196 protein-coding genes, 3 tRNA genes and 2 pseudogenes (2 of these 201 cut by a window edge) are annotated in these 230,686 nt (G+C 59.8%); 110 read left to right on the plus strand and 91 right to left on the minus strand.

The window, feature by feature from the left end:
* The 6 genes from dnaJ to FBY12_RS07435 all read left to right on the plus strand — a co-directional run.
* On the plus strand, nucleotides 1-553 hold the end of the coding sequence (dnaJ, locus tag FBY12_RS07410; RefSeq protein ID WP_101209835.1) for a molecular chaperone DnaJ. 572 nt of this gene lie to the left of the window's left edge; the window shows 553 of its 1,125 coding nt (coding positions 573-1,125); its start codon lies off the left edge, out of view; it ends in the stop codon at nucleotides 551-553.
* A gap of 9 nt (nucleotides 554-562) precedes the next feature.
* Nucleotides 563-1,369 carry a 4-hydroxy-tetrahydrodipicolinate reductase gene (dapB, locus tag FBY12_RS07415; RefSeq protein ID WP_145252489.1) on the plus strand — a complete coding sequence of 269 codons (807 nt, stop codon included), beginning with the start codon at nucleotides 563-565 and terminating at the stop codon, nucleotides 1,367-1,369.
* 259 nt (nucleotides 1,370-1,628) lie between these two features.
* Nucleotides 1,629-2,765, plus strand: a complete 1,137-nt coding sequence (gene carA / locus FBY12_RS07420) for a glutamine-hydrolyzing carbamoyl-phosphate synthase small subunit (RefSeq protein WP_121731727.1) — start codon at nucleotides 1,629-1,631, stop codon at nucleotides 2,763-2,765.
* Nucleotides 2,766-2,883: 118 nt separating this feature from the next.
* A complete protein-coding gene (gene carB / locus FBY12_RS07425; protein ID WP_121731726.1) occupies nucleotides 2,884-6,105 on the plus strand; it encodes a carbamoyl-phosphate synthase large subunit in 3,222 nt (1,073 codons plus the stop codon).
* On the plus strand, nucleotides 6,102-6,578 hold the full coding sequence (gene greA / locus FBY12_RS07430; protein ID WP_101209832.1) for a transcription elongation factor GreA: 477 nt from the start codon (nucleotides 6,102-6,104) through the stop codon (nucleotides 6,576-6,578). Before carB ends, greA begins: the two co-directional genes overlap by 4 nt.
* Nucleotides 6,579-6,606: 28 nt before the next feature.
* Entirely contained in the window at nucleotides 6,607-7,011 is a 405-nt protein-coding gene (locus FBY12_RS07435; protein WP_145252490.1) for an MFS transporter, read from the plus strand.
* A 9-nt stretch (nucleotides 7,012-7,020) separates the two neighbouring features.
* On the opposite strand, the gene FBY12_RS07440 is transcribed toward FBY12_RS07435, so the two are convergent.
* Nucleotides 7,021-7,329 carry a YhbY family RNA-binding protein gene (locus tag FBY12_RS07440; protein ID WP_008005472.1) on the minus strand — a complete coding sequence of 103 codons (309 nt, stop codon included), beginning with the start codon at nucleotides 7,327-7,329 and terminating at the stop codon, nucleotides 7,021-7,023.
* A 105-nt stretch (nucleotides 7,330-7,434) separates the two neighbouring features.
* On the opposite strand from FBY12_RS07440, the gene rlmE reads away from it, so the two are divergent.
* The 16 genes from rlmE (at nucleotide 7,435) to FBY12_RS07520 (ending at nucleotide 22,959) form a co-directional block, all read left to right on the plus strand.
* A complete protein-coding gene (rlmE, locus tag FBY12_RS07445) occupies nucleotides 7,435-8,064 on the plus strand; it encodes a 23S rRNA (uridine(2552)-2'-O)-methyltransferase RlmE (protein WP_145252491.1) in 630 nt (209 codons plus the stop codon).
* Between the two features lie 202 nt (nucleotides 8,065-8,266).
* Nucleotides 8,267-10,180, plus strand: coding sequence for an ATP-dependent zinc metalloprotease FtsH (gene ftsH / locus FBY12_RS07450; protein ID WP_092273490.1), 1,914 nt, complete (start codon nucleotides 8,267-8,269; stop codon nucleotides 10,178-10,180).
* 8 nt (nucleotides 10,181-10,188) lie between these two features.
* A complete protein-coding gene (gene folP / locus FBY12_RS07455) occupies nucleotides 10,189-11,040 on the plus strand; it encodes a dihydropteroate synthase (RefSeq protein ID WP_145252492.1) in 852 nt (283 codons plus the stop codon).
* A gap of 16 nt (nucleotides 11,041-11,056) precedes the next feature.
* Nucleotides 11,057-12,394, plus strand: a complete 1,338-nt coding sequence (gene glmM / locus FBY12_RS07460) for a phosphoglucosamine mutase (RefSeq protein ID WP_092273484.1) — start codon at nucleotides 11,057-11,059, stop codon at nucleotides 12,392-12,394.
* Nucleotides 12,395-12,460: 66 nt separating this feature from the next.
* Nucleotides 12,461-13,216, plus strand: coding sequence for a triose-phosphate isomerase (tpiA, locus tag FBY12_RS07465; RefSeq protein ID WP_145252493.1), 756 nt, complete (start codon nucleotides 12,461-12,463; stop codon nucleotides 13,214-13,216).
* Nucleotides 13,217-13,220: 4 nt separating this feature from the next.
* Entirely contained in the window at nucleotides 13,221-13,604 is a 384-nt protein-coding gene (gene secG, locus FBY12_RS07470; RefSeq protein ID WP_030128079.1) for a preprotein translocase subunit SecG, read from the plus strand.
* Between the two features lie 24 nt (nucleotides 13,605-13,628).
* Nucleotides 13,629-13,714: transfer RNA gene (locus FBY12_RS07475), tRNA-Leu, on the plus strand.
* Between the two features lie 96 nt (nucleotides 13,715-13,810).
* Nucleotides 13,811-13,887 (plus strand) — tRNA-Met (locus FBY12_RS07480).
* 138 nt (nucleotides 13,888-14,025) lie between these two features.
* Nucleotides 14,026-14,484, plus strand: coding sequence for a ribosome maturation factor RimP (rimP, locus tag FBY12_RS07485; protein WP_010463487.1), 459 nt, complete (start codon nucleotides 14,026-14,028; stop codon nucleotides 14,482-14,484).
* Between the two features lie 47 nt (nucleotides 14,485-14,531).
* Nucleotides 14,532-16,013 (plus strand): transcription termination factor NusA, encoded by a 1,482-nt coding sequence (gene nusA / locus FBY12_RS07490; protein ID WP_092273475.1) that lies wholly within the window; start codon nucleotides 14,532-14,534, stop codon nucleotides 16,011-16,013.
* Nucleotides 16,014-16,040: 27 nt separating this feature from the next.
* Nucleotides 16,041-18,566 (plus strand): translation initiation factor IF-2, encoded by a 2,526-nt coding sequence (infB, locus tag FBY12_RS07495; protein WP_121731721.1) that lies wholly within the window; start codon nucleotides 16,041-16,043, stop codon nucleotides 18,564-18,566.
* A gap of 159 nt (nucleotides 18,567-18,725) precedes the next feature.
* Nucleotides 18,726-19,127, plus strand: coding sequence for a 30S ribosome-binding factor RbfA (gene rbfA / locus FBY12_RS07500; protein ID WP_121731720.1), 402 nt, complete (start codon nucleotides 18,726-18,728; stop codon nucleotides 19,125-19,127).
* A 3-nt stretch (nucleotides 19,128-19,130) separates the two neighbouring features.
* A complete protein-coding gene (gene truB / locus FBY12_RS07505) occupies nucleotides 19,131-20,048 on the plus strand; it encodes a tRNA pseudouridine(55) synthase TruB (protein WP_054616162.1) in 918 nt (305 codons plus the stop codon).
* Between the two features lie 142 nt (nucleotides 20,049-20,190).
* Complete coding sequence (rpsO, locus tag FBY12_RS07510; RefSeq protein WP_003176135.1) at nucleotides 20,191-20,460, plus strand: 30S ribosomal protein S15; 270 nt, start codon at nucleotides 20,191-20,193, stop codon at nucleotides 20,458-20,460.
* Between the two features lie 194 nt (nucleotides 20,461-20,654).
* Entirely contained in the window at nucleotides 20,655-22,760 is a 2,106-nt protein-coding gene (gene pnp, locus FBY12_RS07515; RefSeq protein ID WP_121731719.1) for a polyribonucleotide nucleotidyltransferase, read from the plus strand.
* Between the two features lie 123 nt (nucleotides 22,761-22,883).
* A tRNA-Thr gene (locus FBY12_RS07520) sits at nucleotides 22,884-22,959 on the plus strand.
* 9 nt (nucleotides 22,960-22,968) lie between these two features.
* On the opposite strand, the gene FBY12_RS07525 is transcribed toward FBY12_RS07520, so the two are convergent.
* Nucleotides 22,969-23,634, minus strand: coding sequence for a hypothetical protein (locus tag FBY12_RS07525; protein ID WP_145252494.1), 666 nt, complete (start codon nucleotides 23,632-23,634; stop codon nucleotides 22,969-22,971).
* Between the two features lie 318 nt (nucleotides 23,635-23,952).
* On the opposite strand from FBY12_RS07525, the gene FBY12_RS07530 reads away from it, so the two are divergent.
* Nucleotides 23,953-24,258: a DUF6388 family protein gene (locus tag FBY12_RS07530; protein WP_145252495.1), complete on the plus strand. Its 306-nt coding sequence runs from the start codon at nucleotides 23,953-23,955 to the stop codon at nucleotides 24,256-24,258.
* A gap of 93 nt (nucleotides 24,259-24,351) precedes the next feature.
* On the opposite strand, the gene nadC is transcribed toward FBY12_RS07530, so the two are convergent.
* The gene (nadC, locus tag FBY12_RS07535; protein ID WP_121731717.1) at nucleotides 24,352-25,200 is read right to left on the minus strand and encodes a carboxylating nicotinate-nucleotide diphosphorylase; all 849 of its coding nucleotides are present in this window, start codon (nucleotides 25,198-25,200) and stop codon (nucleotides 24,352-24,354) included.
* A 360-nt stretch (nucleotides 25,201-25,560) separates the two neighbouring features.
* Between nadC and FBY12_RS07540 the strand changes: the two genes are divergently transcribed.
* From FBY12_RS07540 to FBY12_RS28140, 5 genes and pseudogenes are all read left to right on the plus strand, one after another.
* On the plus strand, nucleotides 25,561-27,774 hold the full coding sequence (locus tag FBY12_RS07540; RefSeq protein ID WP_145252496.1) for a DUF1631 domain-containing protein: 2,214 nt from the start codon (nucleotides 25,561-25,563) through the stop codon (nucleotides 27,772-27,774).
* Nucleotides 27,775-27,838: 64 nt separating this feature from the next.
* Complete coding sequence (gene ampD, locus FBY12_RS07545) at nucleotides 27,839-28,399, plus strand: 1,6-anhydro-N-acetylmuramyl-L-alanine amidase AmpD (RefSeq protein WP_121731715.1); 561 nt, start codon at nucleotides 27,839-27,841, stop codon at nucleotides 28,397-28,399.
* Entirely contained in the window at nucleotides 28,396-29,232 is an 837-nt protein-coding gene (gene ampE / locus FBY12_RS07550; RefSeq protein ID WP_145252497.1) for a regulatory signaling modulator protein AmpE, read from the plus strand. Before ampD ends, ampE begins: the two co-directional genes overlap by 4 nt.
* Before the next feature lie 1,263 nt (nucleotides 29,233-30,495).
* Nucleotides 30,496-30,699, plus strand: a pseudogene (locus tag FBY12_RS28135) (HAMP domain-containing protein); the annotation flags it as partial.
* Nucleotides 30,700-30,852: 153 nt separating this feature from the next.
* Nucleotides 30,853-31,557, plus strand: coding sequence for a methyl-accepting chemotaxis protein (locus FBY12_RS28140; protein ID WP_371927427.1), 705 nt, complete (start codon nucleotides 30,853-30,855; stop codon nucleotides 31,555-31,557).
* A gap of 125 nt (nucleotides 31,558-31,682) precedes the next feature.
* On the opposite strand, the gene FBY12_RS07560 is transcribed toward FBY12_RS28140, so the two are convergent.
* Complete coding sequence (locus tag FBY12_RS07560) at nucleotides 31,683-32,459, minus strand: TatD family hydrolase (protein ID WP_145252499.1); 777 nt, start codon at nucleotides 32,457-32,459, stop codon at nucleotides 31,683-31,685.
* Between the two features lie 3 nt (nucleotides 32,460-32,462).
* A complete protein-coding gene (gene cra / locus FBY12_RS07565; protein WP_121733621.1) occupies nucleotides 32,463-33,458 on the minus strand; it encodes a catabolite repressor/activator in 996 nt (331 codons plus the stop codon).
* A gap of 302 nt (nucleotides 33,459-33,760) precedes the next feature.
* On the opposite strand from cra, the gene ptsP reads away from it, so the two are divergent.
* The 4 genes from ptsP (at nucleotide 33,761) to FBY12_RS07585 (ending at nucleotide 41,016) form a co-directional block, all read left to right on the plus strand.
* Complete coding sequence (ptsP, locus tag FBY12_RS07570) at nucleotides 33,761-36,622, plus strand: phosphoenolpyruvate--protein phosphotransferase (RefSeq protein WP_145252500.1); 2,862 nt, start codon at nucleotides 33,761-33,763, stop codon at nucleotides 36,620-36,622.
* A complete protein-coding gene (gene pfkB, locus FBY12_RS07575) occupies nucleotides 36,622-37,563 on the plus strand; it encodes a 1-phosphofructokinase (protein ID WP_092273438.1) in 942 nt (313 codons plus the stop codon). Before ptsP ends, pfkB begins: the two co-directional genes overlap by 1 nt.
* An 11-nt stretch (nucleotides 37,564-37,574) precedes the next feature.
* Entirely contained in the window at nucleotides 37,575-39,302 is a 1,728-nt protein-coding gene (locus FBY12_RS07580; RefSeq protein WP_145252501.1) for a PTS fructose-like transporter subunit IIB, read from the plus strand.
* Between the two features lie 172 nt (nucleotides 39,303-39,474).
* Nucleotides 39,475-41,016 (plus strand): alkaline phosphatase, encoded by a 1,542-nt coding sequence (locus FBY12_RS07585; protein WP_145252502.1) that lies wholly within the window; start codon nucleotides 39,475-39,477, stop codon nucleotides 41,014-41,016.
* A gap of 337 nt (nucleotides 41,017-41,353) precedes the next feature.
* Here the strand turns inward: FBY12_RS07585 and FBY12_RS07590 are convergent, their stop codons facing one another.
* The 3 genes from FBY12_RS07590 to FBY12_RS07600 all read right to left on the minus strand — a co-directional run bounded on the left by FBY12_RS07590 (nucleotide 41,354) and on the right by FBY12_RS07600 (nucleotide 47,399).
* Nucleotides 41,354-41,719 carry an endonuclease domain-containing protein gene (locus tag FBY12_RS07590; RefSeq protein WP_145252503.1) on the minus strand — a complete coding sequence of 122 codons (366 nt, stop codon included), beginning with the start codon at nucleotides 41,717-41,719 and terminating at the stop codon, nucleotides 41,354-41,356.
* Nucleotides 41,720-42,095: 376 nt separating this feature from the next.
* Nucleotides 42,096-44,621 (minus strand): sulfite reductase flavoprotein subunit alpha, encoded by a 2,526-nt coding sequence (locus FBY12_RS07595; protein ID WP_145252504.1) that lies wholly within the window; start codon nucleotides 44,619-44,621, stop codon nucleotides 42,096-42,098.
* A gap of 462 nt (nucleotides 44,622-45,083) precedes the next feature.
* Nucleotides 45,084-47,399, minus strand: a complete 2,316-nt coding sequence (locus FBY12_RS07600; protein ID WP_145252505.1) for a TonB-dependent siderophore receptor — start codon at nucleotides 47,397-47,399, stop codon at nucleotides 45,084-45,086.
* Nucleotides 47,400-47,606: 207 nt separating this feature from the next.
* Between FBY12_RS07600 and FBY12_RS07605 the strand changes: the two genes are divergently transcribed.
* The 4 genes from FBY12_RS07605 to FBY12_RS07620 all read left to right on the plus strand — a co-directional run bounded on the left by FBY12_RS07605 (nucleotide 47,607) and on the right by FBY12_RS07620 (nucleotide 52,456).
* Nucleotides 47,607-48,287 carry a Fe2+-dependent dioxygenase gene (locus FBY12_RS07605; RefSeq protein WP_145252506.1) on the plus strand — a complete coding sequence of 227 codons (681 nt, stop codon included), beginning with the start codon at nucleotides 47,607-47,609 and terminating at the stop codon, nucleotides 48,285-48,287.
* Nucleotides 48,284-49,039 (plus strand): tetratricopeptide repeat protein, encoded by a 756-nt coding sequence (locus FBY12_RS07610; RefSeq protein ID WP_145252507.1) that lies wholly within the window; start codon nucleotides 48,284-48,286, stop codon nucleotides 49,037-49,039. The genes FBY12_RS07605 and FBY12_RS07610 overlap by 4 nt, the downstream gene beginning before the upstream one ends.
* 182 nt (nucleotides 49,040-49,221) lie before the next feature.
* Nucleotides 49,222-51,486, plus strand: coding sequence for an alpha-xenorhabdolysin family binary toxin subunit A (locus FBY12_RS07615; RefSeq protein WP_145252508.1), 2,265 nt, complete (start codon nucleotides 49,222-49,224; stop codon nucleotides 51,484-51,486).
* Nucleotides 51,487-51,562: 76 nt separating this feature from the next.
* Nucleotides 51,563-52,456 carry a hypothetical protein gene (locus tag FBY12_RS07620; protein ID WP_145252509.1) on the plus strand — a complete coding sequence of 298 codons (894 nt, stop codon included), beginning with the start codon at nucleotides 51,563-51,565 and terminating at the stop codon, nucleotides 52,454-52,456.
* A gap of 74 nt (nucleotides 52,457-52,530) precedes the next feature.
* On the opposite strand, the gene FBY12_RS07625 is transcribed toward FBY12_RS07620, so the two are convergent.
* From FBY12_RS07625 to FBY12_RS07645, 5 genes are all read right to left on the minus strand, one after another.
* The gene (locus FBY12_RS07625; protein ID WP_121733609.1) at nucleotides 52,531-53,694 is read right to left on the minus strand and encodes a type III PLP-dependent enzyme; all 1,164 of its coding nucleotides are present in this window, start codon (nucleotides 53,692-53,694) and stop codon (nucleotides 52,531-52,533) included.
* Nucleotides 53,695-54,168: 474 nt separating this feature from the next.
* A complete protein-coding gene (locus tag FBY12_RS07630) occupies nucleotides 54,169-55,326 on the minus strand; it encodes a betaine/proline/choline family ABC transporter ATP-binding protein (RefSeq protein WP_121733608.1) in 1,158 nt (385 codons plus the stop codon).
* Complete coding sequence (locus FBY12_RS07635) at nucleotides 55,323-55,976, minus strand: ABC transporter permease (RefSeq protein WP_121733607.1); 654 nt, start codon at nucleotides 55,974-55,976, stop codon at nucleotides 55,323-55,325. Before FBY12_RS07635 ends, FBY12_RS07630 begins: the two co-directional genes overlap by 4 nt.
* Before the next feature lie 12 nt (nucleotides 55,977-55,988).
* Nucleotides 55,989-56,882, minus strand: coding sequence for a glycine betaine ABC transporter substrate-binding protein (locus tag FBY12_RS07640; RefSeq protein ID WP_121733606.1), 894 nt, complete (start codon nucleotides 56,880-56,882; stop codon nucleotides 55,989-55,991).
* A gap of 20 nt (nucleotides 56,883-56,902) precedes the next feature.
* Nucleotides 56,903-57,619, minus strand: coding sequence for an ABC transporter permease (locus FBY12_RS07645; protein WP_121733605.1), 717 nt, complete (start codon nucleotides 57,617-57,619; stop codon nucleotides 56,903-56,905).
* A gap of 491 nt (nucleotides 57,620-58,110) precedes the next feature.
* Between FBY12_RS07645 and FBY12_RS07650 the strand changes: the two genes are divergently transcribed.
* Both FBY12_RS07650 and FBY12_RS07655 read left to right on the plus strand, forming a co-directional pair.
* Complete coding sequence (locus FBY12_RS07650) at nucleotides 58,111-59,694, plus strand: peptide chain release factor 3 (RefSeq protein ID WP_121733604.1); 1,584 nt, start codon at nucleotides 58,111-58,113, stop codon at nucleotides 59,692-59,694.
* Nucleotides 59,695-60,366: 672 nt separating this feature from the next.
* Nucleotides 60,367-60,609, plus strand: a complete 243-nt coding sequence (locus tag FBY12_RS07655; RefSeq protein ID WP_145252510.1) for a hypothetical protein — start codon at nucleotides 60,367-60,369, stop codon at nucleotides 60,607-60,609.
* Between the two features lie 188 nt (nucleotides 60,610-60,797).
* Here the strand turns inward: FBY12_RS07655 and FBY12_RS07660 are convergent, their stop codons facing one another.
* The 10 genes from FBY12_RS07660 to FBY12_RS07705 form a co-directional block, all read right to left on the minus strand.
* Nucleotides 60,798-61,781 (minus strand): peptide ABC transporter ATP-binding protein, encoded by a 984-nt coding sequence (locus FBY12_RS07660; protein WP_092273389.1) that lies wholly within the window; start codon nucleotides 61,779-61,781, stop codon nucleotides 60,798-60,800.
* Nucleotides 61,781-62,749: an ABC transporter ATP-binding protein gene (locus tag FBY12_RS07665; RefSeq protein WP_121733602.1), complete on the minus strand. Its 969-nt coding sequence runs from the start codon at nucleotides 62,747-62,749 to the stop codon at nucleotides 61,781-61,783. Before FBY12_RS07665 ends, FBY12_RS07660 begins: the two co-directional genes overlap by 1 nt.
* A 10-nt stretch (nucleotides 62,750-62,759) precedes the next feature.
* Complete coding sequence (locus FBY12_RS07670; protein WP_101208689.1) at nucleotides 62,760-63,683, minus strand: ABC transporter permease subunit; 924 nt, start codon at nucleotides 63,681-63,683, stop codon at nucleotides 62,760-62,762.
* 12 nt (nucleotides 63,684-63,695) lie between these two features.
* The gene (locus tag FBY12_RS07675; protein WP_145252511.1) at nucleotides 63,696-64,706 is read right to left on the minus strand and encodes an ABC transporter permease subunit; all 1,011 of its coding nucleotides are present in this window, start codon (nucleotides 64,704-64,706) and stop codon (nucleotides 63,696-63,698) included.
* A gap of 74 nt (nucleotides 64,707-64,780) precedes the next feature.
* Nucleotides 64,781-66,376 (minus strand): ABC transporter substrate-binding protein, encoded by a 1,596-nt coding sequence (locus tag FBY12_RS07680; RefSeq protein WP_092273380.1) that lies wholly within the window; start codon nucleotides 66,374-66,376, stop codon nucleotides 64,781-64,783.
* Between the two features lie 77 nt (nucleotides 66,377-66,453).
* On the minus strand, nucleotides 66,454-67,872 hold the full coding sequence (locus tag FBY12_RS07685) for an OprD family porin (RefSeq protein WP_121733601.1): 1,419 nt from the start codon (nucleotides 67,870-67,872) through the stop codon (nucleotides 66,454-66,456).
* Nucleotides 67,873-68,044: 172 nt separating this feature from the next.
* Entirely contained in the window at nucleotides 68,045-69,646 is a 1,602-nt protein-coding gene (locus FBY12_RS07690; RefSeq protein ID WP_145252512.1) for an ABC transporter substrate-binding protein, read from the minus strand.
* Between the two features lie 297 nt (nucleotides 69,647-69,943).
* Nucleotides 69,944-71,569, minus strand: coding sequence for an ABC transporter substrate-binding protein (locus FBY12_RS07695; protein WP_145252513.1), 1,626 nt, complete (start codon nucleotides 71,567-71,569; stop codon nucleotides 69,944-69,946).
* A 259-nt stretch (nucleotides 71,570-71,828) separates the two neighbouring features.
* On the minus strand, nucleotides 71,829-73,430 hold the full coding sequence (locus FBY12_RS07700; RefSeq protein WP_145252514.1) for an ABC transporter substrate-binding protein: 1,602 nt from the start codon (nucleotides 73,428-73,430) through the stop codon (nucleotides 71,829-71,831).
* A gap of 180 nt (nucleotides 73,431-73,610) precedes the next feature.
* Entirely contained in the window at nucleotides 73,611-74,330 is a 720-nt protein-coding gene (locus FBY12_RS07705) for an SIMPL domain-containing protein (protein WP_145252515.1), read from the minus strand.
* 558 nt (nucleotides 74,331-74,888) lie between these two features.
* Between FBY12_RS07705 and FBY12_RS07710 the strand changes: the two genes are divergently transcribed.
* The 9 genes from FBY12_RS07710 (at nucleotide 74,889) to FBY12_RS07750 (ending at nucleotide 86,421) form a co-directional block, all read left to right on the plus strand.
* Entirely contained in the window at nucleotides 74,889-76,151 is a 1,263-nt protein-coding gene (locus FBY12_RS07710) for an ATP-binding protein (RefSeq protein WP_121733597.1), read from the plus strand.
* Nucleotides 76,144-76,704 carry a response regulator transcription factor gene (locus FBY12_RS07715; RefSeq protein ID WP_092273358.1) on the plus strand — a complete coding sequence of 187 codons (561 nt, stop codon included), beginning with the start codon at nucleotides 76,144-76,146 and terminating at the stop codon, nucleotides 76,702-76,704. Before FBY12_RS07710 ends, FBY12_RS07715 begins: the two co-directional genes overlap by 8 nt.
* Before the next feature lie 97 nt (nucleotides 76,705-76,801).
* Complete coding sequence (locus tag FBY12_RS07720; protein ID WP_145252516.1) at nucleotides 76,802-78,529, plus strand: ABC transporter ATP-binding protein/permease; 1,728 nt, start codon at nucleotides 76,802-76,804, stop codon at nucleotides 78,527-78,529.
* 99 nt (nucleotides 78,530-78,628) lie between these two features.
* On the plus strand, nucleotides 78,629-79,378 hold the full coding sequence (locus FBY12_RS07725) for a FadR/GntR family transcriptional regulator (protein ID WP_178076522.1): 750 nt from the start codon (nucleotides 78,629-78,631) through the stop codon (nucleotides 79,376-79,378).
* A gap of 405 nt (nucleotides 79,379-79,783) precedes the next feature.
* Complete coding sequence (kdgD, locus tag FBY12_RS07730) at nucleotides 79,784-80,695, plus strand: 5-dehydro-4-deoxyglucarate dehydratase (RefSeq protein WP_121733594.1); 912 nt, start codon at nucleotides 79,784-79,786, stop codon at nucleotides 80,693-80,695.
* Nucleotides 80,696-80,767: 72 nt separating this feature from the next.
* Nucleotides 80,768-82,213 carry an aldehyde dehydrogenase family protein gene (locus FBY12_RS07735; RefSeq protein WP_145252517.1) on the plus strand — a complete coding sequence of 482 codons (1,446 nt, stop codon included), beginning with the start codon at nucleotides 80,768-80,770 and terminating at the stop codon, nucleotides 82,211-82,213.
* A gap of 154 nt (nucleotides 82,214-82,367) precedes the next feature.
* The gene (locus tag FBY12_RS07740; protein WP_092273343.1) at nucleotides 82,368-83,732 is read left to right on the plus strand and encodes an MFS transporter; all 1,365 of its coding nucleotides are present in this window, start codon (nucleotides 82,368-82,370) and stop codon (nucleotides 83,730-83,732) included.
* Nucleotides 83,733-83,743: 11 nt separating this feature from the next.
* Complete coding sequence (gene garD / locus FBY12_RS07745) at nucleotides 83,744-85,297, plus strand: galactarate dehydratase (RefSeq protein WP_145252518.1); 1,554 nt, start codon at nucleotides 83,744-83,746, stop codon at nucleotides 85,295-85,297.
* A gap of 182 nt (nucleotides 85,298-85,479) precedes the next feature.
* Nucleotides 85,480-86,421: an AEC family transporter gene (locus FBY12_RS07750; RefSeq protein WP_145252519.1), complete on the plus strand. Its 942-nt coding sequence runs from the start codon at nucleotides 85,480-85,482 to the stop codon at nucleotides 86,419-86,421.
* A 129-nt stretch (nucleotides 86,422-86,550) separates the two neighbouring features.
* Here FBY12_RS07750 and FBY12_RS07755 read toward each other — a convergent pair whose 3' ends face one another.
* The 6 genes from FBY12_RS07755 to gatC form a co-directional block, all read right to left on the minus strand.
* Nucleotides 86,551-86,931: a carboxymuconolactone decarboxylase family protein gene (locus tag FBY12_RS07755; RefSeq protein WP_145252520.1), complete on the minus strand. Its 381-nt coding sequence runs from the start codon at nucleotides 86,929-86,931 to the stop codon at nucleotides 86,551-86,553.
* Nucleotides 86,928-87,989, minus strand: coding sequence for a calcium/sodium antiporter (locus FBY12_RS07760; protein ID WP_145252521.1), 1,062 nt, complete (start codon nucleotides 87,987-87,989; stop codon nucleotides 86,928-86,930). Before FBY12_RS07760 ends, FBY12_RS07755 begins: the two co-directional genes overlap by 4 nt.
* A gap of 46 nt (nucleotides 87,990-88,035) precedes the next feature.
* On the minus strand, nucleotides 88,036-88,419 hold the full coding sequence (locus FBY12_RS07765; protein ID WP_121733589.1) for a septal ring lytic transglycosylase RlpA family protein: 384 nt from the start codon (nucleotides 88,417-88,419) through the stop codon (nucleotides 88,036-88,038).
* 148 nt (nucleotides 88,420-88,567) lie between these two features.
* Nucleotides 88,568-90,013: an Asp-tRNA(Asn)/Glu-tRNA(Gln) amidotransferase subunit GatB gene (gatB, locus tag FBY12_RS07770; RefSeq protein WP_145252522.1), complete on the minus strand. Its 1,446-nt coding sequence runs from the start codon at nucleotides 90,011-90,013 to the stop codon at nucleotides 88,568-88,570.
* A gap of 10 nt (nucleotides 90,014-90,023) precedes the next feature.
* Nucleotides 90,024-91,475, minus strand: coding sequence for an Asp-tRNA(Asn)/Glu-tRNA(Gln) amidotransferase subunit GatA (gatA, locus tag FBY12_RS07775; RefSeq protein ID WP_121733587.1), 1,452 nt, complete (start codon nucleotides 91,473-91,475; stop codon nucleotides 90,024-90,026).
* A gap of 16 nt (nucleotides 91,476-91,491) precedes the next feature.
* The gene (gene gatC, locus FBY12_RS07780) at nucleotides 91,492-91,779 is read right to left on the minus strand and encodes an Asp-tRNA(Asn)/Glu-tRNA(Gln) amidotransferase subunit GatC (RefSeq protein ID WP_007976465.1); all 288 of its coding nucleotides are present in this window, start codon (nucleotides 91,777-91,779) and stop codon (nucleotides 91,492-91,494) included.
* Nucleotides 91,780-91,989: 210 nt separating this feature from the next.
* On the opposite strand from gatC, the gene mreB reads away from it, so the two are divergent.
* From mreB to tldD, 8 genes are all read left to right on the plus strand, one after another.
* Nucleotides 91,990-93,027 carry a rod shape-determining protein MreB gene (mreB, locus tag FBY12_RS07785; RefSeq protein ID WP_002555108.1) on the plus strand — a complete coding sequence of 346 codons (1,038 nt, stop codon included), beginning with the start codon at nucleotides 91,990-91,992 and terminating at the stop codon, nucleotides 93,025-93,027.
* Nucleotides 93,028-93,169: 142 nt separating this feature from the next.
* Entirely contained in the window at nucleotides 93,170-94,312 is a 1,143-nt protein-coding gene (gene mreC / locus FBY12_RS07790) for a rod shape-determining protein MreC (RefSeq protein WP_145252523.1), read from the plus strand.
* Nucleotides 94,312-94,803 carry a rod shape-determining protein MreD gene (gene mreD, locus FBY12_RS07795; protein WP_092273316.1) on the plus strand — a complete coding sequence of 164 codons (492 nt, stop codon included), beginning with the start codon at nucleotides 94,312-94,314 and terminating at the stop codon, nucleotides 94,801-94,803. Before mreC ends, mreD begins: the two co-directional genes overlap by 1 nt.
* A 44-nt stretch (nucleotides 94,804-94,847) precedes the next feature.
* Complete coding sequence (locus FBY12_RS07800; RefSeq protein ID WP_145252524.1) at nucleotides 94,848-95,444, plus strand: nucleoside triphosphate pyrophosphatase; 597 nt, start codon at nucleotides 94,848-94,850, stop codon at nucleotides 95,442-95,444.
* A gap of 57 nt (nucleotides 95,445-95,501) precedes the next feature.
* Nucleotides 95,502-96,959 carry a ribonuclease G gene (gene rng, locus FBY12_RS07805; protein WP_092273311.1) on the plus strand — a complete coding sequence of 486 codons (1,458 nt, stop codon included), beginning with the start codon at nucleotides 95,502-95,504 and terminating at the stop codon, nucleotides 96,957-96,959.
* Nucleotides 96,960-97,034: 75 nt separating this feature from the next.
* Nucleotides 97,035-100,838 (plus strand): YhdP family protein, encoded by a 3,804-nt coding sequence (locus FBY12_RS07810; RefSeq protein ID WP_145252525.1) that lies wholly within the window; start codon nucleotides 97,035-97,037, stop codon nucleotides 100,836-100,838.
* Between the two features lie 77 nt (nucleotides 100,839-100,915).
* Nucleotides 100,916-101,764, plus strand: coding sequence for a carbon-nitrogen hydrolase family protein (locus FBY12_RS07815; RefSeq protein WP_145252526.1), 849 nt, complete (start codon nucleotides 100,916-100,918; stop codon nucleotides 101,762-101,764).
* An 18-nt stretch (nucleotides 101,765-101,782) separates the two neighbouring features.
* A complete protein-coding gene (tldD, locus tag FBY12_RS07820; RefSeq protein ID WP_092273302.1) occupies nucleotides 101,783-103,225 on the plus strand; it encodes a metalloprotease TldD in 1,443 nt (480 codons plus the stop codon).
* Nucleotides 103,226-103,273: 48 nt separating this feature from the next.
* On the opposite strand, the gene yjgA is transcribed toward tldD, so the two are convergent.
* Nucleotides 103,274-103,798 (minus strand): ribosome biogenesis factor YjgA, encoded by a 525-nt coding sequence (gene yjgA / locus FBY12_RS07825; RefSeq protein WP_033058015.1) that lies wholly within the window; start codon nucleotides 103,796-103,798, stop codon nucleotides 103,274-103,276.
* A 108-nt stretch (nucleotides 103,799-103,906) separates the two neighbouring features.
* Between yjgA and pmbA the strand changes: the two genes are divergently transcribed.
* The 6 genes from pmbA (at nucleotide 103,907) to FBY12_RS07855 (ending at nucleotide 109,247) form a co-directional block, all read left to right on the plus strand.
* Nucleotides 103,907-105,253: a metalloprotease PmbA gene (gene pmbA / locus FBY12_RS07830; RefSeq protein ID WP_092273296.1), complete on the plus strand. Its 1,347-nt coding sequence runs from the start codon at nucleotides 103,907-103,909 to the stop codon at nucleotides 105,251-105,253.
* Between the two features lie 223 nt (nucleotides 105,254-105,476).
* Nucleotides 105,477-105,884 carry a FagA protein gene (locus tag FBY12_RS07835; RefSeq protein ID WP_145252527.1) on the plus strand — a complete coding sequence of 136 codons (408 nt, stop codon included), beginning with the start codon at nucleotides 105,477-105,479 and terminating at the stop codon, nucleotides 105,882-105,884.
* Nucleotides 105,865-107,241, plus strand: a complete 1,377-nt coding sequence (locus FBY12_RS07840; RefSeq protein ID WP_145252528.1) for an aspartate ammonia-lyase — start codon at nucleotides 105,865-105,867, stop codon at nucleotides 107,239-107,241. The genes FBY12_RS07835 and FBY12_RS07840 overlap by 20 nt, the downstream gene beginning before the upstream one ends.
* Nucleotides 107,242-107,268: 27 nt before the next feature.
* Nucleotides 107,269-107,709 (plus strand): hypothetical protein, encoded by a 441-nt coding sequence (locus FBY12_RS07845; protein WP_145252529.1) that lies wholly within the window; start codon nucleotides 107,269-107,271, stop codon nucleotides 107,707-107,709.
* 2 nt (nucleotides 107,710-107,711) lie between these two features.
* Entirely contained in the window at nucleotides 107,712-108,323 is a 612-nt protein-coding gene (locus FBY12_RS07850) for a superoxide dismutase (protein WP_121733578.1), read from the plus strand.
* Nucleotides 108,324-108,353: 30 nt separating this feature from the next.
* On the plus strand, nucleotides 108,354-109,247 hold the full coding sequence (locus FBY12_RS07855) for a ZIP family metal transporter (protein WP_101209659.1): 894 nt from the start codon (nucleotides 108,354-108,356) through the stop codon (nucleotides 109,245-109,247).
* 184 nt (nucleotides 109,248-109,431) lie between these two features.
* On the opposite strand, the gene FBY12_RS07860 is transcribed toward FBY12_RS07855, so the two are convergent.
* From FBY12_RS07860 to FBY12_RS07905, 10 genes are all read right to left on the minus strand, one after another.
* On the minus strand, nucleotides 109,432-109,707 hold the full coding sequence (locus tag FBY12_RS07860) for an HPr family phosphocarrier protein (protein ID WP_145252530.1): 276 nt from the start codon (nucleotides 109,705-109,707) through the stop codon (nucleotides 109,432-109,434).
* A gap of 15 nt (nucleotides 109,708-109,722) precedes the next feature.
* The gene (gene rapZ / locus FBY12_RS07865) at nucleotides 109,723-110,580 is read right to left on the minus strand and encodes an RNase adapter RapZ (RefSeq protein WP_145252531.1); all 858 of its coding nucleotides are present in this window, start codon (nucleotides 110,578-110,580) and stop codon (nucleotides 109,723-109,725) included.
* Nucleotides 110,581-110,582: 2 nt separating this feature from the next.
* Nucleotides 110,583-111,047, minus strand: a complete 465-nt coding sequence (gene ptsN / locus FBY12_RS07870; protein ID WP_092273273.1) for a PTS IIA-like nitrogen regulatory protein PtsN — start codon at nucleotides 111,045-111,047, stop codon at nucleotides 110,583-110,585.
* Between the two features lie 12 nt (nucleotides 111,048-111,059).
* Nucleotides 111,060-111,368: a ribosome hibernation-promoting factor, HPF/YfiA family gene (gene hpf, locus FBY12_RS07875; RefSeq protein WP_121733576.1), complete on the minus strand. Its 309-nt coding sequence runs from the start codon at nucleotides 111,366-111,368 to the stop codon at nucleotides 111,060-111,062.
* Between the two features lie 73 nt (nucleotides 111,369-111,441).
* Nucleotides 111,442-112,935: an RNA polymerase factor sigma-54 gene (locus FBY12_RS07880; protein ID WP_092273267.1), complete on the minus strand. Its 1,494-nt coding sequence runs from the start codon at nucleotides 112,933-112,935 to the stop codon at nucleotides 111,442-111,444.
* A gap of 185 nt (nucleotides 112,936-113,120) precedes the next feature.
* The gene (gene lptB, locus FBY12_RS07885) at nucleotides 113,121-113,846 is read right to left on the minus strand and encodes an LPS export ABC transporter ATP-binding protein (RefSeq protein WP_007901537.1); all 726 of its coding nucleotides are present in this window, start codon (nucleotides 113,844-113,846) and stop codon (nucleotides 113,121-113,123) included.
* Entirely contained in the window at nucleotides 113,846-114,394 is a 549-nt protein-coding gene (lptA, locus tag FBY12_RS07890; RefSeq protein ID WP_121733575.1) for a lipopolysaccharide transport periplasmic protein LptA, read from the minus strand. Before lptA ends, lptB begins: the two co-directional genes overlap by 1 nt.
* Nucleotides 114,381-114,953 (minus strand): LPS export ABC transporter periplasmic protein LptC, encoded by a 573-nt coding sequence (gene lptC, locus FBY12_RS07895; RefSeq protein WP_121733625.1) that lies wholly within the window; start codon nucleotides 114,951-114,953, stop codon nucleotides 114,381-114,383. Before lptC ends, lptA begins: the two co-directional genes overlap by 14 nt.
* 8 nt (nucleotides 114,954-114,961) lie before the next feature.
* Complete coding sequence (locus FBY12_RS07900; RefSeq protein ID WP_092273260.1) at nucleotides 114,962-115,486, minus strand: HAD family hydrolase; 525 nt, start codon at nucleotides 115,484-115,486, stop codon at nucleotides 114,962-114,964.
* Nucleotides 115,486-116,460 carry a KpsF/GutQ family sugar-phosphate isomerase gene (locus FBY12_RS07905; RefSeq protein WP_145252532.1) on the minus strand — a complete coding sequence of 325 codons (975 nt, stop codon included), beginning with the start codon at nucleotides 116,458-116,460 and terminating at the stop codon, nucleotides 115,486-115,488. Before FBY12_RS07905 ends, FBY12_RS07900 begins: the two co-directional genes overlap by 1 nt.
* 273 nt (nucleotides 116,461-116,733) lie before the next feature.
* Between FBY12_RS07905 and FBY12_RS07910 the strand changes: the two genes are divergently transcribed.
* The 10 genes from FBY12_RS07910 to hisC all read left to right on the plus strand — a co-directional run bounded on the left by FBY12_RS07910 (nucleotide 116,734) and on the right by hisC (nucleotide 124,724).
* Nucleotides 116,734-117,543 (plus strand): ATP-binding cassette domain-containing protein, encoded by an 810-nt coding sequence (locus FBY12_RS07910; protein WP_145252533.1) that lies wholly within the window; start codon nucleotides 116,734-116,736, stop codon nucleotides 117,541-117,543.
* A complete protein-coding gene (gene mlaE / locus FBY12_RS07915; protein WP_092273250.1) occupies nucleotides 117,543-118,340 on the plus strand; it encodes a lipid asymmetry maintenance ABC transporter permease subunit MlaE in 798 nt (265 codons plus the stop codon). The genes FBY12_RS07910 and mlaE overlap by 1 nt, the downstream gene beginning before the upstream one ends.
* Nucleotides 118,340-118,807, plus strand: a complete 468-nt coding sequence (mlaD, locus tag FBY12_RS07920; protein ID WP_092273248.1) for an outer membrane lipid asymmetry maintenance protein MlaD — start codon at nucleotides 118,340-118,342, stop codon at nucleotides 118,805-118,807. Before mlaE ends, mlaD begins: the two co-directional genes overlap by 1 nt.
* A gap of 11 nt (nucleotides 118,808-118,818) precedes the next feature.
* On the plus strand, nucleotides 118,819-119,472 hold the full coding sequence (locus FBY12_RS07925) for a phospholipid-binding protein MlaC (protein WP_121733572.1): 654 nt from the start codon (nucleotides 118,819-118,821) through the stop codon (nucleotides 119,470-119,472).
* A complete protein-coding gene (locus tag FBY12_RS07930; protein ID WP_121733571.1) occupies nucleotides 119,469-119,774 on the plus strand; it encodes a lipid asymmetry maintenance protein MlaB in 306 nt (101 codons plus the stop codon). The genes FBY12_RS07925 and FBY12_RS07930 overlap by 4 nt, the downstream gene beginning before the upstream one ends.
* Nucleotides 119,775-119,889: 115 nt before the next feature.
* Nucleotides 119,890-120,141 carry a BolA family protein gene (locus FBY12_RS07935; RefSeq protein ID WP_092273239.1) on the plus strand — a complete coding sequence of 84 codons (252 nt, stop codon included), beginning with the start codon at nucleotides 119,890-119,892 and terminating at the stop codon, nucleotides 120,139-120,141.
* Between the two features lie 22 nt (nucleotides 120,142-120,163).
* Nucleotides 120,164-121,429 carry a UDP-N-acetylglucosamine 1-carboxyvinyltransferase gene (gene murA / locus FBY12_RS07940; RefSeq protein WP_092273236.1) on the plus strand — a complete coding sequence of 422 codons (1,266 nt, stop codon included), beginning with the start codon at nucleotides 120,164-120,166 and terminating at the stop codon, nucleotides 121,427-121,429.
* A 141-nt stretch (nucleotides 121,430-121,570) separates the two neighbouring features.
* Nucleotides 121,571-122,206 (plus strand): ATP phosphoribosyltransferase, encoded by a 636-nt coding sequence (gene hisG, locus FBY12_RS07945; protein ID WP_121757288.1) that lies wholly within the window; start codon nucleotides 121,571-121,573, stop codon nucleotides 122,204-122,206.
* Nucleotides 122,207-122,331: 125 nt separating this feature from the next.
* Nucleotides 122,332-123,669, plus strand: a complete 1,338-nt coding sequence (hisD, locus tag FBY12_RS07950) for a histidinol dehydrogenase (RefSeq protein ID WP_092273230.1) — start codon at nucleotides 122,332-122,334, stop codon at nucleotides 123,667-123,669.
* Between the two features lie 2 nt (nucleotides 123,670-123,671).
* A complete protein-coding gene (hisC, locus tag FBY12_RS07955; RefSeq protein WP_145252534.1) occupies nucleotides 123,672-124,724 on the plus strand; it encodes a histidinol-phosphate transaminase in 1,053 nt (350 codons plus the stop codon).
* 129 nt (nucleotides 124,725-124,853) lie between these two features.
* Here the strand turns inward: hisC and FBY12_RS07960 are convergent, their stop codons facing one another.
* The 3 genes from FBY12_RS07960 to algW form a co-directional block, all read right to left on the minus strand.
* On the minus strand, nucleotides 124,854-125,576 hold the full coding sequence (locus FBY12_RS07960) for a DUF4198 domain-containing protein (RefSeq protein WP_092273224.1): 723 nt from the start codon (nucleotides 125,574-125,576) through the stop codon (nucleotides 124,854-124,856).
* A 12-nt stretch (nucleotides 125,577-125,588) separates the two neighbouring features.
* The gene (locus tag FBY12_RS07965; protein ID WP_145252535.1) at nucleotides 125,589-127,694 is read right to left on the minus strand and encodes a TonB-dependent siderophore receptor; all 2,106 of its coding nucleotides are present in this window, start codon (nucleotides 127,692-127,694) and stop codon (nucleotides 125,589-125,591) included.
* 214 nt (nucleotides 127,695-127,908) lie between these two features.
* Nucleotides 127,909-129,069 carry a Do family serine endopeptidase AlgW gene (gene algW, locus FBY12_RS07970; protein ID WP_121733567.1) on the minus strand — a complete coding sequence of 387 codons (1,161 nt, stop codon included), beginning with the start codon at nucleotides 129,067-129,069 and terminating at the stop codon, nucleotides 127,909-127,911.
* A gap of 104 nt (nucleotides 129,070-129,173) precedes the next feature.
* On the opposite strand from algW, the gene FBY12_RS07975 reads away from it, so the two are divergent.
* From FBY12_RS07975 to cysN, 3 genes are all read left to right on the plus strand, one after another.
* Entirely contained in the window at nucleotides 129,174-129,932 is a 759-nt protein-coding gene (locus FBY12_RS07975; protein ID WP_092273215.1) for a Nif3-like dinuclear metal center hexameric protein, read from the plus strand.
* A gap of 266 nt (nucleotides 129,933-130,198) precedes the next feature.
* Nucleotides 130,199-131,116, plus strand: a complete 918-nt coding sequence (gene cysD, locus FBY12_RS07980) for a sulfate adenylyltransferase subunit CysD (protein ID WP_092273212.1) — start codon at nucleotides 130,199-130,201, stop codon at nucleotides 131,114-131,116.
* A gap of 9 nt (nucleotides 131,117-131,125) precedes the next feature.
* Complete coding sequence (cysN, locus tag FBY12_RS07985) at nucleotides 131,126-133,024, plus strand: sulfate adenylyltransferase subunit CysN (RefSeq protein WP_121757289.1); 1,899 nt, start codon at nucleotides 131,126-131,128, stop codon at nucleotides 133,022-133,024.
* Nucleotides 133,025-133,467: 443 nt separating this feature from the next.
* Here cysN and FBY12_RS07995 read toward each other — a convergent pair whose 3' ends face one another.
* From FBY12_RS07995 to FBY12_RS08005, 3 genes are read right to left on the minus strand one after another with little or no spacing between them, the layout of a single operon-like run.
* The gene (locus FBY12_RS07995; RefSeq protein ID WP_109521339.1) at nucleotides 133,468-134,373 is read right to left on the minus strand and encodes an acyltransferase; all 906 of its coding nucleotides are present in this window, start codon (nucleotides 134,371-134,373) and stop codon (nucleotides 133,468-133,470) included.
* Nucleotides 134,374-136,473, minus strand: a complete 2,100-nt coding sequence (gene pta / locus FBY12_RS08000) for a phosphate acetyltransferase (RefSeq protein ID WP_145252537.1) — start codon at nucleotides 136,471-136,473, stop codon at nucleotides 134,374-134,376.
* 59 nt (nucleotides 136,474-136,532) lie between these two features.
* Complete coding sequence (locus FBY12_RS08005) at nucleotides 136,533-136,871, minus strand: DUF3565 domain-containing protein (protein ID WP_092273200.1); 339 nt, start codon at nucleotides 136,869-136,871, stop codon at nucleotides 136,533-136,535.
* Between FBY12_RS08005 and FBY12_RS08010 the strand changes: the two genes are divergently transcribed.
* The 3 genes from FBY12_RS08010 to FBY12_RS08020 all read left to right on the plus strand — a co-directional run bounded on the left by FBY12_RS08010 (nucleotide 136,840) and on the right by FBY12_RS08020 (nucleotide 139,243).
* A complete protein-coding gene (locus tag FBY12_RS08010; RefSeq protein ID WP_145252538.1) occupies nucleotides 136,840-137,325 on the plus strand; it encodes a peptidylprolyl isomerase in 486 nt (161 codons plus the stop codon). The genes FBY12_RS08005 and FBY12_RS08010 overlap by 32 nt on opposite strands.
* A gap of 123 nt (nucleotides 137,326-137,448) precedes the next feature.
* The gene (locus FBY12_RS08015; protein WP_121733562.1) at nucleotides 137,449-137,931 is read left to right on the plus strand and encodes a glutathione peroxidase; all 483 of its coding nucleotides are present in this window, start codon (nucleotides 137,449-137,451) and stop codon (nucleotides 137,929-137,931) included.
* A 208-nt stretch (nucleotides 137,932-138,139) separates the two neighbouring features.
* On the plus strand, nucleotides 138,140-139,243 hold the full coding sequence (locus FBY12_RS08020) for an NADH:flavin oxidoreductase (RefSeq protein ID WP_145252539.1): 1,104 nt from the start codon (nucleotides 138,140-138,142) through the stop codon (nucleotides 139,241-139,243).
* 97 nt (nucleotides 139,244-139,340) lie between these two features.
* On the opposite strand, the gene FBY12_RS08025 is transcribed toward FBY12_RS08020, so the two are convergent.
* Both FBY12_RS08025 and cysZ read right to left on the minus strand, forming a co-directional pair.
* Entirely contained in the window at nucleotides 139,341-140,540 is a 1,200-nt protein-coding gene (locus tag FBY12_RS08025) for a glycosyltransferase family 1 protein (protein WP_121733560.1), read from the minus strand.
* Nucleotides 140,541-140,580: 40 nt separating this feature from the next.
* Nucleotides 140,581-141,336 (minus strand): sulfate transporter CysZ, encoded by a 756-nt coding sequence (cysZ, locus tag FBY12_RS08030; RefSeq protein WP_092273185.1) that lies wholly within the window; start codon nucleotides 141,334-141,336, stop codon nucleotides 140,581-140,583.
* Between the two features lie 316 nt (nucleotides 141,337-141,652).
* Here cysZ and trxB point away from each other — a divergent pair, with 316 nt between their 5' ends.
* Entirely contained in the window at nucleotides 141,653-142,615 is a 963-nt protein-coding gene (gene trxB, locus FBY12_RS08040; protein WP_092273182.1) for a thioredoxin-disulfide reductase, read from the plus strand.
* 76 nt (nucleotides 142,616-142,691) lie between these two features.
* On the opposite strand, the gene FBY12_RS08045 is transcribed toward trxB, so the two are convergent.
* From FBY12_RS08045 to FBY12_RS08095, 11 genes are all read right to left on the minus strand, one after another.
* Nucleotides 142,692-143,975, minus strand: coding sequence for an FAD-binding oxidoreductase (locus FBY12_RS08045; RefSeq protein ID WP_145252540.1), 1,284 nt, complete (start codon nucleotides 143,973-143,975; stop codon nucleotides 142,692-142,694).
* A 66-nt stretch (nucleotides 143,976-144,041) separates the two neighbouring features.
* The gene (locus FBY12_RS08050; protein WP_101209646.1) at nucleotides 144,042-144,875 is read right to left on the minus strand and encodes a transporter substrate-binding domain-containing protein; all 834 of its coding nucleotides are present in this window, start codon (nucleotides 144,873-144,875) and stop codon (nucleotides 144,042-144,044) included.
* A gap of 75 nt (nucleotides 144,876-144,950) precedes the next feature.
* Entirely contained in the window at nucleotides 144,951-145,742 is a 792-nt protein-coding gene (locus FBY12_RS08055) for an amino acid ABC transporter ATP-binding protein (protein WP_305887398.1), read from the minus strand.
* Between the two features lie 4 nt (nucleotides 145,743-145,746).
* Complete coding sequence (locus tag FBY12_RS08060) at nucleotides 145,747-146,721, minus strand: amino acid ABC transporter permease (RefSeq protein WP_145252541.1); 975 nt, start codon at nucleotides 146,719-146,721, stop codon at nucleotides 145,747-145,749.
* A gap of 142 nt (nucleotides 146,722-146,863) precedes the next feature.
* Nucleotides 146,864-148,114, minus strand: coding sequence for an aspartate aminotransferase family protein (locus tag FBY12_RS08065; RefSeq protein ID WP_145252542.1), 1,251 nt, complete (start codon nucleotides 148,112-148,114; stop codon nucleotides 146,864-146,866).
* A 209-nt stretch (nucleotides 148,115-148,323) separates the two neighbouring features.
* Nucleotides 148,324-148,662, minus strand: a complete 339-nt coding sequence (locus FBY12_RS08070; RefSeq protein ID WP_145252543.1) for a HopJ type III effector protein — start codon at nucleotides 148,660-148,662, stop codon at nucleotides 148,324-148,326.
* The gene (locus tag FBY12_RS08075; RefSeq protein WP_092273166.1) at nucleotides 148,655-148,951 is read right to left on the minus strand and encodes a DUF1244 domain-containing protein; all 297 of its coding nucleotides are present in this window, start codon (nucleotides 148,949-148,951) and stop codon (nucleotides 148,655-148,657) included. The genes FBY12_RS08070 and FBY12_RS08075 overlap by 8 nt, the downstream gene beginning before the upstream one ends.
* A 90-nt stretch (nucleotides 148,952-149,041) precedes the next feature.
* Nucleotides 149,042-149,413: a dihydroneopterin triphosphate 2'-epimerase gene (gene folX / locus FBY12_RS08080; RefSeq protein ID WP_092273163.1), complete on the minus strand. Its 372-nt coding sequence runs from the start codon at nucleotides 149,411-149,413 to the stop codon at nucleotides 149,042-149,044.
* A gap of 2 nt (nucleotides 149,414-149,415) precedes the next feature.
* Entirely contained in the window at nucleotides 149,416-149,985 is a 570-nt protein-coding gene (folE, locus tag FBY12_RS08085; RefSeq protein ID WP_145252544.1) for a GTP cyclohydrolase I FolE, read from the minus strand.
* 22 nt (nucleotides 149,986-150,007) lie between these two features.
* Nucleotides 150,008-150,718 (minus strand): dihydromonapterin reductase, encoded by a 711-nt coding sequence (gene folM, locus FBY12_RS08090; RefSeq protein ID WP_145252545.1) that lies wholly within the window; start codon nucleotides 150,716-150,718, stop codon nucleotides 150,008-150,010.
* A gap of 194 nt (nucleotides 150,719-150,912) precedes the next feature.
* Nucleotides 150,913-151,482: an antibiotic biosynthesis monooxygenase gene (locus FBY12_RS08095; RefSeq protein WP_145252546.1), complete on the minus strand. Its 570-nt coding sequence runs from the start codon at nucleotides 151,480-151,482 to the stop codon at nucleotides 150,913-150,915.
* A gap of 211 nt (nucleotides 151,483-151,693) precedes the next feature.
* Between FBY12_RS08095 and FBY12_RS08100 the strand changes: the two genes are divergently transcribed.
* A complete protein-coding gene (locus FBY12_RS08100) occupies nucleotides 151,694-152,653 on the plus strand; it encodes a MerR family transcriptional regulator (protein WP_145252547.1) in 960 nt (319 codons plus the stop codon).
* Nucleotides 152,654-152,656: 3 nt separating this feature from the next.
* On the opposite strand, the gene FBY12_RS08105 is transcribed toward FBY12_RS08100, so the two are convergent.
* Both FBY12_RS08105 and FBY12_RS08110 read right to left on the minus strand, forming a co-directional pair.
* A complete protein-coding gene (locus tag FBY12_RS08105; protein ID WP_145252548.1) occupies nucleotides 152,657-153,262 on the minus strand; it encodes a hypothetical protein in 606 nt (201 codons plus the stop codon).
* A gap of 54 nt (nucleotides 153,263-153,316) precedes the next feature.
* Nucleotides 153,317-153,793 carry a PAS domain-containing protein gene (locus FBY12_RS08110; RefSeq protein ID WP_121732945.1) on the minus strand — a complete coding sequence of 159 codons (477 nt, stop codon included), beginning with the start codon at nucleotides 153,791-153,793 and terminating at the stop codon, nucleotides 153,317-153,319.
* Nucleotides 153,794-153,943: 150 nt separating this feature from the next.
* On the opposite strand from FBY12_RS08110, the gene FBY12_RS08115 reads away from it, so the two are divergent.
* From FBY12_RS08115 to FBY12_RS08150, 8 genes are all read left to right on the plus strand, one after another.
* Nucleotides 153,944-154,399 carry a flavodoxin gene (locus FBY12_RS08115; RefSeq protein WP_145252549.1) on the plus strand — a complete coding sequence of 152 codons (456 nt, stop codon included), beginning with the start codon at nucleotides 153,944-153,946 and terminating at the stop codon, nucleotides 154,397-154,399.
* Nucleotides 154,400-154,549: 150 nt separating this feature from the next.
* Complete coding sequence (locus FBY12_RS08120; RefSeq protein WP_145252550.1) at nucleotides 154,550-155,332, plus strand: class II aldolase/adducin family protein; 783 nt, start codon at nucleotides 154,550-154,552, stop codon at nucleotides 155,330-155,332.
* Entirely contained in the window at nucleotides 155,332-156,234 is a 903-nt protein-coding gene (locus FBY12_RS08125; protein ID WP_145252551.1) for an alpha/beta fold hydrolase, read from the plus strand. The genes FBY12_RS08120 and FBY12_RS08125 overlap by 1 nt, the downstream gene beginning before the upstream one ends.
* A 262-nt stretch (nucleotides 156,235-156,496) precedes the next feature.
* Nucleotides 156,497-157,408 (plus strand): SDR family oxidoreductase, encoded by a 912-nt coding sequence (locus tag FBY12_RS08130; protein WP_121757292.1) that lies wholly within the window; start codon nucleotides 156,497-156,499, stop codon nucleotides 157,406-157,408.
* 801 nt (nucleotides 157,409-158,209) lie between these two features.
* Nucleotides 158,210-160,003 (plus strand): DUF1302 domain-containing protein, encoded by a 1,794-nt coding sequence (locus tag FBY12_RS08135; RefSeq protein ID WP_121732951.1) that lies wholly within the window; start codon nucleotides 158,210-158,212, stop codon nucleotides 160,001-160,003.
* Nucleotides 160,004-160,026: 23 nt separating this feature from the next.
* Nucleotides 160,027-161,394 (plus strand): DUF1329 domain-containing protein, encoded by a 1,368-nt coding sequence (locus FBY12_RS08140; protein ID WP_145252552.1) that lies wholly within the window; start codon nucleotides 160,027-160,029, stop codon nucleotides 161,392-161,394.
* Between the two features lie 734 nt (nucleotides 161,395-162,128).
* Nucleotides 162,129-164,690, plus strand: coding sequence for a LuxR C-terminal-related transcriptional regulator (locus tag FBY12_RS08145; RefSeq protein WP_145252553.1), 2,562 nt, complete (start codon nucleotides 162,129-162,131; stop codon nucleotides 164,688-164,690).
* A 182-nt stretch (nucleotides 164,691-164,872) separates the two neighbouring features.
* Complete coding sequence (locus FBY12_RS08150; protein WP_145252554.1) at nucleotides 164,873-167,275, plus strand: dermonecrotic toxin domain-containing protein; 2,403 nt, start codon at nucleotides 164,873-164,875, stop codon at nucleotides 167,273-167,275.
* Between the two features lie 33 nt (nucleotides 167,276-167,308).
* On the opposite strand, the gene FBY12_RS08155 is transcribed toward FBY12_RS08150, so the two are convergent.
* Nucleotides 167,309-168,103 carry an IclR family transcriptional regulator gene (locus FBY12_RS08155; protein WP_092273107.1) on the minus strand — a complete coding sequence of 265 codons (795 nt, stop codon included), beginning with the start codon at nucleotides 168,101-168,103 and terminating at the stop codon, nucleotides 167,309-167,311.
* A gap of 165 nt (nucleotides 168,104-168,268) precedes the next feature.
* Between FBY12_RS08155 and hmgA the strand changes: the two genes are divergently transcribed.
* From hmgA to FBY12_RS08175, 4 genes are all read left to right on the plus strand, one after another.
* On the plus strand, nucleotides 168,269-169,573 hold the full coding sequence (gene hmgA / locus FBY12_RS08160; protein ID WP_145252555.1) for a homogentisate 1,2-dioxygenase: 1,305 nt from the start codon (nucleotides 168,269-168,271) through the stop codon (nucleotides 169,571-169,573).
* 3 nt (nucleotides 169,574-169,576) lie between these two features.
* The gene (fahA, locus tag FBY12_RS08165; protein WP_145252556.1) at nucleotides 169,577-170,881 is read left to right on the plus strand and encodes a fumarylacetoacetase; all 1,305 of its coding nucleotides are present in this window, start codon (nucleotides 169,577-169,579) and stop codon (nucleotides 170,879-170,881) included.
* Nucleotides 170,882-170,893: 12 nt separating this feature from the next.
* On the plus strand, nucleotides 170,894-171,529 hold the full coding sequence (maiA, locus tag FBY12_RS08170; protein ID WP_145252557.1) for a maleylacetoacetate isomerase: 636 nt from the start codon (nucleotides 170,894-170,896) through the stop codon (nucleotides 171,527-171,529).
* Nucleotides 171,530-171,687: 158 nt separating this feature from the next.
* Nucleotides 171,688-173,049: an aromatic acid/H+ symport family MFS transporter gene (locus FBY12_RS08175; RefSeq protein WP_145252558.1), complete on the plus strand. Its 1,362-nt coding sequence runs from the start codon at nucleotides 171,688-171,690 to the stop codon at nucleotides 173,047-173,049.
* 86 nt (nucleotides 173,050-173,135) lie between these two features.
* On the opposite strand, the gene FBY12_RS08180 is transcribed toward FBY12_RS08175, so the two are convergent.
* The gene (locus tag FBY12_RS08180) at nucleotides 173,136-173,939 is read right to left on the minus strand and encodes a SirB1 family protein (RefSeq protein WP_145252559.1); all 804 of its coding nucleotides are present in this window, start codon (nucleotides 173,937-173,939) and stop codon (nucleotides 173,136-173,138) included.
* 182 nt (nucleotides 173,940-174,121) lie between these two features.
* On the opposite strand from FBY12_RS08180, the gene FBY12_RS08185 reads away from it, so the two are divergent.
* The gene (locus tag FBY12_RS08185; protein WP_145252560.1) at nucleotides 174,122-175,141 is read left to right on the plus strand and encodes a Glu/Leu/Phe/Val dehydrogenase dimerization domain-containing protein; all 1,020 of its coding nucleotides are present in this window, start codon (nucleotides 174,122-174,124) and stop codon (nucleotides 175,139-175,141) included.
* 200 nt (nucleotides 175,142-175,341) lie between these two features.
* Here the strand turns inward: FBY12_RS08185 and FBY12_RS08190 are convergent.
* A pseudogene (locus tag FBY12_RS08190) lies at nucleotides 175,342-175,581 on the minus strand (YebG family protein); the annotation flags it as partial.
* 307 nt (nucleotides 175,582-175,888) lie between these two features.
* On the opposite strand from FBY12_RS08190, the gene FBY12_RS08195 reads away from it, so the two are divergent.
* The 3 genes from FBY12_RS08195 to FBY12_RS08205 all read left to right on the plus strand — a co-directional run bounded on the left by FBY12_RS08195 (nucleotide 175,889) and on the right by FBY12_RS08205 (nucleotide 178,497).
* Nucleotides 175,889-176,389 carry a phosphate-starvation-inducible protein PsiE gene (locus FBY12_RS08195; RefSeq protein ID WP_092273082.1) on the plus strand — a complete coding sequence of 167 codons (501 nt, stop codon included), beginning with the start codon at nucleotides 175,889-175,891 and terminating at the stop codon, nucleotides 176,387-176,389.
* A gap of 138 nt (nucleotides 176,390-176,527) precedes the next feature.
* A complete protein-coding gene (locus FBY12_RS08200; RefSeq protein ID WP_145252562.1) occupies nucleotides 176,528-177,595 on the plus strand; it encodes a type IV toxin-antitoxin system AbiEi family antitoxin in 1,068 nt (355 codons plus the stop codon).
* Entirely contained in the window at nucleotides 177,595-178,497 is a 903-nt protein-coding gene (locus FBY12_RS08205; protein ID WP_145252563.1) for an antitoxin, read from the plus strand. Before FBY12_RS08200 ends, FBY12_RS08205 begins: the two co-directional genes overlap by 1 nt.
* A 112-nt stretch (nucleotides 178,498-178,609) precedes the next feature.
* Here FBY12_RS08205 and FBY12_RS08210 read toward each other — a convergent pair whose 3' ends face one another.
* The 3 genes from FBY12_RS08210 to FBY12_RS08220 form a co-directional block, all read right to left on the minus strand.
* On the minus strand, nucleotides 178,610-178,927 hold the full coding sequence (locus FBY12_RS08210; protein WP_145252564.1) for a DUF3509 domain-containing protein: 318 nt from the start codon (nucleotides 178,925-178,927) through the stop codon (nucleotides 178,610-178,612).
* A gap of 210 nt (nucleotides 178,928-179,137) precedes the next feature.
* Nucleotides 179,138-180,439: an HAAAP family serine/threonine permease gene (locus FBY12_RS08215; protein ID WP_145252565.1), complete on the minus strand. Its 1,302-nt coding sequence runs from the start codon at nucleotides 180,437-180,439 to the stop codon at nucleotides 179,138-179,140.
* Between the two features lie 62 nt (nucleotides 180,440-180,501).
* Nucleotides 180,502-181,878: an L-serine ammonia-lyase gene (locus FBY12_RS08220; RefSeq protein WP_145252566.1), complete on the minus strand. Its 1,377-nt coding sequence runs from the start codon at nucleotides 181,876-181,878 to the stop codon at nucleotides 180,502-180,504.
* A gap of 135 nt (nucleotides 181,879-182,013) precedes the next feature.
* On the opposite strand from FBY12_RS08220, the gene FBY12_RS08225 reads away from it, so the two are divergent.
* A complete protein-coding gene (locus tag FBY12_RS08225) occupies nucleotides 182,014-182,961 on the plus strand; it encodes a LysR substrate-binding domain-containing protein (RefSeq protein WP_092273066.1) in 948 nt (315 codons plus the stop codon).
* A 213-nt stretch (nucleotides 182,962-183,174) separates the two neighbouring features.
* Entirely contained in the window at nucleotides 183,175-183,582 is a 408-nt protein-coding gene (locus FBY12_RS08230) for an HPF/RaiA family ribosome-associated protein (RefSeq protein WP_145252567.1), read from the plus strand.
* Nucleotides 183,583-183,660: 78 nt separating this feature from the next.
* Here the strand turns inward: FBY12_RS08230 and fecA are convergent, their stop codons facing one another.
* From fecA to FBY12_RS08245, 3 genes are all read right to left on the minus strand, one after another.
* Nucleotides 183,661-185,997: a TonB-dependent Fe(3+) dicitrate receptor FecA gene (gene fecA / locus FBY12_RS08235; protein ID WP_145252568.1), complete on the minus strand. Its 2,337-nt coding sequence runs from the start codon at nucleotides 185,995-185,997 to the stop codon at nucleotides 183,661-183,663.
* A 128-nt stretch (nucleotides 185,998-186,125) separates the two neighbouring features.
* The gene (locus tag FBY12_RS08240) at nucleotides 186,126-187,055 is read right to left on the minus strand and encodes a FecR domain-containing protein (RefSeq protein WP_145252569.1); all 930 of its coding nucleotides are present in this window, start codon (nucleotides 187,053-187,055) and stop codon (nucleotides 186,126-186,128) included.
* The gene (locus FBY12_RS08245) at nucleotides 187,052-187,540 is read right to left on the minus strand and encodes a sigma-70 family RNA polymerase sigma factor (protein WP_145252570.1); all 489 of its coding nucleotides are present in this window, start codon (nucleotides 187,538-187,540) and stop codon (nucleotides 187,052-187,054) included. Before FBY12_RS08245 ends, FBY12_RS08240 begins: the two co-directional genes overlap by 4 nt.
* A gap of 176 nt (nucleotides 187,541-187,716) precedes the next feature.
* On the opposite strand from FBY12_RS08245, the gene FBY12_RS08250 reads away from it, so the two are divergent.
* The 6 genes from FBY12_RS08250 (at nucleotide 187,717) to FBY12_RS08275 (ending at nucleotide 194,139) form a co-directional block, all read left to right on the plus strand.
* On the plus strand, nucleotides 187,717-188,022 hold the full coding sequence (locus FBY12_RS08250) for a DUF3649 domain-containing protein (protein ID WP_145252571.1): 306 nt from the start codon (nucleotides 187,717-187,719) through the stop codon (nucleotides 188,020-188,022).
* On the plus strand, nucleotides 188,019-189,599 hold the full coding sequence (locus tag FBY12_RS08255) for a PepSY domain-containing protein (protein ID WP_145252572.1): 1,581 nt from the start codon (nucleotides 188,019-188,021) through the stop codon (nucleotides 189,597-189,599). Before FBY12_RS08250 ends, FBY12_RS08255 begins: the two co-directional genes overlap by 4 nt.
* On the plus strand, nucleotides 189,599-189,922 hold the full coding sequence (locus tag FBY12_RS08260) for a DUF3325 domain-containing protein (RefSeq protein ID WP_145252573.1): 324 nt from the start codon (nucleotides 189,599-189,601) through the stop codon (nucleotides 189,920-189,922). The genes FBY12_RS08255 and FBY12_RS08260 overlap by 1 nt, the downstream gene beginning before the upstream one ends.
* Nucleotides 189,922-190,485: an RNA polymerase sigma factor gene (locus FBY12_RS08265; RefSeq protein ID WP_145252574.1), complete on the plus strand. Its 564-nt coding sequence runs from the start codon at nucleotides 189,922-189,924 to the stop codon at nucleotides 190,483-190,485. Before FBY12_RS08260 ends, FBY12_RS08265 begins: the two co-directional genes overlap by 1 nt.
* A complete protein-coding gene (locus tag FBY12_RS08270) occupies nucleotides 190,482-191,471 on the plus strand; it encodes a FecR family protein (RefSeq protein ID WP_145252575.1) in 990 nt (329 codons plus the stop codon). The genes FBY12_RS08265 and FBY12_RS08270 overlap by 4 nt, the downstream gene beginning before the upstream one ends.
* Nucleotides 191,472-191,688: 217 nt before the next feature.
* Nucleotides 191,689-194,139: a TonB-dependent receptor gene (locus tag FBY12_RS08275; RefSeq protein WP_145252576.1), complete on the plus strand. Its 2,451-nt coding sequence runs from the start codon at nucleotides 191,689-191,691 to the stop codon at nucleotides 194,137-194,139.
* 433 nt (nucleotides 194,140-194,572) lie between these two features.
* Here FBY12_RS08275 and FBY12_RS08280 read toward each other — a convergent pair whose 3' ends face one another.
* Entirely contained in the window at nucleotides 194,573-195,448 is an 876-nt protein-coding gene (locus tag FBY12_RS08280) for a helix-turn-helix domain-containing protein (RefSeq protein WP_145252577.1), read from the minus strand.
* 395 nt (nucleotides 195,449-195,843) lie between these two features.
* Here FBY12_RS08280 and FBY12_RS08285 point away from each other — a divergent pair, with 395 nt between their 5' ends.
* On the plus strand, nucleotides 195,844-196,764 hold the full coding sequence (locus tag FBY12_RS08285) for a DMT family transporter (RefSeq protein WP_145252578.1): 921 nt from the start codon (nucleotides 195,844-195,846) through the stop codon (nucleotides 196,762-196,764).
* A gap of 29 nt (nucleotides 196,765-196,793) precedes the next feature.
* Here the strand turns inward: FBY12_RS08285 and FBY12_RS08290 are convergent, their stop codons facing one another.
* The 3 genes from FBY12_RS08290 to FBY12_RS08300 all read right to left on the minus strand — a co-directional run bounded on the left by FBY12_RS08290 (nucleotide 196,794) and on the right by FBY12_RS08300 (nucleotide 199,608).
* Complete coding sequence (locus FBY12_RS08290) at nucleotides 196,794-197,303, minus strand: DUF2165 family protein (RefSeq protein WP_145252579.1); 510 nt, start codon at nucleotides 197,301-197,303, stop codon at nucleotides 196,794-196,796.
* 180 nt (nucleotides 197,304-197,483) lie between these two features.
* Nucleotides 197,484-198,458 carry a D-glycerate dehydrogenase gene (locus FBY12_RS08295; protein ID WP_145252580.1) on the minus strand — a complete coding sequence of 325 codons (975 nt, stop codon included), beginning with the start codon at nucleotides 198,456-198,458 and terminating at the stop codon, nucleotides 197,484-197,486.
* Nucleotides 198,459-198,639: 181 nt separating this feature from the next.
* Nucleotides 198,640-199,608: a LysR family transcriptional regulator gene (locus FBY12_RS08300; protein WP_121732979.1), complete on the minus strand. Its 969-nt coding sequence runs from the start codon at nucleotides 199,606-199,608 to the stop codon at nucleotides 198,640-198,642.
* Between the two features lie 325 nt (nucleotides 199,609-199,933).
* Between FBY12_RS08300 and FBY12_RS08305 the strand changes: the two genes are divergently transcribed.
* The 4 genes from FBY12_RS08305 to FBY12_RS08320 all read left to right on the plus strand — a co-directional run bounded on the left by FBY12_RS08305 (nucleotide 199,934) and on the right by FBY12_RS08320 (nucleotide 204,949).
* Entirely contained in the window at nucleotides 199,934-201,433 is a 1,500-nt protein-coding gene (locus FBY12_RS08305) for an efflux transporter outer membrane subunit (protein WP_145252581.1), read from the plus strand.
* A gap of 241 nt (nucleotides 201,434-201,674) precedes the next feature.
* Nucleotides 201,675-203,870: an FUSC family protein gene (locus FBY12_RS08310; protein ID WP_145252582.1), complete on the plus strand. Its 2,196-nt coding sequence runs from the start codon at nucleotides 201,675-201,677 to the stop codon at nucleotides 203,868-203,870.
* Entirely contained in the window at nucleotides 203,860-204,060 is a 201-nt protein-coding gene (locus FBY12_RS08315) for a DUF1656 domain-containing protein (protein WP_092273020.1), read from the plus strand. The genes FBY12_RS08310 and FBY12_RS08315 overlap by 11 nt, the downstream gene beginning before the upstream one ends.
* A gap of 25 nt (nucleotides 204,061-204,085) precedes the next feature.
* A complete protein-coding gene (locus tag FBY12_RS08320; protein WP_145252583.1) occupies nucleotides 204,086-204,949 on the plus strand; it encodes an HlyD family secretion protein in 864 nt (287 codons plus the stop codon).
* A 69-nt stretch (nucleotides 204,950-205,018) separates the two neighbouring features.
* On the opposite strand, the gene FBY12_RS08325 is transcribed toward FBY12_RS08320, so the two are convergent.
* Nucleotides 205,019-205,417, minus strand: coding sequence for a DUF4440 domain-containing protein (locus tag FBY12_RS08325; RefSeq protein ID WP_145252584.1), 399 nt, complete (start codon nucleotides 205,415-205,417; stop codon nucleotides 205,019-205,021).
* Nucleotides 205,414-206,784, minus strand: coding sequence for an MFS transporter (locus FBY12_RS08330; protein WP_145252585.1), 1,371 nt, complete (start codon nucleotides 206,782-206,784; stop codon nucleotides 205,414-205,416). Before FBY12_RS08330 ends, FBY12_RS08325 begins: the two co-directional genes overlap by 4 nt.
* 109 nt (nucleotides 206,785-206,893) lie before the next feature.
* On the opposite strand from FBY12_RS08330, the gene FBY12_RS08335 reads away from it, so the two are divergent.
* A complete protein-coding gene (locus FBY12_RS08335) occupies nucleotides 206,894-207,775 on the plus strand; it encodes a LysR family transcriptional regulator (protein ID WP_145252586.1) in 882 nt (293 codons plus the stop codon).
* A gap of 107 nt (nucleotides 207,776-207,882) precedes the next feature.
* On the opposite strand, the gene FBY12_RS08340 is transcribed toward FBY12_RS08335, so the two are convergent.
* Both FBY12_RS08340 and FBY12_RS08345 read right to left on the minus strand, forming a co-directional pair.
* On the minus strand, nucleotides 207,883-208,707 hold the full coding sequence (locus tag FBY12_RS08340) for an SDR family oxidoreductase (protein ID WP_145252587.1): 825 nt from the start codon (nucleotides 208,705-208,707) through the stop codon (nucleotides 207,883-207,885).
* A gap of 32 nt (nucleotides 208,708-208,739) precedes the next feature.
* Complete coding sequence (locus FBY12_RS08345; protein WP_145252588.1) at nucleotides 208,740-209,204, minus strand: multidrug transporter; 465 nt, start codon at nucleotides 209,202-209,204, stop codon at nucleotides 208,740-208,742.
* Nucleotides 209,205-209,371: 167 nt separating this feature from the next.
* Between FBY12_RS08345 and FBY12_RS08350 the strand changes: the two genes are divergently transcribed.
* Nucleotides 209,372-212,173 (plus strand): RHS repeat-associated core domain-containing protein, encoded by a 2,802-nt coding sequence (locus FBY12_RS08350; protein WP_145252589.1) that lies wholly within the window; start codon nucleotides 209,372-209,374, stop codon nucleotides 212,171-212,173.
* Between the two features lie 129 nt (nucleotides 212,174-212,302).
* Here the strand turns inward: FBY12_RS08350 and FBY12_RS08355 are convergent, their stop codons facing one another.
* From FBY12_RS08355 to yaaA, 13 genes are all read right to left on the minus strand, one after another.
* Nucleotides 212,303-213,754 (minus strand): mannose-1-phosphate guanylyltransferase/mannose-6-phosphate isomerase, encoded by a 1,452-nt coding sequence (locus FBY12_RS08355; protein WP_121732987.1) that lies wholly within the window; start codon nucleotides 213,752-213,754, stop codon nucleotides 212,303-212,305.
* A 189-nt stretch (nucleotides 213,755-213,943) separates the two neighbouring features.
* Nucleotides 213,944-214,597, minus strand: a complete 654-nt coding sequence (locus FBY12_RS08360) for an alginate O-acetyltransferase AlgF (RefSeq protein WP_092272993.1) — start codon at nucleotides 214,595-214,597, stop codon at nucleotides 213,944-213,946.
* Between the two features lie 14 nt (nucleotides 214,598-214,611).
* Nucleotides 214,612-215,787 carry an alginate O-acetyltransferase gene (locus FBY12_RS08365; RefSeq protein ID WP_145252590.1) on the minus strand — a complete coding sequence of 392 codons (1,176 nt, stop codon included), beginning with the start codon at nucleotides 215,785-215,787 and terminating at the stop codon, nucleotides 214,612-214,614.
* An 11-nt stretch (nucleotides 215,788-215,798) separates the two neighbouring features.
* Nucleotides 215,799-217,364, minus strand: coding sequence for an MBOAT family protein (locus FBY12_RS08370; protein WP_145252591.1), 1,566 nt, complete (start codon nucleotides 217,362-217,364; stop codon nucleotides 215,799-215,801).
* Between the two features lie 349 nt (nucleotides 217,365-217,713).
* A complete protein-coding gene (locus FBY12_RS08375) occupies nucleotides 217,714-218,844 on the minus strand; it encodes a mannuronate-specific alginate lyase (RefSeq protein WP_121732990.1) in 1,131 nt (376 codons plus the stop codon).
* Between the two features lie 10 nt (nucleotides 218,845-218,854).
* Complete coding sequence (locus FBY12_RS08380; protein WP_145252592.1) at nucleotides 218,855-220,312, minus strand: alginate O-acetyltransferase; 1,458 nt, start codon at nucleotides 220,310-220,312, stop codon at nucleotides 218,855-218,857.
* Between the two features lie 10 nt (nucleotides 220,313-220,322).
* Nucleotides 220,323-221,912 carry a mannuronan 5-epimerase AlgG gene (gene algG / locus FBY12_RS08385; protein ID WP_145252593.1) on the minus strand — a complete coding sequence of 530 codons (1,590 nt, stop codon included), beginning with the start codon at nucleotides 221,910-221,912 and terminating at the stop codon, nucleotides 220,323-220,325.
* Between the two features lie 26 nt (nucleotides 221,913-221,938).
* Nucleotides 221,939-223,426, minus strand: a complete 1,488-nt coding sequence (locus FBY12_RS08390; RefSeq protein WP_109521994.1) for an alginate export family protein — start codon at nucleotides 223,424-223,426, stop codon at nucleotides 221,939-221,941.
* A complete protein-coding gene (gene algK / locus FBY12_RS08395) occupies nucleotides 223,423-224,928 on the minus strand; it encodes an alginate biosynthesis TPR repeat lipoprotein AlgK (RefSeq protein ID WP_145252594.1) in 1,506 nt (501 codons plus the stop codon). The genes FBY12_RS08390 and algK overlap by 4 nt, the downstream gene beginning before the upstream one ends.
* A gap of 15 nt (nucleotides 224,929-224,943) precedes the next feature.
* A complete protein-coding gene (locus FBY12_RS08400; protein ID WP_145252595.1) occupies nucleotides 224,944-226,116 on the minus strand; it encodes an alginate biosynthesis protein Alg44 in 1,173 nt (390 codons plus the stop codon).
* 36 nt (nucleotides 226,117-226,152) lie between these two features.
* A complete protein-coding gene (alg8, locus tag FBY12_RS08410; RefSeq protein ID WP_371927392.1) occupies nucleotides 226,153-227,634 on the minus strand; it encodes a mannuronan synthase in 1,482 nt (493 codons plus the stop codon).
* 183 nt (nucleotides 227,635-227,817) lie between these two features.
* On the minus strand, nucleotides 227,818-229,134 hold the full coding sequence (locus FBY12_RS08415) for a nucleotide sugar dehydrogenase (protein WP_092272965.1): 1,317 nt from the start codon (nucleotides 229,132-229,134) through the stop codon (nucleotides 227,818-227,820).
* A gap of 803 nt (nucleotides 229,135-229,937) precedes the next feature.
* Nucleotides 229,938-230,686: the 3' portion of a peroxide stress protein YaaA gene (gene yaaA / locus FBY12_RS08420; RefSeq protein ID WP_109503554.1), read on the minus strand. 31 nt of this gene lie beyond the right edge of the window; the window shows 749 of its 780 coding nt (coding positions 32-780); its start codon lies beyond the right edge, outside the window; its stop codon occupies nucleotides 229,938-229,940.

Genomic DNA, 230,686 nt, shown 5'->3' on the forward strand with positions numbered 1-230,686 from the left:
AGGCAAGATCATTTCCGACCCGTGCGATTCCTGCCACGGCGAAGGTCGTGTCGAAGAGTACAAAACCCTTTCCGTGAAAGTCCCGGCCGGTGTTGATACCGGTGACCGTATTCGTCTGTCCGGCGAAGGCGAGGCGGGTGCTCAGGGTGGGCCGACTGGCGACCTGTACGTGGTGATCAATGTGCGCGAGCACGCGATCTTCCAGCGCGACGGCAAGCATTTGTTCTGTGAAGTGCCGATCAGCTTCGTCGATGCAGCGTTGGGCGGCGAGCTGGAGATTCCGACCCTTGATGGTCGAGTCAAACTGAAAATCCCGGAAGGGACGCAGACCGGCAAGCAGTTCCGTGTTCGCGGCAAAGGCGTTGCGCCGGTGCGTGGCGGCGGTGCTGGTGACTTGATGTGTCGGGTGGCGGTGGAAACCCCGGTCAACCTGGGCCGTCGTCAGCGCGAATTGCTCGAGGAGTTCCGCAGTTCGCTGGCGGACGACAACAGCCATTCGCCGAAAACCACCGGTTGGTTCGAAGGCGTGAAGCGCTTCTTCGGCGACTTGTAAGGAGTGAGCATGCGACGTATTGCGGTGATGGGCGCTGCCGGGCGCATGGGCAAGATCCTCGTTGAAGCGGTGCAGCAACGCGCGCCGCTGACCGGTCTGACGGCAGCCATCGTGCGCCCCGGCAGCACGCTGATTGGCGTCGATGCCGGTGAGCTGGCTTCGCTGGGCCGGATCGGTGTGCCGCTGTGCGGGCATGTCGAAGCCGTGGCTGAAGAGTTCGATGTGTTGATCGACTTCACGCTGCCGGAAGTGATGCTGAAAAATCTGGCGTTCTGTCGTAAGGCGGGCAAAGCCATGGTCATCGGCACCACCGGGCTGGACGCTGCGCAGAAGCAGGTGCTGGCCGAGGCGTGCAAGGATATTCCAATCGTGTTCGCGGCTAACTTCAGTGTTGGGGTCAACCTCTCGCTGAAGCTGCTCGACATGGCGGCCCGGGTCTTGGGTGATGAGGCGGATATCGAAATCATCGAGGCGCATCATCGGCACAAGATCGATGCGCCATCCGGCACGGCGCTGCGCATGGGAGAGGTGATCGCCAGTGCGCTGGATCGTGATCTGCAGAAGGTTGCGGTTTACGAGCGCGAAGGTCATACCGGCGCTCGCGAGCGTGAAACCATCGGCTTCGCAACCGTTCGCGGTGGTGATGTGGTGGGTGATCACACCGTGCTGTTTGCCTGCGAAGGCGAGCGACTTGAGATCACGCATAAAGCGTCCAGCCGCATGACATTCGCCAAGGGTGCTGTCCGTGCAGCGCTGTGGCTGGATGGCCGCGCGCCAGGCCTTTATGACATGCAAGACGTGCTCGACCTGCGTTAAGATGCGCCCGAAATCGGGTTCAAACCCAGCGTTTGAACCCGGTTTTACCCCGCCACGCGACGCCCTGTCGCATTCTCCGGCCTTTAAGGCTCATTGGCGGTAGACCGAAAAAGCCTTTTTCTGTAAGCTACAGCTTTAGTGTGTCCACTAAAAGCGCGCAGAATTATTCAGTGAAGAAGCGGGGTGACGTGTCCATACGTCACTCCGCTTTTTTACAACCTGCGATCGCCCTTTCAGGCTTTATTTACGGGAGGTCTTCTTGACTAAGCCAGCCATACTCGCCCTTGCTGATGGCAGCATTTTTCGCGGCGAAGCCATTGGAGCCGACGGTCAGACCGTTGGAGAGGTGGTGTTCAACACCGCCATGACCGGCTATCAGGAAATCCTTACCGATCCTTCCTACGCCCAACAGATCGTTACCCTGACTTATCCGCACATCGGCAACACCGGCACCACGCCGGAAGATGCCGAGTCCGACCGCGTCTGGTCCGCTGGCCTGGTCATTCGTGACCTGCCGCTGGTTGCGAGTAACTGGCGTAACACGATGTCCCTGTCCGATTACCTGAAAGCCAACAACGTTGTGGCAATCGCCGGTATCGACACCCGTCGCCTGACGCGCATCCTGCGTGAGAAAGGCGCGCAGAACGGCTGCATCATGGCCGGCGACAACATCTCCGAAGAAGCCGCGATCGCTGCAGCCCAAGGCTTCCCTGGCCTGAAAGGCATGGACCTGGCGAAAGTCGTCAGCACCAAAGAGAAGTACGAGTGGCGCTCGACTGTCTGGGACCTGAAAACCGACAGCCACGCGACCATCGACGCCTCCGAGCTGCCGTACCACGTGGTTGCCTACGACTACGGCGTCAAGCTGAACATCCTGCGCATGCTGGTCGAACGCGGTTGCCGCGTCACCGTTGTGCCGGCGCAGACGCCAGCCGCTGATGTGCTGGCGATGCAACCGGACGGCGTGTTCCTGTCCAACGGCCCGGGTGATCCGGAGCCTTGCGACTACGCGATCCAGGCGATCAAGGATGTACTGAAAACCGAAATTCCGGTGTTCGGCATCTGCCTCGGTCACCAATTGCTGGCCCTCGCCGCCGGCGCCAAGACCCTGAAAATGGGCCACGGCCACCACGGCGCGAACCACCCGGTCCAGGATCTGGACAGCGGTGTAGTGATGATCACCAGCCAGAACCACGGTTTTGCGGTAGACGAAACGTCGCTGCCGGGCAACGTCCGCGCGATCCACAAATCGCTGTTCGACGGCACCCTGCAAGGCATCGAACTGACCGACAAGAGCGCCTTCAGCTTCCAGGGTCACCCTGAAGCCAGCCCTGGCCCGAACGACGTAGCGCCTCTGTTCGATCGCTTCATCAATGAAATGGCCAAGCGACGTTAATCGCCAGCACTGATGCAGCACAGCTTGAGGGTGGTCCCGACACCGGCGGCCCCCTCAAGGCTTCACAGATTGAACAAGACGGCTTGCCGACTGACCTGCGGATTTGAGTGACAAACCCATGCCAAAACGTACAGACATAAAAAGCATTTTGATTCTCGGCGCTGGCCCGATCGTGATCGGCCAGGCCTGCGAATTCGACTACTCCGGCGCCCAGGCCTGCAAAGCCCTGCGCGAGGAGGGTTACCGCGTCATCCTGGTGAACTCCAACCCGGCGACCATCATGACCGACCCGGACATGGCCGACGCGACCTACATCGAGCCGATCAAATGGCAGACCGTTGCCAAGATCATCGAGAAAGAGCGTCCGGACGCGCTGCTGCCGACCATGGGTGGCCAGACCGCGCTGAACTGCGCGCTGGACCTGGAGCGCGAAGGCGTCCTGGAGAAGTTCGGCGTAGAGATGATCGGCGCCAATGCCGACACCATCGACAAGGCTGAAGACCGTTCGCGCTTCGACAAGGCAATGAAGTCGATCGGCCTCGATTGCCCGCGTTCAGGCATCGCCCACAGCATGGAAGAGGCCAACGCGGTGCTCGAGAAGCTGGGCTTCCCGTGCATCATCCGTCCGTCCTTCACCATGGGCGGCACCGGCGGCGGCATCGCTTACAACCGTGAAGAGTTCGAAGAAATCTGCGCCCGTGGTCTCGACCTGTCGCCGACCAAAGAGCTGCTGATCGACGAATCCCTGATCGGCTGGAAAGAATACGAGATGGAGGTTGTCCGCGATAAAAAGGACAACTGCATCATCGTCTGCTCCATCGAAAACTTTGACCCGATGGGCGTGCACACCGGTGACTCGATCACTGTTGCGCCAGCACAGACCCTGACGGACAAGGAATACCAGATCATGCGTAACGCCTCGTTGGCGGTACTGCGTGAAATCGGCGTGGAAACCGGCGGCTCCAACGTCCAGTTCGGCATCTGCCCGGACACTGGTCGCATGGTCGTCATCGAAATGAACCCGCGTGTTTCGCGCTCTTCGGCACTGGCCTCGAAAGCCACTGGTTTCCCGATTGCGCGTATCGCTGCCAAATTGGCGATCGGCTACACGCTGGACGAATTGCAGAACGAAATCACCGGCGGCGCTACGCCGGCGTCTTTCGAGCCATCAATCGACTACGTCGTCACCAAGCTGCCACGCTTCGCTTTCGAGAAATTCCCGAAAGCCGATGCGCGCCTGACCACGCAAATGAAGTCGGTCGGCGAAGTCATGGCCATCGGCCGGACTTTCCAGGAATCCCTGCAGAAAGCCCTGCGCGGCCTGGAAGTGGGCGTTTGCGGTCTGGACGAGAAGCTCGACCTGAGCAACCCGGAAAGCATGAGCATCCTCAAGCGCGAACTCACCGTGCCGGGTGCCGAACGTATCTGGTACGTGGCCGACGCCTTCCGCGCCGGCCTGTCGGTCGAAGACATCTTCGGCATGAACATGATCGATCCGTGGTTCCTGGTGCAGATCGAAGATCTGATCAAGGAAGAAGAGAAGGTCAAGACCCTCGGTCTGGCCAGCATCGACCGCGACATGATGTTCAAGCTCAAGCGCAAAGGCTTCTCCGACATGCGTCTGGCCAAGCTGCTGGGTGTGACCGAGAAAAACCTGCGTCGCCACCGTCACAAGCTGGAAATCTTCCCGGTCTACAAGCGCGTTGACACCTGCGCGGCCGAGTTCGCCACCGACACCGCCTACATGTACTCGACTTACGAGGAAGAGTGCGAAGCCGCGCCGTCGGGCCGCGACAAGATCATCATCCTCGGCGGCGGTCCAAACCGTATCGGCCAAGGCATCGAGTTCGACTACTGCTGCGTTCACGCGGCACTGGCGCTGCGCGAAGACGGGTACGAGACCATCATGGTCAACTGCAACCCGGAAACCGTTTCGACCGATTACGACACCTCCGATCGCCTGTACTTCGAACCAGTGACCCTGGAAGACGTGCTGGAAATCTGCCGCGTCGAGAAGCCGAAAGGCGTGATCGTCCAGTACGGCGGCCAGACTCCGCTGAAACTGGCTCGCGCTCTGGAAGAGGCCGGCGTGCCAATCATCGGCACCAGCCCTGATGCGATCGACCGTGCCGAAGACCGCGAGCGCTTCCAGCAAATGGTTGAGCGCCTGAACCTGCGTCAGCCGCCAAACGCCACCGTGCGCAGCGAAGACGAAGCGATTCGTGCCGCCAGCAAGATCGGTTACCCGCTGGTGGTTCGTCCGTCCTACGTACTGGGCGGCCGCGCGATGGAAATCGTTTACGAAGAAGAAGAGCTGAAGCGCTACCTGCGTGACGCGGTGAAAGTGTCCAACGACAGCCCGGTGCTGCTCGACCACTTCCTCAACTGCGCCATCGAAATGGACGTGGATGCGGTTTGCGACGGCACTGATGTGGTGATCGGCGCAATCATGCAGCACATCGAGCAGGCCGGCGTTCACTCCGGTGACTCCGCGTGCTCCCTGCCGCCGTACTCGCTGCCTGGGCATATCCAGGACGAGATGCGCGAGCAGGTGAAGAAAATGGCTCTGGAACTGGGTGTTGTCGGCCTGATGAACGTGCAGTTGGCGCTGCAAGGCGAGGACATCTACGTCATCGAAGTCAACCCGCGCGCTTCCCGGACCGTACCGTTTGTGTCCAAGTGCATCGGGGTTTCCCTGGCCATGATCGCGGCTCGCGTGATGGCTGGTAAAACCTTGAAAGAAATCGGCTTCACCAAGGAAATCATTCCGAACTTCTACAGCGTGAAAGAGGCGGTGTTCCCATTCGCCAAATTCCCTGGTGTGGACCCGATCCTGGGCCCAGAGATGAAGTCCACCGGTGAAGTGATGGGCGTCGGCGACACTTTCGGTGAAGCGTTCGCCAAGGCTCAGATGGGCGCCAGCGAAGTGCTGCCGACCGGCGGCACCGCTTTCATCAGCGTCCGCGATGACGACAAGCCACTGGTTGCAGGTGTGGCGCGTGATCTGATCAACTTGGGCTTCGAAGTGGTCGCCACTGCCGGCACTGCCAAGCTGATCGAAGCCGCAGGCCTGAAAGTGCGCCGCGTGAACAAGGTGACCGAGGGTCGTCCGCACGTGGTCGACATGATCAAGAATGACGAAGTCACGCTGATCATCAACACCACCGAAGGTCGTCAGTCGATCGCTGATTCCTACTCCATTCGTCGTAACGCCTTGCAGCACAAGATTTACTGCACCACTACCATCGCTGCTGGCGAAGCTATCTGCGAAGCGTTGAAGTTCGGTCCCGAGAAGACTGTGCGCCGCTTGCAGGACCTACACGCAGGATTGAAGGCATGATCAAGTACCCAATGACTGTCCAGGGCGCGAAAGCCCTGGAAGAAGAACACACCCACCTGACCAAGGTCGTCCGTCCCAAGCTCAGCCAGGACATCGGCACGGCTCGCGAGTTGGGCGACTTAAAGGAAAACGCCGAGTACCACGCTGCCCGCGAGCAGCAGGGTATGGTCGAGGCGCGTATTCGTGACATTGAAGGCCGGATTCAGAATCAGGTCATCATTGATGTCACGACCATTCCTCACACTGGCAAAGTGATTTTCGGCACCACGGTTGAAATCGCCAACGTCGAGACTGACGAGCGCGTGACTTACCACATCGTCGGTGAAGACGAGGCTGACTTCAAAAAGGGCAAGATTTCGGTGGGTTCGCCACTGGCTCGCGCCCTGATCGCCAAGGAAGAAGGTGATGTGGTCGCGGTGAAAACGCCGGGTGGCGTTATCGAGTACGAGATTGTCGAAGTCCGCCACATCTGAAAACAGGCGCCCGCTCCGTGCGGGCGCCATGCTTTGGCAACTGGCCCAGATGTTGTGGGTGGGTGGCCTGTGGCTGCTGCACCTCGGTCTGCAACCGGTGTTGGGCAAAATTGGCCTGGCACCGTTGCTGATCGATGAAATTCGAGGCGCGCTGGATGCGCTGATGGTGGGTTTCGCCACAGCGTGTGTGATATTTCAGGCTTTGGTGCTGATTCAGGCCGAGGGCCTTGTCAGTCTATGGCGGGATATTCGCGGGCAACTGCTGCTGATGGCGCTTTATGCGTGTGCGATGTTTTGTGTCGTGCGCCTGAATTGGCCGGATGCGGTGCGCTGGGAGGCGTTCAGTTTTCTGGTGCTGGGTTTTTCCGGGCTGGTGCTGGTGTTGCAACCCGTGCCTGGATGGAGCGGCAGGGTGCGCGAAGCACACCCTTGACCCTTGCCATCACTTGAAGCGATGGACGTTCGACAGCTGCTTGTTGACGCTGAAGTTCTTGCGGTAAATCAGTGCCATCTTGCCGATGACCTGAACCAGGTCCGCTTTGCCGACCTTGCACAGTTCTGCAATGTTCGCCAGGCGCGACTCGCGATCGAGGATGTTGAGCTTGATTTTAATCAGCTCGTGATCCGCCAATGCGCGTTCGAGTTCGGCTAACACACCTTCAGTCAAACCGTTGTCAGCCACTGTCAAAACTGGTTTCAGATGGTGGCCAATGGATTTGTACTGTTTCTTCTGCTCTTGAGTGAGCGGCATAATCTGACCCCTGCGTCTGATCTTGTAAAAAGCGGCGGCCAGTTTACCCGAGCGAGTCCGGGACCGCCCAGTTAATCACGACCCGTTTTATTTTCGAGGTGGCCCGTGGCCCGTTCCAAGACAAGCCTTAAATGGCTGCAAAGACATGTCAATGATCCCTATGTGAAGCAGGCGCAGAAGGATGGTTACCGTTCGCGTGCGAGTTACAAGCTTCTGGAGGTTCAGGAGAAATACAAACTGATCCGTCCGGGTATGAGCGTTGTCGACCTCGGGGCAGCGCCCGGCGGCTGGTCGCAGGTCACTAGTCGGCTGATCGGTGGTCAGGGGCGTCTGATCGCATCGGACATCCTTGATATGGACAGCATTCCAGACGTGACTTTCATCAAGGGCGATTTTACCCAGGATGAAGTGCTCGCTGAGATTCTGGAGGCCGTGGGTAATTCGCAGGTGGACCTTGTGATTTCCGATATGGCCCCCAATATGAGTGGTACGCCCGAAGTAGATATGCCAAAAGCCATGTTTCTATGTGAACTGGCGCTTGATCTGGCGACTCGGATACTTAAGCCGGGTGGTAATTTCGTGATCAAGGTGTTTCAGGGTGAAGGGTTTGATGCTTACGTGAAGGACGCTCGTCGGAAATTCGACAAGGTCCAGATGATCAAGCCGGACTCCTCGCGTGGCAGTTCCCGCGAGCAATACATGCTGGCTTGGGGCTATCGTGGCCATGCCGAGTAAATCGAGGTTTTTCAGCAGGTCGATAGGTTTTTCGTATTTCGTCCTGTAGGCAATAGCGAATATTGTGTAGAAAGTGTTTCACAAAGGGTTACAGACGGCGCCTGCCAGAGCCGTAGGTAATGTAGTAAGTTAGGCCGGTGAATATCATGCGAAGCGCGCGCCAGTAGCGGAGCTTGCTTCAGAGGGTAGTTAATTGAACGATATGGCAAAGAATCTGATCCTGTGGTTGATCATCGCGGCAGTCCTCGTGACGGTGATGAACAACTTCTCCAGCCCTAACGAGCCGCAGACCCTCAACTATTCCGACTTCATCCAGCAGGTCAAGGATGGCAAGGTCGAGCGCGTAGCGGTTGATGGCTATGTAATTACCGGCAAACGCAATGATGGCGACAGCTTCAAGACCATTCGTCCGGCAATTCAGGACAATGGCCTGATCGGCGACCTCGTGGACAACCACGTTGTAGTCGAAGGCAAGCAGCCAGAACAGCAAAGCATCTGGACTCAGCTCCTGGTTGCAAGCTTCCCGATCCTGGTGATCATCGCCGTCTTCATGTTCTTCATGCGGCAGATGCAGGGCGGTGCTGGTGGCAAGGGCGGGCCGATGAGCTTTGGCAAGAGCAAGGCGCGCCTGCTCTCCGAAGATCAGGTGAAAACTACCTTGGGTGACGTCGCCGGTTGCGACGAAGCCAAAGAAGAAGTTGGCGAACTGGTCGAGTTCCTGCGCGATCCGGGCAAGTTCCAGCGTCTGGGTGGTCGCATTCCTCGCGGTGTGCTGATGGTCGGTCCTCCGGGTACCGGTAAAACCTTGCTCGCCAAGGCAATTGCCGGCGAAGCAAAAGTGCCGTTCTTCACCATCTCCGGTTCTGATTTCGTGGAAATGTTTGTCGGTGTCGGTGCGAGCCGTGTCCGCGACATGTTCGAACAAGCCAAGAAGCACGCACCTTGCATCATCTTCATCGATGAAATCGACGCCGTCGGCCGCCATCGTGGCGCTGGCATGGGCGGTGGTCACGATGAGCGTGAGCAGACTCTCAACCAGCTGCTGGTGGAGATGGACGGCTTCGAAATGAATGACGGCATCATCGTCATCGCTGCAACCAACCGTCCAGACGTACTCGACCCAGCCTTGCTGCGTCCAGGCCGTTTCGACCGTCAGGTTGTAGTAGGGCTGCCGGATATTCGTGGTCGCGAGCAGATCCTCAAGGTTCACATGCGCAAAGTGCCTATGGGTGACGACGTTGCTCCGGCAGTGATCGCTCGTGGTACTCCGGGCTTCTCCGGTGCCGACCTGGCCAACCTGGTCAACGAAGCGTCGTTGTTTGCTGCCCGTACCGGCAAGCGCATCGTTGAAATGAAAGAGTTCGAACTGGCCAAAGACAAGATCATGATGGGCGCCGAGCGCAAATCGATGGTCATGTCCGAGAAAGAGAAGCAGAACACTGCTTACCACGAGGCTGGCCACGCCATTGTTGGTCGTGTCGTGCCTGAGCATGATCCGGTCTATAAGGTTTCGATCATCCCGCGCGGTCGTGCGTTGGGTGTGACCATGTTCCTCCCGGAAGAAGATCGCTACAGCCTGTCCAAACGCGCACTGATCAGCCAGATCTGCTCGTTGTATGGCGGTCGTATCGCAGAAGAAATGACCTTGGGCTTCGACGGTGTCACCACCGGTGCATCGAACGACATCATGCGTGCCAGCCAGATTGCACGGAACATGGTGACCAAGTGGGGCCTGTCGGAAAAGCTCGGTCCGTTGATGTATGCCGAAGAAGAGGGTGAAGTATTCCTCGGTCGCGGCGGTGGTGGTCAGAGTGCAAGCTTCTCCGGTGAGACAGCCAAGCTGATCGACTCCGAAGTGCGCAGCATCATTGACCAATGCTACGGCACGGCCAAACAGATCCTTACGGATAACCGCGACAAGCTCGACGCCATGGCTGATGCGCTGATGAAGTACGAGACGATCGATGCTGATCAGATCGACGACATCATGGCTGGTCGCACGCCGCGCGAGCCGCGTGACTGGTCGGGTGGCGGTGCTGGTCCTACCGGAACGACTCCGGTCGCGCCGGAACCACGTCCGGAAACACCTATCGGCGGCCCAGCTGCTGACGTTTAAGGTTTGAAATGACTTCTGTTCAGTCCCTGACCCGGTTGCCTTGCGGCAACCGGGTTCTTGATTTGGCCCATACGCATGTCATGGGCATTCTCAACGTTACCCCTGATTCTTTTTCCGATGGCGGTCGTTACAGTCAGCTCGATGCCGCGATGCGGCACGCCGAGGCCATGGTGCTGGCCGGCGCGACGCTGATTGATGTCGGTGGCGAATCGACCCGGCCGGGCGCCCGAGCGGTTTCTCCGATCGAAGAGCTTGAGCGCGTAGCGCCGATCGTCGAACGGATCAACCGTGAGCTGGACGTGATCATCTCGGTTGATACGTCTACGCCAGCCGTCATGCGCGAAACTGCACGACTGGGAGCGGGCTTGATCAATGATGTGCGTTCGTTGCGGCGCGACGGTGCCCTGGATGCAGCGGCGGCTACCGGGCTGCCGGTGTGTCTGATGCATATGCTCGGCGAGCCGGGCGACATGCAGGATAATCCCCATTATCACGACGTGACTAAAGAGGTCGGCGATTTCCTCGCCGAGCGCATGGCGCAGTGCGCTTCGGTGGGTATTCCTGCTGAGCGGATCATCCTCGATCCGGGGTTTGGCTTCGCAAAAACCCTGCAACACAATCTAAGCTTGTTCAAACATATGGAAGCCCTGCATGCCTTGGGGCGGCCCCTGTTGGTCGGGGTTTCGCGAAAGAGCATGATAGGTCTGGCGTTGAATCGCCCGGTTGGAGAGCGTCTTTTTGGCGGCTTGGCACTCGCCGCGCTGGCTTCGGTCAAAGGGGCGCGTATATTGCGCGTCCATGATGTCGCCGAAACCGTCGATGTAGTGCGGATGATCGCCGCAGTGGAATCAGCCGAATAAGAATGATGGAGCACTTATGACTAAGAAATATTTTGGTACCGACGGCATTCGTGGTCGGGTCGGCGAGTATCCGATCACCCCGGACTTCATGCTCAAGCTTGGCTGGGCCGCCGGTATGGCGTTCCGCAAGATGGGGGCGTGCAAGGTTCTGGTAGGCAAGGACACGCGCATTTCCGGGTACATGTTTGAATCGGCGCTGGAGGCCGGGCTGACGTCGGCCGGTGCCGATGTGATGCTGCTGGGTCCGATGCCGACCCCGGCCATTGCTTACCTGACCCGGACTTTCCATGCCGAAGCCGGCATCGTGATCAGTGCTTCGCACAATCCGCACGATGACAACGGCATCAAGTTTTTCTCCGGGAAGGGCACCAAGCTTCCTGATGAAGTCGAGCTGATGATCGAAGAGCTGCTCGACACCCCGATGACCGTGGTCGAGTCGAGCAAGATCGGCAAGGTATCGCGCATCAACGACGCATCGGGTCGTTACATTGAATTCTGCAAAAGCAGCGTCCCGACCGGCACCAATTTCGCCGGTCTGAAAATCGTCATCGACTGCGCCCACGGTGCCACCTACAAAGTGGCGCCTAGCGTGTTCCGTGAATTGGGCGCCGAAGTGGTTGTGCTCTCGGCTCAGCCGAATGGCCTGAACATCAATGACAACTGCGGTTCGACCCACATGGGTCAACTGCAAGCGGCGGTGTTGGCCGAGCACGCTGACCTGGGTATTGCCTTCGACGGCGATGGCGATCGGGTGCTGATGGTCGATCACACTGGCGCTATCGTTGATGGTGACGAACTGCTGTTCATCATTGCTCGCGATCTGCATGAGCGTGAAAAATTGCAGGGCGGCGTTGTCGGCACCCTGATGAGCAACCTCGGGCTTGAGCTTGCCCTGGCGGATCTGGCGATTCCTTTCGTGCGCGCCAATGTTGGTGACCGTTATGTGATCGCTGATCTGCTGGAGCGCAACTGGCTGGTCGGTGGCGAGAACTCCGGGCATATCGTTTGCTTCAATCACACAACTACCGGTGACGCGATTATCGCGGCGCTGCAGGTGTTGATGGCGCTCAAGCGTCGTAGCGAAGGACTGGCCCAGGCACGTCAAGCGCTGCGCAAGTGCCCGCAAGTGCTGATCAACGTGCGTTTCGGTGGCGGTGCGAGCCCTCTGGATCACCCGGCGGTCAAGGAAGCCAGCGAGCGCGTTACCCAGGCGATGGCGGGGCGTGGACGCGTGTTGTTGCGCAAGTCCGGGACCGAGCCATTGGTGCGCGTCATGGTCGAAGGCGAGGACGAAACACAGGTTCGTGGTTACGCCGAAGAGCTGGCAAAACTGGTAAGTGAAGTTTCTGCCTGAATTCGGCTTGCCAGCCTTCATTGTGTTGGGTAACATCTGCGCCCACTTTGACCGACGAGGTACAGCATGCGTCGCCCTATGGTAGCTGGTAACTGGAAGATGCACGGTACCCGCGCCAGCGTCGCTGAGCTGATCAACGGGCTGGGTAACCTGGCCTTGCCGAGCGGTGTTGAAGTAGCGGTATTCCCGTCTTTTCTGCATATCAATCAAGTGATTGATGGTGTGGAAGGCAAGTCGATCAAGGTCGGCGCGCAGAACGCTGCGGTGGAATCCAAACAAGGTGCGTTGACCGGTGAAGTTGCACCGAGTCAGCTGGCTGAAGAGGGTTGCTCACTGGTACTTGTGGGCCACTCCGAACGTCGCCAGATCATCGGCGAGAATGATGAAGCACTCATTCGCAAGTTCGCAGCGGCACAGGCATGTGGCTTGATTCCGGTGTTGTGCATAGGGGAAACCCTTGAGCAGCGCGAAGCTGGAAAAACTCTTGAGGTTGTCGGGCGTCAGCTGGGCAGCATCATCGAGGAGCTGGGTGTCGGTGTGTTTGCAAACGCAGTAATTGCTTACGAGCCGGTCTGGGCCATTGGCACCGGGCTGACTGCTTCGCCGCAACAGGCGCAGGATGTGCACGCAGCCATTCGCGCTCAGTTGGCGGCAGAGAATTCTGAAGTCGCGCAAGGTGTGCGGCTTCTATACGGCGGCAGCGTGAAGGCGGCCAATGCGGTCGAACTGTTCGGCATGCCGGATATCGATGGGGGGCTCATTGGTGGAGCTTCCCTGAATGCAGATGAGTTCGGTGCGATCTGTCGCGCCGCGGGAAACTGAAAAAATGCTGGAAACAGTCGTAGTCGTTTTTCATCTGCTGGGTGCATTGGGCGTAGTTGCTCTGGTATTGCTGCAGCAGGGTAAAGGTGCGGACGCTGGCGCGTCTTTCGGAGCAGGTGCTTCAAATACTGTGTTCGGAAGCCAAGGTTCCTCTACCTTTCTTAGTAAGTTTACTGCTATACTTGCCGCCGGTTTCTTCATAACCAGCTTAGGGTTAGGTTACTTTGCTAAAGAGAAAGCTCATGAGCTGACTCAAGTAGGTTTGCCAAACCCGGCAGTGTTGGAAGTTCCAAAGCAGCAACCGGCTTCTGATGATGTCCCGGTGCTTCAAGAGCAAAAGTCGGCTACTCCAGCGACTGACGTACCTCCAGCTCAAGAGCAGAAGTAAGAAGAGGGTTTCAAACGTAGTATTGCCGAGGTGGTGGAATTGGTAGACACGCAACCTTGAGGTGGTTGTGCCCATAGGGTGTAGGGGTTCGAGTCCCCTTCTCGGTACCAATTATCAGGAGAGCCCGCTGTTGCGGGCTTTCTTGTAGGTGGAAGGTTACATTGACCCTGTCAGGGATCGGTCGTATACTTCCGCCCCAGCTTTGTCGCGGGGTGGAGCAGTCTGGTAGCTCGTCGGGCTCATAACCCGAAGGTCGTCGGTTCAAATCCGGCCCCCGCAACCAGTTTCAGGAGCCCCTTTTAAGGGGCTTTTTGTTAGCTGGACACTTTCAACGCCGCTGTTCGACGGCGTTTCAAGGATGGGCGTTTCGCCCATTTTTTTATTTTGCATAGCATGCACATACATGCACGAGGGGGTTCAGGTGTCGAGCAAGCTAGAAGAGTTGCAGGCCTTGCTGGCCCCGGTGGTCGTGGCCCTAGGCTATGAATGCTGGGGTATTGAGTTTTCGGCTCAAGGTCGCCACTCAATGTTGCGCGTTTATATCGATAAAGAAGGCGGCGTGCTGGTGGACGATTGTGCCATCGTCAGCCGCCAGATCAGCGGTGTCCTGGATGTTGAAGATCCGATCGCCGTTGAGTACACCCTTGAAGTTTCCTCGCCTGGCATGGAACGCCCACTGTTCACTATTGAGCAGTTTGCAAAATTTGCCGGTGAACAAGTGAAGATCAAGCTGCGCTCGCCTTTCGAAGGCCGACGCAACTTTCAGGGCCTTCTGCGCGGTGTAGAAGAGCAGGACGTCGTGGTGCAGGTTGAAGACCACGAGTTTCTGTTGCCGATCGATATGATCGACAAGGCCAACATTATTCCCAGTTTTGACTGAGACGCGGATCCCGCGGATCCAATGGCTTGCGAAAGGCGAGGCGTACGATGAGCAAAGAAGTACTGCTGGTTGTTGAGTCGGTATCCAATGAAAAGGGCGTACCGGCAAACGTAATTTTTGAAGCGCTGGAGCTGGCTCTGGCCACTGCTACCAAAAAACGTTTCGAGGACGAAGTCGATCTGCGTGTGGAAATCAATCGCCACACCGGTGCTTACGAGACATTCCGTCGCTGGACGGTCGTCGAAGAAGCAGATCTTGACGATCCGGCCATCGAAACCTGGCCGAGCAAGGTTGCAGAAACGCATCCGGGTGCTCAGGTCGGTGAGGTAGTCGAAGAAAAAATCGAATCCATCGAGTTCGGCCGTATTGCTGCACAGACTGCCAAGCAAGTCATTGTGCAAAAAGTACGCGAAGCCGAGCGCGCACAAGTTGTCGACGCTTACCGCGAACGCCTGGGGGAAATCATCTCCGGCACCGTGAAGAAAGTGACTCGCGACAACGTGATCGTCGATCTGGGCAACAATGCTGAAGCGTTGCTGGCTCGTGAAGACATCATTTCGCGCGAAACCTTCCGTGTCGGCGTGCGTTTGCGTGCGCTGCTCAAGGAAATCCGCACCGAGAACCGCGGCCCGCAGCTGATCCTGTCGCGTACCGCGCCGGAAATGCTGATCGAGTTGTTCCGCATCGAAGTGCCGGAAATCGCTGAAGGCCTGATCGAAGTAATGGCTGCCTCCCGTGACCCGGGTTCGCGTGCCAAGATCGCGGTCCGTTCCAAGGACAAACGCATCGACCCGCAAGGCGCTTGCATTGGTATGCGCGGTTCGCGCGTCCAGGCAGTGTCGGGTGAGTTGGGCGGTGAACGTGTCGACATCGTCCTGTGGGACGATAACCCGGCGCAGTTCGTGATCAACGCAATGTCGCCGGCTGAAGTGGCGGCAATTATCGTTGACGAAGATGCCCATGCAATGGACATCGCCGTTGGCGCAGACAATCTGGCTCAGGCCATCGGTCGCGGTGGTCAGAACGTGCGTCTGGCTAGCCAGTTGACTGGCTGGACCCTGAACGTGATGACCGAATCGGACATCCAGGCTAAGCAGCAAGCAGAAACCGGCGACATCCTGCGCAACTTCATCGACGAGCTGGAAGTCGACGAAGATCTGGCACAGGTGCTGGTAGATGAAGGCTTCACCAGCCTGGAAGAGATTGCCTACGTACCGTTGGAAGAAATGCTCAACATCGACGGCTTTGACGAAGAAACCGTCAACGAGCTTCGCGCTCGCGCCAAGGATCGTTTGTTGACCAAAGCCATCGCTACTGAGGAAAAGCTGGCAGACGCCCATCCGGCCGAAGACCTGCTCTCGCTTGAGGGTATGGACAAGGATTTGGCGATGGAACTGGCGGTGCGCGGCGTAATTACCCGCGAAGACCTGGCCGAGCAGTCTATTGACGACCTGCTCGACATCGACGGCATTGACGATGATCGTGCCGGCAAGTTGATCATGGCCGCCCGAGCCCACTGGTTCGAGTAATTAGGCGCGGCCTGAGGAGAGAAGTGCATGACGCAAGTCACGGTGAAACAACTGGCCGATGAGGTCAAAACACCGGTAGAGCGCCTGTTGCAGCAGATGCGTGAGGCAGGTCTGCCGCACACCGCCGCCGAAGAACATGTGACTGACAGTGAGAAGCAATCTTTGCTGACTCACTTGAAAAGCAGTCACAAGGCGAAAGTGGAAGAACCACGCAAGATTACACTGCAGCGTAAAACCACCAGCACCCTGCGTGTTGCTGGCAGTAAAAGCATCAGCGTTGAAGTCCGTAAGAAGAAAGTTTTCGTACAACGCAGCCCGGAAGAAATCGAAGCCGAGCGCAAACGCGAACTGGATGAACGTCGCGCAGTAGAAAATGCTGCTCGTCAGAAGGCTGAAGAAGAAGCCAAGCGTCGCGCCGAAGAAGAAGCGCGTCGCCAGCCTGCAACTGCGCAAAACGCTACTAACGATGCTGTCGCAGCGCCTGCTGCGGCTGCCGAACCTGTTCGCGAAAGCGCTCCGGTTCCGGCTGCTGCACCGGCTCCTTCGGCCGACCGCAAGCCGAACGATCAGCGTCGTCCGGACAAACCACGCGCTGACGATAACAATCGTCGTAGCGGCGGTGGCGATGGCGAGCGCAAAAACGCTCCGCATCGTGCTTCGGTCAAAGAAAAAGCGCCTGCTCCACGTGTTGCGCCACGCACTACCGACGAAGAAAGCGATGGCTTCCGTCGTGGTGGTCGTGGCAAGGCCAAGCTGAAGAAGCGCAACGCTCACGGTTTCCAGAGCCCAACCGGCCCTGTCGTGCGTGACGTGCAGATCGGCGAGACCATCACTGTTGGCGATCTCGCCCAGCAGATGTCGGTCAAGGCTGCTGAAATCATCAAGTTCATGTTCAAACTGGGTACTCCAGCGACCATCAACCAGGTGCTTGATCAGGAAACTGCTCAACTGGTAGCCGAAGAACTGGGCCACAAAGTGACCCTGGTCAGCGACACCGCCCTGGAAGATTCCCTGGCCGAGTCCCTGAAGTTTGAAGGCGAGACGTTCTCCCGCGCGCCAGTTGTGACCGTAATGGGCCACGTTGACCACGGTAAAACCTCGCTGCTCGACTATATCCGTCGTGCCAAGGTAGCTGCAGGCGAAGCCGGCGGTATCACCCAGCACATCGGTGCATACCACGTTGAAACCGAACGCGGCATGGTCACCTTCCTCGACACCCCGGGTCACGCCGCGTTTACCGCAATGCGTGCCCGTGGTGCCAAGGCGACCGACATCGTGATCCTGGTAGTTGCAGCGGACGACGGCGTAATGCCGCAGACTATTGAAGCTGTCCAGCACGCCAAGGCTGCCGGTGTTCCTCTGGTAGTAGCCGTGAACAAAATCGACAAGCCAGGCGCCGATCTCGATCGCATCCGTAGCGAACTGTCGGTTCACGGCGTGACCTCGGAAGAGTGGGGCGGCGACACCCCGTTCGTATCGGTTTCGGCGAAAGTCGGTACTGGCGTGGACGAGTTGCTCGAAGCTGTTCTGCTGCAAGCCGAAGTTCTGGAATTGAAGGCGACGCCTTCCGCTCCTGGCCGCGGTGTTGTAGTTGAATCGCGTCTCGACAAGGGTCGTGGCCCGGTGGCTACCGTGCTGGTTCAAGACGGTACCCTGCGCCAAGGCGACATGGTTCTGGTCGGTTCGAACTACGGCCGTGTACGTGCCATGCTCGACGAAAACGGCAAGCCAATCAAAGAAGCCGGTCCTTCCATCCCTGTCGAGATCCTCGGCCTGGACGGTACTCCGGACGCTGGCGACGAGATGAGCGTGCTGTCGGACGAGAAGAAAGCCCGTGAAGTGGCTCTGTTCCGTCAAGGCAAGTTCCGCGAAGTCAAACTGGCCCGCGCTCACGCCGGCAAGCTTGAAAACATCTTCGAGAACATGGGCCAGGCAGAGAAGAAGACGCTTAACATCGTCCTCAAATCTGATGTCCGTGGTTCGCTGGAAGCGTTGAACGGCGCCTTGAATGGCCTGGGTAACGACGAAGTGCAAGTGCGTGTTGTCGGTGGCGGTGTCGGTGGTATCACCGAATCCGACGCCAACCTGGCACTGGCTTCCAACGCTGTACTGTTCGGTTTCAACGTGCGTGCCGATGCTGGCGCGCGCAAGATCGTCGAGCAGGAAGGCCTGGATATGCGTTACTACAACGTGATCTACGACATCATCGAAGACGTCAAGAAAGCCCTCACCGGTATGTTGGGCAGCGATGTTCGCGAGAACATCCTGGGTATCGCTGAAGTGCGTGACGTGTTCCGTTCGCCGAAGTTTGGCGCGATCGCCGGTTGCATGGTTATCGAAGGTGTTGTTCACCGTAACCGTCCAATCCGTGTACTGCGTGAAGACATCGTTATCTTCGAAGGCGAGCTGGAATCCCTGCGCCGCTTCAAGGATGACGCTTCCGAAGTACGTGCCGGCATGGAATGCGGTATTGGCGTCAAGAGCTACAACGACGTCAAGCCTGGCGACAAGATCGAAGTTTACGAGAAGGTTCAGGTTGCTCGCAGCCTCTGACTCGCGTACTTCAAGGGCCACGATGAGCCGCTGCATGCAAATGCGCGGCACAGCGTCAGGACTCTAAACGCAACGCCCGGTCTGGCTTTTGTCAGGCCGGGCGTTTGCCGCTTTCAGACCCCACGGGTTTCACCGTGAGGCAGTAACAGGTAACAAGACATGGCAAAAGAATACAGCCGTACCCAACGTATCGGCGATCAGATGCAGCGTGAGCTGGCACAGCTGATCCGTCGTGAAGTCAAAGACCCGCGCGTCGGCCTGGTCACCATTACCGCTGTTGAAGTCAGTCGTGACGTCGGTCACGCCAAGATCTTCATCACCGTGATGGGCCAGGACAGCGCCGAAGATATCGCGCAAAGCATCAAAGTGCTCAACTCCGCCTCCGGTTTCCTGCGTATGCAGTTGGCCCGCGAAATGAAGTTGCGCAGCGTTCCGCAGTTGCACTTCCACTACGACGAAAGCGTCGTGCGTGGCGCGCACCTGTCGGCCCTGATCGAGCGTGCGGTGGCTGAAGACAATCAGCACCCGGTAGCGGCTGAACCCGAAGACGCCAAGGAGTAATCGGTGGCTCAGGTCAAACGTATCCGTCGTAACGTCAGCGGCATCATCCTGCTCGACAAACCGTTGGGGTTCACCTCCAACGCGGCGTTGCAGAAGGTTCGCTGGTTGCTGAACGCCGAGAAAGCCGGGCACACCGGCAGTCTCGATCCGCTGGCCACCGGCGTGCTGCCGTTGTGCTTCGGCGAGGCCACCAAGTTTTCGCAGTACCTGCTCGATTCCGACAAGGCCTATGAAACCCTGGCGCAACTGGGCAAGACCACCACCACGGCGGATGCCGAAGGTGAGGTTTTGCAGGAGCGTCCGGTGACCGTTGGTCGCGCCGATGTCGAAGCTGCCTTGCCCGGTTTTCGTGGGCAAATCAGTCAGATACCGCCGATGTACTCGGCGCTCAAGCGTGATGGCCAGCCGCTGTACAAGCTGGCCCGTGCAGGCGAAGTAGTGGAGCGTGAACCGCGTTCTGTTACTATTGCGCGCTTGGAATTGCTGGCCTTTGAGGGTGATACTGCGCGGCTTGCGGTGGATTGCAGCAAAGGCACCTATATCCGCACTCTGGTGGAGGATATTGGTGAGCAACTCGGTTGTGGCGCTTACGTTGCAGAATTGCGACGTACCCAGGCCGGGCCTTTCACGCTGGCGCAGACGGTCACGCTTGAAGAGTTGGAAGCGGTACATGCCGAAGGCGGCAACGAAGCGGTCGACCGCTTCCTGATGCCATCGGACAGCGGCCTGCTGGATTGGCCGTTGTTGCAGTTCTCGGAGCACAGCTCGTTCTACTGGCTTAACGGCCAGCCGGTACGCGCCCCGGATGCACCGAAGTTCGGCATGGTGCGGGTACAGGATCACAACGGTCGCTTCATCGGTATCGGTGAAGTGAGCGAAGACGGGCGCATCGCGCCGCGTCGACTGATTCGGTCGGAATGACCGAAACCAGCCTGTGTAACAGCAGGTTGGCGAGGGTGGCTGTTAACAGGCATGGTCACTACTCATTTATAGATACAGGGATTTGTCCCTGGCCTGTTGAAGCTGTTTCTCTGAAACAGTTTCCTGATAAAAGGATTGCCTCATGGCTCTCGACGTTCAAGAAAAAGCTCAAATCGTTGCTGACTACCAGCAAGCTGTTGGTGACACTGGTTCGCCAGAAGTGCAAGTTGCACTGCTGACCCACAACATCAACAAGCTGCAAGGTCACTTCAAGGCCAACGGTAAAGATCACCACTCCCGTCGTGGTCTGATCCGCATGGTAAACCAGCGTCGCAAGCTGCTGGATTACCTGAAAGGCAAGGATCTGGGTCGTTATCAGGCTCTGATCGGTCGCCTGGGTCTGCGTCGCTAATAAGCGATTGCGCTAGAGGTTGGTTGTTTGCTGTGTGTCAGCGGGTTTCCCGCAGGCACATGGCAGGCTCCCAGCCTCAAGTTTTATCTGGATACACGTTTTACCCTGGACAGGCGTTGGGCCGATTCCCGACATTGCCCAAGAATTTCGCAAGAAGACAAGTTCCCCAAGAGCCACAAAGAAGGTAGGACACCGTGAACCCGGTAATCAAAAAATTCCAGTTCGGTCAGTCGACCGTTACCCTCGAGACTGGCCGTATCGCCCGTCAGGCCTCCGGCGCAGTATTGGTCACCGTTGACGACGACGTCAGCGTGTTGGTGACTGTCGTTGGTGCCAAGCAAGCCGATCCAGGCAAAGGCTTTTTCCCTCTTTCCGTTCACTACCAGGAAAAGACTTACGCTGCCGGTAAGATCCCTGGCGGTTTCTTCAAGCGTGAAGGCCGTCCTTCCGAGAAAGAAACCCTGACTTCCCGACTGATCGACCGTCCGATCCGTCCGCTGTTCCCAGAAGGTTTCATGAACGAAGTGCAGGTTGTCTGCACCGTCGTTTCCACCAGCAAGAAGACCGATCCGGACATCGCTGCGATGATCGGTACCTCGGCTGCCCTGGCAATCTCCGGTATTCCTTTCGATGGCCCGATCGGCGCTGCTCGCGTTGCGTTCCACGAAAGCACCGGCTACCTGCTGAACCCGACTTACGAACAACAGAAAGCTTCGAGCCTGGACATGGTCGTTGCCGGTACCTCGGAAGCCGTATTGATGGTTGAATCGGAAGCCAAAGAGCTGACCGAAGACCAGATGCTGGGCGCGGTACTGTTTGCTCACGACGAGTTCCAGGTGGTGATCAACGCCGTCAAGGAACTGGCCGCTGAAGCTGCCAAGCCAACCTGGACCTGGGCTCCACAGCCAGAAGCCACCGCGCTGCTGGGTGCTATCCGCGCCGAGTTCGGCGACGCAATCTCCCAGGCTTACACCATCACCATCAAGGCCGACCGTTACGCTCGCCTGGGTGAGTTGAAGGATCAGGTTGTCGCCAAGCTGTCCGGCGAAGAAGGCCAACCGACTTCCGCTGAAGTCAAAGCGGCGTTCGGCGAAATCGAATACCGCACCGTTCGCGAGAACATCGTTAACGGCAAGCCACGTATCGACGGTCGCGACACCAAAACTGTCCGTCCTTTGAACATCGAAGTCGGTGTTCTGCCAAAAACCCACGGTTCGGCGCTGTTCACCCGTGGCGAAACTCAGGCTCTGGTCGTTGCAACACTGGGCACCGCCCGTGACGCACAACTGCTGGACACACTGGAAGGCGAGAAAAAAGACCCGTTCATGCTGCACTACAACTTCCCGCCGTTCTCGGTAGGTGAATGTGGTCGCATGGGTGGCGCTGGTCGTCGCGAAATCGGTCACGGCCGTCTGGCCCGTCGTTCGATCGCTGCCATGCTGCCTGCCGCCGACGTGTTCCCGTACACCATTCGTGTTGTGTCGGAAATCACTGAATCCAACGGTTCGAGCTCGATGGCTTCGGTCTGCGGCGCTTCCCTGGCCCTGATGGATGCCGGCGTTCCAATGAAGGCACCGGTTGCCGGTATCGCCATGGGTCTGGTTAAAGAAGGCGAGAAGTTCGCCATCCTGACCGACATCCTCGGCGACGAAGATCACCTCGGCGACATGGACTTCAAAGTAGCCGGTACCGCCAAAGGTGTTACCGCGCTGCAGATGGACATCAAGATCAAAGGCATCACCGAAGAAATCATGGAAATCGCTCTGGGCCAAGCCCTGGAAGCGCGCCTGAACATCCTCGGTCAGATGAACCAGATCATTGGTCAGTCCCGTACCGAACTGTCGGAAAATGCTCCGACCATGATCGCGATGAAAATCGACACCGACAAAATCCGTGATGTTATCGGTAAAGGTGGCGCAACCATTCGTGCGATCTGCGAAGAAACCAAAGCTTCGATCGACATCGAAGACGACGGTTCGATCAAGATCTTCGGCGAAACCAAGGAAGCGGCTGAAGCAGCACGTCAGCGCGTTCTGGGCATCACCGCAGAAGCTGAAATCGGCAAGATCTACGTCGGTAAGGTTGAGCGCATCGTCGACTTCGGCGCATTCGTCAACATCCTGCCTGGCAAGGACGGTCTGGTTCACATCTCGATGTTGAGCGATGCTCGCGTTGAGAAAGTGACCGACATCCTCAAAGAAGGCCAGGAAGTAGAAGTACTGGTACTGGACGTGGACAACCGCGGCCGTATCAAGCTGTCGATCAAAGACGTAGCAGCAGCCAAGGCATCGGGCGTTTAATCACCCCCGCGCTTGACCGCTGAATAACAAAACGCCCCGACTGGTTCGGGGCGTTTTGCTGTGTGCGGGAAAGTGCCCTGGATATTTGCCGGCCTGCAATCGCGATGCTAGGTTTAGCTCACCGCCCGTGTAGCTCAGCCGGTAGAGCAGCGCACTCGTAACGCGAAGGTCGCAGGTTCGATTCCTGTCTCGGGCACCACTCCTGTGGTTATTTCACCTTGCTTCGCACTTCCTCGATCGAGCGCTTCAGTTGGTCCATCTGACTGTTCTGGTCACTCATTTCCCGCTTCAGACTCGACATATCACTGGAACTTGAGCTGGAGCTAGACCCAGCGCTGCGCTTGAGGTCTTCAACCTGGCTGGCAAGTTTTTTCAGCTCGTTGTCTTGTTCGCTGGTTTTGCGCTTGAGGTCACTGACTTCGCTGGAGCTTGAGCTGGAACTCGAACCGTTGGCTTTCTTCATGTCTTCCAGTTGGCTGTTGAGTTTCTTCAGCTCTTTGTCCTGCTCCTCGACGGTGCGCTTGAGCTTGGTGATTTCATCGCTGTTCGGACCGATGCTTGTCCCGGTAGCGCGCCGCAGGTCTTCGATGAGGGTGGTTTGTTCACCGACGGTCTTCTTCAGCTTGTCGATTTGGTCAGTGTTGGATTTGACGGTGGTGCGCAATTCGGAGAGCGTATCGGCGCCGAAGCGCGTATCGACCAGCACTTTCTTGCCGTTCTTCTCGTGCAGCGCCACGAGGGTGTCGTAATAAGACGTGCTGTCGGAGCTCAGCTCAATCGCCTGCGCCGTATTCGGCAGCGCGACGTTACCGAGGAAAAGGGCAGCCATGCCAGTTGCAAACAGGGTGGACGAAAGCTTGGGGAAATTGCGCATCACCTGAGTTCCTTATGGAGTGCCTGATATGGCACATCGCTATGACTCGGCTTTTTGAAACATGTTCCTGAGCTCCGCACAAAATTAGCTGTCGGCGGGGGAGGCGGGCTTTTTTTTGTGAATTTGATGGAAAGATGCATATAAATCGTCCGCCAAAGGTCCTATATTCGGAACTCGCACGAGCGACCCAAAGCTGTTTTCAGATGATCCCGAATGGTTCTGAAGGCCAGACAAACCGGGCTTTACGCGGTTATTTGCGTCAGAGAGATCCTTGATGATCCAGATCCATCTTCCATTCCCCAGATCAGCGAGAACAACATGACTGTTAAAGAATTGACCCAGGAAGCCAGGCACGAAGAGGCGTTGAAGAAGTACCTGCTGGAGTGTCCGCAGCTAGCTGACGAGATCAAGGACCTGCCCGCCGACGATCAGAAAGACCAGATTCAGTGGGCGTTCGAGGACGAAGCGGAATCCCAGGGCTTGCAGCCGTGGGAACTGACGCTCAAGTACACCTCGACTCCTGAAGAGTTTGAGAGTGCACGGCTGGTCCTGCACAAAGAGGCGGCCGAAGTGCTGGGCGTCGAGTGGGAAGAATACTGCGAGATGAATAATCTGGTGGTCTGACACATTCTTGCGCCGATCACCTTGTAGGAGCATGGCTTGCCCGCGATAGCGATTGCGAAATGGCCATCGCGGGCAAGCCATGCTCCTACAGGTTTACAAACTCAAGCGCATCGACAGATCCACAGCCTTCACATCCTTGGTCATCGCACCAATCGAAATGTAATCCACGCCTGTTTCGGCGATCGGCAGCAACGTGCTTTCGTTGATCCCGCCGCTGGCCTCCAGTTTTGCCTTGCCGGCGTTCAGGCGCACGGCTTCGCGCATGTCATCCAGGCTCAATTCGTCGAGCATGATGATGTCGGCGCCGGCAGCCAGTGCCTCTTTCAATTCCGTAAGGCTCTCCACTTCGATTTCCACCGGTTTGCCCGGCGCAATCTTGTGCGCGGCTTCGATTGCCTGCGCAATGCCACCGCACGCGGCGATATGGTTTTCCTTGATCAGGAACGCGTCGTACAAGCCGATCCGGTGGTTGTGGCAGCCGCCGCAGGTCACCGCGTATTTCTGCGCCAGGCGCAGGCCAGGCAAGGTTTTGCGGGTGTCGAGCAGCTTCACCTGAGTCTGCGCGACGAAATCCGCCAGAAACTGCGCGCGAGTCGCTACGCCGGAAAGCAATTGCAGGAAATTCAACGCGCAGCGTTCACCGGTCAGCAGCGAACGCGCCGGGCCTTCCAGATGAAACAGCGCCTGATTGGCTTTCACCCGTTCGCCGTCGCGCACCTGCCAGTGCACCGCCACGCGCGGGTCCAGTTGCCGAAAAACCGCATCGACCCACGCCGTGCCGCTGATCACGGCCTCGTCGCGGGTGATGATGGTGGCTTTGGCCAGACGTTCGGCCGGGATCAGCTGCGCGGTGATGTCGCCGCTGCCGATGTCTTCGAGCAACGCACGGCGCACGTTGGCTTCGATTTCGGCGGTCAAATCGGCGAGACGTAGATTCGGCATAACGGGCTCCACAAACAAAGTGGCTCGATTATAGGGGCATGACGCGAAGCAACCCAAGGCGTCCACGGCACGTACTTGGTTTTGAAACCTGCATTTGGTCGAATCGCGTGAGCATAAAACCCTAAGTGAGGGTCTGTTACGTACGTCTATTTAAACGTGAGCCAGAGAGTCCGCTGGCACAAGCTTCGCGATTTGCCGATAATCCGACTTGTATTTGACGTCATGCCTTTGACGTCGCTCTGGATTTCCCAATTGATGCAGGGCAACGGGTGCCACTGGTCCCCGTTGAGCGTCGGCTGTGAGGCTTGCGCGGACGAACTTTCTCACCGAACCGAAGAATCACCGTTTCAGGAGGCTTGGATGCACAACGACGGGAATGTAGTGCCTTTGCACAAGGCCGCTACCGAGGCGAATCATTCGCCGCTCGCCCGCCTGCCTGTGATTCTGCTTCAGGTTCGCGACAAGGCTGCGCAGCAACTGCGCCATGGTTTGCAGGAACTGTTCGATAACGCCGACGACACCCTGTTCGAAATGGCCGACCGCGCCCGCAACGACGTCGAGCAGAACATCTTTTTCGAAGCCATGCGCGATTTGCGCCTCAAGCGTAAAAGCATTGAGCGCGGCTTTCTCGAGCTATTCTTCGAAGCCTTCGTCAGCCTCACTCAATACGATGTCAGCCGCTCAGTCCTGCCGCTGACGCACACGTTGACGTTTGATCCCGACGCGCCGCTGCCCAACGACGACCTTGAGCGCAGCGTCGCCGTGGAAGCGATGGTCAGCAAAGTGATGAATCGCGACGGTTTTGCCCTCGATCAACTGACCACGCGGCTGAGCGTGTTGTTGGGCAAAGAGCTGCTCGAACAGCACAATCCGTTGGGCCCGGCGATGCTCTGCGAATACTTTCTGCAAGCCGGGCGCAATCTGGGCGTGGGGATCAAGGTCAAGTTGATCATCCTCAAACTGTTCGAGCGCTACGTGCTCAGCAGCGCCGATCAGCTCTACGCCGAAGCCAATCAACTGTTGATCGCCACAGGCGTGTTGCCCGAACTGAAACCGGCGCCGGCGCGGCGTGTTACTGATCGCGCGATCGCCAGTGCGCAGGCTGAACCGGCCGACGCCAGCGCCAAGCCTGGCCACACGCACATCGACGAAAGCGTGCAGGAAGTGTTCGCCGCGTTGCAGGAATTACTCTTTCACGTGCGCGGCACCGTGGCGCCGACCCTCGAAGCCAGCGTGCCGCCGCAACCGATTTCCACGCGCGACCTGATGCGACTGCTCTCGCACTTGCAGCAATACGTGCCCGACCCGGCGGCGCAGGACGACTTCGATCTGCGCAATCAACTTGAACAATTACTCACCCGAGTCAGCGTCAAAAGCGGCAAGTCGCGGGTGGTTGGCGTTGCCGATGAAGACGTGATCAACCTGATCGCGATGCTGTTTGAATGCATTCTCGATGACCGCAATCTGCCGGACTCGCTCAAAGCGCTGATCGGCCGTTTGCAGATTCCGATGCTCAAAGTCGCAGTGGTCGACAAAAGCTTCTTCAGCCGCAGCAGCCACCCGGCGCGGCGTCTGCTCAATGAAATCGCCGCCGCAGCCATGGGTTGGGGCGAGTGCGATGACCATGAGCGCGACACTCTTTACCTGCGCATCGAGCAAGTGGTGCAGCGGTTGCTGAACGATTTTGTCGATGACCCGGCGATTTTCTCCGAGCTGCTCGCGGACTTCCTCGCGTTCACCAGCGATGAGCGTCGACGCAGCGAGCTGCTGGAGCAACGCACTCGCGACGCCGAAGAGGGCCGAGCGAAAACCGAACTGGCGCGCCAGCGTGTCGAGCAAGCATTGAATGAAGCGCTGCTGGGCAAGCTGTTGCCGCAAGCAGTGGTGGCGTTTGTCCAGGATGCCTGGAGCAAAGTGCTGATGCTGACGTGCCTCAAGCATGGCGACCAGTCCGCAGAATGGCAGGCCGATGTGCAAACCATGGCGCAACTGCTCTGGAGCGTGCAGCGCCACGATGAGCCCGATGCCAATCTGCGCCTGTTGTCGCTGGTCCCGGGTTTGCTCAAAGCGCTGCGCGATGGCCTCAGCAGTTCGGCGTTCGATCCGTTTGCCACCAGCGAATTCTTCGCCGAACTGGAAACCTTGCACGTGCAATTGTTCGAGCGCCCGGCGCAACCGTCGGCGCCTGCGAATGAAACTCCGGTGATGGTCGAAGTGGTGGAAGAAATCGTCCTGCGCACCGCCGATGAAGGTCCGGTTGACCCGACATCGGTGCGCTTGCCGGCCAACGATGCCGGGCTGCTTGAAGTCGAGCGCTTGCGGGTCGGCAGTTGGGTGGAGTTTCAGGAAGACGAGGACAACACGCTGCGCTGCAAACTGGCGGCGATCATCGATGCCACCGGCAAGTACATTTTCGTCAATCGCACCGGCATGAAGGTGCTGGAGCGCAGTCGTAACGGGCTGGCGCTGGAGTTTCGTCGCGGCGCGGTGCGCGCGCTGGACGATACGCTGCTGTTTGATCGGGCGCTGGAATCGGTGATCGGCAACTTGCGCCGGCTCAATCACGCCAAGTGATCGCGCGCGGAGGGTCTATCGCGGCATACTGGGCGCCAACACGATTGTCGTTGAAGGAACCTGTATGCAGTTGGACCCCGCGAGCGGTTGGTGCCAGGGCGTTGATATTTGCCCGTCACCCAACTTCAATGCGCGCCCCTCGGAAGAAATCTCCCTGCTGGTGATCCACAACATCAGCCTGCCGCCCGCACAATTCGCCACCGGCAAGGTTCAGGAGTTTTTCCAGAATCGTCTGGATGTCACCGAGCATCCCTACTTTGAAGGGATTGCCGAGCTGCGCGTTTCTGCGCATTTCCTGATCGAACGTGACGGCACCGTCACTCAGTTTGTCTCCTGTCTTGAGCGCGCCTGGCATGCCGGCGTCTCGAATTTCGAGGGGCGGGAATTCTGTAATGATTTTTCCGTGGGTATCGAACTGGAAGGCACCGATGATCTGCCGTTCACCGATGCGCAATATCAGGCGCTGACGACCCTGACCCGACAGCTGCAAAGCGCTTTCAGCGGGATTACCGCGCAGCGCATTTGCGGGCATAGCGACATCGCTCCGGGGCGCAAGACTGACCCGGGACCTGCGTTCGACTGGGCGCGCTACCGCGCCGCCCTGGCAAAAGAGGAACAACAATGAGTTTTCTGGTGTTGCTGTTGGCGGTCTGGATCGAGAAATTCTCGGCCCTGCGCCATCGTCTCCAACGTGATGGCGGCTGGTTGCGCGAACTGCACAAACTCGAAGCCAGCGCCCGTCTCAAGGACCATCCGTGGCTGGTGTTGATCATTCTGGTATTGCTGCCGGTGGCGCTGCTCGGTTTGCTGTTGATCGTGCTGCAACCAGTGGCTTACGGTTTGCTCGCGCTGCCGGTGCATCTGCTGGTGGTGATTTACAGTTTGGGGCGCGGCGATCTGCTCGGCCAGCTCGGGCCGTTCCGCGATGCCTGGCGTCGCGAAGATCTGCAAGCCGCGACGCACGTGGCCAAACGCGACCTCGACATCTGCGCCGAGAATGGCGAGCAATTGCTGGAGCGGGTGCAGGCGCATCTGTTGTGGCAGGCCTACCAAAGCTTCTTTGCGGTGATTTTCTGGTACTTCCTGTTGGGCCCGGTCGCCGCGCTGAGTTATCGCTTGCTCGCCCTCGCCGAGGAGCATGGGCAGAACCCGGCAGTGGTCGAACGCGCCGCGCAATTGCGGCATGCCTTTGATTGGGTGCCGGTGCGCTTGCTGGCGGCGAGTTTTGCGCTGGTCGGCAACTTCGTCGCGGTTGGACGGGTGATGCTGCACGAGCTGCTGAACTGGAACATCAGCGCCGCGCAGTTGATCGAAAAAGTCGGCCTGGTCGCTGGTGAAATTCCTGCACCGGTGGTCGGACCGGATGGCATCAACAGCCTCGATCGCCTTTGGGAATTGCTGCTGCGCGCGGCAGTGCTCTGGTATGCCGGATTTGCGCTTTGGACAGTCCTCCCGTAACACCACCCTCCCTGTAGCAGCTGGCGCAGCCTGCGTCCGGCTGCGCAGCAGTCGCCGATTCAGGCACTGCGGTGTGTCAGTTTTACCGTGAGCTCAGGGTTTACGACTGCTGCGCAGCCGAACGCAGGCTGCGCCAGCTGCTACATAGGGGCGATGTGGTGTAGCGCTGCCGTTAACCTTAAGTTACAAAAACTCCCGCCGATTTAAGCTATACAGACATGGCGCCCAATAGTGGCTATCTGCTGTGTCTGTGCGCCTGCCAATAAAAATAAGAAATCCAAGGGAGACTTCACAGTGAAGAGCTTGCTCTATCCTGCTGTCGCGCTGATGAACCGCTTGAGCTTCGGCATGAAGTTCAGCCTGATCAGCGTGCTGTTCCTGGTGCCGATGCTGGTGACCAACTTCTACCTGGTGCGCGATTCCTATCGTGAATTCCAGGGCACCCAAATCGAATTGCAAAGCCTCGACCTGCTGGGCAGCAGCCTGACCCTGCGCCGCGACCTGGAAACCCTGAACAATCTGGTGCAGATCGACGTCACCCTCGGGCAATCCGGCAAGGCCGGTGATGTCGAGAGCAAAATCGCCGCGCTGGAACAGAGCGTTCTCACGCGTTTGCAAGGGCTGGCGGCGATGAGCACCGACCCTGAGCAGATCAGCGCATTCGACGCCAAACGCGACGAAATGATCGCCGCGTTCAAGGCCCAGCAAGCGGAAAACTCCCTGCAAAGCAAAAGTGCGCTGATCGGCAAACTGCTCGGCAGCGCGCAGATTTTCAGCCAGATCATCACCAGCCAGGCTGGCCTCAGTCGCGACACGCAAAGCGACATGCGCCAGCTCAGTGAGTTGATCACCAACGTCACCCCGCCGGTCACGCAGATTCTCGGCGAGGGCCGGGCCATGGGCTCGTTGTCGCTGGGGCAGGGCTTTCTCAATTCGGCATCGAGCACGCGTTTTGACGAATTGCTCGCGCAAATCGAAAAGCTCCAGGCTGAATACGGGCTGAAACTGCAAGACGCGCTGGGCTCCAGCAAAGCCGCGAATCAAACCCTCGCCGCCCAGGCCGAAACCAGCAAGGCCTCGCTGAAGAAGGCCAGCGAACTGTTCGAAGAACAAGTGGTGATGGCCGACACGCTCGATGCACCGTGGCCGGCGTTTTACGATCAGGTCAGCGGCCTGATGGAGCAGACCTACCAACTCAACGAAGCGACCCTGAAATTCCTCGGCAGCCAGTTGCAGCAACGGCTGGAGCAAAACCGCACGCACATGGTGTTGCAGGCCGTGGCGTTGTCGGTGGTGTTTGTGCTGATCTTTTACCTCTACGGCGGCTTCTACGCGTCGACCCGCACCACCCTGAAAAACCTCGGGGCGATGATGGACAACGTCGCGGCCGGCGACATGACCGTGACGTTCCACGCCAACAGCCGCGATGAGCTGGGCGAGTTGGGCGAAGTGTTCAACGGCACGGTGAAGAAGATCCATGACTTGATCGAGCGCGTCGGCCGCACCGTCGGCGAAGTCGAGCGTCAGGCCGGGCAAGTGCAGGACGTTTCTGCGCAGAGCAACCAGGCGGTCGCCGGGCAACGCAGCCAGATCGAGCAAGTCGCTACGGCGATGAACCAGATGTCGGCGACTTCACTGGAAGTGGCGCGCAGTGCGGCAGCCGCGGTCAGCAGCGCGCACAGCGTCAATGACGAAACGCTCAGCGGTCGCGGTTTGGTCGAATCGCAGCAGGGCAGCATCGCCGCGCTGGCGACTGAGATTGATCAGTCGGTGCTGGTGATCAATCAATTGGCCAGCGACAGCCAGTCGATCAGCCGGGTGCTCGAGGTGATCAAAAGCATCGCCGAACAAACCAACCTGCTGGCGCTCAACGCGGCCATCGAAGCGGCGCGGGCGGGCGAGCAGGGCCGGGGTTTTGCGGTGGTGGCGGATGAAGTGCGCACGTTGGCCAAGCGCACGCAGCAATCCACTGAAGAAATCGAGCAGATGATCGCCAAGCTTCACAGCGGTGTGGGTGCGGCGGTGAAAGCCATGGGCGTCAGTCACCAGATGGCCAGTGGCACGGTCGGGCAATCGGAGAAGGTCCAGCAAGCGTTGGAAAACATCCTCGGCGCGGTCGGCATGATCGTCGACCAGAACCAGCAAATCGCCGCTGCCGTGGAGCAGCAAACGGCGGTGGCGCACGACATTGACCAGAACATCGTCGAGATCAACCGCGCCGGCGAGCGCACCGCCGAGGGCGCGCATCAGACCGAAAACGCCAGCCGCGCATTGTCGGCGCAAGTACTGGAACTGAAGCAATTGATCAGCGCATTCCGCGTCTGATTACCCCGCAACCCCCTGTGGGAGCGAAGCTTGCTCGCGATGGCGTACTGACCGTCAGCATTGATGATGACTGACACAGCGCCATCGCGAGCAAGCTCACTCCCACAGGGAATGTATGCAACTACCTACCAGTTAAACAATTGGCAGGCATTCGCCGTGCTCGCCGCCGCCAGTTGCTCGGGGCTGATCGCCATGATCTCGGCCAGCGCCGCGCAGATCGCTGGCAAGTGCGCCGGGCTGTTGCGCTGACCGGGGAACATCGCCGGGGCCATGTCCGGCGAGTCGGTTTCCAGCACCACTGCATCCAGCGGCAACTGCGCCAACACCCTGTGCATGCGCAACGCCTGCGGCCAGGTCGCGGCGCCACCGAGCCCGAGTTTGAAACCGAGCTTGAGGTATTCGCGCGCCTCTTCCTGGCTGCCGGCGAACGCGTGGATGATCCCCGCGCGTTTCAGGCGAAAACGCTTGAGCGTGGCAATCACCGCCGCGTGACTGCGACGCACATGAATCAGCGCCGGCAGATTGAAATCCGCCGCCAACTGCAACTGCGCATCGAACAAGGCCTGCTGGCGCTCGCGATCAAGGGTTTCGATGAAGTAATCCAGGCCAATCTCGCCCACCGCGCACAACTGCCGATGACCGGCCAGGCGCGTCAGCCAATCACCGAGCGCGGTCAGGTCTTCGGGTTGATGCTGATCCAGATACACCGGATGCAAACCGAACGCCGCGTGCAAATCGGCATCGCTCAAGACCAGATCCCAGACCCGCTGCCAATTGCCTTGATGAACCCCCAACACCACCATCTGCCGCACCCCGAGGGCGCGGCTTTGTTCCAGCAACGCCGCGCGATCGGCGTCGAAATCCGGAAAATCCAGGTGAGTGTGGGTGTCGATCAGCTGCACGGTTCAGTCCTGCACAATGCGCTGCTTGAAGGTCCGCGCGATGGCCTGCACGCCCGGCTGATAATCCGCTTGTTCGATGGCGGCCAAGGCCAATTCCAACGCTTTATCGGCGATCAACTGGTGCTGCTGGGCCATGGCGTTGACCGGCAACGGCAGGAAATCCAGCAGCTGCGTATCGCCGAAAGTGCCGAGGCGCAGCGGCCGGGTTTTCAACGGGAAGTCATGCAAGGCGTCGAACACGCCTTGCAGCAAAACGTAGGAAGTCGTCACCAGCGCATCCGGCAAATGCCCCAGGCGCTGGAGTAATTCTTCCATCAATTGCTTGCCGCACTCGCGGCTGAACGACTCGCCTTGCTCAATGAAGATTTCACCCTTGAACCCGGCCAGCGCTTGCTTGAACCCGGCGGCCCGTTCCTGGCTGATGCTCAGCTCGGGACGCGCGCCGATCAGCGCGATCTGCTTGGGCAACGGCTGCAGCAGGCTCTGGGTCAGGTGCAGACTGGCCTCGCGGTCGTCGCTGATCACCGAACAAAAATGCTCGGGCTCCATGACCCGGTCGATGGCGATGATCGGCGTGCCTTTGGCCTGCAACTGGCGATAACTGTCGTCATCGGTGGGCAGGCAACTGGCAACGATCAGCGCATCGCAGCGGCGTGCACGGAACAGCTTGAGCAACTGCCGTTCGCTGTCCGGCGCATCGTCGGAACTGGCGATCAGCAATTGATAGCCGCGTGCGCGGGCACCTTGCTCCAGCAGTTTGGCGATGCGCGCGTAACTGGGGTTTTCCAGATCCGGCAGAATAAAACCCAACGTGCGGGTGTGCCGACTGCGCAAACCGGCGGCTTGCGGATTAGGCGTAAAACCATGCTGCTCGACCACCGCGCGCACGCGCTCGACCGTCGCGCTGCTGATGCGTTGCTGGGTAGCTTTGCCATTGATGACATAACTGGCGGTGGTCACGGACACGCCGGCCAACTGTGCGATATCACTGAGTTTCAACTCGGGAATTCCTTGTTTTTTCGAGCTTGCCCCGACATTTTCGCCAATCCTACCCGATTCAGGCAGGCGACCAATGTCGCACCGCATCCGACAAGTTGGACTTCTAGGATGAGTCATAATCGAGTAACGTGCCAAACTTTCTAGATTAAACGTTTCAGCAAGCGTATTTTCTGCGTTAAGGCTGCATTGGCCGGTTCTGCCGTGAAACCGCCAAGTGTGCGCAAAAAGCCTAAGCTGATTCAATTTAAGCTGATTCATTCAGAACAATACCTGGCGTCCCCTGGCGCCAAAAAGGAGAAAGCATGCTCGAGCTCACCATAGAGCAGATATCCATGGCCCAGACGGCTGTGGATAAGTCCGCCGCGCTGCACCTTCTGGCCCAGCATCTGGTCGCCGACGGATTGGTCGCCGAGGGTTATCTCGCCGGTCTGCAGGCGCGCGAAGCGCAGGGCTCGACCTTTCTCGGTCAAGGTATTGCGATCCCCCACGGCACCCCGGAAACCCGCGATCAGGTGTTCACCACCGGCGTGCGCCTGATGCAATTTCCCGAAGGTGTGGATTGGGGGGACGGCCAGATCGTCTACCTGGCGATCGGCATTGCGGCCAAATCCGATGAACACCTGCGCTTGCTGCAACTCCTGACCCGCGCCCTCGGCGAGACCGATCTGGGCGAGGCCTTGCGCCGCGCCAGCAGCGCCGAAGCGTTGCTCAAATTGCTCCAGGGCGCGCCGCAGGAATTGGCCCTCGACGCGCAGATGATCGGCCTCGGCGTGTCGGCCGATGACTTCGAAGAACTGGTCTGGCGCGGCGCGCGTCTGCTGCGTCAGGCCGATTGCGTGAGCAACGGTTTCGCTGCGGTGTTGCAACAAGTCGAAGCGCTGCCGCTGGGCGATGGTTTGTGGTGGCTGCACAGCGAACAAACGGTCAAGCGCCCGGGACTGGCATTCGTCACCCCGGACAAACCGATGCGCTACCTCGGCCAGCCATTGAGCGGCCTGTTCTGCCTCGCCAGCCTCGGCGAAGCGCATCAGGCGTTGCTCGAGCGACTTTGCGCGTTGCTGATTGAAGGTCGCGGCCACGAATTGGGTCGCGCCACCAGCAGTCGCAAAGTCCTCGAAGTGCTCGGCGGCGAAGTGCCGGTCGATTGGCCGAGCGCGCGCATTGCCCTGGCCAACGCCCACGGTTTGCACGCGCGCCCGGCGAAGATCCTCGCGCAATTGGCGAAGAACTTTGACGGCGAGATTCGTGTGCGCATCGTCGATGGCGCGGACAGCGCGGTGTCGGTGAAGAGCCTGAGCAAACTGCTGAGCCTCGGCGCGCGGCGCGGTCAGGTCCTGGAATTTATCGCCGAACCAAGCATTGCCGCAGATGCCTTGCCGGCGCTGTTGGCGGCGATTGAAGAAGGCCTCGGCGAAGAAGTCGAGCCATTGCCGGCCGTCAGTCAGCAACGCGAAGTGTTCGCCGATGTCGCCGAAGTGCTGCTGGCGCCCAAGTCCGGCAGCCTGATCCAGGCCATCGCTGCGGCGCCGGGCATTGCCATCGGCCCGGCGCATATTCAAGTGCTGCAAACCATCGATTACCCGCTGCGCGGCGAGTCTGCGGCGGTCGAACGCGAGCGTCTGCACAGTGCGCTGGCGGAGGTTCGGCGCGACATTCAAGGCTTGATCGAACGCAGCAAATCCAAGGCGATTCGCGAGATCTTCATCACGCACCAGGAAATGCTCGACGACCCGGAATTGACCGATGAAGTCGACACGCGCCTGAAGCAGGGCGAAAGCGCTGAAGCGGCGTGGATGGCGGTGATCGAAGCAGCGGCCAAACAACAGGAATCGCTCAAGGACGCGTTGCTCGCCGAGCGTGCCGCCGATTTGCGTGATATCGGCCGTCGCGTGCTGGCGCAACTGTGTGGCATCGAGACACCGAGCGAACCCGAGCAACCGTACATTCTGGTGATGGACGAGGTCGGTCCGTCCGACGTCGCGCGGCTGGATCCGGCGCGCGTGGCCGGGATTCTCACCGCTCGCGGCGGCGCCACGGCACACAGCGCCATCGTCGCCCGCGCCTTGGGCATTCCGGCCTTGGTCGGCGCCGGCGCAGCGGTGTTGCTGCTGGCGCCGGGCACGCCGTTGCTGATCGACGGCCAGCGCGGTCGCCTGCACGTCGACGCCGATGCCGCAACGCTGCAGCGCGCCACCGAAGAGCGTGATACCCGCGAGCAACGCTTGAAAGCCGCCGCTGAACAACGTCATCAACCGGCGCTGACCCGCGATGGTCACGCGGTCGAAGTGTTCGCCAATATCGGCGAAAGTGCTGGCGTCACTGCGGCGGTCGAGCAGGGCGCCGAGGGCATCGGTTTGCTGCGTACCGAATTGATCTTCATGGCGCATTCGCAAGCGCCAGACGAGGCCACGCAGGAAGTCGAATATCGCCGCGTCCTTGATGGTCTCGCCGGTCGGCCATTGGTGGTGCGCACGCTCGACGTCGGTGGCGATAAACCGCTGCCGTACTGGCCGATTGAAAAGGAAGAAAATCCGTTCCTCGGCGTGCGCGGGATTCGCCTGACCCTGCAACGTCCGCAGATCATGGAAGCGCAATTGCGCGCCTTGCTGCGGGCTGCCGACAACCGTCCGTTGCGGATCATGTTTCCGATGGTCGGCAGCGTCGATGAGTGGCGCCAGGCGCGCGACATGACTGAGCGCTTGCGCCTGGAAATCCCGGTCGCCGATCTGCAACTGGGGATCATGATCGAGGTGCCGTCGGCAGCGTTGCTGGCGCCGGTGCTGGCGAAAGAAGTCGACTTCTTCAGCGTCGGCACCAACGACCTGACCCAATACACCTTGGCCATCGATCGCGGGCACCCGACCTTGTCGGCCCAGGCTGACGGCTTGCACCCGGCGGTGCTGCAACTGATCGACATCACCGTGCGTGCCGCGCATGCCAACGGCAAATGGGTCGGCGTCTGCGGCGAACTGGCGGCAGACCCGCTGGCGGTGCCGGTGCTGGTCGGCCTCGGTGTCGACGAGCTCAGCGTCTCCGGGCGCAGCATCGCCGAGGTCAAGGCGCGCATCCGCGAACTCAGCCTGGCCCAGACGCAAATTCTCGCCCAACAGGCCTTGGCCGTGGGCAGCGCCAATGAAGTGCGCGCATTAGTGGAGGCCCTGTAATGGCCAAGATTCTCACCCTGACCCTCAACCCGGCGCTCGACCTCACCGTCGAATTGCCGGCGCTGGCGCCCGGTCAGGTCAACCGCAGCGACGAGATGCACACCCACGCTGCCGGTAAAGGCGTGAACGTCGCGCAAGTGCTCGCCGACCTCGGGCATCAACTGACGGTCAGCGGTTTTCTCGGTGAAGACAACCTGCAAGCGTTCGAAACCCTGTTCGCCAAACGCGGTTTTGTCGACGCGTTCATTCGCGTGCCCGGCGAAACCCGCAGCAATATCAAACTGGCTGAAAGCGACGGACGCATCACCGACATCAACGGCCCTGGGCCGCAGGTCAGCGCCGCCGCGCAACAGGCGTTGCTTGATCGGCTCGAGCAGATCGCGCCGGGCCACGATGCCGTGGTGGTTGCCGGCAGTTTGCCGCGCGGGGTCACTGCGCAGTGGTTGCAGGGGTTGATCGTGCGTTTGAAAAATCTCGGCTTGAACGTGGCGCTGGACACCAGCGGCGAGGCCTTGCGCGCAGGGTTGGCGGCCGCGCCGTGGCTGATCAAACCGAACACCGAAGAACTCGCCGAAGCGCTCGGTTGCGAAGTGGTTTCGGTGACTGCGCAGGCGCAAGCCGCCAGCCGTTTGCATGCGCAAGGCGTCGAGCATGTAGTGATTTCCCACGGCGCCGATGGCGTCAATTGGTTCAGTGTCGGCGCGGCGATGCACGCTACGCCGCCGAAGGTCAGCGTGGTCAGCACGGTCGGTGCCGGCGACTCGCTGCTGGCCGGCATGCTCCACGGTTTGCTCAGTGCCGACACGCCTGAGCAAACCTTGCGCACGGCCACCGCGATTGCCGCGATGGCGGTCACGCAGATCGGTTTTGGCATCAGCGATGTCGCGCACCTGGCGCAGCTCGAACAGGGCGTGCGCGTGCGCCTCCTGACAGAACAATAAGAGGGGTTGTCATGAAGTTAGCCATCGTTACGGCCTGCCCCAACGGCATGGTCACCAGTGTGCTGTGCGCCCGGTTGCTCGACGCTGCGGCCCAGCGGCAGGGCTGGAGCACCAGCGTCGAAGTGGTCGACGCCGCGCACCCGGAACGCCAGTTGTCGGCCGCCACTCTTGAGTCCGCCGAGTGGGTGTTGCTGGTTACCAGCACGCCGGTCGACATGTCGCGATTCGTCGGCAAACGCGTGTTCCGCAGCACCCCGGCGCAAGCGCTGCAAGATGTTGAAGCGGTGCTGCGGCGTGGCGCTGAAGAAGCTGAAATCTACGTGGCCGACGAAGCGGTTGCAGTCGCCAAAAACGCCCCGCGTCTGGTCGCGATTACTGCGTGCCCGACCGGCGTTGCCCACACGTTCATGGCCGCCGAAGCCTTGCAGCAAGCGGCCAAGCGTCTGGGTTATGACTTGCAGATCGAAACCCAGGGCTCGGTCGGTGCGCGCAATCCACTGAGCGCGGCGGCGATTGCCGACGCCGATGTGGTGCTGCTGGCGTGCGATATCGAAGTCGCCACCGAGCGTTTCGCCGGCAAGAAAATTTACCGCTGCGGCACTGGCATCGCGCTGAAACAGGCCGAAGCCACGCTCAATAAAGCCTTGGCCGAAGGCAAACAGGAAAGCGCTGCGACCGGCGCCAAAGGCCCGGCCAAACAAGAGAAATCCGGCGTCTACAAACACTTGCTGACCGGCGTGTCGTTCATGCTGCCGATGGTCGTGGCGGGCGGCTTGATGATCGCGTTGTCGTTCGTCTTCGGCATCACCGCGTTCAAGGAAGAAGGCACGCTCGCTGCGGCGCTGATGCAGATCGGCGGCGAGACGGCGTTCAAGTTGATGGTGCCGTTGCTCGCAGGCTACATCGCCTATTCGATTGCCGACCGACCGGGCCTCGCGCCGGGAATGATCGGCGGGCTGTTGGCGAGCACCCTGGGCGCCGGTTTTATCGGCGGGATCATTGCCGGTTTCATTGCCGGTTACGCGGCGCAGGCGATCAATCGTTATGCGCGTTTGCCGCAAAGTCTTGAAGCGCTGAAACCGATTCTGATCATCCCGTTGCTGGCGAGTCTGTTCACCGGCCTGGTGATGATTTACGTGGTCGGCAAACCGGTCGCCGGGATGCTCGAAGCGCTGACGCACTTCCTCGACAGCATGGGCACCACCAACGCGATTCTCCTCGGTGTGTTGCTCGGCGGGATGATGTGCGTGGACTTGGGCGGGCCGATCAACAAGGCGGCTTATGCGTTTTCGGTGGGGCTGTTGGCCTCGCAGAGTTATGCGCCGATGGCCGCGACCATGGCCGCCGGCATGGTGCCGCCGATTGGTCTGGGCATCGCCACGTTCATTGCGCGACGCAAGTTCGCCCAGACTGAGCGCGAGGCCGGTAAAGCGGCGTTTGTGCTGGGCCTGTGCTTTATCTCCGAAGGGGCGATTCCGTTTGCGGCGAAAGACCCGTTGCGGGTGATTCCGGCGAGCATCGCCGGTGGCGCGCTGACCGGTGCGTTGTCGATGTATTTCGGCTGCAAATTGATGGCGCCGCACGGCGGTTTGTTCGTGCTGCTGATCCCGAATGCGATCAACCACGCGCTGCTTTATCTGCTGGCGATTGTTGCAGGGAGTCTGCTGACGGCGGTGACGTATGCGCTGCTGAAACGGCCGGAAGTGGTGGAATTGGCGGTAGAACCGGTCAACGCCTGACACCCCTGTCCTGTAGGAGCGAGGCTTGCCCGCGAAGACGGTTTAGCATTCAACACATGTGCTGACGGTTGGATCGCCTTCGCGGGCAAGCCTCGCTCCCACAGGGGATGTGGGGTGTCACAGCGGTTTCATCTGCACATGCTTAAGTTTTCCTTTTGCCAGGGAGAACACCATGAGCGAATTCGATCTCGGTCGCCGTCGCGTCATTCAGGCGGTCGGCGCCGGGTTGTTGTTGCCGGGCCTGGCGCCAGCGGTGATCGCCTCGGTCCAGGATCGCCCGCAACTCACCGACGGCGTGCAGTCCGGCGATTTGCTCGGCGACCGCGCGATGGTCTGGAGCCGCAGCGACCGGCCGGCCCGGATGGTGGTGGAATGGGACACCCGCAGCCTGTTCACCAACCCTCGTCGTTTCGTCTCGCCGCTGGCCGACGCGCGCACCGACTTCACCGCCCGCGTCGAACTCAGCGGCCTGCCCGCCGATCAGGCGATTTTCTACCGTGTGCATTTTGAAGACGCGCAAAGCGGCGTCCCCAGCGAGCCGTGGTTCGGTCATTTGCGCAGCGTGCCGACGGCCCGGCGTGACCTGCGATTTGTCTGGAGCGGCGACACCGTCGGCCAGGGTTTCGGGATCAACCCGGACATTGGCGGCATGCGCATTTACGAAGCGATGCGCCTGCGCCTGCCGGACTTCTTCATCCACAGCGGCGACACCATCTACGCCGACGGCCCGGTGCCGGCGCAACTGACCACCGAAAGTGGCCGAGTGTGGCGCAACATCACCAGCGAAGCGAAAAGCCGTGTCGCCGAAACCCTCGACGACTATCGCGGCAATTATCGCTACAACCTGATGGACGAAAACGTCCGCCGCTTCAACGCCGAAGTGCCGCAGATCTGGCAGTGGGACGACCACGAGGTGGTGAACAATTGGTCGCCGGGCAAGCAACTCGATGAGCGCTACAAGAGCAAAGATATCCACAGCCTGGTCGGCCGTGCGCGCCAAGCCTGGCTCGAATACGCGCCGATGCGTTTGCAGAGCGCCGACAACGGCGGGCGGATCTATCGCAAGCTCGGTTACGGGCCGCTGCTCGATGTGTTTGTGCTGGATATGCGCAGCTATCGCGAGGCGAATGACGACAACCTCGGCGCCGCCAAACCATTCCTCGGACGCGAACAACTCGACTGGCTGAAGACGTCGCTGCAAGCCTCGACCGCGCAGTGGAAAGTCATTGCCGCGGACATGCCGATTGGCCTCGGCGTGCCGGATGGCGAGGTCAGCGCGGGCGTCACGCGCTGGGAAGCGGTGGCCAATGGCGATCCGGGACCGGCGCAGGGCCGCGAGTTGGAGATCGCTGAATTGCTCGGTTATCTGCGTGCGCAGAAGGTACGCAATTTCGTGTTCCTGACGGCCGATGTGCATTACTGCGCCGCGCATCATTACCATCCCGACCGCGCGGCGTTTCAGGACTTTGAGCCGTTCTGGGAATTCGTCGCCGGGCCGTTGAATGCCGGCAGCTTCGGGCCGAATCCACTGGATAAAACTTTTGGCCCGGAAGTGGTGTTCGAGAAAGCCCCACCCGCACAAAACACCTCGCCGTTTGCCGGATTTCAGTTCTTCGGCGAAGTGAACATCGAAGGGCAGAGCGGCGAAATGAGCGTGGTGTTGCGGGATCTGGATGGGGTGAGCGTGTTTGAACAGAGGTTGCAGCCGGTTTGATGTTCTTTGATTTCAAGGGCCACCCCTCACCCCAACCCTCTCCCCAGAGGGGAGAGGGGGAAAGGGGGCCGATCTCTGTAGTCTGCGAGGTCTGGGTTCGGCTCGAAGCCGCTTGTTTTCAAAACCTGAGTTCGGCTTGATCTTTCAGGTCGATGTGTAGCGCAAGACACTTCGGTCGGCTCCCTTTTGCCAGAGGGGAGACGGAGCTGATTGCTATCGTTTTCAAAACCTGAGTTCGGCTCGATCTTTCAGGTCGATGTTTAACGCAAGACACCTCGGTCGGCTCCCTCTCCCCTTTGGGGAGAGGGCTGGGGTGAGGGGCGATTTCAGATCAGAATCACGGCATTCGATTCGCAGCAATCCTGATGATCTGTTCCAGCACCTCACTCATCCGCTCAATCACCTCCAGATTGCTGAACCTGACAACCTCAATCCCTCTCTGCCACAGGTAGTGCGTGCGCCGCTGATCATGAATCCTGCCCGAGGTTTCATAATGCTGCCCACCATCAAGTTCTATCGCCAATTTCAATTCGGCACAGTAGAAATCCAGCACATATGGCGGGCATGGAAACTGCCGACGAAATTTCAGATTGGCGATTTGTCGGGCGCGCAACTTCTGCCAGAGCAGGAGTTCGCAGTCGGTTTGGTTAGCGCGTAATTGACGGGCGAATTGGCGCTGGTCGGGGTTGGGGCGGGTGGGCATGCTTCACGTCCGTGTGAAGGGGAGGGAGGTTTTACTGTAGGCGGAGTTTTGGTGTTTGGCTTGAAATCGACCCCTCACCCCAACCCTCTCCCCAGAGGGGAGAGGGGGAAAGGGGGCCGATCTCTGTCGTGTTCGAGGTCAGTGTTCGGCTCGAAGCCGCATGTTTTCAGAACCTGAGGTCGACTCGATATTTCAGGTCGATGTAGCTCCAAGAACACCTCGGTCAGTCCCCTCGCCCAAGTGGGGAGGAGGAGAGGCAGATTCGCGTTGTTTCAAGACCTGAGGTCGACTCGATATTTCAGGTCGATGTAGCTCCAAGAACACCTCGGTCAGTCCCCTCGCCCCTTTGGGGAGAGGGTTAGGGTGAGGGGGCGCTTTAATAGACGTCGCGACGGTAGCGGCCTTGTTCGATCAAGCGGTCTACCGCTTCAATCCCGAGCAGTTCGTTGAGCACGTGGTCCACGCCGGACGCCATGCCCTGCAAGCTGCCGCAGATGTAGATCACCGCGCCGTCATCCAGCCATTTCAGCAACAGGTCCGCCGATTCACGCAAGCGATCCTGAACGTAAACCTTCTCTTCCTGATCGCGCGAAAACACCAGGTCCAGCCGCTCCAGATCACCCTCGATCAACCAGCCTTCAAGCTCGTCGCGGCACAAAAAGTCATGCTCGCGATTGCGCTCGCCGAACAGCAGCCAATGGCGTTGCTGGCCATCGGCAATCCGCGCCTTGAGCAAACTGCGCAGCCCGGCGAGGCCGGTGCCGTTGCCCAACATAATCATCGGCACGGGTTCGACCGGCAGATGGAAACTGCTGTTGCGCCGCACGCGCAAGCTGATGCTGCCGCCCACGGGCGCGTGTTCGGTCAGCCAGCCAGACCCGATGCCCAGGCTGCCGTCGGGGTGCAGTTCCTGGCGCACGATCAGTTCCAGAATGCCGTCAGCAGCAATCGAGGCGATGGAGTATTCGCGCATCGCCAGCGGCACCAATGCCTGCACCAGGGCCTGTGCGTGCAAACCAACCAGATGCGAGCGGTTCTCGGGCAATTGGCGGGTGGCGAGTGCCTGATCCAGCTGTTGCGCGAGGCCGTCGAGTTCGACCATCGCGCGACCATCAATGCCCAGACCGTCGAGGAAATGCTCGATGGCCCACGGGCAATTGCGCGGCATCACTTCCACCAGATCGCCGGCCAGCCAACTGCTGGTGTTCGGCGCGCTCAGGCCGATCAGGTACACCGGCGCACCGCTGCTGTCCGGGTTCATCAGTTTGCGCCGGGTCAGCGTCCAGTTGTCGTAGCTCGGCGCTTGCCAAGTGTCCACGGGCGCCTGTCCGGTCAGCAGGCCCAATTGCTGCTGCCAGTGACGCAAGGCGTAGGGGTCGCCGCTGTCGACTTCCACCGGCGCGAACAAGGTCTTGCCGCCGTGTTCGCCGAGCCAGTTATGCAAGCGCCGGGCGAAACCACAGAAGTGCTGATACTGCCGATCACCGAGGCCGAGCACTGCGTAGTTCAGGCTGTGCAGGCTCGACGCCCGGCCCAGCACTTTGCGCTCGAAACCACGGGCGCTGTCCGGCGCCTCGCCGTCGCCGAAGGTGCTGACCACAAACAGCGCGTTGCTGGAATCAAGCAGATCCTGCTCGCTGACATTGGCCAGCGGCGCAACCCTCACCGGCAATCCGGCGGCCTGCAACTGGCCGGCGGTCTGCCAGGCCAATTGCTCGGCGAAACCGCTCTGACTGGCGAAACCGATCAGCCACGCCGGCGCATCGCTGCCCGGCTGCACCAGGCCTTGGCGCGCATCCTTGATCTGGCGTTTCTTGCGCCGACGGTCGAGGTACAGCAACCAACCGGTGACGAAAAACAGCGGCATGCTCAGCGCGGTAATCGTCAGGATAATCCGCCCGACGATGCCGAAATAACTGCCGGTGTGCAGCGCGTAAATGCTCGTCAGCAACTGCGCCTTGAGGCTCTTGTCGCTGTAGCGATCATGGCGTTTGACGATGCCGGTGGCCGGGTCGAGGCTGATCTGGTTCAGCGCGCGGTCATGCGGCGAAGTGTTCAGCAGATAGAACACGGTCGCCGGTTGGCCGGCCACGGGCGGCATGCGGATGTTGTAAGCGGACAGTTGCGGGCCGGCGGCGCTGTAGATGCTGCTCCACATCGCCGCGTAATCGGCGGTGGGCGCCGGGCCGCTCGGCGCCGGACCACGGTTGCGCACGCGCTCGTTTTGCGGTGCGTCCGACAACAATTGCGTGACGCCTTTGTTGAACCACTCGTAAGACCAGGTCAACCCGGTCAGCGCCGCCAACAGGTAAAACAGCAGGCACCAGGTGCCCGCCACCGAGTGCAAATCCCAGTTGAAACTGCGGCCCTTTTTCTGCCAGTCGAGGGTCAGCCAGGCGCGCCATTTGTTCCATTGGCGCGGCCAGCGCAGGTACAGCCCGGAGAGGCAGAAGAACACCAGGATCAGCGTGCACGCGCCGGTGATTTGCCGACCGGTGTCGCCGATTGCGAGGAAGCGGTGCAGTTGCAGGACGAAGCCGAAGAAGCCCTGGCCAGTGGCGTCGCCCATGAATTCGGCGGTGTACGGGTTGAAGTAGCGCATCTCGCCGCGACGTTCGCCCGGTGGCGGGGTGAAGAACACGCGGGCGGCGTTGCCGCTGTCGGTCTCGACCCAGAGCATCGAGACTTTCTTGCCGGAGGCGGCTTCGACGCGTTCGACCAGTTCGGCGGGCGGCAGGACCCCGGCGACCTGTTTTTCCACCTGCAGCACAGAAGGATTGAGCGCCCGCAGGATTTCATCCTGAAACGATACCGTTGCCCCGGTGATGCCCATCAGGGCCAGGATCAGTCCGGCGCTGATGCCAAAAAACCAGTGCAACTGGAACAGGGTTTTCTTCAACACGTCGCTCGCCTTGTTCGTTCGAAAATAGTCATCACGGCGCGCATTATGCCGTGGGTTGTCGAGAAACCTTCTTTATTACGCGCGAAAGCCCCGTTCACCTGGATGAACGGGGCCGGCTGCGGTTTCCGCCTCTGCTTCTGTAGGAGCAAAGCTTGCTCGCGAAGAGGCCGGGTCTGTCGACATCGATGTTGCCTGACACGACGCTTTCGCGAGCAAGCTCTGCTCCTACGAAGGGCGGCGCCGGGTCAGTCGACATCGATGTTGTCTGACACGCCGCTTTCGCGAGCAAGCTCTGCTCCTACGAGGGGCGGGGCCGGGTCAGTCGACATCGATGTTGCCTGACACGCCGCTTTCGCGAGCAAGCTCTGCTCCTACGAAGGGCGGCGCCGGGTCTGTCGACATCGATGTTGTCTGACACGACGCTTTCGCGAGCAAGCTTTGCTCCTACAGGGTATTGCGCTGTCAGAAGTGGAAGTTGGTGCTCAGCAATGCGGTGCGCCCGGCGGCCTGGTTGGCGAAGTGGGTCGAGAACGCTTTGTCGTAGTAGGTTTCGTCGGTGAGGTTTTGCACGTTCAATTGCAGATCGACGTTTTTGCTCAGCTTGTAAGCGGCCATCGCGTCGTAGCGAACGTAGGAATCAACCATCGTCGTGTTGGCGACGCTGCCGAAAACCTCATCAACATAGAACGCGCCGCCACCGATGGTCAGCTTCGGCGTGACCTGGTAAGTGGTCCACAGGCTGGCGCTGTTTTTCGGCGTGTTCGGCAGCTGATTGCCATCGTTGGCCTTGCCCAGCGGGCCGCCGTCGACTTGCTCGCTGTCCATGAACGCGTAACCGGCGAACACCTGCCATTTGTCGGTGAGCTTGCCGGTCGCCGACAGTTCGACACCTTGCACGCGGGTGGTGCCGGCGTTTTCATACGACGTGGTGTCGACCTGCACACGAGCGTTGTCCTTCTCGGTGCGGAAGATGTCGGCGGTCAGCGACAGGCGCTCGTCGAGGAAATCCCACTTGGTGCCGACTTCGTAGTTCTTGGTGGTTTCCGGCTCCATGTCGCTGCTCAGCAAGTTGCCGCTGCGATCGGTCGAGCCGCCCAGCGGGTTGCCGTCCATGCCTTCGCCGAGGGTTGCGCCCGGTGGTGTCGCCGAAGTGGCGTAAGACGCGTAGATGCTGCCGTTTTCGGCAGGCTTGTAGACCACGCCGAACTGCCCGGTGACGAACTCGCTGACGTCATCGCCCTTGGCCGTGGTGGTGCCGGCGCCGTTGTAGGTTTTGTACTGGGTGTCGAAATGGTCGTAGCGCAGGCCCATGTTCACCAGCCACTGATCAGACAATTCCAGCGTGTCGAACACATACAACGCGTAGGTATTGGCCTTGGTGTCGGTGCCGGCGTAGTTGCGCGAGATCGCGCCGTTCCACGGATCGTTCGGGTTTGGATTGGCCAGCGAGGTGCAGTTGTAGCCGCTCGGTGCGCCGATCAACGCCGGGTTGCAGTTGGTGGTTGCCGCGGCGGTGCGCGGCGTGGTGTCGGTGTTGACGCTGTACGAGGACTTTTGACTTTCCTCGCGGCTGAACTCGATGCCGGTCGAGAAGCTGTTCTTGAACCCGGCGATGTACACGTCGCCAAACAGATCGGTCTGGTTGGTGGTGGTTTCGGTGTTGCTCACGCGGGTGTTGGCCCGGCGCCAGACGCTGCCGTTATTGACGTTGCCCTTGCTGTCGTCGGGCTGAGTGAGGATGTAATCCTGCATGCTGCTGCCGTGGCGCAGGGTGTTCTTGACGGTCAGCGCGTCGCTCAAATCGTGCTCGATGGCGAACGTCGCGGTGTCGGTGCGACCCTTGCGGAAGTCACGGTCGAGGCCGTAGAAATTGTTGTGGTCGCCGCCGGCATTCGGTTTGTCCGGGTTGGACTTGTTCCGCGCAGCCGACCCAGCGGTCGGGATCGAGTACGGAATGCCCGAGTCTGGCGTGTCGTTGCTTTCCAGATGGTAGTAATCAAGGTTGACGCGGGTGTCGGTGCCCAAGCCGAATGCCAGCGAAGGCGCGATGCCCCAGCGGTCGTAATCGACTTTGTCGCGGCCAGCGACATTGCTTTCGTGGCTCATCAGGTTCAGACGGCCGGCAGCGCTGTCGGAGAACTGATAGTTGCCGTCCATGGTGTAGCGCTGAGTCTGGTCGGAGCCGAAGGTGTAACCACCGTCGAACGAATCGCCCAAGTGCGCTTTTTTGCTCACCAGGTTGATCGTGCCGCCCGCCGCGCCGCGACCGCCGATGGCGGAGTTCGGGCCCTTGCTGACTTCAATCGATTCGACGGCGAAGATTTCGCGGCTCTGCGAACCGGTATCGCGCACGCCATCCAGATAAGTGTCGCCCTGCGCATCAAAACCACGGATGAACGGCCGGTCGCCCTGCGGGTTGCCACCTTCACCGGCACCGAACGTGATGCCCGGCACGGTGCGCAGCGCGTCCTGCATGTTCAGTGCGCCGGTGTCCTTGAGCACTTGTTGCGGAATTACCGTGACCGAGCGCGGCGTGTCCACCAACGGTGCGGTGTACTTGGGCGAGGAGGCTTTTTCGACGTTATAGGCCGTCGCGTCCTGGGCTTCGCCAGTGATCGCGGTCGCGTCGAGGGAAATCGCGTTGTTCGGCGCTTTCTCGTCAGTCTTCTCGGCAGCGAAAACCATGTGGCCAGCAGAGCCGGCAGTGATCGCCACGCCAATTGCAGACGCGAGCAAACGCGGTGAACTGACCGGTAATTGTGGTTGTTGGCGTGACATTGGAATTCCCCTCCCCAAGGATTTGAGGTCGCGGAATATAGGGTAAACAGGTATTTGTATCAATTGCGAAACGTTGCTATTTGAGACGAATTTACATTCTTTACAATTTGTCCTTACGGTTTCTGCTGATTCGTTCGTCTGCGGGGTTTTACACAGTCAATAAGAATCAATACCATTGGCGGCCCTTCGAGTTCTGGTGTCGTTGTCATGTTGCTGCACATTCCCGGCGTGTTCGCGAAAGAAGAAGTGCAGCGCATTCGCGAGGCGCTGGAGCAGGCGGATTGGGCCGACGGCAAAATCACCGCCGGTTTCCAGTCGGCCAAAGCCAAGCACAACTTGCAATTGCCTGAAGGTCATCCGCTGGCCAAGGAAATCGGCGCGGCGCTGCTTGAGCGCTTGTGGGCCAACCCGCAGTTCATGTCGGCGGCGCTGCCGCACAAGGTGTTCCCGCCGCTGCTGAATTGCTATACGGCGGGCGGCAGTTTCGACTTTCATATCGACAACGCCGTGCGTCAGCCCAAGGGCAGCATCGAGCGGGTGCGCACCGACCTGTCGGCGACGCTGTTTTTCAGCGAGCCGGAGGATTACGACGGCGGCGAACTGGAAATCCACGACACCTTCGGCACGCAACGCGTGAAGTTGGCGGCCGGCGACATGGTCCTGTACCCCGGCAGCAGCTTGCACAAGGTCAACGCCGTCACGCGCGGCGCGCGTTATGCCGCGTTTTTCTGGACGCAAAGCCTGGTCCGCGAAGACAGCCAACGCACCTTGCTCTACGAAATGGACGGCGCGATCCAGCAACTGACCCAGGACATGCCCGACCATCCTTCGCTGATCCGCCTCACCGGCACCTATCACAATTTGCTGCGGCGCTGGGTCGAGGTATGACCTTCCAATTGCGCCGCGAGGAAGTCCTCGACGGCGAGCAACTCAAAGCCATGCTCGAAGAGAGCCCGGCGCGCGCCGCCCAGGCAATCCTGATCGCCGCGCGTGAAGGCGTGCTCGACGCCCAGGCCTTGCTCGGGCAAATCCTCCTCGACGGGCAGGGCATCGCGCAGGATCAGCCACTGGCCGTGCGCTGGTTCGCCATCGCCGCCAAGGGTGGTCACCTGATGGCGCGCAACATGCTCGGGCGCTGCCACGAGCATGGCTGGGGTTGCACTGCCGATGCTTCGATTGCCGCCGCGCATTATCGTGTTGCAGCTGAAAGCGGCCTGGATTGGGCGATGTACAACTACGCCAACCTGCTGGCGACCGGGCGCGGCGTTGTTGAAGATCAGGCGCTAGCGTTGAGTCTTTATCGCCGTGCTGCGGAACTGGGCCATGCGAAATCGATGAACTTGCTCGGACGTTATCTGGAAGAGGGTCAGTATTGCCCGGCCGACCCAGTGACCGCGTTTGACTGGTATCGACGTTCGGCGCTGGGCGGCGATTTTCGTGGGCAATTCAGTTACGCCAGCGTTCTGGTGGAACTCTCGGACATCGAAGAAGCCCTGCTGTGGTATCGCCGGGCAATGCTCGCGGGGCATTCGGCATTTCTGGTTAACGCTGCACAAACATTGTCGAGCGCGCCGCACGCGCAAGTGCAAGCCATGGCGGTGGAATATCGCGCACGGGCGGCCAATCAACCGGGCGAGTGACAATTGGCTTCGCTGCCACTAATAGTTAGTTGGAATCTTTTATAAATATATCTTCTTGATTCTGCACTTCTGTGTCGTGCCATGTTGTGTTCTATTCAGATCGCGAAGTTTGGTTTCAGTTGAAACTCTCGCTGCGCATTCAATTGCTTGATAACTCATTTTGACTAATTAAAGGAATAATTATGTCTGCTAATAACTTGTGGGATGGTGCTCTGAAGAACGCGTCTCCCGATCAGATCATGCAGTACGCGGCAGAGGCTCCGGCACGCTTGATCAATGCTTCGGCGTCAGACGCCAACAGCGAAGTCCGCGCCACGGGACTGTTATTGACCAAGAAACATATTATCGACCTGCACAAGTATCAAGCGGCGGCTTTCAGACTCCCGCGCAACTTGAAAGACGTGACCGACTACTTGCGTTTCGGTGTCGGTCAAGATGGCGGGCCGGGGCTGTCGCCTGCGGATTTCCTGACCACCTTCCTCAATACTCACAACCATGCCGCGCGTTGGACGGACTTGCGCGAACGCATCATGATGACCGGTCGTGGACTCAGTAACTTTGCGACAAGCTTGTTGACTTACAGTGCTTCAATTGAAGAGGTTTATGCCGACGTCAGGGCTGGAAAACTGCTGGATGCACGGGATATTAAAACCCTTGAACAACTCAGGCTGGTGGAGCTTGAGTTGGGTGACAAGTTTCCCGGTCTGCAACTGGAGAGCGACACGCTGAGCGACTTGGGTTATTTCCTTGATCGAATCTTCGAAGAGGTCGATAAAAATCTGCAAGTTACCAAAGGTATCAAAACCGACCTCGATGCGTTTGGTTCGGATCTTCAGGAATATATTCTGCCCGGCATCCAGCACAGAGTTGATTTGATCCAGAAAAATACCTTGTCGGCAGAGATCAAACGGCTCCAGACGCAAATTGATGATCGCGCCAAGGAAATCGAACTGAAGAACACCGAGTACAAAGCTGCCGTCCAGGAAGCACTGAAAGCGGCAGCGGGTATGAACATAGTTGGTTTGGCGATGGCCATCTACATGGGGGTAGAGGCGGAAAACATCCGGGCGGCGCGTAATGAGCTGTATGCGGTCCAGGATCAAGACATTCTGCGATTCAATAACATGAATCAGACGCTGGGTTCTTTGGCGCGAGTAAAGCATGACTTGCAAAGTCTGGAAATCGTGGCGATCGATGCCGACATTGCAACGAAAAACCTCATCTATACCTGGAATCTCTTGTACATCGCCGTTGAAAATTCTTCCAGAGCTATTGCCACCATCAATAACGCATTGTCCCTGCGGCAGTTCATTACGCAATTCAGGCTGGTGGTCAATCCATGGAAGAAAATCGAGACCGATGCCGACGCGCTGATTCAGGTGTTCAAGGAAGCTCAGGAAGAATACTCGCGCAATAACCTGAAGGGAGCACGCTCGATGAAAGTTGCAAGTTTGTTCAACGCCGCTTATCCACCGTTGGATCTGGCGACCTTGAGTACCAGTCACGGACAAATGCGTGGTGCCCGCACTCAGGCACACGGCTGGCAGGTAAAACTCGGTTATTTGCCGGATCTGTTTGGTCGCTTCGATAGCATCGTCAAAGAGGTTGGCCAGGGCAGCAGCGCGTTACAGAGCGCTAGCCAAACCAGTCAATACGAACTCGAAACATTGCTGGAGTCACTTGAAAGCCTGGAACAGGAACGCTTGGGCGAAAGCGACCCTCAAGTGATCGAAGAAATTGACGGTGATCGCCGGCAACTTCTGCAGCGCGCAGCCGCGACCATCAAAGTTCATTCGGCCAGGCTTCAGGGATGTCTTGGGAACATCAGTGATTCATTTGATCGGCGTCTGGTCCAGACTTACCTTGCTGATTTCGCTCACGACGAACAAGTCGCGAAAGACCAACTCGCTGAGCTGCAAGTACAGTTGCAGGCTCTGCGAGATGAACGTCAAATCCTTTCCGATGCCGTTGCTACGCTGCAAAAGGCAGGCATCGAAGACCTTGCCAAGGATATTGAACTGACGCTGAGTAAAGTCACTCAGTTGGGCCTTGCGCCTCCGGAGATACAGTTGGTGATGATGGCAATCGAACAATTGAAGAAAACGTTGATCGACGCGAGCAAGTCGATTGCTTTCATCGACATGCTTCGTGAAAGCGACAAGTTGAAACTGAAGATTGATGCCCAAATCGAGAAGATCGATGTCGAGAACTCGATCATTCAGGCCTCGCTAGGCAGGATGAAGTACTTGCAGGCCATTCTTTTGATTGAAGACTCGCGCCAGACATATGCCGATATCTACAGCGGCGCAGTGAACGCCTATCAGCAATTTCTGACCGCCACCGCTCCGGCGCAATTCACCGATATCGAAACTATGACCAACGCATTCAAGGCTCAGGCAGCGTTGTTCATCAGGTTTCTTGCGCCAGTATCGATGCCAATGCGTTGATCCACCATTGATCTCGCGCTGCCGGTGTGGAACTTGACGCTGGCAGTCGAGGTTTTATCAGATCAAGGAGAGACTGATGCTGGATTATTTATTGGCAGAAAAGAATTTTGCCTCGTTAAAGCAATACGTTGTTTTTTTGAATGACTTGCCCACTTCACTTCAAGAGATCAACCGGTTTTCAGATTCAATCGCCCGCTCCGGGTACACATTGCTGCCACGGCCCGACTCTCAGGCATTGACTCAAGTCGCGCGTGAAAACGCCGTGTGTTGGCGCGCAATCGGTATTACCGTGCCTTGCCTGGGCAAAGTATCCGCCCGAACGTTGGAGGAGGTGAGTGGCTTTATTCGCCAGTTTCAGGTGATTGTCAGTGTCAGCGCGAATCGGCGTTCGGCCATTTCGGCGATTGATCCTCTGCAGTTTGCGGTGGTCAGGTCTGCCGGCTGGGGCAATGCACCGCGTGCCAATATTATTGATGTGCTGCGCGAACTCTATGCGCGGCTTGAACGTTGCCAAAATGCGGTGACCGACTTCAAGGTGCAGGTGACTCAACTTGAAGCATCGATCCACAGTATTTTCATTCGGTTCATTGAATCACTGACATTGCCGTTAAGCACCGAGGGGCCGATGTCCAAGATCGAGGCTTATTACACTTTGGGTCGGATCGGATTGCCCGGTATGGACTACGATCCAGGCCAACCGTATCCGCAATGGCAACGGCGGCAAATGGCCGAGGCGCACATGGACCGTTTGAATGATCTTTACCGACAAGTCAGTACTGCCGTCGGCAATCTCAGTGATTTCTGTTATCGCTGGACTTATATGCTTGATGAAGCCAAGCAGTCGCTGGCCACTCATCATCCACATCAAACAATGATGCGCGCCAAGGCATCGATGCCGTTGATCACCGGCTCATTGAATGAAGTCAAATCAATGTCTGACCAACTGTTGAAGATGGCCAGAGTCTTCTGACAAAACCTGGGCAATAAAAAAACCCATGACACTGTCATGGGTTTTTTATCTCGCGCGGTAATCCGAAACGTCAGTTACACGTAAAACGACTTCAGCGGCGGGAAGCCATTGAATTCGACGGCGCTGTAACTGGTGGTGTAGGCACCGGTCGACAACCAGTACATACGATCACCAATCGCCAGGTTCAGCGGCAGACCGTACTTGTAGTTTTCATACATGATGTCGGCGCTGTCGCAGGTCGGTCCGGCGATAACCACTTCTTCCATCTCGCCTTTCTTCTCGGTCCAGATCGGGAACTTGATGGCTTCGTCCATGGTTTCGATCAGGCCGGAGAACTTGCCCACATCGGTATACACCCAACGCTCGACGGCAGTACGCGACTTACGCGCAACCAACACCACTTCGCTGACCAGAATGCCGGCGTTGGCGATCAACGAACGGCCCGGTTCGAGGATGATTTCCGGCAAGTCGTCACCGAAGTCTTCCTTGAGGAAACGGATGATTTCTTCGGCGTAAGTTTCCAGGCTGTTGGTGCGGGTAATGTAGTTGGCCGGGAAGCCGCCGCCCATGTTGATCAACTTGAGGACGATGCCGTCTTCTTCTTTCAGGCGCTCGAAGATCACTTTGACCTTGGCAATCGCCGCGTCCCAGACGCTGATGTCGCGCTGTTGCGAGCCGACGTGGAACGAGATGCCGTAAGGCACCAGGCCCAAGTCGCGGGCGAGGATCAGCAGGTCCATGGCCATGTCGGTCTGGCAGCCGAATTTGCGCGACAGTGGCCAGTCAGCGGTGGTCGAGCCTTCGGTGAGAATGCGCACGTAGACTTTCGCACCCGGTGCAGCCTTGGCGATGTTGCGCAGGTCGGCTTCGGAGTCGGTCGCGTAGAGGCGCACGCCCTTGTCGTAGAAGTAGCGAATGTCTTTGGATTTCTTGATGGTGTTGCCGTAGCTGATGCGCTCCGGGCCAACGCCCTGGGCCATCACTTTGTCGAGCTCGTAGATCGAGGCGATGTCGAAGTTCGAGCCTTTGTCCTTGAGCAGGTCGATGATTTCGACGGCCGGGTTGGCTTTGACCGCGTAGTAGACCTTGGCGAATTCGAAACCGGCGCGCAGGTCGTCGTAGGCCTTGCTGATCATCGCGGTGTCGATCACCACGAAAGGGGTTTCTTGCTTGTCGGCGAACGCCTTCATTTTCTGGAAGGTTTCGCGTTCGAAATAGTCATCGACGTTGATCGACATGCTGGGAACTCCTGATGGCAAACTGATTGATCAATGGGTGCAAATGAACGCCCTCCGTATCCCCACTTTGGTTCGCCTACTTCCCAAGGCATGTCGCCGAAAGCAAAAAGGTCTCCCGGGCGCTGTGCCTCGGGGGACCTTGCTGTCTCGTCGTCAGTACTTGAGCCGGATGGATCGTTTCCAGCATGGACGTTCGGCGCGAACTTTAGGGCGTGAGGGACGCGAGATCAACAAAAAATGTCGCGTTTTTGCACGCTTCCGTCGTGCGGTGCCCGACAGGTACTGATGTAACCGACCTGCGTGACAGTGTGATGTTCCCGCAAATGTTTGTTCTCACGCGAAGCGGGGGAACGATCAAAGTGTTTCAGGCGGGATTTGTGTTGGGTCCAATCGCGAGCAAGCTCGCTCCCACACTGGATCTGTGCATCGACACAAATCCCCTGTGGGAGCGAGCTTGCTCGCGACGGCGTCAGATCAGGCGACAGCGGTCTCGGCGGGCGAAACGATGCTGGTCTTGCCGCCACGCGATTTGCCCGAGCTCAGGTACTCGGCAATCGATTCCTGCGTCACTTCACCGAGGAACACCCGTTCGGCGTCCATCACCGGCAGCCACGAGCGGTTGAACTCGTACATACGCGACAACAGGATGCGCAAATGCTCGTCGAACGCCGCCGTGGCGTTGAACTCGCGCAGGTATTGCGCGCACGTACCGGTCTGGCGGTGCAAGTCGCGACGACGCACGTAACCCAGCGCCTTGTTCTCGCCATCGGTGACCACCACGTAACGACGGTCCAGTTCGTCCATCAGCTCCAGCGCCTCGGCCACCGGGGTTTCCGGGCTCACTGACGGCGCGTTGTCCGCAGCGTCTTCAGCCTTCACCAGCAACAGACGCTTGAGCGTGCTGTCCTGGCCGACGAAGTTGCTGACAAAGTCGTCCGCCGGGTGCGCGAGCAGCGTGTCCGGGTGGTCGATCTGCAACAGCTTGCCGGCACGGAAGATCGCAATCTTGTCGCCGAGCTTGATCGCTTCGTCGATGTCGTGGCTGACCATGATCACGGTCTTGTTCAGCGCGCGTTGCATCTCGAAGAATTCGTTCTGGATCATCTCGCGGTTGATCGGGTCGACCGCGCCGAACGGCTCATCCATCAGCAACAGCGGAGCATCCGCCGCCAGTGCGCGAATCACGCCGATGCGCTGTTGCTGGCCTCCGGACAACTCACGCGGATAGCGATTCAGGTACTGCTTGGGCTCAAGCTTGATCATGCTCATCAACTCGCGGGCGCGGTCGTGGCATTTCTGTTTGTCCCAGCCGAGCAGGCGCGGAACGATGGTGATGTTTTCTTCGATGGTCATGTTCGGGAACAGACCGATCTGCTGGATCACATAACCGATGTTGCGGCGCAGGGTCACGGCGTCGAGGTCGGTGGTGTCTTCGCCGTTGATCAGGATCTTGCCGGAAGTCGGCTTGATCAGGCGGTTGATCATTTTCAGCGTGGTGCTTTTGCCGCAGCCCGATGGCCCGAGGAACACACAGATTTCGCCTTCATTGACGGTCAGGCTTACCGAGTCCACGGCTTTCACATCTTTGCCGTTGCTTTGGAAGGTCTTGCTGAGGTTTTGAAGTTCGATCATTTGAGTAATCCTTTTGGAGTCAGCGTGCGTTGCAGCCATTGCAGAAGCAGGTCGGCGAAGATGGCCAGGAGACTGACCAGCACGGCGCCGACGATGAGCATCGACATGTCGCTGCGGCTGATTGAAGCGAGAATGAGGACACCGAGGCCACCGGCGCCGATGGTCGCGGCGATGGTCATGACACCGATGTTCATGACCACGGCGGTGCGTACGCCAGCGAGAATCACTGGCACCGCAATCGGCAGCTCAACCATGCGCAAGCGCTGGCCGAAGGTCATGCCGATGCCGCGCGCGGCTTCACGAATGCCCGGCTCGACGCCGGTCAGCGCCAAATAGGTGTTGCGCATGATCGGCAGCAGCGAATACAGAAACACCGCAGTGATCGCCGGCATCGGGCCCAGGCCCTGGCCGAACTTGGAGTAGAACGGCAGCAGCAAACCGAACAGCGCGATCGACGGCACGGTCAGCAGCACCGTGGCGCTCGCTTGCAGCGGGCCGGCCAGCGACGGGAAGCGCGTCATCAACACGCCCAGTGGCACGCCGACAACAATGGCCAACGTCACGGCGATGCCGACCAGCGTGATGTGCTGCCAGGTCAGGTGCAAAACCTGCTGCCAGTCGAGATGGGAAAAGGCGTTCAAAAATTCCATGTCTTTTCCTTGTCAGTTGAGTGGATGCTGGCGCAGAAAATCTGCGGCAACCGAGGAAGGACTCTCGTGATCGACATCGACCCGCGCATTCAACGCACGCATGGTCGCGTCGTCGAACAGCTCGGCCAGCGGCTTGAGCTCTTCGGCCAACTTGGGATGCGCGTCGAGGTAGACCTGACGCACCACTGGCGCGGCGGTGTAGTCCGGGAAGTAATGCTTGTCGTCTTCGAGCAACTTGAGTTTGAAAGCGTTCAAGCGACCGTCAGTGGTGTAGACCAGACCGGCAAACACCTGGCCATTACGCAGCGCGGTGTAGACCAGACCCGCGTCCATCTGGCGGGTGTTTTTCCGGGTCAGGTTCATGCCATAGAGCTCGACCATGCCGGCCATGCCGTCGGAACGGTTGGCAAACTCGGTGTCGAGGGCGACGAGGTGGTTGGTCTTCGCCTCAGCCTGCATCACCGTGTTCAGTTCGCTGATGGTGTTGATCTGCGGATAGGCCTTGGCCGTGGTATCCGGCAGTGCCAGGGCGTAGGTATTGCTGAACTTCGACGGGCTGAGCCAGACCAGGCCTTTTTGCGCGTCGAGCTCTTTCACCTTGGCGAAAGACTGCGCGCTGTCGAGCTTTTCCGTGACGTGGTTGTAAGCCACCAGCGACACGCCGGTGTATTCCCAAAGCAGGTCCAGTTGGCCGCTTTCCTGAGCGCTGCGGGCGAGGTTGCTGCCCAGACCGCCGGTCACTTGGGTGTCGTAACCTTTGGTGCGCAGGTATTGCGAGGTGATTTCCGCCAGCAGCGTTTGTTCGGTGAACACCCGGGCGCCGATGCGGATCAGCGGTTTTTCAGCGGCTTGGGCAAATCCTGCGAACAGCAGGGCGCAGCCCAGTAACAAGGTCAATCGTTTCATATCAATTCCTTTGCCGAGGCTTAAGACGGGCGCAAGCCGCGTTCGAGCCAGAGGCGGCTGGTGAGTGTCACCAGACCGTCGAGCAGCAAGGCCAGCAGGGCGGTGCACGCCGCGCCGAGCAACAGTTGCGGCTGATTGTTCAGGGCAATGCCAGGGAAAATCAGGCTGCCGAGGCTGTTGGCGCCAATCAGGAAGGCCAACGGTGCGGTGCCGACGTTGATCGCCAGGGCCACGCGCACGCCACCGATGATGATCGGCACGGCGTTGGGCAATTCGACTCGCCACAACACTTGGTTGGGCGTCATGCCGATGCCGACGGCGGCTTCCTTGAGCGAACCCTGGACGTTTTTCAGGCCTTCATAGGTGTTGCGCACGATCGGCAACAGCGAGGCGAGGAACAGGGCGAAGATCGCAGGACCGCTGCCGATGCCCAGAATCCCCAGGGCGATGGCCAGTACGGCGAGAGGCGGCACGGTGTTGCCGATGTTGAAGATCTGCATGAAGCGTTCAGCGCGGCCCACCATGGTCGGGCGGCTGAGGAAGATACCGGCGGGAATGCCCACTACAAGGGCGGCCAGCATGGAAGCGAGGACGAGAATCAAATGAGCTTGCAGGTAAAACAACAAATCGTCGCGGTAATGTTCGATCGTGTTGATGCCAATCCAATGGACCAGCAGGGCCAGGAGTGCGACGACAACCGCACCTCCAATAAGCCCCTTGCCATAGCGAATAGCCACAGGCGGACTCCTTTTTTTTCTTGGTCGGCGAACGCAGTCCCTTGTGGCAATGCCATTACTGGCTGCCGGGGCAATCAACGTTCGCGAGAAGCAGCTCTTCATGCTGGTAAAACCGCATGAGATCAAGCCATAAGCGCAGCCTCGTCAGGCTAACTTGCTGATTTTTCAGCCCCTGCACGAGTTCTGTAGCAGGGGAGTGGACGTCTTCACCTTTTAAAAGGTTCCATACTTGGCAGCAATTAGCCACCTTAAATCTCGATTACCCGATGTAGCAGCGGCCGAGCCTGCGAGGCTGGGTCCGGTGTCAAAGTTGTCATCAAGTCACCTGTCGCGGTCTGCCTGATACACCGTGCGTCTGGTTTTACGACGACTTCGTCGCCGAACGCAGCCTCGCAGGCTCGGCAGCTGCTACAGGGCGAACGGTGGTTTGGAGGTTGTGTTTTGGGCTATACTCGCCGCCCTTTTTTGAATCACCTGCCAGGCGATTTCCCATGACCAAACAGGCCGCCGAAGTCGCGAAACGCCGCACTTTCGCCATTATTTCCCACCCCGATGCCGGTAAAACCACCATTACCGAGAAGCTCTTGCTGATGGGCAAGGCGATTGCGATTGCGGGCACGGTGAAGTCACGCAAGTCCGACCGCCATGCCACCTCCGACTGGATGGAAATGGAAAAGCAGCGGGGTATTTCCATTACCACGTCGGTCATGCAGTTCCCGTATCGCGACCACATGATCAACCTGCTCGACACCCCGGGCCACGAAGACTTCTCCGAAGATACCTATCGCACCCTGACGGCGGTCGACTCGGCATTGATGGTCCTCGACGGCGGTAAAGGGGTCGAGCCACGCACCATCGCGCTGATGGACGTCTGCCGTCTGCGCGACACGCCGATTGTCAGCTTCATCAACAAACTCGACCGTGACATCCGCGACCCGATCGAACTGCTCGACGAAATCGAAGCGGTGCTCAAGATCAAGGCTGCGCCGATCACCTGGCCGATCGGTTGCTATCGCGATTTCAAAGGCGTTTATCACCTCGCCGACGACTACATCATTGTCTACACCGCTGGTCACGGCCACGAGCGCACCGAAGTCAGAATCATCGAGAAGCTCGATTCCGACGAAGCGCGCGCGCATTTGGGCGACGAGTACGATCGCTTCGTCGATCAGCTGGAACTGGTGCAGGGCGCCTGTCACGAATTCAATCAACAGGAATTCCTCGACGGCCAACTGACCCCGGTGTTCTTCGGTACCGCTTTGGGCAACTTTGGTGTCGATCACGTGCTCGACGCCGTGGTCAATTGGGCGCCGAAGCCTCTGGCCCGTGTCGCCAACGAGCGCACCGTGGAGCCGATTGAAGAGAAATTCGCCGGTTTCGTGTTCAAGATCCAGGCGAACATGGACCCGAAACACCGCGACCGTATCGCGTTCATGCGGATCTGCTCGGGCAAGTACGAAAAAGGCATGAAGATGCGCCACGTGCGCACCGGCAAAGACGTGCGGATCGGCGATGCGCTGACGTTCTTCTCTTCCGAGCGTGAGCAACTGGAAGAAGCGTTTGCCGGCGACATCATCGGTTTGCACAACCACGGCACGATCCAGATTGGCGACACCTTCACCGAAGGCGAAGTCCTCGGTTTCACCGGCATCCCGCACTTCGCCCCGGAACTGTTCCGCCGTGTACGTCTGCGCGATCCGCTGAAATCCAAGCAACTGCGCCAGGGTTTGCAGCAATTGGCCGAAGAGGGCGCAACGCAGGTGTTCTTCCCCGAGCGCAGCAACGACATCATCCTCGGCGCTGTCGGTGTGCTGCAGTTCGATGTGGTCGCCAGCCGCTTGAAAGAGGAATACAAGGTCGAGTGCTCCTACGAGCCGATCACCGTGTACTCCGCGCGCTGGATCGATTGCAGCGATAAGAAGAAGCTCGAAGAATTCAGCGTCAAGGCTGTGGAAAACCTCGCGATCGACGGCGGTGGTCACCTGACCTACCTGGCCCCGACCCGAGTCAACCTGGCGCTGATGGAAGAGCGCTGGCCGGACGTGAAATTCCGTGCGACCCGTGAGCATCACTAAGCGCTGAGCAGTAACCACAAAACCCCGTCGCGAAAGCTTCGGGGTTTTTTATTGCTCACTGTAGGAGCGAGCCTGCTCGCGATAGCGGTTGGTTAGCCAGTAAGTATGTTGAAGCTGCTGGCCCCATCGCGAGCAGGCTCACTCCTACCGGGGGTCGTGTGTTCTGTGAGGTCAACACAAACCCTGTGGCGAGCGAGCTTGCTCGCCACAGGGGGAGTGTCCATGCTCTGAGCGGTAACCACATAACCCCGTCGCGAAAGCCTCGGGGGTTTTTTGCCCAGCCCATTCCCCTGTGGGAGTGAGCCTGCTCGCGATAGCGGTTGCTCAGCCAATGAATATGTTGAAGCCGCAGGCCCCATCGCGAGCAGGCTCACTCCTACAGGGGTTTGTGTGTTCCGTGAGGTCAACACAAACCCTGTGGCGAGCGAGCTTGCTCGCGTTCGGCTGCGCAGCAGTCGTGGAAACCTGTGCATGCGGTGTGTCTGGTAAATCCGGTTGGCTGGGAGCGCGAGCAAGCCACAGTGGGCGACGTAACTGCGAGGCAGAGGAGTTTTTGGCATAAGCGTTATTCCAAACCATTCTGCCGATTCGCCGCACTTCCCGGCGGGCGTTGGCGTCGTACTTGGAGAGTGACTTACACCCACGCTTCACTGTTTAAGGATGGATACGGCTATGAGCATTCTTCAACGTATTGTGCTGCTGTTTAAAGTGTTGGTGATGATGTCCGTCGGTGTGTCGGCGGGGGCGTGGGCGGAGTGTCCGGACCACGACAAGCAAGCGGCGAGCGGGCAGGTGAGCCACGCTGACCTGATGATCGCCAAGTCTGAATCCGAGCCCGGTGATCAAGGCCAGGGCGGTAGCGCTGACGATGACGACACCATGACTGACGAAGACGAAGGCGACAGCCAGACATAAATCGCCGGCAAAAGAAAACCCCTTCCGCCCCGATTGATGCGCAATCGGGGCGGAAGAGGTCGGTAAAACCAAACGCATTACTTGTCAGCGCGAAACCTGTGGGAGCGAGCTTGCTCGCGATGGCAATCTGTCAGTCAGCTGAAAATCGACTGACACACCCACTCACGCACTCCCAGAAAAGAATTTCCTCACGCCGCGCCTTTCTCCAGAAACTGCTCCGCGTAGTGGCAAGCCACCTGACGATTGTCGAGCAGGCGCAACACCGGCTCTTCAGTGCTGCAACGCTCGGTCGCATACGGGCAACGCTTGTGGAACGCGCAACCTGACGGCGGATTCAGCGGATTTGGCAACTCGCCGACAATCTTGATTTTCGGCTTGTTCGGGTCCGGGTGAATGGTCGGGGTGGCCGACAGCAGCGCCTGGGTGTACGGGTGCAGCGGACGCTCGTAGATGTCGTTTTTCGGGCCCATTTCCACCGGGCGGCCGAGGTACATCACCATCACGTCATCGGCAACGTGCTGCACCACCGCCAGGTTGTGCGAGATGAACACGTACGCGGTGTTGAACTCTTGCTGCAAATCCATGAACAGGTTCAGCACCTGCGCCTGAATCGATACGTCCAGCGCCGAAGTCGGTTCGTCCGCCACCAGCACTTTCGGTTGCAGCATCATCGCCCGCGCCAGGGCAATCCGCTGACGCTGGCCGCCGGAGAACATGTGCGGATAACGCTGGTAATGCTCGGGACGCAAGCCGACCTGCTTCATCATCGCCTGGACCTTTTCGCGGCGTTCGGCGGCGGAAAGATTGGTGTTGATCAGCAGTGGCTCGGCCAGTTGGTCACCGACTTTCTGCCGAGGATTGAGCGAGGCGTAGGGGCTCTGGAACACCATCTGCACGTCTTTGCGCAGTTGCTTGCGTTGCGCTTTGTCGGCACCGGCAACTTCCTGGCCGGCGATTTTCAACGAGCCCGAGGAGGGCTCTTCGATCAGCGTCAGCGCGCGAGCCAAGGTCGATTTGCCGCAGCCCGATTCGCCGACGACGGCGAGGGTCTTGCCGGCTTCCAGTTCGAACGACACGCCGTTAAGCGCGCGCACGGTCGCGTGGCCCTTGAACAGGCCACGGGACACTTCGTAGTGACGGGTCAGGTCGCGGGCGGTGAGTACGACGGCCATTACGCCACCTCCTGGTTCAGCGGGTAGAAGCAGCGGGCGAGGCTGTGGCTTTTCGGGTCAAGGGTCGGGCGTTGGGTGCGGCAGTTTTCCTGCACGTACGGGCAGCGCGGCGACAGCAGGCAACCTTGCGGACGGTCATAACGACCGGGGACGATGCCCGGCAACGTCGCCAGACGCGTGGCGCCGAGGCTGTGTTCCGGAATCGCCTTGAGCAGCGCTTCGCTGTACGGGTGCGCCGGAATGTCGAACAGTTGCGGCACTTGCCCGACTTCCACCGCTTGCCCGGCGTACATCACGCACACGCGCTGAGCGGTTTCGGCGACGACCGCGAGGTCGTGAGTGATCAGCACCAGACCCATGTTCTGCTCTTTCTGCAACGCCAGGAGCAGGTCCATGATTTGCGCCTGAATCGTTACGTCGAGCGCGGTGGTCGGTTCGTCGGCGATCAGCAGTTTCGGTTCGCCGGCAATTGCCATGGCGATTGCCACACGCTGGCTCATACCGCCCGACAGTTGGTGCGGGTAGGCATCCATACGGCTGGCGGCGCCGGGGATTTCAACTTTTTCCAACAGCTCGATGGCACGCTTGCGCGCTTGCTTGCCGGACATTTTCAAGTGCAGACGCAGCACTTCTTCGATCTGGAAACCGACGGTGTAGCTCGGGTTCAGCGCCGTCATCGGGTCCTGGAACACCATCGCCAAGTCTTTGCCGACGATTTGCCGACGCTGACGATTGCTCAACTTGAGCATGTTTTTGCCGTCGAAATTCAGCGCGTCGGCAGTGACGATCCCCGGGTGCTCGATCAGGCCCATCAGCGCCATCATGGTCACGGATTTACCCGAGCCCGACTCGCCAACGATGGCCAGGACTTCGCCCTTGTCCACCGTAATGTCGAGGCCATCGACTACCGGCACGGCAGTCGCGTCGCCGAAACGAACGTTGAGATTCTTGATTTCTAACAGTGACATTTGAATCTCCTCAGGCGGCGTTCTTGAGTTTCGGGTCCAGCGCATCGCGCAGGCCGTCACCCATCAAGTTGATTGCCAGCACGCTGAGCAAAATGGTCAAACCAGGCAGACTTACCACCCACCAGGCGCGTTCGATGTAGTCGCGAGCCGAAGCCAGCATCGTGCCCCACTCAGGGGTTGGCGGTTGTACGCCAAGACCGAGAAAGCCCAGTGCCGCGGCATCGAGAATCGCCGAAGAGAAGCTCAAAGTAGCTTGAACGATCAACGGCGCCATGCAGTTCGGCAGCACGGTGATGAACATCAGGCGCGGCAGGCCGGCACCGGCCAGGCGCGCGGCGGTCACGTAGTCGCGGTTCAGTTCGCCCATCACCGCTGCGCGGGTCAGACGTACGTAGGACGGCAGAGAGACCACGGCGATCGCGATCACGGTGTTGATCAGGCCAGGGCCGAGGATGGCGACAATCGCCACGGCCAGCAGCAGCGACGGCAGGGCCAGCATGATGTCCATCAGACGCATGATGGTCGGGCCGAGCAGGCGTGGGAAGAAACCGGCAAACAGACCCAGGAGGATCCCCGGAATCAGCGACATCACCACCGACGACAAGCCGATCAGCAACGACAGGCGCGAACCCTGGATCAGCCGCGAGAGCAAGTCGCGACCCAGTTCATCGGTGCCGAGCAGAAATTGCAGTTGCCCACCTTCCAGCCAGGCTGGCGGGGTCAGCAGGAAATCGCGGTATTGCTCGCTCGGGTCATGCGGCGCAACCCATGGCGCGAACACCGCGCAGAACACGATCAGGATCATGAACAGCAGGCCGGCGACCGCCCCTTTGTTGCGCGAAAAGGCGTGCCAGAATTCTTTGTACGGCGACGGGTACAGCAGGCTTTGATCGACTGTTACCGCTTGATTTGAAGTTGCAGCTGGAGTGGTCATGGTCATGTGATCTCAGCGCTGGTGACGAATGCGTGGGTTGGCAAAACCGTAGAGGATGTCCACTACGAAATTGACCACAATCACCAGGCAGGCGATTAGCAGGATGCCGTTTTGCACGACTGGATAGTCTCGGGCGCCAATGGCTTCGATCAGCCACTTGCCGATGCCCGGCCACGAGAAAATCGTTTCGGTCAGCACCGCACCGGCGAGCAATGCGCCGACTTGCAGGCCGACCACGGTCAGCACCGGAATCAGCGCGTTGCGCAAGCCGTGGACGAATACCACGCGCGACGGCGACAGGCCTTTGGCGCGGGCAGTGCGAATGTAGTCTTCACGCAGCACTTCGAGCATCGACGAACGGGTCATCCGCGCGATCACCGCCAGCGGGATGGTGCCGAGCACGATGGCGGGCAGGATCAAGTGGTGCAACGCATCGAGGAAGGCGCCGACGTCATCCGCCAGCAAGGTGTCGATCAGCATGAAACCGGTGCGCGGCTCGATGTCGTAGAGCAGGTCGATGCGCCCGGACACGGGCGTCCACCCCAGCGACACGGAGAAGAACATGATCAGGATCAGGCCCCACCAGAAGATCGGCATCGAATATCCCGCCAGGGAGATGCCCATCACCCCATGGTCGAACAGGGATCCTCGCTTGAGTGCTGCGATCACCCCGGCCAACAGGCCCAGGATGCCGGCGAACAACAGGGCGGCCATGGACAATTCCAGGGTCGCAGGGAATAGAGAGCTGAACTCGGTCCAGACGCTTTCACGGGTACGCAGCGATTCGCCAAGGTCGCCGTGGGCCAACTTGCCGATGTAGTCCAGGTATTGGGCATACAGCGGTTTGTTCAGACCAAGGCGTTCCATTGCCTGGGCATGCATTTCGGGATCGACCCGACGTTCGCCCATCATCACTTCCACGGGGTCGCCAGGGATCATGCGAATCAACGCGAAAGTCAGCAAGGTGATGCCGAAGAACGTGGGGATCAACAACCCCAGTCGGCGGGCAATAAAACTAAACATCTTGTGTGCTACCTCATCAGCCGGTTAGGCGTGCCCGGTGTTTCTGGGATCAGAGACACCGGGCGTTTTCTTATTTACTTCACCTGAGTGGTGGCGAAGTTATTCGTGGTGAGGGGGCTAATGTGATAGCCCTCTACGTTGTTGCGCATTGCGGTAAACATTCGGGTGTGGGCCATGTTGATCCAAGGTTGGTCCTGGTTAAAGACCACTTGGGCTTCTTCGTACAACCTGGCCCGTTCGGCCGGGTCTACTTTAGCGCGTGCGTCGTCGATCAGCGCCTGGAATTTCTCGTTGCACCAGCGGGCGTAATTTTCGCCATTCTTCGCCGCTTCGCAACTCAGGTTAGGCGTGAGGAAGTTATCCGGGTCGCCGTTGTCACCGGCCCAACCGGCGGAAACCATATCGTGCTCGCCGTTTTTCGCGCGCTTGAGCATTTCGCCCCATTCCATTACGCGGATGTCGAGCTTGATCCCGACCTTGGCCAGGTCAGCCTGCATCATCTGCGCGCCGAGCATCGGGTTCGGGTTGGTCGGGCCGCCGCCGTTACGCGTGAACAGGGTCAGCACGGTGCCGTCCGGCACGCCGGCCTCCTTGAGCAGGGCGCGGGCCTTGTCGAGGTCGCGTGGCGGGTTGCTCAGCGTGTGGTTGTAGCCCAGCAACGTGTCCGGGTACGGGTTGACCGCCACGGTCGCATTGCCTTTGCCGAACAGCGCGTTGACGTAAGCCGCCTTGTCGAACGCGATATCGATAGCTTTGCGCACCCGCACGTCGCTCATGTATTTGTGCTGGGTGTTCATGGCGATGTACGACACGGTCATCGCGTTCATTTCATCGACTTTCAGGTTCGGGTCTTTCTTGATGCTCGGGATGTCATCCGGCTTCGGATACAGCGCGATCTGGCACTCGTTGGCCTTGAGTTTTTGCAGGCGCACGTTGTTGTCGGTGGCGATCGCCAGGATCAGCGCTTCGGCCGGTGGCTTGCCGAGGAAGTAATCCGGGTTGGCCTTGAAGCGCACCTGGGCGTCCTTGGCGTAACGCTGGAAGACAAACGGGCCGGTGCCGATCGGCTTGTTGTTGAGGTCGGCGGTTTTGTTCGCTTTCAACAACTGGTCGGCGTATTCGGCGGAATAGATCGAGGAAAACGCCATGGCGACGTCGGCGAGGAACGGTGCTTCGCGGCGGGTCAAGGTGAAGGTGACGGTGTTGTCGTCGACTTTTTCCACGCTTTTCAGCAGTTCCTTGAAGCCCATGCTTTCAAAGTACGGGAAGCCCACGCTCGACAGTTTGTGCCACGGGTGATTCGGGTCCAACTGACGCTGGAAACTCCAGACCACATCGTCGGCATTCATCTCGCGGGTCGGCTTGAAATAATCGGTGGTGTGAAACTTGACGCCTTTGCGCAGGTGGAACGTGTACGTCAGGCCGTCATCGCTGATGTCCCACGAATCGGCCAGTGCCGGAATCACTTCAGTGGTGCCAGGCTTGAACGCTACCAGACGGTTGAAGATGGTTTCGGAGACTGCGTCGCCCGTGACTGCAGTTGTGTACTGGACCATATCGAAGCCTTCCGGACTGGCTTCGGTGCAGACCACCAAGGGTTTGGCCGAGACGCCAACAGCGACACTCAGCAACGCGGCAGCGATGGCCGCACGTAGGGGAAGCATTTTCATCAAGAACCCTCTGCAATCGGTTGAACAGATAAAAGCCCAACGGCCGACTCTCCATGAGTCGGCCGCCGGGCAGTGTTTTACAAAACGTTGAACGGGATGGTGGTCACGAGACGGAACTCGTTGAGACTGCCATCCGCCTGGTTTTCGCTGGCACGGTGCGCGGTGTAGGTTGCGCGAATAGCGGTGGCCTTGAGTGGGCCGCTCTGCACGGCATAGGCCGCGCCGATCCCGTATTCGTAGTGGTTTTCGCCGTCCATTGCCTGGACGCCATCGTAGCCGCCACCGGCGTAGTGAGTACCGTCGATGCCCCAGCCGCGAGCCTGGTAGATGTTGAACTTGAGGCCTGGAACGCCGTACTCGGCCATGTTCAGGCCGTAGGCGATCTGGAAGGATTTCTCGTTCGGGCCGTTGAAGTCCGACAGCAAGGAGTTGGCCAGGTAGATGCCGTTGGTTTCGTGCAGGTAGTCGAAGTACTCGTTACCGTTCACTTCCTGGTACGAGAAGGTCAGGCTGTGAGCCTGGTGAGTCAGGCCAAGCGACAGCGAGTAGGTGTCGTTGTCGATCTCGCCCAGCAGTTTTTTGCCTTCGTCGACGGTCTTGTAGTAGTTCAGGCCGGTGGTCAGGCTCAGTACCGAGCTGTCGCCCAATACGTGGCTGGCGCCGAAGTAGTACTGGTTCCACAGGTCTTCAGCCTGAGTGCCCCACAGGCTGGTGGTCAGACTGGCGAACGGCTGATAGGTGATACCGGCGGTGTTGACGTGATCCGCTTCAGCGCGGCCGTCACCGTATTCAGAGCGGAACTTGCGCAGGCTCTGTTCGGTACGCGGCGAGTTGCGATCGAAGGTGCCGATGTCGAAGGCCAGGTTTTCCAGCTCTTCGCTGTGCAGGGTGACCCCTTCGAAGCTCGACGGCAGTGGACGGTTGCCGATGACGTCGACTTGCGGGCTGCTGAAGTTCTGGCGACCGGCAGTCAATGTGGTGTTGGAGATGCGTGCCTTGACGTTGGCCAGGCCCAGCTTGCTCCACTGGTCAACCGCGTCACCGCCGTTTTCGGTCAGCGTACGGTTGTTGCCGCGACCGGAACGGCCTGGCTCCGGAGCACCGCCATTACCGGACGCAAGGTCTTTGCGATCACGGTCCAGGGCGATGGCATTGTAAGCCGCCACTTCGGTGCTGAAACCTACAGTGCCCTGGGTGAAACCCGAGTTGTACTTGATGATCGTGCCTTGCACCCAGTTGATCCGGCGATCAGTCTCGCGGGTCTCGCCATGTTTTTGATAGTTGAGCTTGGTGCCCCGCTTGAACTGCTCGTTCGCATACCAGTTACGTGTGGAACCGGTCACGGATTGGCCTTCGACGAAACCAGTGGCTTCGCTTTGGGCGCTTTTTTCTTTGACGGTAACCGGCGTGAACGCCTGGCTCTGGGTTTCTGCATAAGCCGTGGCGGTGATGCTGCTGATGGCCAGGGCTAATATCGCGGTGCTACTCAGTTTCATGGGTGAAGCTCCTTTCTTTCTTTTTTTTAATGCCGGTCTTTTTTGGTGATCCGACTATTTGGTTTGAACTCATTCGAACCATCGCAAACGTTTGCTGTAGGCCTGATCGGCGAATTAAGGCAAAGCGCTTGCGTGAGGGCGGAATCCGCCCTCAGCGTTTCTGGCTAATCGGTTATTTGTCCAGGCTGACGCCCGAGAACACGTTGCGACCGAAAGGGCTGACTTTGAACCCTTCGATTTTCGCGCTTAACGGCTGGTTGACCGTCGAGTGGGCGATTGGCGTGATCGGCACTTGTTGCTTGAGCAACTGCTGCGCCTGTTTGTAGAGTACGGTGCGTTGGTCGCGGTCGGTGACAACCTTGGCCTGCTTGACCAATTTGTCGTAGGCCGGATCGCACCACATCGAGTAGTTGTTGCCGCCAATCGCGTCGCAGCTGTAAAGCGTGCCGAGCCAGTTGTCCGGGTCACCGTTGTCACCGGTCCAGCCAATCAGGCTGACATCGTGCTCGCCATTCTTGGTGCGCTTGATGTACTCGCCCCATTCGTAGCTGACGATCTTCACTTTGAGGCCGATTTTCGCCCAGTCAGCCTGGAGCATTTCGGCCATCAACTTGGCGTTGGGGTTGTATGGGCGCTGCACTGGCATTGCCCACAAAGTGATTTCAGTGCCTTCCTTGACGCCGGCAGCCTTGAGCAATTCCTTGGCTTTTTCCGGGTTGTAGGCGGCGTCCTTGATGGTCTCGTCGTAGGACCATTGGGTCGGCGGCATGGCGTTGACCGCCAGTTGACCGGCGCCCTGATACACGGCGTTGAGGATGCTTTGCTTGTTCACCGCCATGTCCAGCGCCTGACGCACTTCGAGCTGGTCGAACGGTTTGTGGCGCACGTTGTAGGCGATGTAGCCGAGGTTGAAGCCGGGTTTTTCGATCAGTTGCAACTTGGGATCGTTCTTCAGCGCTTCAACGTCGGCCGGGCGCGGGTGCAGGGTGATCTGGCACTCGTTGGCCTTGAGTTTCTGCACGCGCACCGAAGCGTCGGTGTTGATCGCGAAAATCAGGTTGTCGAGTTTGACCCGGCTCGGGTCCCAGTACTGCTTGTTGCCGGTGTAGCGGATGTTGGAATCTTTCTGGTAGCTCTTGAAGACGAACGGCCCAGTGCCGATCGGCTTCTGGTTGATGTCGCTCGGTTTGCCCTCGGCCAGCAGCTTGTCGGCGTATTCGGCGGACAGGATCGCGGCGAAGCTCATGGCGATGTTCTGAATGAACGCGGCGTCGACGCTGTTGAGCGTCATGACCACGGTCAGCGGCCCGGTCCTCTCGACCTTGGCGATGTTCTTGTTCAGGCTCATCCCGTTGAAATAGGGGAATTCGGTCGGGTAAGCCTTACGGAAAGGTTGCTGCGGATCGAGCATGCGGTTGAACGTGAACAGCACGTCATCGGCATTGAAATCGCGGGTCGGCGTGAAGTAAGGCGTGGTGTGAAACTTCACCCCTTCGCGCAAATGAAAGGTGTACGTGAGGCCGTCTTCGGAAATATCCCAGCGTGTCGCCAGGCCCGGTACAACGTTGGTCGCGCCTTTTTCAAACTCTGCCAAGCGGTTGTACAGCGGCTCGGCGGCATCGTTATCGGTCGCAGTGGTGTACTGCGCGGTATCGAAACCGGCCGGGCTGCCTTCGGAGCAGAACACCAGGCTATTGCTGGCGGCCTGGCTCATGGACGTGGCGGCCAACAGGCCGGTGCCCAGTAACGCGGATAAAACCAAGGTATGGCGCATGACGCTCCCTCTTTTTAGTGTTTAACAATGCGCCACCGTCCCGTCCGGGGACGTGGTGGCTGCATTGATCTCTAACCCGTTTCGGCAAACCGAGAGCCCACGCATCAACTGGTCAGATCCCGACGGTAGAAGCCGTGGGTCTGGCAGTAAATACGGAAAGGCCTGAAAAACGCGTAGGAAACAACCCAACATCCTGCAACGCTTGTGCGGTGCGCAGGGGTTGTAACTGTCAGTTGATTCCTACATTCCCGGCAGATAAAGCAGCGGCGACGTTAAACACGTCGCCGCTGCCAAATCTTATTTGCTGACGCTGACGCCGTAGAAGGAATTCAAGCCGAATGGGCTGATCTTGAAATCCTGCACGTTGCTGCGCATGGGTTGGAACACCGTCGAGTGAGCGATAGGTGTCATTGGAACGGCGTCCTTGAGGACGTGTTGCGCCTGTTTGTACAGTTCGGTGCGCTTGCCTTGATCGGTGGTGCGCTTGGCTTCCTTGACGATGCCGTCGAACTTCTTGTCGCACCATTTGGAGAAGTTGTTGCCGCTCAGCGAGTCGCAGCCGAACAGGACGTTGAGCCAGTTGTCCGGATCACCATTGTCGCCGCTCCAGCCAATGATCATTGCCTGGTTCTCGCCGCCCTTGGAGCGCTTGATGTACTCGCCCCACTCGTAGCTGGTGATCTTCACGTTGAGGCCGATTTTCTTCCAGTCGGACTGCAACATTTCAGCCATCAGTTTGGCGTTCGGGTTGTACGGACGCTGTACCGGCATCGCCCACAGGACGATCTCGGTGCCTTCCTTGACGCCGGCTTCCTTGAGCAGCTCTTTGGCTTTCTCAGGGTCGTATTTGGCATCTTTGATGGTGGTGTCGTAGGACCACTGGGTCGGCGGCATGGCGTTGACGGCCAATTGGCCCGCGCCCTGGTAAACCGAATCAATGATTTGCGGTTTGTTCACCGCCATGTCCATGGCCTGACGTACACGGATGTCGGCCAGCGGGTTCGGCTCGTTGCTGCCCTTGACCTTGTCCATCACGTTGTAGGCGATGTAACCGAGGTTGAAACCTGCCTGTTCAGGCATTTTCAGGGTTTTGTCTTCTTTCAACGCTTTCAGGTCGGCTGGACGAGGGAACAGGGTGACCTGGCACTCGTTCTTTTTCAGCTTCTGAATACGTACCGACGGGTCGGTGGTGATGGCGAAGATCAGGTTGTCGATCTTCACGTCATCAGGCTTCCAGTAGTCCTTGTTCCCGGTGTAGCGGATGTTGGAATCTTTCTGGTAGCTCTTGAACACGAACGGGCCAGTGCCGACCGGCTTCTGGTTGATGTCGGCAGCCTTGCCTTCCTTGAGCAGCTGGGCAGCGTACTCGGCGGACTGCACGGAGGCGAAGCTCATTGCCATGTTCTGGATGAACGCGGCATCAACATCTTTGAGCGTGAACTTGACGGTGTGGTCGTCGAGTTTGTCGATCTTGGTGATGTTGGTGTCCATGCCCATGTCGGTGAAGTACGGGAATTCGGTCGGGTACGCTTTGCGGAACGGATCGTCCTTGTTGATCATCCGGTTGAAGGTGAACAGGACGTCGTCGGCGTTGAACTCACGAGTTGGCTTGAAGTACGGCGTGGTGTGGAATTTCACGCCTTCACGCAGGTGAAAGGTGTACGTCAGGCCGTCCGGGGTAATGTCCCAGCTGGTCGCCAGGCCAGGAATCACGGCGGTGCCGCCGCGCTCGAACTGGGTCAGGCGGTTGAACATGGTTTCTGCAGAGGCGTCGAAGTCGGTTCCGGTGGTGTACTGACCAGGATCGAAACCGGCCGGGCTCCCTTCGGAGCAGAACACCAGGTTAGTCGCCGCTTGGGCGAAAGGTGCGCTAGCGAGAATGCTGGCGCCGACTAAAAACGGAATGACCGCGTGTTTGAACATGGTGGCCTCATGATTTGTTGTCATTTTTGGAATTAGAGGACGACCTCGTGAGTCGTGCCTGCGGATACTTATGCAGGGGCCATACCCAATGCAAGATCCAGAGCTGTTACAAGCATTAAACAGTGGCACGAACGTACCTTAATGTCGCATATGTATAAATTTTGACGCATTTGACCGTTTGCGCACGTCTTTTACGGTGCAAACCACGCACCGCAGAAGGGCGACCGGGGCGCTTGGCGCACCCGGTTGGCGCGTGGTGTTACTTATTTATACCCACGCCATAGAAGGGCGTAAGGCCAAACGGACTGATCTTGAAGTCAGTGACTTCCTTGCGCAAAGGCTGGAACACCGTCGAGTTGGCGATCGGTGTAATCGGCACTTGTTGTTTAAGAATCTGCTGCGCTTGTTGATAGAGTTTGACCCGCTCGTCGCGGTCGGTGGAGACCTTGGCTTGCTGCACCAGTTTGTCGTAGGCCGGGTCGCACCACTTGGCGTAGTTGCTGCCCTTCACGGCGGCGCAGCTATAAAGCACTCCGAGCCAGTTGTCCGGGTCACCGTTGTCGCCGGTCCAGCCGTAGATCATCGCGTCGTGCTCGCCGTTCTTGGCGCGCTTGATGTACTCGCCCCATTCATAGCTGACGATGTTGGCTTTGATCCCGACCTTGGCCCAATCCTGCTGGATCATCTGCGCCGACATCCGCGCGTTCGGGTTGGAGGCGCGCTGGACCGTCATCGCCCACAAATTGATGGTGGTGCCGGGCGCAACACCCGCTTCCTTCAGTAGTGCTTTAGCTTTCGTCGGGTCGTGCGGCGCGTCCTGGATGTTCGGGTCGAACGACCATTGCGCGGGCGGCAAAGCGTTTTGCGCCAGTTGCCCGGCACTCTGGTAGACGGCTTTGATGATCGCCGGTTTGTCGATGGCCATGTCCAGCGCCTGGCGGACTTTGAGTTGGTCCAGCGGTGGATGCGTGACGTTGTAGGCGAGGAACCCGAGGTTAAATCCGGCTTGCTTGAGCACGGTCAGGTTCGGGTCTTTTTCCATGACTTCGATGTCGGCCGGGCGCGGGTAGCCGCTGACCTGACATTCGCCGGTCTTGAGTTTCTGCAAACGCACGGCGGCGTCGGGAGTGATCGAGAACACCAAATTATCGATTTTCACGTCTTCGGGTTTCCAGTACGCCTTGTTGGCGACGTAGCGGATCTGCGAATCCTTCTGGTAGCGCTTGAACACGAACGGGCCGGTGCCGATGGGTTTCTGGTTGATGTCGGCGGCTTTGCCTTCCTTTAACAATTGCGCGGCGTATTCGGCGGACTGCACGGAGGCGAAGCTCATGGCGAGGTTCTGGATGAACGCGGCGTCGATGTTGTTGAGGTTGAAGCGGACCGTGTGCTCGTCGATTTTTTCGACACTTTTGATGGTTTTGTTGAGGTCCATGTCGGTGAAGTACGGCGACTCGGCGGGGTAGGCTTTGCGGAAGGCGTTGTCCGGGTCGAGCAGGCGCTGGAAGGTGAAGACCACATCGTCGGCGTTGAAGTCGCGGGTCGGGGTGAAGTAGTCGGTGGTGTGGAATTTGACGTTGTCGCGCAGGTGGAAGGTGTAGCTGAGGCCGTCCTGGCTCACCTCCCAACGGGTCGCCAAACCGGGCTCGACTTCAGTGCCGCCGCGTTTGAATTGGCTGAGGCGGTTGAAGATGGTTTCGGCGGAGGCGTCAAAATCGGTGCCGCTGGTGTATTGGCTCGGGTCGAAACCGGCCGGGCTGGCTTCGGAGCAGTAGACCAAGGTAGTGGCGGCTTGGGCCAGCGGAGCGAATGTGGCCAGGGTCAGTGCGAGCAATAGCGGCTTGATGGTGTTTCTGTGCATGAGGTCCCCGGGGCATTTGGATAGCGGAATGCGTCGGAGAGTAGCGTTGTTGACGGGTCGGGCGGAAATATCGTTTTTTCAGGGGGACCCCTCTATCCGGGCATAGATGGGGGATATGACGCCCATTGATCGTTCCCGCGCTTTGCGTGGGACCGATCAATGGTGCGAAGGGTCAGCGAATCAAGGCGTCATCAGCACTTCAATCGAGCCGTCGGCGGTCATGCTGACCTGGCTGGTGCCAGCCTCAACTTCAGGGCTCACCGGTGCGGAGTCGGCGCCCGCAGCTTTCATCATCATGGGCGCGCGCATGTACGGTTGTGGGTAGCCGTTGCTGTTGAGGTTCAGATTGACGATTTTGTAGCCCTTGCCGCCGAGCGCATCGGTGGCCAATTGAGCGCGAGCCTTGAACGCGGTCACTGCTTCTTTGAGCAGCGCATCTTCGCTGGCCTTGCGGGTTGGCGTGGCGATGGCGAAATCCATGCCGCCCATTTTCAGGTCGGTGAGCAGTTCGCCGGTGAGTTTTGACAGGGCGGCGAAGTCGGAGCTTTCGAGGCGCAGTTCGGCACGTTCGCGCCAACCGGTGATTTTCTGACCTTTGGTGTCGTAGATCGGGTAGCTGTTGCGGCTGCCTTGGCGCAGGGTGATGTCTTTGACCTGTTTGGCCTGGCCGAGGGCTTTGTTCATGGTGGTGCTGACGTCGGCGGCGAGTTTGGCCGGGTCGGTGTTTTGTTCTTCGGTGTAGAGCGTCACGATCATCAGGTCGCGCGCCACTTCCTGGCTGACTTCGGCGCGCAGGGCGATCTGGTTGTAATGCAATTCGTCGGCGGCCAGGGCCGGGAGGCTGGCGACGGTGCCAACGCTGAGGGCGAGGAGGGCGGCGCTGCGGCGCAATGTGTGCATTAAAAGCTCCTTGGAAGTGGCGCAGGAACAATGTCCGAACCTGCGTGAAACCATCAGACTCTAACTTCTATGATCCGGTTCGCCCAGTTACAACTTCTATACAGAATCAACAATCCTGTAGCAGCTGCCGAGGCACGAGGCTGCGTCCGGCTGCGCAGCAGTCGTAAAAACCAAAGCACACGGTCTCACTGAAACACCGCGTCGCCCGATCTCGCGACTGCTGCGCAGCCGAACGCAGCCTTCGGCAGCTGCTACATGGGGCCGGTGGCAGTTCCACTTCATACAGATCACCAAAAACCCCTGTAGCAGCTGCCGAGGCACGAGGCTGCGTCCGGCTGCGCAGCAGTCGTAAAACCCGTAGCCCGGTTTTACTGAAACACCGCGTCGCCCGATCTCACGACTGCTGCGCAGCCGAACGCAGCCTCGCGGGCTCGGTAGCTGCTACAAAGGATTTGTGTGGGGTGTTGACGTGTGGCCGTTTGCCGCACTTTTGCCTGTCGGCCCCCGTGCTTGGTTATACTCCGTGCGATCCGCCTGGAGCGCTCATCAGGAGAGCTCATGCTCGCCGCCGTTCAAATCACTTCCGCGACTCGCCAGAATCTCTGGCGGCTGACGTTCATCCGCACTTTGGTACTGGCCGCACAGGCCGGTTCCGTCGGGCTGGCCTACTGGTTCGATTTGCTGCCATTGCCCTGGTTTCAATTGGCGATGACCCTCGGCTGCTCGATGCTGCTGTGCGCCTTCACGGCGATTCGCCTGCGCACTTCATGGCCGGTGACCGAGCTTGAATACGCCGTGCAACTGGCCTGCGACCTGTTTATCCACAGTGCCTTGCTGTATTTCTCTGGCGGTTCGACCAACCCGTTCGTCTCTTATTACCTGGTGCCGCTGACCATCGCCGCCGTGACCTTGCCGTGGCGGTTTTCGCTGATTCTGTCGGGCATCGCGCTGGCCATGTACACGCTGCTGCTGGCGCGTTTCTATCCGCTGCAAACCTTCCCGATTGCCCGGGAAAACCTGCAGGTCTACGGCATGTGGCTGAGTTTCGCACTCGCGGCGGCCGTCATCACTTTCTTCGCTGCGCGCATGGCCGAAGAGCTGCGGCGTCAGGAAGAGTTACGCGCGATCCGTCGTGAAGAAGGCCTGCGCGACCAGCAATTGCTCGCCGTCGCCACTCAGGCTGCGGGCGCCGCGCATGAATTGGGGACGCCGCTGGCGACCATGAGCGTGTTGCTCAAAGAGATGCAGCAGGACCATCCCGACCCGCTGTTGCAGGATGATCTGAAGGTGCTGCAGGATCAGGTCAAACTCTGCAAAGAGACCTTGCAGCAACTGGTGCGCGCCGCCGAGGCCAATCGCCGCTTGGCCGTGGAGATGCAGGACGTCACCGATTGGCTCGACGAAGCGCTGAACCGCTGGCACCTGATGCGCCCGGAGGCCAGTTATCGCTTCCAGCGTCTGGGTCAGGGCAGCGTGCCGCGTCTGGCGCCGCCGCCGGACCTGACCCAGGCGTTGCTGAATTTGCTCAATAACGCCGCCGACGCTTGCCCCGAAGGGCTGCAAGTGACGCTGGACTGGAATGCCGAAGACTTGACCATCAGCATTCGCGATCACGGCGCCGGTGTTCCGCTGGCGATTGCCGAGCAGATCGGCAAACCGTTTTTTACCACCAAGGGCAAAGGTTTCGGCCTGGGCCTGTTTTTGAGCAAAGCCAGCGTGACACGCGCGGGCGGCTCAGTGAAACTCTACAGTCATGAGGAAGGTGGCACGCTTACCGAGCTGCGCCTGCCCCGTGTCGCCCGAGGAAACGAACATGAGTGAAGAGATCCAAGTAGAAGGCGAAGAGCTGCCGCATTTGCTGCTGGTAGACGATGACGCCACGTTCACCCGCGTAATGGCCCGCGCCATGGCTCGCCGGGGTTTTCGCGTAAGCACCGCCGGTTCCGCCGAAGAAGGCCTGACCATCGCCCAGGCCGACCTGCCGGATTACGCCGCGCTCGACCTGAAAATGGACGGCGATTCGGGCTTGGTGCTGCTGCCGAAACTGCTCGAACTCGACCCGGAAATGCGCGTGGTGATTCTCACCGGTTATTCGAGCATTGCCACCGCCGTCGAAGCGATCAAGCGCGGCGCCTGCAATTACCTGTGCAAACCGGCCGATGCCGACGACGTGCTGGCGGCGCTGCTGTCCGAGCACGCCGACCTCGACACGCTGGTGCCGGAAAACCCGATGTCCGTGGACCGCTTGCAGTGGGAACACATCCAGCGCGTGTTGACCGAGCACGAAGGCAATATCTCCGCCACCGCCCGCGCCTTGGGCATGCACCGCCGGACCCTGCAGCGCAAATTGCAGAAGCGTCCCGTTCGTCGCTGAACCTGCGCTGAACGAATGCCGGCCGTGCCTCGCGACAAACCGCGCCGATCATCTATGATCGGCGCGTGCGTGTACTTTTCCCTATCGAGCCTAATTCATGAAGCAGAACGCTGAATATTCCGCGGTCAATGATGCTGTGCGCGGGCAGTTTTTTCGCAAAGTCTGGGCGATGATCACGCCGTACTGGCGCAGTGAAGAGAAAGGCAAGGCGTGGACGCTGCTGATCGCGGTGATTGTGCTGTCGCTGTTCAGTGTGGCGATTTCGGTGTGGATCAACAGTTGGTACAAGGATTTCTACAACGCCTTGCAGAAAAAGGATGAGGCCGCGTTCTGGCAACTGATCCTGTATTTCTGCGGCATTGCGACGCTGGCGATTCTCGGCGCGGTGTACCGCTTGTACCTGACGCAGATGCTGACCATTCGCTGGCGTGCCTGGCTCACCGAAAAGCATTTCGCCCGTTGGCTCGGGCACAAGAATTACTACCAGTTGGAGCAGGGCGGTTACACCGATAACCCCGACCAGCGGATTTCCGAAGACCTCAATACATTCACCTCAAACACCCTGGAACTGGGCATCGGTTTGCTGCGCAACATTGTCAGCCTGGTGTCCTTCTCGATTATTTTGTGGGGCGTTTCGGGCAGCATTGAAGTGTTTGGCATCACCATTCCTGGCTACATGTTCTGGTGTGTGCTGGTGTATGCGGTGATCGGCAGTTGGCTGACACACCTGATCGGTCGTCGCTTGATCGGTTTGAACAATCAGCAACAACGCTTCGAAGCCGACCTGCGTTTCTCCATGGTGCGGATTCGCGAGAACGCCGAAAGCATCGCCCTGTACAACGGCGAGCCCAACGAGAACCGCCGTTTGAGCGACCGTTTCGGTCTGATCTGGCACAACTTCTGGGACATCATGAAGGTGTCCAAGCGTCTGACTTTCTTCACTTCCGGTTACAGCCAAGCGGCGATCATCTTTCCGTTCATGGTCGCGGCGCCGCGTTATTTCGCGGGCAAGATCGAACTTGGTGAGTTGATGCAGATCAGTTCGGCGTTCGGCAATGTGCAGGAGAGTTTCAGCTGGTTTATCAGCGCGTATCAGAACCTCGCGGCATGGCGCGCGACGTGCGATCGGCTGTTGAGTTTCCGTGAAGCGATGAGCGATAACGAAGAACGTCTGCCGGCCATCGACGTGCAGAATCAGGGTTCGGCGCTGCGGGTCAGTAACCTCGGCCTCGACCTGGCGGACGGTCGTCACTTGCTGACCAGCGCCGACATGACCGTGGAGCAGGGCGAGCGCGTGATGCTCAGCGGCCGTTCCGGCAGCGGTAAATCGACGTTGCTGCGGGCGATGGGGCATTTGTGGCCAGCGGGCCACGGCAGCATCCGGCTGCCGGCGGCGCGTTATCTGTTCTTGCCGCAAAAACCGTATCTGCCGATTGGCACGTTGCGCGAAGTGCTGAATTATCCACAGGCCAGCGACGCCTATGCGCCGCAGCGTTATGCACAGGTGCTGGAAACCTGCCGCTTGCCGCATCTGGTGGCGCGGCTGGACGAGGCCAATCACTGGCAGCGCATGTTGTCGCCGGGTGAGCAGCAACGGCTGGCCTTCGCCCGCGCGCTATTGTTTGCGCCGCAATGGCTGTACATGGACGAAGCCACCTCGGCGATGGATGAAGAGGATGAGGCGACGTTGTATCAGGCATTGATCGATGAAATCCCCGGGTTGAGCATCGTCAGCGTCGGCCATCGCAGCAGTTTGAAGCGTTTCCACCCACGCCATGTTCGTATCGACAACGGGCGATTGGCGGAGCAAGCCGTAATCGCCTAGGCACTGGGATCCCCTGTGGGAGCGGGGGCGGTGGTGATCGTACAACCGCCTTGAGCTATGATGCGGTTTCCGCCGACATTTTCGAGACAGACGTTCACCATGGAAAACCCGATCGACGCACCTCGCCTCCCGCGCAAGCGCCGCAGCCTCGCTCAGGAACTGGTGACGGTGCTGTCCGAGCAGATCCGCGACGGCCAACTCAAACGTGGCGACAAGTTGCCTACCGAGTCGGCGATCATGGACGCGCATGGCGTCAGCCGCACCGTGGTGCGCGAGGCGATTTCCCGTTTGCAGGCCGCCGGGCAGGTTGAAACCCGCCATGGCATCGGCACCTTTGTTCTCGATACGCCGAGCCCGAGCGGCTTTCGCATCGACCCGGCGACCGTCGTCACGTTGCGGGATGTGTTGGCGATTCTCGAATTACGCATCAGCCTGGAAGTGGAATCCGCCGGGCTCGCCGCGCAACGCCGCAGCGCCGAGCAATTGGGCCTGATGCGTGCCGCGCTGGACGCGCTCAACGAAAGCGCCGCGCACGCCAGCGATGCGGTGGCGTCGGACTTCCAGTTTCACTTGCAAATTGCGTTGTCGACTGGCAACCGCTATTTCACCGACATCATGACCCACCTCGGCACCAGCATCATTCCGCGCACCCGGCTGAACTCGGCGCGCCTGGCGCATGACGATCAGCAGCATTACATGAGCCGCCTGAGCCGCGAGCACGAGGAAATCTACGACGCCATCGCCCGTCAGGATTCCGATGCCGCGCGCGCCGCCATGCGCCTGCACCTGACCAACAGCCGCGAACGCCTGCGCCATGCGCACGAAGAAGCCGAGGCGCAACGCGGCTGATAGCGTGTCGTCTGCCAAGACGCCTTCGCGAGCAGGCTCACTCCTACAAGGGAATGCATTTCAACTGTAGGAGCGAGCCTGCTCGCGATGGGGACCGCTGCCTGTCATCTCTCTGGCATTTACCCACTGAGCGCTCGATCGGCACACATCAGCTAGTTGCACTTCAACTCAACCGCAACTCACATTTTATACTCCTCCGACAACCTACGACCCGCGCAAACACACCTCTAGAGCGCGTTATCGCCGCCCGCGCCCTTATTCAATCACCCTCGTCCACCCCTAATTTCCGCACACAGCGATGAAATGCAGTTGACGGTTTTATTTTAGGTTGTACGATGACCTACAACTTCGGCGAAGGCTGAACGGTTTTCTCACACAAACGTTGTTACCCAGGGTGTTCGAATAATGAATCCACAAGAACTGAAGTCCATCCTCTCTTCCGGCCTGCTGTCTTTCCCGGTTACCGATTTCAATGCACAGGGCGATTTCCATCGCGCTGGCTACATCAAACGTCTCGAATGGCTGGCCCCATACGGCGCCTCGGCGCTGTTCGCCGCGGGCGGCACCGGTGAGTTTTTCTCTCTGGCGGCCAGCGAATATTCGGAAATCATCAAGACTGCCGTCGACACCTGCGAAACCAGCGTGCCGATTCTGGCTGGCGTTGGCGGTTCGACTCGTCAAGCCATCGAATACGCACAGGAAGCCGAGCGTCTGGGCGCCAAAGGCTTGTTGCTGCTGCCGCACTACCTGACCGAAGCGAGCCAGGACGGGGTTGCCGCCCACGTTGAAGCCGTGTGCAAATCGGTAAAAATCGGCGTCGTCGTCTACAACCGCAACGTTTGCCGCCTCACCGCACCGCTGCTGGAACAACTGGCCGAGCGCTGCCCGAACCTGATCGGCTACAAGGATGGCCTGGGCGATATCGAGTTGATGGTGTCGATCCGTCGCCGCCTCGGTGATCGCTTCAGCTATCTCGGTGGTTTGCCGACCGCCGAAGTCTACGCCGCCGCTTACAAGGCGCTGGGCGTGCCGGTCTACTCCTCGGCGGTGTTCAACTTCATTCCGAAAACCGCGATGGATTTCTACCACGCCATTGCCCGCGAAGATCACGCCACCGTCGGCAAGATCATCGATGACTTCTTCCTGCCGTACCTCGACATCCGTAACCGCAAATCCGGTTACGCCGTGAGCATCGTCAAGGCTGGGGCAAAAATTGCCGGCTATGACGCAGGCCCGGTTCGGGCGCCTTTGACTGACCTGACCGGCGCAGAGTACGAAATGCTCGCCGCGCTGATCGACAAGCAAGGTGCGCAATAACACATCCGATCAATAAGGCCGCTGAGTGATCAGCGGCCTTTTGGGTCTGGAGTTCTTTTAAGGGGAAAGCCCGTGGCAGATGCAAAACGCTTTGATAACTACATCAACGGTGAATGGGTGGCGGGCAGCGAATACTGCGCCAACATCAACCCGTCCGAACTGACCGACACCATCGGCGAATACGCCAAGGCTGACCTGGCCCAGGTGCACGCCGCCATCGACGCCGCCCGCGCCGCCTTCCCGGCGTGGTCGACTTCCGGCATTCAGGCTCGCCACGACTCGCTGGACAAAGTCGGCAGCGAAATCCTCGCCCGTCGCGAAGAGCTCGGCACGTTGCTGGCCCGTGAAGAGGGCAAGACCCTGCCTGAAGCCATCGGCGAAGTGACCCGCGCCGGTAACATCTTCAAATTCTTCGCCGGTGAAACCCTGCGTCTGTCCGGCGATTACCTGCCGTCGGTGCGTCCGGGCGTCAACGTTGAAGTCACTCGCGAAGCATTGGGCGTGGTTGGCCTGATCACCCCGTGGAACTTCCCGATCGCCATTCCGGCCTGGAAAATCGCCCCGGCCCTCGCTTACGGTAACTGCGTCGTGCTGAAACCGGCGGATCTGGTGCCGGGTTGCGCTTGGGCGCTGGCCGAAATCATCTCCCGCGCAGGCTTCCCGGCCGGCGTGTTCAACCTGGTGATGGGCAGCGGTCGGGTGGTTGGCGATGCGCTGGTGCAGAGCCCGAAAGTCGACGGCATCAGCTTCACCGGTTCGGTCGGCGTCGGTCGTCAGATCGCCGTCAGCTGCGTCTCGCGCCAAGCGAAAGTGCAACTGGAAATGGGTGGCAAAAACCCGCAGATCATTCTCGACGACGCCGACCTCAAGCAAGCGGTCGAGTTGTCGGTGCAGAGTGCGTTCTACTCCACCGGTCAGCGTTGCACGGCGTCGAGCCGCTTCATCGTCACCGCCGGGATTCACGACAAGTTCGTGGAAGCCGTGGCTGAGCGCATGAAGTCGATCAAGGTCGGCCACGCGCTGAAATCCGGCACCGACATTGGTCCAGTGGTTTCGCAAGCGCAGCTTGAACAAGACATGAAGTACATCGACATCGGCCAGTCCGAAGGTGCGCGTCTGGTCAGCGGCGGTGGTCTGGTGACCTGCGACACCGAGGGTTATTACCTGGCGCCAACGCTGTTCGCCGACAGCGAAGCGGCGATGCGCATCAGCCGTGAAGAGATTTTCGGCCCGGTGGCCAACGTGGTCCGCGTGGCGGATTACGAAGCGGCACTGGCCATGGCCAACGACACCGAATTCGGTCTGTCGGCGGGCATCGCCACCATGTCGTTGAAGTACGCCAACCACTTCAAACGCCACTCCCAGGCCGGGATGGTGATGGTCAATCTGCCGACTGCCGGCGTCGATTACCACGTTCCATTCGGTGGCCGTAAAGGCTCGTCGTACGGTTCGCGCGAGCAAGGTCGCTACGCGCAAGAGTTCTACACCGTGGTGAAAACCAGCTACATCGGCTCCTGATACACCGCAATACCTGTGGGAGCTGGCCTGCCAGCGATGGCATCACCTCGGTGTGACTGACATACCGAGGTGCCCGCATCGCCGGCAGGCCAGCTCCCACAGAACACAAAAAGATTCACCCGCGCATAAAAATAATCAGTGGGAGTACATCTACATGCAAGCGACCAAGCCGACTCACGTCCGCTATTTGATTTTGCTCATGCTTTTTCTGGTGACCACGATCAACTACGCCGACCGGGCCACTATCGCCATCGCGGGCTCCAGCCTGCAAAAAGACCTCGGCATCGACGCGGTCACCCTCGGTTACATCTTCTCTGCATTCGGTTGGGCCTACGTGGCCGGGCAAATTCCCGGTGGCTGGCTGCTCGATCGGTTCGGCTCGAAAAAAGTCTACGCGCTAAGCATTTTCACCTGGTCGCTGTTCACCGTGCTGCAGGGCTACGTCGGTGAATTCGGCATGTCCACCGCGATTGTCGCGCTGTTCATGCTGCGCTTTCTGGTGGGCCTGGCCGAAGCGCCATCCTTCCCCGGCAACGCGCGCATCGTTGCGGCGTGGTTCCCGACCGCTGAACGCGGCACCGCCTCGGCGATCTTCAACTCGGCGCAATACTTTGCCACCGTGTTGTTCGCACCGCTGATGGGCTGGATCGTCTACAGCTTCGGCTGGCAGCACGTATTCATCGTCATGGGGCTGATCGGCATCGTCTTCTCGGGGATCTGGCTCAAGGTTATCCACAGCCCGCGCCAACACCCGATGATCAACGAAGCCGAGTTCAAGCACATCGCCGACAACGGCGGCATGGTCGACATGGACCAGGACAAAGGCAAAGGCAAAAAAGTCGACGGGCCGAAGTGGGATTACATTCGCCAGTTGCTGACCAACCGCATGATGCTCGGCGTTTACCTGGGCCAATACTGCATCAACGGCATCACCTATTTCTTCCTGACCTGGTTCCCGGTGTACCTCGTACAAGAACGCGGCATGACCATTCTCAAGGCCGGTTTCATTGCCTCGTTGCCGGCAATCTGCGGGTTTATCGGTGGTGTGCTTGGCGGGGTGATTTCCGATTACCTGCTGCGCAAAGGCCATTCCCTGACCTTCGCCCGCAAGGCGCCGATCATTGCCGGTTTGCTGGTGTCGAGCAGCATCGTCGCGTGCAACTACGTTGATGTGGAATGGATGGTCGTCGGCTTCATGGCCCTCGCTTTCTTCGGCAAAGGCGTTGGCGCACTGGGCTGGGCGGTGGTGTCCGACACCTCGCCGAAACAGATTGCCGGCCTGAGCGGTGGTTTGTTCAACACCTTCGGCAACATCGCCTCGATCACCACGCCGATCGTCATCGGCTACATCATCAGCTCCACCGGTTCGTTCAAATGGGCGCTGGTGTTTGTCGGTTGCAACGCGCTGGTCGCGGTGTTCAGCTACTTGGTGATCGTCGGTCCGATCAAACGTGTGGTGCTCAAAGAGCCGCCAACCACTGGTCCTGAACTGACCAAATTAACCGAAGCGCATTCCTGAGGAGCGGCGTCATGCAGTTGATTGAACATTCCGACTCGCCGCGCTACATCCGCCTGCACCCGCGGGACAACGTAGTGATCGTGGTCAATGACCAAGGCGTACCGGCCGGCACAGAATTCCCCGACGGTCTGGTGACTGTGGATTTCGTGCCGCAGAGCCACAAAGTCACGCTCGAGGACATCCCCGAGGGCGGCCTGGTGATTCGTTACGGCCAGACTATCGGCTACGCGTTGCAGCCGATTCCGCGTGGCAGTTGGGTCAAGGAAGATCAACTGCGCATGCCCACCGCGCCACCGCTGGACAGCCTGCCGCTGTCCACCGATGTGCCGGCGACGCAGGCACCGCTGGAAGGCTTCACGTTCGAGGGTTATCGCAACGCCGACGGCACCGTCGGCACGCGCAATATTCTCGGCATCACCACCACGGTGCAGTGCGTCACCGGCGTGCTCGACCATGCGGTCAAACGCATCAAGGATGAGTTGCTGCCGCACTACCCGAATGTCGATGACGTGGTGGCGCTGACCCACAGTTATGGCTGCGGCGTGGCGATTACCGCCACCGACGCCTACATCCCGATTCGCACCGTGCGCAATCTGGCGCGCAACCCGAACCTGGGCGGCGAAGCTTTGGTGATCAGCCTCGGTTGCGAGAAATTGCAGGCCGGGCAGGTGATGCACGAGAACGACAGCTCGGTGGATTTGAGCGATCCGTGGCTGTATCGCTTGCAGGATTCGAGTCACGGTTTCACCGAAATGATCGAGCAGATCATGGCGCTGGCCGAAACCCGTCTGAAGAAGCTCGATCAACGGCGCCGTGAAACCGTGCCGGCGTCCGAGTTGATCCTCGGCATGCAGTGCGGCGGCAGCGATGCGTTCTCCGGCATCACCGCCAACCCGGCGCTGGGTTATGCCTCGGACCTGCTGCTGCGCGCAGGCGCGACGGTGATGTTTTCCGAAGTCACCGAGGTGCGCGACGCGATTTACCTGCTGACTTCGCGTGCGGAAACAGAAGAGGTCGCTCAGGAACTGGTGCGCGAAATGGACTGGTACGACCGTTACCTGGCCAAGGGCGAAGCGGACCGCAGCGCCAATACCACGCCGGGCAACAAGAAGGGCGGGTTGTCGAACATTGTCGAAAAGTCGCTGGGCTCGATCGTCAAATCCGGCAGCAGCGCAATCAACGGCGTGCTTGGTCCGGGTGAACGCTTCAAGCGCAAAGGGCTGATTTTTTGCGCAACCCCGGCGAGTGATTTTGTCTGCGGCACGTTGCAATTGGCGGCGGGGATGAACCTGCACGTGTTCACCACCGGGCGCGGCACGCCTTACGGTTTGGCGATGGCGCCGGTGGTGAAGGTATCGACGCGGACCGAATTGGCGCAGCGCTGGCCGGACCTGATCGACATCGATGCCGGGCGCATTGCCACCGGGCGCGCGTCAATCGAGGACCTCGGCTGGGAGTTGTTCCACTACTACCTGGACGTCGCCAGCGGCAAGAAACAGACGTGGGCCGAGCAGCACAAGCTGTACAACGACATCACGTTGTTCAATCCGGCGCCGATCACTTAAGACCGCGTTATCGTTCTTCGCGGGCAAGCCTCGCTCCTACAGGTCTGCGTCGTACCCAACGACGTGAACGGCACAAATCTGTAGGAGCCAGGCTTGCCCGCGAAGGCGGCCGACCAGACGCCGAGGGACTTGCTGGCTTATCATTAGCCCCCTAACGACGCCCACCCCCAAGGTCTCCCGGCATGCTGGCTATTTTTCTCGAAACCCTGAACATCACCGCGCCGGTGTTTGCCATGCTGTTTCTCGGTGTGCTGCTCAAGCGCATCAACTGGATCAACGACAATTTCATTCACACAGCGTCGGCCCTGGTGTTCAACGTCACCATGCCGGCGTTGCTGTTTCTCGGCATCTTGCACGCGGACCTGCACGCCGCGCTGCAACCGGCGCTGCTGATCTACTTCTCCGTCGCCACCCTCGTTTGCTTCGCCATCGCCTGGGGCTGGGCGATCTTCAAATGCCCGCGTGAAGATCGCGGCATCTATACCCAAGGCGCGTTTCGCGGCAACAACGGCGTGATCGGTCTGGCGCTGGCGGCGAGCATGTACGGCGACTACGGGATTTCCCTCGGGGCGATTCTCGCGGCGCTGGTCATTCTCTTCTACAACACGCTGTCGACCATCGTGCTCGCGGTGTACAGCCCGGTGATCAAGTCCGATCCGTGGAGCATCTGCAAAAGCGTGATGGCCAACCCGCTGATCGTCAGCGTGTTTGCCGCAGCGCCGTTTGCCTATTTCAAGATCGGTCTGCCGGGCTGGCTGGAAACCTCCGGCCAATACCTGGCGCAAACCACACTGCCGCTGGCGTTGATCTGCATTGGCGGCACCTTGTCGCTGGCGGCGTTGCGCAAAAGCGGCAACATGGCGCTGAGTTCGAGCCTGGTGAAGATGATCGGTTTGCCGGTGCTGGCGACGGTGGGCGCGTGGCTCTGGGGCTTTCGTGGCGCGGAGCTGGGGATTCTGTTTCTGTACTTCGGCAGCCCGACGGCGGCGGCGAGTTTTGTCATGGCGCGTCAGGCCAATGGCAACCATGAACTGGCGGCGGCGATTATCGTGATTACAACGCTGATGGCGGCGGTGACCACCAATATCGGGATCTTTGTGTTGCAGTGGGGTGGGTGGATTTAACCCCAATATTTGCGCAGTTCTTCAGGGCCTCATCGCGAGCAGGCTCACTCCCACATTTGGAATGCATTCCCCTGTGGGAGTGAGCCTGCTCGCGATAGCAATCTTTCTAACGCTGCAAACGCCAAGCTGTTAATCCGGCTTCTGGTAAGTGTCGATCACTTCCTGCGCCGCCCGAAACGCATCCACCGCCGCCGGCACACCCGCGTACACCGCGCAATGCAGCAGTGCTTCGCGGATCTCTTCCACGGTGCAACCGTTGTTCAGCGCACCGCGCACGTGACCTTTCAGCTCTTGCGGGCACTTCAACGCGGTCAGCGCCGCGAGGGTGATCAAACTGCGGGTTTTCAGCGGCAGACCTTCGCGATTCCACACGCTGCCCCACGCGTGCTCATTGACGAAATCCTGCAGCGGCTGGCTGAACTCGGTGGCATTGCCGAGCGCGCGGTCAACGAATGCATCGCCCATCACTTGACGGCGCACTTCAACGCCGGGCTTCTTCTGGTCGGTCATGGCACATCCTTCTTGTGGTGTTGGCGACGCCAGGCGCGCAGCGACGTGAACAGCAAAAACGCCACCAGCGCCGGCAGGACGAAAATCAGCATCAGGTGTTCAAGCTTGCCGGCCAGCGGCATGCCCGTGGTAAACGACACCACGTGCAGCCCGTACGCCAGGTACAAACCGAGAAACAGCAGGCCTTCGGCGCGCGTCACTCGGTAACCGGAATAGAACACCGGCAGGCACAGCACGGCGACGCCGAGCATCACCGGCAAGTCGAAATCCAGCGCGTTCGGCGACACCGACAGCGGCGCGGGCGCCACCAGCGCGGTCAAACCGAGCACGCCGAGAAGATTGAACAAATTGCTGCCGATCACGTTGCCCACGGCAATTTCGCGTTGCCCGCGCAATGCGGCAATCAGCGACGTGGCGAGCACCGGCAATGAAGTGCTGATCGCCACTACGGTCAGGCCGATAATCCGCTCCGACAAACCGAGGTCGGTCGCCACCGACACTGCGGCGCCGAGCAACAAATGCCCGGCATACACCAACATCGCCAGCCCGGCGACGATCATCAGCAGGCTGCTGACCCACGGTGCGCGTGGCGTTGTCGGCTGACTCGAATGCGGGCGCGCGGAATGCTGCGACTGGCGCAGCAACAATCCCAGATACAACACCAGCGCGGCGAGCAGGATGATGCCGTCGGTGCGGCTCAGTTCTTCGTTCCAAGCCAGTAAACACACGAGCAGGCTGGCGCCGATCATCAGCGGAATATCCAGCCGCACCACTTGACGCGACACGCGCAGCGGGATGATCAGCGCCGACAGACCGAGGATCACGAGGATGTTGAAGATGCTGCTGCCGATCACGCTGCCGACGGCGATGTCTTGGTTATGCGCGAGCATGGCTTGCAGGCTGACGGCCATTTGCGGCGCGCTGCTGCCGAGGGCGACGATGGTCAGGCCGATGATCAGCGGCCGCACATGCAGGCGCGCGGCCAGGCGCACGGCGGCGCGCACCATCAGTTCGGCGCCGGCGATCAGTAGGAGCAGGCCGCCGAGCAGTTCGAGCACGCTCAGCAGCGGGATGTCGGTTAATCCGTAGATGATTCGCGCTCCATCAGTCGTCCAGCGCCTGCACGCGAACCTTCGCGGTGCCACTGCGCAACATGCCCAGGCGCTCGGCGGCGGCGTGGGACACGTCGATCAGGCGCCCACGGGTGTGCGGGCCGCGATCATTAATGCGCACCACGCAGGATTTGTCATTGTTCAGGTTGGTGATCTTCACCCGGGTGCCGAAAGGTAATTGGCGATGGGCGGCGGTCAGGGAATTCTTGTTGAAACGCTCGCCGCTGGCGGTGCGTTTGCCTTGATGCCGAGCGCCGTAATAAGACGCGGAGCCGGTTTTGTCGTAACCGTGCGGGTCGATGATGCCGTCACTGGCGCAACCTGGCAGCAGGCCGACCAGAGCGAGCAGGGCGCAGGCGCCGAACAGACGCTTCATTCAGTGGTTTCCCAATACAAATATGGGAGCGAGCTTGCTCGCGATAGCGTCCTGGCAGCCAACTCATTGTTGAATGTCGAATCGCTATCGCGAGCAAGCTCGCTCCCACAGGGGGTGGAGCCAGGCATGACATCTGGCTCCATTTCGATCAGCCTTCGAGCTTGCTTTTCAGCAGTTCGTTGACCTGTTGCGGGTTGGCCTTGCCTTTGGAGGCTTTCATGGCCTGGCCGACGAAGAAGCCGAACATTTTGCCGCGCTTGGCTTCGTCTGCCGCGCGGTATTGTTCAACTTGCTCGGCGTTGGCCGCGAGCATTTCGTCGAGCACCGCCGAGATCGCGCCGCTGTCGGTGACTTGCTTCAAGCCGCGCTTCTCGATGATCTCGTCGGCGCTGCCTTCGCCGTTGGCCATCGCTTCAAACACAACCTTGGCGATCTTGCCGGAGATCGTGTTATCGGTGATGCGCAACAACATGCCGCCCAGTTGCTCGGCGGAAACCGGCGACTGATCAATGTCCAGGCCCTGTTTGTTCAGCAAGCTGCCCAATTCAACCATCACCCAGTTGGCCGCCAGTTTGGCGTCGCCGCCGATGCTCGCGACTTTCTCGAAGTAATCGGCTTGCTCGCGGCTGGTGGCGAGGACGCTGGCGTCATACACCGACAGGCCGAATTGCGCCTGGAAACGCTCGCGTTTTTGCGGCGGCAATTCCGGCAAAGTCGAGCGCACGTCGTCGAGGAACGAATCCTCGATGACCACCGGCAACAGGTCCGGATCGGGGAAGTAACGGTAATCGTTGGCTTCCTCTTTGCTGCGCATCGGACGGGTTTCGTCCTTGTTCGGATCGTACAGACGGGTCTGCTGGATCACTTTGCCGCCGTCTTCGATCAGCTCGATCTGGCGACGCACTTCGCTGTTGATCGCCTTCTCGATGAAGCGGAACGAGTTGACGTTCTTGATCTCGCAGCGCGTGCCGAACTCGACCTGGCCTTTCGGGCGGATCGACACGTTGCAGTCGCAACGCAGCGAACCTTCGGCCATGTTGCCGTCGCAAATGCCCAGGTAACGCACCAGCGCGTGGACGGTTTTGACGTAGGCCACGGCTTCCTTGGCGCTGCGCATGTCCGGCTCGGAAACGATTTCCAGCAGCGGCGTGCCGGCACGGTTCAAGTCGATGCCGGTGGCGCCGTTGAATTCTTCGTGCAGGCTTTTACCGGCGTCTTCTTCCAGGTGCGCACGGGTTACGCCGACACGTTTGATCGTGCCGTCTTCCATGGCGATGTCCAAATGGCCCTTGCCGACGATCGGCAGTTCCATCTGGCTGATCTGATAACCCTTCGGCAGGTCCGGGTAGAAGTAGTTTTTACGCGCGAACACGTTGTGCTGGCCGATCTCGGCGTCAATCGCCAAGCCGAACATCACCGCCATGCGCACCGCTTCCTGGTTCAGCACCGGCAGCACGCCGGGCATGCCCAGGTCGACGAGGCTCGCCTGAGTGTTCGGCTCGGAACCGAAGGTGGTGGAACTACCGGAAAAGATTTTCGACCGGGTGGTGAGCTGGGTATGAATCTCCAGCCCGATCACGACTTCCCATTGCATGTGTTTCTCCTCAGAAGCCGGTTGGGGTGCGGGTGTGCCAGTCAGTGTTCAACTGATACTGGTGCGCAACGTTGAGCAAACGGCCTTCCTGGAAATACGGGGCGAGCAATTGCACGCCGACCGGCAGACCGTCGACAAAACCGGCCGGCATCGACAGACCCGGCAGGCCCGCGAGGTTGGCGGTGATGGTGTAGACGTCTTCCAGATAGGCAGCGACCGGGTCGCTGTTCTTCGCGCCAAGCTTCCAGGCCGGGTTCGGCGTGGTTGGGCCGAGGATGATGTCGACCTCATTAAAAGCCGCCATGAAGTCGTTCTTCACCAGACGACGGATCTTCTGCGCTTTCAGGTAGTAGGCGTCGTAGTAGCCGGCCGACAGCGCGTAGGCGCCGACCATGATCCGGCGCTGCACTTCGGCGCCAAAACCTTCACCACGGGAACGCTTGTACAGGTCTTCGAGGCTTTTCGGGTCTTCGCAGCGATGGCCGAAACGCACGCCGTCGAAACGCGACAGGTTGGAGGAGGCTTCTGCAGGCGCGATCACGTAATACGCAGGAATCGCGTGCTGCATGTTCGGCAGGCTGATTTCCTTGATCACAGCGCCGAGCTTTTCCAGCTCCTTGACGCTGTTGTGGATCAGCTCGGCGATGCGCGGGTCGAGACCGGCGCTGAAGTATTCCTTCGGCACGCCGATGCGCAGGCCTTGCAACGAGGTGCTGAGGCTGGCGCTGTAATCCGGCACCGGTTCGTCAATGCTGGTGGAATCGTTGGCATCAAAACCGGCCATGCCTTGCAGCAGGATTGCGCAGTCTTCGGCAGTGCGCGCCAACGGGCCGCCCTGGTCGAGGCTGGACGCGTAGGCAATCATGCCCCAGCGCGACACACGACCGTAGGTCGGTTTCAGGCCGGTGAGGTTGGTGAACGCTGCCGGTTGGCGGATCGAGCCGCCGGTGTCGGTAGCGGTCGCCGCTGGCAACAGGCGCGCGGCAACCGCGGCCGCCGAACCACCGGACGAACCGCCCGGCACGTGTTCCAGGTTCCACGGGTTTTTCACCGCGCCGTAGTAGCTCGACTCGTTGGCCGAACCCATGGCGAATTCGTCCATGTTGGTCTTGCCCAGCGTCACGGCGCCGGCCGCAGCCAGTTTGGCGACGACGGTGGCGTCGTACGGTGCCTTGAAGTTGTCGAGCATCTTCGAGCCGCAGCTGGTGCGAATGCCCTGAGTGCAGAACAGATCCTTGTGGGCGATCGGCGCACCGAGCAGGGCGCCGCTCTCACCATTGGCGCGGCGCACGTCAGCGGCTTTCGCCTGCTGCAGCGCCAGGTCTTCGGTGAGGCTGATGAAGCTGTTGAGCTGAGGATCGAGCTGGGCGATGCGCGCCAGCAGGACTTTGGTCAGCTCTTCGGAAGAAAACTTTTTATCGGCGAGTCCGCGGGCGATCTCGGCCAGAGTCATTTGATGCATTGCAGGCTCTTTCCCTTTAGTCGATGACTTTCGGAACCAGGTACAGGCCGTTTTCGACCGCTGGTGCGATGGACTGATAGGCCTCGCGATTATTGGTCTCGGTCACCACGTCTGCGCGCAGGCGTTGGCTGGCTTCCAGTGGGTGGGCCAGCGGCTCGATACCGTCGGTATTGACCGCCTGCATTTCGTCGACCAGCCCGAGAATGCTGTTCAGGGCCGAAGTGATGTGTGGAAGATCGGCATCATTCAGGCCAAGGCAGGCCAGATGAGCGATTTTTTCCACGTCGGAGCGTTCAAGCGCCATGGGATTCTCCAGTGGAAAACAGAACGGACGGCGTCCGTGTGTTAGATTGTCGGAACACTACCGCATTTCTACGGTCATAAGGCCGCGATTGTGGGGGTTGGTGCACAGAAAAGCGGCCAATTTAACATATTGGCGCCTTGCCCAAAATCCCTGTCGTTGTTAGAGTTTGCCGCACTTTTTTACCCACGCGTTGCCTAGGGTCCCTTTCCCATGTTCAAGAAACTGCGTGGCATGTTTTCCAGCGATCTTTCCATTGACCTGGGCACTGCCAACACCCTTATTTACGTGCGCGAGCGCGGTATCGTTCTGAATGAGCCATCGGTTGTGGCCATTCGGACACACGGTAATCAGAAAAGTGTCGTTGCTGTCGGCACCGAGGCCAAGCGCATGCTCGGCCGTACGCCGGGCAACATTGCCGCCATTCGTCCGATGAAAGATGGCGTTATCGCCGACTTCAGCGTCTGCGAAAAGATGCTGCAGTACTTTATCAACAAGGTTCACGAAAACAGCTTTCTGCAGCCTAGCCCTCGTGTGCTGATCTGCGTTCCATGCAAATCGACCCAGGTCGAGCGTCGCGCCATCCGCGAATCGGCTCTCGGCGCCGGTGCCCGTGAAGTGTTCCTGATCGAAGAGCCAATGGCTGCTGCGATCGGTGCCGGCCTGCCGGTTGAAGAAGCCCGCGGCTCGATGGTTGTCGATATCGGTGGCGGTACCACTGAAATCGCCCTGATCTCCCTCAACGGTGTGGTTTACGCCGAATCTGTACGGGTTGGCGGCGACCGCTTCGACGAAGCGATCATCACTTATGTGCGTCGCAACTACGGCAGCCTGATTGGCGAATCCACCGCCGAACGCATCAAGCAGGAAATCGGCACAGCCTACCCGGGCGGCGAAGTCCGTGAAGTCGACGTCCGTGGCCGTAACCTGGCCGAAGGCGTGCCGCGCGCATTCACCCTGAACTCCAATGAAGTGCTGGAAGCTCTGCAAGAGTCGCTGGCGACCATCGTTCAGGCAGTGAAAAGCGCGCTGGAGCAATCGCCGCCGGAACTGGCTTCCGATATCGCCGAGCGTGGTCTGGTGCTGACCGGTGGTGGCGCGCTGTTGCGTGACCTCGACAAGTTGCTGGCCCAGGAAACCGGTCTGCCGGTGATCGTTGCCGAAGATCCGCTGACCTGTGTGGCTCGCGGCGGTGGCCGTGCCCTGGAAATGATGGATAAACACACCATGGACCTGCTCTCCAGCGAATAAGTCGTTGGTTTGCCTCTATGCTGTTGGCGCTCAGGCAGCACTTTGCAGTGCTGCCTGTTGGCGTTTATCTTCTGTCAGTCTGCATCCAGGCCGGTTTGATGCCGTATGAATAAAGAGAACATTTGCCTGGGAGGAGCGGCCTATTAAACCGCTCTTCACCAAAGGCCCCTCACTGGGCGTGCGCTTGTTGGTGCTGGTCGTGCTGTCGGTCGCGCTGATGGTGGTCGATGCCCGCTTCACACTGCTCAAGCCAGTGCGTAGCCAAATGTCGCTGGTGCTGATGCAGTCTTACTGGATCACCGACCTGCCGCAGCGGCTATGGCAAGGTGTGGCCAGCCAGTTTGGCAGCCGTACCGAACTGGTCGCCGAGAACGAAAAACTCAAGACCGAAAACCTGCTGCTGCAGGGTCGCATGCAAAAGCTTGCCGCCCTCACCGAGCAGAACGTTCGGCTGCGCGAATTGCTCAATTCCTCCGCGCTGGTCAACGAGAAGGTCGAAGTCGCCGAGTTGATCGGCATGGACCCCAACCCGTTTACCCATCGCATCATCATCAACAAGGGTGAGCGCGACGGTGTGGTCCTCGGTCAGCCGGTGCTCGATGCGCGCGGCCTGATGGGCCAGGTGGTCGAGTTGATGCCGTACACCTCCCGCGTGTTGTTGCTGACCGACACCACTCACAGCATTCCGGTGCAAGTGAACCGCAACGGTCTGCGCGCGATTGCCAGCGGCACCGGCAACCCGGAACGCCTGGAATTGCGTCACGTCGCCGATACTGCCGACATCAAGGAAGGCGATTTGCTGGTCAGCTCCGGCCTCGGTCAGCGTTTCCCGGCGGGTTATCCGGTGGCGACGGTCAAGGAAGTGATCCACGATTCCGGCCAGCCGTTCGCGATCGTCCGCGCCGTGCCGACCGCCGCGTTGAACCGCAGCCGCTACTTGCTGCTGGTGTTCAGCGATGGCCGCACTGCTGAAGAACGCGCCAACGAAGCCGCGCAGGCCCAGGAAACGCTGGACCAGTACGGCGGCGGACCGATGATCCCAAGCACGGTGCCAAGACCTGCGCCGACCGCCGCACCTGCCGCCGCACCCGCAGCCACTGCACCCGCCGCCGCTGCACCTGCAACCGCGACACCAGCAGCCGCCACGCCAGCAGCGGCAACTCCGGCCAAACCGCCGGCGGCCACCCGCGCGACCAAACCACCTGCCTCGCAACCGGCCGTCACCAAGCCGCCAGCTGCCAAACCGCCTGTCTCTGCACCGGCCACCACTTGGGGAAGAGAATAATGGCCGGTGCTACTTCATCGCGTAACGGCTGGATCGTCTGGCTAACCTTCGCCATCGGGCTGCTGCTCAGCGTTTCGCCGCTGCCGCAATTCATGGAAATTCTTCGTCCGCTGTGGCTGGCCCTGCTGCTGGCGTTCTGGGCGCTGGCCTTGCCGCAGAAAGTCGGGATGGTCACCGCATGGTGCCTGGGGCTGGCCGAAGACGTGCTCTACGGCACGTTGCTTGGGCAGAACGCGTTGATCCTGACGCTGATCACGTTCCTCGTGTTGTCGCTGCAACAACGCCTGCGAATGTTCCCGATGTGGCAGCAATGCCTGGTGATCCTGGTGATCTTTGGCCTCGCGCAATTGGTCCAGTTGTGGCTCAGCGCCCTGACCGGCAACCGCCAGCCAACGCTGGCGCTGGTGCTCCCGGCACTGGTCAGCGCGCTGCTCTGGCCATGGATCAGCTTCGGTTTGCGCGGCTTGCGTCGGCGTTACAAAATCAACTAATTCGGTCAGGCATTTGCCCGCACCTCGACAAGGGAGATGTCTTGATGAAAACGTTGTACCTCGCCTCAGGCTCGCCGCGTCGGCGTGAACTGCTCACGCAGATCGGCGTGCCGTTCTCCGTCATCAGCGCGGACATCGATGAAACCCCTCTGAACCACGAAACCCCATCGGCTTATGTCGAGCGTTTGGCGCGCGGCAAAGCCGAGGCCGGGCGTCGCACGCTCGATTCTGCCGCAGCGTGTTGCGTATTGGGCGCCGACACCGCCGTGGTGCTGGACAACAAAATTCTCGGCAAACCAGTGGACGAAGCCGAGGCGTGCGCCATGCTTAAGCTGTTGTCCGGGCGTGAGCATGAAGTGCTGACCGCCGTGGCGGTGCTGGATGGCGAGCGTTGCGAGTCGCTGGTGGTGCGCAGTCTGGTGCGGTTCCGCCCGATCAGCGCCGAGCAGGCTGCTGCCTACTGGGCCAGCGGCGAACCCCGGGACAAGGCCGGCGGTTATGGCATTCAAGGGCTGGGCGCAGTATTTGTCGCCGGGCTCAATGGCAGCTATTCGGCGGTGGTCGGATTGCCGTTGTGCGAAACCGCAGAACTCCTCGGCCATTTCGGCATACCCTGTTGGCAAACCCCTAACGCGCGCTGAGCGTCGTACTGACTAGATGCGGCCATTATCGTGAACATGCCTGAACGAGAACCTGCCATGAGTGAAGAGATTCTGATCAACATCACGCCGATGGAATCGCGCGTGGCGGTGGTCGAAAACGGTGTTCTGCAAGAGGTTCATGTCGAACGCACGCAAAAGCGCGGGATCGTCGGCAACATCTATAAAGGCAAGGTTGTGCGGGTTTTGCCAGGCATGCAGGCAGCCTTCGTTGATATTGGCCTGGACCGCGCCGCGTTCATTCATGCCTCGGAAATCTCCCTGCGCGAAGGGCCGGCGGTCGAAAGCATCAGCAGTCTGGTTCACGAAGGTCAGAGCCTGGTCGTCCAGGTCACCAAAGATCCGATCGGCTCCAAAGGCGCGCGTCTGACCACGCAGTTGTCCATCCCGTCGCGTTATCTGGTGTATATGCCGCGCACCGCGCACGTCGGCATTTCCCTGAAAATTGAAGACGAGGGCGAGCGCGAACGCCTCAAGCAAGTGGTCACCGATTGCGTGGCCAAGGAAGGGATCAAGGAGGCCGGCGGTTTCATCCTGCGCACTGCCGCCGAAGGCGCAGGCGCCGAGGAAATCCTCATGGACATCCGCTACCTGCGGCGTTTGTGGGACCAGATCAACGACCAGATCAAAACCATCGGCGCGCCAAGCGTGATCTACGAAGACCTCGGCTTGGCGTTGCGCACCTTGCGCGATCTGGTCAGCCCGAAGATCGAGAAGATCCGCATCGACTCGCGGGAAACCTTCCAGAAAACCACGCAGTTCGTCGCCGAATTGATGCCGGAAATCGCTGACCGCCTCGAGCATTACCCCGGCGAGCGGCCGATTTTTGACCTGTACGGCGTCGAAGATGAAATCCAGAAAGCCCTGGAGCGCAAAGTCCCGTTGAAGTCCGGTGGCTATCTGGTGGTCGATCCAGCGGAAGCCATGAGCACCATCGACGTCAACACCGGGGCGTTCGTCGGCCATCGCAACCTCGAAGAAACCATCTTCAAGACCAACCTCGAGGCCGCCACCGCGATTGCCCGCCAACTGCGCCTGCGCAACCTCGGCGGAATCATCATCATCGACTTCATCGACATGGAAGACGAAGAGCACCAGCGCCAGGTCTTGCGCACGCTGGAGAAACAGCTGGAGCGCGATCACGCCAAGACCAACATCATCGGCATCACCGAGTTGGGCCTGGTGCAAATGACCCGCAAGCGCACCCGCGAGAGTCTCGAACAAGTGCTGTGCGAGCCGTGCAGCAGTTGCCAGGGGCGCGGCAAGTTGAAAACCCCGGAAACCGTCTGCTACGAGATTTTCCGCGAAATCCTCCGCGAGGCCCGCGCTTATCAGGCTGAAGGCTATCGGGTATTGGCGAATCAGAAAGTCGTCGATCGCTTGCTCGACGAAGAGTCGGGCAACGTCGCCGAGCTCGAAGGATTTATCGGTCGGACCATTCGTTTTCAGGTCGAAACCATGTATTCGCAGGAACAATACGACGTGGTGCTGCTCTGAACCTCCAGGTTTCACCGCGACTAGATCGGCTGGCCTCAGCTTTTTGCAGAACTTTTGCCATGGGAGCCAACTGACATGGACCGTCTGACACGCATTTTGGCTGCACTGACCCGCAGGGGGCTGGGCCTGTGCGCGTTGGTTCTGGTGCTGCTGGCGTTGTATGTCAGCCTCGGCCGCGAACTGACGCCGCTGGTGGCTGAATACCGCGCGGCCATCGAAACCAAAGCCACCGAAGCGCTGGGCATGCCCCTGCAAATCGGTGCGCTCGAAGGAAACTGGAGCGGCTTTGCGCCGATTCTGCTCGCGCATGACGTCACCGTTGGCGCCGGCACCAATGCCTTGCGGCTGGACAATGTGCGCGTGGTGCCCAATCTCTGGGCCAGCCTGTTGGCCCGCGAAGTTCGCATTGCGCACCTTGAGCTGAATGGCCTGAAGATCAGCCTCAAGGAAGGCGCGGACGGCAAATGGGCACTGGAAGGTCTGCCGATAAAAGACGATCAGCCGCTCGACCCGGAGCAACTGCTCAAGCGCATGCAAATGGTCGAACAGCTGTCGGTGCTCGACAGCCAGGTCACGCTGCAACCGCTCGACCATCCGCCGCTGACGTTCACCTATGTCGGCCTGAACCTGAAAACCGGCGCGTCGCGGCAACGTCTCGATGCGCGCCTGACCCTGCCCGATGGTCAACCGGTCGCCATGAGCCTGCGCACCCGCGTGCGCGCCAACGCGTGGAAGGACGGCAAGGCTGATGCCTATGTCAGCCTGCCGCAAAGCGACTGGTCGAAATGGTTGCCCGAGCGCCTGACCCAGCAGTGGAATTTCTCCGAACTGAAGGCGGGCGGTGAGGTGTGGCTGAACTGGGGCGAGGGCACCGTGCAAAGCGCGGCGATTCGTCTGAACGCCCCGCAACTCAAGGGCGCCTACGCCGAACGCAAGCCGATCCAGATCAACAATCTGGCGCTCAACGCTTATTTCCAGCGCAGCAGCGAGGGCGCGTTGCTGACCCTCGATTCGCTGTCGATGAACCTCGGCGACACGCGCTGGGAAACTCATCTGCAAATCAAACAAAGCGTCGCCAGCGGTACAGAGCAGGAGCTTTGGCACCTGCAAGCGGATCGCCTCGATTTGACCCCGCTGACGCCGTTGATCAACGCGCTGGGCCCGCTGCCGCAAGGCGTGGCCACCGCCGTCGAAAAACTCAAAGTGACCGGCGCGTTGCGCAATGTGCTGCTGGATATGCGTCCCTACGCCACCGACGACAGCAAATTCAGTTTCGCCGCGAATCTGGAGCGGGTCGGCTTCGACGCCTACCACGGTGCTCCGGCGGCGCGAAATGTCAGCGGCAGCATCAGCGGCGACCTCGGTCACGGCGAGCTGCGCATGGACAGCAAAGACTTCGTCCTGCACCTGGACCCGATTTTCGCCAAGCCATGGCAATACATTCAGGCCAATGCGCGGCTGACCTGGAAGCTCGATAAAGAAGGTTTCACCCTCGTCGCGCCGTACCTCAAGGTGCTCGGCGAAGAGGGCAAGATTGCTGGCGATTTCCTGATTCGCCTGCACTCCGACCACACTCAGGAAGACTACATGGACCTGCGCGTCGGTCTGGTCGAGGGCGACGGCAAATACACCGCCAAGTACCTGCCCACGGTGCTCAGCCCGGCGCTTGATGAATGGCTGCGCACGGCGATTCTCAAAGGCGCGGTGGATGAAGGTTTCTTCCAGTACCAAGGCTCGCTGAACCACGGGGCGGCGGATACCGCGCGCAGCATCAGCCTGTTTTTCAAGGTCCACGACGCCGAACTGGCCTTCCAGCCAGGCTGGCCGCACGTCAGCAAAGTCAGTGGCGACGTGTTCATCGAAGACAGCGGCGTGCGCATTCTGGCCAGCAAGGGCCAGTTGCTCGACACCCAGGTGCGCGATGTTTACGTCAACATCCCCCACGCGCCGGCCGGGCAAAACGTGCACATGTTCCTCGACGGCGCATTCGCCGGCGGTTTGGGCGATGGTTTGAAAATCCTCCAGCAAGCGCCGATTGGCACCGCCGAGACCTTCGCCGGTTGGGAAGGTGAGGGCGATCTGCAAGGCAAACTGAAGCTGGATATTCCGCTGGCCAAAGGCGATCAACCGAATATTCTGGTCGACTTCAAAACCGCCAAGGCCCGGCTGAAACTGGCTGAGCCGGCGCTGGAACTGACGCAGCTCAAGGGCGATTTCCGGTTCGACAGCAACAAGGGTTTGAGCGGGCAGAACATCAGCGCACGTGCTTTCGACAAACCGGTGACCGCGCAGATTTTCGCCGATGGCAGCCCGGGCAAACTCGATACGCGAGTCGCCGCTTCCGGTCAGGTCGAGGTCAAAAAGCTCACTGACTGGCTCGCCGTGACTCAGCCGTTGCCAGTCTCCGGCACCATTCCCTATCAGCTGCAATTGAACCTGAATGGCGCCGACAGCCAGTTGATCGTCAGCTCTAACCTGCAAGGCGTCGCGGTGGATTTGCCGGCGCCGTTCGGCATGGCCGCCGATGTCGGGCGCGACACAGTATTCCGCATGACCCTGCAAGGGCCGGAGCGGCGTTATTGGGTGACCTACGGCGATCTGGCGAATTTCACTTTCGCTTCGCCGCCGGGCAATTTTGCCGACGGTCGTGGTGAGTTGTTCCTCGGTGCCGGCAATGCCGTGCTGCCCTCCAGCAAAGGCTTGCGCGTCAGCGGCGTGTTGTCCGAATTGGACGTCGGGCCGTGGAAGGCCTTGGCGGATAAATACGCCGGCCAGGATCCGGGTGGCAGCGCCAAGCAGTTGCTCAGCGGCGCGGATTTCAAGGTCGGCAAGCTCAGCGGCATCGGCACCACGCTGAATCAGGCCTCGGTACAACTGAACCGCAAACCGGCGATGTGGGCGTTGCAGCTCGACAGCCAACAGGTGAAGGGCAGCGCGACGATCCCCGACGCGAAAGCCGCGCCGATTGCGATCAATCTGCAATACGTGAAGTTGCCCGCTCCCGACCCGACTGCGCTGGCCGACGAAAACTCGCCGGACCCGCTGGCGGACGTCGACCCGACGAAGATTCCAGCGCTGGATATCACCATCAATCAACTGTTCCAGGGCAATGACCTGGTCGGCGCGTGGTCGCTGAAAGTGCGCCCGACCGCCAAAGGCATCGCCCTCAACACGCTGGACATGGGCCTCAAAGGCATTCTGTTGCAAGGCAGCGGCGGCTGGGAAGGCACGCCGGGCGCGACCAATAGTTGGTACAAGGGGCGGATCAGCGGCAAGAACCTCGCCGATGTATTGAAGGGCTGGGGTTTTGCGCCGAGCGTGACCAGTGAAGAATTTCATATGGACGTCGATGGCCGCTGGCCCGGCTCGCCGGCGTGGGTCGCGACCAAGCGCTTCTCCGGCAGCCTCGACGCCTCGCTGAATAAAGGACAGTTCGTCGAAGTCGAGGGCAGCGCTCAGGCATTGCGCGTGTTCGGCCTGCTCAACTTCAATTCGATTGGCCGCCGTTTGCGCCTGGACTTCTCCGATCTGTTCGGCAAAGGCTTGAGCTACGACCGGGTCAAAGGCCTGCTGGTGGCGAGCAACGGCGTCTATGTGACGCGCGAGCCGATCCTGATGACCGGTCCGTCGAGCAATATCGAACTCAATGGCACGTTGAATCTGGTTGAAGACAAGGTCGATGCCAAGTTGCTGGTGACCTTGCCGGTGACCAATAACCTGCCGATTGCCGCGCTGATCGTCGGCGCCCCGGCCATTGGCGGCGCGCTTTTCCTGATCGACAAGCTGATCGGCGACCGCGTGGCCCGTTTCGCCAGCGTCAAATACACCGTCAAAGGCCCGTGGAAAGAACCGAAAATCACCTTCGAGAAGCCTTTTTGAGAATTTTCCCCCGGGTTTGATGGAGTAGCATGGCGCTGCCCCTACGGGTTCTGTGATGTTTTGGAATGGGAGGCGCCATGTCTGTTGCGGTGATTCAAATGGTCAGCCAGAGCGATGTGCTGGCCAATCTTGCGCAGGCCCGGCGCCTGCTCGAACACGCCGCGAACGGCGGCGCACGGCTGGCGGTGCTGCCAGAAAACTTCGCCGCCATGGGCCGTCGCGACATTGCTGACATCGGTCGCGCCGAGGCCATGGGCGAAGGCCCGATCCTGCCATGGTTGAAAGACACCGCGCGCGCCCTCAAGTTATGGATAGTCGCCGGCACGTTGCCGTTGCCGCCGGTCGATGCACCGCTGGCCAAAGTGCATGCCTGCTCGCTGCTGGTGGATGATCACGGCGAAACCGTTGCTCGATATGACAAGCTGCACCTGTTCGACGTCGATGTGGCGGACAATCGCGGGCGTTATCGTGAATCCGATGACTATGCTTATGGCAGTGGCGTGGTGGTTGCGGACACGCCCGTCGGTCGTGTGGGCCTGAGCGTGTGTTATGACTTGCGTTTCCCGGAGCTGTACAGCGAATTGCGCGCCGCCGGGGCCGAGCTGATCACCGCGCCGTCGGCGTTTACCGCCGTGACCGGCGCGGCGCATTGGGACGTGCTGATCCGTGCCCGCGCCATCGAAACCCAGTGTTATATGCTCGCGGCCGCCCAGGGTGGCGTCCATCCGGGGCCGCGAGAGACTTACGGACATGCCGCCATTGTTGACCCGTGGGGTCGCGTATTGGCGCAACAGGATCAAGGCGAGGCCGTGCTGCTGGCCGAACGCGATAGCAGCGAACAGGCGTCCATCCGGGCGCGGATGCCGGTTTCCAGTCACCGGCGCTTTTTCTCGCAGGGCGCTCAGCGACCTGCCTCAGAACGATGAATTTAAGGCGTAAAGCATATGAGCGAGTTGTTGTCCTCAGTCAGTGACCACCTGTTAGCGCCCGGCGGCGTGACCATCGAGAGCCTGCAAAGTGTGCTCGGTGATCTGGCCGGGCCAGGCATTGATGCCGCCGATCTGTATTTCCAGGGGCAGATTTCCGAGTCCTGGGCGCTGGAAGACGGCATCGTCAAGGAAGGCAGCTTCAACCTCGACCAGGGCGTCGGCGTGCGCGCGCAATCGGGTGAAAAAACCGGTTTCGCCTACAGCAACGCGATCACCCTCGAAGCGTTGGGCGCTGCGGCCCGTGCCGCGCGCTCAATCTCCCGCGCCGGGCAGAACGGCACCGTGCAAGCGTTTACCACGCAGGATGTCGCCCAGTTGTATGGGCCGGACAACCCGCTTGAAGTGCTGACCCGCGCCGAGAAAGTCGACCTGCTCAAGCGCATCGACATCGCTACGCGCGCCCTCGACCCGCGTATTCAGCAAGTCACCGTGAGCATGGCCGGGGTCTGGGAACGCATTCTCGTTGCGTCCACCGACGGCAGCCTGGCGGCGGATGTGCGGCCACTGGTGCGCTTCAACGTCAGCGTGATCGTCGAGCAGAATGGCCGCCGCGAGCGCGGTGGGCATGGCGGCGGCGGTCGTACCGATTACCGTTATTTCCTCGCCGAAGACCGCGCCATGGGTTATGCCCGTGAAGCCTTGCGCCAGGCGCTGGTCAATCTGGAAGCGATTCCGGCGCCGGCCGGCACGTTGCCGGTGGTACTCGGTTCGGGCTGGTCCGGCGTGCTGTTGCACGAAGCGGTCGGCCACGGTCTGGAAGGCGATTTCAACCGCAAGGGCAGCTCGGCTTACAGCGGGCGCATGGGTGAGATGGTTGCGTCGAAACTCTGCACCATCGTCGATGACGGCACGCTGGCCGGGCGTCGCGGCTCGTTGAGCGTCGATGACGAAGGCACCCCGACCGAGTGCACCACGCTGATCGAAAACGGCGTACTCAAGGGTTACATGCAAGACAAGCTCAACGCCCGATTGATGGGCGTGGCGCGCACCGGCAACGGTCGTCGTGAATCCTACGCGCACCTGCCAATGCCGCGCATGACCAACACGTACATGCTGGCCGGCGAAAGCGATCCGGCAGAAATCATTGCTTCGGTGAAACGCGGTATCTACTGCGCCAACCTCGGCGGTGGTCAGGTGGATATCACCAGCGGCAAGTTCGTGTTCTCCACCAGCGAGGCGTATTTGATCGAGGACGGCAAAATCACCGCTCCGGTCAAAGGCGCGACGTTGATCGGCAACGGCCCGGAGGCGATGAGCAAGGTGTCGATGGTCGGTAACGACTTGTCGCTGGACAGCGGCGTCGGGACTTGCGGGAAAGATGGGCAGTCGGTGCCGGTGGGTGTCGGCCAGCCAACGCTGAAAATCGATGCGATCACTGTGGGTGGCACAGGATCCTGATGGATGGAGCTTCGGGTGAGCCGCGTGGCGACTCACCCGATTCGGGACTTAACGCAGACCGCGTTGAGTCTCGTCCAGCTCACGGATGTACTTGAAGATTTTACGGCTCGATGCCGGCGGCTTGTTGGTCGCTAGTTCGTGCTGGGCCTGACGGATCAGGGAGCGCAACTGTTGACGATCAGCTTCCGGGTAATCGACAACGAATTTCTCCAGGACCGCGTCATCGCCTGCGATCAAGCGATCGCGCCAGCGTTCCAGGCCATGGAATCGTTCGTTGTATTGCCGGGTGGAGGCATCGAGTTGATCGAGCAAGGTCAAAATGGCGTCAGTGTCCTGATCGCGCATCAGTTTGCCGATGAACATGAGGTGCCGTTTACGCGCGATATTCGCGGTGTGCTTGGGCGCATCGGCCAGAGCCCGGCGCATGGCGTCGGTCAACGGCAGCTTTGCCAGCAAGTCAGGCTTGAGCGTTGTAAGGCGTTCGCCGAGGTCAACCAGAGCATGCAGCTCGCGTTTGACCTGGGATTTGCTTTTTTCTCCCGTATCGAGGGAGTCGTCGTAAGAATCAACCATGGTGGCCGTCCGCAAAGAAACGCCGCCATGATAACCAGTCGGGGGCCGCTTGTCCGGCCCGGTCGCTCGATGGCCCTAGCCGAAAGCAGAATTTGAGTGGAGAACAGCATGAGTGCAGTTGAAAGCGTCGGCCCACAAGCGTTGCCGGCACTGCAAGAGCAAGTCGAGCAGATCATCGCTGAAGCCAAACGTCAGGGTGCCAGCGCCTGTGAAGTCGCGGTGTCGCTGGAGCAGGGCCTGTCCACGTCGGTACGCCAGCGCGAAGTCGAAACCGTCGAGTTCAATCGCGATCAGGGGTTCGGCATTACCTTGTACGTCGGCCAGCGCAAAGGCTCGGCGAGCACTTCGGCCAGTGGCCCGGAGGCGATTCGCGAAACCGTCGCCGCTGCGCTGGCGATCGCCAAGCACACCTCGGAAGACGAGGCGTCGGGCCTCGCCGATGCGGCGCTGATGGCCAAGGATCTGCAGGATTTCGACCTGTTCCACGAATGGGACATCACCCCGGAGCAAGCCATCGAGATGGCGCTGAGTTGCGAAGCGGCAGCGTTCGATACCGACAGCCGGATCAAGAACGCCGACGGCACTACGCTGAGCACGCATCAGGGCTGCCGCGTTTACGGCAACAGCCACGGTTTTATCGGCGGATATGCGTCGACTCGCCACAGTCTCAGTTGCGTGATGATCGCCGAGGCCGAAGGGCAGATGCAGCGTGATTACTGGTATGACGTCAGCCGTCAGGGCAGTTTGCTCGCAGACCCGGTGAGCATCGGCCAACGTGCCGCGCAACGGGCGGCGAGCCGTCTGGGCGCGCGTCCGGTGCCGACTTGTGAAGTGCCGGTGCTGTTTTCGGCGGAGCTGGCCGGTGGTTTGTTCGGCAGCTTCCTCTCGGCGGTGTCCGGCGGCAGTCTGTACCGCAAGTCGTCGTTTCTCGAAGGCTCGCTCGGGCAGAAGCTGTTCCCGGAATGGCTGACCCTCGATGAGCGTCCGCACTTGATGCGCGCGATGGGCAGCTCGGCGTTCGATGGCGATGGTCTGGCGACTTATGCCAAGCCGTTTGTCGAAAATGGCGTGCTGGTCTCGTACATTCTCGGCACCTATTCCGGGCGCAAACTCGGCATGCCGAGCACCGCCAACGCTGGTGGCGTGCACAACCTGTTCGTCACCCATGGCGACGAAGACCAGGCAGCGCTGCTGCGGCGTATGGGCCGTGGCTTGCTGGTCACCGAGTTGATGGGCCATGGCCTGAACATGGTGACCGGCGATTACTCGCGCGGCGCGGCGGGTTTCTGGGTCGAGAACGGCGAAATCCAGTTCGCAGTGCAGGAAGTGACGATTGCCGGCAACATGCGCGACATGTTCAAGCAGATCGTCGCGGTCGGTAATGACCTGGAACTGCGCAGCAACATCCGCACCGGTTCGGTGTTGATCGAGCGGATGACGGTCGCGGGTAGCTAAAACCACACCGTTACACAGAAAGGCGCGCCATCCCAACGGATGGCGCGCTTTTTTTTGTGCCTCACATGCTGAACTGCAGGAGCAAAGCTTGCTCGCGATGGCGTCCTCGAAATTGTCATCGCGAGCAAGCTTTGCTCCTACAGAGTGGTGACAAACATCGCGGGGTTGTGTTGGTTCTCATTATCATCTAATAATAAATCTCATTACCGAGTGAGCCCGGATTATGAGTTCTGCCTTGCACGAGCAGCCGTACCTCGAAAGCTGGCGCTGGATGAGTCGCCAGATCCGCTGCGCAATGGATCCTGACGAACCGCGCCTGATCGAACATTACCTGGCCGAAGGCCGGTATCTGGCCTGTTGCACGGCAACCTCGCCATGGACCATCGCCGAAACTTCCTTCCGTTTACTCCTCGACACCGCCGCCGACATCGCGCTGCCGTGGCACTGGCGCGCCTATTGTCTCGACCAGGCCTGGCGGCCGTTGCGTGAGTTGGAACGTCTGTCGCTGTGCAAATGCCGCCTCAAGCGCTGGCAAAGCTACACCTGGCAACTGGCGACCTGCGAGTTGCAGCCTTCGATTCCCCTCATTGAACTGCTGCAAGGATTTACTGATGACCAAGACACGTATTGAGCGCGACAGCATGGGCGAGCTTCAGGTCCCGGAAGCCGCACTCTACGGCGCACAAACCCAACGTGCGGTGGATAACTTCCCGATCAGCGGCAAAGCGATGCCGGTGCAGTTCATTCGTGCATTGATCCTGGCGAAAGCTGCGGCGGCGCGGGCCAACGTCGAGCTCAAGCAGATCAGCGAATCTCAGGGCAAAGCCATCGTCGACGCGGCGCAGGGGCTGCTTGAAGGCGATTTCATGCAGCACTTTCCGGTGGATGTCTTCCAGACCGGTTCCGGCACCAGTTCCAACATGAACGCCAACGAAGTGATCGCCACGCTGGCCAGCCGACTGCTGGGCGAGCCGGTGAACCCGAACGATCACGTCAACTGCGGGCAAAGCAGCAACGACATCATCCCGACCACCATCCACGTCAGTGCTGCGCTGGCCTTGCATGAGCAATTGCTGCCGGCGCTGCTGCACCTAGTGCAAGTGATCGAGCGCAAAGCGGTGCAGGTTCACCACCACGTGAAAACCGGGCGCACGCATTTGATGGACGCCATGCCGGTGCGCATGAGCCAGGTGCTCAACGGTTGGGCGCAGCAGCTAAAGGCCAATATCGGCCATCTGCAAGATTTGTTGCCGAGCCTGCAATCGCTGGCGCAGGGCGGCACGGCGGTAGGCACCGGGATCAACGCGCACCCCGAATTTGCCGCGCGGTTCAGCCAGCAGTTAAGTGAACTGACGCAAGTGCAGTTCACACCGGGCAAGGATCTGTTTGCGCTGATCGGCTCGCAGGACACTGCGGTGGCGCTCTCCGGTCAGCTCAAGGCGACCGCCGTGTCGCTGATGAAAATCGCCAATGACCTGCGCTGGATGAACTCCGGACCGTTGGCCGGTCTTGGCGAAATCGAACTCGAAGCCTTGCAGCCGGGTTCGTCGATTATGCCGGGCAAGGTCAACCCGGTGATTCCGGAAGCCACGGCGATGGTCGCGGCGCAGGTGATTGGCAACGATTCGGTGATCACCATCGCCGGGCAATCGGGCAATTTCGAACTCAACGTGATGCTGCCGATCATCGCCCAGAACCTGCTCAGCAGCATCGAATTGCTGGCCAACGCCAGTCGCCTGCTGGGTGACAAGGCGATTGCCAGCTTCAAGGTCAACGAGGCCCGACTCAAGGAAGCGCTGTCGCGCAATCCGATTCTGGTCACCGCACTCAACCCGATCATCGGTTACCAGAAAGCCGCTGAAATCGCCAAGAAGGCGTATCAGCAGGGCCGTCCGGTGATTGATGTCGCCCTGGAACACACCGACTTGTCGCGCAGCCAACTGGAAGAATTGCTCAATCCAGAGAAGCTCACCGCAGGCGGCGTGTAACTCACGCTACCGCTTTGGAGGCTCACCATGGAGCACTGGAAACGCACGATCGAAAGGGCTAACCGCCATTTCATGCAAGGCGAGTTCGTCGATGCCCGCGAGGCTTACTTGCAGGCATTGGCGTTGGCCCAAGTGTTGTTCGAGCGCTGGTCGGATGCCGACGAAGCGGTGGCCGCTTGCGTGATTTCCCATCACAACCTCGCGGACCTGCATTTACGCCTGAACCAGCCGGAGGAGAGCGCCGAGTATTTGTGCGCGATCCATCAACGCCTGTTGCAGACCATGCAGGACGTGCGGCTGGCCCCGGCGCTGCGCGAGGCTGCGCTGCGTCAGAGCAGTAAAACTTATGTCGAACTGCTGAATTTCATCAGTGAACACGGCGAATACCCACGCACCCATCGCTTGTTGCACATGGATGCGGCATCGCCCCGGCATCAGCCTGTCCCTCATCACCATGGAGTCCACTGAACATGGCTTTTACCTTGCCTGCCTTGCCCTACGCCTACGATGCCCTGGAACCGCATATCGATGCGCAGACCATGGAAATCCACTACACCAAACATCACCAGACTTACATCAACAACCTCAACGCCGCTGTCGAAGGCACTGAGTTTGCCGAGTGGTCGGTGGAAAAACTGGTCGCCAGCGTCCAGCAACTGCCGGAAAAACTCCGCGCTGCGGTGATCAATCAGGGCGGCGGTCATGCCAACCATTCGTTGTTCTGGGAAGTCATGGCGCCCAACGCCGGCGGCAAACCCGACGGCGCGCTGGCCAAGGCAATTGATGAGCAATTGGGCGGCCTCGACGCATTCAAGGAAGCGTTCACCAAAGCTGCACTGACGCGTTTTGGCAGTGGCTGGGCGTGGTTGAGCGTTACCCCGCAAAAGACTTTGGTCGTCGAAAGCAGCGGCAATCAGGACAGCCCGTTGATGAATGGCAACACGCCGATCCTCGGCCTCGACGTCTGGGAACACGCCTATTACCTGCGTTACCAGAACCGTCGCCCGGAATACATCAATGCGTTCTACAACGTGATCAATTGGCCCGAAGTTGCAGCGCGCTATCAGGCAGCGCTGGTTTAAGTCTTCTATAAAAACAATCCAAGGCTGATTATGGGCACTGAAACACTGGCGATCGGAAGTGGGCGTATGTTTCGTTACGCATTGGGATCGCTGTTACTGCTGGCGGGTATGACGCTGTTGGTTGCCCAGGGCCTGGAATGGCTCAACCTTGAACCCAAGTTGCTCCGCGCTTTGCAGGGCGGGGCGCTTTGCGCTTTGGGCACGGCGTTGGGCGCGGTGCCGGTGTTGGTGATCCGGCGCATGCCTCAGGCGCTCAGCGATACTTTGCTCGGTTTCGGTGCCGGGGTGATGCTCGCGGCGACGGCGTTTTCGCTGATCGTCCCGGGCATTGCTGCGGCCGAAAGCCTGGGGCTGACGCCTTGGGCCTCCAGCGGCCTGATCAGCTTTGGCATCATGCTCGGCGCTTTGGGGTTGTTTCTGGTGGACCGCAAGGTTTCCGGGGCCAGCCCGCAGTTGCTGGTCGGCACGCTGGAGCGTCCGGTGATCCCGCCGCGCATCTGGCTGTTTGTCTTCGCGATCATTGCGCACAACATTCCCGAAGGCATGGCCGTGGGCGTTTCCGCCGGGGGTGGCATGCCGGATGCTGACAGCCTGGCGATGGGCATCGCGTTGCAGGATGTGCCGGAAGGTCTGGTCATCGCGCTAGTGTTGGCCGGGGCAGGGATGTCGCGGGTCAAGTCGTTCCTGATCGGCGCGGCGTCGGGGCTGGTCGAACCGGTGTTCGCGCTGCTGTGCGCGTGGCTGGTCAGCCTGGCCGAACTGCTATTGCCGTTGGGTCTGGCACTGGCGGCGGGGGCGATGTTGCTGGTGGTGACGCACGAAGTGATCCCGGAGTCGCGACGTCATGGCCACGAGAAACTCGCCAGTCTGGGATTGTTGATCGGGTTTTGTCTGATGATGGTGATGGATACGGCGTTGGCTTAGCGTGGGGAGCGCGGTCGGGTAGTGGCTGCCGGAGGGTGTGTTCGGCTGCGCGGCAGGCGTCAGTTCGGCGTTTGCGGTGTTTCGGGTAGACCGCGTTTGCAGGGATTGCGACTGCTTCGCAGCCGAACGCAGGCTTCGCCAGCTGCTACAGGGACGCAGGTTGCTACAGGGAGGGGGTGGCTTGTTACTCGCCTTCGCCAAAGTAGTTGTTGATTAATTCCTTTAAAGCGTCCAGCGCTTCCTGTTCCTGCTTGCCTTCGGTAATCAGGTGGATTTTGGTGCCTTTGCCGGCCGCGAGCATCATCATCGCCATGATGCTTTTGCCGTCGACCGTGGATTCCGGTGTGCGTCCAACCCTGATCGAGCAATCCTTGAATCCACCGGCAACCCCGACGAATTTCGCAGAAGCGCGGGCGTGCAGGCCCAGTTTGTTGATGATTTCAATTTCCGCAGCAGGCATCGCGATGTGAATCCTTTAGCTGAGGTCGCGGTGGCGGACCTGGACGTTCTTCAGGGAATGTTGCAGAGCCTGACCCAGACGTTCAGTCAGGTAGACGGAGCGGTGATGGCCGCCAGTGCAGCCGATGGCAACCGTCACATAAGCGCGGTTGCTGGCAGCGAAACGCGGCAGCCACTTGAACAGATAATTGTAAATATCCTGGAACATCTCTTCGACGTCCGGCTGGGCCGCCAGGTACTCGGCCACCGGCAGATCGAGCCCGGACTGCGCGCGCAGTTCGGGTTTCCAGTACGGATTGGGCAGGCAACGCACGTCGAATACCAGATCGGCATCGACCGGCATGCCGCGCTTGAAGCCAAACGACTCGACCAGAAACGCGGTGCCCGGCTCAGGCTGATTGAGCAGACGAAGCTTCAGCGTATCGCGCAGCTGGTACAGGTTTAGGTTGGTGGTGTTGAGTTTCAGATCAGCCAGGTCGGCGATCGGCTCAAGCAGTTTGGTCTCGTCAGCTATCGCCTCGGCCAGCGAGCGATTGGCATTGCTCAGTGGGTGGCGGCGGCGGGTTTCGGAGAAGCGCTTGAGCAGGGTTTCTTCGTCAGCGTCCAGATACAGCACGTCGCACTGAATATGCCGACTGCGGACTTCTTCGAGCAGTTCGGGGAATCGCGACAAATGGCTCGGCAGGTTGCGCGCGTCGATGGACACCGCTACCAGCGGTTGCGCCAGTTCGGTATGAATCAACGCGCGTTCAGCCAATTCCGGCAGCAACCCGGCAGGCAGGTTGTCGATGCAATAGAAGCCGCTGTCCTCAAGGACATTGAGCGCGGTACTTTTACCTGAGCCGGAGCGGCCACTGACAATGATCAAGCGCATGATTAGTGACCGTTCTGCTCGTCCAGGACGACCTGATACAAGGCTTCGTTGCTCGGAGCACTGCGCAGTTTTTCGCGGACTTCCTTGCGGTCGAGCATGCTGGCGATCTGGCGCAGCAGCTCCAGGTGCGCATCGGTGGCGGCCTGCGGGACCAGCAATACAAACAGCAAGTCAACCGGGGCGCCGTCGATGGCGTCGAAATCGATGGGTGCATCAAGGTGCATCAGCGCACTGATAGGGGAGGTGCAGCCCTTGAGGCGGCAATGAGGAATCGCGATGCCGTTGCCAAAACCGGTAGAACCGAGTTTTTCACGGGCAATCAATGCCTCGAAGACAACTTGCATCTCCAGATCCGGGACTTCCCGGGCGATCAGGTTGGCAATTTGTTCGAGGGCTTTCTTTTTACTGCCGCCCGGCACGTTCACGAGGGAACGGCCGGGGGTCAGGATACTTTCAAGTCGGATCATAGGTTGGGAGTGTTAACGACCGGTGGCGCCCTGGAGGAGGCTTTGGGTCTTTTCCTTATGCTTTTTGAGTTGGCGATCCAGCTTGTCGGTCAGCAGGTCAATGGCTGCATACATATCGGTATGTTCAGCATTAGCAACTACTTCTCCGCCGGGAATATGCAGGGTGGCTTCGATTTTCTGCTTGAGCTTCTCGACGCACATCGTGACTTGCACGTTGGTGATCTTGTCGAAATGCCTCTCTAATCGTCCGAGTTTCTCGTTGATGTAGTCGCGCAGAGGGTCAGTCACTTCCAGTTGGTGTCCACTGATGTTGACTTGCATACAGCTTCTCCTTCGTTGCCAGTGCATAAAGCGGCAGGCTGGATAGCCTGCCACTGGAACGCTGTAACGTGGCTTACATCAACCGCTTGCGTTCGCTCGAAGGCGCGATTCCCAAGGATTCGCGGTACTTGGCGACGGTGCGGCGAGCCACCTGAATGCCTTGTGCCTCCAGTAAACCAGCGATCTTGCTGTCACTCAACGGCTTTTTCTGATTTTCCGCGGCAACCAGTTTTTTGATGATCGCGCGGATCGCCGTGGACGAGCATTCCCCGCCTTCGGAAGTGCTGACGTGGCTGGAGAAAAAGTATTTCAGCTCATATATGCCCCGTGGGGTATGCATGAACTTCTGCGTGGTCACCCGCGAAATCGTTGATTCGTGCATGCCCACCGCCTCGGCGATGTCGTGCAGCACCAGCGGTTTCATTGCTTCGTCGCCGTATTCCAGAAAACCGCGCTGATGCTCGACGATCTGCGTGGCAACTTTCATCAGGGTTTCGTTGCGGCTTTGCAGGCTCTTGATGAACCAGCGCGCTTCCTGCAACTGATTGCGCATGAAGGTGTTGTCGGCGCTGGTGTCGGCGCGCCGCACAAAGCCTGCATATTGGGCGTTGACCCGCAGGCGCGGTACCGATTCCTGGTTCAGCTCCACTAACCAGCGCTCGTTGTCCTTGCGCACGATCACGTCTGGAACCACGTATTCGGCTTCGCTGGACTCAATCTGCGAGCCCGGACGCGGATTCAGGCTCTGCACCAGTTCGATGACTTGGCGCAGTTCGTCTTCCTTGAGCTTCATGCGGCGCATCAACTGGCTGTAATCGCGGCTGCCGAGCAAGTCGATGTAATCGCTGACCAGGCGCTTGGCCTCGGCCAACCAAGGCGTCTTGGCCGGGAGTTGGCGCAATTGCAGCAGCAGGCATTCGCTCAGGTTGCGAGCGCCGATGCCGGCCGGTTCGAATTGCTGGATGCGGTGCAGAACGGCTTCGATCTCGTCGAGCTCGATGTCCAGTTCCGGATCGAAGGCTTCGAGGATTTCATCGAGGGTTTCATCGAGGTAACCCTGATTGTTGATGCAATCGATCAGGGTCACGGCGATCAGCCGATCGGTGTCGGACATCGGCGCCAGATTCAGTTGCCAGAGCAAATGGCTTTGCAGGCTTTCGCCGGCCGATGTGCGGGTAGTGAAATCCCACTCGTCGTCATCGTTGCTCGGCAGGCTGCTGGCGCTGGTCTGGTAGACGTCTTCCCACGCCGTGTCGACGGGCAGCTCGTTGGGAATGCGCTCGTTCCAGTCGCCTTCCTCAAGGTTGTCCACGGTTGGCGCGGTTTCCTGGTAGGACGGTTCCGAAACATCGGCGTTGGGGAGTTGTTCGGCTTTGTCGGCCAAGGGGTCGGCGTTATCGAAGTCGTCGCCTTCTTCCTGGCGTTCGAGCATCGGATTGGACTCCAGGGCCTCCTGGATTTCCTGTTGCAGGTCCAGGGTCGACAATTGGAGCAGGCGGATGGCCTGTTGCAGCTGAGGTGTCATCGTCAGCTGCTGGCCCATTCTCAAGACTAGCGATGGTTTCATGGCAGGGGCTAAACACCTTATTCGCCGGCGCACATGCGCCATCCACTACAGGGCGCCGGAGCGCCAAACTTAAGCAAATTATATGCCCGAAACTGCAGTCCTTGCCTAGAGCGCTGTAACAATAAAAAACGATTGAGTTTTTATTGCGACCAGCGCCCCGGACGATCCGCCAGACACCTTAGCGCTTACAGGCGGAACTCGTGGCCCAGATACACTTCCTTGACCAGTTCGTTGGCCAGGATAGTAGCGGAGTCACCTTCGGCGATCAGTTGACCATCGTTGACGATGTAGGCGGTTTCGCAGATATCCAGGGTTTCACGAACGTTGTGGTCCGTGATCAGCACACCAATGCCTTTGGCCTTGAGGTGATGGATGATCTGCTTGATGTCGCCGACCGAAATCGGGTCCACGCCGGCGAAAGGTTCGTCGAGCAGGATGAATTTCGGGTTGGTCGCCAGTGCACGAGCGATTTCCACTCGGCGGCGTTCACCGCCCGACAGGCTCATGCCGAGGTTGTCGCGGATGTGATGGATGTGGAATTCCTGCAGCAGGCTTTCCAGTTCCTTGCGGCGACCGGCCTTGTCGAGCTCCTTGCGGGTTTCGAGGATGGCCATGATGTTGTCGGCGACTGACAGTTTGCGGAAGATCGACGCTTCCTGCGGAAGATAGCCGATACCGGCCTTTGCACGACCGTGCATTGGCTGGTGGCTGACGTCCAGATCGTCGATCAGTACGCGACCCTGATCGGCTTGCACCAAGCCAACGATCATGTAGAAGCACGTGGTCTTGCCGGCACCGTTCGGGCCGAGCAGGCCGACGATCTGGCCGCTGTCGATTGACAGGCTGACGTCACGCACAACCTGGCGGCTCTTGTAGCTCTTGGCCAGATGCTGAGCTTTCAGAGTTGCCATCAGTTGGCCTTTTGCCCGTCAGTTTTCTTTTTCGGCTGGATCATCATGTCGATGCGCGGCTGAGGAGTGCTCAGCTTGGTGCCTTTGGCGCGACCGGCGCTCGCCAGTTTTTTCACCGTGTCGTAGACGATTTTCTCGCCCTGAGTGACGTTGTTGTCCTTGTCGATGACTTTCGCACGATCGGTCAGTACTACCCGGTTTGCCTGCGCGTAGTAATCGATGGTGACGCCGTAGCCCTGCACTGGCTTGGTGTCGCCCGCGGTCTGCAACTGCTCGAAATAAGCCAGGTTGCCAACCGAGTTGACGCGGTCGATTTCACCGGCCGCGGTGCGGGTGATGGTCACTTTGTTGCCGGTGACCTTCATCGAACCCTGGGTGATGATCACGTCGCCGGTATAGGTGGCAACGCCATTCTTGTCGTCCAGTTGGGCATCGTCGGCCTGAATGCGAATAGGCTGCTCTTGATCATTCGGCAGAGCCCAGGCGCTCACGCTTCCCAGTGCTGCGCCCAGACTGAGCAAAATAGGGAGGGTTTTAACGAGCCTCATACTGTCCTCTTACGTTAGATTGCAGGTGTATCCTGCTTTCTTTCAAATACGCTTTCATTCCGTTACCAGTCGACACACCACCAGCGCCGTCGATTCTAACGGGTTGATCGGTCTGCGCATATTGCTGCTGCGGGAACACTGTCATTCGGGTGCTGGTGACGATCAGATTGCGGTTCTGCTGGTCGGTGCGAGCGATGCGTACATTGTCGATCAGTTCGACCTGAGTGCCGTCCGCATTCACTTCGCCACGAAGACTGGTGACATGCCACGGAAACTCGGTGCCGCGGTACATGTTCAGGTCCGGATTGGTCAGCAGCGACACATCGGTTGCCTTCAAATGCTCGACCTTGTCGGACGTCAGATCGTATTGCAACGTGCCGTCCGGCAGGAACTGCACGGTATGGGCGTTGATCGCGTAATAGTCGATCGCGCTTTCGTCGACTGCCACTACCGGCTTGTCGAGGAAGCGTTCCGGGCTGATGTTCCAGTAGCCGACCGCCGCAAAAATCGCCGCGATGCAACCGAACACCAGAAATTTGCGAAACTTTTTGCTCAGCATAAATTGGCTCACAGGTACGCGCCATTTGCCGCATCGAGGCGACCCTGGGCGCGCAGGATCAGTTCGCAGAATTCGCGGGCGGCACCTTCGCCGCCACGGGCCACGGTGATGCCGTGAGCGTGTTCGCGCACGAAGCTTGCAGCATTGGCCACTGCCATGCCCAGCCCGACGCGGCGGATCACTGGCAAATCTGGCAGGTCGTCACCCAGATAGGCAACTTGTTCATAGCTTAGGTTGAGTTGGCCGAGAAGCTCGTCCAGCACCACCAGTTTGTCTTCACGCCCCTGATAAAGGTGCGGGATGCCGAGATTCTTCGCTCGCCGCTCGACCACCGGGGTCTTGCGACCGCTGATGATAGCGGTCTGCACGCCGGCTGCCATCAACATCTTGATGCCTTGGCCGTCGAGGGTGTTGAACGTCTTGAATTCACTGCCGTCTTCGAGGAAGTACAGGCGCCCGTCGGTGAGGACGCCGTCGACATCGAAAATCGCCAGTTTGATGTTCTTGCCGCGTTGCAGCAGGTCGTTGCTCATCACATTACTCCTGCACGCAGCAGGTCGGACAGGTTGAAGGCGCCTACCGGGCGGTCTTCCTTGTCGACGACTACCAGTGCGTTGATTCGATGGTCTTCCATGATTTTCAGGGCTTCGGCTGCCAGCATGTCGGCCCGGGCGGTCTTGCCGTGAACAGTCATGACTTCGTCGATGGTGGTGTGGTGGATGTCGATGGTGCGGTCGAGGGTGCGGCGCAAGTCGCCGTCAGTGAAGATCCCCGCCAATTTGCCATCGGCTTCTACTATTGCAGTCATGCCCAGACCTTTGCGGGTCATTTCCATCAAGGCGTCCTTGAGCAGTGTGCCGCGTTGCACCTGTGGCAACTCGGCGCCGGCATGCATCACGGTTTCGACCTTGAGCAACAGGCGTCGGCCCAGAGCACCGCCCGGATGCGAAAAGGCAAAATCTTCGGCGGTAAAACCACGAGCTTCCAGCAGCGCCACGGCCAATGCGTCGCCCATTACCAGTGCGGCGGTCGTCGAGGAGGTCGGCGCCAGGTTCAGCGGGCAGGCTTCGTGCTCGACGTGCACGTTCAGATTGATCTCGGCAGCCTTGGACAGCGGCGAATTCGGATTGCCGGTCATGCTGATCAGCTTGATGCCCTGGCGCTTGATCAGCGGCAGCAGGGTCACGATTTCATTGGTCGAGCCGGAGTTCGAAAGCGCCAGGATGATGTCGTCGCGGGTGATCATGCCCATGTCGCCATGGCTGGCTTCGGCCGGATGGACGAAAAAAGCCGTGGTGCCGGTGCTCGCCAGGGTCGCGGCAATCTTGTTGCCGATGTGCCCGGACTTGCCCATGCCGAGCACGACCACGCGGCCCTTGCTGGCCAGAATCATCTCGCAAGCGCGTACAAAATCAGCGTCGATATGGGGCAGCAAGCCTTGTACGGCTTCCAGTTCGAGGCGGATGGTGCGTTGTGCCGATTGAATCAGGTCGCTGGTTTGGCTCATGTCAGATCGTATAGCCCGATGAAAAGGCGGCGATTATAGCGGTAATGATCGAAACCCTCACGCTAGTTCGTCGCGCTTTGTAAATAGTTGTGAGCAAAACCGCGCAAATGCACGCCGCTGGCGCTTTCCTCGCCGAACATGGCTGGCTTGGGGATTGGGTGCTTGAGCGTTGCAGTGATATAGTTCGCCGCCAGTTCGGCCCGCCCGGGGCGGTATGTGCTTTCGACAGAGAGCCAGGCGTCCGAGTGAGAGGCTGCATCGCAAGGAGTTTAGATGAGTGCCGATAACGCCTACGCGGTCGAGCTGAAGGGACTGTCCTTCAAGCGCGGTGCGCGCAGTATTTTCAACAACATTGATATCCGCATCCCGCGCGGCAAGGTCACCGGCATCATGGGACCTTCCGGGTGTGGCAAGACCACGCTGTTACGGCTGATGGGTGCACAGTTGCGGCCTACCAGTGGCGAAGTCTGGGTCAATGGTCAGAATCTGCCGAAACTGTCACGCAGCGATTTGTTCGATGCGCGCAAGCACATGGGCGTCCTGTTCCAGAGTGGCGCGCTGTTTACCGATCTCGATGTGTTCGAGAACGTCGCTTTTCCGCTGCGCGTGCATACCGAGCTGCCGGAAGAAATGATCCGCGACATCGTCCTGCTGAAATTGCAGGCCGTCGGTCTGCGCGGCGCCATCGACCTGATGCCGGACGAACTGTCCGGCGGCATGAAGCGGCGAGTCGCGCTGGCGCGGGCGATTGCCCTCGATCCGCAGATTCTCATGTACGACGAGCCCTTTGTCGGGCAGGACCCGATCGCCATGGGCGTACTCGTGCGCCTGATCCGTCTGCTCAACGATGCGCTGGGCATCACCAGCATCGTGGTGTCCCACGATCTGGCCGAAACCGCGAGCATCGCCGACTACATCTATGTCGTGGGCGATGAACAAGTGCTGGGGCAGGGCACGCCTGACGAACTGATGAGCTCGGACGATCCGCGTATCCGTCAATTCATGAAAGGCGATCCCGATGGTCCGGTCGCCTATCACTTTCCAGCGACGGATTACCGCGCAGATCTTCTGGGGAAGCGCTGATGCGCAAGATTTCACTGTTGGAAAGAGTGCGCCGGTTCGGCCGGGCGGCGATCGATGCCGTCGGGGTGTTCGGGCGTGCGACGATTTTTCTGTTTCATGCGTTGCTCGGCCGTGGCGGCATTGGCGGCGGCTTCGGCCTGCTGATCAAACAACTGCATTCGATCGGCGTGATGTCCCTGGTGATCATCGTGGTCTCCGGGGTGTTCATCGGCATGGTGTTGGCGCTGCAGGGTTTCAATATCCTTTCCAGCTACGGTTCGGAACAGGCCGTCGGGCAGATGGTTGCCCTGACGTTGCTGCGTGAACTGGGGCCGGTGGTGACTGCCTTGCTGTTCGCCGGGCGAGCCGGTTCGGCACTGACCGCCGAAATCGGCAACATGAAGTCCACCGAGCAGTTGTCCAGTCTGGAAATGATTGGCGTCGACCCGCTCAAATACATCATTGCCCCGCGCCTGTGGGCCGGCTTCATTTCCCTGCCGGTGCTGGCGATGATTTTCAGCGTCGTCGGGATCTGGGGTGGTTCGTGGGTGGCGGTCGATTGGTTGGGAGTCTTTGAAGGTTCCTACTGGTCGAACATGCAGAACAGCGTGACGTTCAGTGGTGATGTGCTTAACGGCATCATCAAAAGTATCGTTTTCGCCTTCGTCGTTACCTGGATTGCCGTATTCCAAGGCTATGACTGCGAGCCCACTTCCGAGGGGATCAGTCGTGCCACAACCAAGACCGTGGTGTATGCCTCTTTGGCAGTGCTCGGCCTGGACTTCATTTTGACTGCCTTGATGTTTGGAGATTTCTGATGCAAAACCGCACCCTGGAAATCGGTGTCGGCCTTTTCTTGCTGGCTGGCATCCTGGCTTTGCTGCTGCTTGCCTTGCGGGTCAGTGGCCTGTCGCCGAGCGCAAACACCGAGTCGTATAAACTTTATGCATATTTTGACAATATCGCCGGTTTGACTGTCAGAGCAAAAGTGACCATGGCCGGTGTGACCATCGGCAAGGTCACAGCGATCGATCTGGACCGCGACAGTTTCACCGGCCGGGTGACCATGCAACTGGAAAAGCGCGTAGATAATCTGCCGACTGACTCCACTGCATCTATCCTGACCGCTGGCCTGTTGGGCGAGAAGTACATCGGTATCAGCGTTGGCGGGGAAGAAGCATTGCTCAAGGATGGCGGCATCATCCATGACACCCAGTCGTCGCTGGTGCTCGAAGACCTGATCGGTAAATTCCTGCTCAATACCGTTAGCAAAGACGCCAAATGAGGAGCTTTTGAATGATCTCTACCTTGCGACGTGGCCTGTTGGTAGTACTCGCGGCCCTGCCGTTGATGGCTAACGCCGTGGCGGCGCCTTCCGCACACGAGCTGATTCAGGACACCACCAACCGGATGCTGGCCGATCTTTCGGCCAACAAAGAGAAGTACAAACAGGATCCACAGGACTTTTACACGGCGCTGAACACCATCGTCGGGCCTGTTGTGGATGCCGAAGGTATTTCCAAAAGCATCATGACGGTCAAATACTCGCGCAAAGCCACGCCTGAGCAGATGCAGAGGTTTCAGGAAAACTTCAAACGCGGTCTGTTCCAGTTTTATGGCAACGCTTTGCTTGAGTACAACAACCAGGGCATTACCGTTGATCCTGCCAAGGATGAGTCGGGCACTCGCACCAGCGTGGGCATGACCGTCAAGGGCAACAACGGCGCGGTGTATCCGGTGCAGTACACGCTCGAGAAGATCAACGGCGAGTGGAAACTGCGCAACGTGATCATCAACGGCATCAACATCGGCAAGCTGTTCCGCGATCAGTTCGCTGACGCGATGCAGCGCAATGGCAACGACCTGGACAAGACCATCAATGGTTGGGCCGGTGAAGTCGCCAAAGCCAAAGCCTCCACTGAAGGCGCCGATCAGAAGTCTGCGCAATGAGTGAGTCGGCCGTTCGCATGAGCGAAACCGGCGAGCTGATGCTCAGCGGTGTGCTGGATTACCGCACCGGGCCTGACTTGCGCAAGCATGGTCAGGCGCTGATCAAGGCCAGTTCGGCGAACGCCGTGGTGGTGGATTGTTCGGCAGTGGTGAAGTCCAGCAGTGTCGGTTTGTCGCTGCTGCTGTGCTTCATGCGTGATGCCCAGGCTGCCGGCAAGGCCCTGAGCATTCGCGCAATGCCCGAAGACATGCGCGAAATCGCTCAGGTCAGCGAATTGACCGAGCTGTTGGCGCATCCCTAAACGGCATCTATAAAGAAGCCCCCCGTCAGAGTCCTGTTAATGCGGGGTTCGCAGGCGCGGGGCTTTTTTGTATGATGTCCGACCCGCGCGCACAGGGCGCCGATTGAGGTTGAGCATGCAGGCCACCGAAGTGAAGAGCTTTCTTGAAGGAAAGCTGTCCGAGACCCTTTCACAAGTGCAGGTAGAAGTTGAAGGCGAAGGCTGCAACTTTCAGCTGAACGTGATTAGCGATGAACTGGCGGCGTTGAGCCCGGTGAAGCGTCAGCAGCAGATCTATGCCCATTTAAACCCATGGATCACCGATGGCAGCATCCATGCGGTCACTATGAAATTTTTCAGCAGCGCGGCCTGGGCCGAGCGCACCTGAGCCCAAGGGCGTCGAGATTCTTATGGATAAATTGATAATTACCGGTGGCGTTCGTCTTGATGGCGAAATCCGCATTTCCGGGGCAAAGAACTCTGCCCTGCCGATTCTGGCTGCAACATTGCTCTGCGATGGCCCGGTTACCGTGGCCAACCTGCCGCACCTGCACGACATCACCACCATGATCGAGTTGTTCGGCCGCATGGGCATCGAGCCGGTTATCGACGAGAAGCTCAGCGTCGAAATCGACCCACGCACCATCAAGACCCTGATCGCGCCGTACGAACTGGTGAAAACCATGCGTGCCTCGATCCTCGTACTGGGCCCGATGGTTGCGCGTTTCGGTGAAGCCGAAGTCGCACTGCCTGGCGGTTGCGCCATCGGTTCGCGTCCGGTTGACCTGCACATCCGTGGCCTCGAAGCCATGGGCGCGATCATCGACGTTGAAGGCGGCTACATCAAAGCCAAGGCGCCGGAAGGCGGTTTGCGCGGTGCGCACTTCTTCTTCGACACCGTCAGCGTGACCGGTACCGAAAACATCATGATGGCGGCCGCTCTGGCCAAGGGCCGCAGCGTACTGGCTAACGCCGCACGCGAGCCTGAAGTCATCGACCTGGCGAACTTCCTGATCGCCATGGGCGCCAAGATCACTGGCGCCGGCACCGACACCATCACCATCGATGGCGTCGAGCGTCTGCACCCGGCCACTTATAAAGTGATGCCGGACCGGATCGAAACCGGTACCTACCTGGTGGCTGCTGCCGTGACCGGCGGCCGCGTCAAGGTCAAGGACACCGATCCGACAATCCTCGAAGCGGTTCTGGAAAAACTCCGTGAGTCGGGTGCCGAAATCACCTGCGGCGAAGACTGGATCGAGCTGAACATGCACGGCAAGCGGCCGAAAGCCGTCAACGTGCGGACCGCTCCGTACCCGGCGTTCCCGACCGACATGCAAGCGCAGTTCATCTCCCTCAACGCCATTGCCGAAGGCACTGGTGCGGTGATCGAGACGATCTTCGAAAACCGTTTCATGCACGTGTACGAGCTGCACCGCATGGGCGCGAAGATCCAGGTCGAGGGCAACACTGCCATCGTCACCGGCACCGAGAAGCTCAAAGGCGCGCCAGTCATGGCTACTGACCTGCGTGCTTCGGCCAGCCTGGTTATCTCGGCGCTGATCGCTGAAGGCGACACCCTGATCGATCGCATCTACCACATAGATCGTGGCTATGAGTGCATCGAAGAAAAACTGCAGATGCTCGGCGCCAAGATCCGCCGCGTACCGGGCTAGTCCCTGCTGCATGGGCGCAGGGACGCGCCCGTTGAATTCGTTTTGAATCGAGGCGTCTTTTGAATACTCAAAGCGCCTCGATGTGTGTCCGGCGCCATTTGCGACCGGGCATGAGTACCTTGATAAGGACTGACGTTTCCCATGTTGACCATCGCACTGTCCAAGGGCCGCATCCTTGACGACACCCTGCCGCTTCTGGCTGAAGCGGGCATCGTGCCGACCGAGAATCCGGACAAGAGCCGCAAGTTGATCATCCCCACGACCCAGCCTGACGTGCGTCTGCTGATCGTGCGCGCCACCGATGTGCCGACTTATGTCGAGCATGGTGCCGCGGACCTGGGCGTCGCCGGTAAAGATGTGCTGATGGAATACGGCGGCCAGGGCCTCTACGAGCCACTGGACCTGCGCATCGCCCTGTGCAAACTGATGACCGCCGGCAAAGTCGGCGCCGTCGAGCCCAAGGGTCGTCTGCGCGTTGCCACCAAATTCGTCAATGTTGCCAAGCGTTACTACGCCGAGCAGGGCCGTCAGGTCGACATCATCAAGCTCTACGGCTCGATGGAACTGGCACCGCTGATTGGCTTGGCCGACAAGATCATCGACGTCGTCGACACCGGCAATACGCTGCGGGCCAACGGCCTGGAGCCGCAGGATTTCATCGCTGACATCAGCTCTCGGCTGATCGTCAACAAAGCTTCGATGAAAATGCAGCACGCCCGTATTCAGGCGTTGATCGACACCCTGCGCAAGGCAGTGGAGTCTCGACACCGCGGCTGATTCACCTGCGCGACCTTGAGTCGCGCCCGTCTATCCGCCTCATAGCCAGAATCTCAGGTGCCCAAGCGGAAACGACTGCTAAGTTAGGGCGCCTGAGTTTTTGCCATTCCTATGAGGCTCTCGCTATGACCGCACCGACTGCAATTCGCCGACTCAACGCTGCTGACCCGGATTTCGCGCATCATCTGGATCATCTGCTGAGCTGGGAAAGTGTGTCTGACGACTCGGTCAATCAGCGCGTGCTCGACATCATCAAAGCCGTGCGCGAGCGGGGCGATGCCGCGCTGGTGGAATTCACCCAGAAGTTCGATGGCCTGCAAGTCGCCTCCATGGCCGACCTGATCCTGCCGCGCGAGCGCCTGGAACTGGCCCTGACGCGCATCACCGTGGCGCAGCGCGAAGCCCTGGAAAAAGCCGCGGCCCGCGTGCGCAGCTACCACGAGAAACAGAAGCAGGATTCCTGGAGTTACACCGAGGCCGATGGCACCGTGCTCGGGCAAAAAGTCACCCCGCTGGATCGCGCCGGCCTGTACGTGCCGGGCGGCAAGGCGTCTTACCCGTCGTCGGTGCTGATGAACGCGATTCCGGCGAAAGTCGCTGGCGTCACAGAAGTGGTGATGGTCGTGCCGACCCCGCGCGGCGAACTCAATGAACTGGTGCTGGCCGCTGCGTGCATTGCCGGCGTCGACCGCGTGTTCACCATCGGTGGCGCGCAAGCCGTTGCGGCGCTGGCCTACGGCACCGAAAGCGTGCCGAAAGTCGATAAAGTCGTCGGCCCGGGCAACATCTATGTCGCCACCGCCAAGCGCCACGTGTTCGGCCAGGTCGGCATCGACATGATCGCCGGGCCATCGGAGATTCTGGTGGTGTGCGACGGTCAGACCGATCCCGACTGGATCGCCATGGACCTGTTCTCGCAAGCCGAGCACGACGAAGACGCGCAAGCGATTCTGGTCAGCCCCGACGCCGAGTTCCTCGACAAGGTCGCCGCGAGCATCGCCAAACTGCTGCCGACCATGGAACGCGCCGAAATCATCGAAACCTCGATCAACGGTCGCGGCGCGCTGATTCTGGTGCGCGACATGGAACAAGCCATCGAAGTGGCCAACCGCATTGCGCCGGAGCACTTGGAATTGTCGGTCGCCGATCCGCAAGCCTGGTTGCCGAAGATCCGCCACGCCGGCGCGATCTTCATGGGCCGTCACACGTCCGAAGCGCTCGGCGATTACTGCGCCGGTCCGAACCACGTCTTGCCGACCTCAGGCACCGCGCGATTTTCCTCGCCGCTGGGCGTGTACGATTTCCAGAAACGCTCATCGATCATCTTCTGCTCCGAGCAGGGCGCTTCGGAACTGGGCAAGACCGCTTCCGTGCTGGCCCGTGGCGAGTCGCTGACCGCCCACGCCCGCAGCGCTGAATACCGCATCGTCGACGAGCTCTTCAATCAAGAGAAGGCTGACTGAACATGAGTAAATTCTGGAGCCCCTTCGTCAAGAACCTGGTGCCATACGTGCCGGGCGAGCAGCCGAAACTGGCGAAACTGGTGAAGCTCAACACCAACGAAAACCCCTACGGCCCATCGCCCAAAGCACTGGCGGCGATGCAAACCGAACTCAACGACAACTTGCGCCTGTACCCGGACCCAAACAGTGATCTGCTGAAAAATGCCGTCGCCACTTATTATGGCGTGCAGACTGGCCAGGTGTTCCTCGGCAACGGTTCCGACGAAGTCCTCGCGCACATTTTTCACGGCTTGTTGCAGCACGACAAACCCGTGCTGTTCCCGGACATCAGTTACAGCTTTTACCCGGTGTATTGCGGCTTGTACGGCATCGATTTCGACGCGGTGCCGCTGGACGCGCAGTTCCAGATCAACCCGGCGGACTACGCCAAACCGAACGGCGGGATCATTTTCCCCAACCCGAACGCACCGACTGGCTGCCTGCTGGCGTTGGACGCGGTCGAGCAGATCCTCAAGGCGAATACCGATTCGGTGGTGGTGGTCGATGAGGCCTACATCGACTTTGGCGGCGTCACTGCGATCAGTCTGGTCGACCGTTACCCGAACCTGCTGGTCACCCAGACCTTGTCCAAATCTCGCTCGCTGGCCGGCTTGCGGGTGGGTTTGGCGGTTGGTCATCCGGATTTGATCGAGGCGCTGGAGCGCATCAAGAACAGCTTCAACTCCTATCCGCTTGACCGTCTGGCGAACGTCGGCGCAGCGGCGGCGTTCGAGGACCGCGAGTATTTCGACCAGACCTGCCGGTGGGTCATCGAGAATCGCGAAAAGGTTGTCGCGCAGTTGCAAGCGAAGGGTTTTGAAGTATTGCCGTCGGCGGCTAACTTCATCTTCGCCCGCCATCCGCAGCACGACGCGGCGGGTCTGGCGGCGAAATTACGCGAGCAAGGGGTGATCGTCCGCCACTTCAAACAGGAACGCATCGCGCAGTTCCTGCGGATCTCGATCGGCACGCCGGAGCAGAATCAGGCACTGATCGACGGCCTCGGCGACCTTTGACCTGAGCTTGAACCGGGCTCAGAAGTGGGCGCTGAGTTGGGCTTTAAACCTGTGGGGGCATGGCTTGCCCGCGATGGCATCAATGAAATCGCCATAGCGGGCAAGCCTTGCTCCCACAGGTTGTGGTGCTCACTCGTGATGCGCTTCGCCGAGGAAGGTCAGCGAGGTGAATAATCCGCGCGTCGCCACGTCCGGGTTGTCCTTGAGCGGCACTTCGATCTGCGCGGCGATCACGTTCAAACCCTCGTTACGCACCAGCACTTGCGCCCGACCGTCCTTGTCGGTTTCCGCACTCAGGGTATTAGGCGCGCTGCGATAATCACCCACCAATTTCACCCCCGCCGCCGGTTGGCCATCCAGCAGCACCCGCACCGGCAGTGACTGGCCGGGGCCGACGGTGAGCGGGTCAACCTCGGGCACAATCACCAACTTCAATTGATTGAGCGCCGGCAACTTCGCCCCCGGCTGATAAATCGCCAGGCTGTATTTGAAGGTCTGCGTCGATTCGATTGCCCCCGGCACTTTGCTGCGCCCGGCGTTGACCCATTTTTTATCTGCCGTTTGCGACCACATGCCGTTGTCCAGCGCCACCGCCATCACGGCGGGCGTCTTCAGCGGTTTCAGACGTGCGTGGTCGGCCAGACGTTCGACGCTCACCGGGATCATTTTGCCGCTGCCGTCATAAGCCCAGGCGCCGCTGATTTTTTGCGCTTTGAACGCGTTGTCTTCGGCGCCGTGGCCGTAAATCACTTCGATGTTGCCGCGCCGTTGCTCGGTCCACAGACCATGCGCCGACGCCTGCGTGGCGACCAACAGAAGACCCAGCAGCGCGAGCGGTTTGAGGTGTTGCATGGTGACGTCCTTTTACAGATTGAGTGTCAGGCTGACGGTGAAATTGCGCGGCTCGCCGGGGTTGACCCAGTAGTTGCTGTACGAGCGCTCGAAGTATTTCTCGTCGAATAAATTGTTCAGGTTGAGACCGACCGTAACGCTGTCGCTGGCCTTGTAATGCGCGAGCAGGTCGACGGTGTGGTAGGCCGGCAGCTCGAAATCGCTGGCCGATTCACCGGAGCGATCGCCGACATAGGTGAACGCCGCGCCGACGTCCGAGCCGCGCAAACGGCCATCCTGAAACTCGTAGACCCCCAGCAGACTGCCGCTGCGCTTGGCCACGCCGAGGATGCGGCTGCCGGTGGGGATGACGGCGTCGCCGTCGGTGACTTTGGCGTCGATGTAGGCAAACGCGCCGATCACCCGCACGGCGTCGCTGACTTGCCCGGTCACTTGCAGGTCGAAACCCTGGCTACGCGCCTTGCCCATGGCCCGGCTGGTGTCGGTACCGGGGTCGAGCGCGAGGACGTTTTCTTTCTCGATGTGAAACGCGGCGAGGGTGCTGCTCAAACGCTCGTCGAACAGCTCGCTTTTGATGCCGATTTCATACCCGACGCCTTCTTCCGGGTCGAAGGATTTGCCGCCGGCATCGAGGCCATTGTTCGGTTTGAACGACGTCGACGCGTTGGCGAACACGCCGACTTGCGGCGTCAGTTGGTAGAGCAGACCGGCGCGTTGCGTGAGTGCGTCCTGGCGCTGGCGCGTGTGGTTGCCGCGCGTGTGATCGTCGATGTTTTGCTCGAAATGCTCAAAGCGTGCGCCGAGCATGCCGCGCAGTTTGTCGGTGAAAACGATCTGATCCTGCAGGTTCAAGGCGTGGCTTTCGACGTGCTCGAAGAAGTCTGTACCAGAGCGCGCGCCGTTGGGTTTCGGCTGGCCGTAGACCGGCTGATAGATGTCGATGGCGTAGGCGGTGCCGGCGGTAGTGGTCACCCGTTCGTTCTTGCGGTAATTCTCGTATTCGCTGCCGATCAGCAATTCATGCTGCCAACTGCCGAGGTCGAACACGCCGCGCAATTCGAGCTGGGTAATGCTGTCGTGCCAGTCGTTGTCGCGTTCGCGCAAACGCCGATTGACCGTGTGGCCGTCGGCGTTCAGTGGCCGCGCTTCCGAGGCGAATCCCCAGAGCTTGCCTTCCTTGTAATGGCTGGCGAGGCGCAGTTTCCAGGTGTCATTCAAGTGATGTTCGAGCGCGGCTTGCAGCATGTTGTTGTGGTTGTCGATGTCGCCGTCGTTGGGTTCGCCGAGGAACGTCGAGCGCGACACGCCGCTCCAGGTGTTGTTCGGCGCGACGATGCCACGGTCGAACGTCGAGCTGTGGCGGACGAATTCGCTTTCCACCAAAAGGTGCGTGTCGGGGTTCAATTGCCAAGCGAAGGAGGGCGCGACGAACACGCGCTGGCTGTCGACGTGATCGCGAAAGCTGTGGTTGTCCTCGACGGCCAGGTTGACCCGCGACAGCAGATTGCCCTCGTCGTCCAGCGGAGCATTGACGTCCAGCGCGGTGCGATAACGGTCCCAACTGCCGGCACTGGTTTGCAGGGTGGTGAAGGCTTCGGCCTGCGGTTTTTTGCTGACGATGTTCACCGTGCCACCGGGGTCGCCACGGCCATAGAGGCTGGCGGCGGGGCCTTTGAGCACTTCGATGCGCTCGATGTTGGCCACGTCCGGGGGGCTTGGGTAACCGCGGTTGGCGCTGAAACCATCCTTGTAGAACTCGGACGTGGTGAAGCCGCGCACGCTGTATTCGTAAAGTGTCAGGCCACCGAAGTTGTTCTGCTTGGACACGCCGCCGGCAAAATCCAGCGCGCGTTCGACGCTGGTGCTGCCCAGATCCTTGAGCACCGTGGCGGGGATGACGCTGATCGATTGCGGGATGTCGCGGATCGCCGTGTCGGTTTTGGTCGCGCTGGCGGAGCGGGTTGCGCGGTAGCCTTGGACCGGGCCGGTTGGCGATTCGTAATCGGAAGTGACGCTGATGGCTTCCAGTTCGAGCGCGCCGGAGTCTTCGGCGAGGACCGGATCGGCCAGCAGGCCGAGGGCTAGACCGGCAGCGGAGACCATTGTTCGAGACGACATGTTATGTTGTTCCAATAGTGATATTGAAACAATATAACATGACTAATGAGAATGTCTGCCGTTGGCGTGATTAGCGGTTGGCGTTTTTTTTGGGTTTTTTTGAGAATGCCTTCGCGGGCAAGCCTCGCTCCTACGCCGGGATGGAGTTCCCGTGGGAGCGAGGCTTGCCCGCGAAGAGGGCAGTAGCGTCAGCAGATCAACCGAGCGCGAACACTCAGTCTTCTTCTTTCTCTTTGATCGGTGCTGGCGGCGGACGCAGGCCGATCTCGGCGCTGAGCTTGATCTCTTTGCCATTGCGCATCACTTGGATGGTGACCTTGTCGGTCGGTTTGATCCGTGCAACCTGGTTCATCGAGCGGCGACCGTCGCCGGCCGGTTCGCCGTCGATGCTGAGGATCACGTCGCCCAGTTGCAGGCCGGCCTTCTGCGCCGGACCGTCGCGGAAAATCCCCGCCACCACAATCCCTGGGCGCCCGGACAAGCCAAACGACTCCGCCAGTTCCTGGGTCAGCGGCTGCACTTCGATGCCCAGCCAGCCACGAATCACCTGGCCGTGCTCGATGATCGACTTCATCACTTCCATCGCCAGTTTGACCGGAATCGCAAAACCGATGCCTTGCGAGCCGCCGGACTTGGAGAAGATCGCGGTGTTGATGCCGGTCAGGTTGCCGACCGCGTCAACCAGCGCGCCGCCGGAGTTGCCGGGGTTGATCGCGGCGTCGGTCTGGATGAAGTCTTCGTAGTTATTCAGACCCAACTGATTGCGCCCGGTGGCGCTGATGATGCCCATGGTCACCGTCTGGCCGACGCCGAACGGGTTGCCGATGGCCAGCGTGACGTCGCCGATGCGGATGTTGTCGGAGCGGCCGATGGTGATCGCCGGCAGGTTTTTCAGGTCGATCTTCAATACCGCGAGGTCGGTTTCCGGGTCACTGCCGATGACTCGCGCGAGCGTCTCGCGGCCATCCTTGAGCGCCACGACAATCTGGTCGGCGCCGCTGGTCACGTGGTTGTTGGTGAGGATGTAGCCTTCCGGGCTCATGATCACACCGGAACCGAGGCTCGATTCCATGCGTTTCTGCTTCGGCGAGTTGTCGCCGAAAAAGCGCCGGAACTGTGGATCTTCGAACAGCGGATGATTGGGTTTGTTGATGACTTTGGTCGTGTACAGGTTGACCACCGCAGGCGCGGCCACGGTCACCGCGTCGGCGTAGGACACCGGGCCCTGTTGCACCGTGGTGCTTTGCGGCGCTTGCTGCATATTGACGTCAAGGCTCGGAAGCCCGACCCACTGCGGGTAACGCTGGATTATCAACAGAGCGATAAGCACGCCGGCCAGTAGCGGCCAGCCGGAAAAACGCAGCGCCTTGAGCATTAAGCAAGTCCTGGAAAGGTTGCAGGTGGTCTGAGACCGCCCATAATGTCGCGCATTATACGAGGCGATTGCGCCTCTGAACCGGCTATTTTCAGGAGTCTTTCATGGCCGTTGCACTGAGCACCCTGGTCGAAGAAGCCGACCGTTACCTTAACAGTTCAAAGATTGCCGATTATTGCCCCAACGGCCTGCAGGTCGAGGGTCGTCCGCAGGTGATGCGCATCGTCAGCGGCGTCACCGCCAGCCAGGCGCTGCTGGATGCGGCGGTGGAAGCCAAGGCTGATCTGGTGCTGGTGCATCACGGCTATTTCTGGAAGGGCGAAAACCCGTGCATCACCGGCATGAAGCAACGTCGCTTGAAAACCCTGCTCAAGCACGACATCAGTTTGCTCTCGTACCACTTGCCGCTGGACCTGCACCCGGACGTCGGCAACAACGTGCAGCTCGCCCGCCAGCTGGACATCACCGTCGAAGGTCCACTCGATCCGGACAACCTGAAAATCGTCGGCCTGGTCGGTTCGTTGAGCGAACCGATGAGCCCGCGCGACTTTGCCCGCCGCGTGCAGGAAGTCATGGGCCGCGAGCCTCTGCTGATTGAAGGCAGCGCGATGATTCGGCGAGTCGGCTGGTGCACCGGCGGTGGTCAGGGTTACATCGATCAGGCCGTTCTGGCCGGCGTCGACCTGTATCTGAGTGGCGAGGCGTCGGAGCAAACCTTCCACAGCGCGCGGGAAAACGACATCAGCTTCATCGCCGCTGGCCATCACGCTACCGAGCGTTATGGCGTGCAAGCGCTCGGTGATTACCTGGCGCGGCGTTTCGCTGTCGAACATATCTTCATCGATTGCCCGAACCCGATTTGATGACCGATCTCACCGTGTAGGAGCATGGCTTGCCCGCGATGGCGTCCTCGAGATTGCCATCGCGGGCAAGCCATGCTCCCACAGGGATTGCCATCGCGGGCAAGCCTTGCTCCCACAGGGATTGTCATTGCCTGGCCCAACCGAGGGGTATATCCATATACCCTTTCGATCTAGCCCGCGGCCTGATTAGAAGAGGTCGCTGTGCTAGGATTCCCCGCTCGAACACGGCCCGCTGGCCGTCCATAAGATCGTTTTCGTGAGTAGCCATGGTCGACAAACTGACGCATCTGAAACAGCTGGAGGCCGAAAGCATCCACATCATCCGCGAGGTCGCCGCCGAGTTCGATAACCCGGTGATGCTGTACTCCGTCGGTAAAGATTCCGCCGTGATGCTGCACCTTGCGCGCAAGGCATTCTTCCCGGGCAAACTGCCGTTCCCGGTGATGCACGTCGACACCCGGTGGAAGTTCCAGGAAATGTACGCGTTCCGCGATCGCATGGTCGAAGAACTGGGCCTGGACCTGATCGTCCACGTCAACCCCGATGGCGTCGCGCAGGGCATCAACCCGCTGACCCACGGCAGCGCCAAACACACCGACATCATGAAAACCGAAGGCCTCAAACAGGCCCTCGACAAGCATGGTTTCGACGCCGCTTTCGGTGGTGCGCGCCGCGACGAAGAGAAATCCCGTGCCAAAGAGCGCGTGTATTCCTTCCGCGACACCAAGCACCGCTGGGACCCGAAAAACCAGCGCCCGGAGCTGTGGAACGTCTACAACGGCAACGTCAACAAGGGCGAATCCATTCGTGTATTCCCGTTGTCGAACTGGACCGAACTGGACATCTGGCAGTACATCTACCTCGAAGGCATCCCGATTGTGCCGCTGTACTTCGCCGCCGAGCGCGACGTCATCGAGATGAATGGCACCTGGATCATGATCGACGACGAACGCCTGCTCAATCACCTGAGCGATGAAGACAAGGCGCGCATCGTCAAGAAAAAGGTGCGCTTCCGCACACTCGGCGACTACCCGTTGACCGGTGCGGTCGAGTCCGAGGCCACCAGCCTGACCGACATCATTCAGGAAATGCTCCTGACGCGAACTTCCGAACGCCAGGGCCGGGTCATCGACCACGATGGCGCAGGCTCGATGGAAGAAAAGAAACGTCAGGGTTATTTCTAAGGGGTTGTCATGTCGCACGCATCTGATTTGATCAGCGAGGACATCCTCGCCTACCTGGGCCAGCACGAACGCAAGGAAATGCTGCGCTTTCTGACCTGTGGCAACGTCGACGACGGCAAGAGCACCCTGATCGGGCGCTTGCTGCACGACTCCAAGATGATCTACGAAGATCACCTGGAAGCCATTACCCGCGACTCGAAAAAAGTCGGCACCACCGGCGAAGACATCGACCTGGCGTTGCTGGTCGACGGCCTGCAGGCCGAGCGCGAGCAGGGCATCACCATTGATGTCGCGTACCGCTATTTCTCCACCGCGAAACGCAAATTCATCATCGCCGATACCCCTGGCCATGAGCAGTACACCCGCAACATGGCCACCGGTGCATCCACCTGTGACCTGGCGATCATTCTGGTTGATGCGCGTTACGGCGTGCAGACCCAGACCCGTCGCCACAGCTTCATTGCCTCGCTGCTGGGGATCAAACACATCGTGGTCGCCATCAACAAAATGGACCTCAATGGGTTTGACGAAAGCGTCTTCGAGTCGATCAAGGCCGATTACCTGAAGTTCGCCGAAGGCATCGCGTTCAAGCCGACCACCATGGCCTTCGTGCCAATGTCGGCGCTCAAAGGCGACAACGTGGTGAACAAGTCCGAGCGCTCGCCGTGGTACACCGGCCAGTCGCTGATGGAGATTCTCGAAACCGTCGAAATCGCCAGTGACCGCAACTACACCGACCTGCGTTTCCCGGTGCAGTACGTCAACCGTCCGAACCTGAACTTCCGTGGTTTCGCCGGCACCCTGGCCAGCGGCATCGTGCACAAGGGCGACGAAGTTGTGGTGTTGCCGTCTGGCAAAAGCAGCCGGGTGAAATCCATCGTCACGTTTGAAGGCGAGCTGGAACACGCCGGTCCGGGTCAGGCTGTAACGCTGACCATGGAAGACGAGATCGACATCTCGCGCGGCGACTTGCTGGTGCACGCCGACAACCTGCCGCAAGTGACTGACGCGTTCGACGCCATGTTGGTGTGGATGGCCGAAGAACCGATGCTGCCGGGCAAGAAATACGACATCAAGCGCGCCACCAGTTACGTGCCGGGTTCGATCACCAGCATCGTCAACCGCGTGGACGTGAATACCCTGGAAGAAGGTCCGGCGAGTTCGCTGAACCTCAACGAGATCGGCCGGGTCAAGGTCAGCCTCGACGCCGCCATCGCGCTGGACGGTTACGCGAGCAACCGCACCACCGGTTCATTCATCGTCATCGATCGCTTGACCAATGGCACCGTCGCCGCCGGGATGATCATCGCCCAGCCTTCGGCGCAGGGCGGCAGCACGCATCACGGCAAACTGGCGCACGTGGCCACCGAAGAACGCGCTCAGCGCTTTGGCCAGCAACCGGCGACCGTGTTGTTCAGCGGCTTGTCCGGCGCGGGCAAAAGTACGCTGGCCTACGCGGTTGAACGCAAGTTGTTCGACATGGGCCGTGCGGTGTTTGTGCTCGATGGACAGAATCTGCGCCATGACCTCAACAAAGGTCTGCCGCAGGATCGCGCCGGGCGTACCGAAAACTGGCGCCGTGCCGCGCACGTTGCGCGTCAGTTCAACGAGGCGGGGCTGCTGACGCTGGCGGCATTCGTGGCGCCGAGTGCTGAAGGGCGTGAGCAGGCCAAGGACCTGATCGGCAAGGAACGTCTGCTGACGGTCTACGTCCAGGCCTCGCCGACCGTGTGTGCCGAGCGTGACCCGCAAGGCTTGTACGCGGCGGGCGGCGATAACATCCCGGGCGATTCCTTCCCGTACGACGTGCCGCTGGACGCCGACCTGGTGGTCGACACCCAGTCGCTGTCGCTGGAAGAAAGCGTCAAGCAAGTGCTGGAATTGCTGCGTCAGCGCGGCGCGATCTAAGCGCCAGCCGCCAATAAAAAACCCGCCGATGAGTGATCATCGGCGGGTTTTTTTTGCCCCTGAGGTCGCCATCGCGAGCAAGCTCGCTCCCACAGGTCCGGTGTTCGCCACAGATCCACTGTGGGAGTGAGCCTGCTCGCGATGGCGGTGGATCAGACGATATGGATTCTGAGTGTGCGATCGCTATCGCGAGCAGGCTCACTCCTACAGGTCTAGTGTTCGCCACAGATCTCCTGTGGGAGCGAGCTTGCTCGCGATGGCGGTGGATCAGACGATACAGATTCTGAATGTGCGATCGCCATCGCGAGCAGGCTCACTCCTACAGGTCTAGTGTTCGCCACAGATCTCCTGTGGGAGCGAGCTTGCTCGCGATGGCGGTGGATCAGGCGATATAAATTCTGAATGTGCGATCGCTATCGCGAGCAGGCTCACTCCTACGGGGGTCAGCGTTTGTCTGGGAATTCGCGATGCATCTGCTCCAGCAGCGCATCCTTGTCTTGCCACAGCTGGTTGATCCAGCCCTGGAACTGCAAGCGGTACTCGCCATCCTGGTCGTAGTTCTTGCCAATGAACTGCGGCGGAATCTTCAGTTCCTGAAAATGCACCACCACATCCGCGACATTGCCGCAAAGCAAATCCCAATACCCCGGACGCCCGCCCGGATAGTGAATGGTCACATTGACGATCGATTCCAACTGCTCGCCCATCGCATCCAGCACAAACGCAATGCCGCCAGCCTTGGGTTTCAGCAGATAGCGAAACGGTGATTGCTGCTGCGCATGTTTGCCTTCGGTAAACCGCGTGCCTTCGACAAAGTTGAAAATCCCCACTGGGTTATTGCGGAATTTCGCGCAGGTCTTGCGTGTGGTTTCGAGGTCTTTGCCTTTCTTCTCCGGGTGTTTTTCCAGGTAAGCCTTGGAGTAGCGCTTCATGAACGGAAACCCCAGCGCCCACCACGCCAGACCGATAACCGGCACCCAGATCAGCTCTTGCTTGAGAAAGAACTTCAACGGCTGGATCCGCCGGTTGAGCACGTATTGCAGGACCATGATGTCGACCCAGCTCTGGTGGTTGCTGGTGATCAGGTACGAGTGTTTATAGTCCAGCCCTTCGAGGCCGCTGAGGTGCCAGCGGGTGCGCCGCACCAGGTTCATCCAGGCCTTGTTGTTGCTGATCCAGGCTTCATGGATGTGGCTCATCAACCACAGCGTGAAACGCTGCGTGAGGGCGAACGGCAGCACTTTGAACAGTGCGACGATGAACAGCGCCGAACACAACAGAATCGTGTTCAGAGCCAACAGCAGTGAGGCGATCACGCCGCGCACGGGTGCAGGTAGGAATTGCAGCATTTAAACATCCATAGGTCGGTTGGCAGCTTGGATCGCGGTCAACGCGATGGTGTAGACGATGTCATCGACTTGCGCGCCGCGCGGCAGGTCGTTCACCGGTTTGCGCAAGCCTTGCAGCATCGGCCCGAGGCTGACGCAATCGGCGCTGCGCTGCACGGCTTTGTGCGTGGTGTTGCCGGTGTTCAGGTCGGGGAACACAAACACCGTTGCGCGACCGGCCACCTGACTGTTCGGCGCCAGTTGCCGGGCGACGTTTTCGTTGGCGGCAGCATCGTACTGCAACGGGCCGTCGATCAGCAGCGAATGCTGTTGTTCGTGGGCAAGCAAGGTCGCTTCGCGGACCTTTTCGACTTCTTCACCGCTGGCCGACTCACCGCTGGAATAGCTGATCATCGCCACGCGCGGAGTGATGCCGAACGCGGCTGCCGAGTCGGCGCTTTGCAAGGCGATTTCCGCCAGTTCGCTGGCGCTCGGGTGCGGGTTCATCACGCAGTCGCCGTAGACCAGCACTTCTTCCGGGAACAGCATGAAAAACACCGACGACACTAGCGTGCAGCCCGGCGCAGTCTTGATCAGTTGCAGTGCCGGGCGGATGGTGTTGGCAGTGGAGTGAATGACCCCGGAAACCAGGCCATCGACCTCATCCAGCGCCAGCATCATCGTGCCGATCACCACGGTGTCTTCCAGTTGCTGCTCGGCCATCGGTGCGTTGAGGCTTTTGCTTTTGCGCAGCGCGACCATCGGTTCGATGTAATTGCCGCGAATCAGGTCCGGATCAAGAATCTCCAGGCCCGGCGGCAACTCGATGCCCTGGGCGCGGGCGACGGCTTCGACGTCCGCCGGTTTCGCCAGCAACACGCAACGGGCGATGCCGCGCGCCTGACAGATCGCCGCCGCTTGCACGGTCAGCGGCTCGCTGCCCTCGGGCAACACGATGCGCTTGTTCGCGGCTTGCGCGCGCTGGATCAATTGATAACGGAACACCGCTGGCGACAGGCGCATTTCCCGTGGCGTGCCGCAGCGTTGGTGCAGCCATTTGGCGTCGAGATGGCTGGCGACGAAATCAGTGATGATCTCCGCGCGCTCGCGGTCGTCGATCGGGATTTCCTTGTTCAGGCCGTTCAACTGGTTGGCGGTTTCGTAAGAGCCGGTGCTGACTGACAACACCGGCAGGCCCGCCTGCAACGCGCCACGACAGAGGTCCATGATGCGTGGGTCGGGCAGGGTGTCGCTGGTCAGCAACAGCCCGGCCAGCGGCACGCCGTTCATGGCGGCGAGGCTGACCGCGAGGATGATGTCGTCACGGTCGCCGGGCGTCACCACCAACACGCCGGGCTTGAGCAGCTCGACGGTGTTGCGCATGGTCCGCGCGCAAATGATGATTTTGCTCATGCGGCGGGTTTCGTAGTCGCCGGCATTGAGGATCTGCGCGCCCATCAAGTCGGCGACGTCGCGGGTGCGCGGGGCGTTGAGTTCGGGTTGGAAAGGAATGCAGCCGAGCAGCTTGAAATCGCCACTGCGCAGCAACGGCGAGTGCTCTTTGAGACGCGAGGCGAAGGCGTCCATGCTCTCGTCGGTTTTGACCTTGTTGAGAATCACCCCGAGGACTTTCGGGTCCTTCGGCCCACCGAACAATTGCGCCTGCAATTCCACGCGTCCCGAGAGCTCGGTCAGCGCTTCGCTTTCCGGCGCTGAGACCAGAATCACGTCGGCGTCCAGGCTCTTGGCCAAGTGCAGGTTGACCCGCGCCGCGTAACTGGCGCTGCGGGTCGGCACCATGCCTTCGACGACCAGCACGTCTTTGCCGATGGCGGCTTGTTGATACAGCGTGATGATTTCTTCGAGCAGTTCATCCAGCTGGCCGTCGCCGAGCATGCGCTCGACATGCGCCAGACCGAGTGGCTGCGGCGGTTTCAAACCGTGGGTGCGCGCCACCAGTTCGGTCGAACGCTCGGGCCCGGTATCGCCCGGATGCGGCTGGGCAATCGGTTTGAAAAATCCGACTTTGAGCCCGGCCCGCTCAAGGGTGCGCACCAGCCCAAGGCTGATCGAGGTCAGACCCACACCAAAATCGGTGGGCGCGATAAAAAAAGTTTGCATGCGAATTCTCTGAGGGAGCAAGCAATGGCGATCATCTATAACTGGCGATCTGCCGAGATTCAGTCGCCAAGGTTATCGCTAACCATGCCCTGAGCGCACCAACCGCACGCAAAGGGCTGAGCTATTTTTTCCAGGCGTTGCGCGGGGTCCGTGACCCAGGCGCGCGATTGCCAGGGCGGCTGATGGCGCAGGTGTTGGGTGTGGCCGCAGGAAAGCTCGACCACCCAATGACCGTCCTCGTCCTGATGGAAACCGGTGACCGTTATGGGTTTGGCGGCAATCCGTCCGTCCGGGTTGTGTTCGCTTTCGGGCGATTGCTTCGCTAAACTCGGTCTTTCTATATTCTTCTGCAAAAGGTCTCGCCCCATGCTGATCGCCGCCAATAAGGCTGTCTCCATCGACTATACCCTGACCAACGACGCTGGTGAGGTCATCGACAGCTCCGCCGGCGGCGCGCCGCTGGTCTACCTGCAAGGCGCAGGTAACATCATCCCGGGCCTGGAAAAAGCTCTGGAAGGCAAAACCGTCGGTGACGAACTGACCGTTGCCGTAGAACCTGAAGATGCCTACGGCGAATACGCGGCCGAACTGGTCAGTACGTTGAGCCGCAGCATGTTCGAAGGCGTTGATGAACTGGAAGTGGGCATGCAGTTCCACGCTTCCGCGCCAGACGGCCAGATGCAAATTGTGACCATCCGTGATCTGGACGGCGACGATGTTACCGTCGACGGCAACCACCCGTTGGCCGGTCAGCGCCTGAATTTCCAGGTCAAGATCGTCGACATCCGTGACGCCAGCCAGGAAGAAATCGCCCACGGTCACGTGCATGGCGAAGGCGGCCATCACCACTGATTTCTGCGCTAAGCTTTCGAGAACTGGAGAGGCGCCCGAGGGCGCCTTTTTCAGTGCGCAGCTATCCCGGGCGACGCCGCCAGGTAGCTGTTTGAAGAAGAACACGGGAATTTGGAGTTCGTCATGAGTGCTTTCCACGACCTTACACTGACAGCCCTGGATGGTCAGGAGCTACCCCTTTTGCCTTTCAAGGGGCAAGTCGTGCTGGTAGTCAACGTCGCTTCCAAATGTGGTTTGACTCCACAGTACAAGGCACTTGAACAGCTCCATCAGCAGTTCAAGGACCGTGGGTTCAGCGTGCTGGGCCTGCCGTGCAACCAGTTTGCCGGACAGGAACCGGGCAGCGAGCAAGAGATTCAGGAGTTCTGCAGCCTCAACTATGGCGTGACGTTTCCGTTGTCCAGCAAGCTGGAAGTCAACGGTCACGAGCGTCACCAGTTGTACCGTCTGCTGGCGGGCGAGGGCGCGGAGTTTCCCGGGGACATTACCTGGAACTTCGAAAAATTCCTCCTCGGCAAGGACGGCCGGGTCCTGGCGCGCTTCTCCCCACGGACGTCGCCGGACGATCCGACGATAGTCAACGCTATCGAAAAAGCCCTCGGCTAACCCGTTCCCTTGTAGGAGCGAGGCTTGCCCGCGAAAGCGTCCTGTCAGTTAATGACGATGTCGACTGGCACGACGCCTTCGCGGGCAAGCCTTGCTCCTACGGTACATCTGTCTTCTGATCCTTAATCACCGCAATCAATAATGCTGTTCAAGCCTTGCGACTCTCCATATTATCGCCGTCATAAAGTTTATCTCCGTGGAGCGTCCCATGCGTGTCAAAGCCCTGTTCAAACCGTTCCACCTCGGCACTCTCGAACTGCCGACCCGCGTCGTCATGGCGCCGATGACCCGCTCCTTTTCCCCCGGCGGCGTGCCTGATTCCAAAGTTATCGAATACTACCGCCGCCGCGCCGCAGCAGGCGTCGGCCTGATCATTACCGAAGGCACCACGGTCGGCCACCAGGCCTCCAACGGTTACCCGAACGTGCCGCATTTCTACGGCGAAGCGGCGCTGGCCGGCTGGAAGAAAGTGGTTGATGCGGTACACGCCGAGGGCGGTAAGATCGTTCCGCAGCTGTGGCACGTCGGCAGCGTGCGCCGCATCGGCACCGAGCCGGACGCCTCCGTGCCGGGTTACGGCCCGACGGAAAAACTCAAGGACGGTCAGGTCGTGGTTCACGGCATGTCTCATCAAGACATTCAGGAAGTGATCGCTGCGTTTGCGCAGGCGGCCAAAGATGCCCAGAGCATCGGCATGGACGGCGTGGAAATCCACGGCGCCCACGGTTATCTGGTCGACCAGTTCTTCTGGGAGGGCAGCAACCAGCGCACCGACGAATACGGCGGCAGCCTCGCCAACCGTTCACGTTTCGCCATCGAACTGGTTCAAGCGGTGCGCGCGGCGGTTGGCGAAGGTTTCCCGATCATCTTCCGTTTCTCGCAATGGAAGCAGCAGGATTACACCGCACGTCTGGTGCAAACCCCGGAAGCGCTCGGCGAATTCCTCAAGCCGCTATCCGACGCTGGCGTGGACATTTTCCACTGCTCGACGCGGCGGTTCTGGGAGCCCGAGTTCGACGGCTCCGACCTCAATCTGGCGGGCTGGACGCGCAAACTCACGGGCAAACCGACCATTACCGTCGGCAGCGTCGGCCTGGATGGCGAGTTTTTGCAGTTCATGGTCAACACCGACAAAGTCGCGCAACCGGCCAGCCTGGAAAATCTGCTGGAACGCTTGAACAAGGAAGAGTTTGATCTGGTGGCGGTCGGGCGTGCGCTGCTGGTTGATCCGGACTGGGCGCAGAAAGTGCGCGATGGCCGCGAGGAAGATATTTTGCCGTTCAGCCGTGAGGCGTTGATGACGCTGGTTTAAGCGCCAGCAGGGAAGGCCTCTTCGCGGGCAAGCCTCGCTCCTACAGGATTTGTGTACAGCGCAAAACCTGTAGGAACGAGGCTTGCCCGCGAAGCTTCTAGGGCAGCAATGCAACATCTGGCAATGTCTGTTCCTGTGCACAAGCCCCACGCAACTGCCTTTCAAACTCCTCGATAATCGCTGCCCAACCCTGCCGGCTCGCATGCTGGCGCGCATTCAAACGCACGCAGCGCAGCGTTTCCCGATGCTCCAGCAACCAACACGCCGCTTCGCAAAACGCCTGCTCATCGCCCGGCATCGCCAGCACGCCGTTGTAGCCGTGGCGGATATGCTGACCCGCCGCCGCCATATCGTAAGCCACCACGCCGAGCCCCGAGGCCAGCGCCTCCAGCACGACATTGCCGAAAGTCTCGGTCAGGCTCGGAAACAGAAACACATCCGCCGACGCGTAGTGACTGGCCAGCGCCTCGCCGCGCTGCGCACCGCAGAAAATCGCCTCGGGCAATTCCTTCTCCAGTGCCAGCCGCTGCGGGCCGTCGCCGACAACAATCAGCTTGAGATTCCGCTGTGGATAAGTGGCTTTCAACGCCTCGAAACTACGCTTGAGCAGCCCGAGGTTCTTCTCCGGCGCCAACCGCCCGACATGGATCACCGCGACATCCCGCTCCGCCAGCCCCCACTGTTCACGCAGCGCATCGAGGCGTTTGGCCGGGTGAAACAGTTGGCTATCGACCCCGCGCGACAGCAACGCCAGCCGCTCGAATTGGCGACGCTCCAGTTCCAGGCGCTGGCTGATACTCGGCACCAGCGTCAGCGTCGAACGGTTGTGAAACCAGCGCAGGTAATGCGTGAGCAATCGGGTCAGCAAACCGAGCCCGTATTGGCGGGTGTACTGCTGGAAATTGGTGTGAAAGCCGCTGACCACCGCAATCCCCAAGCGCCGCGCCGCGCGCAACGCCGATAACCCCAGCGGCCCCTCCGTGGCGATGTACAGCACGTCCGGGCGCTGGCGCTTCCAGCGCCGCAACAATTTGTGCATCGACGACTGACCCCATTGCAACCCCGGATAACCCGGCAGCGGCCAGCCGCGACAGAGCATCAGTGCGTCGTCGCTGGACGATTGGCGATCAGCGCTTTGACGCGGTCGCACCAGTTCGACGCGATGCCCGCGCGCGCGCAAACCGTCGCACAAGCGGCCAAGGGTATTGGCCACGCCGTTGATTTCGGGTGGGAAGGTTTCGGTGATCAGGGTGATATGCAGAATTGTCGTCATGACCTCAGTGTCGGCTGAGGCCATGTCGTCATTGTGGCGATTGCGTGATGGATTTGTGACCGGCTCAGCGCTGCTGCACGACCAGGTTTTCCGCGCCGCGCTCACGCACCCAGAACAGCGTCGCCCCGGCCACGGCTGCCGGCATCATCAAGATGTTGACCACTGGAATCAGCAACACCAGGTACACGCTGCCGCCGAAACTCATGCTCTGCCAGCGCTTCTGCCGCAGCCACGCGAGCATCTCGTTCCAGCCGAGTTTGTGGTTGTCCGCCGGGTAGTCGATGTACTGGATCGCCATCATCCACACGCCGAACAGCAGCCACAACGGCGCCGCGATGATGTTGACCACCGGAATGAACGAGAGGATGAACAGCCCGAGCGCGCGTGGCAGGAAGTAGCCGAGTTTGCGCATTTCGCGGGCGAGGGTGCGCGGGATCATTTCGATCAACTCGCCCCAACTGAAGGCCGGGAAGTCGTCGGTGCCGCGTACAACCACTTCGACTTTCTCCGCGAGGAAACCGTTGAACGGCGCGGCGATCACGTTGGCGAGCATGGTGAAAGTGAAAAACACCATCAGCACCACCAGCACCACAAAGATTGGCCACAGGATGTAACTGAGGAAACTCAGCCAGTCGGGCAGGGACGGCATCAACGTGTCGACCCAAATGCTGAATTGATGGCCGGCGAGGTAAATCAATCCGACGAACAGCACCAGGTTGATTGCCAGCGGCAACAACACGAACAAACGCAGGCCCGGGCTGAGGACCAGTTTGAGGCCTTCGCGCAGGTATTGCGGGCCGGACAGAACAGGGGCGGGCATAGCGTGCTCCGAGCAAAGGGTAAACGCGCCGACCTTACCGACTTTGCCTCACAGGCGAAAGCGCGGTTGTAACATCGACATTCACTGTAACAAAGGCGTCTATAAAATCACCGCATCGGGATAGAGACCGCCTATGAGCTGGATTGTTAAACCGTATTTCCTTAATCTTCGCCCCCTCGATACGCTGCACCCATTCTTTTTACAGGACTGTCGAGCTCAAGCCTTCCCCAAGTGCTTTCAACAGTCCTTTTTTATTGCCGCCGGCCAACCCGGCGTTCCGCGCCAGATGTTTCGGCCCGGTTAACAGGAGCAGGTCATGTCTGAAGTCCGTCATTCGCGAGTGATTATTCTCGGTTCCGGCCCTGCCGGTTACAGCGCTGCGGTATATGCCGCGCGTGCCAACCTCAAGCCTCTGCTGATCACCGGCATGCAGGCTGGCGGTCAACTGACCACCACCACCGAAGTCGACAACTGGCCGGGCGACGTCCACGGCCTGACCGGCCCGGCGCTGATGGAGCGGATGAAAGAGCACGCCGAGCGTTTTGAAACCGAGATCGTTTTCGATCACATCAACGCCGTCGACTTCGCTTCCAAACCTTACTCGCTGACCGGCGACAGCGGCACTTACACCTGTGACGCGCTGATCATCGCCACCGGCGCCAGCGCTCGTTACCTGGGCCTGCCGTCGGAAGAAGCGTTCATGGGCAAAGGCGTTTCGGCCTGCGCAACCTGCGACGGTTTCTTCTATCGCAACAAGCCAGTGGCGGTAGTCGGTGGTGGTAACACTGCTGTTGAAGAAGCGCTGTACCTGGCCAACATCGCCAGCACCGTGACCTTGATCCACCGTCGCGAAACCTTCCGCGCCGAGAAGATTTTGATCGACAAGCTGAATGCACGCGTTGCCGAAGGCAAGATCATCCTCAAGTTGAACTCGACGCTGGACGAAGTTCTCGGCGACAACATGGGCGTGACCGGTGCGCGTCTGAAGAACAACGACGGCAGCTTCGACGAACTGACCGTGGACGGCGTGTTCATCGCCATCGGCCACACCCCGAACACTTCGCTGTTCGAAGGCCAACTGACGTTGAAAGACGGCTACCTGGTAATCCACGGCGGCCGTGAAGGCAACGCCACCGCGACCAGCATCGAAGGCATCTTTGCCGCCGGTGACGTCGCCGACCACGTTTACCGCCAAGCGATCACCTCGGCCGGCGCCGGTTGCATGGCCGCGCTCGACGCCGAGCGCTACCTCGACGACCTGCAGAACGTCGCGTTCTGATAACGCTGAAATGAAAAAACCGGCTCCGGCCGGTTTTTTTGTGCCCAAAGAAAACGTGTATGGTTCGCGTTTACCTTCAGCCCTTTAATCGCTCCTGGACGAAGTCCATCACCTTCAGCGATTGATAGATCGCATTCGCCGCGATCTTGCCGAACGGCCCACCGTTCCAATCCAGCAGATATGGTTTGAACAGCTGATACCGCGCACTCTCGCCGCATACCGCTTCAGCAATTAGCCGACCGCAGATCGACCCGCTGTTCAAGCCGTGGCCACCAAACGAAGTGCACGCCCAAACCCCCGGATCCAGCACGCCAAGATTCGGCATTTTATTGGTCGAATAGCCCATCAACCCCGACCACGCCAGCTCGATTTTCACCGACGCCAGTTGTGGATAAACCGAGACCATGTCGGCTTTCAACATCGTCGCCAGCGCTTTCTCGTTTTGTTCGTTGCGGGTGGTGATGCGTCCGCCCCAGAGCAGGCGATCGCCCTCGACCACGCGGTAATAGTCGGACGCGCGACGGTCGTCGGAGAACGCCGCGCCGGAGTCGAGGACGTTTTTGATCGCGTTGCCCAAGTGTTCGGTCAGCACCACATACGTGGCGATCGGCAAATAGGCGCGGCTGAGTTTCTGCAATTCCGCGCCGCCGTAGCCGCCCGCGCAGAACACCAGATCGCGGCAACACACCGTGCCGTGAGCGGTCCTGACGATTTTGTCGGCGCCCTGGTGCTCCCAGGACAGCATCTTCGACTGTTCGAAAATCCGCCCCCCCGCCGTTTCAATGGCCAGCGCCAGACCCAGGCAATAATTCAGCGGATGAAAGTGCAGCGCGTTTGGGTCTTCGACGCCTTGAAAGTAACGCTGCGTGTGCGCCCGTTGACGAACCTGCGCGGTGTCGAGGTAATTCAATTCATAACCGAAATCGCGGCGCATGGTTTCGATGTGGTTTTTCACTGCGGCGCCATCGTCGTAACGCTTGACGCGAATCGTCCCGGCGGACGGCGCGCAACCGCTCAGCGCGAGTTCGGCGATGTTGCTGCGAACAATCTCGACGCCTTCGACCGACATCTGGAACAGCGCACGCGCCTGCTCCAGACCGAGTTTCTTGCGGATCGCGCCCGAGCCTTCGGCCCAGCCCGGCGAGACCACGCCGCCATTGCGCCCGGACGCGCCCCACGCCACTTGCTGCGCTTCGAGAAGAATCACCCGTTTGCCGCGACGGGTCAGTTCCAGTGCGGCAGTCAGGCCGGCAATACCGGCGCCGATGATGCAGACGTCGCAGCTTTCGTCACTGCGCAATGCGGACCTGCCCGCGCGAGGCAGCGAGGTTTGGGAATACCAGGTCGTCGGGAAGGACATGTTCAATCCTTGAGATCGCTGTAATGGGAGCGAATTTGGTCGCTCCCCCAGGGTGTCGGCGCAGGGTTATTTGATGGTCGAGTAGTCGACGCCGTACCACTTGTCCGACAGCTTGGTCAGCGTGCCGTCCTTGTGCATTTCGCCGATGATTTCGCTGAGTTTGGCTTTCAGTTCCGGGTCACCCTTGTCGGTGGCCACGGCCAGCGGTTCGTAGAACGCCACGTTGTTGTCGACGGCGCGCAGTGGATAGCCTTTTTTCACCGCCGCATCCAGCGTGCTGCGTTGCGTGAGGATCGCGTCGAGGCGCGTGCCGTCGCCCAGGCGCAGGTCGTCGAGCGGGCCGACGGAACCGGCGTAGGTCTTCATTTTTTCGGTTTTCACGTCGTAGACCACCGGCGGCACGTCGCTGGTTTCAATCGCCAGTGCCTGGCTGAAATAGTCCTCGGACGTGGTCCCGCCCTCGACGCCGATGGTTTTGCCATTCAGCGCTTTATGGTCAGTGACTTTGGATTTGTCGTGCACGGCAAACACGTAGGGCACGTAGTAATAAGTGCCGGGGAAATCGAGGATTCGCGCACGACTTTTGGTCGCGGTCATCGAGCCCACGGACACGTCCCAGCGACCGTTCCACTTGCCGGCGGTGATCACATCCCAGTCCGGCGTGATGAACTTGACCTCGACCCCGAGGCGCTTGGCGATTTCCTTGGACACGTCGATATCAAAACCGTCGATTTCATTTTTGTCGTTGATGAAACCCTGCGGTGGCCAGGTCGCCGAAGTGGCGACGGTCAGGGTTTTGCTGCTCTGGATCTTGTCCAGCACTGCCCCGGCATTCGCGGCACCGACGAACAACAGCGACAGGGTGGCGGCGAGGGTGATTGCGGATTTTTTGCTGAGCATGTCTATCTCCACTTTTCGTTATTGTTTTGCGGGGTAAAGCTATGCGCGGGTAACGCTATTAAGGGGAAAGCGTTCTCAGTGACCGATGATTTGCGAGAGGAATTTCTGCGCGCGTTCGGTCTGCGGGTTGTTGAAAAATTCCGCCGGGGTGGCTTGTTCGATGACCTGGCCCTGATCCATGAACAGCACGCGGTCAGCGACTTTGCTGGCGAAGCCCATCTCGTGGGTCACGCAGATCATGGTCATGCCGTCGGTGGCCAGTTCGCCCATCACGTCCAGCACCTCGTGGACCATTTCCGGGTCGAGCGCCGAGGTCGGTTCGTCGAACAGCATCACTTTCGGGTTCATGCACAGCGCCCGGGCAATCGCCACGCGCTGCTGCTGACCGCCGGACAGTTGCGACGGATATTTGTGCGCGTGCTCGGCAATCCGCACACGTTCGAGGTACACCTGCGCGCGTTTTTTCGCCTCGACACTCGACACGCCTTGCACCAGTTGCGGCGCCAGGGTCAGGTTGTCCATTACGCTCAGGTGCGGGAACAGGTTGAAACTCTGGAACACCATGCCGATCTCGCGGCGCACCGCGCTGACACTTTCGGCCTCACTGGTGAGGGTGATGCCGTTGACTTGGATCTGGCCTTTCTGAAAGTTTTCGAGGTGATTGATGCAGCGAATCATCGTCGATTTGCCCGAGCCCGAAGGCCCGCAAACCACCAGGATTTCACCGGCGGCGACGCTCAGATCGACGTCGCGCAAGGCGTGAAAATTGCCGTACCACTTGTTCAGGCCGCTGATCGAAATCATCGTCGGCGCAGGCTGTTGGGCAGCGATCGGGTCGAGGCGTTGGGCGGTTGTAGTCAGCGTCATCGGTTCAACCTCGCACAGTGGATCGGTTGACGCGTTTTTCGATGCGCGCCTGCACCCGTTCGAGGATGAACGACAGCGCCCAGTAAATCATCGCGGCGGTGATGAGCATTTCGAGGTGACGGAAATCCGCGCGGCCCTGGGTCTTGGCCAGGTACATCAGTTCCCAGACGCCGATAACCGACACCAGCGAACTGTCTTTGAGCATGGCGATGAACTGGTTGCCGGTCGGCGGAATAATCACCCGCAAGGCTTGCGGCATGATCACCCGGCTCAAGGTCTTGAACGGGCTGATGCCCAAGGCCCGCGAGGCTTCCCACTGGCCGACCGGAATGCTCTGGATGCCGGCGCGGAAGATCTCGGTCATGTACGCGCCGTAGCACAGCGACAACGCGAGAATGCCCGCCGGCACGGCGTCGACCACGTAACCGAGTTGCGGCAGCCCGAGGTAGATCAGGTAGATCTGGATCAGCAGCGGCACGCCGCGAAAGAACGAGGTGTAGAACGAGGCGAGGGCGTTAGCCAGGCCGTTGTTCGAGAGTTTGGCGACGGCGCCGATCAGCGCCAGCACGAAGGCGATCACGATCGCCACGGCGGAAATGTACAGCGTGGTCGCTGCGCCTTGGACGATGAGGAAACCGACTTTGTCGAGGATGAAGCTGTACGAGAGGTTGAAAGTGTCGAAGAACGCCAGAAACAGAATCAGCAACTCAATCCACACCACGGTGGTTTGCACTTTGAATTTCAGGCGCCCGAGGACGTGGAAATTCAGCGTGCCGAGCACCGCGATCAGCACGCCGATGGCGATGTTGCGCGCGGTCAGGCTGTCGGCGGTATCGCCCAGCAGTGGTTGCAGGAAGTGGCTGAGGGCGCTGTTGCCCAAGTTCATCAGGTAGGCGCCGAGGAACAACACCACGGCGACGCCAAGCAGGAATTGAGGATCATTGGACTTTTTCTTATAAATTATATTGTCGTGATACATGAACGCCTCGGCTTGTAGGTAGTGATCTTCTCGCTAGATAAAAGTGGGTTGCAGGTTGGGTATTGGGCAGTATTGCGACGCCAAATCCGCGACCACAAGCGAACATAATTCGCTACGTCATTCCCGGAACGCAGTTTGCGGTTCAGTCGAGCCGGGCCAGGCACGCGGCAAAAATATCCAACCCTTCCTCCAGCACCGCCGCCTCGGTAGTCAGTGGCGCGAGCAAACGGATGATGTGCCGCGACTTGCCGCTCGGCATCAGCAGCAACCCGGCGTCGCGGGCGAGCGCCAGCAATTGCGTGAGTTGCGCCGCTGCGGGGGTGCCGTCGGCGTGCGCCAACTCGATGCCACGCATGGCGCCGACGCCGGTCAGGCGGCCGAGGTACGGCGAAATCTTGTCGCGGCGCCACGACTGGTAACGGCTGACGATGGCTTCTTCCTGTTGCGCGCCCCACGCCTGCAGGTTCGCGTCGGTCATTTCGTCGAGTGTCGCCAGGGCGGCGGCGCAGGCGATCGGATTGCCCGAATAGGTGCCGCCGAGGCCGCCCTTGGGCAAGGTGTCGAGCAGCGTTTTGCGCCCGACCACCGCACCGAGTGGCATGCCGCCGGCGATGCTTTTGGCGAGCAGGATCAAGTCCGGCTCGATGCCCAATCGCGAGAAGGCAAAACGTTCGCCGGTGCGGCCGAAACCGGACTGGATTTCATCGGCGATCAGCAGGATGTTTTTCTCATCGCAGAAGCGGCGCAAGGCTTGCGCGAATTCGACGTCCAGCGCCAGGAAGCCCGCTTCGCCCTGCACCGGTTCGACGATAAAACAGGCGACATCATTGACGTCGATTTCGACGCTGAACAACCGGTCCAGCGCCTTCAGCGCTTCGGCGCAGGACACGCCGTTGTCCTTGCTCGGAAAGGGCAGGTGGTACACCGGTCCCGGTAACGTGCCGACTTTCTGTTTGTACGGCGCGACTTTGCCATTGAGGTTGAGTGTGGCGAGCGTGCGGCCATGAAACGCGCCGTCGAAGGCGATCACGACGCTGCGGCCAGTGGCGCCACGGACAATTTTCAGGGCGTTTTCCGCCGCTTCCGCGCCGCTGTTGGTGAGCATGCCGCTGACCGGGTAATCCACCGGAATGAACGCTGTGAGGCGCTGCATCAGGTCGATGTAGGGCGAATGCTGCGCGGCGTTGAACGCGTAGTGGGTCAGGCGAGTGGCCTGATCGCGAATGGCTTCGACGATGCGCGGGTGGCAGTGGCCGAGGTTGAGCACGCCGATGCCGCCGACAAAGTCGATGTAGCGTTTGCCCTCGGTGTCCCAGACTTCGGCGTTTTTGCCGTGGCTGAGCGTGATCGGGTGAACGACATTGATCGACTGGCTGATGCTTTCGCTGCTCATGGATACCTGCTCATTAAGTCGGGCCTGGGAAGAAGGGTTGCTTCTTTTTATCTAAGCCGTGAGCAGAGGGGGGCGGCAAACGAAATAAAGTCGCCGGGTCAATCTTAAAAGTCGGGATGTGTTGTGGCGGGCGTTTGGGGCGATGGCTGGCTGCGATGGCGTTGGGGAAATTGCCTTCGCGGGCAAGCCTCGCTCCTACAGGAACGCGTTTAGCGGCGGGTCAGGGGTTGCGCGCTGAATTTGACGCCGGCCAAGCCATGCGCGATCAACGCGCGGATGTTGCCGTGGTCGCTGCCTTCAGGCGTTGCGACTACCGAACGGTAATGTTCGCCGAACGCCAGCAGCGCTTCTGCATCGCTCAGGCCTTCCAGCAGCGCCAGGCCCAGAGTCTTGCACGAGCCTTCGTTCTGCCCGGCCGCGTTTTGCACTTCGCCGTTACTGAAGGCTTGCGGCTGATAATCGTAATGCTCGGCGATGAACGCGAGGGTGTTGGCGAAAACGTGTTCGCCGCTGTTGAGGCTGGCGCGCAGGGTGGTCAAATCACTCATTGGGTTTTCCTTTGGCGAACGCCGCTTGTTGGTCGGCGCTGGCTTCTTGCTGGTATTGGGCTTTCCACTCGGCGTACGGCATGCCGTAGACGACTTCGCGCGCGTCATCGAGGCTGACCTCGATCTGGCGTTCGTCGGCAGCGGCCTTGTACCACTTCGACAGGCAGTTACGGCAGAAACCCGAGAGGTTCATCAGGTCGATGTTCTGCACGTCCTTGCGACTGTCGAGGTGCGCGACCAGTCGGCGGAAGGCTGCGGCTTCAAGTTCCAGGCGTTGTTGATCGTTCATTTGGGTCTCTGCGGGACAGCTTGGAGCGGCAAGCTGCAAGGTGGATTTCGGTGGCCGTTAGCTTACCGCTTGAAGCTTGAAGCTTGAAGCTCAGCGGCTCGCCGCGAGCGTAATCGACACCGACTCGGCAAATCGCAGCGCGTGGGGTTTGTCGACTTCGACTTCGGCGTACTGCACCGACTCATTCACCATCACCAGATCAAGGATTTCCTGGGTCAGGCGTTCGAGCAGAGCAAAGCGATTGCCCTCCACGTGAGCGATGATCGACTTGGTGATGGTGCGGTAATTCAACGCGTGATCAATGTCGTTGTCGCGCACCGCTTCCTGCGCCGCGTAGAGGATGGTGAGGTTGATCAGCACATCCTGCTTGTTGAGGATTTCGTCCTCGTTGATGCCGATAAAGGTGCGCAGGCACAGGTCCTTGACCCGGATGCGCGCCATTCCTGGTTGAAGTTGTGGCATTGCTACTTGCTCCGTCCAATCAATTGCAGGAACTCCTGGCGGGTGTTGCTCGAGTCGCGGAAGGCGCCGAGCATCACCGAGGTGTTCATGGTCGAATTCTGTTTTTCGACGCCGCGCATCATCATGCACATGTGCCGGGCCTCGATCACCACGGCGACACCGGCGGCGCCAGTCACTTGCTGCACGGCGTCGGCGATTTGCCGGGTGAGGTTTTCCTGGATCTGCAGGCGCCGCGCGAACATGTCCACCAGCCGCGCGATTTTCGACAGACCCAGCACTTTACCTGTCGGAATATAAGCCACATGCGCCTTGCCGATGAAGGGCAGCAGGTGATGCTCGCACAGCGAATACAGCTCGATGTCGGCGACGATGATCATCTCGTCGCTGTCGGAGGAAAACAGCGCGCCGTTGACGATCTCGTCGACGCTTTGTTCATAACCATGACACAGGTATTGCATGGCTTTGGCCGCGCGCATCGGTGTGTCTAGCAAACCCTCGCGGTCAGGGTTTTCACCGAGGCCGATGAGAATCTCGCGATAGCTCTCGGCTAAGGCATTACGGGACAGGGGCATGGCGGATCCTCGCGGGGGCGGCTTATTTGACGTGCCGTCCGCCGTTGACGGTCAGGGTCGTGCCGGTGACATAAGGGTTGTCGAGCAGATAACGCAGGCTCTGGTAGATCACTTCGCTGCCCGGTTCGATGCCCAGCGCGGATTTGGCCAGAGCTTTGGCGCGATACGCCGCGTCGTCGTCGGGATTGAACAATAGCAGGGCTGGGGCGATGCCGTTGACCTTGATCGCCGGCGCGTATTTGGCGGCGAAGGACAGGGTCAGGCTGTCGAGCCCGGCCTTGCTGGCGCAGTAGCCGATGTGATTGCTGCTGCCCTTGCGCGTGACGTCGTCGCTGATGTGCACGATGTCGGCAGGGCTGCTGCGTTGCAGCAGGTCGGCGCAATGCAGGTTGATCAGGTACGGCGCGAGCATGTGCACGCTGAACATCCGGGTAAACGCCTGCGCGTCAGTGTCCGGGGTTTCGGCCAGCCATTCGGAGGCGTTGTGGATAATCGCGCGCAAGCTCTTGGTGTGGGTCTTGAGTTCGCTGATGAACGCGAGAATTCCGGCTTCGTTGGAGAAGTCGGCGTACACGCCAATCGCCCCGAGATCGCGCAACGCTTGCACGCCGGGACGTTCGCTGCGGTAGCTGAAAATCAGCCGATGGCCGTCTTCGAGCAAACGCCGCGCGCAGTGCAAACCGACACGCTGGCCGGCACCGGTGATGAGGATTGGAGCTGCGGAAGAAGTCATGAACGGCTCGCGTCGCGGTAAGGGCAAAACTATACCAGCGACCGCAAGCGTTCACCTATGACACCTGTGAAGCTATGAAACCTTTGAAACCTTTGAAACCTGTGGGAGCAAAGCTTGCTCGCGATTGAGCGGGCTCGGTATTGGCCTCAGACCGCGTCATCGATCTTCGCGGGCACGCCTCGCTCCTGCAAGGTTCAGCGGTGTTGGGTGGTCGGTGTCACTGGAACTGGCCGCGTCGGCGTGCTGTGCAGCCAATTGGCAAGCAATCGGGTCGACAGCGGAATGAACAGGTAAACCATCAATGGCGTCAGGCACAACGTGCTGATCATCACCCGAGGCAGCAAACTCAGGTCGTTAAGCAGCGGCCCGAAGACGAAATTGAACAGCAGCGATACCGGGAAAAACGCCAGCCAGATCGCCACAGCCTGTTTCCAGCGCGGCGGGCGATTGCCGGCAGCGCCAAACCAGCCCTCGATGCCGCTGACCCGATGTTCCGTCGGGTGGGCGAACAAGTCGCTGCCACGGTCCAGCCACGCGGTACGCGAGGCGGAATGCTCCCAGGCGTGCAGCGTCTGCTCGTCGGCGAAGCGGAAAATAATCTGGAATTCATCATCGTCGGGCGGCGGAGCCAGCACGCCTGAGCCGAGATAACCGGGGAAGTCGGTGGCCAGTTGTTCGCCTTCACGCAACCAGGCGATCAAGTCCTGATAACGGCCGGCGGCAACACGGCGCGCCACCATCAGCGTGACGGGGGAGGTAGACATTTTGTATCTCCATATGACAGTTGCGTCGCTCCGGGTAGGAGTTTCGCCAGGCGCAGCGCCGGGGTAGTGGGCTGCGCTTGAAAACAAGCAAGGATTATTCCCGAATCTGATCATTACGACAGCGGCGTTCGTCGCTTGTAACAAATTGAATGGTCTCGCGGGATAGGCGCTAGAATGGGATCCAATCTGTCTATGGACGACCGCTACGCTGATGACTGTCCTGAATGACACTGTCTCTAGCTTGCACACCGTTGTTGCCCTGAGTCAGGAAGAATTGTTCCCGATTCGAGAGGTAGCCCGCCTTACCGGTATCAACCCTGTAACGCTTCGCGCCTGGGAGCGTCGATACGGCCTGATCCAACCCAAGCGCACCGAAAGCGGGCATCGTCTATATTCGATGGTCGATATTGCGACAGTGCGCAGCATCGTCGAGTGGATCGATCGTGGCGTCGCGGTGAGCAAGGTTGGCAAGATCCTCGCCAAGACCGAACCGCCCAAGGTGCTCGCGCCCATTATTCCCTACGAACAGATCCTCGCCGACTACACCCAGTGGCAGGAACAAGTTCAGGCGGCTGTCAGCGCTTTTGACGACGTGCAACTGGAACGTATCTACGGGCAGATTTTCTCCAGTTATTCGCTGGCGGTGGTGTTCCAGGACATCCTGCTGCCGCTCTGGAAGCAACTGTTGCAACGCCTGGAAACCTTCGGCCAGACCAGCGAATGGTTATTTCTCGATGGCTTTCTGCGCTCGCGCGTCGCCCAACGCCTGATGCTGCTCCGCGATAGTACGCCGCGCCGTGTGGTCATCTGCGCACTGGTCGGGCATTGCCGCGAGCTCGAATTGCTCATCGCCGCACTGTTCCTGAGTGGCGCAGACACCGGCGTGCGCGTGCTGACGATCGGTCAGCCATTCGATGAGCTGACGCTGGTCTGCGAGCGAATCAAACCGTTGGCGCTGGTGCTGTTTTCCAATCACGCGCCGGCGCCCGAGTTGCCGCGCCGCTTGAACCGCTTGGCGCTGAGCCTGGACTGTCAGGTGCTGCTAGCGGGCGATGCGTCCGACCTGGCGCAGGAAAGCCTGGCCGGGTCTTCCGTCGGATGTCTGGGCAACGAAGGGGTATTGATGCGCCACCGCCTGAAGCAGTTTATGGCGGGAAAATTGGAAAGTTGAGGTTCAGACGTGCAGGGCGGGGTGGGTCAGGCGATGTTGCTGAAGGATGAACTGTCGCAGTCGTTCAGTCTCATCAGTGTCGCTCTGGCTTAACTGATAAGCGAAGAAGCCGTGTTCGGTCTCGCGCTCGAATGTACCGCGCAACGCGATCCGCTCATAACCCGAAGGGCTGAACCACAAGGCAAAATGCTTCGGTGGTTTGGTCTTGTTGCGCACTTCCAGCAAAATCCCTTTGAACGACACTTCATGCACGAACAGCGTGCCGGGCTGCCCTTTGGCATTCTCCAGCGCGACCGGCTCTTCGAGTGTCAGGCGCCAAGGACGGACCATCGGCCCATCTTCAAAAATACTCGGCACGCCCAAACGCAGATGCAATGCGTGGAATTCATCTTCCACGAGGTGCAACGGAAAAGTCATTTGCTGATTTTCGAAGTTGGCCTGGATGGTCACTTGCTCGTGCGCGGCGAGGCGCGTGAGCAAATCGCGGATCTGCGATCCACCGTTGACGAGCAGGCTCGACGTTGCATCCCGCATATTTAGTTGCGGGTTGTGCTGCATGGTCTGGATAAAATCCAGCTCATCCTGAGTCAGGAGGGCGTCGCGCTGCATGGCTTGCTCGTAAATAAAAGTTACAAAGTCATCGGTGATTGTAGTTAATGACAATTAATTCGCATTTTTGTTTGCGCCGTTCGTCGCTTTTAATTCAGCGAGTTCCGCCTGCAATTCAGCGATTTGCGCTTCAAGCCGCGTGACGCTCTGTTGCGCGTTGACTTGCGTGGTGACGTCTTTTTGTACGCCGACGATATAAGTTTGTCCGTCCATCTCATTCTTGACTGTCGAAAGAGACAGCTCGTTCCAGAATGGCGTGCCGTCCTTGCGGTAGTTGCGCAATATTTCCCGACACCCATCGCCGCGAATCAACGCTTCGCGAATTCGCTGCAACGGTTCCTGATCGCGCTCTCCGGCCTGCAGGTAGCGACAATCCTGATAGAGGATTTCGTCGCTGGTGTAGCCAGTCATGCGTTCGAATGCCGGATTCACGTAGATCAGAATGTTGTCTTCATCACCTTCTTTTTCGGCGATTACGATGCCGTCGTTCGAGGCGTTGATGACGAGTTGCAGTAATTGAGCGTTGATCATCAGAAACTCCGTAGCTGCAAAAGCAGCGCTGCATTTTAAAAGAACCGCGCGAGCTGTCTACTAGCCATCACTGGTGGTCGAGAGTCAATCGCAGCTTTTTCGTCGGTGCTGTTAATATCGCGGGTCTTTTACCGCTTCAGGATCAGTTTGATGAAAGTCGCCATCCTTTCCGGCTCGGTGTACGGCACGGCTGAAGAAGTCGCCCGGCACGCCGCGAAAATTCTGCAAGACGCCGGTTTTCAAACCTGGCACAACCCGCGCGCCAGCCTCGCGGATGTCCAGGCATTTGCCCCAGAGGCCTTTCTGGCCGTGACCTCGACCACCGGCATGGGCGAACTGCCGGACAACCTGCAACCGTTGTATTCGATGATTCGCGACCAATTGCCCGCCGCCTGGCGCGGTTTGCCCGGCGCGGTCATTGCCTTGGGCGACGCCAGTTATGGCGACACGTTCTGCGGCGGCGGTGAACAGATGCGCGAACTGTTCGGCGAGTTGGGTTTGCGCGAAGTGCTGCCGATGCTGCGCCTCGATGCGAGCGAAAGCGTGACCCCGGAAACCGACGCCGAGCCTTGGCTGGCTGAGTTGGTCACGGCGCTGCGTGGCTGAACTGATGGGCGCGCAGCAGCGCAAGTGAGGCCGATTGCGCTGCTGACTCGCTCGGCCATCAAGCTGGCTGCCAATGCAACTACACGAATTCCAGAGCCTGACTAGACTGCGGAGACTGAGCAAAATAATAAAAACCAGGAGGTTGTTGCCGTGAGTCTCGCGCCCGTCCAGTCCCCCAACAGTGTCAAAGATCAGGTCAGCGCCGCCGAATGGCAGGCTCGCGTCGATCTCGCAGCCTGCTATCGCCTGGTCGCCGCACATGGCTGGGACGATCTGATCTTCACCCATATTTCGGCCAAAGTGCCGGGCACCGAAGACTTCCTGATCAACCCGTTCGGGCTGATGTTTCACGAGATCACCGCGTCGAGCCTGGTCAAAGTCGATCAGGCCGGCAACAAGCTGATGGACAGCCCTTACGAGATCAACCCCGCCGGTTACACCATCCACAGCGCCGTGCACGAAGTGCGGCACGACGTGGTGTGCGTCCTGCACACGCACACCGCCGCCGGGGTCGCGGTGTCGGCGCAAAAACAAGGCATCTTGCCGATCAGCCAGCAATCCTTGTTTGTGCTGTCGAGCCTGGCCTATCACGCGTATGAAGGCGTGGCGCTGAATCACGAGGAAAAAGCGCGGCTGCAGGCCGACCTCGGTGAAAACAATTTCCTGATGCTGCACAACCACGGTCTGCTGACCTGCGGCGGGACCATCGCCGACACCTTTTTGATGATGTTCACCTTCCAGCGCGCTTGCGATATCCAGGTGCTGGCGCAAACCGGTGGCGCCGAGCTGATCGCCATCGAACCGCAGATTCTCGCCGGCGCCAAAGCGATGATCGCGGGTGTGACCAAAAGCGCCCAAGGCATGGGTGGCGCGCTGGCCTGGCCGGCGTTGCTGCGCAAACTCGATAAACAAGACCCAGGTTATAAACTCTGATGCCACTCGCCGAGATCCCGCTGAGCGTCTGGCGCAAACACGGCCAGACCTTCATTTTCCGTGGCCAGGCTATCCGTTACTGGACGGCCGGGCAGGGTGAGCCGCTGCTGCTCATCCATGGTTTTCCCACCGCCAGTTGGGATTGGCATTACCTGTGGCAGCCGCTCGCGCAGCGTTATCGGGTGATCGCCTGCGACATGCTCGGCTTCGGCGATTCGGCGAAACCGATGAACCACCAATACAGCCTGCTGGAGCAAGCCGACTTGCAGCAGGCGTTGCTCGCGCACCTGAACATCGAGCACTCGGTGCACCTGCTGGCCCACGATTACGGCGACAGCGTCGCTCAGGAATTGCTCGTCCGCCACCAAGAGGCGCGGATTGATGTCGCCAGCTGCGTGTTTCTCAATGGCGGGCTGTTCCCCGAAACTCATCGACCGTTGTTGGCACAAAAACTCTTGCTCAGTCCGCTGGGCTGGATGCTCGGTCGGGCGTTCACCCGCGATGCCTTGGTGAAGAATTTCCGCCAGATCTTCGGCTCGAAGAACCGTCCGACCGAGAGCGAAATGGATGACTTCTGGAGTCTGGTCGAGAGCAATCGCGGGCCGCGAATCATGCACAAGTTGATTGGCTACATTCCGGAACGACGGGTCCAGCGCGACCGCTGGATCGGCGCCATGCAGCGTTGTGACGTGCCATTGCGCGTGATCGATGGCGAGGTCGACCCGATTTCCGGCGCGCACATGGTCGAGCGTTATCGGCAATTGATCCCCAATCCGGACACGGTGCTGCTGCCGGGTATTGGTCACTATCCGCAGATCGAAGCGCCGGTGCAGGTGCTCAAGCACTACGTCGAGTTTCGCGATCGCCTGACACTGGCGCCGCGCCGGATGGTATGTTCTTGAGCTGTATTTTTTGCCCGACCCCGAACGCTGTGGGAGCAAAGCTTGCTCGCGATAGCGGGCCATCCTGCAACATTGATGCTGGCTGACACGACGCCTTCGCGAGCAAGCTCTGCTCCTGCAGGTTTTGCGCTGTCTTGTCTCATCGCGCGCATCATCCCCTAACCTTATCGCGCACCATTCAGCCTCCTCGTCTTGATTGTGACCCGCAGCGCCGTGGCCGACACTCAGGGCCAATGTCCTTTGGCCTGCTGGAGTTTTCCCCATGAGTGAGTCTGTGCGCTTCGAAGATAAAGTCGTGATCATCACTGGCGCCGGCGGCGGTCTGGGCCGGGCGCACGCGCTGCTGTTTGCGCAACAGGGCGCCAAAGTGCTGGTCAACGACCTCGGCGGCAGCGCCCAGGGTGAAGGTGCCAATGCCTCGGCCGCCGACCGCGTGGTCGCCGAAATCCGCGCGGCGGGCGGTATCGCCGAAGCCAACCACGACTCGGTCACCGACGGCGACAAAATCGTCCAGCAAGCGCTCGACGTGTTTGGCCGCGTCGACGTGGTGGTGAACAACGCCGGGATCCTGCGCGATAAGACCTTCCACAAAATGGACGACGCCGATTGGGATCTGGTCTACCGCGTCCACGTCGAAGGCGCCTACAAAGTCACCCGCGCCGCGTGGCCGCACATGCGTGAGCAAAGTTATGGTCGGGTGATTTTCACCGCATCGACCTCGGGCATCTACGGCAATTTCGGCCAGTCCAACTACGGCATGGCCAAGCTGGGTTTGTACGGTTTGACCCGCACGTTGGCCATCGAGGGACGCAAGAACAACATCCTCGTCAACGCCATCGCCCCCACCGGCGGTACGCGCATGACCGAAGGCCTGATCCCGCCGCAAGTATTCGAGCAACTCAAACCGGAACTGGTCAGCCCGCTGGTGGTGTACCTCGCCAGCGAAAATTGCCAGGAAACTTCAGGCTTGTTTGAAGTCGGCGGCGGCTGGATGGGCAAAGTGCGTTGGGAGCGTAGCTTGGGCGCCGGGTTTGATCCGCGCGTGGGCTTCTCGCCGGAAGATGTCGCGGCGCACTGGCAGCAGATTTGTGATTTTGAGGGTGCGGCGCATCCGCAGGACAATATTGAGGCGTTGAAGGAAATGATGGCGAATTTGCAGAAGTATTCGCTCTGATCTCGCTGCATTCGGCAGGGCGTGCCTGAGCCCTGCCATCCCCGCGTCAAATCCCCGCTAAAAACATCGCCCATAAAAAAGGCCGCTGCAAACGCAGCGGCCAAAGTAAGACGATTGATCAAGGAGCAATAAATCAACGTCAGTGAACACAGGGCGATGAATCGAAGAGCGCTTCAATCCATCTGAAATCTGCCGCGACAGGCCTGGGGTTCAGTCAGGTCGATCGCGTCGTGCTTACGGTCGGTTCCCCGTGAAAGCCCGGCAAGAATAGGTGGTTGAACGCAAAGGAAAAATAGCGATTCCAGACATGCACTGTTACGGGGCGTGCAACAGTCGCGGATTCGCGCCGCGCCCGAATTTGTCGCATTGAGAGCCGCATCGGCTTATGTAGCAGCTGCCGAGGTACGAGGCTGCGTTCGGCTGCGAAGCAGTCGTCAAACTTGAGCACGCGTTTACCCTGACACACCGAGTGAACTGATCACGACTGCTTCGCAGCCGAACGCAGCCTCGCAGGCTCGGCAGCTGCTACATGAGCCGAACGCAGCCTCGCAGGCTCGGCAGCTGCTACATGAGCCGAACGCAGCCTCGCAGGCTCGGCAGCTGCTACAGGGGCTCCGGCGATCTGGCGTCATGCGTTCGGTTGATAGTTCTTCATCCAGCTCGTCCATGCGTGGCGCAAAGCCTTGTGCGGTGTGGGCATTCATCCTTTGGAGGTACAACGCGAATACCTCCTTGGTGCGCTTATCGCTCCCGGCGCGGGGCAGTAGGGTGGGGCCTTCTGTCACTCACCGGGGAAGACGCATGACAAAAACAACAATGCGCGCCATCTTCACGCCGCAAGCGCTGGCCGCTGCGGTGGCTTTGGGTTGCTGTGCCCAGGCGCAGGCCGTTGCTTTCAACATTGGCGAAATCGAGGGCACGTTCGATTCTTCATTGTCGGTCGGCGCCAGTTGGGGCATGCGCGATGCGGACAAGGCTTTTGTCGGCACGGTCAACGGCGGCACTGGCCAATCCTCGACCGGTGATGACGGGCGACTGAACTTCAAGAAGGGTGAAACCTTCTCGAAAATCGTCAAGGGCATTCACGATCTCGAACTCAAGTACGGTGACACCGGCGTGTTTGTGCGCGGCAAATACTGGTACGACTTCGAGCTCAAGGATGAAGACCGCGAGTTCAAACAGATCAGCGACAACGGGCGCAAGGAAGGTGCGAAATCGTCCGGCGCGCAGATTCTCGATGCGTTCGTCTATCACAACTATTCCATCGCCAACCTGCCCGGCACTGTGCGCGCGGGCAAACAAGTGGTCAGTTGGGGCGAAAGTACCTTCATCGGCAACTCGATCAACAGCATCAACCCGGTCGACGTCTCGGCATTTCGGCGTCCCGGCGCCGAGATCAAGGAAGGCTTGATCCCGGTGAACATGCTGTTCGGCTCGCAAGGCCTGACCGATCAACTGACCATCGAAGGTTTTTATCAACTGGAGTGGGACCAGACGGTTCTCGACAACTGCGGCACCTTCTTCGGCGTCGATGTGGCGGCGGACGGCTGCAACAACGGCTACACCGTCGGCAACCCGGCGATTGCACCGTTGGCGCCACTGGCCTCGGCGTTCGGCCAGCCGATTCAAGTAACGCGTGAAGGCGTGGTCATCCCCCGTGGCGGCGACCGCGATGCGCGTGATTCCGGGCAGTGGGGCACGGCGTTGCGCTGGCTCGGCGACGACACCGAGTACGGCTTGTACTTCATGAATTACCACAGCCGCACGCCAACGGTCGGCACCGTCACTGCTGGCGCCTCGACCTTGGCCAGCCTGCCGGGCATGGTCGGCATCGCCAACCAACTGGCACCGGGCAGCGGCGCGGGGCTGGCGCAAAGTGTGATGCTCGGTCGCGGCCAGTATTATCTCGATTACCCGGAAGACATTCGCCTGTACGGCGCGAGTTTCTCTACCACGTTGCCTACCGGCACCGCGTGGACCGGCGAGATCAGCTATCGGCCCAACGCGCCGGTGCAAGTCAGCACCAACGACCTGACGCTGGCGCTGATCAACCCGATTGCCGGCGGCGCCGCTTCGCCTATCGCCACCGCGCCGGGCGCCGATAACAAAGGTTATCGGCGCAAGGAAGTGACGCAAATCCAGAGCACGCTTACGCACTTCTTCGATCAGGTGCTCGGCGCCGAACGGCTGACCGTGGTCGGCGAAGCAGCGGTGGTGCGCGTCGGTGGCTTGGAGTCGCGAAGCGATCTGCGTTACGGCCGCGATTCGGTGTTCGGCCAGTATGGTTTCGGCGGCGACACCGAGGGCTTCGTCACCTCGACGTCGTGGGGTTATCGCACTCGGGCCATCCTCGATTACGCCAACGTGATCGGCGGGATCAACCTCAAACCCAACCTCTCGTGGTCCCACGACGTCGCCGGTTATGGCCCCAATGGCCTGTTCAACGAAGGCGCCAAGGCGATCAGCGTCGGCGTCGATGCCGACTACCGCAACACCTATACCGCGAGCTTGAGTTACACCGACTTTTTCGGCGGTGACTACAACGTTCTCGAAGACCGCGACTTCCTGGCGCTGAGCTTCGGCGTGAACTTCTGATCTGGCTGAGAAGGATGATGTTAATGCGCAAAATGATTCTGCAATGCGGCGCCCTGGCCTTGAGCCTGCTGGCCGCCAACGTGATAGCGGCGGTTTCGCCGGACGAAGCCAACAAGCTCGGCACCAGCCTCACGCCGTTGGGCGCGGAGAAGGCTGGCAACGCCGACGGCTCGATTCCGGCGTGGACCGGCGGCATTCCGAAAAACGCTGGTGCGGTGGACAGCAAAGGTTTCCTCGCCGACCCGTTTGCCAGCGAAAAACCGTTGTTCGTGATCACCGCGGCGACGGCCGACAAGTACAAGGACAAGCTGTCGGAAGGTCAGGTGGCGATGTTCAAGCGCTACCCGGAAACTTACAAAATTCCGGTCTACCCGACCCATCGCACGGTTGCCGTACCGCCGGAAATCTACGAATCGGCCAAGCGCAGTGCGCTCAACGTCAACAGCATCAATGACGGCAGCGGCCTGGCCAATTTCACTGGCAACCGCTACTACGCGTTCCCGATTCCGAAGAATGGCGTCGAGGTGTTGTGGAACCACATCACCCGTTATCACGGTGGCAATTTGCGCCGGATCATCACGCAAGTGACCCCGCAAACCAACGGCAGCTACACGCCGATCCGCTTCGAAGAAGAGATCGCCGTGCCGCAATTGATCAAGGATCTCGACCCGGAAAAAGCCGCGAATGTGCTGACGTTTTTCAAGCAGTCGGTGACTGCGCCGGCGCGTCTGGCGGGTAACGTGTTGCTGGTTCACGAGACGCTCGATCAGGTCAAGGAACCGCGTCTGGCGTGGATTTACAACGCCGGTCAGCGTCGCGTGCGTCGGGCGCCGCAAGTCGCGTATGACGGGCCGGGCACTGCTGCCGATGGCTTGCGCACCTCGGACAACTTCGACATGTTCTCCGGCGCGCCGGATCGCTACGACTGGAAACTGGTCGGCAAAAAGGAAATGTACATTCCGTACAACAGCTACAAGCTCGATTCGCCGAAGCTCAAGTACGACGACATCGTCAAGGCTGGGCATATCAATCAGGACTTGACCCGTTATGAGCTGCACCGGGTGTGGGAAGTGGTCGGCACGGTGAAGCCGAGCGAGCGGCATATTTATGCCAAACGCCACATGTATATCGACGAAGACAGTTGGCAGGTGGCGCTGGTCGATCACTACGACGGTCGCGGCCAACTGTGGCGAGTGGCGGAGGGGCACGCGCAGTATTACTACGATCACCAGGCGCAGGCGTACACCCTGGAAGCGCTCTACGACATCATCGCCGGGCGCTATATTGCCCTCGGGATGAAAAACGAAGAGAAGCACAGCTTTGAATTCGGCTTCGAAGCGAAAGCGGCCGATTACACGCCATCGGCGTTGCGCGCTGAGGGCGTTCGTTAAGCCACCATCCTGTAGGAGCAAAGCTTGCTCGCGATAATGTCGGGTCAGCCAACATCAATATTGAATGACACACCGCTTTCCCTGTAGGAGCTGAGCTTGCTCGCGAAGGCGTAGTGTCAGCCAACATCAATGTTGAATGACACACCGCCGTCCCCGTAGGAGCAAAGCTTGCTCGCGATAGCGTCGGTTCAGCCAATAGCAATGTTGAATGACACACCGCCGTCCCTGTAGGAGCTGAGCTTGCTCGCGAAGGCGTAGTGTCCGCCAACATCAATGTTGAATGACACACCGCCGTCCCTGTAGGAGCAAAGCTTGCTCGCGATAGCGTCGGGTCAGCCAATAGCAATGTTGAATGACACACCGCCGTCCCTGTAGGAGCAAAGCTTGCTCGCGATAGCGTTGGGTCAGCCAACATCAATGTTGAATGACACACCGCTTTCGCGAGCAAGCTCAGCTCCTACAGGGGGTGGGGTTGTGTCAGCCAATATCAATGTTGAATGACACACCGCCATCGCGAGCAAGCTTTGCTCCCACCAAGCTCCACTCCCAATTAGCTCTGCTCCCACCAAGCTCCACTCCCAATTAGCTTTGCTCCCACCAAGCTCTACTCCCACCAGGCTCGGCTGCTGCAGGGGCGGGTTTTTTATGGGGGGCAATCAGCGTTCTGAATGTTTCTCAACAACCGCGCGGGAGAGGGCTAGGGTTGCGGCACAACTATAAAAAGGCACGCCGCAATGACCGCCATGACCCCGTGTCTGGATCGTCCGGGATTTTTGCCCCGCTTGTCCTCCCATCACCTGTCGCGCGAGCGTCTGAGCGCGCCGTTGCTGGCATCCTCCGCGCGGGTGAAATTGCTTTGCGCGCCGGCCGGCAGCGGCAAAACCTCGCTGCTCGCCGATTGCCTGTTGCAGGCGCCGCCACAATGTCAGGTGTGCTGGTTGCCGTTGGCCGGTGCCGCTACGACCCCGGCGGATTTGTGTCGGCAACTGGCCGAAGCGTCAGGGCTGCCGTCAGCGGAAGAGTCCGCAGTCCTTGCCGCGCTGGCCCGCTGGTCGACGCCGATCTGGCTGTTTCTCGATGACTACTGCCGCGTGCCCAACCCGCAACTCGATCAACTGCTCGATCGCCTGATCGCCATCAGCAGCCCGATGGTTACCTGGTGGCTGGGCGCGCGGCGGCGTCCGCAATGCAACTGGCCACGCCTGTTACTCGACGATGATCTGTATGACGGCGAGCGCTCGACGCTGGCCTTCAACCAAGCGGAAATCGCCGCGCTGTTGCAGCACCTGACACCCGCCGAAGCGAACATCGCCGCGAGCAAAATCATCCGCCTCAGTGGTGGCTGGTGCGCCGGTGTGCGCATTGCGCTGCTGCACAAATGCGACTGGTCGCGCAGCGACACACTGCACGGCCGCCCCGACACCTTGCTCGATTATCTGCAGCACGAACTGTTCACCAGCCTCAGCGCCGAGCTGACCGAAGCCTGGCGTGTGCTCGCGCATTTGCCGCGCTTCAATGCGCGGTTGTGCGAGCACCTGTTCGGCGCCGGTGAAGGCGCGCAATGCCTGAAGACGTTGCAGGAACTTGGCTGCTTTATCGAGCCCTGGCAGGACTCGGCGGACTGGCTGCAGATTTTTCCGCCACTCACCCAACTGATGCGCGATGAACAGTGGTCGACCGGGCGTTCCTGGCATCGACGCGCGTGCCAGTGGTTCGCCGCCGAACAGCTGTGGAAACCGGCGTTCGAACAGGCCCTGCTCGCCGAAGAATATGAAGTCGCGGTCAGCCTGTTGCAGCACTTCAGTTTCGAGCATTTGTTCGAAGAGCAAACGGTGCTCCTGTTGCTGCGCTTGCACGAGCAACAGGGCGCGGAGCTGTTGTCCGGCTCGCCGCAATTGGTCGGCTTGATCACCGCCGCCTCGTTGTTCGCCGGGCGCTTCGAGCAGGCCGCTGAATGCATCGAACAGTTGTCGCGATTTGCCCCGCAACCGACGCCGCTGCTGCAGCAACAATTGCTCGCCCGTTGGCAGGCGCAGCAGGGTTGGTTGCTGCACTTGCAGGGACGCATGGAGGCCTCGCGCGCGCATCTGCTCGAGGCGCTGCACGACCTCGGCCCCGAGCTGTGGACCGTGCGCGTTTTGTGCCTGTCGGGTTTGACCCAGCAAGCCTTGCTGCGCGGCGAACTGGAAGTCGCCCAGGCCCTCAACCGCGAGGCGCTGTGCCTGGCTCGGGCGCAGGGCTCGTTGGTGTTTGAGGGCTTGCTCGAACTCGATCACGCGCAATTGCTTGAACAGCGCGGCGCCCCCGCGCGGGCCGAAACGCTGCTGGCGAATATCCATGATTTGCTCTGCCAACAGGCCTCGTTGCCGACGCCGCTGCTGGGGCGCATCGCCTTGCGTCGCGGGCGTCTGGCACTGTGCATGGGCGAAGAGGAGCGGGCGCGAGAACTGTTTCATGCCGGGCAGGAACATTGCCTGCGCAGCCACGACAAACGCGTGTTGTACGGCTATATCGGCCTGGCGCAATTGGCCGCCAATCGCCGCGATTACGCCCACGCATTCGTCTGTTTGCGCGATGCCGAACGGCTGATGCAACTGCGCCAGATCCCCGACACGGTGTACCGCGGCGTGCTGTTGCAGGTCAGCAGCCATTTTTGGTTGCAGCAGGGCCGCGCGGAGTTGGCGTGCGAGGCGCTGAGTCGCGTGCTCAAACACTATCGAGGGCCGCGCGCACGCCATGCGCCGCCGGCGACGCTCGCACTGATCGCGCGAATCGAATACCTGCTGGCGCTCGCCAAAGTCCGCGTGGCGCCGGGTTCGGTCGACGCGGTGGGGCAAATCGATGCGGCGCTTGAGCATGCCCGATCGTGCGGCATGTACGCGCTCGCCACCGAGTTGCAACTGGCCTTGGCCGAGGCACTTTGGCTCGATGGGCAAGTGGCGAAAGCCGTCGACGTTTTGCACGAGGGGGCGCGCAATGTCGAGCGTTATCAACTGCAACAACTGTGGAGCGAATTGCGTTTGCGCCAGCCTTCATTGTCAGACGCGCAACACGTTGTTCCATTGCCGGCCAAAGAGTCATGCGCAAGTTCTGCACCTGCGGATTTATTAAGTCAGCGTGAACTGCAAGTATTGGAATTAATTGCACTCGGTCACTCTAATCAACAGATTGCCGATGCACTGTTTATCTCTTTGCATACTGTTAAAACTCACAGCCGCCGCATACATGGGAAGTTACGGGTGGAGCGTCGCACGCAAGCCGTAGCGAAGGCGAAATCGTTGGGGTTGTGGGGCTGACAGGGGATTGGCGTCGGGCTAAACGTTTCCCTTTATATGTAGAAAAAAGATTCAGTTTACATGCGGTTGCAGCTGTGACTATTCAGTGTTGATTTGCCGATTTGATGTTTGTTCGAACCGACGTAGATTAATTTTCGCCTGCATTGAGCCGGCAAGTTGAGAATTAATCGAAGGGCAATTGAATGAACGTAATCAATACGCATATTCCCGCCAACAGTGACATTCCTGCCCAATGGCTCGAGCGTGCAAGTGCACTCGACCGACAGCACTACGGCGAACTCGAGCAGAACCTGATTGCCAGCCAGATGCATCTGGATAACCAACTTGGCCCCTTCACCAGCGTTCAGGCTTACGCTCGTGATCTGGCTGCGCAGGCGCTGGCCAGAAGGTTCGGGACAGCACTCGACCCCGACACGCTGATGACTTCATCGCGGTATGTGTTTTCTTTCGGTGGCCGCTCTTTGATTCAGGAAGAAAAGCGCTCGCTCACGGACTTGTTGCTGCACGGCTTGCACGATGAGGGTCGACGCCCACAAGTTACCTTGCAGGTATCAGATACATGGCAGATCGCTCCCAACTGGCTGGAAACGCTGATGAGCAGCGACGTGCGGGCGGCTTATGGCCGCGAATTCAGGGATGTTTATCAACGCCCGAACGTACTCGCCGCGATGGAAAACCTGACTCGCGAGCAACTTTTGTTCAGCGCCTTTTCGGCTAAGTTGCAGGACCATTTGAGCGACAGCAATCTGCAGCGTGTGCGCCGTCTTATTGAAGGCGATGAGGGTTTGATCATCGCGCCAGTGCAGTTGCACGAAAACTGGCGGCCGCTGGCCGGCCTTGCCGTTATCAGCAGTCGCAGTCCGAGCGATGACGATTGGTTGCTCTATGCTCCCAACTCGCCCGGTGGCCAGGACTGGTATCAACTGCCGTCGCTGCGGCGCGTGAGCATCGATCTTGGAAGTTGGACAGAGACACCACGCGGTCGCGAATACCTGAGTTGGCAGACTCATGCTCTGCACCGCGAAGTTGTCGGTGGTTATCTGCAACAAGTCTCCAGACTGCCAAGTCTCTGGCGAGGAGTTTCGCTGGCACCGACGCCTTATACCGGCAAGGAAGCACTGACAACTGTTGTTGCCAACCATCGCGATTGGCTGATCGCCGCAGAAGAAAGTCATACACCCTACGGTTACCGGGCGGCGACCGATCAACAGCGCCAAGTGTTCAGCCGGATCAACTGCGAACTGCGAGCGTTACGTGCGATTGAAGTGCGCCAAGGCAGTTTCATCAGTTATGACCGTTTCTGCCATCAACTGATCAAACAACGCGTAGAGGGCGTTCTTCTCGCCGCCGGTGAAAATGTTGCGGTCGATCCTGATCGGATTGAAGTACAAATCAGTGCGCAACAGCAAATGAGCCTGACTGAACTGATAGTCCGAGAAGTGCGCTTTGCCGCAGATAACGCCAACCGCGACTTGTACCCGCGCTATACGCTGAAAGGGTCTCATCCGGCGATCAGCAAACTGGATATCCGGCATATCGCCGGTTGGTCGAGGACTTTGCGCGCGGGTGAGCAGTACATCGCCATGTTGCGCACAACGTATATGGATCGCAGCCATCCGGATGGGCGATTCAAGCGTCTTTTGCACCTCGGCATCCTGCAACGACAGATGCGCACGGCGATCTATATGGCGCTGTTCACTGGCCGTTTGTCGAATTCGCACGTCACCGAGCTGATGAAGGTAGTCGATGGATATGATCCGGATCGGCCGCTGCCAGCGGCGCCGCCGGGTGAGGAACCAACAGCGGTGCAGCACAGCGCGATGTTTGAGCTTCGTCTCAAAGGTCACGCGCTGATCGGCACGTTTGTGTTTCGCCTGCACATCGGCGGATTGGTCGAAGAATACCTGTTCACCCCGAATGCGCCGGACGGCCGCGAGTTGCGTCCCTTCAAGGACTTTGTCAGTGCGGTGAAAACCCGTGGTCTGGGCGACTATTTTTATGCGCGCACGCCGGCGGTCTACCAACGACTGATTGGCACCTACGTAACAAACCTTGAACAGTTGACGAACTTTGCCGAGGCGCCGGTACTGGAGCGCAACTCGCGCATCACTGATTTCAACAGTTGTTACGACACCGTGCTGCGTAAAGTCATGTCCGATGTGGACGAGGCAACGCAGAGCCTTGAAGAGATCATTACCGGCATCGTCTTCGAAACTGTGTTGATCGCTGCCACGTTAGCCAGCGTGATCTATCCCCCCGTCGGCATTGCAGTGGGTGCCGCGCTGCTGACCAAGGAGATGGTTCAGGGCGCCGAGGCCTATTCACTGGGGGACAGAGCCACTGCACTCATGCATTTCGCTAGTGCATTGATTGAATTGGCGGCGCTGGGCAAAGGTGCGCACACGCTGACCAAGGCTACCAAACTGCAGAAAAATCTCATCGATATGCTGGGGGACATCTACAGCATCGATAAGCTCTACGCCAAGGCCAGCGGTCTGCCGCAAATACATGAGCGGGCATGGGAGGAAATCCAGGAAATGCTCGCCGACCCCGACAGCGCCAGCAGCAAAACTACCTTGGCGTGATCACCGCCAATGCCCGCCCACCTGTAGCGCTGTTCAACGGCTGACATCGTCGGGCTGATAACCCATCCGCCAACTCACGGCCCGGGTCGCTGCCAGCAAGCGCTGCGCCGCCGGGCCATCTTCATCGGCATGGAACAGTGAAGTGGGGCCGACGATGGTCAGCACCGCCGCGACGTTGCCGACCGCGTTGAACACCGGAGCGGACAACGCATCGACGCCGGGCATCAGCAAACCGTGAACATGGTGCAAGCCGCGTTGGCGAATCTGTTCGCGTAAGGTCTCGTAGGCTTGATCGTCGGCCAAGGCATGCGCCTCGCTGGCCTGGACCTCCAGTTCGCGCAATTCGCTGGTTTCCCGATCTGGCAGAAAGGCACTGAACACCAGGCCTGTCGACGACGTCAGCAACGGCAACACCGAACCCAATTGCGTGACCACCGTGACCGCGCGCACCGCCGGTTCGATGTGCACCACGGTCGCGCCCTGATTGCCCCACACCGCCAGAAAACACGTTTCGTTCAAGTCATCGCGCAGCTCGGCCAAGGGCAGGGCGGCGACTTTCAGCACGTCCATGCTGTTGAGCGCGGCAAGGCCCACGCGCAGGGCTTCGCGGCCGAGGCCATAGTGGTTGGTGGCGGCGTTCTGCTCGGCAAAACCACTGGCGATCAACGCCTGCAAATAGCGATGGACCTTGCTCGCCGGCATCTGCACGTGTTCGGCCAGGCGCGACAACGAGGTCGCTGGCGACAGTTCGGCCAGGGCTTTGAGAATGTCGGTGCCGACCTCGGCCGAACGGACTTTCTGTTTATCGGTGCTGCGCGGCTTTTCCATGGAGGCGGTGTGATCCCGGGACGAATGGGCGTCTTTATAGCTTGACGGTCAATCCTGATCAAATTACGTTATGCGTAATTTGATTACGATAAAAATAACCCGGGCGTGCCGAGACCTCTGCAATAGAGCGATGGGCCATTGCCTACTCCCCGTTCAGGAGGCTCCATGAACCTCGATTCAACGGCGCCAGCGCTGGCTTATCAGTCAGGCTTCGGCAACGAATTCAGCAGCGAAGCGTTGCCCGGCGCACTGCCCGTCGGCCAGAACTCCCCGCAAAAAGTCCCTTACGGTCTCTACACCGAACTGTTCTCCGGCACGGCGTTCACCATGGTCCGCAGCGAAGCGCGGCGCACCTGGATGTACCGCATTCAGCCGTCGGCCAAGCACCCGGCGTTCGTCAAACTGGATCGGCAACTCGCCGGCGGGCCGTTGGGGGAAGTGACGCCCAACCGGCTGCGCTGGAACCCGCTGCCGATCCCCAGCGAACCGACCGATTTCATCGATGGGCTGGTGCGCATGGCGGCGAATGCCGGCGCCGAGAAACCGTCCGGGATCAGCATCTACAGCTACCGCGCCAACCGCTCCATGGAGCGCGTGTTCTTCAACGCTGACGGCGAATTACTGCTGGTTCCGGAGTTGGGCCGACTGCGTCTCGTCACGGAACTCGGCGTGCTCGAAATAGAACCACTGGAAATCGCCGTGCTGCCGCGCGGTCTGAAATTTCGCGTGGAATTGCTCGACCCGCAGGCGCGCGGCTACATCGCTGAAAACCACGGCGCGCCGCTGCGTCTGCCGGACCTGGGGCCGATCGGCAGTAACGGCCTGGCCAACCCGCGCGACTTTCTGACCCCGGTGGCGCATTACGAAGACCTGCGGCAACCGACCCCAGTGGTGCAGAAATTCCTCGGCCAGTTGTGGGGCTGCGAGCTTAATCATTCGCCGCTGAACGTGGTCGCCTGGCACGGCAACAACGTGCCGTACAAATACGATCTGCGCCGCTTCAACACCATCGGCACGGTGAGTTTCGATCACCCGGATCCGTCGATCTTCACCGTCCTGACTTCGCCAACCAGCGTCCACGGCTTGGCTAATCTGGACTTCGTGATTTTCCCGCCGCGCTGGATGGTCGCCGAGAAAACCTTCCGGCCGCCGTGGTTCCACCGCAACCTGATGAACGAATTCATGGGCCTGATCAAAGGTGAATACGACGCCAAGGCTGAAGGCTTCGTGCCCGGCGGTGCGTCATTGCACAGCTGCATGAGCGCCCACGGCCCGGACGGCGAGAGCTGCACCAAAGCGATCAACGCGGAACTGGCGCCGGCGAAAATCGACAACACCATGGCGTTCATGTTCGAGACCAGCCAAGTGCTGCGCCCGAGCCAGTTCGCCCTCGATTGCCCGCAACTGCAAAGCAACTACGACGCCTGCTGGGCGACGTTGCCCGTAACTTTCGACCCGACCCGGAGATAACCCATGACTCAGACTTCCAACACTCGTAGCTGGGTCGCCTCCGCCAACGGTGACACTGATTTCCCGCTGCAAAACCTGCCGCTCGGCGTGTTCAGCACCAGTGGTTCGGCAGCGCGCAGCGGTGTGGCCATCGGCGAACACATCTTTGATCTCGAAGCGGCGCTCGACGCCGGCCTGTTCGACGGCGCAGCACGCACGGCAGTCGAAGCGACCCGTGGCGGCCAGCTCAATGCCTTCTTCGAACTCGGCCGCGACGCTCGCGTGGCGTTGCGCTCACGCCTGCTGGAACTGTTCGCCGAGGGCAGCACCCTGCGCGGCAAGATCGAAGCGCAAGGCACGAAATTGCTGCCATTGGCGGCGGATTGCGTGATGCACCTGCCGGCGAAAATCAACGACTACACCGACTTCTATGTCGGCATCGAACACGCGCAAAACGTCGGTAAATTGTTCCGTCCAGACAACCCGTTGCTGCCGAACTACAAGTACGTGCCGATCGGTTATCACGGTCGTGCCTCGACCATTCGCCCGTCCGGCACCGACGTGCGTCGGCCGAAGGGCCAGACCTTGCCGGCCGGTCAGACCGAGCCGACTTTCGGCCCGTGCGCGCGCCTCGATTACGAACTGGAACTGGGCATCTGGATCGGCAAGGGCAACGAAATGGGCGATTCGATTGCCATCGGCGACGCGGCGGATCACATCGCCGGTTTCTGCTTGCTGAACGACTGGTCGGCGCGCGACATCCAGGCCTGGGAATACCAGCCGCTGGGGCCGTTCCTGTCGAAGAGTTTCATCACCAGCATCTCGCCGTGGGTCGTCACCGCCGAAGCGCTGGAGCCGTTTCGCCGCGCGCAACCGGCTCGTCCGCAAGGCGATCCGCAGCCGCTGGCGTATCTCACCGACAAACGCGATCAGGAGGGCGGCGCGTTCGACATCGAACTCGAAGTGCTGCTGCTCACCGAAAGCATGCGCGAGCAAAATCTGCCGCCCCAGCGCCTGACCCTGAGCAACACCCAACACATGTATTGGACCGTGGCGCAAATGGTCGCGCACCACAGCGTCAACGGCTGCCAATTGCAGGCCGGTGATCTGTTCGGTTCGGGCACGTTGTCGGGGCCGCAAAGCGGTCAGTACGGCAGCCTGCTGGAAATTACCGAGGGCGGCAAAAAGCCGATCGAACTGGCCTCGGGCGAGGTGCGTAAGTTCCTTGAAGACGGCGACGAAATCATCCTCCGTGCGCGTTGCAACCGCGAAGGGTTTGCCTCGATCGGCTTCGGCGAATGCCGTGGCAAAGTCGTGCCGGCGCGTTAACAGGAGCGGGTCATGCAGCTCTATACCTACTATCGCTCGACCTCGTCTTACCGAGTGCGCATCGCGTTGGCGCTCAAAGGCCTCGATTATCAGGCGCTGCCGGTCAACCTGATCGCGGCGTCCGGTGGCGAACACCGGCAAGCGCCGTATCTGGCGCTGAACCCGCAAGGTCGGGTGCCGGCGTTGCGCACCGATGACGGTCAGTTGCTGATTCAGTCGCCAGCGATCATCGAGTACCTCGAAGAACGTTATCCACAGGTGCCGTTGCTGTCCAAAGACCTCGCTGCCCGCGCCCACGAGCGCGGCGTGGCGGCGCTGATAGGCTGCGACGTGCATCCGCTGCACAACGTCAGTGTGCTGAACAAATTGCGCCAGTTGGGGCATGACGAAACGCAGGTGGCCGATTGGATTGGGCACTGGATAAGCCAAGGGCTGGCGGCGGTTGAGCAATTGATCGGCGACGCCGGTTATTGCTTCGGCGATGAGCCGGGGTTGGCGGATGTTTACCTGATCCCGCAGTTGTACGCGGCGGACCGCTTCAACATTGCGCTGGATGCGTACCCGCGGATTTGCCGGGTGGCAGCGTTGGCCGCGACACACCCGGCGTTTATCCAGGCGCACCCGGCGAACCAGCCTGATACGCCTTAAAGCTTCACCCCGCCCTCTGTAGGAGCGAGGCTTGCCCGCGAAGGCGGTGTGTCAGCAGACATCCATGTAGCTGACACACCGCCTTCGCGGGCAAGCCTCGCTCCCACAAGGGTTCGGTGGGCGGCTTTAAACCATAAAAACAATTCAGGTACCTCGCGATGCATAACCAGATTGCAAGCTTTCGGGCGGCACTCGACGCCCGTCCTGTGTCCCGTTATCAGTGGCTGATCCTGTTGTTGCTGGCGTTATTGCTGGTGACCGATGGCTATGACGCGCAAGTACTCGGTTATGTCGTGCCCGCTCTCGCGCAGGATTGGGGCCTGGAAAAATCCGCGTTCGGCCCGGTGTTCAGCGCCAACCTGTTGGGTCTGACCATGGGTTCATTGCTCGTGACACCGTTGGCCGATCGCTTCGGGGTGCGGCGGATTCTGCTGTGTTGTGTACTGATCTACGCCTCGCTCACGGTGTTGATGGTGTTCGCCGATTCGCTCAGCACCTTGATGGCGGCGCGCTTCATCTGCGGGATCGGCATGGGCGGGGCGATGCCCAGCGCGATGGCGCTGATGTCGGAATACTCGCCGCCACGCCTGCGCACCTTGATGGTGACTTTGGCCGCGTGCGGGTTTTCATTCGGTGGCGCGGCGGGTGGTTTTGTCGCGGCGGGTTTCATCGACAGTTTCGGCTGGCAAGCGGTATTCCTTGCCGGTGGCGTGACGCCGTTGCTGCTGTTTCCGTTCCTGGCGTGGTTCCTGCCGGAATCGCTGCCGCGTCTGCTGCGCGATGCACCGCCTTATACCCGCTTGCGCAAAGTCACCGCGCGGATGCTCCCGGACTGGCAGCCGCCCGCCGCATCGATTGCGCAAAACAACAAAGAGCAGGGCAGCAAACTGACGGTCGTGGAGTTGTTTCGCAACGGTTATGCGCGGCCGACGCTGCTGATCTGGGCGACCTTTTTCGTCAGCCTGATTCTGCTGTATTTCATGATCAGCTGGCTGCCGTCGCTGTTGCTGGAAAGTGGTTTGAAACTCAATCAAGCGAACCTGGTGACTTCGATGTTCCTGTTCGCCGGCACCGTCGGCGCGATCTGCATGGCGTGGTTTGCCGACCGTCTCAAGAGCAAAGTGCGCCTGCTCGCCGGGGTTTTGGCAGGCGCGGCATTGTGCACCATCCTGCTCGGCCTCAATCACGACAATCCGCGTTATCTGGTGGCCAGCGTAATCGCCGCCGGGTTCTGCATCATTGGCGGGCAACTGACGCTCAACGCCTTCGCCAGTAATTTCTACCCGGCGCACGTGCGCGCCACCGGCACCGGTTGGGCGCTGGGCGTGGGCCGATTCGGTTCGATCCTCGGGCCGCTGTTCGGCAGCATGCTGTTGGCGATGCACATCCCGGTGCAGCAGATTTTCTTCTTCTGCGCGATACCGGCGGTGATCGCGGCGTTGTTCATCATTCAGGTGCGCTCGCCGCAAGAACCAAGCGCAACCCTCGTAGGAGCAAGACTCGCCCGCGAAGAACGATAACGCGGTATCCCTGACGGACCGAGGCGCCTGATTCGCGGGCAAGCCTCGCTCCTACAGGTCGGTGCAAAACACGCGCTCCTACAGGTTTAATGGACGATGGAGTTCGGCGGTAGATGTTCGAGCCGTTCAGTCAGGCGAATCCGCTGGATTGGGTCTTCGCTGAGCAGCAACGCGTGTTCCAGATCAAAGCGCTCAGCGTTCGGGCAATCCAGGCGTTGATAGAGGCTGGCGCGGGCGAGGTAGTCGGAGGCGCTGCCGTTGCCCAGTTCGAGCACGCGCTCGGCATCGACCAGCGCGCCGATGTAGTCATCGTTGGCCAGATGCAGCTGACGCAGGTTGCGTGACAGGCGTTGCAGCATCGACAGCGGGTTGGCGGTCAGCAAGTGCTCGGCGCTGAGTTTGATATTCGGGCCGTACTGGCGCTGCAGCAAATCGCGGCAATCGTTGGGGTACAAGCGGCGCCCGCCGCACGGGTCGAGCAGATGATCGGCGCCCTGAACCCGCAACAGGAAATGCCCCGGAAAGTTGACCCCGACCATGGGGATTTCCAGTCTGCGAGCCAGCTCCAGCGCAATCAAACCCAACGCCAACGGCTGGCCGCGCCGACGCTCCAATACTTTGTGGATAAGCGCCACCTGCGGACGCAGCGGCACAAAATCGTCCTGGGCAAACCCGAGGTCGTTCATCCGCCGCAATAACGGCTGGGCCAGTTCGCTGACCGGCAACATCGGCAGGCCTGAGCTGACGCGCTGTTGCAGATCCTTGAAGTTCGCCAGCACGTTTTGCGGATCCACCTCGGCATCGTGTTCGGCCGCAATCCACAACGCCGCCTCGAATAGCGCGGGCGGCGAGCGTTGCAGACAGTCGAAGAAACGTTGGCGCGGGGTCATCAAAATCTCCGTGGAATGCCTCGTTTTAGCCCCGTCGCCGACTTTCGTCCAGTGCTGCACACATGCTGTTGCAGGTTATGTCCGAAAGCCCTGAAAGCCGCGCGCGTTATTCCGGTGCGCTCCAGCAATTTTCAGGCGCAAGCCTATACTGGCGACTACAAGACGTATTCGGGAGCCCGACAATGTTCGCTCTCATGCAAAGCACTCGCCTTGAATCGCTTCATCTAAGCGTAGACCCGGTCACCGGGTTGAAGGCGGTCATTGCCATTCATAACAGCCGCCTGGGGCCAGCCCTCGGTGGATGCCGTTACCTTGCCTACCCCAGCGACGAATCGGCGGTGGAAGATGCCGTGCGCCTGGCCCAAGGCATGAGTTACAAAGCCGCACTCGCCGGTCTCGCGCAGGGCGGCGGGGTGGCGGTGATCCTGCGTCCGGTGCACGTGGAAAGCCGCGCCGCGCTGTTCGAAGCGTTCGGCCGCTGCATCAATCAACTCGATGGCCGCTACATCACCGCGATCGACAGCGGCACTTCGGTGGCGGACATGGATTGCATCGCCCAGCAAACCCGGCATGTCACCAGCACCACGTCGGCCGGCGACCCGGCACCACACGCGGCAATGGGCGTGTTCGCCGGCATCCGCAGCACCGCCATGGCGCGGCTCGGCAGCGATAATCTCGAAGGTTTGCGCGTAGCCATTCAGGGCCTGGGCAACGTCGGTTTTGCCTTGGCGGAGCAACTGCACGCGGCGGGCGCCGAACTGCTGGTCAGCGACATCGATCACGGCAAAGTGCAACTGGCGATGGAACAACTTGGCGCGCACCCGATTGCCAACGATTCGTTGCTCAGCACGCCGTGCGATATCCTCGCCCCGTGCGGTTTGGGCGGGGTGCTCAACAGCCACAGCGTCTCGCAACTGCGCTGCTCGGCGGTGGCCGGCTCGGCGAATAATCAGCTGACGCACCTGGACGTCGCCGATCAACTGGAGCGCCGAGGCATCCTGTATGCGCCGGACTACGTGATCAATTCCGGCGGATTGATCTATGTTTCGCTGAAACATCGCGGCGATGAATTGGCGACGATCACCGCGCACCTGTCGAAAATCAGCTCACGGTTGACCGAGGTGTATGCCCACGCGCAAGCGGAAAAACGCTCGCCCGCGCGGGTGGCGGATGAGTTGGCGGAGAAAGTTTTGTACCGCTGACAGCGATTTACTGCAGACATGAAAAAGGCCCTGAGCCATTCGACTCAGGGCCTATTCAATTCGTACTCTGCTTACTTTGCAGCCTTCGCTGCTTTCGCAGGTTTCACCGGCTCGGCTTCTTCCGCCTCTTTCACCGATGCAGGCGCTTCCACCAATGCTGCCGCTTTTGCCGGAGCTGGCGCTTCAACCGGCGCGCTCAGCAATTCGGACAAGGCGTCCGGCTGGCTCTTGAACGCCTTGGCGAACACATCGCGATTCTTCGCCATGTAGATCCCGGCTTCTTCCACTTGCTGTTCGCTCAAGGACGGCACAGCTTTTTGCAACACTTCAGCCAGCAATTCGGCCAGTTCGAGCATTTTGTCATGACGGTCAGCTTCGGCTTTATCCATGAACAAGCGCTCCAGATCTCGGCTGCTGCGGTATACCACTTCGACGGCCATTCACCACCTCACATGCCTTCACATTAAGTTGTCTTCGCGACTACTGTATCTATATACAGCGAAAAGGATAAGCGAATCCCTGCGCTTTGGGTAGTGGCTTTTCAATGTAGACCGAAATCAGTTGGTTCGCGCACAACCTGTGGGAGCCGAGCGTGCTCGCGATGAGGCCGGCGAATCCGCCACAAAAGTGTCCAATGGCAGCCCATCGCCATCTCACCCTCCAGCCTCTGGCCTTTTTTCTGCATGCAGAACAACCGTCACGTCCAACCCGCATGATCCGCTCGAAACGAGCTAAGGAAGTATCACCGTGAAAATCAACTGGGCCGAGAAACTGCGGCAGAACGTGCACCAACTCGCCGAATCGCTGGGCAACCTGTTCGTCGAGAGCTTCCATTACCTGGCGTTGTTCGCCATCGGTGCAGTGACCGCGTGGGCGGCGGTGATGGAGTTTTTGGGGATGATCGAAAATGGACACATCAAGATCGACGACATCTTGCTGCTGTTCATCTACCTGGAACTGGGCGCAATGGTCGGGATTTACTTCAAGACCAACCACATGCCGGTGCGCTTCCTGATCTACGTGGCCATCACCGCGCTGACACGCCTGCTGATTTCCAACGTCTCGCACCACAACCCGCCGGACATCGGCATCATCTACCTGTGCGGCGGGATTCTGCTGTTGGCGTTCGCGATTCTGGTGGTGCGTTACGCCTCGTCACAATTCCCGTCGGTGAAAATCGAACACCCGCAACGCAAGATCGGCACCGGCTCCGGTGAGCATCCCGAGGTCGAGAAGGGCGAAATTTGATGTTGGCACGCCTTGCCCAAGGGCGGGTTCGGCGCTAGATTCCTGCAAGATGATATTTCCTGCACAGTAAATATCTGGTTTTTGCTGAATATTCCGCTAAATCGGAATATTTGCTGCGCAGTAAATAATGGAGGAAGCATGGACGTAGATAACGAGAGGCTTGTCGCTGAGCTTCTGGAAACATTGGCGGGACTTCCCAATGTGCAGCTGTCTGAAAAATCCTCTCCTGCCGGTCCGGAGGCTGCGCCATCCATCGATTTGACCATCGCGTCTGATTCCATGCATCTGCTGATCGAATGCAAGCGAACGATCTTTCCTCGTGATGTGCAGCAGATCTTATGGGCGCGACATGCCGCCAAGGCCAAAGAACCTGTCGCAGACAAATCGACCATTTCCTTACTAGCCGCTGACTCGATTTCACCCGGCGCCAGAAAGTTACTCGAAGAGGCGCAAGTCGGATATTTCGCAGGGGGAGGAAGTCTTTGCCTGCCAACGCCAAATGCTTTTTTTTATGTCGACAGACCAGCTTCCAAGTCTGAAAAAAAGTCGACCAGGGACTTTTATTCGGGGCGACGCGCGCAAGTTATCCACCATTTGCTCAATCATCCTTCCGAGTGGTTCGGGGTAAATCAACTCGCTACTTTGGCAAAGGTTTCGGCGGCAACTGTATCTGCAGTGTTGACGACTCTGGATCGTCACGAATGGCTTGAAACAAGAGGGCAAGGTCCGAGCAAAGAAAGAAAGCTGTCTGCCCCCGGAGAACTTCTGGATGCGTGGAGCAAACAACTAAGTGAAATTGCCGCCCCTTCCGTTCGTCGCTATTACGTTCCGGGGTACAAGGGTGAGCAGTTAGTTGAATGGGTGGCCAAAGCGTTCGTGGACAATTGTGCGGAATATGCGATTACCCATGAAGCGGCAGCCCAGCGCTATGCGCCTTTTCTCACTGGCATCTCCCAAGTGCGTTGCCTGCTGCAGCCAGGCTGGACGGCCGATTTATCTTTGCAGCGCCTTGGAGCAAGAGCGGTGACAGAAGGGGCAAATCTGATCGTCATTGAATCGAAGAGCGACGGTGACTTTCTGGAAACACGGGATATCGACTCGGTGACTCTGGCAAGTCCGGTGCGGGTCTATCTTGATCTTCTGAGAGGCGAGGGGCGGGCGCGTGAACTCGCTGAACACTTGAGAAAAGAAAGGATCGGTTTCTGATGATGAAACCTCAGACATCAGGTGGATACAGTGCCAATTACACGCTCGATTGTGAGCGAGTCCTGGTCACGCTCATGCGGGGGCTGGGGCCGTGGAAGGAATCGGTTTTTCTGATCGGCGGGTTAGTGCCGCGCTATCTGGTGAGGGCCAGGCCACCGGCGGTGCCCGCCCATGCGGGCACCAGTGACGTCGATGTCGTCATCGATTTGGCCATTCTTACCGACACTCAGGCCTATCACACGCTAGAGGAAAACTTCAAAAAGAATGGCTTCGAACGTTCAGTCAATGAGCATGGGCGAAAGTTGTCGTGGCGTTGGCAGACCAGGACCGAACACGGCGTGCTGATGGTTCTGGAACTGCTTGCCGATGCGCCCGAGATTTGCGGCGGGAAAGTTCAGGCGCTGCCAACCGAGGGGACGATTTCGGCGCTGAATATTCCCCATTCATCCATGGTCTTCGACCACCATGAGCAAGTCGAAATTTGCGCAGAATTGCTCGGCGACAATGGTTTGGCGACTGAGTGGGTCAAGTATGCAGATGTCGTGAGTTTCACCTGTTTGAAGTCGTTGGCGTTCGATCAGCGCAACGAGCGTAAGGATGCTCATGATCTTGTTTATTGCATTGAGCATGCGGATCTTGGACTGGATGCGGTAGTAAGTGCATTGATCCAGGCGCAAGGAGGCAGATTTCCACATGTAATACGCCAAGCATTCGACATTTTGCACAGGCGTTTTGTGGGCGACGATCCGGCTAATGGCTATAAGTTGGATGGCCCCGTCTCAGTCGCGAAGTTTGAGTTGGGCGAGGACGACGAATTCAAAGAGACCAGGGCGCTTCGCCAACGCGAGGTCAGCGATTTGATTGAGCAGCTGCTGATGCGAGTTAATCAACCAAGCAACTAGCCTGTTTTGCGTCGACTCACTTAGTCGCCGCTTACCCACGCAATGAAACAACCCCGCAACGCAAGATCGGCACCGGCTCCGGTGAGCATCCCGAGGTCTAGAAGGGCGAAATCTAAAGGCGCATCGCCGGTTGCGCGTGCTCTTTGTTGATCGGCGGCGGCAGTCTGCGATTGTCGCTGTCAGTCATGGCTTCGAGGATCGCCACGGCGCTGTGGCCCTGTTCGATGGCGATGCCGAACTGGATGCTTTGCACCAGGCGGTTGAGGCGTTTGGGATCGTTGCGCTGTTCGGCGCTGATCATCCGTTTGGCGACCACGTGGCCGCTGTTGGACAGGGTCAGCATGATGCTGCCGTCCAGCCCCTGAATGCTCAGGTTGATCTGATAGTCCGCTGCAAAAGCATCGGTAATGAGCTGAAAAGGGTTGTCCATGATGCGTCACCGCCTGATTGAACGTGCAGTTGTTGACCGGCCATGATCGGGTTGGTTCGCATTACCAGACCATTGGCATTCCTTGTTCATGCGCCTTCATCCATGTCGCCAAAGGGATATAGCAAGGGCCATGCCGGGAAAACTGTCGGACAATGAACACGGCTTAAACCTGGCGGACGGCAGCGTCCGCCGGGTTTTTATTTGCCCGATTCAGGGCATGAACGAGTAAATGATCGCAGACAGTGCAATCACGCCGATCAACACCACGAACACGTTCGAGGCCTGGCCCGAGTACTGGCGCAAGGCTGGCACGCGGCGGATCGCGTACATCGGCATCAGGAACAACAGGCACGCGATGATCGGCCCGCCAAGGGTTTCAATCATGCGCAGGATGCTCGGGTTGAAGGTCGCCACGGCCCAGCAGCTGAGGATCATGAACAGTGCAGTGGCGCGGTTCAGCCAGCTCGCCGACATGACGCGGCCACGACCGCGCAGGCTTTTCACGATCAAACCCTGAAAGCCTTCGCTGGCGCCGATGTAATGGCCGAGGAAGGATTTGGTGATCGCCACCAGCGCAATCAACGGCGCGGCGTAAGCAATTACCGGCGTCTGGAAGTGGTTGGCGAGGTACGACAGGATCGAGATGTTCTGCGCCTTGGCGGCAGCGAGGTCGGCCGGGGAAAGCGCCAGCACACAACTGAAGCAGAAGAACATCACCGTCACCACCATCATCGCGTGGGCGATGGCGAGGATGCCGCTGCTTTTGCGTTCGGCCTGCGCGCCGTAGCGCTGCTTTTGCTCGACGGCGAATGCGGAAATGATTGGCGAATGGTTGAACGAGAACACCATCACCGGGATCGCCAGCCACAGCGTCTTGAAGAACAGCGGCAGCGGCATGCCTTCACTGGCGGTGGCGAAGAATGCGCCGTTCCAGTTCGGGATCAGGCTGAAACCAAGCAGCAGCAACGCCGCGACAAACGGGTAAACCAGCACGCTCATGCATTTGACGATAACGCCCTGACCGCAACGCACGATGGCCATCAAACCGAGGATCAGCACCAGCGACAGAATCGCCCGAGGCGGTGGCGCAATGTGCAGCTGATGCTCCATGAAACTGCTCAAGGTATTGGTCAGCGCCACGCTGTACACCAGCAGAATCGGGAAGATCGCGAAGAAATAAAGCAGCGTGATCAGCTTGCCGGCACCGACACCGAAGTGTTCTTCCACCACTTCGGTGATGTCGCCCGAACGCCCGGACAGGACGAAACGCGTCAGCCCACGGTGCGCGAAGAAGGTCATCGGGAACGCCAGCACCGCCAGAATCAGCAGCGGCCAGAAACCACCGACGCCAGCGTTGATCGGCAGGAACAAAGTCCCCGCGCCAATCGCCGTGCCATACAGGCCGAGCATCCAGGTGGTGTCGAATTTACTCCAGCCCTTGTGGGCAATTTCTGTTTTGCTTGTCAGGTCTACAGCAGGATTATCGGCAGCGGGTGTACGTACATCGGTCATCGTTTTGGCCTCGTTATTATTCTTGCTCGGGCTCACGCGTTACGGACGGTCGGGAATGCGCCTCAGCACTCCACCCAGCTCACCGCCAGGCCGCCCCGTGAAGTCTCTTTGTATTTGTCCTGCATGTCGGCGCCGGTATCGCGCATGGTGCGGATCACCCGGTCGAGGGAAATGAAGTGTTTGCCGTCGCCGCGCAGGGCCATTTGCGTGGCGTTGATCGCTTTCACCGCCGCAATCGCATTGCGTTCTATGCACGGCACCTGGACCAGACCGCCGACCGGGTCGCAGGTCAGCCCGAGGTTGTGTTCGAGGCCGATTTCGGCGGCGTTTTCCAGTTGCTCGGGCGTCGCGCCGAGCACGTCGGCGAGACCGGCGGCGGCCATGGCGCAGGCCGATCCGACTTCGCCCTGACAACCGACTTCGGCGCCGGAGATCGAGGCGTTTTTCTTGCACAGAATGCCGACCGCCGCCGCGCCGAGGAAGAACGCGACGACGTCATCGTCCGACGCGTCCGGGTTGAATTTCATGTAGTAGTGCAGCACCGCCGGGATGATCCCCGCCGCGCCGTTGGTCGGCGCCGTGACCATGCGCCCGCCGGCAGCGTTTTCTTCGTTGACGGCGAGGGCGAACAGGTTGACCCATTCCATCGCCGACAGCGTCGAGGTGATGACATTCGGCTTGCCGATTTCCAACAGGCTGCGGTGCAATTTCGCCGCGCGGCGCGGCACGTTCAAGCCGCCGGGCAAGATGCCTTCGTGGAGCAAACCTTGCTCGACGCACTCGCGCATCACCGACCAGATGTGCAGCAAACCCTGACGGATTTCAGCTTCACTGCGCCAGGCCAGTTCGTTGGCCATCATCAGCTCGGAAACCCGCAAGCCGTGCTGGTTGCACAGCCGGAGCAGTTCGGCGGCGCTGGAGAAATCGTACGGCAGCGCCACGTCGCTGGTCGGCGCGATGCCGGATTCGGCCTCGGCCGCTTCGATGATAAAACCGCCGCCCACTGAATAGTACGTCTGCTCGAACAGCTCGCCGGTTTCACCGAAGGCTGTCAGCGACATCGCGTTGGGGTGGTAGGGCAGGCTCTCTTCGAGCAACAGCAGGTCGCGCTGCCAGTTGAAGGCAATCGTGGTTTGGCCGGCGAGGGACAGTTTGCCGGTTTCGCGCAGGGTCTGGATGCGTGGATCGATGGACGTCGGGTCGATGCTGTCTGGCCATTCGCCCATCAGGCCCATGATGCAGGCGCGGTCGGTAGCGTGACCGACGCCGGTGGCCGACAAAGAGCCGTAGAGGCGGATTTCCACGCGCCGGACGTCGGCCAGCAATCGCTGGTCGATCAGGGCTTGCGCGAAGGTCGCGGCGGCGCGCATCGGGCCGACGGTGTGGGAACTGGACGGACCGATGCCGACTTTGAATAGATCGAAAACACTGATAGCCATGCTAAAGCCTATACAAGCAATGGAAGAGAAATCGCTGCCATTTTTGTAGGACAAGCGCAATGTCGGCGATACTGCCCACCTCGGTCCTACGTGACCAACGAAACTTCCTAAGACAGCCTTTAGCAGGACTAAACGATGAGTCGTCAATTGCATGCCCAGACTTACGTCTGGCTGCACGTGTTTTCCTGTGCCGCGCGGCACTTGTCGTTCACCCGTTGTGCTGAAGAACTGCACATCACGCCGGGTGCAGTCAGTCAGCAAATCCGCCAATTGGAGGAGCGTCTGGGTTTTCGCCTGTTCCACCGCCGTGCTCGCGGAGTCGAATTGAGCGCCGAGGGCCAGCGATTGGCTATCACCGTCAACGAGGCTTACGGCAGCATTGATGCGGAATTGCGACGACTGGACGCCGGAATGATCAGCGGGATTTTGCGTCTGCGCTCAATTCCATCGTTTCTCAGCAAGTGGCTGACCCCGCGTTTGCCGCGTTTGCAGCAACGTTTCCCGGACATTCAACTGCGCCTGGTGGCCGAGGACAGCAGCGTGCCATTGCACGAGGGCGACTTCGATCTGGCGATTGACCTGAACGACGGCAGCTATCCGGGGCTGTTATCCACAGCCTTGCTCGATGAGCAGATTTTCCCGGTGTGCGCGCCGAGCCTGCTGCGCGGTCGCCCGCCGTTGCACGGTCCGGCGGACTTGATGCACTTTCCGCTGCTGCACGACATCACCGCGTGGCGTGGCAGCTACGAGTACGCGGAGTGGGAGTTTTATCTGAATGCGATCGGCTTCGAAGGCGCCGACGTACGGCGCGGGCACACTTTCAATCGCAATCACCTGACCATCGAAGCGGCGATTGCCGGCATGGGCGTGGCGATTGCGCGGCGCACGTTGCTCAACGATGAGCTGGAGCGTGGGACATTGATCGTGCCGTTTGGCCTGGCGGTGCCGAACCATAAACGCTACGTGCTGCTGTATGCGCCGGGCGCGCTGAGCCATCCGGGCGTGCGCGCGGTGCATGACTGGCTGGTAGAGGAGGCGGGGATGTTTCGGAGTCTGCATCCACTGGCGGAGCAGCAGATGTGAGCAATTGTGACAGAGAACGGTGTCGACCCAACTCCCGACCTTAACAGCGCTTTTGGCGGTTGTCCGGCTTTTTTTGCGAATCCATATTTATCTTTTTTTAGGGGTTGAATTGTTCTGCGAGCAGACCGATTGTGTAAGTAAGAGGCCACGGTGATGACGCCCAAGGGCCAGCCGACAGGCCTCTCGCGAGCTAGCTGAAATAAGGGATGAACTATGCAAATCCAAGTCAACAGTGATAACCATATTCAAAGCAGCATCCGACTGGAGGAGTGGGTACGTACTACCATTGAGAGCACGCTCGAACGTTATGAAGAGGACCTCACCCGCATTGAGGTCCACTTGCGGGACGAAAACGGCGACAAGCCCGGCCCGCATGACAAACGCTGCCAACTGGAAGCGCGGCCTAAAGGCCACCAACCAATTTCTGTGACCCATAAAGCCGATACCCTAGAGCTGGCCATCGACGGGGCGGCCGAGAAACTCGAACACGCGCTTGAGCATTTGTTCGGCAAACTGCGGGGCAAGCCACGTGCCGCTATTGAGCCGTTCGAAAGTGTGACCGCTGATGCGCTGCTGGAAGACGAGTTTCTGGAGAACGAACAGGCCGCACAAAACGGCTGAGGCCTGATTCCCTTATCAACCATCCACTGACCAACGGGCCTGCTTATGCAGGCCCGTTTTTGTTGTGCTGACCGACGCTTAAAACGCTACCGAAGTCTGCACATAAACCGTTCTTGGCTCACCGACATACTTGCCCTTGTTGTTGTCATCAAACGAACGGGTGAAGTATTGGTGGTTGAAGATGTTTTTTACGCCCACCGCCACATTCAAATCTGACAACTGCGGTCCGAAGTCATACGCCGCGCGGCTGCTGAACAGCATGTAACCCGGGATCTTGCCGGTGCTGCCGTCAGCACTTTCGCGCGAGGTATTGGCGTTGTCGGCGAACTGGTCGCTCTGATAGCTGCTGTCGACGTTCAGTTTCCACGCGCCTTCGGTGTAACCGACGCCAATCGTGCCTTTGTGTTTCGACGAGAACGGCACACGGTTGCCCTTGTTCGGACCGTCTTCGCGGATGCTCGCGTCGACATAAGCGTAAGTGGCGTAGACATCAAAACCGGCCAGCGCCGGGCTCAAGTCGTCGAGCGCATAGTTGATGCTGCTTTCGATACCTTGATGGCGCGTTTCACCGCGAGCGATTACGGAGTCGTTGGTCTGGTTGCTTTCGTACTGGTTGTCGAAGTTGATCAGGAACGCGCCGATTTCCGCGCGCAACGCGCCGTTGTCATAGCGCGTGCCGAGTTCCCAGGTGCGAGCCTTTTCCGGTTTTACTTCGCCGCTGCTCACGCGATTGGGCATCTGGCTGTATTGCACGCTGCCGAACGAACCTTCGGTGTTGGCGTACAGGTTCCAGTTGTCGGTGACGTGATACAGCACGTTCAGCGCCGGCAACGCGGTGTTGTAGTCACCCTTGTACTTCACCCCGGTGAGGTTGTTGTTTTGCTGCGATTCGATCATCTCGTAGCGAATCCCCGGCGTGATGGTCCACTTGCCGATGTCGATCCGGTCATCGATGAAAAACGCATTGGCCTCAGTGCCGCCACGGGTGTCGCGGTCGTTGCGGCTGTTGGTGGTCGGATAGGTGTTGTTGGCAATCGGCTCGCGATAACGCAATTCATGGCCGGCCTCGTTGATGTAGCGATAGCCGACGCCGACTTCATGGCTGGTCGGGCCGAGGTCGAAACCCTGGGCGAAACGGGTTTCGAGACCACGCACCCAATACTCGCGCGGCGACAGCGAGAGGAACGTGCCCTGATCCAGATAACCGCTGCGCAGGGTTTTGGTGAAGAAGGTATTGGCGGTGAATTCGCGGCGATCTTGCTGATAGCGATAGCCGAAATTGAACATCGTGCGGCGGCCCCAGAACTGATCTTTCGGGCGCGTGGACTGGTACGGATCGGCATCGTAATCGGCGACATTGAGGCCGCCGGGCATGTCGGCCTTGCCTTCGTAATACTGCGCCATCGCGTTGAAGCTGTTGGCGTCGTCGAGTTGGTATTTGCCCTTGAGGATCAAGTCGTCGATTTGCGTATCGCTGTGTTCGCGCCAGTCGCCGCCGCGGGTGCCGGAATACAAAATTGCGCCGCCCAATCCGTTGTCGGCGGTGCCGCCGGCCAGTAGGTTGCCGGTGGTTTTGAAGCCGTCGTGGCTCGACGAAGGCGCGGTTTCAGTTTGAAAACCACCCTTGACCGTCGGCTCATCGGGAATCGCGCGAGTGACGAAGTTGACCACGCCGCCGACGTTCTGCGGGCCATAACGCACGGCGCCACCGCCACGCACCACGTCCACCGCGTCCATGTTGCCCATGCTGATCGGCGCGAACGACAACTGCGGCTGGCCGTAAGGCGCGAACGGCACCGGGATGCCGTCCATCAGCACCGTCGAGCGCGAAGCGAGGCGCGGATTGAGCCCGCGAATGCCGAAGTTCAGCGCCATGTCGTGGCTGCCGGTGCCGTTGTTGTCCGGCGCGTTGACGCCGGGGATGCGGTTGAGCACGTCTTTGGCTTGGGTTGCGCCCTGGCGCTCGAACTCTTCGCGACGGATCACATCGCGCGCGCCGGCATGCTCGAAGACGTTGATTTGCGCAGCATCGCCGAGCCAGTCGCCGACCACCGTCGAGGTGCCCAACTCCAGCGCTGCCGCTTGCTCCACCGGTTGCAGGCTGAACGCATTGTCGCCCTCGGGCCGAGCTTGCAGGCCGGTGCCTTCGAGCAAGGTGTTCAAGCCCTGCTCGGTGGTGAAATTGCCTTCCAGACCACGGCTTTTCACGCCGCTGGTGACTTGCGAACCGAAGGAAATCAACACCCCGGCTTCACGGCCGAATTGGTTAAGGGCGTTTTCCAGCGACATCGGCGCGATGTGGTACGGCTTGGCGTCGGCGGCGTGCGCGACGGTGATAGTCGCGAGGCTCAGGCTGGCGCCGAGCATGAGGTGGCGCACAGTGCGGGCCAGCGGAGTGAGGCTAGTGAAGGGCATGGACGACGATCCTGAGAAGAGGCAATCAAGGGTGGCTTTCCTTCTCTGTCACGCCAGATCTGAAAAACGGCTCACGTGTTTCGAAAAAATTTTACTGACTGGCCCCCTCGCCACAGGGTTGGAGTTGTTCAGACGCGGGCCTCAACCGTTACCCAATACCGGGTAAAGCGCTTGACCTTCACCGGCAAGCTGATTTCCAGCAATTGCAGAATCCGCTCGCTGTCATCCAGCGGATAGGTCCCGGAAATCAACAGGTCGGCGACTTCAGAAGCGCAATTCAACTGGCCGCGACGGTAACGTCCCAGCTCATCGAGAAAATCCCCCAGACGCATGTGCGCCGCCACCAGCATGCCGTCAGCCCAGGCGCCGCTGTTGGCATCCAGCGGCTGCGGATTGCCGATGCCGTGCGGGCCGAAGCTCAACTGTCGCGCACTTTGCAGCAGCGTCGGCGCACCGCCCTCGGGCGTCAATTCGACACGTCCTTCAAACACCGCAACCTGGGTGCGATCGGCAAATTGCCGAACATTCAGCCGCGCGTCTTGCGTGCTCAACACGCCTTGTGCGGTCTGCACTCGAAACGCCTGCGCGGCGCTCAGCAGCAACTCGCCCTCCAGCAACCGAATCAAACCACCCTCGCGCACATCCACGGCGCTCGCGGTGTTGAGCTGCAACTGGCTGCCATTGCCCAGCGGAATTTTGCGGCGCTGGCCAACCGGGCTGCGATAGTCCGCCAGCAACGGCGTCAACGGAATGTGCTCGCGCATGCCCCAAGTGACTGCCGAGCCGGCGCCGAGAATCAGCAGCAGCTTCAACGCCTGCCGACGACTGGCGGATTTCGGCGCATTAAGTGCCGCGTGAGCCAGCGGCGAGGACACACCGCGCAGGCGCTGATTGACCCGCTGAATATGCTCCCACGCGCGTTGATGTTCGCTGTGCGCGTCGTGCCATTGTTGCCAGGCGTGTTGCTGGCGCGGGCTCAACGGGCCTTGTTGCATTTCCATCAACCAGTGCACGGCACGCTCGGCGACCTGCGCGGAAAAATCCGGCGCGCCGTTCATAAAGCGAAATAGCAGCGCATCGCCGCTTTGTTCAGGTGCCGTTTGACCGTGGCGATGGAGACTCCCAACTCGGCGGCGATCTGTGGATAAGTCAGGCCATCGAGCTGCGCAAGCAAAAATGCGCGTTTGACCCGACGCGGCAAGCCGTCGAGCAACTGGTCGAGCTCCATCAGCGTTTGCAGGATGATCGCCCGCTCTTCCTCGGACGGCGCGACGCTCTCGGGCATCTGCGCCAAGGCATCGAGGTAGGCGCGTTCCAGATCCTGGCGACGGTAATGGTTGAACAACACGCGTTTGGCGATGGTGGTCAGGAAGGCGCGCGGCTCAATGATCTGCGGAGTCTCGCGGGCGCTGAGCACGCGGATGAACGTGTCCTGCGCCAGATCGGCGGCGCTGTGCGGGCAGCCGAGCTTGCGCCGCAACCAACCGGTGAGCCAGTTGTGATGGTCGTGATAGAGGATTTCGACGGTATTGGCTGGCGACAACAGAACCACTCCGACACATGCGCATACATTAGAGAACAAGAATTGTTCGCATTGTAAGGAGGCGAACTGCATCCGGCAATCGGATCTCTTTTGCGTATGAGAATATTTATCATTAATATTGCGCGCTTGTTGGTCCGTGACGCTCACGGCGCCTCACCGGGTTTCAAGGTCGAAACATGAAAGGCAAGATTTCCATGCTTCCCGTTTCCTACAGATTGGCCGTCACTTCGCGGGTTTTGGCGGCAGTGGTGGGCGGTTACGTCGTGGCCGCGCTGGCCAGTGTCAGCCTCAGCCTGTGGCTGCCGATGGCCCGCGCCGAAGCGGTGGTCACCGGGATGATGACGTCGTTTCTGGCATATCTGGTCGCGGTGCTCTGGTGTTTTGCCTGTCGCAGCGCCTGGCAGGCATGGCTCGGCATGCTCGTGCCGAGCCTGGTGCTGGGCGCAATTTCGGCATTGGCGTACTGGATGGGCCACTCATGAAAGAGGGATTTCGCCAAGCGATGGCGTGGCTGCACACCTGGGTCGGGCTGATCTTCGGTTGGTTGCTGTTCGCGATTTTCCTCACCGGCACCCTCGCGTATTTCAAGGCTGAAACCACGCACTGGATGCAGCCGGAAATCCCCGCGCGCGCGGTGTCTTCCGAAGCCAGTGTGAACCTCGCGCAAGGTTATCTTCAGCAGCACGCGCCCAACGCCTCGCGGTGGTTGATCGACTTGCCGACCGCGCGTGAACCGGCGCTGACCGTGCGCTGGCAGCAAGCGCCGGCCGAACCCGGCAAACGCGGCCAATTCACCACGAAAATTCTCGACCCGCAAACCGGCGCCGAAGTGCAGGGCCGCGAAAGCATGGGCGGCGAGTTTTTCTACCGGTTCCACTTCCAGCTGCAAATGCCTTACCCGTGGGGTCGCTGGTTGTCGACCATCACCGCGATGCTGATGTTTGTCGCGCTGATCACCGGGATCATCACCCACAAGAAAATCTTCAAGGACTTCTTCACGTTCCGCCCGCGCAAGGGCCAGCGCTCCTGGCTCGACGGGCATAACGCAGTCGGCGTGCTGGTGCTGCCGTTCCACCTGATGATCACCTACAGCAGCCTGGTGATCTTCATGTCGATGGTCATGCCGGCGGGCATTCTCGCGGCGTACGACGGTAACGCCAGAGGATTTTTTGACGAAGTATTCCCGGCCTCGAACACCCCGGCGGTGGCGGGTCAGGCAGCGCCATTGGCACCGCTGGCGCCGTTGCTGGAACAGGCGCGCGAGCAGTGGGCGGGCGGTCGCGTCGCGGGGTTGTCGGTGAATAATCCGGGCGACGCCAATGCGTCGGCAGTGGTGCAACGCGACAGCGGCGACAGTGTGGTCCACAGCTTCGGGCGCGCAGTGACGTTCAATGCGGTCAGCGGCGAACTGCTCAGCAAGACTGCCGAACAAGCGCTGCCGATGGCGATTGCCGGAAGTTTTTACGGTTTGCACATGGGCCATTTCGCCGGCCCGGTGTTGCGCTGGTTGTACTTTATTTGCGGGATGGCCGGCACCGCGATGATCGGCACCGGGCTGGTGATCTGGCTCGGCAAACGGCAGCTCAAGCACGCCAAAAGTGGCGTTATGCCGTTTGAATTGCGCCTGGTGGAAGTGCTGAATATCGCCAGCATGTCGGGCTTGGTGATCGCCGTGGCGGTGTTTTTCTGGGCCAATCGCCTGTTGCCGATCGGCTTGACCGAGCGCGCGGATTGGGAAGTGAACAGCTTCTTTATCGCCTGGGGTTTGAGCCTGCTGCACGCAATGTTGCGTCGGGGCCGCGCGGCGTGGGTTGAGCAATTGGCGCTGGCAGCGTTGCTGTTTTGTACCGTGCCGTTGCTCAACGCGCTGACCACCGCGCATCACCTCGGCGTGTCGCTGGCGCAAGGCGATTGGGCGATGGCCGGGTTTGATCTGACGTGCCTGGGCAGCGGCGTTTTCCTCGGCTGGGCAGCGTGGAAAATGCAGCGCTCGGGCCGCACCGAAACCACCACCCGCCAGCGCGCCCGTGCTGTCACCCTTGAGCATGAGGCGACCTGATGCTGTTGGCTCTTTTGCTCTGCTACGGCGGTTTCACCGCGCTGTGTTTATCGATGGATCGTCATCACGCTGACCTGCTTGGGCGCAAACCCACCGCTCGGCGCCGCCAAGTCATGCGCGGCGGCGGCTGGCTGTTGCTGACCTTGTCGCTGTGGGCCGGCGTGTCCGCCAACGGCTGGGGCCTCGGCTTGGTGGAATGGTTTGCGGTGTTGATGCTCAGCGCTTTGATGCTGGTTTTGCTGCTGCCGTATCGCCCGCGTCTGGCGTTGTCGCTGGCGGCGTTGGGTCTGATCGCCAGCCCGGTTTGCGCAGTGCTGACTTGATGATCGCCAGCCCGCCAGAATCCCACGACGACGAACACCGCGGCGCGCGTGCGCATTTTCTTCAGGTGTTCCTGTCCCAGCGTTCGCAGATGGAAGCGCTGGTCAGTCGGCGGGTTGGCTGCCGGGCGACGGCGGCGGACCTGGTGCAGGATCTGTTCCTGCGATTCTGGCGGCGGCCGCTGGTGCAGGTTGAGGAATTGAGCACCTATCTGCTGCGCTGCGCCGGCAACATTGCCATCGACCATTTACGCAGCGAAGGCACGCGCGTGCGCGTCAACGAAGGCTGGATGCCGGACGAGCCGGACAGTCAGGCCAGCGAACCGCAAGCCGCGCTGGAGGCGGGCAACGATTTGCGTCACGTCGAAGCGGCGTTGCGCGCGTTGCCCGAGCGCACGCGGCAGATTTTTTTGCTCAACCGCATTCACGGGCGCAAGTATGCGCAGATCGCCAAGGCTATGGGCTTGTCCCAAAGTGCCGTGGAAAAACATATGATGCGCGCCCTCGACGCCTGCAAGGCCAGCCTGCGGGAACCCGAACCGCGCACGCCAGGGAAAGCACCGTGAACCACGCCCAACGCGTCACCCCGACGCCCGATCAGCAACAAGCGGCTTTTGCCTGGCTGAGCCTGTTGCACGATCAGCCGAGTGCCGGCGATCAACTGACGTTCAGCCATTGGTTGCAAGCCGATCCGGCACACGCCGAGGCGTACGCGCAGGCGCAAGTGATCTGGGAATTGAGCGAAGCGCCGGCGCGCACGCTGGCCGACGAAGACGCGGTGGCGCTGCAGGGTTATCTCTATGCGATGGATAATTCGCGGCGCTCCAGCGTGCGGCGTTGGGCCGGGGCGCTGGCGATGGCCGCGTGCCTGGTGTTGATGATCGGCGTTGGCGCGGGGTGGCAACCGCTGCGCTGGGCGGATGATCTGGGCGCCGATTACGTCTCGGCGCCAGGGCAAGTTCGCACCGTGACGCTGGCCGATCAAACGCAAGTCACGCTGGATGCCGACAGCGCGATTGCGGTGGATTTCAGTCGCGGCGAACGCCACGTCGAGCTGCGGCGCGGCGCCGGATTTTTCAATGTGACGCACACCGGCGAACCGTTCGTGGTCAATGCTGAAAGAGGTCAGGCGCGGGTGCTCGGCACACAATTCGAAGTGCGCCTGCAAGCGCATGGCGCGCGGGTGACGGTGTTGTCCGGGCGTGTCGGAGTGACGGCGCAGCGCCATGCGCAGCAGCAGATTTTGACCGCGGGTCAGCAGGTCGCTTATGGCGAAGGTGCGGCGGAAAAATTGCAGGCGGTCGACAGCGACGCGCAACTGGCGTGGCGCCAGGGTTGGCTGAATTATTACAAGGCGAGCCTGGCCGAGGTGGTCGAGGATTTGCGCCGGTATTACCCGGGGCGAATTTTGTTGCTTGACGATGAGCTGGCGGCGCGTCGGGTCAGTGGGAGTTTTCCGAGCAAAGACCCGCACGCGGTGTTGAGTTCGTTGCAGGGCGTTTTGGGGTTTGAGCAGCGCGAAGTTTTCGGGCAAATCATTATTTTGCGGTGAGGCATCCGGCGCCATCGCGAGCAGGCTCACTCCCACAGTTGGAATGCATTCCACCCTGTAGGAGTGAGCCTGCTCGCGATGGCGTCATCACAGCCACCCCTAATCCCCAAAAAAATAATTTCAGATTATTGATGAGGTAAACCCAAGCCCCATCCGTGTAGTGACTGAAACTGCGAGTCATTCGCATCCCGTTGCGGTTCTACACAGGTCATGAGCAATGAAGTCCAGGGCAAAGTCGGGTTTGGTCAAACAAAAGTCGGGTTCGGTCAAACACTGGTTCGGCGCGTCGGCGCTGAGTATTTCGGCATTGGCGATGCTGCCGCTCAGCGTCGCGCTGGCCGCTGAAACCGCCAGCACGCAACCGCGCACGCAGTTCAATTTCGCCATGGCCGCCAAGCCGCTGCCGCAGGCCTTGAGTGATTTCAGCCGCATCACCGGCATCAGCGTGGTCTACACCGACGAAGCGCCCTACGGCCTGAATGCGCCAGCGGTCAGCGGGCAAATGAGCGCCGAACACGCCATGCAGCAATTGCTCAGCGGTTCGGGATTCACCTTCCGCCGCACCGACGCGCACACCCTGGCGCTGGAACCGGCGCCCACCGAAGGCGCGCTGAATCTGGGCGCGACCACCATCACTTCGGTGCTCGACCAGACCATGAGCTACCAGCCGCCGCCCACCAGTTCGGTGATGCGCAGCTCGGCGCTGCTGCAGGAAACCCCGCAGACGATCAACGTGATCCCGGCGCAGGTCATTCGCGATCAGGCGCCGCGCAATCTCGATGATGCGCTGGCCAATGTCAGCGGCATCACCCAGGGCAACACGCTGGCCAGCACTCAGGATTCGGTGATGACTCGCGGTTTCGGCGACAACCGCAACGGCTCGATCATGCGCGACGGCATGCCGGTGATTCAGGGCCGTGGGATGAACGCCACCGTCGACCGCGTCGAAGTGCTCAAAGGCCCGGCATCGCTGCTCTACGGCATTCAGGACCCCGGCGGCGTGGTCAACATGGTCAGCAAGAAGCCCGAACTGACGCAATACAACGCGCTGACGTTGCGCGGTTCGACCTACGGCGACGGCAAGAACGGCAGCGGCGGTGGCCTCGACAGCACCGGCGCGCTGGGCGATTCCGGGTTGGCTTATCGCATGGTCCTCGACCACGAAGACGAAGATTACTGGCGCAATTTCGGTACGCACCGCGAGACGCTGGTCGCGCCGTCGCTGGCCTGGTTCGGCGAAAACACCCAGCTGTTGTTCTCCTACGAACACCGCGAATTCCTCACGCCGTTCGACCGTGGGACGATCCTCGATCCGCGCACCAATCATCCGTTGGACATCTCGCGCAACGAGCGGCTCGACGAACCGTTCAACAACATGGAAGGGCGCTCGGACCTGTATCACTTCGAGGCCGATCACCAGCTCAACGACGACTGGAGCGCGCACTTCGGTTACAGCTGGAACCGCGAAACCTATGACGCCAGCCAAGTGCGTGTCACCGCCATCGACACCCACAAAGGCACGCTGACCCGGAGTATGGACGGCACGCAAAACGCGATCAGCACCGATCGTTTCACTACCGCCAGCCTCGAAGGCAAAGTCAACGTGCTGGGCATGCAGCACGACCTGGTGTTCGGCGTCGACGACGAGTACCGCAAAATCTACCGCGAAGACCTGATCCGGCAGAAAAGCCTGAGCACCTTCAGCTACGTCAATCCGGTGTATGGCCGTGAAGTGGCGGGCACGACCGTGAGCCCGGCGGACAGTGCGCAGACCGATCAACTGCGCAGCGATTCGGTATTTATGCAGGACTCGATTCACCTCACCGATCAGTGGATTCTGGTCGCTGGCGGGCGCTTCCAGGAGTACGACCAGTACGCCGGCAAAGGCGTGCCGTTCAAGGCCAACACCGACAGCAACGGGCAGAAATGGGTGCCGCGCGCCGGGCTGGTGTATCGCTACACCGACGAGTTGTCGTTCTACGGCAGCTACACCGAATCGTTCAAACCCAACTCGACCATCGCGCCGCTGAGCGGCAGCAGTGTGGTGCTCGATGGCAGCGTCGCGCCGGAGGAAGCCAAATCGTGGGAAATCGGCGCGCGGCTGGAGATGCCGGGGCGCATCACCGGCAACGTCGCGCTGTTCGATATCAAGAAAAAAAACGTGCTGATCGCCAACTCCGAAGGCCCGACGACGATTTACAGCGCGGCGGGTGAAGTGCGTTCGCGAGGTCTGGAAGTCGATGTCAGCGGCCAGCTCAGCGATCGCTGGAGCCTGATCGGCAGCTATGCCTACACCGACGCCGAAGTCATCGAAGACCCGGATTACAAAGGCAAGAAACTGCAAAACGTCGCGAAGAACAGCGGGGCGCTGTCGGCGGTTTACGACTTCGGCAGTATTGTCGGCGGCGACCAGTTGCGCGTCGGCGCGGGGGCGCGTTATGTCGGCGAGCGGGCGGGTAACGCAGTGAACGATTTCGACTTGCCGGGTTATACCGTGGCGGACGCGTTTGCCACTTACGACACCAAGGTTGAAGGGCAGAAGGTCAAGTTTCAGCTCAACGTGAAAAACCTGTTTGACCGCACTTATTACACCTCGGCGGCGAGCCGGTTCTTTGTGTCGATGGGTGATTCGCGGCAGGTGTCGCTCTCCAGCACATTGGAGTTTTGAGGCTGGATCAAAAGCCACCCCTCACCCCAGCCCTCTCCCCAGAGGGGAGAGGGGGAAAGGGAGCTGATCTTCATTGCTTTCAAAGCCTGAGGTCGACTCGATATTTCAGGTCGATGTGGCTCCAGGAACATCTCGGTCAGTCCCCTCGCCCCAGAGGGGAGAGGGGGAAAGGGAGCTGATCTCCATTGCTTTCAAAGCCTGAGTTCGGCTCGATATTTCAGGTCGATGTGGCTCCAGGAACACCTCGATCAGTCCGCTCGCCCCAGAGGGGAGAGGGGGAAAGGGAGCTGATCTTCATTGCTTTCAAAGCCTGAGGTCGACTCGATATTTCAGGTCGATGTGGCTCCAGGAACACCTCCGTCAGTCCCCTCGCCCCTTTGGGGAGAGGGTTAGGGAGAGGGGTAGATCCCCATGACACCCCACCCCCCAATGTCTACCGCAAAAACGCCTGCCGATACTCCCCAGGCGTCCCACCCAACACCTGCCGAAACCGATTGGTGAAATGACTGGCACTGGCAAACCCGCACGCCAGCGCAATCTCGCCCAACGGCTGTGAGGTCGAACGCAGCAATTCTCGCGCCCGGCTCATGCGGCGCGCCAACACATACTGGTGCGGTGGCAAACCAAAGCTTTCGCGGAACATCCGCGCAAAGTGATATTCCGACAACGCGCACAACGCCGCCAATTGCCCGAGACTGATCGGTTCGGCCAATTGATTGTCGATGAACTCGACCAATTGCCGCCGCTGATGCGCCGCAAGCCCGCCCTTGAGCCGCAAACCCTGACGCATGCCGACCTGGCTGAGCAATGCGTGGCTGAGCATTTCATGCGCCAGGCTGCTGGTCAGCAGCCGTTCGCCGGGCTCGTTCCAGTTCAGCGTCAGCATCTGCCGAAAGCGCCGGGCCTGCTGCGGGTCGTCGAGAAAAGTGCCCTCGCGCAATTGCACTTCGCGCGGTTCGCGATCAAGCAAGGTGACGCAACCGAGGGCAAATTGTTCGGTGCTGAAATACAGATGCGCGAGGCGGATATCGCCATTGATTACCCAGCCCGACTGGTGCTCGGCCGGCAGGATGCACAGTTTGTCCGGGCCGCCCTTGGTGCCGGGCTGGTCGCGCCGAAAAGTCCCGGTACCGCCGGCGATGTAGCAGGACAGGGTGTGGTGGCTCGGCGCTTGGTAATCCTGCGCGTCGTGATGATTGCTCCACAAAGCTGCAGCCATGCCGTCACCGAGCTCGGCGCTGTGCTCCAGACGAGCATTCGGCGAGCGGTTGAGGGCTTGAAAAACTTGCAGGGTTTCCAGTGCGGGCATGATCGTCTCTCCAACGTTTCGCATCCTACTCCGTAGCCATCCGCGTGCCAGCCCGTCCGCCGACAAAAGCGCAAGTTTATGCAAGTGCGCGTTGGTGGGGCGACGCACACTGAAATCCTGATCCGACATTACGGAATCTGTGGCCAACGAGGTTTCTGTGGCGAGCGAGCTTGCTCGCGCTTGAGTGCGCAGCACTCACAAAATGGTGCGGAATTCAGAAGATTTGCGGCAACTTGCAGAGTTTTGGGGCTGCTGCGCAACCCAGCGCGAGCAAGCTCGCTCGCCACAAATATTGTTGATGCCGCACATACCACTCCGGCCACAGACGCCGATCAGCCACCGCCACAGAAAGTTTGTTGCCCACCCATTCATAGCGCTGCCCCGGAGCCCTCCACATGAACCTTTCCCTCTACCTGCTCACCGTGCTGATCTGGGGCACCACGTGGATTGCCTTGAAGCTGCAACTGGGCGTGGTGGCGATTCCGGTGTCGATCGTTTATCGCTTCGGCCTCGCGGCGCTGGTGCTGTTTGTGATGTTGCTGCTGAGCCGGCGCCTGCAAGTGATGAACCGGCGCGGGCACTTGATTTGCCTCGCGCAGGGCTTGTGCCTGTTCTGCATCAATTTCATGTGTTTCCTCACCGCGAGCCAGTGGATCCCCAGCGGGCTGGTCGCCGTGGTGTTTTCCACCGCAACACTGTGGAACGCGCTGAATGCGCGGGTGTTTTTCGGCCAGCGGATCGCCCGCAACGTTTTGCTGGGCGGCGCGCTGGGGTTGTCTGGGCTGGGGCTGTTGTTCTGGCCGGAGCTGGCCGGGCACACCGCTAGCCCGCAAACCTTGCTGGGTCTGGCGCTGGCGTTGCTCGGAACCTTGTGTTTCTCGGCCGGCAACATGCTCTCGAGCCTGCAACAGAAAGCCGGGCTCAAACCCTTGACCACCAACGCCTGGGGCATGGCTTACGGCGCAGCGATGCTGACCGTCTGGTGCCTGGTCAAAGGCATCCCGTTCGACATCGAATGGAATGCGCGCTACCTCGGCTCGCTGCTGTACCTGGTGATCCCCGGCTCGGTGATCGGCTTCACCGCATACCTGACGCTGGTCGGGCGCATGGGCCCGGAGCGCGCGGCGTATTGCACCGTGTTGTTCCCGGTAGTCGCACTGAACGTTTCGGCCTATGCCGAAGGCTACCAATGGACCGCGCCGGCGCTGTTCGGGCTGGTGTTGGTGATGCTCGGCAACGTGCTGGTGTTTCGTAAACCGAAACCGCCGCTAATCCTCAACAACGGCGACAACAACAGCAACGGCAAGCTGGCATGAGTTGATATAAACATCGGGCGCTGCAACAGTCAGCGCTCGATTCTAAGTGTCAGGTAAATCAATAACGGCAATATGAAATCGACAATATGCCGCGCCCAGTCCTTGGCATTCCAGGTTGTCGATTTGTCCATGTTGAACCATTCGACGCCGATGACTTGCAGGCACAGGTAATAAACAAATATCGCGATCAGCAGCCCGATAATGCACAACTTTTTTGCTTCATGAAATTCGGCTGCAGATGCCTTCAAGTTTTTGCACAGGTGATAGGTGCCGATCAGGCAATACACGGTGTAAAGCACTTCCAGGGTAATGATGATCCAGTAAATCCGGTGGTGCAGCATCGGTGAGGTAATCGCCCGATAGCTGACACTCTCCTGGTCCTGTGCGGTGTCCATGCTCAAGACGTGGCCGACATATTCATAGTTTGTGGAATAGTCGGTGAAGTTGCTGAACATCACCAATAGTCCAAAAAAACTGAAAAATGCCATGAGTAATACTTTGCTGTATCTGACAAGCAGATCAGTGGTCAGGGTGTTCAATGGATATGCTCTCCGTAGCCAGAACTCTATAAGTTGAGTAACGGGCCGGAGTCTATAGTGCGATTTGGTTTTTTGGTGTTGAACTGGATTTCAAGGTGTGTGGCAGACACTGATTAAATATTGAAAGCAGTAGAAGTTGATATAAGCGGGCAAGTGCTTGATGCACTTGCCCGGCTATATTCAGCCCTTCCAGACTTGCGGATTGACCAGGTCCTGCGGGCGTTCGCCGAGCAATGCGCTACGCAAGTTGGCCAAAGCGCGATTGGCCATTGCGTCACGGGTTTCACCGGTCGCCGAGCCAATGTGCGGCAGGGTTACAGCGTTTTTCAACTGGAACAACGGCGACTCCGCCAGTGGTTCTTTCTCATAAACGTCGAGTCCGGCGCCGCGAATTCGCTGGGTTTGCAGTGCTTCGATCAGCGCCGGTTCATCGACCACCGGGCCACGGGAGATATTCACCAGAATGGCGCTGGGCTTCATCAAGGCCAATTCGCGATGGCTGATCAGGTGCCTGGTCTTGTCGCTGAGCGGCACCACCAGGCAGACGAAATCGGCTTCGGCGAGCAACTCGTCGAGGCTGCGAAACTGCGCGCCGAGCTCCTGTTCCAAATCGGTCTTGCGGCTGTTGCCGCTGTAGATGATCGGCATGTTGAAGCCGAGCCGACCGCGTCGGGCAACCGCGGCGCCGATATTGCCCATGCCGACGATGCCCAACGTCTTGCCGTGCACATCGCAGCCGAACAGCGCCGGGCCGACGGACGCTTGCCATTGCCCAGCCTTGGTCCACGCATCCAGCTCGGCGACGCGACGGGCGCTGCTCATGATCAGCGAGAACGCCAGGTCGGCGGTGCTTTCGGTCAGCACGTCCGGGGTGTTGGTGAGCATGATCCCGCGTTCGTTGAAGTAGCCCACGTCATAGTTGTCGTAGCCCACCGAAACGCTGGAAACCACTTCCAGTCTGGCGGCGTTCTGCAATTGCGCGCGCCCCAGTTTGCGGCCCACGCCGATCAGACCGTGGGCGTGGGGCAGGGCTTCGTTGAACTGGGCGTTGATGTCGCCGTTTTTCGGATTCGGCACGATAACGTCGAAATCGTGTTGCAGGCGTTCGACCATTTCCGGGGTGACGCGGCTGAAGGCGAGGACAGTCTTTTTCATGTTCGCAAGGCTCGGCGGGTCGGGAATAATGCCAAGCACGCTAACATTCTTCCGCCGTGCGGTGAACACCGGTAAACCTGTAGGCGCTGAGCTTGCTCGCGAAGGCGGCCGAACATTCGACATCAATGTTGGCTGACAAACCGCTTTCGCGAGCAAGCTCTGCTCTCGCGGGCGTTGGGGATCAGGTGGCCACGCGGGCGCCCACCAGACTTCCACTCAACTCGTACGCGGCCAATTCCGCCTGATGCGCTGCGAGAATTTCCGGCAGTGAACCGCGCAAGTATTCGACCCAGGTCTTGATTTTCGCGTCCAGGTATTGGCGCGAGGGGTAGATGGCGTACAGGTTCAGTTCCTGCGAGCGGTAGTTCTGCATCACCCGCACCAGCGTGCCGTTGCGCAGGCCTTCGATGGCCGCGTACACCGGCAGCACGCCGACGCCCATGCCGCTGGTGATCGCGGTTTTCATTGCGTCGGCGGAATTGACCAGGAACGGCGAGCTATTGATGGTGACCATTTCCTGGCCATCGGGGCCGTCGAAGGTCCATTTCTCCAGCGGAATCACCGGGCTCACCAGGCGCAGGCACGCGTGGTTGAGCAGGTCGCTGGGTTTTTGTGCGCAGCCATTGGCTTTGACGTAGGCCGGCGAGGCGCAAACGATGCTGTAGGTGATGCCGAGGCGCTGCGAGACGAAACCCGAATCCGGCAGTTCGCTGGCCAGCACGATCGATACGTCGTAGCCCTCGTCGAGCAAGTCCGGCACGCGGTTGGCCAGGGTCAGGTCGAAGGTTACGTCCGGGTGCGTCTTGCGATAGCGCGCGATGGCGTCGATCACAAAGTGCTGGCCGATGCCGGTCATGGTGTGCACTTTCAGTTGCCCGGCGGGGCGGGCGTGGGCATCGCTAGCCTCGGCTTCGGCCTCTTCGACGTAAGCGAGGATCTGTTCGCAGCGCAGCAAATAGCGCTTGCCGGCCTCGGTCAGGGCGATGCGGCGGGTGGTGCGGTTGAGCAGGCGGGTTTGCAGATGGGCCTCAAGATTGGAGACCGCGCGCGAGACGTTGGCTGTCGTGGTGTCCAGTTGCACGGCGGCGGCGGTGAAGCTGCCGGCCTCGGCCACGTAACTGAAGGCGCGCATGTTTTGCAAAGTGTCCATGGGGTGCTCTCGGGTTCGATGGCAAATTGTGACACGAAGTTGCGGGGCGGTGACCCCGACAAAGGGATTATCGCGTTAACGGTAACAAAGATTCACAGGATTCCCAGCTTATCGCCGTTCAGGCGTCCCCATAGAATTGCCGCCACCGCAGGAACTGGCGTACGGCCCACACTTTGTGGGAGCGAGCTTGCTCGCGATGGCTGAGTGTCAGTCGACATCAATGTTGAATGTCAGACCGCAATCGCGAGCAAGCTCGCTCCCACAAGGGTTGCGGTGTCCGTTCCCACAGTAATTCGTACCTCCCCCTTCTCAGGAATTTGCAGCAGTGCCGCGTCGCATCAACAGAGCGCTCAAGACGCTCAGTGTTTTGGCTTTAACCCTGGCAATCAGCGGCTGCATCGGTACCCATGGCATTGCCCCGCAAGGCACGGCACTGGAGGCTGATTCGCTGGCCACCGACGAAGCCATTCGCAACGCTGCACAAGACGCTCACTGGCCCACCGCCCAATGGTGGCAGGCCTATGGCGATGCGCAACTGAACCGCTGGATCGACCTCGCCGTTCAGGGCAGCCCGAGCATCGCGATGGCCACCGCCCGTGTGCGCCAAGCCAGATCGATGGCCGGTATTGCCGAGGCCGCCGAGTCGTTGCAGATCAATGGCGACGCCACGCTCAAGCGCCACAACTGGCCGACCGATCAGTTCTACGGCCCTGGCGAACTCTCCAACACCACCACCTGGGACAACAACGCCGCGCTGGGTTTCAGCTACGCCCTCGACCTCTGGGGCCGCGAAGCCAATGCCAGCGAACGCGCCGTCGACCTCGCGCACATGAGCGCCGCCGAAGCGCGGCTGGCCCAGCTCGAATTGCAGAACAACATCGTTCGCGCCTACATCGAACTGTCGCTGCACTACGCGCAACGCGACATCGTCGCGGCGATGCTGCAGCAACAGCAGCAGATTCTCGACCTCGCGCAGAAGCGTCTGGACGGCGGCATTGGCACGCATTTCGAGGTCAGCCAGGCACAAACGCCGCTACCGGAAACCCATCGGCAGCTCGATGCGCTGGACGAAGAAATCGCCCTCAGCCGCAATCAACTTGCAGCGCTCGCAGGTTTTGGTCCTGGCGCCGGCGCGCAATTGCAGCGGCCTACCCTGGCGTTGGGTGCGGCGCTGAAATTGCCGTCGTCGCTGCCCGCGCAATTGCTCGGGCAACGTCCGGACGTGGTCGCCAGTCGCTGGCAAGTCGCGGCGCAGGCGCGCGGCATCGATGTCGCGCACGCCGGGTTTTATCCCAACGTCGATCTGGTCGGCAGCCTCGGCTACATGGCCACGGGCGGCGGCGCGCTGGAGTTCCTGACCGGCAAGAAACTCAACTACAGCGTCGGCCCGGCGATCACGCTGCCGATTTTCGACGGCGGGCGTTTGCGCGCGGAACTCGGTGAAGCGTCGGCCGGGTACGACATTGCTGTCGCCAAGTACAACCAGACGCTGGTGAATGCGCTGAAGGAAATTTCCGATCAGTTGATCCGCCGCGAGTCGATGGACAAGCAGCAATCCTTTGCCGCCGAGTCGGTGGCCACGGCGCAGAAGACGTACGACATCGCGATGATTGCGTATCAGCGTGGGCTCACCGATTACTTGAATGTGCTGAATGCGCAGACGTTGTTGTTCAAACAGCAGCAGGTGCAGCAGCAGGTGCAAGCGGCGCGGTTGAGTGCGCACGCGGCGTTGGTGACGGCGTTGGGCGGCGGGCTCGGTGCCGGCAGCGACGTGCCGACAGACCGCCAGACCGCCGCGCCGAAAACCCCGGTGTTGCTTAAGTGAACACAAATCCAGTGGCTCACCGGCATTTGTGGCGAGCGAGCTTGCTCGCGTTTGAGTGCGCAGCACTCACAGAATTTGCGGCGGAAATCAGAATTTTGGGGCCGCTTCGCAGTCCAGCGCGAGCAAGCTCGCTCGCCACAGGTTTTTTGTTTGACTCAGGATTTTTGCAGGTGAGCAGGGTTTTGTTTAGGTCAGGTTTTTCGCGGGTGAGCAGGTTTCGGTTAACTCAGGTTCTTTGCAAATGAACAGAACTATGCCCGCACCGCTGCGCTGGCTGCATTCCCTGGAATGGCGCCGGGGCTTCTATGACTGGGCGCGCAGCGATGGCGTGACCTGGGTTTATATTTTCAAAGTGCTGATCGCCGCGTTCCTGACCTTGTGGCTGGCCATGCGCCTGGAATTGCCGCAGCCGCGCACGGCGATGATCACCGTGTTTATCGTCATGCAACCGCAAAGCGGCCATGTCTTGGCCAAGAGTTTCTATCGCTTCCTCGGCACGCTCGCCGGGTCGGCGGTGATGGTGTTGCTGATCGCTTTATTCGCGCAAAACACTGAACTGTTTCTCGGCTCACTGGCGATTTGGGTGGGCCTGTGCACCGCTGGCGCCGCGCGTTATCGCAACTTTCGCGCCTACGGTTTTGTGCTCGCTGGTTACACCGCCGCGATGGTCGGTCTGCCGGCATTGGCGCACCCCGACGGCGCGTTCATGGCGGCGGTCTGGCGCGTGCTGGAAATCTCCCTGGGGATCATTTGCTCGACCCTGATCAGCGCCGCCATCCTGCCGCAAACCTCCGGCGCGGCGATGCGCAACGCTTTGTATCAGCGCTTCGGCGTGTTCGCGTTGTTCGTCACCGATGGCTTGCGCGGTCGCAGTCAACGCGAGGCATTTGAAGCGAGCAACGTGCGCTTCATCGCCGAAGCCGTCGGCCTCGAAGGCTTGCGCAGCGTCACCGTGTTCGAAGACCCGCACATGCGTCGGCGCAATGGTCGGCTCAGCCGCTTGAACAGCGAATTCATGAGCATCACCACGCGCTTCAACGCCTTGCACCAGTTGCTCGAACGCTTGCGCAGCAGCGCCGCCGACCACGTGGTCGCGGCGATCAAGCCGGGTTTGCAGGACCTCGCCGAATTGCTCGACGGCTTCAGCGGCCGCGCCTTGACCGACGCCGATGCGGCGCGGCTGGTGACGGCGCTGAGTGCTTACAAGGAAGGCTTGCCGACGCGCGTGCGCAACCTGCGGGCGACGTTCCAGGAGAGCGAGCCGAGCGACGCCGAGCAACTGGATTTCCACACCGCGTACGAGCTGCTTTATCGCTTCGTCGACGACTTGCACAGTTATGCACAGACCCACGCCTCGCTGGCCGATCACTCGCATGCGCGCGAACAATGGGATGAACCGTTTACCCCGCAAACCAACTGGCTGGCGTCGGCCGCTTCGGGGATTCGGGCGTCGTTCATCCTGATCGTACTCGGCAGTTATTGGGTGGCGACGGCGTGGCCGAGCGGGGCGACGATGACCTTGATTGCCGCCGCCACCGTAGGACTTTCAGCGGCGACGCCGAACCCCAAACGCATGGCGTTTCAGATGGCGTGCGGCACCTTCCTCGGCGCGTTGATCGGCTTCGTCGAGATGTTTTTCATCTTCCCGTGGATCGACGGTTTTCCACTGCTGTGCGTGATGCTGGCGCCGGTGATCGTGCTCGGTTCATTCCTCACTTCGCGCCCGCAATACGCCGGGGTGGGCCTGGGGCTACTGATCTTCTTCAGCACCGGTTCGGTGCCCGACAACCTCACCGTCTACAACCCCTACACCTTCATCAACGACTACATCGCCATGGTCCTCGGCATGCTGGTGTGCGCCGCCGCCGGCGCGATCATTCTGCCGCCGAACAGCCGCTGGTTGTGGCGGCGCCTGGAGCAGGATCTGCGCGAGCAAGTGGTCTACGCGATCAGCGGCAAACTCAAGGGCCTGGGCTCAAGTTTCGAGAGCCGCACGCGCGACTTGCTGCATCAGGCTTACGGCCTCGCGGTCGGCCAGCCGCACGTGCAGCGCGACTTGCTGCGCTGGATGTTTGTGGTGCTGGAAGTCGGCCACGCGATCATCGAGTTGCGCAAGGAACAGGCGATTCTGCCGGTGCACCCGGCGTATGCCGAATCGCAGCCGTGGCGCCAGGCGATCCGCGTGATGGGGCGCTCGCTGGTGCGGCTGTTTCTGCAACCGAGCCAGAGCAATCTGGAGCGCGGCTTGATCGCCGTCGATCATGCGATCAGCCGCGTGCAAGCCACCGATGAACCGTTCGCGCCGCACTTCGATACCTCGGCGCTGCGCCGGGTGAAGAGTTATCTGCACTTCATCCGCACCTCGCTGCTGGACCCGCAATCGCCGCTCACGGCGTACCTGAAAACCCCCGCCAAAGGACTCGAACATGCCGCGTGAAATCGCTTTCCACGGCATCTACATGCCGACCATGACGCTGATGTTTTTCATCGCAGCGGCGCTGGCCTGGGCGCTCGACCGGTTTCTCTCCGGGTTCGATCTATACCGCTTTTTCTGGCACCCGGCGTTGCTGCGCCTGAGCCTGTTTACCTGTCTGTTCGGCGCTCTGGCGCTGACCGTTTACCGTTGACTCTCTCTCTCTGAAGAAGGCTCTGATGAAAAAGCTTTTCAGCCTGCTCGCAACTTTGCTGGTGCTGGCCCTTGCGATCTGGATTGGCCGAACCTTGTGGGTGCATTACATGGACACGCCGTGGACCCGCGATGGCCGGGTGCGCGCCGACATCATCAATGTCGCCGCCGACGTCACCGGCGAAGTGGTGGACGTGCCGGTGCGCGATAACCAACTGGTGAAGAAGGGCGATTTGCTGATGCAGATCGACCCCGAGCATTACCGCATCGCGGTCAAACAGGCGCAGTCGCTGGTGGCGTCACGCAAGGCCACCAGGGAGATGCGCAAGGTCAACGCGCATCGCCGCGCCGACATGGACGCGCTGGTCATTTCCAAAGAAAACCGCGACGACGCGAGCAATATTGCCGACTCGGCGCTGGCCGATTACCAACACGCGCAAGCACAACTGGAAGCGGCGCAGCTGAACCTCAAACGCACCGAAGTGCGCGCGGCGGTGGACGGTTACGTCACCAACCTCAACGTCCATCGCGGCGACTACGCGCGCATCGGCGAGGCGAAAATGGCCGTGGTCGACATGAACTCGTTCTGGGTCTACGGCTTCTTCGAAGAAACCAAACTGCCGCACGTGCGCGTGGGTGATAAGGCCGACATGCAGTTGATGAGCGGCGAGGTGTTGAAGGGCCACGTCGAGAGTATTTCGCGCGGGATCTACGACCGCGACAACCCGGAAAGTCGCGAGTTGATTGCCGATGTCAACCCGACGTTCAACTGGGTGCGTCTGGCGCAACGGGTGCCGGTACGCATTCACATCGATGAAGTGCCGGAAGGCGTGCTGCTGGCGGCGGGCATTACCTGCACGGTGGTGGTGAAACAAGAGAACGGCGCTTAACTCTTGTGGCGAGGGGGCTTGCCCCCGCCGCCGAACGGGGGCAAGCCCCCTCGCCACACAAGCGCTGTGTCAGAGCTGACAAAATGTTTCGTGCAAATGCCGCCAGATGATCCGCCCGCCAGGTTGTTTTTCAAACACCACTGTCGAACGCCGATCCGAGTGCAACCCGGTCGCATCGGTCTGCTGCTCGCGATAACTGACCGTCGCGCCGTCCGCGTGCAAGGCAATTGCGCGCAGCTCGCTGAGCTCAATCCTGAACCCGCGTTTCTGCCCGCCCGCCATGCGAAACAGTGCCGACAGTTCGGCGAAATCGAGCACCCGGCCCAACGGCGAAATCATCGAAAACTGCGGCGAGAAACGCTGCAGTAATTTCTCCAGCGCCGCTGCGTCTTCCTCAACGGCAAACCACTGTTCAATCGCCACATGGGCCTGGAGCACTTCGTCAAAATAATCGGTGTAGTCAGTCATGCGGATTTTTCCTGAAGGGGAGGAGAGGTTAGCAGGGCCAGCACGTTCGTTGAGTCGAAACGCAGGACCGCGGCCATTGGCACCAGCGTCAGCAGTGCGGCGGCAATGAAGCAATCGTTGAAGCCTTGAGTGCCCAGCGCGCCGAGCAATGAGCTCAACAGTGCTGCGCCGAGGCAGAAACCCAGTTGCCGATTGATGTTCCACAATGCACTGGCGTGGGCCATTTTTTCCGGCGTTGTGCCGACAAATGCCAAGGTCTGCGCGGTGATGCTGCACAAACTACCGCCCAAGCCCATTACGGCGTAGGCAATGATCAGTAGCGCGCTGGCGGATTGTTCGATGCGCATCAGCAGCACAATGCCAAGGCATTGCAACAGCATGCCGCTGATCAGCAACGGCTTGGGGCCGATGCGATTGAAACTGCGTTTGCCGAGCGTGATCGCCACCCCCGAGCCGGCCGCCCACGGCAACATCAGCGCGCCGATTTGCGCCGCGCCGAAACCGAGTTCGTGCAGGTACAACACGGCAATCAGGTTGGTGCCGGTGAATATGCCGGGTACACACAGGTAGATCAGCATCGCCAGGCGCAGTGATGGATTTTTGATCAGTTGCAGGTCGAGGATTGCCACGGGTTTGCGCCAGCCGTCGCTCAGGTACAACGCCGCAACAGCGGCGCTGAGCATCAGCCCGAGCAGGCCGAAAAGGCGCGTGGCGGGCTCGCTCAACAGGCTCACGGCAATCAACAAGAGGCTCAGGGCGGTCATCGCAAGCAGCAGGCCCACGGCGTCCAGTGTCGGGCGTTCGGTCGAAGCTTTTTCCGCTTTCAACCAAAACATGCCGAGACCGAAGGCGAGCAACGCCAGCGGCAAATTCAAGTAGAAAATCCAGCGCCAGGACAACGCCTGAACAATCAACCCGCCGGCCGCCGGCGACAGGGCCGGCACCATCAGCGCCACCAGCAACACCACGCCGGTGAAATGCGCACGCTGCGCCGGGGGAAATTGTCGATAGGCCAAGGCCTGGCCGACGGGTAATAACAACCCGCCACCGAGCCCTTGCAGCAGCCGCCAGCCGATCAGGCTTTCAATCGATCCGGCTTGAGCGACCAGCGCCGAAGCGATGCCGAACAGCAGCAAGGATGCGAGGATCAGCCGCCGCTCCCCGATCCGCGCGCCCAGCCACACGCTCAGCGGAATGATCAGCGTCAGCCCGAGCATGTAGGCGTTGCCGATCCACGCCAGTTCGGTGACCGAAGCGTGCAGCTCGCGGGCAATGTCCGGGTAGGCAATGTTCGCGACAAACATGTTCAGCAGGTCGAGGGCGAAGCCCAGCAAATACACCAGCGCGACTTTCGAGCGGTAGGTCATGGCGACATCCCTGTAATAAGACGTGCAGGGTAGGGCGCTGGCGCGGTTAGGAAAACGCTGGTTTGCCTGCTAGTTTGTCAAAATTATTTTGACAAGGAGCGCTGCGCCGATGGTTAGCCTGGACCGTTTCGACACTTTCAAAGCCGTGGTCGAGGCCGGATCGTTGACCGCTGCGGCTGACTTGCTCGGGCAGACCCGCGCGGTGGTCAGCTTCAACCTCAAGCGTCTGGAAGAGGAATTGGGCGTGACGTTGCTCACGCGCAACACCCGGCAATTGGCCCTGACCGATGCCGGTGAACGTTTTTATCAGCGTTGTTTGCGCGCCCTCGACGAAGCGCGGCTGGCCATCGAAGAAGCCCGTTCGGAGCACTCGCAGCTCAAGGGATCGTTGCGAATTACCACGACGGTCGAGTTCGCCCTGGCGCAAGTGGTGCCGGCGCTGGCGGTGTTTCGTCAGCAGCATCCGCAGTTGCACATTCACTTGTCGACCTCATCGACGCACGCCGATTTGATTTCCGAACGCTTCGATGTGGCGATACGGCTGGGGCGCATGCTCGACTCCAATTTGCGTGCGGTGCAGTTATCCACCTTCGAGATTTTTGCTGTGGCGGCACCGGAGTTAGTCGCGCGTTTTGCGACCGTCGATACGCTGGCGGCGCTGGAGTCATTGCCGACGTTGGGGCATGGGCGGGTGCCGGAGTTGGCGGTGACTGACCCGAGCGGCGCCGAGCATTTGTATCAGCCAAAACCCGGCACCACGGCCATCGTCGCCGACAACTCGGCGACGTTGCGTGCGTTTGCGCTGTCGGGGCAAGGCGTGGCGATTTTGCCGCAGTGGCTGGTGCAGGAAGATCTGAATGCGGGCCGGTTGACCCGGCTATTGGACGATCACGGTTTCGCTCGGCAAGGGGTGTACGCGTTGTACCCGGACACGCGGCATTTGCCGCTGAAAGTGCGGGCGTTTATTGATTTCATGAAAGGTTGGGGGTGAGGTTTGCGTTGCCCGGTCTGGCCTCTTCGCGGGCAAGCCTCGCTCCTGCGGTTGCGATGCAATCCCCTGTAGGAGCAAGGCTTGCCCGCGAAGGCGTCAACTCGGTCTCAGAGCTGCCCACCCAAACCGAAGCGCTTCATCAACCCCGATTCCAGCAACCCTTTGGGCAGTAACGCCGCCAACAGCGGCAACGCCCGGCTGCCGTTGCCCAGGCGCAGCAATCGTGGAGGTTTGTTCTGCTGCACCGCTTTAAGCAGATCAGCGGCGAACTCACTGGCCGGGGTCGGGTTGTCCTGCGACGCCTTGGCCCGCGCACGGATGCCTTCGCGCAGCGGCCACCACGGCGATTGTTCGCTGATCAACTGCTCGGCCTCGTTGCCGGCATTTTTCGCGAAACTGGAGGCGATGGCGCCGGGCTGGACTTCCATCACGCGGATGCCGAACGGCGCCAGTTCCATGCGCAACGCATCGCTCAGCGCATGTACCGCAGCTTTCGAGGCGCAATAGGCGCCGGCAAATGGCGTGACCAACACACCGGAAACGCTGCCGATATTCACCACCAGCCCCTTGGCCCGACGCAGTACCGGAAACAGCGCGCGGGTCACGCCGACCACGGCAAACACGTTGGTTTCGAACTGACGCTGCATCGCTGGCACGCCGCCATCCAGCAGCGGGCCCATCGCGCCGTAACCGGCATTGTTGATCAACACATCGAGGCCGCCGTGTTGCTGGTTGATGCGCTCGCTCAACTGCTCCAGCGCAGCGCCATCGTTGACGTCCAGTTGCACCGCGGTGAAACCGTCCGCCGCCAGCACGGCCACGTCTTCAGCCTTGCGGGCGCTGGCCCAGACCTGGTAACCGGCGGCTTTGAACGCATCGGCGAGGGCGCGGCCAATGCCGCTGGAACAACCGGTAATCAACGCAACGGGCATGGCGCGGTCCTTGTGCAATAAGAAGTGGGGGATCAGTCGGAGAAGCTACCCTGCAAATGTTCGGCACGAAACTCCAGGGTTTGCGGGCGATAACCGGGGCGCAGTGGCGGCAGCGGCAAACAGTCTTGCCAACTGGCGCCGGCCTGCAATTCGCCGGGGCCGCGATAGCGTGGGGCGGCGTATTGGTTGTCGGCGAGGTTGACCGTGTCGCCCGGCGCATAAGCGGCGATGCGCCAGCGCAATTCGGTCAGCGGCACGTCGTTGCCGTTGTTCATGGTCAATTGCAACGGCCGATCCGCAGGACAGTGTTCCGGGGCGTAGGTGATCCGCAACTCCAGACGCGCCAGTTGCTTGACCTCGCGGCTGTCCGCCCAGATCACCCAAGTCGCCACCAACCCCAGGCCGATCGCAGCGGCGATGGAAACCGGCAAGGCTTTGGCCGGGTAGCGCAGCAACAGGGTCAGCCAGGTAATGACCAGCAGGACGCCGATGAACATAGGGAAACGCTCCTTGAACTCATGGCGACCATCCTACCGAACGGCTGAAGGAATGGACATTCGGCGTTCAAGCACGCTTGCCGTCAGTCGCGACTGTCACTTCTGACAGTAGCCAGATGCTGCGCGGCAACGGTTAGATCATGTCTGGCCCACCGGGACGCATCGGCATGCACGCTTCGATCACAGCAATACATCACAGGACACCCACGTTATCGATCGTTGATCCGCGCGGACTGCCGGTGCGTTCGGTCGATTACTGGCGTGAAGATGAAAAACTCGCGGCGCAGGCTCGGGTCAATCGGGTGGCTTACGATGTCGGCGGGCGCCCAGTCAAACAGTGGGACCCGCGGCTGTGGGCGCTGCAAGCCGAGGACCCGCTGACGCCGGCGAACATGACGAGTGTGCATTCGCTGTCCGATGATGTTGTTTCGCTGCTCAGTGTGGATGCCGGGCTGCAAGTCAGCCTGGCGGGCACCGGCAATCAAGTGTTGCAGCGTTGGGACACTCGCGGCACGCGCAGCAATATCGAATACGACGACCAACTGCGGCCAGTGGCAATGTTCGAACAGCAAGGCACCGCGCCGCGAAGCTGTGTCGAACGTTTGCAATATGGCGGTTCCGAACCTGGCAATCAGGCCGTTAATCTGTGCGGGCAAATGACTCGGCACGACAGCCCCGGCGGCACGGTGGTGTTCGAATCCTTTGCAATCACCCGTCAATGCACCCGCCATATTCAGCATTTCACCAAAGACCCAGTCGCCGCGGATTGGCCTGAGCCAATTGCAGATCGCCAACAATTGCTGGAACCGGGCGAGGGTGCGATTTCGACGTGGAATTATGGTCCTCAGGGCAATGTGCTGGAGAAAACCGATGCACGACACAACAGCCAGGTGTTCGCTTTTACCCTGGATGGTCTGCTACGCGACAGTGCGTTGAATTTGGCCGGCAAGCTCACTTGGCAAACCTTGGTCAGCGAAATCGAGTACAGCGCCGATGGCAGGATTATTCGGGAAGTGGCGGGTAATCATGTCGAGACAAAGCTCTTTTATGGCGCCGCAGACGGACTGTTGATCGAGCGGCGAGCATTCAGCAATCACAGCGGTTTATTGCAGCATTTGTTCTACGACCACGACCGCATGGGCAATGTCCTGAGCATCGAGGACAAAGCGCTGGCGGTGCGTTACTTCAATAATCAGCGCATCGAGCCCATCAGTTGTTTTAACTACGACAGTCTTTATCAGTTGATTGGTGCATCTGGCTGGGAGGCAGGTAGTGCGAATCAGGGACCGGCTTCAACAGGACGAACGGATCCCGCAGCGCTGAGCAATTATCAGCAAAGTTTCAGTTATGACGAGAGTGGCAACTTGCTGAAGTTGACGCACATCGGGGCGCAAAGTCCGGGGCGAGAATTAAAAGCTGCGCGCTACAGCAATCGCTGTTTGCCCTGGCGCAATGGCGTGCCACCTACCGAGGAGGCAATTGCCGCTGCGTTCGATGCCAACGGCAATTTGCTGATGCTCGATCAGGGACGCTCGATGACGTGGGATCTGCGCAATCAGTTGCAGTCGGTCAGCCCGGTGGAGCGCGACTCTGGACGCAATGACGTTGAGTCCTACCTCTACGATGGCGGTGGCCAACGGGTACGAAAAACTCGCTCGTTGCAGACCAATGCCCGGACCATGATGGCAGGCGTCCGGTATTTGCCGGGTTTGGATATCCGTAGTCATTCCGGGACCGGGGAAGTGCTGCAAGTGATTACCGCCACTGGCGGCCTCAACAGCGTTCGCGTGCTGCATTGGGAAACCACTCCGCCCACTGGAGTGGCTAATGATCAGTACCGCTACAGCCTCGTCGATCACTTGAATTCCTGCACGCTGGAGTTGGCCGATGATGCGCGGATCATCAGCCGCGAAGGGTACTACGCGTTTGGCGAGACAGCCTGGTTTGCCGGGCAGAACGAGGCCGAAGTCAGTTACAAAACGGTCCGCTACAGCGGCAAGGAACGTGATGCGACGGGGCTCTACTACTATGGATTCCGTTATTACATCGGATGGTTGCAGCGCTGGGTAAATCCCGATCCCGCGCGTGATATTGATGGCCTGAACTTGTATCGCATGGTCAGAAACAATCCCGTGGGGCTGATTGACAGAGATGGTCTGGCACCCGATCCGAAGGATAAACAACCAAATCGTATTTCAGCCCTGACGGCGCTCTTCAATTCGACCAGTGTCGCCGGGCCACCGTCACCACGCCCTTCGTCAACTTCGCGAGCGGCGACCCCGCGCGCCACCGCGCCGCAGTTACCCGCCAGGCCCGCGCAGGCCCCGCTCATCACGCCTGCCACAAAAGCTGCGGCGCCAGGTCGTCCACCGCAGATCAAATTACCGACGGCGGATCTTTCGGCTCGAGTGCTTCCTGCGTATGCGAGCGGCTACGTGGAGGTCGGCACGCATTCACTGATGGTCTCAAAAACAGGCAGCATCGTGGTTTTCAGGGGGGATGATCGCCCCGATCATGTCATTCGCAACGCGGGCGGGTTCTATCCTCGCGATAACAGAGGCAGTGCAATCCAGCAGGATTTCAGACGAGCAGTACAGACCGATGGTCTCAACGCCCACGCTCAGGACCACGTGAGAGCACTTAATCCCGGATACGTTTCTACGGGCCTGGATGAAGATTCTGGAGGATATAGCGATACCAGGGGTTTTCTTTATCGGATGGAAATCCCGGACTTGCAAGAAAGGGGCGTGAATGACCAGACACTTGGATTGTCGTCGCCCTACAGCTTCACTCCGAAAAAACAACTGGATACACGATTTTTTATGAATGCGAGCACGCTTGAGCAGGCAACGCTTGCCTCGATGATTCCACCCAAGACCCACGAGATGACCTTCATTACGCCGATTCCAAACGCCTACATCGTGGCTTATCGAGCGGCGAAGAGCAGTCAGTGGGTGCCGTTTCATTAAAGTAGTTGCCCTGCCAAAAAAAAGCCCCCGACCAACCCGCTGCGGATGGGGAGCGCAACGGGCTGGACGGGGGCTTCTTGTTGACCGAGGCGCTTCTCGTTTACCGAGGCGCCTCTCGTTTTGCAAAGCTTATTGCGCGATGGTTTTCACCGACACGCCGCGCTCGATCGGGGTGGAGCGACCGTAGATATCTTCAAAGCGCTCGATATCGTCTTCGCCCAGGTAGCTGCCCGATTGCACTTCGATGATTTCGAGTGGGATCTTGCCCGGATTGCGCAAACGGTGAACCGACGCGATTGGGATGTAGGTCGACTGGTTTTCGCAGAGCAGGAAGACGTTTTCGTCGCACGTCACTTCCGCCGTGCCGCTGACCACAATCCAGTGTTCGGCGCGGTGGTGATGCATTTGCAGCGACAGGCACGCGCCCGGTTTCACCGAGATGTGCTTGACCTGGAAACGCCCGCCCATGTCCACCGAGTCGTACGAACCCCACGGACGATAGACCTCGCAGTGGTTCTGGGTTTCGCTGCGGCCCTGCTCATTGAGCGTGTTGACCATCTGCTTGACGCCTTGGACCGAGTCCTTGTGGGCGATCATCATCGCGTCCTTGGTTTCGACCACCACGATGTTTTCCAGACCGATCACCGACACCAGTTTGCCGTTGCCGTGGATCATGCAGTTCTTGCTGTCCTGGATGACCACGTCACCCTTGGACACGTTGCCATTGGCGTCTTTTTCGTTGACTTCCCACAGCGACGCCCAGCAACCGACATCGCTCCAGCCAGCGGTCAACGGCACGACGCAGGCGCGTTGGGTTTTTTCCATCACGGCGTAGTCGATGGAGTTGTCCGGGCAGCAGGCGAAAGTGGCTTCGTCGAAGGTGATGGTGTCGGCATCCTGCTCGCTGCGCTCAAGGGTCAGCAGGCAGGTGTCGTAGATGTCCGGATCGTGTTTTTTCAGTTCTTCGAGGAAGCGGCTGGCGCGGAACAGGAACATGCCGCTGTTCCAGAAATAACCGCCGGACTGTACGTATTCAGTGGCGCGTTTGACGTCCGGTTTTTCGACAAAATGCGAAACGCGGCTGACGCCTTCGGGCAGCAGCGAATCATTGGTCGACTTGATGTAGCCATAACCGGTTTCCGGTTTGGTCGCCGGGACGCCGAACAGCACCATTTCGCCGTTTTCGGCGGCAACGGTGGCCAGGGCCAAGGCGCGTTGCAGGGCTTTCTGGTCGTCCAGCACGTGGTCGGCCGGGAGCACCAGCATCAACTCGTCGCGACCTTCATTGACCAGCATCATCGCGGTCAGGGCCACGGCCGGCGCAGTGTTGCGGCCGAACGGTTCCATGAGGATGCGCTGCACTTCGAGCTTACGGTTGTTCAACTGCTCGTTGACGATGAAGCGGTGGTCCTTGTTGCAGACCACGATCGGGGTGTCCATGCCTTCGAAGACCAGGCGTTCCAGGGTTTGCTGGAACAGCGTGTGCTCGCCGGTCAGGGCCAGGAATTGCTTAGGAAACTGTTTACGCGAAAGCGGCCAAAGACGTGAGCCGCTACCACCTGACAAGATTACCGGAATCATGTTGTTACTCCTTAAAATCGATTTGGTTAGAGCTACGAACGTTCTGTCGTTTCACTCTTGTTCTTATGCCGTATCTCGATCGCCACCCGATCCCCGTAGGAGCATGGCTTGCCCGCGATGGCGGTCTTGAGGGCCTCATCGCGGGCAAGCCTTGCTCCTGCAAAGGAGCGCGGCAATCCAGAAAAATAATTAGCGCGTCGAAACCGGGCGTTTTACCCAGACTGGCGACAGGCTCGAGCCTTTGCCGGTGACGTACAGCACGGCCGCTTCGCCGCGTTCCAGGGCAACCGGCTTGACGTCGCCGACCTTGGTCGCGCCGTCGTACAGGGCCAGGCTGACTTTCACCGGGTTGATTTCGCGTTCGCCACGGCCCTTGGCCGCTACCGATGGCACCACTTCGGTCTTGCCGTCAGCGGTCTTCAGGGTCAGCGCCTTGTCGCTCAGGTTCTGCACGCGAACCAGGGATTTCTGCTTGTTCTTGAACGGCGGTTCTTCGATCAGTTGCGGAGCGCCGCTGGCGTTGTTGACCAGGGTGTAATAGTGGTCACCGGCGAGTTTGACCGGCAGGGTCTGGCTGCCGACCTTGGCGCTGTAGTCGCCGCCCGGCATGAAGCTGAAATCGCTGCTGCCCAGTGGTGCAACATCGCTCAGGTTGGTGGTGCCGACGGTGGCGCTGACTTCAGCGTTACCGGCGTTGTAGACCCGCACGAAGGACGAGCCTTTCGGTGCGGTCGGGCCGTACAGTGCGGCGTCACCGGCGAAGGCCGACATCGACAGCACGCTCATGCCGGCAACAAGAGCAAAAGTCTTCGCGAGACGGCGAGGAGTAGTAGTGAAAGTCATGGTGTACCTCTCTTTCAGTTTTGCGCCCGGTCGGGCGTCTCGGATTTAGTGTTTGCGGCTACGTTTTGTTGGCGAGCGCCGGCTTCTTTGAGCTCTGCGACCCACTGCGGGTCGGCGTCGCCGATTTCGTTGTTCACAGGCAGATAACGTTCAGGAAACTCCCAGATCAGCACCTGTGGCGGGCTGTTCTTGAAAGCATCGCTTTTCAGGTAGCTGAGCATCGGCAGGATCGGGCCGTGGCCGTCTTCGGCGTAATTGACCACGTCGCTTTTCAGCGCTTGCTTCAGCGCACCGACAAAATTCCAGTTCGGGTTGGCGCTGTAGCTGGTGCCGATCAGGGCCACCGGCACTTCGGTGTTGGCGAACAGCGCGTCATCGGCGGCAGGCTGATCGTCAGCCGCCACGGTGTTGCGCTTCTGCAGCGGCTCGGTGGCCGGCATCAGGTTTTCGAACAGCGGGTCCAGCGGCAGGAACAGTCGCAGGTCGCCTTTGTGGGTGACTTTTTCCGCCGGTGTAGTGACGAATTTTTGCGGTTCGCCGCTCAGCGGAGTCTTGGTCGCAATGGTTTTGGCCAGGGTTTCGGCGGCGATTTGCGCGCCTTCCGGCGTCCAGTGAGTGTCGGTGCGCAAGAACATCTGCTGACCGTTGAGCTTGCCCTGATTGAACGGGCCGAGCAGGTCGGGAGCGAGGATTTTGTCGGCCGCCACACGAGCGTGGAAGTCCTGATAGAGGTTGGCGTGAATGCTCGAAGGCTTGACGTCACCGAGGTGCTCCGGGTACAGGCGCGCCTTGGCCGGAACAATCGCCATCACCAGTTTCACGCCTTTTTCTTTCAGCGTCTGGCGCACGCCTTCGACCAGCGCGTAGTTGCCTTGCAGGTTCAGCTCTTCGTTGACGATCGGGTTGAATTCTTCATCGCTGTACAACCACTGATCGCGACCGAGCACGACGCCCGGACGACCTTCGTTGAACAGTTTGAAATCCAGCGCGGCCCAGAGATTGGTGCCCAGGCGCTTGATCGGGAATTCTTCGTCGTAGTGTGTCTCTACGGCTTTGGTCCAGCGCCCGTTGAGCACGGTGGTTTCGGCACTCGTGGTGAAACCGAAGAAGCTGCGCGTGGACCACACGCCCAGGACCAACAGCGTCACCAGGAACAGGCCGATGTAGAGGATGCGTAATGAGCGGGTCATGGTCAGATCCCTCAGAACTGGAAGTAAAGGAACGGCGAGAAGCTTTGCGCCGAGAGTTTGAAAATCGAGGCAATGAACAACGCCAATACCAGCGTGCGCATCACGTAGCGCGACCAGTCAGCGGTCCAGTAGGCCGGTTGCACCGTCGCTTCAGTACCGACGATGTAGCCCGGTTGGTGGATGCTGCCAGGCTTGTCGCCCGGTACCGCTTTGATCATTCCCGGGGTCGCGGATGCCGGGCCATCGGCCTCTACATTGACCGCAGGCTTGGTCTTTTCTGGCGGCAAGTTGGCGTAGAAATCACGAATGCCGAAGAACGCCAGGGTCATGTAAGCGACGACCAGTGTGGCCACTTGCAGGCCGGTGAGGCTGGCCTGGTTGAGTTCCGACAGCGACCATTCGCCGAAGCTGAACATGGCGTGGTACATGCGGCCGGCGACGTGGAGGTTTTCCGAGCGGAAGATCACCCAGCCCATCACCACCAGCAGGAACGTCAGCGCCCAGCGGATCGGGTTGATGCTGCGTGGCGAAGTGTTCAGGCCCAGGGCCTTTTCGATCGCCAGCCACATGCCGTGCCATGCACCCCAGACGATGTAGGTGATGTTCGCGCCGTGCCACAGACCACCGAGCAGCATGGTCAGGAACAGGTTGCGATAGGTCATCAACGTGCCTTTGCGATTACCGCCCAGCGTGATGTACAGGTAGTCACGCAGCCAGGTCGACAGGCTGATGTGCCAGCGCCGCCAGAACTCGGTGATCGACTGGCTGATGTATGGCTGTTTGAAGTTTTCCATGAAGCGGAAACCCATCATCAAGCCCAGGCCGATGGCCATGTCGCTGTAACCGGAGAAGTCGAAATACAGTTGCGCGGTGTAGGCCAGGGCGCCCAGCCAGGCATCGCCGGTGGTCGGGTTCTGCAAAGCAAAACAATGGTCGGCAACCACCGCGAGGGTGTCGGCAATGAACACCTTCTTGATGAAACCCTGCATGAACCGCGTGGCACCTTCGGAGAACTTGTCGAGGGTGTGGGTGCGGTTGTTGAACTGGTCGGCGAGGTCGCGGAAACGCAACACGGGACCTGCGATCAAGTGCGGGAAGATCGCGACGAATGCAGCGAAGTCGATCAGGTTGCGCGTTGCCGGGGTGTCACCACGGTAGACGTCGATGATGTAGCTGATGGACTCGAAGATGTAGAACGAGATGCCGATCGGCAACAGCACGTGGGTCAGGATGAACGGCGACAGACCGACCGAGGTCATCATCGCGTTGATGCTGTCGACGCCGAAGTTGGCGTACTTGAAGTAGCCGAGAATGCACAGGTCGACGGCCACGCCCAGGAGCAACCAGCGTTGTGCCGGTTTGGTCCGCACGCCGGCGGCGCCTACCTTCAGGCCAATCCAGTAGTTCCACAGCGTGACGGCCGCGAACAGTGCAAGGAAGTCCACGCGCCACCAGGCATAAAACACATAACTGGCGATCAGCAGCAGCAGGTTGCGATAGCGAATCCCGCTCAAGTAGTACATGCCGAGAAAGATCGGCAAGAACAAAAACAGGAACACATTGGACGAAAATACCATCCCGATCTCTCCATGTTTAACCAACAGTCAAGGGCCAACGGCCCCCCCAAACCCCCCCACATATTCAGAGGGGCAATACGGTATTTCCTTGAGGGTCGGGGTTGGCCATAAGACCGACCCCTCACCCCCCGCCCTCTCCCCGGAAGGGAGAGGGAGCCTGATCTCAGTCGTTTCGGAACTTGAGATCGACTCGATAACGCAGATCGCCGAAGTTCGAACAGTCGTTTCGGAACTTGAGATCGACTCGATATCGCAGGTCGCCGAAGTTCGAACAGCCACCTCGGTCAGTCCCCTCGCCCCTCCGGGGAGAGGGTTAGGGTGAGGGGCTGGTTCTCAGCCCCAGCACAACTCACGAACCTTTTTTGCCTTTTTCATTCGCCGGGTCGTAGACCTTGGTCAAGTCGCCGCCGAGGCGGAAGGTCTTGAACGGCTGCATCTCGTGCTTCATTTCCAGCACATCCGGCGGGCAGGTGTAGAGCGAGCAGAACGGTTCGAGCCAGGCAAATTTCGAATCGACCTTGAGGTCGGTCATGTCCTGTTCCTTGCCATTCTTCTTCTCGAATTCATCCGGATCTTTCACCCCGGACAGCACGCGATCACCCAGGCGTTTCAGCGCGCCGTTGTTTTCCTGACGCAGATCGACACCGTTGACCAAGGCAAAACTGGCGATCATCGACAGTGGCGGCAGGGCGTAGTTGTGATAGGCGAGGGCGCGTTGCTGACGCTTCAATTCGTTCGGCAGGAAGCCTTGCGCATCAACTTGATTGGCGCCGACTTTGTATTCCTTCACCGACCAGTCGAACAGGTCGCGGCGGTTGGTGGCGATGGACGTTGCCATCACCGACCAGGCGGACCAGTACGAGTGATTGTTGGTTTTTTCCAGCGGCAGATTGTCCCAATCGCTGACCACTTGATCAGCCATTTTGCTGAACCAGGCTTCGATCAACTGCGACTCTTGCTGATGGTTGGCCAACGGGTGCGAGTCGGAAAACTTCAGGCGGATGTACGCCGACGCCATGCTGCCCAATGCCCATTTGCGCATCGACTTGCCGGTGTGGTTGAAGTCCTTGGACATCAAGGCATCTGCCTTGGCCCAGGCCGTCAGCCAGTTGAGCGTGCATTCGAGTTGTTCCGGACGACCGTCGCGCATGTACTGCATCACGCGCTTGCTGGTGCCGCGCTCAATCTTGGTGATGTCGGCAGTGGTGTCGCGGAAAGCTTTTTCCGACTGCTTGTTCAGGGTCGAACGGGCCTTGTCGGAGCCTTCGTACTTGCTGCGAAATTGCAGCGAGCCGGTGTACGGCGTCGGCATCGCGTCACAGCCTTCGCTGTTGTCGCCGGTTTTGACTTTTTCGATCGGTGCGAAATAACCCTGTGGCGGACGCAGTGGCGCGGCGGCCTGCGTGGCGCCGGCGAACATCGCCAGCGTCAGCAACGAAGGGGCGAGTAACTTTTTCAAAGTTCGGGTGTGCAATGTCATAGAGGTAACCTCATTGCCCGGCTTGAGCGGTACGTTGCCCAGCGCCCGGGAATACGTTGCGTTTGCAGATTTTCGCTTCGACTTTTTGTGGCGCGGCACCCGCTTCAGGGCCCTGGACTTCGACGGCCAGCAGATTCTGCGAGGCCCAGTCTTCGTCCGTGCGCAACTCAAAGGCAAAACGCCCGTCAGTGTCGGAGGTTTCCGGTTTTTCGATTTTGATGTCCTCGTGGCGACCGTTCATGTACCAGAGGGTGGCTTGCAGGACTTTCACCGACGCGTCGGCAAACTGGATGTCGACCTGGTGGCTGCCGTTTTGCAGGTTCAGGTTGTTGCTGTTGACCATCAATTCGTTTTTGCCCGGCTTCAAGGTTTTGCTGCCGGTCATTTGTGCGTCTTTGCCTTCGCAGCCGTTGTCGAGCAACGCCATCATTTGGCGATAGATGGTTTCCTGGTCGAGGCGATAGAGCGGCGAGAATTCCCAGATGAGGATTTTCGGCGGCTTCTTCTGGAACTCTTCGCTGCCCAGGTACTGCAGCATCGAACCTTCCAGGCCACCGCCAGGGAATGCCACGTTGAGGATGTCGGCACCGATTGCCTCTTCGAGGAAACCGGCGAAGTTGTAGTTCTTGCCACTGTGGCTGGTGCCGACCAGGGTGATCTCGGGATTTCCGGAGTCACCGAACAAGTCGCCATCGGCCGCTTCGCCCTTGGGCTCAGTGGTGAACTGGTCCATGTACTGGACCGCGTAACTCGTGCCACAGAGTTGACCGGCCATGTTGTGTAATGTTCCGGTCTTGCCCATGCGACCCGACTTGTGGCTCTCGAATTCGCGTTTCGGAATGTCGGCAAACGCCGGCATTTGCTTGATCTGCTCACCGACGATTTTCGCCGTGCGCTGAGCGCCGTATGGCGTCCAGTGTTGGTCGCCGCGGAAGTAGAAATCGTGCGCCGGCAAGGTGTCTGGCAGCGACTCGTTGGTCAGCGGCGACAGGTCCGGCACGGTGTAGCCCATGGCGGCGAAACGGCCGAGCATGGTCTTGTAATTCTTCAAGGCCTTGTCGAAATCGAACTTGGCTTTGTCTTCAGGATTGAGCTTGTTGCGGTTCACCAGACCACGCGTCGGTTGATAAACCACCACCAACTCCACGCCTTTGCTCTTGAACGCATCGTGCAGTTCTTTCATGCGTTTGTAGCCGGCAGGGGAGGTGTCGAACTCGGTGCGCAAGTCTTCTTGCGTACGGAACAACCAGTCACCCTGAGCCTGTACCAGCGTGGTGAAGTTCTGCTGATAACGGGTGGTGTAGTTTTTCGCGTCGTGGGCTTCCGGGCACAGATTGCAGCACGGGTCGGCGGTGAAGTTCGGTGCTTTGACCGTCTCGCCATCGTCGGCACGGGCGCCACCGCTGGCCGCGAGAATCCCGGCGGTCAGGGCCGACAGGCTGAGTAATTTGATCAAGTGTGGGTGCATAAAATTATCCTCAGTCCTGCAATTCGGTCTGGCGTTCGACAGGGTCGATCAGCACGGCTTTCTGCTGGCGCACCAGCAGGTCGAGAATTTCATCCTGGCGCTCGCCAAGAATCCCGTTGAAGCTGATGCCGCTGGATTTGGTCGGCGCGAGCATGGACACGCGATACAACTCGACGCTCAGCGGCGAGTCGATGGACAGCGGTCCACTGCCATTGCCGGCCAGTTCGCCGCCGACCACGATCAGCGACACCTGGGCGTCGAACGGATCGAGCTTGATGTCGCGGTCGGTGTCGCTCAGGTCCTTGATGTGTCCGTAGACGCCGGTCAAGCCGTTGGCCATGGCGAGGTTTTCGTACAGGCGAATGTTCACGCTGTTACGAATGCGGATGCCGTGGCGCTTGTTGCTGATCACCTTGTTGCCCCACAACAGGTTGTCGGCACTCTCGTAGAGGGTGATGCCGTCGGTGTGGTTCTTGTAGATCTCGTTGTAGGCAATGATGTTGTTGACGCTGTTCCGGTCGATCACCAGGCCCGACAATTTGTTGTCGTAGCTGCGGTTGTTGAAGATGAAGCTGTCGTTGACCTCACGGGAAATGATGATCCCGTGCTTCTTCTTGGTCCCGTGTACGGTGTTGTCCGCGATGATCAGCCCGTGCGAACGGTCGTGCGGGTCAATGCCGTAGACGATGTTGTCTTTGTAGGTGTTGCCCTTGACCACGAAGTCGCGGGTTTCGTAGCAGTAGAAGCCGTACCACATGTCCGAGAACTCGGAGCCGACGATCCAGCCAGTCGGTTCAGGACGCTTGAGCACCTTGGCCATGTTCGGCGTGTACTGCGAAATACTCACGCCGTAGGACTTACTGTTGGCGTAGCCGAAACTGGCGATCTTGCTGTTGGCGATGTAGGTTTCGGTGCCGCCCCAGGACAGCAGGAACGGACGAAATTCCTTCGGCGATTTGAACGCCGCCGGGCCGTTGTTCTTCTCGCTCCACCCAGTGATCTTGGTGTCACGCACGAACAGCTGGCCGTCGTTGACCAGGAACGAACCGGCTTCTTGCGACAAGCGCAGTTCCTGGGTTTTCTGGTCGATTTCGAGGATGCCTTTGCGCCCTACGACAATCGGCAACTTCGCCAGGAAGACGCCCGGCGAGGTTTCGCTGAAGTACTGCTTGGGCAGCTTCTTCGCCAGGTCTTGCAGGTTCATGTAACCGTCGTCGACGAAGATCGCTTGCGGGATGCCGTGCTGACGCACTACCCACTCGGCCATCTTGTTATCGCCGCCGATGAAGTCCTTCAACGCGTCTTCCTGCATCATCCGGCGCACGCTGACTTTGCCCGGTTGGGTGCGCACGACTTTCGCGGCAATCGCTTCGGCGGTGTAGCCGGAAGTGTCCGGCAGTTTTGGCTTTTCCAGGTCCAGCGGCGCGGTCGGGGCGCTGCTGACGGTGTAGGTCTTGGCTTGCTGAAGTCCCTTGGCCATGGTGCTCGGTTGGCCTTTTGCAGCAGGCGCAACCGGCTCGGCGTTGGCGAAGGCGACCGAACTGGCCAGCAGCATCGCGCCGGCCAGCAACGTGATCGAGCCTCTCTTCGGATGGGTCATGTCGGGCACTCCTTTCGCGGCTCGCATCAGAAGCGCCAGATCACGTCGACAAACGCGCGGTGCATGTACGAATCGACTTCTTTGCCGTAGGCATCGCCGGGCTTGAAAACGCCGCCACGGAAACGCACGAGGGCCGAAGGTTCATCGATGGATTGGCTCAAAGCGGCCGGCAACAGGCCTTGTTTGAAGTACTTGGTGACGACCAGGTCCATTTCCTGACCCAAGTCTTTGTTGCCATCCTGCAGCGGCAGCGAAGTGCTGGAGAGGATTGCGCCAGTGACGTCGTCAGTGTCGTTCTCGACGGCGTTGATGCCGTTGCTGCCGACCGGCTTGCTGCCGTCGACACGCCAGAACTTGTGGTACACGAGGCTGGCGTCGTATTCGTCGTTGAGCATCCACGAACCGAACAGGGTCGCGGTTTGCATGTTGTTCATTTCGCCACGGAAGGCTTCGCCGAAACGGTGAACCCGCGAGCGGGTACCGGTGTAGTTCGAGCGGTTGCTTTCCAGGCCGTTCTGTTCGTAATCGGCGCTGGCGCGGGCATAGGCTGCACCGACTTGCCATTGCGGATCGAGGCGCAGACGCACGCCGACATCGGTGGCCCAGCCGTTCAGGTCTTCACCGGTCTTGGCTTCGGTCGGGCGGGTGCCGTCGGCATTCAGCGCGTTGACCGTGTCGGTATCGCCGCTCATGCCGGTGATGCTGCCCCAGTAGTTGACGGTGTTGGTGTTGCGCCAGTTGTAGGCGTCGCTGTCAGCGGTGAGGCCGAGCCAGCTGATGTCACCGTTCTGTTTCTTGTCCAGCGAGTCGCCGGCGACACCCGGTTCCGGGTAATCGAGCTTGCCGTCATCGTGAGTATGATGACCGCGAATCCCCACCCAGTTGCCCGGTGTCCACTGATACGCCGCATCGGCGTAGGCGTGCAGGCGATCCTTGTCTTTCGGCGCGAGCTCTTTCAAGTCGGTGCGGTATTCGCTGAAGCGTTCGGCGATACCGGCGTTGGCGCGCAAAAGCGTGGTATCGAAGGTCCAGTTCAGCGCTTCGATGTTGGAGTCGCGCCATTGCCCGTCGTCATTGCGCAGGCGTTGGCGACCGAGCTTGAGCATCTCGCCAGGGTAGGGCGTGAGGCCGCTGTAGCCGACCCAGAATTCGCGCATGGCCAAGTAGTTTTTCCTGGTTTTGCGGTCACCGTTGTCGGTGGTCTGTGCGCCGTCGTTATCGGATTGTTGCAGGGTGTCGGTTTCGATGATGTCGGTAGACGTCACCGCTTGACCCATGGCGTAGGCGCTCCACGCGCCGCTCTCGCCATAGACCCACGGACGCAGGTCGAGGCCGACGCCGTTGACGTCGCCGCCGTCGGCAGTGCCGAGGTCGCGGTCGTCTTCAGACTGGCCGGTAACTTTCACTTCCAGACCGTAGTTCTTGGCTTCGGTCAATGCTGCCAGGGTCGGGCACGACCACAGCAGGGCGAATGTCAGGCCAATGCCGGCCTGAACAAATGGATTCAGCTTCATAGTGTTTCCTCGCCGTCTTCTTCTTGCAGTGCTTGCAGATCCAGCTTGTTCTGGCTCGAGGCGCCACGAACGGCCTGTTCTTGTTGCAACAGGCGTTGGGCCTCGGCGAGCTGGGCAGGCGGCAGTTGCGCTTCTAATGTTTGCGCAAGCTCGGTGGCTTGCGGGGTGTCCTGAGCCTTGGCCAACTGGCTGAAGACATACGCGTTAAGCGGGTTGGGCTTGGTGCCCTTGCCTTGGGAAAACAGTTGAGCGATGGCGAAGTCGGCGCTGTTCTGACCGTTGCGCGCAGCAGTCAGCAGGTGATCCAGAGCTTTCTGCGAATAGACCTGGCCGAGGTAACCACGACGGTAGATCTGGCCGAGGTAGTAATCGGCAGCCACTTCGCGGCCCACGGCTTTCTGGAAATGCGCTTCGGCGGCTTTGGCGTCAGCCGGCACCCATTTGCCTTCGTAGTAGAGCTTGCCGAGCAACAGTTCGGCGCGCGGTTGATCCGCAGCGCGACCGTTTTCCAGGTATTTCATCATCATGTCGACGTCGCCCAGTTCGGGGAAGTCGTAGAGCAATTGCGCGAGGCTGACCCAGGACGCCGGGTAGCCCGGGGCGATGTCTTCGAGCAGCGCCTGCGCGGTTTTCTCGTCGGTTTTGCCCAGCGTTGCATCACCTAGAACCCGAGCGACGCTGTCGACGCGTTGGGCGGAAACAGTGCCGCGCGAATGTGCCGCTTGCATCTGCTTGATCAGCTCGGCGGTTTGCTCAGGCTTGGCTTGTTTCTGATAAACCGTGGCCAGCTCGACGTAGCAGATGTCGGTGGTGTTGAGCGCGGCTTTGCAGATGCTTTCGACTTCGTCCAGGTGCTGGTCGTAAGTGCCTTGCGTGCGGTACAGCAGCACTTGGGCCAGGCCCGCTTCCGGTTTGCCTTCGGCGCGCCAGTTGCTGATTTGCTGCTGTGCATTGATGTTCGGGAAACTGTGGGGGTATTGCAGGTACAGCATGGCCAGCGGGATCAGCGTGTTGCCTTCGCCATTGGCCGAGGCTTTTTTCAACAGGGTTTCGGCTTCGTGCTGCTCGGCTTCGGTCGAACCCGGCTTGGCCACCAGCAGGCGACCGAGACGGGCTTGAGCGCGCGGCGAAACGTCAGCCGCGGCGCGGTAAGTCGCCTCGGCCTGTTTCATCTGCGCCGGGTCACGGCTGTCGACCTGGATATCGGCGAGGCCGACCTGGGCTTCGCTGTAACCGAGGTCTGCCAGTTGCTGATAATTCTGCTGCGCCAGCGCGGTGTCGCCGCGCTTCAAGGCTTCGTTGGCCAGGCGTTGGTCGGGCAGGCCGACGCAACCGCTGAGGCTGACTGCCAGTGCTATCGCGCACAACGCAAAACCCCTGTGGGAGCGAGCTTGCTCGCGCTGCTGGCGGCTCGGTGCATCAGACAGACCGCGCTGATCCCATCGCAAGCAAGCTCGCTCCCACAGGGACTGCGGTGTACTGAGGATATTTGGAGTCGTCACGGGCATGTCCTCTGCTTAAATACCGGCGGCCATGGCTTTGTCGATCAGCCAGTTCAGGCTCGGGCCACGATCGCTGTTCACTTCTACCGGGCGACCGGCGAGGGTGCTGTCGAGCGGCTCGTCAGGCTTGATCAGGACACGGATATCGGAGGACAGGTCAGCGCTTTTCAGGCTGGTGCTGCTGACGATCTTGCCGGTGCGAGTCTTGTCTTCGCCGGCAATTTCGAACGTCACTGGAGCGCCCGGACGCACGTCGGCGAACTGGCGATAGGAGAAGCGCGCTTCGATGTTGGCTTCGCTGTTGCGCGGCACCAGATTGAAGATCACATCACCCTTGCTGGCGTACTGACCGTTGCCGACCAGTTGCTGCGCCACGGTGCAATCGCACGGCGAGCTCAGGGTGCCGGTCATTTGCTTGCCGAACAGTTCTTCAACCTTGGCCGGTTGCAACTGGTCTTCGTCGAGATGGCCCTTGAGCACATCAAGCATGCTGGTGCTGAAGGTCGCCAGTGGCGCGCCTTTGGCGGCAACGCCGTCGTCTTTCACCAGGCTCTGCACGGTGCCGTCACGCGGCATGGTGATGTTCATGCCTTGCACGCTGACCAGACCGGCCTGCGCATGGCTGACGAAGTACATGCCGTACACCGACTTGAAAATGAAACCGAACGCCGCGAGGCCGACGAGGAAAATCGCGAAGCTGAACGTCACTGCCCGCAGACGCCCGAACGGGGTCATGCCGTGGCCGCCATCCTTGACCTTGCGCGCCTTGGTGAAGTTGTCGCGCTGCAGGGTCGCCAGCACTTCGCCCATGCTGACGATGTCGCCGGCCAGGTGCGAAGTGATCAGGTGACGCAGGGTCGAGATGTCTTGCGGTTCGAGGTTCTGGAACTGGCAACCGGCGCGGCCGGTCTGGCGATCGTAGGAACGGATCTGCAACTCGACGTCCATCGCCAGGCCCAGGTTATCGATCACGAACTGCAGGCGAGCCTTGTGCACTTCACCGATGGTCAGGGCTTTCTGGGTGCCGGCGTTAAAGCACAGGCCACCGGCGGAAAGGTCTTCGACCCGTGCTTCGACCGGCGCGCCGGTGGTTCCGAAAAAGCGCAGCTTGGCCGGGATTTTCACGCGGGCGTGTTGGCGCTGGGCTTCGGATTCGTGCACTACGTTGGTGTTCAGGGCGGTATTCATATGGGCGATTTCCTGGTTAATTCAATAAGGGGGCGGTCAGACCATCATCAGCAGCACGGCGACAAAAATGCTGCCGGCGGAGAAGGTCATGGTCCGAGACGACCAGGTGTTGAACCAACGTTGAAAGCTGGCGAGATCACGGGTCAGTTTGGTGTCCTGGCGAGTCCAGGACTGTTGATCGAGGCGGAAGAACACGTAGATTTTCACCAGCGCGCCGACGATCTGGTTGTAATACAGAATGATTGGGTAAGCCGGGCCGATGCGGTGACCGGAGCACGACAGCAGCAAGGTCAGAATCAGGCGGGTGAGGGCGATCCACAGCAGGTAGGCGAGGATGAACGCGCCGCCGTACTTGAAGCTGGCGATGATCGCGACGGTCAGGCCGAGCAAGGACGTCCACATCGACACCCGTTGGTCAAACAGCACCACCGAGGTGAACAGACCGAGGCGTTTCATCCCCAGGCCGAGTGCGCGGGAGTTCTGGCGCAGGTTGTTGCCGTACCAGCGGAACATCAGTTTGCGGCTGGCCTTGATGAAGCTCTTTTCCGGCGGGTGTTCCACGGTGTGGATTGCCGCGTCGGGCACGTAGAACGTGTCGTAACCCAGACGCATCAGGCTGAACCAGCTCGACTTGTCGTCACCGGTGAGGAACTTGAAGCGGCCGAGGCGCCAGTGTTGCAGCGAGTCGCTTTCGACGTCGGCGATGAAGTCCGGGTCGGTGACCACGGTGGCGCGGAATACCGACATCCGCCCGGTCATGGTCAGCACGCGCTTGGACAGGGCCATCGAGCACATGTTGATGTGACGCTGGGCGAAGCGCAGTTTGTGCCACTCGGCCATGACGTAGCCGCCGCGCACTTCGCAGAACTCGTTGGTGGTCAGGCCGCCAACGTTGCCAAACAACTGGAACCACGGCACGGTCTTGAGCACGACGCCTGGGGCCAGCACGGTATCGCCATCGATCACCGCAACCACTGCGCGGTCGTCCGGCAGGTGGCGGGAGATGGCGCGGAAACCGTAGGCCAGGCCGTCACGCTTGCCGGTGCCGGGGATACGCACGAAGTCGAGCTTGACGCGATCCGGCGGGTTCATCCGGGCCCAGAGGCTTTTCACCAGCAGCTCATCGGACATTTCGACGATGGAGCAAACCATGGTGGCCGGCAGGCCGCAGTCGATCGCTTCGCGGATCACCGAGCTGTACACCTGGGCGGTGGTCAGCGCGTCGATACGAAAACTGGTAACCATCAGGTACACGTGCGACGGGTCTGCCGCTTTGCCCAGCTTGCGCACTTTGCGCCGCAGGTGCGGGTAGACCACGTACAAAAACAGCATGCCGCGCAGAAAGTGCGTGGCACCCATCGAGTAACGCCAGATCCCGATGAAACCGATCAGGAAAATAAAGTCCTTCGACTCGGAGTCGAACGTGGACGAAGGCAACGCCATGGCGATGCCCATTAATAAACTTAGGTAAAACAGCCAACCGGCGGCCTGAAGTAGGCCGTGCTTTAGCCTGTGCATAATCTGCATCCGTCTCGATCTCGGGCGAGCCTGTTGGGTGGCCCGATGGGGTTAAGGCAGGCGAAAAAGCCGGGAAGGTTTGTGGCGCGTTCGAAGCCGCCATCGCCAGCAAGCTGCGCTCCTACAAAGTGAGGAGCGGGTCTGCTGGCCTGTGGACGCCGCAGACCCTCCCGATACCGCTTGTTACCAGCAGATGCCTTCGGTACGACCGGTGACGCTGGTGGCTTGGGACATGAAGCCGACCAGGTCGATCACTTGCTTGCCGTGTGGAGCCTGTTGCGCCAGGGCACGGAATTTCTCGTCACGGTTGCCGAGAATGATCACGTCGGAGTTGTTGATCACTTCGTCGAAGTCGGAGTTGAGCAGCGACGAAACGTGCGGGATCTTCGACTCGATGTAGTCGCGGTTCGCGCCGTGGACACGGGCGTACTCGACGTTGCTGTCGTAGATGCTCAAGTCGTAACCCTTGCCGATCAGCATTTCTGCCAGATCCACCAGCGGGCTTTCGCGCAGGTCATCGGTGCCGGCCTTGAAGCTCAAGCCGAGCAGGGCGACTTTGCGTTTGTCGTGGCTGGAAACGATGTCGAAGGCGTTCTGCACTTGCGACACGTTGCTGCGCATCAGCGAGTTCAGCAGCGGTGCATCGACGTCCAGCGAACCGGCGCGGAAGGTCAGCGCACGCACGTCTTTGGGCAGGCACGAACCGCCGAACGCGAAGCCTGGGCGCATGTAGTACTGCGACAGGTTCAGCGTCTTGTCCTGGCAAACCACTTCCATCACTTCGCGACCATCAACGCCGACCGCTTTGGCGATGTTGCCGATCTCGTTGGCGAAGGTCACTTTGGTGGCGTGCCAGACGTTGCAGGTGTACTTGATCATCTCGGCGACGGCGATGTCCTTGCGGATGATCGGTGCGTCGAGTTCTTCGTACAGCGCTTGCAGTACGTCGCCGGAAGCCTTGTCGAATTCGCCGATGACGGTCATTGGCGGCAGGTCGTAGTCGGCGATCGCGGTGCTTTCACGCAGGAACTCAGGGTTCACTGCAACGCCGAAGTCGACGCCAGCCTTTTTGCCGGAGCAGTCTTCGAGGATCGGGATGACAACGTTTGCGACAGTGCCCGGAAGCACGGTGCTGCGAACCACGATGGTGTGGCGGGTGGTCTTGTCACGCAGAACAAAACCGATCTCGCGGCACACAGCCTCGATGTAGTTCAGTTCCAGATCGCCGTTCTTCTTGCTCGGCGTACCGACGCAGATCATCGACAGGTCGGTGTCGCGAATCGCCTCGGCGAAGTTGGTCGTGCCGCGCAGTTTGCCGGTCTCGATACCCTTCTGCAGCAGCTCGCCCAGACCCGGTTCAACGATCGGCGATTTGCCGGCGTTGATCATATCGATCTTGTCTTTGGCGACATCTACGCCAACGACGTCATGGCCACGTGCAGACAGGCAACCGGCACATACTGCACCGACGTAACCCAAACCAAATATGCTGATGCGCATCGCATTTACCTCTGTAATTATCAAGCCATTAGATGGCCGGAGTTAATGGTGTTCAGCGGTCGTAGTGCACTCGAAAGTGCGTACTTACAGGCACTGCAATGCAGCGCGCAGGCGGACTAAGTTCGAGTGACTAAATAAGTGCACTCAAGATGTGCGCAACTAGGCCTTATTATTATGGTGTGCCCTGTTATGCATCCGGCCCCGTGTGGCGGGGTCGTTGGCGCAAGGATCTTGCGCGCTCAATGCCAGGCGATATGCCTGTTAATCAAGCGGTTGGGTGCTCGGTGGAGCACGTTTATAGGGGCGCTGCCTTGGCCTTGTAGGGGACACTAATGGTGCGTATCTCCCGTCCTTTAGGTGTTGCCCAAATAAGAGCCCATTAGGTGGAAGTTAATATGACAACTTCGCTACATGGGTCTCGTCTCTGCGTAAGTTATCTCCTACAGCATCAAGGAAATTCGTTACCGGTGGTATGAACGACGCATTTGGACATAGTTCCGATCCGCCCATCGCCAATTCGGAAATTTCTTGAAATATTGGCAAAGATGGCACTGCTCTCATATTGATAGCACTTAGCATTTGGGCCTTTATATAAAGGGACATAATCCAAGTGGATGGTTAAGTGCCACTACCGAGAAAAATTTTCGGTGCCACTACTGAGAAAATTGATAATTGTCGAGTGAAACAAAAGTTAGTAAAAGCGCTGTTGAATTTTTGGCGCCAAGAGTTTGGCGAAGGAGGCGGGGATTGTTCGACGATCAAACAGCAGCGCACGACCGTTGGTCGTGCGCCGAATCAGGGCATTACTCGGGCGCGTGATCGCGCAGGAATACCAGGTTGTCAGGTTTCGATTGTTCGGCGCTGTACCGATAACCCTGCACATCAAATTGCTTGAGTTGAGCCGGGTCGTTAATGCGTTCTTCAATGACAAAACGGCTCATCATGCCGCGCGCCTTTTTGGCGTAGAAGCTGATGATCTTGTACTGGCCGTTCTTCAAGTCCTTGAAGTCGGTGTTGATGATCCGCGCGTTCAACGCCGTGCGTTTGACCGCCGAGAAGTATTCGTTCGACGCCAGGTTCAGCAGCACGTCATCGCCCTGATCGGCCAACGCTTCGTTGAGCCATTCGCTGATGCGCGTGCCCCAGAAGGCATACAAGTCCTTGCCGCGCGCATTCGCCAGTTTGGTGCCCATTTCCAGGCGATACGGTTGCATCAAGTCGAGTGGGCGCAGCAGGCCATAGAGGCCGGACAACATGCGCAGGTGTTGCTGGGCGTAATCGAAATCGGCTTCGCTGAAAGTTTGTGCATTCAGGCCGGTGTACACATCACCCTTGAACGCGAGCAGCGCCTGCTTGGCGTTTTCCGGGGTGAAATCGGGCGTCCAGCTGCCGAAGCGCGCGGCGTTGAGCCCGCCGATCTTGTCGGAGACGTGCATCAATTCGCTGATCTGCGCCGGCGTCAGGTCGCGCAGCTGCATGATCAGCTCTTGCGAATGGTCAAGATATTGCGGCTGGGTAAAACGCTGGGTCGCCGGCGGTGTTTCGTAATCGA

It is taken from the genome of Pseudomonas sp. SJZ131 (genome assembly GCF_007828705.1).
Classification (GTDB): Bacteria; Pseudomonadota; Gammaproteobacteria; order Pseudomonadales; family Pseudomonadaceae; genus Aquipseudomonas; species Aquipseudomonas prosekii.

Excerpts from the sequence above, each read along its gene's own strand:
- dapB (WP_145252489.1), top strand. The coding sequence starts at position 563 with ATGCGACGTATTGCGGTGATGGGCGCTGCCGGGCGCATGGGCAAGATC.
- carB (WP_121731726.1), top strand. The coding sequence starts at position 2,884 with ATGCCAAAACGTACAGACATAAAAAGCATTTTGATTCTCGGCGCTGGC.
- greA (WP_101209832.1), top strand. The coding sequence starts at position 6,102 with ATGATCAAGTACCCAATGACTGTCCAGGGCGCGAAAGCCCTGGAAGAA.
- FBY12_RS07435 (WP_145252490.1), top strand. The coding sequence starts at position 6,607 with ATGCTTTGGCAACTGGCCCAGATGTTGTGGGTGGGTGGCCTGTGGCTG.
- FBY12_RS07440 (WP_008005472.1), bottom strand. The coding sequence starts at position 7,329 with ATGCCGCTCACTCAAGAGCAGAAGAAACAGTACAAATCCATTGGCCAC.
- ftsH (WP_092273490.1), top strand. The coding sequence starts at position 8,267 with ATGGCAAAGAATCTGATCCTGTGGTTGATCATCGCGGCAGTCCTCGTG.
- folP (WP_145252492.1), top strand. The coding sequence starts at position 10,189 with ATGACTTCTGTTCAGTCCCTGACCCGGTTGCCTTGCGGCAACCGGGTT.
- glmM (WP_092273484.1), top strand. The coding sequence starts at position 11,057 with ATGACTAAGAAATATTTTGGTACCGACGGCATTCGTGGTCGGGTCGGC.
- tpiA (WP_145252493.1), top strand. The coding sequence starts at position 12,461 with ATGCGTCGCCCTATGGTAGCTGGTAACTGGAAGATGCACGGTACCCGC.
- secG (WP_030128079.1), top strand. The coding sequence starts at position 13,221 with ATGCTGGAAACAGTCGTAGTCGTTTTTCATCTGCTGGGTGCATTGGGC.
- nusA (WP_092273475.1), top strand. The coding sequence starts at position 14,532 with ATGAGCAAAGAAGTACTGCTGGTTGTTGAGTCGGTATCCAATGAAAAG.
- infB (WP_121731721.1), top strand. The coding sequence starts at position 16,041 with ATGACGCAAGTCACGGTGAAACAACTGGCCGATGAGGTCAAAACACCG.
- rbfA (WP_121731720.1), top strand. The coding sequence starts at position 18,726 with ATGGCAAAAGAATACAGCCGTACCCAACGTATCGGCGATCAGATGCAG.
- rpsO (WP_003176135.1), top strand. The coding sequence starts at position 20,191 with ATGGCTCTCGACGTTCAAGAAAAAGCTCAAATCGTTGCTGACTACCAG.
- FBY12_RS07525 (WP_145252494.1), bottom strand. The coding sequence starts at position 23,634 with ATGCGCAATTTCCCCAAGCTTTCGTCCACCCTGTTTGCAACTGGCATG.
- FBY12_RS07530 (WP_145252495.1), top strand. The coding sequence starts at position 23,953 with ATGACTGTTAAAGAATTGACCCAGGAAGCCAGGCACGAAGAGGCGTTG.
- nadC (WP_121731717.1), bottom strand. The coding sequence starts at position 25,200 with ATGCCGAATCTACGTCTCGCCGATTTGACCGCCGAAATCGAAGCCAAC.
- FBY12_RS07540 (WP_145252496.1), top strand. The coding sequence starts at position 25,561 with ATGCACAACGACGGGAATGTAGTGCCTTTGCACAAGGCCGCTACCGAG.
- ampD (WP_121731715.1), top strand. The coding sequence starts at position 27,839 with ATGCAGTTGGACCCCGCGAGCGGTTGGTGCCAGGGCGTTGATATTTGC.
- ampE (WP_145252497.1), top strand. The coding sequence starts at position 28,396 with ATGAGTTTTCTGGTGTTGCTGTTGGCGGTCTGGATCGAGAAATTCTCG.
- FBY12_RS28140 (WP_371927427.1), top strand. The coding sequence starts at position 30,853 with ATGTCGGCGACTTCACTGGAAGTGGCGCGCAGTGCGGCAGCCGCGGTC.
- ptsP (WP_145252500.1), top strand. The coding sequence starts at position 33,761 with ATGCTCGAGCTCACCATAGAGCAGATATCCATGGCCCAGACGGCTGTG.
- pfkB (WP_092273438.1), top strand. The coding sequence starts at position 36,622 with ATGGCCAAGATTCTCACCCTGACCCTCAACCCGGCGCTCGACCTCACC.
- FBY12_RS07580 (WP_145252501.1), top strand. The coding sequence starts at position 37,575 with ATGAAGTTAGCCATCGTTACGGCCTGCCCCAACGGCATGGTCACCAGT.
- FBY12_RS07585 (WP_145252502.1), top strand. The coding sequence starts at position 39,475 with ATGAGCGAATTCGATCTCGGTCGCCGTCGCGTCATTCAGGCGGTCGGC.
- FBY12_RS07590 (WP_145252503.1), bottom strand. The coding sequence starts at position 41,719 with ATGCCCACCCGCCCCAACCCCGACCAGCGCCAATTCGCCCGTCAATTA.
- FBY12_RS07600 (WP_145252505.1), bottom strand. The coding sequence starts at position 47,399 with ATGTCACGCCAACAACCACAATTACCGGTCAGTTCACCGCGTTTGCTC.
- FBY12_RS07605 (WP_145252506.1), top strand. The coding sequence starts at position 47,607 with ATGTTGCTGCACATTCCCGGCGTGTTCGCGAAAGAAGAAGTGCAGCGC.
- FBY12_RS07610 (WP_145252507.1), top strand. The coding sequence starts at position 48,284 with ATGACCTTCCAATTGCGCCGCGAGGAAGTCCTCGACGGCGAGCAACTC.
- FBY12_RS07615 (WP_145252508.1), top strand. The coding sequence starts at position 49,222 with ATGTCTGCTAATAACTTGTGGGATGGTGCTCTGAAGAACGCGTCTCCC.
- FBY12_RS07620 (WP_145252509.1), top strand. The coding sequence starts at position 51,563 with ATGCTGGATTATTTATTGGCAGAAAAGAATTTTGCCTCGTTAAAGCAA.
- FBY12_RS07625 (WP_121733609.1), bottom strand. The coding sequence starts at position 53,694 with ATGTCGATCAACGTCGATGACTATTTCGAACGCGAAACCTTCCAGAAA.
- FBY12_RS07630 (WP_121733608.1), bottom strand. The coding sequence starts at position 55,326 with ATGATCGAACTTCAAAACCTCAGCAAGACCTTCCAAAGCAACGGCAAA.
- FBY12_RS07635 (WP_121733607.1), bottom strand. The coding sequence starts at position 55,976 with ATGGAATTTTTGAACGCCTTTTCCCATCTCGACTGGCAGCAGGTTTTG.
- FBY12_RS07640 (WP_121733606.1), bottom strand. The coding sequence starts at position 56,882 with ATGAAACGATTGACCTTGTTACTGGGCTGCGCCCTGCTGTTCGCAGGA.
- FBY12_RS07650 (WP_121733604.1), top strand. The coding sequence starts at position 58,111 with ATGACCAAACAGGCCGCCGAAGTCGCGAAACGCCGCACTTTCGCCATT.
- FBY12_RS07655 (WP_145252510.1), top strand. The coding sequence starts at position 60,367 with ATGAGCATTCTTCAACGTATTGTGCTGCTGTTTAAAGTGTTGGTGATG.
- FBY12_RS07660 (WP_092273389.1), bottom strand. The coding sequence starts at position 61,781 with ATGGCCGTCGTACTCACCGCCCGCGACCTGACCCGTCACTACGAAGTG.
- FBY12_RS07665 (WP_121733602.1), bottom strand. The coding sequence starts at position 62,749 with ATGTCACTGTTAGAAATCAAGAATCTCAACGTTCGTTTCGGCGACGCG.
- FBY12_RS07670 (WP_101208689.1), bottom strand. The coding sequence starts at position 63,683 with ATGACCACTCCAGCTGCAACTTCAAATCAAGCGGTAACAGTCGATCAA.
- FBY12_RS07675 (WP_145252511.1), bottom strand. The coding sequence starts at position 64,706 with ATGTTTAGTTTTATTGCCCGCCGACTGGGGTTGTTGATCCCCACGTTC.
- FBY12_RS07680 (WP_092273380.1), bottom strand. The coding sequence starts at position 66,376 with ATGAAAATGCTTCCCCTACGTGCGGCCATCGCTGCCGCGTTGCTGAGT.
- FBY12_RS07685 (WP_121733601.1), bottom strand. The coding sequence starts at position 67,872 with ATGAAACTGAGTAGCACCGCGATATTAGCCCTGGCCATCAGCAGCATC.
- FBY12_RS07690 (WP_145252512.1), bottom strand. The coding sequence starts at position 69,646 with ATGCGCCATACCTTGGTTTTATCCGCGTTACTGGGCACCGGCCTGTTG.
- FBY12_RS07695 (WP_145252513.1), bottom strand. The coding sequence starts at position 71,569 with ATGTTCAAACACGCGGTCATTCCGTTTTTAGTCGGCGCCAGCATTCTC.
- FBY12_RS07700 (WP_145252514.1), bottom strand. The coding sequence starts at position 73,430 with ATGCACAGAAACACCATCAAGCCGCTATTGCTCGCACTGACCCTGGCC.
- FBY12_RS07705 (WP_145252515.1), bottom strand. The coding sequence starts at position 74,330 with ATGCACACATTGCGCCGCAGCGCCGCCCTCCTCGCCCTCAGCGTTGGC.
- FBY12_RS07710 (WP_121733597.1), top strand. The coding sequence starts at position 74,889 with ATGCTCGCCGCCGTTCAAATCACTTCCGCGACTCGCCAGAATCTCTGG.
- FBY12_RS07715 (WP_092273358.1), top strand. The coding sequence starts at position 76,144 with ATGAGTGAAGAGATCCAAGTAGAAGGCGAAGAGCTGCCGCATTTGCTG.
- FBY12_RS07720 (WP_145252516.1), top strand. The coding sequence starts at position 76,802 with ATGAAGCAGAACGCTGAATATTCCGCGGTCAATGATGCTGTGCGCGGG.
- FBY12_RS07725 (WP_178076522.1), top strand. The coding sequence starts at position 78,629 with ATGGAAAACCCGATCGACGCACCTCGCCTCCCGCGCAAGCGCCGCAGC.
- kdgD (WP_121733594.1), top strand. The coding sequence starts at position 79,784 with ATGAATCCACAAGAACTGAAGTCCATCCTCTCTTCCGGCCTGCTGTCT.
- FBY12_RS07740 (WP_092273343.1), top strand. The coding sequence starts at position 82,368 with ATGCAAGCGACCAAGCCGACTCACGTCCGCTATTTGATTTTGCTCATG.
- garD (WP_145252518.1), top strand. The coding sequence starts at position 83,744 with ATGCAGTTGATTGAACATTCCGACTCGCCGCGCTACATCCGCCTGCAC.
- FBY12_RS07750 (WP_145252519.1), top strand. The coding sequence starts at position 85,480 with ATGCTGGCTATTTTTCTCGAAACCCTGAACATCACCGCGCCGGTGTTT.
- FBY12_RS07755 (WP_145252520.1), bottom strand. The coding sequence starts at position 86,931 with ATGACCGACCAGAAGAAGCCCGGCGTTGAAGTGCGCCGTCAAGTGATG.
- FBY12_RS07765 (WP_121733589.1), bottom strand. The coding sequence starts at position 88,419 with ATGAAGCGTCTGTTCGGCGCCTGCGCCCTGCTCGCTCTGGTCGGCCTG.
- gatB (WP_145252522.1), bottom strand. The coding sequence starts at position 90,013 with ATGCAATGGGAAGTCGTGATCGGGCTGGAGATTCATACCCAGCTCACC.
- gatA (WP_121733587.1), bottom strand. The coding sequence starts at position 91,475 with ATGCATCAAATGACTCTGGCCGAGATCGCCCGCGGACTCGCCGATAAA.
- gatC (WP_007976465.1), bottom strand. The coding sequence starts at position 91,779 with ATGGCGCTTGAACGCTCCGACGTGGAAAAAATCGCTCATCTGGCCTGC.
- mreB (WP_002555108.1), top strand. The coding sequence starts at position 91,990 with ATGTTCAAGAAACTGCGTGGCATGTTTTCCAGCGATCTTTCCATTGAC.
- mreD (WP_092273316.1), top strand. The coding sequence starts at position 94,312 with ATGGCCGGTGCTACTTCATCGCGTAACGGCTGGATCGTCTGGCTAACC.
- FBY12_RS07800 (WP_145252524.1), top strand. The coding sequence starts at position 94,848 with ATGAAAACGTTGTACCTCGCCTCAGGCTCGCCGCGTCGGCGTGAACTG.
- rng (WP_092273311.1), top strand. The coding sequence starts at position 95,502 with ATGAGTGAAGAGATTCTGATCAACATCACGCCGATGGAATCGCGCGTG.
- FBY12_RS07810 (WP_145252525.1), top strand. The coding sequence starts at position 97,035 with ATGGACCGTCTGACACGCATTTTGGCTGCACTGACCCGCAGGGGGCTG.
- FBY12_RS07815 (WP_145252526.1), top strand. The coding sequence starts at position 100,916 with ATGTCTGTTGCGGTGATTCAAATGGTCAGCCAGAGCGATGTGCTGGCC.
- tldD (WP_092273302.1), top strand. The coding sequence starts at position 101,783 with ATGAGCGAGTTGTTGTCCTCAGTCAGTGACCACCTGTTAGCGCCCGGC.
- yjgA (WP_033058015.1), bottom strand. The coding sequence starts at position 103,798 with ATGGTTGATTCTTACGACGACTCCCTCGATACGGGAGAAAAAAGCAAA.
- pmbA (WP_092273296.1), top strand. The coding sequence starts at position 103,907 with ATGAGTGCAGTTGAAAGCGTCGGCCCACAAGCGTTGCCGGCACTGCAA.
- FBY12_RS07835 (WP_145252527.1), top strand. The coding sequence starts at position 105,477 with ATGAGTTCTGCCTTGCACGAGCAGCCGTACCTCGAAAGCTGGCGCTGG.
- FBY12_RS07840 (WP_145252528.1), top strand. The coding sequence starts at position 105,865 with ATGACCAAGACACGTATTGAGCGCGACAGCATGGGCGAGCTTCAGGTC.
- FBY12_RS07845 (WP_145252529.1), top strand. The coding sequence starts at position 107,269 with ATGGAGCACTGGAAACGCACGATCGAAAGGGCTAACCGCCATTTCATG.
- FBY12_RS07850 (WP_121733578.1), top strand. The coding sequence starts at position 107,712 with ATGGCTTTTACCTTGCCTGCCTTGCCCTACGCCTACGATGCCCTGGAA.
- FBY12_RS07855 (WP_101209659.1), top strand. The coding sequence starts at position 108,354 with ATGGGCACTGAAACACTGGCGATCGGAAGTGGGCGTATGTTTCGTTAC.
- FBY12_RS07860 (WP_145252530.1), bottom strand. The coding sequence starts at position 109,707 with ATGCCTGCTGCGGAAATTGAAATCATCAACAAACTGGGCCTGCACGCC.
- rapZ (WP_145252531.1), bottom strand. The coding sequence starts at position 110,580 with ATGCGCTTGATCATTGTCAGTGGCCGCTCCGGCTCAGGTAAAAGTACC.
- ptsN (WP_092273273.1), bottom strand. The coding sequence starts at position 111,047 with ATGATCCGACTTGAAAGTATCCTGACCCCCGGCCGTTCCCTCGTGAAC.
- hpf (WP_121733576.1), bottom strand. The coding sequence starts at position 111,368 with ATGCAAGTCAACATCAGTGGACACCAACTGGAAGTGACTGACCCTCTG.
- FBY12_RS07880 (WP_092273267.1), bottom strand. The coding sequence starts at position 112,935 with ATGAAACCATCGCTAGTCTTGAGAATGGGCCAGCAGCTGACGATGACA.
- lptB (WP_007901537.1), bottom strand. The coding sequence starts at position 113,846 with ATGGCAACTCTGAAAGCTCAGCATCTGGCCAAGAGCTACAAGAGCCGC.
- lptA (WP_121733575.1), bottom strand. The coding sequence starts at position 114,394 with ATGAGGCTCGTTAAAACCCTCCCTATTTTGCTCAGTCTGGGCGCAGCA.
- lptC (WP_121733625.1), bottom strand. The coding sequence starts at position 114,953 with ATGCTGAGCAAAAAGTTTCGCAAATTTCTGGTGTTCGGTTGCATCGCG.
- FBY12_RS07900 (WP_092273260.1), bottom strand. The coding sequence starts at position 115,486 with ATGAGCAACGACCTGCTGCAACGCGGCAAGAACATCAAACTGGCGATT.
- FBY12_RS07905 (WP_145252532.1), bottom strand. The coding sequence starts at position 116,460 with ATGAGCCAAACCAGCGACCTGATTCAATCGGCACAACGCACCATCCGC.
- FBY12_RS07910 (WP_145252533.1), top strand. The coding sequence starts at position 116,734 with ATGAGTGCCGATAACGCCTACGCGGTCGAGCTGAAGGGACTGTCCTTC.
- mlaE (WP_092273250.1), top strand. The coding sequence starts at position 117,543 with ATGCGCAAGATTTCACTGTTGGAAAGAGTGCGCCGGTTCGGCCGGGCG.
- mlaD (WP_092273248.1), top strand. The coding sequence starts at position 118,340 with ATGCAAAACCGCACCCTGGAAATCGGTGTCGGCCTTTTCTTGCTGGCT.
- FBY12_RS07925 (WP_121733572.1), top strand. The coding sequence starts at position 118,819 with ATGATCTCTACCTTGCGACGTGGCCTGTTGGTAGTACTCGCGGCCCTG.
- FBY12_RS07930 (WP_121733571.1), top strand. The coding sequence starts at position 119,469 with ATGAGTGAGTCGGCCGTTCGCATGAGCGAAACCGGCGAGCTGATGCTC.
- FBY12_RS07935 (WP_092273239.1), top strand. The coding sequence starts at position 119,890 with ATGCAGGCCACCGAAGTGAAGAGCTTTCTTGAAGGAAAGCTGTCCGAG.
- murA (WP_092273236.1), top strand. The coding sequence starts at position 120,164 with ATGGATAAATTGATAATTACCGGTGGCGTTCGTCTTGATGGCGAAATC.
- hisG (WP_121757288.1), top strand. The coding sequence starts at position 121,571 with ATGTTGACCATCGCACTGTCCAAGGGCCGCATCCTTGACGACACCCTG.
- hisD (WP_092273230.1), top strand. The coding sequence starts at position 122,332 with ATGACCGCACCGACTGCAATTCGCCGACTCAACGCTGCTGACCCGGAT.
- hisC (WP_145252534.1), top strand. The coding sequence starts at position 123,672 with ATGAGTAAATTCTGGAGCCCCTTCGTCAAGAACCTGGTGCCATACGTG.
- FBY12_RS07960 (WP_092273224.1), bottom strand. The coding sequence starts at position 125,576 with ATGCAACACCTCAAACCGCTCGCGCTGCTGGGTCTTCTGTTGGTCGCC.
- FBY12_RS07965 (WP_145252535.1), bottom strand. The coding sequence starts at position 127,694 with ATGTCGTCTCGAACAATGGTCTCCGCTGCCGGTCTAGCCCTCGGCCTG.
- algW (WP_121733567.1), bottom strand. The coding sequence starts at position 129,069 with ATGCTCAAGGCGCTGCGTTTTTCCGGCTGGCCGCTACTGGCCGGCGTG.
- FBY12_RS07975 (WP_092273215.1), top strand. The coding sequence starts at position 129,174 with ATGGCCGTTGCACTGAGCACCCTGGTCGAAGAAGCCGACCGTTACCTT.
- cysD (WP_092273212.1), top strand. The coding sequence starts at position 130,199 with ATGGTCGACAAACTGACGCATCTGAAACAGCTGGAGGCCGAAAGCATC.
- cysN (WP_121757289.1), top strand. The coding sequence starts at position 131,126 with ATGTCGCACGCATCTGATTTGATCAGCGAGGACATCCTCGCCTACCTG.
- FBY12_RS07995 (WP_109521339.1), bottom strand. The coding sequence starts at position 134,373 with ATGCTGCAATTCCTACCTGCACCCGTGCGCGGCGTGATCGCCTCACTG.
- pta (WP_145252537.1), bottom strand. The coding sequence starts at position 136,473 with ATGCAAACTTTTTTTATCGCGCCCACCGATTTTGGTGTGGGTCTGACC.
- FBY12_RS08010 (WP_145252538.1), top strand. The coding sequence starts at position 136,840 with ATGCTGATCGCCGCCAATAAGGCTGTCTCCATCGACTATACCCTGACC.
- FBY12_RS08005 (WP_092273200.1), bottom strand. The coding sequence starts at position 136,871 with ATGGAGACAGCCTTATTGGCGGCGATCAGCATGGGGCGAGACCTTTTG.
- FBY12_RS08015 (WP_121733562.1), top strand. The coding sequence starts at position 137,449 with ATGAGTGCTTTCCACGACCTTACACTGACAGCCCTGGATGGTCAGGAG.
- FBY12_RS08020 (WP_145252539.1), top strand. The coding sequence starts at position 138,140 with ATGCGTGTCAAAGCCCTGTTCAAACCGTTCCACCTCGGCACTCTCGAA.
- FBY12_RS08025 (WP_121733560.1), bottom strand. The coding sequence starts at position 140,540 with ATGGCCTCAGCCGACACTGAGGTCATGACGACAATTCTGCATATCACC.
- cysZ (WP_092273185.1), bottom strand. The coding sequence starts at position 141,336 with ATGCCCGCCCCTGTTCTGTCCGGCCCGCAATACCTGCGCGAAGGCCTC.
- trxB (WP_092273182.1), top strand. The coding sequence starts at position 141,653 with ATGTCTGAAGTCCGTCATTCGCGAGTGATTATTCTCGGTTCCGGCCCT.
- FBY12_RS08045 (WP_145252540.1), bottom strand. The coding sequence starts at position 143,975 with ATGTCCTTCCCGACGACCTGGTATTCCCAAACCTCGCTGCCTCGCGCG.
- FBY12_RS08050 (WP_101209646.1), bottom strand. The coding sequence starts at position 144,875 with ATGCTCAGCAAAAAATCCGCAATCACCCTCGCCGCCACCCTGTCGCTG.
- FBY12_RS08055 (WP_305887398.1), bottom strand. The coding sequence starts at position 145,742 with ATGACGCTGACTACAACCGCCCAACGCCTCGACCCGATCGCTGCCCAA.
- FBY12_RS08060 (WP_145252541.1), bottom strand. The coding sequence starts at position 146,721 with ATGTATCACGACAATATAATTTATAAGAAAAAGTCCAATGATCCTCAA.
- FBY12_RS08065 (WP_145252542.1), bottom strand. The coding sequence starts at position 148,114 with ATGAGCAGCGAAAGCATCAGCCAGTCGATCAATGTCGTTCACCCGATC.
- FBY12_RS08070 (WP_145252543.1), bottom strand. The coding sequence starts at position 148,662 with ATGAGTGATTTGACCACCCTGCGCGCCAGCCTCAACAGCGGCGAACAC.
- FBY12_RS08075 (WP_092273166.1), bottom strand. The coding sequence starts at position 148,951 with ATGAACGATCAACAACGCCTGGAACTTGAAGCCGCAGCCTTCCGCCGA.
- folX (WP_092273163.1), bottom strand. The coding sequence starts at position 149,413 with ATGCCACAACTTCAACCAGGAATGGCGCGCATCCGGGTCAAGGACCTG.
- folE (WP_145252544.1), bottom strand. The coding sequence starts at position 149,985 with ATGCCCCTGTCCCGTAATGCCTTAGCCGAGAGCTATCGCGAGATTCTC.
- folM (WP_145252545.1), bottom strand. The coding sequence starts at position 150,718 with ATGACTTCTTCCGCAGCTCCAATCCTCATCACCGGTGCCGGCCAGCGT.
- FBY12_RS08095 (WP_145252546.1), bottom strand. The coding sequence starts at position 151,482 with ATGTCTACCTCCCCCGTCACGCTGATGGTGGCGCGCCGTGTTGCCGCC.
- FBY12_RS08100 (WP_145252547.1), top strand. The coding sequence starts at position 151,694 with ATGACTGTCCTGAATGACACTGTCTCTAGCTTGCACACCGTTGTTGCC.
- FBY12_RS08105 (WP_145252548.1), bottom strand. The coding sequence starts at position 153,262 with ATGCAGCGCGACGCCCTCCTGACTCAGGATGAGCTGGATTTTATCCAG.
- FBY12_RS08110 (WP_121732945.1), bottom strand. The coding sequence starts at position 153,793 with ATGATCAACGCTCAATTACTGCAACTCGTCATCAACGCCTCGAACGAC.
- FBY12_RS08115 (WP_145252549.1), top strand. The coding sequence starts at position 153,944 with ATGAAAGTCGCCATCCTTTCCGGCTCGGTGTACGGCACGGCTGAAGAA.
- FBY12_RS08125 (WP_145252551.1), top strand. The coding sequence starts at position 155,332 with ATGCCACTCGCCGAGATCCCGCTGAGCGTCTGGCGCAAACACGGCCAG.
- FBY12_RS08130 (WP_121757292.1), top strand. The coding sequence starts at position 156,497 with ATGAGTGAGTCTGTGCGCTTCGAAGATAAAGTCGTGATCATCACTGGC.
- FBY12_RS08135 (WP_121732951.1), top strand. The coding sequence starts at position 158,210 with ATGACAAAAACAACAATGCGCGCCATCTTCACGCCGCAAGCGCTGGCC.
- FBY12_RS08140 (WP_145252552.1), top strand. The coding sequence starts at position 160,027 with ATGCGCAAAATGATTCTGCAATGCGGCGCCCTGGCCTTGAGCCTGCTG.
- FBY12_RS08145 (WP_145252553.1), top strand. The coding sequence starts at position 162,129 with ATGACCGCCATGACCCCGTGTCTGGATCGTCCGGGATTTTTGCCCCGC.
- FBY12_RS08150 (WP_145252554.1), top strand. The coding sequence starts at position 164,873 with ATGAACGTAATCAATACGCATATTCCCGCCAACAGTGACATTCCTGCC.
- FBY12_RS08155 (WP_092273107.1), bottom strand. The coding sequence starts at position 168,103 with ATGGAAAAGCCGCGCAGCACCGATAAACAGAAAGTCCGTTCGGCCGAG.
- hmgA (WP_145252555.1), top strand. The coding sequence starts at position 168,269 with ATGAACCTCGATTCAACGGCGCCAGCGCTGGCTTATCAGTCAGGCTTC.
- fahA (WP_145252556.1), top strand. The coding sequence starts at position 169,577 with ATGACTCAGACTTCCAACACTCGTAGCTGGGTCGCCTCCGCCAACGGT.
- maiA (WP_145252557.1), top strand. The coding sequence starts at position 170,894 with ATGCAGCTCTATACCTACTATCGCTCGACCTCGTCTTACCGAGTGCGC.
- FBY12_RS08175 (WP_145252558.1), top strand. The coding sequence starts at position 171,688 with ATGCATAACCAGATTGCAAGCTTTCGGGCGGCACTCGACGCCCGTCCT.
- FBY12_RS08180 (WP_145252559.1), bottom strand. The coding sequence starts at position 173,939 with ATGACCCCGCGCCAACGTTTCTTCGACTGTCTGCAACGCTCGCCGCCC.
- FBY12_RS08185 (WP_145252560.1), top strand. The coding sequence starts at position 174,122 with ATGTTCGCTCTCATGCAAAGCACTCGCCTTGAATCGCTTCATCTAAGC.
- FBY12_RS08200 (WP_145252562.1), top strand. The coding sequence starts at position 176,528 with ATGGACGTAGATAACGAGAGGCTTGTCGCTGAGCTTCTGGAAACATTG.
- FBY12_RS08205 (WP_145252563.1), top strand. The coding sequence starts at position 177,595 with ATGATGAAACCTCAGACATCAGGTGGATACAGTGCCAATTACACGCTC.
- FBY12_RS08210 (WP_145252564.1), bottom strand. The coding sequence starts at position 178,927 with ATGGACAACCCTTTTCAGCTCATTACCGATGCTTTTGCAGCGGACTAT.
- FBY12_RS08215 (WP_145252565.1), bottom strand. The coding sequence starts at position 180,439 with ATGACCGATGTACGTACACCCGCTGCCGATAATCCTGCTGTAGACCTG.
- FBY12_RS08220 (WP_145252566.1), bottom strand. The coding sequence starts at position 181,878 with ATGGCTATCAGTGTTTTCGATCTATTCAAAGTCGGCATCGGTCCGTCC.
- FBY12_RS08225 (WP_092273066.1), top strand. The coding sequence starts at position 182,014 with ATGAGTCGTCAATTGCATGCCCAGACTTACGTCTGGCTGCACGTGTTT.
- FBY12_RS08230 (WP_145252567.1), top strand. The coding sequence starts at position 183,175 with ATGCAAATCCAAGTCAACAGTGATAACCATATTCAAAGCAGCATCCGA.
- fecA (WP_145252568.1), bottom strand. The coding sequence starts at position 185,997 with ATGCCCTTCACTAGCCTCACTCCGCTGGCCCGCACTGTGCGCCACCTC.
- FBY12_RS08240 (WP_145252569.1), bottom strand. The coding sequence starts at position 187,055 with ATGAACGGCGCGCCGGATTTTTCCGCGCAGGTCGCCGAGCGTGCCGTG.
- FBY12_RS08250 (WP_145252571.1), top strand. The coding sequence starts at position 187,717 with ATGAAAGGCAAGATTTCCATGCTTCCCGTTTCCTACAGATTGGCCGTC.
- FBY12_RS08255 (WP_145252572.1), top strand. The coding sequence starts at position 188,019 with ATGAAAGAGGGATTTCGCCAAGCGATGGCGTGGCTGCACACCTGGGTC.
- FBY12_RS08260 (WP_145252573.1), top strand. The coding sequence starts at position 189,599 with ATGCTGTTGGCTCTTTTGCTCTGCTACGGCGGTTTCACCGCGCTGTGT.
- FBY12_RS08265 (WP_145252574.1), top strand. The coding sequence starts at position 189,922 with ATGATCGCCAGCCCGCCAGAATCCCACGACGACGAACACCGCGGCGCG.
- FBY12_RS08275 (WP_145252576.1), top strand. The coding sequence starts at position 191,689 with ATGAAGTCCAGGGCAAAGTCGGGTTTGGTCAAACAAAAGTCGGGTTCG.
- FBY12_RS08280 (WP_145252577.1), bottom strand. The coding sequence starts at position 195,448 with ATGCCCGCACTGGAAACCCTGCAAGTTTTTCAAGCCCTCAACCGCTCG.
- FBY12_RS08285 (WP_145252578.1), top strand. The coding sequence starts at position 195,844 with ATGAACCTTTCCCTCTACCTGCTCACCGTGCTGATCTGGGGCACCACG.
- FBY12_RS08295 (WP_145252580.1), bottom strand. The coding sequence starts at position 198,458 with ATGAAAAAGACTGTCCTCGCCTTCAGCCGCGTCACCCCGGAAATGGTC.
- FBY12_RS08300 (WP_121732979.1), bottom strand. The coding sequence starts at position 199,608 with ATGGACACTTTGCAAAACATGCGCGCCTTCAGTTACGTGGCCGAGGCC.
- FBY12_RS08310 (WP_145252582.1), top strand. The coding sequence starts at position 201,675 with ATGAACAGAACTATGCCCGCACCGCTGCGCTGGCTGCATTCCCTGGAA.
- FBY12_RS08315 (WP_092273020.1), top strand. The coding sequence starts at position 203,860 with ATGCCGCGTGAAATCGCTTTCCACGGCATCTACATGCCGACCATGACG.
- FBY12_RS08320 (WP_145252583.1), top strand. The coding sequence starts at position 204,086 with ATGAAAAAGCTTTTCAGCCTGCTCGCAACTTTGCTGGTGCTGGCCCTT.
- FBY12_RS08325 (WP_145252584.1), bottom strand. The coding sequence starts at position 205,417 with ATGACTGACTACACCGATTATTTTGACGAAGTGCTCCAGGCCCATGTG.
- FBY12_RS08330 (WP_145252585.1), bottom strand. The coding sequence starts at position 206,784 with ATGACCTACCGCTCGAAAGTCGCGCTGGTGTATTTGCTGGGCTTCGCC.
- FBY12_RS08335 (WP_145252586.1), top strand. The coding sequence starts at position 206,894 with ATGGTTAGCCTGGACCGTTTCGACACTTTCAAAGCCGTGGTCGAGGCC.
- FBY12_RS08340 (WP_145252587.1), bottom strand. The coding sequence starts at position 208,707 with ATGCCCGTTGCGTTGATTACCGGTTGTTCCAGCGGCATTGGCCGCGCC.
- FBY12_RS08345 (WP_145252588.1), bottom strand. The coding sequence starts at position 209,204 with ATGTTCATCGGCGTCCTGCTGGTCATTACCTGGCTGACCCTGTTGCTG.
- FBY12_RS08350 (WP_145252589.1), top strand. The coding sequence starts at position 209,372 with ATGCACGCTTCGATCACAGCAATACATCACAGGACACCCACGTTATCG.
- FBY12_RS08355 (WP_121732987.1), bottom strand. The coding sequence starts at position 213,754 with ATGATTCCGGTAATCTTGTCAGGTGGTAGCGGCTCACGTCTTTGGCCG.
- FBY12_RS08360 (WP_092272993.1), bottom strand. The coding sequence starts at position 214,597 with ATGACTTTCACTACTACTCCTCGCCGTCTCGCGAAGACTTTTGCTCTT.
- FBY12_RS08365 (WP_145252590.1), bottom strand. The coding sequence starts at position 215,787 with ATGACCCGCTCATTACGCATCCTCTACATCGGCCTGTTCCTGGTGACG.
- FBY12_RS08370 (WP_145252591.1), bottom strand. The coding sequence starts at position 217,364 with ATGGTATTTTCGTCCAATGTGTTCCTGTTTTTGTTCTTGCCGATCTTT.
- FBY12_RS08375 (WP_121732990.1), bottom strand. The coding sequence starts at position 218,844 with ATGACATTGCACACCCGAACTTTGAAAAAGTTACTCGCCCCTTCGTTG.
- FBY12_RS08380 (WP_145252592.1), bottom strand. The coding sequence starts at position 220,312 with ATGCACCCACACTTGATCAAATTACTCAGCCTGTCGGCCCTGACCGCC.
- algG (WP_145252593.1), bottom strand. The coding sequence starts at position 221,912 with ATGACCCATCCGAAGAGAGGCTCGATCACGTTGCTGGCCGGCGCGATG.
- FBY12_RS08390 (WP_109521994.1), bottom strand. The coding sequence starts at position 223,426 with ATGAAGCTGAATCCATTTGTTCAGGCCGGCATTGGCCTGACATTCGCC.
- FBY12_RS08400 (WP_145252595.1), bottom strand. The coding sequence starts at position 226,116 with ATGAATACCGCCCTGAACACCAACGTAGTGCACGAATCCGAAGCCCAG.
- alg8 (WP_371927392.1), bottom strand. The coding sequence starts at position 227,634 with ATGCACAGGCTAAAGCACGGCCTACTTCAGGCCGCCGGTTGGCTGTTT.
- FBY12_RS08415 (WP_092272965.1), bottom strand. The coding sequence starts at position 229,134 with ATGCGCATCAGCATATTTGGTTTGGGTTACGTCGGTGCAGTATGTGCC.